This is a genomic window from Duganella sp. CT11-25, from assembly GCF_047302815.1.
Taxonomy (GTDB): domain Bacteria; phylum Pseudomonadota; class Gammaproteobacteria; order Burkholderiales; family Burkholderiaceae_D; genus Rugamonas.
The window spans coordinates 920,522-1,151,207 of the sequence record NZ_JBKBFD010000001.1 but is presented as its reverse complement, the minus strand read 5'-3'; the positions used below and the strand labels follow the sequence as shown (position 1 = coordinate 1,151,207).

Here is a 230,686-nt window from a genome sequence, read left to right as displayed (position 1 = left end):
GCCGAGGCGGGCGATGCCCGGCACGTAGCCGGCCGAATCAGGACGGCCTTCCTTCGGTTGCTCGAATTTCTTCGGCGAGAACTCGGTCGAGAAGTAAGCGAACACGGTCTGGATTTTTTCGTCCAGCGTCATCGCCTTGACCAGCTGGTCGGCGCGCGCGTCGGGCGACTGCGCGGCGTTCAGCCAAGGCTTGCTTTCGTCCGCGGCGTGGGCGACGCCGCTGAGTGAGGAAGACAGCATGAGTGGATAAACCAGTGCCAGTGACAGCCAGAGACGCTTCTTCATACGATACCGTGTCCTTATATTTATTTGAGATTGATGGTCAGCGCGGGATCAACACTTCCAGCGCATATGCTCCGCCCGCAACAATACCGTCCACGCGCGCATCAGTCAAACGTTTACCGTCCTGCCAGACCTGAATCTCACCGACGTCGGCCCGTTGTATAGACACGTTGAAGGTCGCGTGACGGAACTGGCGCACGACCTTGATGCCGTCCCAGTGTTTGGGCAATTGCGGCTGGACCAGCAGGCCGTTGCTGTCGCCCTTCAAGCCGCACAGGCCCTCGATGAAGCAGCGGTAGACCCACGACACGGTGCCGGTGTTGAACAGCTGGCTGGAACGGCCGGCGGTGCGCGGATACTCCTTGTACGCGCCGCGATAATAGTTCGGGATGAACACCGGCAGCTGGCCGCGCTGCAGGTAGTCCTCCTCGCTCGGCCCTGGGAGCATCTGGCGCAGCAGCTGGTAGGCGCGTTCGCTCTCGCCGATGGTGTACAGGCTGTAGATGTAGAAGATGGCGGCGTGGTTGTAGACCGCGCCGTTCTCCGCCGATCCCGGATGCTTCTGCGTCACGCGGCCGACGTCGTCGCGCATGGCGCTGTACGGCGGCGCGAACATCTGCACGCCGTATGGCGTCGACAGCTGGTCTTCGACCTGCGCCAGCATCGATGCGCGCTGCTCTTCGCTGGCCGTGCCGCCCAGGATCGCCCAGGCCTGCGGGTTCAGGTAGATGCGGCCTTCCTTGTCCTTGCTGATGCCGAAGGTGACGTTGTCGTCGGTGATGCCGCGCGCGTACCAGTCGCCGTCCCACAGATGTTCGTTGGCGGCGCGATTGACGGCCTTGGCGCCGGCGCGGAAATGCCTGGCGCTTTCCGCCAGCGAGGAACTGGCGCCGGACTGCTCGCAGATCTCGGCCCACAGGTTCAGCGCATAGGCGGTGGCCACGGTCAGCCAGCCCGATACGCCGCGTCCCTTGTAGCCGACCATATTCATCGGATCGCACCAGTCGCCCTGTGCGATGTAGCTCAGGCCGCGCTTGTCGCGCGCCTGCAGCAGCCAGTCCATCGCGCTGCTCACGCGCTCGGAGACGGTGAGGGCGGCGCCGCTCTCGTGGCCGGTCACGTCCTCGTTGAGGATGTCGTAGTCGCCGGTTTCGTCGAGGTAGACCTTGAGCGCGACCGGCAGCCACACGCAGTGGTCGGTGTGCGGGACCTGGTTGATGTATTTGAGCTCCGCGCCCTCGGCCAGCAGGATCCCGTCCGGCATGGCGCCGCTGGCTTCCTGCTGCGACAGCGCATGCAGGAAGGCCGCGCGCATCACGCTGGGCTTGATGAAGCTCATGCCCATATTGTCCTGCAGGTAGTTGCGGGTCTGCGGATCGGTGCTGAGGCGGTTGACGTCGCCATGGTAGAACACCTGGCGCGGCAGCCAGTTGTTGACGAAATTGTCCAGGTCCTGGTCGGGCGTGGCGATCTGCAGGCATCCGCGCCCGCCGGCGATGTAGTTAGCGTAGTCGGCCTTGGCGGCGGCGAAGGCGGCGGCGCTCAGGTACTTCGCGCGCACGGCCTTGATCTCGGCATCGTCGAACGCCGGGCCGAAGATGAAGCGGTAGTCGTGGCTTTCGTCGGCCGCCAGCGCCAAGCGGTATTGCACCACGGCGGTTGGCGTCTCGTAGCGCGCATCGTTGTTGCCCAGCTGTTCAGCCATGACGGACGACGGCGCGTGCAATCCGCCTTCGCCCTCGAAGGCCATCTGCTGCACTTCCCAGGCCTGCGGCGCTTCCTCGCACAGGAAGTAGGTCTTGTCCTTGAAGTCCTTCTGCTTGAAGTAGTCGGTCACCTTTTGATACGGCGTGACGCAGCTGGCCACCACGCCGCCCAGGTCCGCGCGGTATTCGCCGGACTGGTTCATCCACGACATATAGCCGATCGGGAAGTAGGGATAGACGCTCAGCTTGCGCGGGCGGCCCGACAGGTTGGTCACGCGCAGCGACCACAATTCCACCACGTCGCTGGTCGGCACGCTCAGACTCAGCTCGACGCGCACGCCCAGGTGCTCGACCGTCCAGGCGATATCGCTTTTGCCGACCGAGAAAGTGAAGTTGTCGACCGGCGCGCGCACCGGCTCATACGGCGCGGAGAACAGCTCGCCGGTTTCCTCGTCCTTGATATAGAAGAAGCGGCCCGGATGATGCGCATAGTAGTTCTGCTCCGGCTGCATGAAGGTCTTGGCCTCCAGGTTCGGCGCATAGGCATACTTGGCGGGTTCCGGTTGCATGAACTGCGCGGTGGCGTAGCCGCGGCAGGTCACCTGGATCATCATCTTCTGGTTCCACAGGAAGCCCGCCGCGCGCGGCATCGCCGTGGGGCTGGTCAGTTCGTAGCGGTCGCCATTGTGGGTTGGGCGTAACATGAAACGATCTCCGTGATTAAGTGGTTTTGCGCGCTTCCAGATCCGCCTGGATCTGAATCAGCTTGGTGTTGTCGAGGTTATAGAAGAACATGATGATCACCGCCAGCACCGCGAAGGCGGCCGGGATAAAGGACATCAGCCAGAGGATGCCGGCCTGCGAGCCGGCCGACTGGGTGACATTGGCCACATAGCCCAGCTGCGTGAACAGCCAGCCGATCACCGCGACCGCGATCGCGGTGCCCAGCTTCTGCGAGAAGGTGGCGGCGGCGAAGGTCATCGCGGTGGCGCGACGGCCGGTGCGCCATTCATTGTAGTCGGCGGTGTCGGCGTACATCGAGAAAGCCAGCGGCGACTTCGGTCCGAGCGCCAGGCCCATGCCGACCTGCAGCACGAACATCAGCGTGACCTGGTCCTTGGGAACGAAGAAGAAGGCCGACGACAGCACGGCGGTGATCGACATCAAGATCATCATCAGCTTGCGCTTGTCGATGAAGCGCGTCATGAACGGCGTCAGCGAGGCGCCGACGGCGGCCGAGATCATGTAGGCGGGCACGAAGCCGGCCATCAGTTCCGGCCGGCCGACCACGTACTTGAAGTAGTAGGCCGCGCTGGTGGTGCGCAGCGTGATCGTGATCATGATGATCAGCGCCAGGAAGAACAGCGCCACCCACGGACGGTTCTGCGACAGGTCGCGGATGTCCTGCATGACGTTGGATTTTTGTCCTGCGGCCGGCACGATGCGCTCGCGGGTGTTCAGGAAGGTCAACACGAACAGGATGGACGCGAACACGCTCCACACCAGCATCGTCAGTTGCCAGCCCAGCTTATCGTCGCCGCCGCCCAGCCATGACACCAGCGCCGGCGTGGCGGCGGTGACCAGCGTGCCGCCGGCAAACGCGAAGATGAAGCGCAGGCCGTTGACGGTGGAGCGCTCCTGCGGATCGGCCGACAGCACGCCGGACAGCGCGTTGTACGGGATGTTGATGCAGGTGTAGCAGACCATCATCAGCAGGTAGGTGCCGTAGGCCCAGACGATCTTGCCGTCGGCCGACAGGTCCGGCGTGGTGTAGGTCAGGATGGCGGCGCAGGCCAGCGGCAGCGGCACCCAGATCAGGTAAGGGCGGAACTTGCCGAAGCGGGTCGTGGTGCGGTCGGCGGCGGCGCCGATCAGCGGATCGGTGAAGGCGTTGATGATCTTAATCGTAAACATCATCGACGCGGCGGCGGCGGCCGAGATGCCGAAGACATCGGTGTAGTAAATCAGCAGGAAGGTCGCGATATTGGTCCAATAAAAATTGAAGCCCATATCGGCGATGCCGTAGCTGATTTTTTCGCGCCAGGTCAGTTGTTTGTTCACGTTTGCTTCCATAACGCATGTAAAAACAGGCAGTGCAGCCGAGGGGGGCCACACTGCCCGAAACGGGGCGGAGCGCTGTCTGTATCAGCGCGGCGGTGACACCACCCCGGAGAGAGACCGGTCATTCAAAATCTCGCGCACCAGTTCCGCCGGTGGTTGGCCGATATCGAGCACGAGGCCCGCTTCGTCGGCTTGCAGCGGTTCCAGCGCGGCCAGCTGGCTGTCGAGCAGCGAGGTCGGCATGTAGTGGCCGGCGCGTCCCGCCATGCGGGCGGCGATCACTTCGCGCGGTCCGGCCAGGTGGGCAAAACGCAGTTCCGGATCGGCGCTGCGCAGCAGGTCCCGGTAGCGCCGCTTGAGCGAAGAGCAGGATAGCACCAGGCCGGCGCCGCGTTCGCGCGCGTTGCGGATCTGTTCGTGCAGCGCGTGCAGCCAGTCGGCGCGGTCGACGTCGGTCAGCGGCACGCCGGCCGACATCTTGGCCACGTTGGCGTAGGAGTGGAAGGTGTCGCCTTCGATGAAGGGCACTTCCAGCGCCGTGGCCAGTTGCAGCCCGACCGAACTTTTGCCGGTTCCGCTGACACCCATGACGACCCAGCGGACTTGACGCGATTGATTGCTCATATGTTCTTAAATGATAGCGCTAACAGTTGAATGGAGTGTAACCGCTTGGTGGAATTTGTAAAGAAGAATCTATGCTGCGGCGCAGCAGCGCGCCGCGCCGGATCAGGCGCTCTCGCGCGCCATCAGCGTGAAGCCGAGGTCGATCTGGCGGGTCGGCGGCTCTTCGCCCTTGATGACCGAGCGCAGCAGGGTGGCGGCCTCGAAACCGATGCGGTAGCGGGGCGTGCCGATGGTGGTCAGGGACGGATTCATCCAGGCCGAGGCGGGCAGGTCGTTGAAGCCGCAGATGGCCAGCTGCGCCGGCACCGGGATGCCGCGCCGCTGGCACTGGTAGATGGCGCCGTGGGCCAAGTCGTCGTTGCAGCAGAAGATGGCGTCGCAGTCGGGCGCCTGCGCCAGCATGCGGCCCACCAGCTCCGCGCCCAGCGCGATGGTGGACGGCTCGGCCACCATCACCTCCAGCTTGATGTCGGCCAGCGCGGCTTCCTGCATGGCCTTGCGGTAGCCCTCGGCGCGGCGCAAGGTACGTTCATCCAGCTGCGCGCCGATGAAGCCGATGCGCTTGTGGCCCTTGTCGATCAGGTAGCGTGTCATCGCGTAGCCGGCCTGGAACTGCGAGAAGCCCACCGTCAGCTGGGCCGGATCGGTGGACATATCCATCATCGACACCACCGGCACGCGCGAGGTGGTCAGTATCTGCTGCACGCGCGGGCTGTGCGTCAGGCCGGACAGCAGCATGCCGTCCGGGTTGGACTGCAGATAGGTGCCGATCAGCTTTTCCTCTTCCTTGTCGGAATAGCGGGTGTTGCCGATCAGGATCTGGTAATCGTCGGCGTCCAGCGCATCCTGGATGCCGGCCAGCACCTCGGTGAACACCGCGTTCGACAGCGACGGCACCAGCACCGCGATCACCTTGGATTGCGACGAGGCCAGCGCGCGGGCGGCGCGGTTGGGCACGTAGCCCAGTTCGGCGACGGCTTTATCCACCCGGTCGCGCAGCGCCTGGGACACCATATCCGGCTGGGTGATGGCGCGCGACGCGGTCATCGTCGCCACGCCGGCCATCTCCGCCACCATCGCCAGGGTAATGCGGCCGCTGGCGCGGCTCTTGCCCGCTTGTGTCTTGGTCATCGAGTGCTACTTCACGTTGATATTGATAGCGATATCATACGGCAGCTTGACACTGAAGGGAGAGGGGTTATTTGCATCCAGCCAACACTTTTTGCGTCTTTTTACGCATTTCTTCGCGTTCCTGGTCGCCCATGATGCCGCGTTCGCCGTTTTTGTCGTAGGTGCTCATGCGCGTGCCCTGGTCCAGCGCCATCTGGTTTTTGCGGGCGGCGTCGCAATTGGAGGCGATATCGGCGTTGCGCTGGGCTTCGTCGGCGGCTTTTTGCTCGGCGGCGGCGGCCTCGGTCTTGCGTTTGTTGAAGTCGGCGTTGCGTTCGGCGATCGTCGGCGCGCGCTTGACGGCCGGCGTCTCGGCGGCGGCATCGGCGGGCGGGGTCTCCGGCTCGGCTGGCGCGTTGGGATTGAACAGCGGCTTGCCGGGCGCCTTCAGGATGCGTTTCTCGGGGATGTTGGCCGGCGGCGGCCGGTCGGACAACTGCTTGACGCCTTTGTCGTCGACCCACATATATTGGGCCATCGCCAGCGACGACGCGGCCAGCAGCAGGATGGCAAGCGGTATATTGCGGTGATTCATAAAGCGCTCCATTAAGGCATGTACAGATTTCGCCATGGTTCAGGGCAACTGTCAACTGGCGGTGCGGCCGCTTATAACTCCCAGGTTTTCACCGAGTGTATCTTCAGGAATTGGCTGGTCGCTTGCGAGTCCTGCTGCGGGAAGAACAATGCCGTAGCGTTGCCGCCGCTCAGCGAACCGCAGGCCAGGTTGATGCCGAGTTGCAGGGGATATTTCTCGGGGGTTGTCCAGTTCGATTCGGCCACCGGAATGCCATCCAGATAGTGCAAGACCTTGTCCCGCGTCCAGATCACGCCGACCGTCCGCTTCGTTCCAGAGGTAATCGGCGTTGGCAGCAAGAGGTTGGTGGCATCCGCCGTCAGCATCTCACGGTTCGGCGGGGAGGGCAGCCAGGTGCCGCCATTGCGCGCGCGGTTGGTGCTGCCTGCTTTCAAGGCGCGCTGCCGGGTGTGGGGCTGGGTATGCAGGGCGCCAGTCCAGGTCGATTGGCCTTTTTGGACATGCGTGAATACCTCCAGCACATCCAGCTCCACCCACGGATCGTCGGCACTTCTCGCCACGCCCTTGGGGTTGAAGGTATAGAACCACACGGCCGGCCAGTATCCCCACGCCGTGCCCGGCGCGCCGGCCATGGCGGCCTCGATCGCCTTCTTGGTGTAGGCCGGGCCGGAAAATTGCGGCATGGCCGGCATGGTGAATTCCACCTCAAGCGCCTGCACCTTGCGACCCGGCTGCTGCGGGCCGTAGGCGCGCTTGCTCCAGATCTGCCCGGATGTCAGCCCGGGAACGAACAGCACGCCATCGCTCGTCGTCGGGGTCAGGGCGCCAGGGCTCACCGCCTTGTCGAACGTCACGGTCAGGCGATCCTCCGAAATGGAAAGGACCCTGGCGCGATCGCTTGAGGCCGGGTTGTTCTGATAAGCCGGCGCGCACCTGACGCCCATGGCAAACATGCCCGGCACGACAGGGGAGGCCACCGGCTTCTTGAACTTGATCGCGGTGGTTTTTCCGTTGATGACGTCGGTGGCGACCCGCGAGAAGGCGAATTTGGTGAACGTGACATGCCAGTTCCCCTTGTAGGCTTCCTTGATGCCCGAGCTGACCGCTTCAAACGTGATGGTGCCGGCGGCCGCGTCCTTGGCGACGACCACGGAGATGCCGGTGCTGCTGCCCCCGGTGATGCAGGTGCCGACTTCAATCTTGGCCAGATCCGCTGCGGTCAAGCCGATGTCGGCCAGCCGTGTCGGTGACGAAGCGCCTTCCGCGCCGGCATAGAAACCGCTGCTGGTCGGCGCCGCTACGACGTTGCCGCGAAGGTAAGAGTCGAAATGGCCGCTGCCGAGTACGGCCTGCAGGCGCAATCCGTCGGCGTCCACCACGTGATTCTGATCGTTGAAGGCGGTGGCGTAACGCTGGACTTCGCTATTGATGGTCACCGGGCCAGTGCCGCCGAGATGTGCCCCGGTGGCGCTAAAGTCGCCCTCCAGCGGGTTAAATAACTTCGCGACATCGGCAAGCGTCTTGATCGCGATGCCGACCGGCGAACCGCTCGGTTTGGCGCCGCTGCCGAAATTCATGTCCTCGACCAGATTGAGCCCGGTAATCGCCGTATCGAAATCCGGTTCCAGCCCCGGGTAGGTGAAGCCCTGCGCCGGGGCGGTCGCCGCGGATGCGGTGCCGCCGCCAGCCAGCGGCAGTAGCAGCGTACTCGACAGGAGTTTGACGAGGCTGCGACGGGACGGGTCATGTGGTTCGGACATGTTGACGGGCCTGTGGTGAGTTTGAAAGTACGCCTATAGTAGTATTAAAAACGGCGTTTCGATTGCCTTCCTGCTGCGGTCTTTGGAAGTTGCAGACAATTAAAACCGTTTCCTGTATAATGCCGCTTTGCGCCTATAGGAAATACTATGCGTCTACTTCAAAAAGCACTCACATTCGATGACGTGCTGCTCGTCCCAGCGTACTCGAACGTTCTGCCTGCCGATACGTCCCTCAAAACTCGCCTGACCCGTAATATCAGCCTGAACATCCCGTTGCTGTCCGCAGCGATGGATACGGTCACCGAAGCCCGTCTCGCCATCGCGATGGCGCAAGAGGGCGGCATTGGCATCATCCACAAGAACCTGAATCCGAAGGACCAGGCTCGCGAAGTGGCGCGCGTCAAGCGCTTCGAGGCCGGCGTGCTGCGTGATCCGATCACGATCCCGCCGACCATGAAGATCCGCGACGTCATCAAGTTGACCGAGCAATATGGTATTTCCGGCTTCCCTGTGGTCGAGGGCAAGGAAGTCGTCGGCATCATCACCAACCGCGATTTGCGTTTCGAGCAGGAGCTGGACGCCGAGGCGCGCGCCAAGATGACCCCGCGCGAAAAGCTGGTGTTCGTCAAAGAGGGCGCTGAAGGCGCCGACCGCGACGAAGCCAAGCGCCTGATGAACAAGCACCGCCTGGAGCGCGTGCTGGTCGTCAACGACGCCTTCGAGCTGCGCGGCCTGATCACCGTAAAGGACATCCAGAAATCCACCGAGCACCCGCTGGCGTCGAAAGACTCGCAGGGCAAGCTGCTGGTCGGCGCCGCTGTCGGCGTTGGCGCGAAAGATGAAGAGCGCATCGAGCTGCTGGTCGCTGCCGGCGTCGACGTGCTGGTGGTTGACACCGCGCACGGCCACTCGCAAGGCATCCTGGACCGCGTGAAATGGATCAAGACCAAGTTCCCGCACGTGGACGTCATCGGCGGCAACATCGCCACCGCAGCCGCCGCGAAGGCGCTGGTTGAATACGGCGCGGACGCGGTCAAGGTCGGCATCGGCCCGGGCTCGATCTGCACCACCCGTATCGTCGCCGGCGTCGGCGTGCCGCAGATCACCGCGATCTCCAACGTCGCCGAAGCGCTGGAAGGCACCGGCGTGCCATGTATCGCCGACGGCGGCATCCGCTTCTCGGGCGACATCTCGAAGGCACTGGCGGCGGGCGCATCGACCGTGATGATGGGCTCCATGTTCGCCGGCACCGAGGAAGCGCCGGGCGAAGTGATCCTGTACCAGGGCCGCTCGTACAAATCGTACCGGGGCATGGGCTCGCTGGGCGCGATGTCGGACGGCTCGGCCGACCGCTACTTCCAGGACGCCACCATGAAGGCCGACAAGTTCGTGCCTGAAGGTATCGAAGGCCGCGTCGCCTACAAGGGCAGCGTGCTGGCGATCATCTTCCAGCTGGTCGGCGGCGTGCGTCAATCGATGGGTTACTGCGGCTGCGCCACCATCGACGAGCTGCGCAACAAGGCGGAATTCGTCGAGATCACCTCGGCCGGCATGCGCGAATCGCACGTGCACGATGTGCAAATCACCAAGGAAGCGCCGAACTACCGTTCCGGCGACTGATAAGTCCTTGCAACGCCGGCTCCGACGAGCCGGCGTTTTTCTATTCTCATCCTCTTCAGTACATACTCATGCACTCAAAAATCCTCATTCTCGATTTCGGCTCCCAAGTCACCCAGCTGATCGCGCGCCGCGTGCGCGACTCCGGCGTGTTCTCGGAAGTGTACCCGTACGATGTCAGCGACGAATTCGTGCGCAACTACGGCGCCGCCGGCGTGATCCTGTCGGGCAGCCACAGCTCGACGCTGGAAGGCGACGCCCCGCGCGCGCCGGACGCCGTGTTCGAACTGGGCGTGCCGGTGCTGGGTATCTGCTACGGCATGCAAACCATGGCCGCGCAGCTGGGCGGTAAGGTCGAGAACGGCCTGGTGCGTGAATTCGGCTACGCCGAGGTGCGCGCCCGCAACCACACCAAGCTGCTCGACGGCATCAACGACTTCGTTACCGACGAAGGCCACGGCATGCTGAAGGTCTGGATGAGCCACGGCGACAAGGTGCTGGACATGCCGCCGGGCTTCGTCCTGATGGGCAACACCCCGAGCTGCCCGATCGCCGCCATGGCCAACGAAGAGAAGCGTTTCTACGGCGTGCAATGGCACCCGGAAGTGACCCACACGGTGCAGGGCAAGGCCATGCTGGGTCGCTTCGTGCACGAGATCTGCGGCTGCAAATCGGACTGGAACATGCCGGACTACATCTCGGAAGCGGTCGAGAAGATCCGCGCCCAGGTCGGCACCGACGACGTGATCCTGGGCCTGTCCGGCGGCGTCGATTCGTCGGTGGCCGCCGCGCTGATCCACCGCGCCATCGGCGACCAGCTGACCTGCGTGTTCGTCGACCACGGCCTGCTGCGCCTGAACGAAGGCCAGATGGTCATGGACATGTTCGCCAAGAACCTGGGCGTCAAAGTGATCCGCGTCGATGCCGAAGGCCAGTTCATGGGCCACCTGGCCGGCGTCACCGATCCCGAGCAGAAGCGCAAGATCATCGGCCGCGAATTCGTCGAAGTGTTCCAGGTCGAGTCGGGCAAGCTGGTCAACGCCAAATGGCTGGCGCAAGGCACCATCTATCCGGACGTGATCGAATCGGCCGGCAAGGGCAAGAAAGGCCAGACCATCAAGAGCCACCACAACGTGGGCGGCCTGCCGGAGACCATGAAGCTGAAGCTGCTGGAACCGCTGCGCGAACTGTTCAAGGACGAAGTGCGCAAGCTGGGCGTTGCGCTGGGCCTGCCGCATGACATGGTCTACCGCCACCCGTTCCCGGGCCCGGGCCTGGGCGTGCGCATCCTCGGCGAAGTCAAGAAGGACTACGCCGACCTGCTGCGCCGCGCCGACGCCATTTTCATCGAAGAACTGCGCAACACGCCATACGAGCCGGTGGTGGTTCCTGGCTTCGATCAGGACAGCGTGCCGACCAACTGGTACGAAGCGACCAGCCAGGCGTTCGCCGTGTTCCTGCCGGTGAAATCGGTGGGCGTGATGGGCGACGGCCGCACCTACGAGTACGTGGTGGCCTTGCGCGCGGTGCAGACGCAGGACTTCATGACGGCGCACTGGGCGCACCTGCCGCACGCGCTGCTGGGCAAGGTGTCGAACCGCATCATCAATGAAGTGCGCGGCATCAACCGTGTGGTCTACGATATCTCGGGCAAGCCGCCTGCGACGATCGAGTGGGAGTAGAATCCAAGATGTAAGCTATTGATTTTAAACGATTAATAACTTACACAAAAGTTTCACGTATTTTTTAAGCAGTTGATTTTATTGGGCTTTCAAACTACAGTTACACGAATAGCTACACAAAACTGTGGCTACTCAAAACTGTAGTTTTCAAGCCCATTTTTTATGCTCAAAAAAAAGACATTCAAGCCTGACGAAATCCCAATTTACGACGAAGCCATCATCCATAAGCGGGGGTGTTAAATTGCGCTGAACATTGACCCGGAATTTGCATTGAATTCCGACCCGTCCTTTTTAATGAAATTACTCTGATCTGAGTCTGGACCTCCTTCCTCTGTTCGTTTGCTCGATGAATTGACCCACTCAGTTTGACCCGCCTTCCACTGCCTGGCAAACGCTGCCACGCGATCGTAGGATCCTTCATATCCCAGCTCCTTCAGGTCCGCGTGGATCTGTTTCAAACTACGGCGCTGCTTACGCGGCTTGCCCGTCTCGGCCTTGAGCCATCCTGATAACTGCACGGAATATTTATCCAGCCCGCTCGCTATACGGCGTTCCGCATAGCTAGGCTCGGTGGTCTCCGAACGCAAGTAGCGCCGGACGGTGTTACGTGAGATGCCCAGCCTTCTGGCAATCTCCCGTAGGGGAATCTGGTCACGAATGTGCCAGCGTCGAATTATGCCTAGTAACGCCACGTTGATCACTCCGTTCTCCTGCCGATGAGACAGGTCGAATTGTGCTCTTCACGTGGGTCAGATTCAGTTGCAAATTACTGGGGAAAGTGGGTCAATTTTCGGTGCAAATCAACATACGTGAGAAAGGTGTTGCACAACGTGTAAGTTCATTTGCGTAATTCATTGATTATATTGATAAGCGCACAATTTATTTCCACATGGAAATCTCAATAATAGTCACGCAAAAGTTACGCGGTAATTTTTGACTGCCTGTATTGCGTTGATTTTAAAGGGTTTGTCAGAAATGTAGTTATTGAGTGGGAGTGAAGAGCTCGCTATAACAGGCTGATTTTTAAGGAAAAATAGAAGGCCGTTGATGATGTGGATGACATCATCAACGGCCTTTTTTCATTTTTGTAATTTGCGGCCGCCTTCGCTCAGCCAGCCTGCCAGCCACCACCAAGGGCTTTGTAGAGCGATACCGTGGCCTGCAGGCGTTTGAGTTTCAGTATCCCCAGCTCATTTTGCACGTCCGACAGGCTGCGTTGGGTGTCGAGCACGGTCATCAAGTCTTCCGCCCCCGCCTTGTAGCGGATCTCCGACAAATTGAACGCAAGACGCGACTGTTCCAGTTCCACCTCTTTCAACCGGCGCTGCTCGTCAAGACTGTTGATTTGGCCCAGCACGGTGTCCACTTCCGTCAAGGCCGCCAGGACGGTCGAGCGATAGGTCTGCACCAGTTCCTGCTTTTGTTCGATGGCCAGATCGCGCTCGTTCCGCAGACGCCCGCCATCGAATATCGGCGCCACCAGCGAGGCGCCGATATTCGCGAACACATTCTGGGCGTTGAGCAGCGACATCAAGGCACTGCTTTGCGTGCCCGTCGATCCGGTCAGGCGTATGCTGGGAAACAATGCCGCGCGCGCCACGTCGACGTTGGCGCTGGCGGCCGCCAGGACCGCTTCCGAACGGCGAATATCGGGGCGCCGCGACAGCAGTTCGGACGGCATGCCCGCCGTCACTTCGGGCAAGCGGATGGTGTCGAGTCCGCTATCACTGATCTTGAAGGTTTGCGGCGACCGGCCGAGCAAGATGGCCAGCGCTGATTGCGCCTCGCGCTCCTGCTGCAGTAAAGCAGGGATGGTGGCATGTTGGCTGGCGACAGCGGAGCGTTGACGTGCCAAGTCGACGGACGTGGCGGCGCCGACGCTGCTCTGTGCCTCGACCAGCGACAGTACATGCTCTGCGGTTCTGGCGTTCTCGCGCGCCACGTCGAGACGGTCGTGCAGGGACAGCAGTTGCAGATAAGTCGACACGATGCCGCTGGTCACGGTGAGGGCCACGGTTTGACGATCGTAGAAATTGGCCCTGAGCGATGCCTCGGCTGCGGCAACGCTGGCAGCGTTCTTGCCCCAAAAATCGAGTTCGTAAGACACCTGCAACTGTCCGCTCGATGAAACATTGGCGTTGTGACGGCCTGCGACCGGCAGATCCCGGCTGGCGCCGGCGTAAGCATCGACGGAGGGCAGTAGCGCGACCCCGGCAATCCGCGCCTGCGCCGCCGCCTGGCGCATTCGCGACAGCGCGGCGGCCAGTTCCAGGTTGCTTTCCTGTCCCTCGCGCACCAGTTGGCTCAGCTCGTCGCTGCCGAAGCGTTGCCACCAGTGGGTGTCCGGCCATTCCTGGCTGCCCGGCTTACCCGCCTGCGACCAGCCGGCTGGTAATTCGACTGCCGTCACCGGTTCCGCCACAGGCATCGTGTGCGTGCACCCGGCCAGCGCAACGCCGGCCAGGCACGCCGCCAGCATAGGTGTCCGCAGCGGTCCAGCCAGTGTCGACCCGCCGCCCGCGGCGCGTTGCTTCATGGCCTACCCACCGGCGCAACCGGCTTGGGCTGAGGCGCCAGCGCCGGCACGGGACCGGCCAGCACTTGCTCGCCCGCTTCCAGGCCGGACAGCACTTGTACCTGCTGTACTGTGCGCAAGCCGATTTTCACTTTGCGCGCTACGATGCGCCGTTCGAGGTTCACCACATGGACCTGATACATCCCCGCCGCATCGCGCTTGCCCAGCAAGTTTGCGGGCAGCAGCAACGCATCCTTGGCCTGGGCGACGATGAACTGCACCTGGGTGGTCATGCCGCTCATGAGCTCCTGTTCCGGATTATCGACCTCGAACAACACATTGTAAAAAGTCTGCTTGCCTTGCTCGCCCGTTCCGTCGGCAGGTACGGGAATCACCTGGCGCAGTTTTCCCGACCAGATGCGGCCGGGATAACCGGGCGTCTGGAAGTTGGCCGTCATGCCGCGCTTCAGGCGCGTCACATCCACTTCCGCCACGCGCGCCTGAACCGTCATTTGCGACAGGTCTGCAATGCGCATCAAGGGCAAGCCCGTCTGGCCGATGCTCACCGTTTGCCCAGGGCGCGCATTCACCGCCACCACGGTTCCCGATAGCGGAGCCAGAACCTGCTTGTGGCGGCTGCTTTCCTCATCGAATTTCAGCGTCGCCTCCAGCTGTTGGATCTGCGCGTTGATGGAGTCCACCCGGGCGCGGGCCGAAGACAAATTCATGCGACTCGACTCAACGCTTTCTTCGCGGGTGGCATTTTGTGCCTTGAGCTGTGTCTGGCGCTTGAACTGCAATTCGGCGAAGTCCGTCTGGGCTTGCTGGTCCGCCAGTTCGGCCCGCAGCCGCGCCATTTGAGCACGGTTACTGTCCATCTGGTTAGCGCGGACCGCAGGCGAAATCTCCATCACCAGCTTGCCTTCCTGCACTGCATCCCCGACTGTAAAAAGCACATCCTTGATCTGGCCGGCGACTTGAACATTCACATCCGCAAACCGGTGGAACTGCAGTTTTCCGATGGCGTCGACCGTTTGCTGCAGGTCGCCGCGTTGTACCGTTACCGTGTCGAGCTTGACCTCCATGGCCTCCGTGGGCGACTGCGGCAACTCTGCGGCGGCGGCCAATGGCGTCGCCTGTGCCGAGTCCAGTGTTTGCGCCAAGGAGATATCGGCATTCAGCGCCAGCACGAGCGCTGCCGCCGCCAGGCAGGTAGGGCGGCGAGCGCCGTTTTTTTCGTCGTTCATCAGTTTTACATCGTTAAAAGCAGCGGCCATTTTAGCGCATTCATGCGCAGGCATTGCGCCGCCGGCGAGGCGTGTTGATCTGCATTGGCGAAATTAGACACTTCGGGGCGCGAGTTTTGGGTCAATAATTCCTGTGCGGGAGGGTTTGACCATGAAGCGAGAACAGTTCGCAGCGGATGAATTGTATCCGTCCTTAAGCAGGCAAGAACTCGGTCTGGCGGTCCTGGGCACTGTCCAGCAGAGCTGGTTCAATAGTCCATCGTCTCCGGATTGGCGTCGGTGTCTTGGGGGGCGCCTCTAGCCTTCAGCCAAATGAATCCGGCTATGCCAGATAGCAAGGACGCAGTCAAGATCGCCATCTTCGCCGCATTCACAATGGCCGGCTGTTCCGCGAAAGCCAGGCCGGTGATGAATATCGACATGGTAAAGCCTATCCCGCCAAGCAATCCGGCACCCAGTACATGCCTCCACGCCAGGTCGGCGGGCAGGCGACATAGACCTAGCGTGACGGCGACAAAACAGGCGAGCATAATGCCGACCGGCTTTCCAACGGAAAGCCCAACGATAATTCCCAGGCTGTTCGACGACAATAAATCCTGTACCCAGCCAGCACCAATCACGATGCCGGTGTTGGCAAGGGCAAAAACAGGAAGAATCAGAAATGCCACAGGCTTGTGCAGGAAATGTTCAAGGCGATGAGACGGCGAACTAATGTCGTCCTGCCTCGCGGAATGGGGAATGGCGAAGGCCAGCAACACACCCGCTATGGTTGCGTGCACACCTGATTTGAGCATCAGAAACCACATCAGCGCGCCTCCGATCAGATACGGCGTCAGCGACATTACGCGCAGCGTGCGATTCATGAGCAACAGCGCGATGAAGACCGCCAGTGCGCTCAGCAAATAAGCCAACGACAGCTTTGCGGTATAAAAAAGAGCGATAACGACGATTGCGCCAAGATCGTCCATGACGGCCAATGCCGTGAGAAAGACTTTCAGCGAGGCGGGAACTCTGCTGCCCAGGAGGGTCAGCACGCCCAACGCGAAAGCAATATCCGTCGCCATCGGGATGCCCAGGCCTGCCTGCGTAGCCGTCCCACGGTTCAGACCGAAATGAATCAGGGCAGGGACGGCGATGCCGCCTGCGGCAGCCAGCATCGGCAACAGTGCCTTTTTGAGGTCTGACAGCTCGCCGTTGTACAGCTCACGCTCCAACTCCAGGCCGATAAGCAGGAAAAATATCGCCATCAGCGCATCGTTCACCCACAATTCCACGGTCAGTCCCGCAATCTGCCCGTGCCAGAATGCCAGGTACGAGCTGCCTGCGGCCGAGTTGGCGATCGCCAGTGAACATAGCGTGCATAAAATGAGGACGATGCCGCCGGCTTTCCCTGAATTGGTGAATTCCTTAAATGTTTGTGAGAGGGGAATTTCAATTTGCATGGGGCTGCTCTCGCTGCTTGGAGTTCAAGTCAAGACAGCTTTCCCGTCCAGTGAAGGAGTGGGCAAAACCAGCGAGTAAAACGTCCGGTACCGAACGTTCGGTAGGAGAGGGGGAGGGGCTGGAAAGGCAAGATGATATAAGAGTGTTTTGCATGACGCGCGAAAAAACCGCGTGGCGGCCCGACCATCGCAAATCCTGTCGTACCTGAACGGCACGATCACCCTTATTAAATTTTAGCACATGTTGTGAATTTGTTTAAAGGGGGCGGGCGTTCGCATGGGTCAATTGTTGTTGCGCCAGCACCGTGTAAAGAGGTGCGCTGATCACATGGGAGACGGTGCGCGACACCATGGCACACGCCATCAAGCTCAGTACCATCGAGTGTCCGTCCACCATTTCCATGACGATGATGAAGGACGTCAGCGGCGCCTGCGTCGCGGCGGCGAGAAAACCGACCATGCCCAATGCGATTAACGCCGTCGCATGCGGAGAGTGCAGCAACTGTGCAATATCGTTGCCAAGCGCCGCGCCAATCGCCAGCGAAGGCGCAAAAATCCCTGCCGGAACACCGGACCAGGTGGTCAGCCAGGTCGCAACAAACTTCAGCAGCAGAAACAGGGCAGGCACGCCTTCCCTGCCCGCAACCATGTCTCGTGTGTGGCTGTAGCCGCTACCAAATGTTGCGCCTGCAGAGACCACGCCGATCACCGCCACCAGCAAGCCGCACAGTGCGGCAAATGCCACCGGATGGCTGCGACGCAGGCGCGACAGCATGTCGCCCGCCTGGCCGCCCAGGGAGACTTGCAGTAGGCGGGAGAAAAGCCCGCCTGCCAAGCCGCTGGTCAAGGCCACCAGTATGCCGGGCAAGAGCAGTGACAAATCAATGCCGCTCGCGTGGATGATCCCAAAGTAAGTGGCGTTACCATAGATTGAGACCGCGATCAGGCCGGCCAGCACGATGGCCGACATCAGGAGACCGCTGCTGCGCTGTTCGGGCGTGCGCGACAACTCCTCAATCGCGAACATGACGCCGGCAAGGGGCGTATTGAACGCGGCGGCAATGCCGGCAGCGCCGCCGGCCACCAGCAGGCCATGGGTACTCACCGACGATCGCTCCGGCAGCCAGCGCCGCGCCGTCAACATGATGCCGGCGGCAACCTGTACCGAGGGGCCTTCGCGTCCAAGCGACAGCCCGGCCAGCAAGCCCCATGTGGTTAACCCGACCTTTGCCAGGCTGAGCTTGAGCGATACCAGTGTCCCCGTGGTCTGCGGCGGCGCCAACGGATCGAGCGCAGCCATCACCTGTGGTATCCCGGAACCGGCCGCGGCGCTGAAATGGCGACGGGTAAGCCAGACGATCGCCGCCGTGCACAACGGCGTCCACAACAGCGCGATCCAAGAGTTAAAGTGAAAAGCATCCATGAACAGCGAGAGGGCTTGTTCACCCAGCCACGTAAAGGCGACGACGCTCAGTCCGGCGACACCTGCGGCGGCCACCACGATCCCGCGGGTCGCCCAGGTGCGCCAATTGCGGAATTCCCGGTTGAACGCCGCAGTGGTGTTGTGCTTGTTTTTCATGGTGTGGTGGCCGACCTAAAAAAATCCTCGCAGGGACGAGGACGAAGGCTTTATCAGGCTCTGCTGTGAGAGTAAGCGGGTAAACTACATTTGTACAAATATACTTTGCTGTCATATAATTTGTCAAATGGACCCTTCAACCTCCCTGATCCGTGCCGCGCGGTGGCGGCGTAGTGCCGTGCCGATATTGGCTTGCTTGAGCGCCACGACTGCGTGTGCGGCGCCAGCCCCTGCTTTGGCTTCCGCTGAATTGCCCGCGATAGCGCGATCCTTTGCGACGCTTGCGGGTGGACGACCGGTGTTCTGCGAACAGCCGGCCCCCACGCCGGCCAATTGGCTCGCCATGCCGACGCAATGCGCCTGGCGCGGCGGGCTGGTGATGCAGCGCTGGGTCGCCGACGTCTCCAGGTCGCCGTCGTGTATTAGCCGGCCGGCGAACTGGTGGCACTGGCGCGGCGCCACGCTGGCCGGCGCTGGCGACGCGCCGCCCTGGAACGCCGCATGGCGGCGGCAGGCAATGGCGCAAGACGCGGAGGGGGAAAACGGTGTCCGGCGCATCATCTTGTTGACCCAAGCCCGCGATGGCGGCTGGGTTGCCACCGAGTGGCGCTGGACCCCGCCGCCGCGCGCGGCAACCCGCGCATGGGAACAGCGGCGCTGGCAACAACTGCGGCGCGAGGTGCTCGCAGTGAGCGACGAGGACGCCGGCGCGGCGGCGCCGTCCACATTGCAGGATGTATGGCGGCGCAATCTGCACGGCCGGCCGGGCGAGAGGGACGGCGCCGCCCTGGTGTGGCAGGCAGACCATCAATGCTTGCGCCTGACGGCTGCGTTCAAGCAAGATGATCCTGACATGCCGTTGCCGTATGCACGCGAGGATAGCCGCCTGGAGCAGCGGGCCGCGATCCAAGTGCAACTGGCGCGTTCGGCGCCGGGTGCCACCTGGCCCGCGCCTTTCCACATAATGCCGCCGTCCTTGCCGCAGCAGCGTGGTGCGGCCTATGCCGCCATTGGCCGCCGCGGGAACCTGCTGGTCGGTCGCCTGTGGTTGCCCGGGTTGAAGGAACAGACGCCGCTGCGCGCGCGGCTTGAAGTGCCGGTGTTGGTAGCGCCAGGAACCGAAGCCGAAACGCGCGTCGTATCGCTGGTGGACCGTGAGATGGCGGCGCTGGCCGCGCTGTGGATGGCCGACCATGAACGCTGATTTGATATCGTGGCCGTTGTGGCTGTCGTCGCCCCTCGCTCTGCTGGGCGCCGGTTTGCTGCTGGCCCAAATGCTCGGCTTAGCGCTTGAGTCGCGTGGCTTGCCCAAATTATACGGCGCGGTGATCGCCGGTCTGATGCTGGGCGTCAGTGGCCTGGGCCTGGTCGACGCCGCCGTGGCGACGCAATTCCAGGAATTATTCAACGCTGCGACGGCCTTGGTGTTGTTCGAGGTCGGACGCAAGATGGACTTGGCGTGGCTGTGGCGCAGCCGGCGCCAAGGCGCCAGCCTGCTGCTGGCCTGCGTGCTGCGCGGCGTCGTCGTCGGCGCATTGCTGATGTTGTGTGGCATCAGCTGGAGCGAAGCGGGCTTGATGGCCGCCATGCTGATCGCCTCCAGTCCGATCATCTATGCGTCGATGGTGTCCGATTCCGACGCCAGCGGCGTGACGGTGTTTGCCGGTGCCAATTTCGTCGGCTTGGGCAATGTCATTGCCCTGCTGGTGCTGGTCCCGGCGCTGGCCTGGTTGAAGTCGCGCGATGGCGCCATACTGACGAGCTTCAGCGCCGAATTCGGCAAACAGCTGGCCCGGCTGTTCTGGGGCGTGGCGATCGCGTTGCTGTGCTACGGTATGTACGCGCTGGCGACGCGGCTCAGCAAGGCGCGCGCCCGCATGCGGCCCGGCATGCTGCTCGCCGCGCTGCTGATGGATCTCGGCCTGTGCTCGGTCAGCGCGGCCAGCGCGCTGCTATCGCTGCTGCTGATGGGGGTGTTGCTGCGCAATGCCGAAAAGCGCGACAATGTCTTCCAGGCAGAGTTGCGCACCGGGCAGGACATCGGCTACGCCTTGCTGTTCATGATGTCCTCGTCGTTGGTGCACGTGCAGCAATTGCTGAACTGGCAAGCGCTGAGCGTGGCGCTGCTGTTGTTCGGGGGGCGCATTCTGGTGACGCGTGCCGCTCTCGCACCAGCGCTGGCCTGGAGCCGCACCAAGAAAAACGCCCTGGCGGTATCGATGTGCTCACTGGTGAGCTTCGGCTCGCTGATGGTAGATAATTCGATGATCGGCTATCCCGGCCTCAGTGATGGCGCCAACCAGATCATGGCGGCGCTGCTGGCGCTTAACGTGCTCGCGGCGCCGGGGCTGACTTGGTACGGGCTGCGGCTTGCCGGCGAAAACCACGAGGAAGAGACGCATGGCTGATCGGGAAATAGCGGGCGGGGCCACCGACGCGCAGGCGCTGGCCGTGGCTGGGCAGGGACCGGCATATCTGCCTCCCTTCAGCCAGTCGCGGTTGGGCACAATGGGGATCGAATTGGAGCTGATGGTGCTCGACCGCCTGACGTTTGACCTGCTGCCAGCGGCACCGGACATTCTGCGCTTGCTGGATGTCCAGGACAAGCGCTGGATCGCGACACCTGAAATTACGACCTCGATGCTGGAGGTGGCCACCTCGGTGCTGGAGAACTACCATCAGGCCGCTGCGGAACTTGAGGAAATCCGCAGCAGCGTGGAGCGGGCGGCGTTCGAGGTCGGCGCCGTGATCGCCGGTGGTGGCGCCCATCCATTTCAGCATTGGAGCGACCAGCGGATCTATCCGAAGGACCGGTATCGCGCCTCGGCCAAGAAATTCGGCTATCTGGCCAAGTTGTTCACTGTCTTTGGCATGCACGTCCATGTGGGCGTGCCCAGCGGGGATGAAGCGATACGGTTGTGTGCCTGGCTCACTCAGCGCGCGCCGCTGTTCATCGCGCTGTCGGCCAACTCTCCGTGCTGGCAAGGTGAGAACTCCGGTTTTTGCAGTGCGCGCAGCAACGTGGTCGGGGCATTCCCGATGAGCGGCACGATGCCGGCCGATATCCGCAGCTGGGGCCAGTTCGAGCAACACTTCGTCCGGCTGGCCGGCCTGGGGATTGTCGGTAGTATCAAGGATTTCTATTGGGATGTGCGGCCCAAGCCGGAGTTCGGCACCATCGAACTGCGCGTGCTGGATACGCCGCTTCATCCGGCCTACGCGGCGGCGCTGGCCAGCTATGCGCGCGCGCTCTGCATTGAGGCTTATCGCCAGCCAGGTCGTTGGCCGACAGACGACGGTCCCGAGCTCTACACGTGGAATCGTTTTAACGCCGCCCGCGACGGCATCGACGGCATCTGGATCGATCCCGAGAGCGGCCAGCGCCGTACTATCGCCGACGTGGTGACCGCCGACATGGCCCGGCTGGCGCCCAAATCCGACGATCCCGGTTTCGGCAAGGCGCGCGCGCAAATCGAACAACTGCTGCGTGATGGCGGCCAGGCGCGCTGGCTGACGAAGCAACTGGCCTCCGGCTATGGCATGAACGACCTGGCTCGCCACGCCAGCGAAGTGTTCAGCCAGAAGGCGACCGATCTGCAAGGCTTGCCGGGAGCGAAGCGATGACGCTGTTGCCGGTGCCTGATGATCTGCGGCGCTTCATTCTGACCAGCATTGCGTCAGTGCCGCATCTCGAGGCGATGCTCTTGCTGCGCGGCGCGCCGACGCAGCAGTGGGACATTGCCGCCGTGGCGCATCGGCTCTACGTCACCGAGCGTGCCGCGCGCAAGTTGCTTGAGGAGCTGTGCGCCATTGGTGTGCTGTCCAGCACCAAGGTCGACAAAACCGTCACCTTCCGATACTGGCCGCGTCATCCGGAGTTGGCTGCGGTGATCGATCTCCTGGCCGCGGCATATGCAGCGAATCTGGTCGGCATCACCGGACTGATACACTCCAAACTGGATAGGCAAGCCCAGCAATTTGCGGATGCCTTCACCTGGCGAAAGGAACACTGACATGGCGCAAACCATTTACGGACTGTGCACGCTTACCTCGTTGGCCTGCGCCTGGATGCTGCTCGGCAGCTATCGGCGCAACGGTGTGCGCTTGTTGTTCTGGAGCGGTCTATGCTTCATCGGCATGTCGGTCAACAACGTGCTGCTGGTGTTGGACAAGCTGGTCTTTCCGCAGGTCGATCTGCTGGTCTTGCGTTTGGTCAGCGCCTTGATGGCGCTGCTGCTGCTGCTGTTTGGCTTAATTTACGAGAACAAGTGAGGCGGCCATGATCAACTTCCTGACCGGCGCCATCGCCATGGCATCGTATATGATTGCACTGTTCTTCCTGCGTTTCTGGCGCAGCTCGGGGCAACGGTTCTTCCTGTATTTCGCGCTCTCGTTTCTGGTGGAAGGGATGCACAGGACGTATTCGGCATGGGACGGCGCCGTAAACGAAGATTCTCCCTACCACTACCTGGTGCGATTGCTGTCCTATGGCCTGATCCTGTGGGCCATTCTGGAGAAGAACTGGCCTCAGCGTGGCGCCGATGAGTGAGCCACACGCGCCGCATTTATCGGCTATCATTCCTCCATGCTACCGAATCACAAGTCCAACGGACAACAATCCCTCAGCGCGACGGGCGCCGGGGAATTTCCGCCCACAACGAGAGTCCTGAGACAGTTCAGGATCGTCTTCAACGCAGTCAAAACCCATTTCCGCAACGTCGAAAAGGCAGCCGGCATTGGGGGCGCGCAGCTGTGGGCGCTCAGCGTGGTCCAGCAACAGCCGGGCATCGGAGTCGGCGAACTGGCCCGCGCCCTCGATGTGCATCAGACTACCGCGAGTAACCTAGTCAAGAATTTGGCGGCGCATGGGCTCATCGCGATGGATAGGAGCGGTCCAGATCGCAGGACCGCCAGCATGACATTGCTGCCCGCGGGACAGGTGCGTCTCGCTCATGCGCCTATGCCATTTGCCGGAGTGCTGCCGGACGCCTTGTCGACACTGGATTCGCAAACGCTAGCGCGCCTGGAGCACGATTTAGGCATATTGATTACCGCGCTCCAAGCCGGTACGACTGGCGAAAATACACCGCTCTCTGATTTGTAATGCCGTGCACGTGGGCCTGTTTTCGAGTTGTCCACCGCTTATCATTTCGACGCGCCATCGTGCCTGCTGCCACGCGGAGGGCTTGCGGGCGAGGGCGAAGGGGCATCTCCCTTAAATAGGCCGCAAGTTTCGGATGCGGCGTGCCGTCAGATTGGCAAGAAAGCGCTTGACCTTCCAACGGGGGAAGGCTGTAGAGTGGTGGCCGTCCGCTGTTCATCCATATTAAAAAAGGAATCATCATGCAACGACTGCACGCCTTGGCAATGAGCGCCGTATTGAGTATCGCCACGCTGGCCGCGCCGCTGGCCATGGCGCATGCGACGATCCAGGCGTCCGAGCCGGCCGCCAATGCCGAGCTGGCGAAAGCGCCCGCCGCGATCGCCTTGACTTTCAACGAGGCTCTCGAACCGTCGTTCAGCACCATCGTGCTGCAGGATGCGACCGGCAAGGCGGTGCCCAACGTCGGCAAGGCCGCCGTCGATGCGAGCGACAAGCGTTTGCTGAAGCTGGACCTGCCCGTGCTGAAGTCGGGCGGTTATATCGTGCGCTGGGTGGCGATCGGCCCGGACGGCCACCGCCGCGTCGGCCAGTACAATTTTGCGGTGAAGTGATTGATCTCGGCGGCCTTGCTGCAGGGGGCGAGCGCGCTGCTGCTCAATCTGGCGCTGGCATGGCTGCTGGCGGGCGGGCTGGCGGTGCGTTGGCTGCGCGACACCGGCCAGCCATGGTCGGCGGCGGCGCAGGCGCAGTTGCGTAAATCGATGCCGGCTGCGGCGCTGCTTGGCCTGCTGGCCTACGGCGGCTCCCTGTGGGCCGCCGCCGCCGCGATGGCGGACGTGCCGCTGGACGAGGCCGGCGAGGCGTTATCGATGCTGCTGTCGAGCAGCAGCTATGGCCGGATCGGCACGGCGGGTTGCCTGGCGCTGTTGTTGACCGTCGCCTTGCACGGTGTTGGACGCCGGTTGCCGGGCCGCGACTGGATCGCATTGGCGCTGCTGGCGGCGTGTGCGTTCAGCCGCGCGGCCAACAGCCACGCCGCCGAGCACGGCATGCTCAGTCTCGGCGTGCTGGTCGAATGGCTGCACCTGCTGCTGATTTGCGTGTGGGTGGGGGCGGTGTTCGCGGCGGGCTGGCTGATACTGCCGCTGGCCGCGAGGCAGGCCGGCGCCGCGTCCGCGCGCTACCTTGGATCGCTGTCGGATGCGGCCACGCTGGCGCTGGTCGGGATCGGCGCCAGCGGCCTGTATAACGCCTGGCGCGTGTTCGGCGCCTGGGACAAGGTGGGAGCCGGCACCTATGAGACGACCCTGGCGGTCAAGTTGCTATTGGTCTTGCTGGCCGTGGCGCTGGGCGGCCACAATAAATTCTTCGGATTCCCGGCAGCCATCGCCGCCCGCGCCGGCGCGCTGCCCCGGGTTACCTTTTTGCTGCAGGTCGAATCGTTGCTGCTGGCCGGCGCCATGCTGGCAGCGGTGATGCTGGCTGGGCTACCGCCGCCGGCCAGCATCTAGGATCACTTGTTGGCGTCACGGCTCCTGCATTTCAAATCCCGTTGGCGTTGATATCGGTTTTGGTATCGGTTCCGATAAAAAAGTTATTGGCTAGTTACTAACTTAAAGATTACCTTTTAGAAGTTGGTGAAAAAATGTTATCGCAAACATTTTTAGCCTGTCTAACATTGGGACTAACATGGACAATAATAAGGCCGCTACAGCCGGCCATGCAGGAGACAAAAACAGCGGAGTGATGCGGGCTGCCGCGCGCGCACTCATCCTGATGCTTGCCATGCCGCTTGGCGCCCGGGGCGCGGATGCGCAGGCCGAGGCCACGGCGCGCGCGCGCAGTCTGGTGACGCAGATGACGCTGGACGAGAAGATCGATCAGCTGCTGAATGTGGCGCCAGCCGTGCCGCGTCTGGGCATCCCCGCCTACAACTGGTGGACCGAGTCGCTGCACGGCGCGCTGGGGCCGCTGCCGACCACCAATTTCCCGGAACCGATCGGCCTCGCCGCCAGTTTCGATGCCCCGTTGCTGCAACAGGTCGCCTCGGCGATCAGTGTCGAAGTCCGCGCGCTGCATACGCTGGGGCGCGAAACCGGTCACTTGGGACGCATCGGCACCGGCCTGGATACCTGGTCGCCCAACATCAACATCTTTCGCGATCCACGCTGGGGGCGCGGCCAGGAAACCTATGGCGAAGACCCGCATCTGACGGCGGCCCTGGGTGTCGCTTTCATCCGCGGCATTCAGGGACCGAGCCCCGATTTGCCGGACGTGGTCGCCACGCCCAAGCATTTCGCCGTGCACAGCGGCCCGGAATCGACGCGGCATATGGCGGATGTCTTCGTCTCGGCGCATGACCTGGAAGACACCTATCTGCCGGCGTTCCGTGCCGCCATCGTCGATGCGAAAGCCGGCTCCATCATGTGTGCCTACAACCGCATCAACGGCCAGCCGGCCTGCGGTAGCGATGTGCTGATGAAGCAGCATCTGCGCGGCGCCTGGGGCTTTCAAGGTTATGTGGTGTCCGATTGCGATGCGGTGACCGATATCTCGGAGCAGCACAAATATGCCCCCGACCCGGCCGCCGCCGTGGCGGTGGCGCTGAAGGCCGGCACGGACAACGAGTGCAACACCAAGACGCTGGGCGACACGCCGGGACTGGGCGCACGCTATCGCGAGGCCTGGCAGCGCGGCCTGATCAACATGGGCGATATCGACCAGGCCCTGGTCCGCTTGTTCTCGGCGCGCTACCGTACCGGCGACATGGCCGGCTTGCCGCAGCGCGACACCAAGGCTGTGCCGGTCACTGCCATCGGCACGCCCGCGCATCAGGCGCTGGCGCTGCAAGCCGCGACCCAGAGCATGGTGCTGCTGAAGAACGACGGTGTGCTGCCCCTCAAGCCCGGCCTGAAGCTGGCCGTCATCGGTCCGCTGGCCGATGCCACGCGTGTCCTGCGCGGCAATTATTCGTCGACCTTGTCGGCGCCGCCGGTGTCGGTGGTGGACGGCTTGCGCCGCGTATTGCCGAAGGCGCAGATCAAGCTGGTGCCCGCCGGCGCCTCCATCACGGATGGCGACCCGGTGCCGGCGACCGCGCTGCGCACGCCGGACGGCCAACCCGGCCTGCGTGTCGACTACTACAACCGCAACGGCGACCAGTACGACAGCAAGCCTGTCGTGACGCGCGTCGAGCCGGGGCTGGCCTCGCGCGGACTGGAATTCAAGACCGTCGCTGACCGGCATAAAGTTGTTTGGAGCGGCCACCTGCTGGCGCCAGAGACAGGCTTGTACCGCCTCGGGGTCAGCGGTGTCAAAGGCGCGCTGACCGTCGGCGGTCAGCGCGTGGTGGAGGCGACGACCTATTCGCAATGGGCCGAGCCGCTGCAACTGCGTGAGGTACGGCTGGAGAAGGGGCAGCGCTACCCGCTGCATTTCGAGGCGGAAAGCGGCAACACCGGCGTTCCCGGCCTGTTCTGGAAGCGGATCGCCGTCGATGCCGACGCCGAGCTGAAGCAAGGGACCGCGGATGCCGATGTCATCGTTGCCGTGGTCGGTCTGACGTCGGACCTGGAGGGCGAGGAGATGGCGCTGAAGGTCGATGGCTTCGCTGGCGGCGACAAGACCTCGCTTGATCTGCCGCTCGAGCAGCGCCAGTTGCTGGAACGCGCCAAGGCGCTGGGCAAGCCGCTGGTGGTGGTGCTGATGAACGGTAGCGCGCTGGATCTGTCCTGGGCTAAAGATCACGCGGCAGCCATCTTGGAAGCGTGGTATCCGGGCCAAGCGGGCGGCCAGGCGGTTGCTGATGTGTTGACCGGCCGCGCCGATCCGGGCGGCCGTTTGCCGCTGACTTTCTATCGCAGCCTGGCGGACCTGCCGCCTTTCGATGACTACAGCATGCAGGGCCGCACTTACCGCTATTACGCCGGCACGCCGGTATATCCGTTCGGTGCCGGCTTGAGCTACACCAGCTTCCGCTATACGCCGTTGCAGATCGCGCCGGTGGACGGCGCCGCTGAAAACGGCGTGGTTGTCACCACCGAAATCACCAACACCGGTGCGCGCGACGGCGAAGAGGTCGCCCAGCTCTATCTGACGCCGCCGGCGTTGGAAGGGGCGCCACGGCTGGCACTGCGCGGTTTCCAGCGGGTGGCGCTGAAAACCGGTGAGCGCCGCCGGATCAGTTTCCATCTGTCGCCGCGCGACCTGAGCTTTGTGACCCGCGACGGCGTCCGGCAGCTGACACCTGGACAGTACGGCCTGAGCGTCGGCTCGGGGCAGCCGGGCACCGGTGTGGCGGGGCAGCAGGCGGCACTGGTGTTGAACCGCGCCGTGGTGCTGGAACAATAATTAAAAAAAGGAGACAAGATGAAGAAAGCTGGCCTTGCCGCGCTTGCACTGGCGCTGGTGTGCATGCACGCCGGAACCGCCCTGGCGCAGAATGACAAGATGACGCCGATCGCCACGCCCGCGCAGCCAGGCGCGATCACGCTGAATACCGGCGCTCTTCCCGGCGCGACCGCGCCTGAAGCCTGGCACAGCCAATACAACAGCGTGTTCACCCGCAATGTCACGGTGGCCACGCTGACGCCATTCCTGCCGGCCGCCGGCAAGGCCAGCGGCGCGGCGGTGATCGTTGCGCCGGGCGGCGGCTTCCGCACGCTGTCGATGGAGAACGAAGGATGGCAGGTCGCCAGGGCGCTGGCCGATAAAGGCGTGGCGGCCTTCGTGCTGAAGTATCGCCTGAACCAGACTCCGCCGGACATGGCCGGTTTCGAGCACGCGATGGCGGAAATATTCTCGGCGACCGCCAAGCGGCCGCCGCTGCCGCAAGACCCTGCCACCGCCTATGCGCCGCAGATCGCCGACGCCCGCGCCGCCTTCGCCCTGGTGCGCGCGCGCGCCGGCGAATGGCATGTGGATCCCGGGCGCATCGGCATGCTGGGCTTTTCGGCCGGCGCCATGCTGACCATGTCGACCACGCTGTACGGCCAGGATGCCAAGCCTGCGTTCATCGGCAATATCTACGGCCCGTTGACGGCGGTCGCCGTGCCGGCCGATGCGCCGCCCTTGTTTGTCGCGCTGGCTGCGGATGATCCATTCTTCGCCCACTCTGGCTATGGCCTGATCGACAGCTGGCGCAGCGCCAGGCGGCCGGTGGAGTTCCATCTGTTCGAGCAGGGTGGTCACGGCTTCGGCATGTATCCGAAGACCACCAGCAGCACCGGCTGGTTCGACGGTTATGTGCGCTGGCTGGGCATGCACGGCTATCTGCAGCCGAAACGCTGACAATGGGGGTGATATCGTGACTTCATCCAGCTATGGCAAGCATGCGACGCCGGCCGGCGGCGTACAGCCGGGGCGGCGCCGCTTACTGGTATCGGCCGGCCTGGCGTCGGTATTTCCCGGCCTGGCCGGCGCCGCGCTGAGCGGGAGGGATGGCGCGGTCCGCGACCCGCTGGCGCTGTGGTATGAAGATCCGGCTGCGGCATGGGTCGAAGCGCTGCCGGTCGGGAACGGGCGGGTAGGGGCCATGGTGTTTGGCCGCGTTCGGCAGGAGCGCTTGCAGCTCAACGAAAGTACCTTGTTTGCAGGCGGTCCTTACGATCCGGTCAATCCCGAGGCGGCAGCGGCGTTGCCGCGTGTGCGCGCCTTGATTGCCGAGGGGCGCTACCGTGAAGCCACCGATCTTGTGTCCAGCGCGGTGATCGCCAGGCCGTCGTCGCAGATGCCCTATGGCGCTGCCGGCGACCTGCTGCTGGACTTTCACGGATTGGCCAGGCCGGCTAACTACCAGCGTTCGCTCCACCTCGACAGTGCCATCGCCGCGACCCGCTTCACCAGCAACGGCATACGCCATCGTCGTGAAGTGTTTGCGAGCGTGCCCGATGGGGTCGTGGTAATGCGGATAGTGGCGGAGGGCGGGCCGCTGGACTTCGACCTCAACTACCGGCATCCGCGCGACGTCAGCTATGGCGATCGCCGCGCCGCCGGCGTTGCCTGGGACGAGGTGGAGGCGCTTGACGGCGGGCGGCGTCCGGCCACGCTGACGTCGGGCGCCGATGGTCCCGGCGCGCTGCTGATCGAGGGCCGCAATGTCGCCTCGGCCGGCGTTCCCGCGGCGTTGCGTTACGCGCTGCGCGTGTGCGCCGTCGGCGATGGGCGCATCGATACCGAAGGCGACTGCCTGCGCGTGCGCGGCGCTTCCGCCGTAACCCTCGTCATCGCCGCGGCGACCAGCCATGTGAGCAGCACCGACGTCAGCGGCGACCCGGTGGCCCTGGTGCGTGCGGCCAGCGGCGCGGCGGCCGCGAAGCGCTATCCCGTGTTGCGTGCCGCGCACGTGGCTGCGCATCGCGCATGGTTTGGCCGCATGTCGATCCGTATTGGTAGCGCTAACTACGCCGCCGTGCCAACCGACAGCCGGATAGGCAACGCCGAACAGGCGGGAGCCGACGAGGTGGCCGCCATGGCCGCGCTGTACGTGCAATACGCGCGCTACCTGCTGTTGTCATGCTCGCGCCCGGGCGGACAGCCGGCCAATCTGCAGGGACTCTGGAACGAGGGGAACAATCCGCCCTGGGGCTCGAAGTACACCATCAACATCAACACGGAAATGAACTACTGGCCGGCGCAAGCGGCCAACCTGGCGGTGTGCGTCGAGCCGGTGTTGAACATGGTGGAAGAGCTGGCGCGCAGCGGCGCCGTCACCGCGCGCGCGATGTATGGCGCGCGTGGCTGGGTGGCCCATCACAACACCGATCTATGGCGTGCCAGCGCGCCGATCGACGGCCCCAACTGGGGTATGTGGCCGTGCGGCGGCGCCTGGCTGTGCCAGGTGTTGTGGGATCACTGGGACTATGGGCGCGATCCGGCGTGGCTGCGCCGCATCTACCCGCTGCTCAAGGGTGCGTCGCTGTTCTTCATCGATACGCTGGTCGACGACCCGCAAGGGCGCGGGCTGCTGACGTCGCCGTCGATTTCGCCGGAGAACGAACACCATCCGGGTATCGCGCTGTGCGCCGGCCCGGCCATGGACCGCCAGATCGTGCGCGACCTGCTGGCTTGGACATTGGCCGCCCACCGCGAACTACACGACCCGGACGACGCCTTGGCGCGCACGCTGGCCAGCACACGCGACCGCCTGGCGCCCGATCGCATCGGCGCGCAGGGGCAATTGCAGGAATGGCTGGAGGACTGGGATGCCGGCGCGCCGGAGCCGCAGCACCGCCACGTCTCCCATCTGTATGCGGTCTATCCAAGCGAGCAGATCAATGTACGCGACACGCCGGCGCTGGTCGCCGCCGCCAAGGTGACGCTGCGCGCCCGTGGCGACCGCTCGACCGGCTGGGCCACCGCCTGGCGCCTGGCGCTGTGGGCGCGCATGGGCGAGGGCGAGCGTGCGCTGGCCATCCTGCGCGGCTTGCTGGGGCCGGAACGTACCTATCCCAATATGTTCGACGCCCATCCACCGTTCCAGATCGACGGCAATTTCGGCGGCGCCGCCGGGATACTCGAGATGCTGGCGCAGTCCTGGGGCGGCGAGGTGCACCTGCTGCCGGCGCTGCCGCGCGCCTGGCGGGAGGGCGCCGTCCGCGGCCTGCGCCTGCGCGGCGCGGTCGAACTCGACCTCGACTGGAAAGCGGGGCGGCCGCACCGCGTGGTGTTGCGCGGGCGGCCGCACGCCGCCGTGCGTTTGCGGCACGCCGGACGCCGGGTTGACGTGTTTCTTGATGCGCAAGGCTATCTGTGGCTAAACGGCAACCTTGAAAACGCAATTCGGTGAGATCATTTGTTAACGCTAACATCGTCACGGAGGAATTCGACATAGAAAGAAGCGGTTCACACAGCACAGGCGCGCCAGCTCACAGCCGGATGACGCCGCCCATTAAAATAAAAGGAGATAACCATGCAGACACCATTTCAACGCACCATGATCAACCTTGCCGTGGCCAGTGCCTGCGGCATCCTGTCGATGCCCGGCTATGCCCAGCAAGTGCAGGCTGACGCGCCCGCCGCCGGCGCTGACGCGGTTAAACCGGCCCAGGCCACCCCGGCCGCGCCGGAAGCCGAAGAGGTGAAAACCGTGGTCGTGTCCGGTTCGCGCATCGCCGCGCGCGGCTTCTCGCAGCCGACACCCACCACGACCCTGTCCTCCGCCGACCTCGACAAGGCGGCCAAACCGAATATTTTCGAATCGCTGATCGAACTGCCGGCGCTGCAGGGCAGCACCGGCCGCACCACGAACACCTTCAGCACCTCCAGCGGCATCCAGGGCTTGTCTTCGCTGTCGCTGCGCGGCCTGGGCACGCTGCGCACGCTGACCCTGCTCGACGGCCAGCGCGTGGTCGGCGCCAACGTCACCGGCGTGACCGACGTCAGCCAGTTCCCGCAGTTGCTGGTCAAGCGCGTCGACGTGGTGACCGGCGGCGCCTCGGCGTCCTACGGTTCGGACGCGATCGGCGGCGTGGTCAACTTCATCACCGACAAGAAGTTCACCGGCTTCAAGGCCAACGTCGCGGGCGGCATGACCAAGTACCACGACGACAAGAGCGGCACGCTGCAGGCCGCGTGGGGCCAGGGCTTTGCGGACGACCGCCTGCACGTGACCGTCAGCGGCGAATTCACCAAGCAAAACGGCATCGATTCGCCGGGCTTCGGCCAAGTGGGCGCGGGCGGCCGTACCTGGTATAACAATCCCGCCCTGCAGGAATCGACCAAGGACATGCAGGCCGCAGGCGCGCCGCGCTACAAGAGCATCGTCAACGCCCAGCACATCCAGTACGCGAAATATGGCCTGATCACCAACGGTCCGCTGAAAGGCACGGCGTTCGGCCCCGGCGGCACGCCCTACGCCTTCCAGTACGGCACGGATTGCGTCGGCAACTTCTGCATCGGCGGCGACCGTGACGGCAGCGTGGGCGCCGGCACCAACCTGGCGATGAACTTCAAGCGCCAGGTGGCGTACAGCCGCGTGTCCTGGGACCTCGACGCCGACAATGAAATCTATGTCACCGGCAACTGGGCGCAGGTCACCTCCGTGTTCTCGCCGAACCCGGGCGCGGCCAAGCAGGGCAACCTGTCCATCAAGTGCGACAACGCCTACCTGCCGGCCTCGGTCGCCGCCGGTTGTGTTTCCGGCTACCCGAGCGGCGTGATGTCGGTCGGCACCGCGAACGGCGAGTTCCCTTCCAACATCAATGTGCACCCGACCCGCACCCAGCGCCGCGTGGTGGTCGGCGCCGACGGCAAGTTCACGCTGTTCGGCAAGGAATGGTCGTACGACGCGTATGCCGAGCACGGCGAGAACACCACCGTGATCCAGGTGAAGGACATCACGCTCAATCCGCGCTACAACTTCGCCATCGACGCGGTCAAGGATGCCACCGGCCAGATCGTCTGCCGCAGCGCCGCCGCCCGCGCCGCCGGCTGCCAGCCGATCAACATCTTCGGCCAGGTCCCGATCAACATAGCGGGCTGGAATTACATCGCGCCGGTGAACGGGCCGATGCAACACACCGATTCGACGCAAAATGTTGTTAGCGCTAACATAAATGGTGAGCTGGCGCAAGGTTGGGCCGGCCCGATCTCGGTGGCGTTCGGCGCCGAATGGCGCCGCGAGGATTACTCGGTGTTCGGCGATCCTTATGGCGCCGGCGTGGCGGTCGAGTCGCCTTACAGCCCCAACTATCCGGCCGATCCGACCCTGTCCGTCACCGGCGACAACTGGTTCGCGGGCAATTACCACAACGGCAAGGGCGCGTTCAACGTGAAGGAAGCGTATGTCGAGTTCAACATTCCGTTCCTGAAGTCGGCCACCTTCGGCGAAGCCAACCTGAACATCGCCGACCGCGAGGAAAAATACAGCACGGCCGGCAAGGCCCGCGCGTGGAAGCTCGGCGCCACCTGGCAGACCCCGATCGACGGCCTGCGCCTGCGCGCGGTGAGCTCGGCCGACGTGCGCGCGCCGAACCTGTCCGAGTTGTTCGCGGCGATGACGGTCACCAACCAGGCGGTCAACAACAACCAGGGTTCGTCGATCCAGATCCAGCAGCGCAACGTCGGCAACCCGGCGCTGAAGCCGGAAGAGGCGCGCAACAATTCCTTCGGCCTGGTGCTGAGCCAGCCGAGCTGGGCGCGCAACTTCAACTTCTCGGTCGACTACTACGACATCAAGGTCCAGAACGTGATCAGCTCGCTGAATCCGCAGCAGGAAGTCGACCTGTGCTACGGCGGCAACCAGCAAGTCTGCTCCGCCGTATCGATCAACGGGCCGGCGGGCACGAACTATGTGCTGGCGCAGAGCTTCAACTTCGCCTCGCTGCATACGCGTGGCATCGACTTCGAGATGGCCTACCGCAAGAACATGAGCGACTACGGCTTGCCGGGCACCGTGACCCTGCGCGGCCTGGCGTCGCGGATGATCCACTCGATCTCCGATCCGGGCGTGCCGGGCACGACGCCGATCGAAGGCGCGGGCGCGATGACGGGCGCCACCCCGAAGTGGAAAGCCCTGGTGTCGCAGTCGTGGGACGGGCTGCTGGGCGGCAAGCTCGGTCTTAGCCTGACCGAACGCTGGATCGGCGCCGGCGTGTTCAACAATGAATACATCGAGTGCCAGACCAATTGCCCGCTGCCGACCGCGGCGCATCCGACCATTTTCGACAACCACATGCCGGGCGCCGTGTATTTCGACCTCGGCGGCAATTACAGCGTTTCGAAACAGGTGACGGCTTACTTCAAGGTCGACAACCTGGCCGACCGCGCCCCGGTGCTGGTGCCGCAAACCAACTTGAGCCTCGCCCTCAATCCTGCGGTCTATGACTCGGTCGGCCGTACCTACCGCGTCGGCGTGCGCATGAACTTCTAAGGGAGCGCCAGCCGTGTGGAGTCTATTTTCCGTACTGCTGGCGGTCGGCCTGCTGACCATCATGATCGCCTGGGGCAAGGTTCAACCGCTCCTGGCGTTCGTGGTGGCAGCCATGGTCGCCGCCCTGATGCTGGGCATGCCGCTGGCGAAAATCCCCGGCGCCGTCGAGAAGGGCATCGGTGATCTGCTCGGCTCGCTGGTGGTGGTCATCTGCGTCGGCGCCGTGTTCGGCAAGCTGATCGCCGACAGCGGCGCCGCGCGGCGCATCGCCATCAGCCTGATCGATGCGATGGGCCCGAACCGGATGCCGGTGGCCATGACCGTCACCGGCTTCGTGGTGGGCCTGCCCTTGTACTACAACGTCGGCTTCGTGCTGATGATCCCGCTGATCTTCTCGCTGGTGTACCAGTCGGGCCGGCCGGCGGTGGCGCTCGGCATGCCTTTGCTGGCCGGCCTGTCGATCGCGCACGGCTTCCTGCCGCCGCACCCGTCGCCCACCGCGCTGGTGGCGGCGGTGCATGCGGACATGGGCAAGACGCTGCTGTACGGCATGCTGGTGGCGATCCCGACGCTGATCATCGCCGGCCCGATCTTCGCCATGACGCTGAAGAACATCCGCGCCCAGCCGGCCGCCATCTTCCGCAGCGAACCGAAGCCCGACCACGAGCTGCCGGGGACCTTCGCCAGCTTCTTCACGGCGCTGCTGCCGGTGGCGTTGCTGGGGGCGCTGACCCTGACCACCTTGCTGCGCCCCGAACTGGCGCAGCCGCTGGCGTTCTTCTCCAATCCCATGGTGGTGATGCTGGCGTCGTATGCGGTGGCGATCTACACGCTGGGCATCAACCGTGGCCAGACGCTGCCGCAGGTGATGGCTTCGGCCCAGGAGGCGCTGCGCGAGATCGCCCCGATCCTGCTGATCATCGCCGGCGCGGGCGGCCTGAAGCAAGTGATGACCGAGTCCGGCGTCAGCGCCCAGCTCGGCGCGCAACTGGCCAGCCTGCCGGTGCCGCCGCTGCTGCTGGGCTGGGCGGTGGCGACGCTGATCCGCGTCTGCCTCGGCTCGGCCACGGTTGCCGGCGTGACAGCGGCCGGCGTGGTCGGGCCGCTGGTGGAATCGTCGGGCGTGAATCCGAACCTGATGGTGCTGGCCGTCGGCGCCGGCAGCCTGATGTTCAGCCACGTGAACGATTCCGCCTTCTGGATGTTCAAGGAATATTTCGGCCTGTCGCTGAAGGACACCTTCCGCTCATGGACCATGATGGAAACCCTGGTCGGCAGCTTCGGCATCGTTTTCGTGCTGCTGTTGTCGCTGTTCGTCTAGGCGGCCATTACAAAGAATTATGGAGACTGTATTGAATAAACTATTTACCAGATTACCCTGGCTGGCGCTAGCCATGCTGGGCGCGCACGCGGCTGTGGTCCAGGCCGCCGCGCCGCCATCCATCTCCGCCTACCAGAGCATGCCGGACGACCCGCGCGCCGTGATCGTGCGCGCCAAGGGCGACGGCGTCGCCGACGACAGCGACGCGCTGCAACAGGCGATCGACGCCGCCGCCAACAAAGGCGCGGGCGGCGTGGTGTTCCTGCCGTCGGGCCGCTACCGCATCAGCCGCAGCATGCTGATTCCGATCGCGGTGCGCGTCTACGGCGTCGGCAAGAGCCGGCCCGTGCTGGTGCTGGGCGCGAACACGCCCGGCTTCCAGAAGGGCGTGGCCAACATGGTGATCTTCACCGGCACCGACACCTACAATATCGGCGCGGTGGCGATGCCGGTGCCGAGCGCGGTGCCGTTCAGCACGGAGCCGGGCAAAGCCGTGCGGGACGCCAACTCCTCGACCTTCTATTCGGTGCTGTCGAACGTCGACTTCGAGGTCGGCGAAGGCAATCCCGCGGCCAGCGGCGTGCGCATGCATACGGCCCAGCACTCGAACCTGTCGCACATCGACTTCCACATGGGTTCGGGCCTGGCCGGCGTCTACCAGGTCGGCAATATCGCCTACAACCTGCGCTTCTATGGCGGCCGCTACGGCATCCTGGCCGAGAAGACTTCGCCGGCCTGGCAGTTCACCTTGCTGGACTCGACTTTCGACGGCCAGCGCGACGCCGCCATCCGCGAACACGAAGCCGGCCTCACGCTGGCCAACACCGAGATCCGCAACACGCCGGTCGGTATCGAGATCGACCGTGGCTACGGCGACTGGCTGTGGGGCCATGACGTGCGCTTCGAGAACGTGTCCAAGGCGGCCGTCGTCATCAGCAACGAGAACAATGCCTACACCCAGGTCGGCTTCGAGCGCGTCAGTGCGCGCAACGTGCCGGTGTTCGCGCGCTTCCGCGACAGCGGCAAGCAACTCGAAGGGAAGGGGCGCGACTACCAGGTCGCCGAATTCAACCATGGCCTGAAGCTGCCGGGCCTGGGCGAACCCGGCCACTTCGACACCAACTACCGCGCCGACGCGGTGGCGGCCGCCAGCGCCGCCAAAAGCGGTACCGCCCGGGTGCTGCGCGCGCTGCCGCCGACCGCCGACTGGGCCAGCGTGCGCGGCTTCGGCGCCAAGGGCGACGGCGTCACCGACGACACGGCCGCGATCCAGAAGGCGATCGACAGCCGCCGCGTGGTCTACCTGCCGCTGGGCTTGTATGCGGTCAACGACACCATCCGCCTGAAGCCGGATACGGTGCTGATCGCCCTGCATCCGGGCCTGACCCGGCTGGTGCTGCCGAACGGTTCGCCGCTGTACCAGGGGACGGACACGCCCAAGGCCCTGCTTGAGAGCGCGCGCGGCGGCGACGCCATCGTGACCGGGCTCGGCCTGGCCACCGGCGAAGTCAATCCGCGCGCGGTGGCGCTGCTGTGGCGCGCCGGCGAGCACTCGCTGGTGGACGACATCCGCATCCAGTGGGGCTATGGTTCGGTTACCGATCCGTACAAGAAGAACGAGCGGTTCGACACCTCGGCCTGGTGGGATCGCCAGTACCCGAGCATCTGGGTGACGGACGGCGGCGGCGGCACCTTCACCGGCGTCTGGTCGCCGGCCGGCCACGCGCAGGCGGGCTTCCACGTGACCAACACCACGACGCCGGGCCGCGTGTACGAACTGTCGGCCGAACACCACATCCGCAACGAGATCGTGCTGGACGGCGTCGAGAACTGGGCGTTCTACGCGCCGCAGACCGAGGAAGAGGTGCGCGACGGCGCCGACTCGGTGTCGGTCGACATCCGCAACTCGAAGAACATCTTGCTGGCCAACTATCACGCCTACCGCGTGACGCGTTCGATGAAGCCGGCGCCCACGGCCGTCAAGCTCACCAATTCGAGCGACATCCGTTTCCGCAACGTCGCCGTCAACGGCGAAAGCGGCTTCCCCACCTGCGACGAGCAGGGCTGCATCGCCGATGTGCGCGCGTCCAAGTACCCGTACGAGAACGCCATCACGGATGTGACCAACCGGCTGGAAGTGCGCGAGCGCATGTTCTCGGTGCTCGACTACAGCGGCAAGCAGGGCAGCGTGCCCGCAGCGCCGGCGGCGGCGAAAGTGGACAAGCTGGAAGACGGCTTCTACTCGATCGCCGGCGCCGCCGTGGACTCGAAGGGCAGGCTGTACTTCATCGACCGCCACTTCCAGCGCATCTTCAGCTATGCGCTGGGCGAGGGCTTGAAGACGGTGAGCGACTTCCCGCTGGATCCGGTCAACCTGGCGGTGGACGGCAGCGACAACCTGATGGTGCTGTCCTCCAGCGGCAAGCGGGGCACCGTGTACGCGCTCAAGCCGGGCGTGCCGGGCGCGCCTATCTCGGTCATCCAACCGACGCCGCTGGCGGCGCACGCCAGTGCCCGCATCGCGCTGCCGGTGAACTACTGGTCCAACGGCGAATTCCAGGACCAGCTGAACCTCGATACCTACGAGTTCACCACGCTGGCGGAAATGTTCGCGCGCGACGCGGCGACGCCGAAGACGCACGAATACGTGTCGCCCGATGGCAGCCTGGTGTTGCCGGCGTTCCGGGTCACCCGCCACGGCTCGCCCGACCACCTGGGTTACCGTTGGTCGGACACGCTCGACACCCATGGTTTCGTCTATGCGCGCCTCGGCCAGCGCGTGGTGTTCGCCAACAGTTCCCGCAACCTCACGTTCAGCGGCCTGGTGGGCGATGGCGGCGCGATCACCGACCTGAAGCAAGTGGCCGACCGTGGCGGCGAAAGCGCGGCGGTGGGACCGGACGGCAAGGTGTACGTGGCCAACGGCCAGGTCTTCGTCTATGGCGCCGACGGCCGGCAGAGCGGCCGGATCGATGTGCCCGCCCGTCCGCTGCAGCTGATCTTCGGCGGCCCCGACCGGCGCACGCTGTTCATCCTGACGCATCACGCGCTGTACTCGACCCGGATTTAAGGTGAGCGGGCAAACGAAGCAAGCTGCCTGCTCTTGTTACGTATGCTTACCCCGGCAACATCTTTCGTACATCCCGTTCGGTGAGTCAACCGTTATAGGCTTATCAGCGCGATGTCCGCGCCATACCGGAGAATGAAAATGGAAACTATCGTGAGCTCGAATCGCATCCACCCACTGATGGCCGCTGCCGCGGTTTCCCTGACCTTGGTCAGCCTGGTCGGCGCCGCAGCGATTGCCGGGCTTCTGCCTAAGTCCCAGGGTGCTGCCGTAGCGAATCCGGCCGCAGAAATAGCGAGTAGCGGAAACACCCCATTGGCGCAACAGTCGGCACCGGTGCCCGTAGTGCGGGAGGTTGTTCGATACAAAACGGTCGTTCACCATGAATATCCTCGTCATAGCCAGACCGCTTCCGATGGTGACCGCGCCCGGTTGACCCAAGCTGAGCAAACCCGTGACTACCGACCAGCCCCCTCGTATCAGCAGCCAGCTCCTGTTGCCCAGAACAGTCCGCTCGGCATAGGCATTGGTGCTCTGGTAGGCGGCTTGGTGGGTAGCCGTGTTGGTGGTGGTAACGGCCGTACCTTGGCAGCAATCGCCGGTGCCGTTGGTGGCGGCTACGTAGGCAACGAAATCGCGAAGCATCAGCAGCCGGTTGGCCAGCAACAACGCTAGTCCGACCGTTACGACTTCGTGGCCGGTGCCACGGCGTGCGCCGAAAAAGAGCCGAGGGTGTGTTCGCCGCCAGCGGCTGAAATCGTCATCGTGCCTGGCCTCCTTACCCGGGTTCGCGCACAGCGGCGATGGCTTCGATTTCGATGTGGGCTTCGGGCGTGTACAGGGCCGACACTTCCACGATCGTATCGGCTGGGTAGGGCGGCGAGAACCATTTGCGGCGCAGCTTGACGACGTTGGTGAAATTGTTCATCGAGGTCAGGAAGATGGTGACCTTGATGACATGTTCCAGGTCCGAGCCGCCGGCCTTCAGCGCCCGTTCCAGGTTCAGGAATGCCTGGTCGGCCTGGCTGTCGAAATCGCCATCGCCGACGATGCCGCCGTCGTCGCCCGCGCCGGCCTGGCCGGACACGTAGAGGAGGTCGCCCACCCTGATCGCCTGGGACAGCAGGAAAGGCGCGTAAGGATCGGGGATGGTATGAATTTGTTCAAGTTTCATGGGGGGCTCGCTGTGGGTGAAGACACATGGTAGCGGCCGCCGGCGTGGCCGATACGCATCAAACGCGGGCATTGCGCAGGTTTCGATGGCGGACCGCCACGATGTGGGCGCATCCTTCAAATCCGCGCAATCCCCGCGTTTCCCGCGCGTCGCGCGGGCGGTGGCGGCCTATGATGGGTTCTGTTTAACGCAACATGGGACACACCATATGAAGTTGGAAAAATTTACCGGCCGGTCCGCGGCGATGCGTGTCGGCGACATCGTCTACGTGTCGGGCCAGGCCGCCGTCGATGCTGACGGCAGCCTGGTCGGCGCCGACGATTTCGACGTGCAGGCCGGGCAGGCGTTCGCGAATGTGGAAAGGGTATTGCTGGCGAATGGGACGACGATGAATCGTGTCATCAAGGTGACGCTGTTCCTGACCTCGATGAACGACGCGCCGAAGATGCTGGCGCTGCGCCGCCAATGGTTCGCGCCGCCTTACCCGGCCGAATCGATGGTCGAAGTGAGTGCGCTCCACGTCCCCGGCGCGAAGATCGTCATCGACGTCGTCGCCGCGCGGGCGGGACCTCAGGCAGCCTTCTGAACATCCCTGGGCGTCACGCCCAGGATGCGGTTCATCCAGTGGGCCAAGTGGCTCTGATGGGCGAAGCCGACGTCGAGCGCCACCTGGCTCATGCTGAGCTTGCTATGCAGAAGCAGGGTGCGGGCGCGCTCGACGCGCCGCTGGACCACGTACCGGTGTGCCGGCACGCCCACAGTCTGGCGGAACAGCGCGCTGAAGTGGGGCACGCTCAGGCCGGCCACGCTGGCCAGCTCGGCCAGCGAGAGGCGCTTGTCCAGATTGCTTTCGATATAGTCGAGAACGCGCGCAGCCAGTACCGTTCCCAGCTTTTGTTGCTTGACGTCGGCGGGCGCCTCGCCGCCGACCAGGCGCACAACCATCGCCGTGCACAGGCTTTCCGCATACAGCGGATCAGAAGCGGCTTCCGCCTCGAGTTCGGCACGCAGCGCCCATGCCAGGTGCAGAAAACGCGGGTCGCGCAGCTGCAGCTGTGGGTGCAGCTGGCGCCGCCCTGCGGGACCGGACATCTGTTCCGTGGCGGTGCGCGCGAAGTCTTCGGTCATCCAGACGCCGAAAATAGTGCAGCCCGCATCGTCGTTCCAACGCCCATCGACGCCGGCAGGCACCACGTCGGCGTCGCCGTGCGCCTGGATGCGGACGCTGGGGCGTCCATCGCACGCGCAGTGCGCTTTGACCGCCGCGCCGACATGCACGGCGACGCGGTGATGCGGGCGTGCCGCTATCGCATGCTGCCCGGCGGAGACCTTGAACAACTCCGCGCCGAAGCCGTGCCACACCCGGCCTTCGCTGGAGCGCACCACAACGCGCGATGCAGTGTGAGGCGGCAGGGGAAGCGGCTGATGCATGGGGACCTCGTAAAGGAGCGGGAGCGGGGGCCTAGTATGGCTGAAATCCCGGTGATTGACCTGGCGCCTCGCCGCCGGACGGAAAAACGCCATCGTGGTCTCCCCACGCTGTTTTTTGTTAAGTTTTGTAAGACTTTCCCGAACGGGGGCTGTGACCCGTGCCGCAGCAGTGCTGGACGTCGTCACAGGGGGCCGTATCTCTGGTAAGGAAATGTAATCCCGTTGACGCCTTAAAATCATATTCTTCATGAAAATCAATTGCTTGCGAGCGGTTCGTCATGCCGGGAGGCTGCTGCTAGAATCAATTCGTGGGTATGGCCTGGTGGGTTCATACCCGACGGTTTGCGCGGTGCTGCAGCCCGCGCAACAGCGGAATCACATATTCCTCCCCTTGGTATTGTGGTTCTTTCTTTGCCGGTGCCCCGCCGGGCACCGGCTTTTTCTTTCCGCCGCCTTGTGGTTATACTAGGGCGCGATTTGAACTGAATTCATCGGACAGGAAGCGTATGCGCAAGATATTGATTGCGGAGGATGACCAGAAGGCCGGCGCTCTGCTGAAAACCTATCTGGAAAAACACCAGTACGAGGTCATCCTGGCACCGGACGGCCTTAGCTTCCAATCCGAATTCTCGCGCCTTGGCGACCAGTTGTCGCTGGTGATACTCGATGTGATGCTGCCTGATACGGACGGCTTTGTGCTGTGCAAAGAGGTGCGTCGCCGCTCCAACCTGCCGATCATCATGCTGACCGCCATCTCCGATGGCGCCGACCGCATCGTCGGCCTGGAACTGGGGGCGGACGATTACATCGCCAAACCCTATGACCCGCGCGAACTGCTGGCGCGTATCAAGGCGCTCCTGCGCCGCGCCGGCATCGACAACCAGAATGTGACGCGCTACTACCGTTTTGTCGGCTTCACGCTGGATCTGCTGGAGCGTACCGTCACAGACAGCGCAGGCGCGCTGGTTCCGCTCACCGGTCTTGATTACCAGTTGCTGAAGTACTTCGTTGAACACCCGGGCGATATCCTTGACCGCAGCGTGTTGTGCGAACAAACGCGCGGCCGCGACGCCGGTCCGCTCGACCGCTCGCTGGACGTCCAGATCAGCAAACTGCGTTTGCGCCTGAATGACGATGGCAAGCAGCCGTCGCTGATCAAGACCGTGCGCGGCGCAGGCTATGTGTTTTCGGCCGATGTCGCCGTTTCGCCGGCGTGAGCCGGCCGGCATGCTGCGTAAGGCCGTACTTGCATGCTGTTTGTGGCTGCTGCATTGCGTTGCGGCGGCGGCCGTGCCGCATACCCTCAACTTTGAGCAACTGAGCGTCAAGGACGGCCTGGCGCAGGAAACCGTCACCGCCATTGTGCAGGACCAGCAGGGCTACATGTGGTTCGGCAGCCAGCATGGTTTGAGCCGCTACGATGGTTATCGCGTCACTGTCTACCGTACCATTCCGAACGATCCGCGCAGCCTGGCAGACAACTGGGTGCAGGTGCTCCACGTCGACAAGAAGAACCGCCTATGGGTAGGCACGCGCGGCGGCCTGCAACGCTTTGATCCGGCGACCGGCGACTTCACGCGCTTTCCCGCCCCTGGCGACGGTCCCGAGCGGGTGGGGCGGCAGCAGGTACAGGCCATCATCAGCGATGGCTATGGACAGCTGTGGCTGGGCACCAGCGACGGCGTGCATCACTTCAATCCCGAATCGGGACGCTACAAGGTGCTGCGTCACGATCCGGCCGATCCGGCCAGCCTGGCCAATGACCAGGTCAATGCGCTGGCGCTGGATGCCGAGGGCGGGCTGTGGGTGGGCCTCAAGCAGGGGCTGGACCGTCTGGCCGCCGGCGCCACCCGCTTCCAGCACTTCCGCATCGACACGCCGGCCAAACCCAACGCTCCGCTCAACGAAGTGCAGCAACTGCGCATCGATCAACGCCAGGTCTTGTGGCTGGTGACCATGGATGGCCTGGTCAGCTGGCAGCTGGGCGTCCCCGGCATGCCGCGCCACGTGTTTGGCCCGGCCGATGGGCTTGCGCCGGGACTGGTGACGGCGCTGGTGCAGGACCGCGACAACACGCTGTGGCTGGGCACCAATACCAATGGCCTGCATCGCTGGGATGCGGGCCGGCGGCGTTTCGTCGCAATTCCAGCCGATCCGCACCAGAGTGCCGGCAACGAGGTCTCCAGCCTGTTTCAGGATCATAGCGGTACGTTGTGGGTCGGTACCTGGACCGCCGGCGTGCGCCGGGCCGACCTGGCCGGCGGTGGCTTCAGCCGCTATTTCCACATTCCCGGCGATCCGCACACCTTGCACGACAACCGCATCTATGGCCTCTGCGGCGACGGCAAGGGCGGACTGCTGTTGGCCGGCATCGGCGGCATTGACCGGCTCGACCCGGTCACCGGCAAAGTCACCCGATTGCGCGGCGACGCCCGGCTGGAGCGTCATATGCACAACAAGGAGATCGTGCTGGCCGTGTATCGCGACCTGCGCGGCGTCACATGGATCGGCAGCAGCGCCGAGCTGGGACGCTTCGATCCCGACCGCAGCACCTATGCGGCCCACAGTTTCAGCAACCCGGACCCCAACAGCGACTCGATCACCCACATCACCGGAGACCGCGCCGGCAATCTGTGGGTCGCCAGCCGCGGGGGCTTGCACCGCATCGACAACGCGGGAGGGCCGGACCGCAGCTATCGCCATGACGGGAGCGATCAGGCCAGCCTCAGTGACGACTGGGTGCGCATGACGGCGGAAGACGCCCACGGCGCCATCTGGGTCGCCACCGACAATGGATTGAATCTGCTGGCGGCGGACGGCCGTGGTTTCCGTCATTTCCATCATGACCGAACGGATCTCACGAGCCTCAGCAGCGATCGTGTGCAGTCGTTGTTCCTCGACCGCCAAGGCACGCTCTGGGTGGGAACCAATGGCGGTTTGAATCGCGTGACGCACGATGCCGACGGTACCATACGCTTCCGCCGCTACACCACGCGCGAAGGGCTGGCGGACGATTCGATCGGCGCCATCCTGCAGGCCGACGACGGCGCGCTCTGGGTCAGTACCGCCAACGGCATTTCGCGCATGGAGCCGGAGGCCGGCACCTTCAAAAACTACTCGGCACGCGACGGCATGATCGAGGGTTATTACTTTTCCGGCTCGGCCTACCGTGAGCGCGATGGCACCATGTATTTTGGCGGCGTCAATGGCCTGACCGTGTTTCATCCCGAGGCCATACGCGACAATCCTTATCCGCCGCCGGCCGTCGTCACTTCCATGCAGGCCGGCGGCAAGCCGCTGCCCATCGATGGCGCCGGCATGCGGCTGGGGCACGACGCCGCCGCGCTGACCTTTGAATTCGCGGCGCTGCATTACAGCGATCCGCAACGCAACCGTTTCCGCTACCGGCTGGCGGGGTATGACCATGACTGGACCGAGAGCGATGCCAGCAAGCGCATCGCCACCTACACCAACCTCGATCCCGGCGCCTACGAATTTCAGGTGCAGGCTGCGAACAAGGACGGCGTTTGGGGCCAGCCGTCGCCGCCACTGGCCTTCGAGATCGCACCGCCATACTGGCAGCGCTGGTGGTTCCGGCTGGCGGTGTTGCTGTCGGCGCTGATGCTGGTGTGGGGCGGTCACCGTACCCGCGAACGTATGCACGCGCGGCGGCGGCGCGAACTGGAGGTGCAAGTACGCACCCGCACCCAGGAACTGGAACAGGCGCAGACCCAGTTGCAGCGCTACGTGGCGGACCGTGAACGCTTGTTCCTCTCGATCTCGCATGATCTGCGCACGCCGATCACGCGCCTCAAACTGCGCTCCGAGCTGCTCAACAATGAAGCCGTGCGCCGGGAATTCCACGACGATCTGGATGATCTGGACATGATGGTCAAAGGCGCGCTGCAAACCGTGAAGGACAGCGACATCTATGAAAACACGACTCCTGTGCGGCTGGATGCGCTGATCGGCCGCATGCTGCGCAGCGCCCAGCTGGCCGGTCACCAGATCGGTTTCACGCCGGCCGGGCTGGTGGTGCAGGCCAAGCCGCTGGCGCTCAAGCGCGCGATCGGCAACCTGCTCGATAACGCGCTGTTCTACGGCGGCAGCGCCGATGTCGCCACCGAGGAGTACGAAGGTGTGGTGCATATCCAGATCCGCGATCGTGGACCTGGCGTACCGGTCGAGACGCTGGCGCAGTTGTTCGAACCGCACGTCCGGCTCGATCACGGCCGCGCCCAGAACGCGGCCGGCCTTGGACTGGGGCTGGGCATCGCACGCGGCATCATCGAAGAGAGTGGCGGCGAGCTGGTACTGCAAAACCATCCCGAAGGTGGCCTGGTCGCCACGATCATCCTGCCGGGCGCCACAAATTCGTAATGATTTGTGAGCTTGCGCCGGCCGGGCGCACCGGTTCTTGGGCGATGCAGACCACTTGTGTAAAGAAGCGTAAGCGGCCTAGCGTCGATTTTGTTGATTATTCAATGTAATCAATGGCTTGGCGTGTTAATGCGGCGACGTTGCGAGGCCGGACAGGCACATGCTAGTGTCTGTCCATGCTGATAAAAACTCTTCCTGTCTTACCTCGCCAGCGCATCATCGCCATCGACGCTCTGCGCGGCCTGACGTTCTTCGTCATGCTGTTCGTGAATTGCCTGTCCGGCGCCAACGGCATCCCTGGGGGCATCCAGCACATGGCCGCCAGCGTCGACGGCATGAGTCTGGCCGACGTGGTGTTCCCGGCGTTTCTGTTCGTGGTCGGCACCTCTATTCCATTCAGCCTGAATCACCGGCTGGCGGTGCCGGGTGGCATGCGCCAGACCTTGTGGCAGGTCGTCACGCGTGCATTTGGCCTGATCGTCATTGGCCTGTTCATGGTCAATACGGAGGAGGGCTACAACGAAACCGCGATGGGCATCTCGATCCAGCTGTGGGCCTTGTACTTTTACGCGGCAGCCTTGCTGGTATGGGGAACGCGCAGCAACCGCTTGCTGCGCTGGGCCGGCGCGGCGGCCATCGTGGTGCTGGCGCTGGTCTATCGCAGCGGCCCGGACGGACAGGGCTGGATGCAGACTTCCTGGTGGGGCATCCTGGGCTGCATAGGCTGGGCCTATCTCGCTTCCAGCCTGATTTACCTGGCCGGGCGCGGACGCCTGGTGGTGCTGGCGCCGGCGGTAGCCGCCTGCGTGCTGTGGTTCATGGCCAGCCAAGCGCTGGATGGCAACGAAGTGATCGCCATGCACGCGACGCATACCTCCGTCGTGTTGTGCGGCGCCTTATGCGTGCTGCTGTTCTTCGACGGTGCGCGCGGCGCCGACGGCGCACCACGGCTGGCGGCAGGCACGGTGCTGGCGTTGGTGCTGGCGCTGTCGGCATGGCTGCTGCATCACTTCTATCCAATCTCGAAAATCGGGGCGACGCCGCCGTGGGCACTGTATTGCGCGGCGCTGTGCAGCGGGCTGTTTGTACCGCTGTACTGGCTGATCGAAATGCGCCGGGTCACACGCTGGACCGCGCTGGTACAGCCGGCTGCGGCCAGTCCTCTGGTGACCTATCTGCTGCCGGTGGTGCTGGCCACGCTGATGCGCTATCTGCATCTGCACTGGTGGCCGGTGCTGATGCACGGCGGCGTTGCCATCGCCTTCGCCCTGCTGTTTTCCGCTGTTGTGGTGGCGCTAGTCGCCATCCTGACTACCTATAACGTTAAATTGAAACTCTGAGATGTCGAATTCTGCTTCCCAACGCTACCTGGCCCTGGACGTCTTTCGCGGCCTGACGCTGGCGTTGATGATTATTGTGAATACGCCCGGCGGCGAAATCAGCTATGCGCCACTGGAACACGCGGCCTGGCACGGCTTCACGCTGACCGATCTGGTGTTCCCATCGTTTTTGTTTGTGGTGGGTGCCGCCATGAGCCTGAGCATGGAGAAGTTCGCAGCCCATGATGAGGCATATTTCCTCAAGCGCGTGGTCAAGCGCGGCTTGCTGATTTTCCTGTGCGGCTATCTGCTGTACTGGTTTCCGTTCTTTGCGCCGGACTTCACGCTGGCGCCGTTCGCCAACACCCGGGTCATGGGCGTGCTGCAGCGCATCGGCCTGTGCTATCTGTTTGCCTCGCTGATTGTGCGCTACGGCGGCTTGCGCGGCGCGGCGATATTCAGCGCGATCGCCTTGCTGGGCTATTGGTGGATATTGGCCTCCTTTGGTGACTACACGTTGAGCGGCAACGCCGTCCTCAAGCTGGATCTGGCCGTGCTGGGCGCGCCGCATATGTACCAAGGCGAAGGCATCGCCTTTGATCCGGAGGGCATACTCAGCACGTTGCCATCCATCGTCAACGTACTGGCTGGTTACGGCGCGGCGGTGTGGTTGCGGCACAAAGGACCCAGCCAGCGTACGGTGGCTGCGCTGGCGGTGGCCGGCGCGGCTTGTCTGTTGCTGGCGTATGGCTGGGATGCGCTGCTGCCGATTAACAAGAAGCTGTGGACTGGTTCCTTCGTCGTCTGTACCGCAGGCTGGGACCTGATCATCCTCGCCGTCCTGGTTGGCGCGATCGATCTGGCCGGTCTGCGCACCGGCACCTACTTCTTCGAGGTGTTCGGCAAGAACACGCTGTTCATCTATCTGCTGGCCGACGTGGCGGTCATTGTGCTGGCCCGGGTACGTGTGGGCGGCGAGATGCTGTACCGCTGGCTGTATCAAGTACTGTTTCTGGCGTGGACGTCACCGTACAACGCTTCGCTGCTGTTTGCGGTGACGTACATGCTGGCCTGCTGGCTGGTGGCGTATGTCATGGACCGCCAAAAAATCTATATCAAACTCTGAGGAGACTATGCGTACACGTTTATCTTGTCTGGCCGTTGCTGTTGTTGCGGCCCTGTTGGCGGGCGGCGCGCATGCGGCCGAAGTGGGGTCCTATTACACCGTCTGGAGTGTGGGGAAGGGCTTCCGCCTCAAGCAGCTGGACCAGTCCGGCGCCGCCGCCGGCTTCACTTATCTGGTGTACGCCTTTGAAAATGTCTACAAGATGCCGGATGGCGGCGTCCGCTGCGATAGTGGACGCGACAGCGAAGATACCGCCAACGGCATGAACGCAACGCTGGATTACGCGCGCCGTTTCACTGCCGATGAATCGGTGGACGGCAGCGCCGACCGGGAGAACCAGCCGCTGGCCGGAAATTTCAACCAGTTGGCGCAATTGAAAAAACGCCATCCGAAATTGAGGCTGCTGGTGGCGCTGGGTGGCGGTGAATGGTCGCATCAGTTCCCCGCCGGCGCCGCCACAGCGGCCGGGCGCAGTGCGCTGGTGTCGTCGTGTATCGATCTTTACCTGCGCGGCGATCTGCCCAGGCTGGATGGCCACGGCGGTGCCGGTGCCGCCGCCGGCGTTTTCGATGGCATAGACCTGGACTGGGAACATCCGGGACCCAACGACAAGGCCAACTTCACCCTGCTGCTGGAAGAGTTCCGCCGCCAACTGGATGCGCTGGGCAAGACCAATGGCAAGCACTATCTGCTGACAGCGGCCGTCAACAGTACCGACGACAAGATGCGCCACACCGATCCCGCCGCCTACAGCCGCTCGCTGGACTGGATCAACCTGATGACCTACGATTTCCACGGCGCCTGGAGCAAGCAGGGGCCGACCGGCTTCCAGTCCAATCTGTACACGGATCCGGCCAGCGGCGACGCCAGTCCGCGCAGCGTGGAGGCAGGCGTGAAGCGCTTCATGCACGCCGGCGTCCCGGCAGACAAAATTGTGGTTGGCGTGCCGTTCTATGCGCGCGGCTGGCGTGGCGTCAGCCCTGCCAACAACGGTCTGTATCAGCCGGCGACCGGCGCCGCGCAAGGATTCGAGGAGGGCGCGGAACAGTATTCGACCATTGCGGCGCGCGGCCTGACCACCTTCTACCATCCGCTCACCAGGCAGCTGTGGACCTACGACAAGGGCACGTTCTGGACGTATGATGACCCGCGCGTGATCCGCGAAAAGGCCGGCTATGTGCGCACGCAAAGCTTGCGTGGCCTGATGTCCTGGTCGCTGGATCAGGACGATGCCGCCTTCTCGCTGTCGCGCGCGATGCAGGAAGTGCGTCAGTGAATTTACGGCACCTTGCCGCAGGTACGTGCATTGCCGCTGTTGTCGCCACGGTCGGCGCCACGCTCGGTATGCCGGGTCCGGCGCCCGGCGGCCTGCCCGCGCGCGTGCTGGCCGGCTACTACCCGGGCTGGTACGAAGCGCCGGTGCGCCTGCGCGACATTGATCCCCACTATGGGCTGGTATATCTGTTCGCAGCGCGGCCGGTCGGCGGACCGCCCGGCACCACCGGCGCCGTCTACTGGAAAGCGCCCGGCGACGGCCGCGGCGCCGCCGCGCACTTCAAGGAGGATCTGCAGCTTGCGCGCAGGGTCCAGGGCCGCAAGATCATCTTGTCCGTCGGCGGTGACGGCAACGGCATGAGTTTTCCCGACCGCGCCAAGTCGCGCGTCTTCGTTGCCAGTATCGCTGACCTGTATCGCCAGTTCGGCGGCATCGATGGGCTGGACTGGAACACCTTCCAGGCCAACCAGCGTCCCGACACCGCCGAAATGATCTGGATCAGCCTTGAACTCAAGCGCATGTACCCGGGCTTTATCATCAGCGCGCCACCGGCGCCGTGGAGCGCGATCGACCAGCGCTTTTGTCGCGACATGCTGAGCGCCGGCGCACTCGACTACTGCGCGCCCCAGTATTACGACGGTCCCAACCTGGCCGATCCGGCCTACGTCGTCGCCAATGTCGATCAGTGGGTGAGGCTGCTGGGGGCGTCCCACGTGGTGATCGGCTTCGGCATCAACAACGCGCCCAACTTCATGAGCGACGCGCAGGTTGCCACTACCTGGCGCGAACTGCGGCGCCATCACCCGGACCTGCGCGGCGCCTTCAATTGGGAACTGGCGACCGACGAGCGCCAGGGCTGGCCGTTCGCCCGCAAGATCGGACCGATGGTGCTGCAAGGCGCCGCCGGCCGATGACCGGCACGGATGTGCCCTGATCGGCTTCTTTGTTGCAAGCGCGGTACAGGATCTCTGTAATGAATTGTAAGAGTTTGAGTGAATTTTTGAGCGATCACGGCGGCGTCCGGGCCGGGACGGAATGCTGCGTAAGGAAGTGTAAATGCAGTTTTTGGCGTGCAGGAAAATAGCCAATAAATTCAGAAGCTTATGCGTTTATTGGCGAAGTGGGCGGCGGTTTGTGATGGCTGCGAAGGCGATGTTAGTGTTGAAACACAGCTGCAGATAAACGCAAACACAAGCAGTTGGGAATTCAATCAACAAGACAACAAGAGGAAAGAGCATGTTTGATTTGAACCGCAAGAAGACCCTCATCAGTTCTGCAGTCGCCGGCGCGCTGGCAATGCTGGCGGCAGCACCCGGCTACGGGCAGGACGAGACCACCACGACAAAGTCCGACACCATTCAGGAGGTGATGGTGACGGCCACGCGCTACAGCACATCACTGCTGAAAACGCCGGTAGCAGTGACCGCGGTAACCCAGGAAGACCTGACCCGCCAGGGCGCCGTCAACGTGAGGTCGCTGTCCGGCGAAGTGCCCAACCTGCAACTGGGCGGCGCCGTTGACGGCAGCTCCGGTGTGCAGATCGCGATTCGCGGCGTGTCGAATTCCGACTTCACCGAAATCGGCAATCCGGCGGTCGGCCTGCACGTCGCCGGTATTTACTCGCCGCGTCCACAGGGCGCGCTGGCGTTGCTGTTTGACCTGGACCGGCTGGAGATTCTACGCGGGCCGCAAGGTACTTTGTTCGGCCGTAATTCGACCGGCGGCAGCATCAACGTCATCCCGAACAAACCCGTCATCGGCAGCAAGGAGGGCAGTGCCGAACTGGATCTGGGCAACTACAACCATCGCCAGTTGAACGTGGTGCAGAACATTCCCGTCACCGAAGACTTCGCACTGCGCTTCACCGCCATGGGCGTCAAGCGTGACGGCTGGATCAATCAGACGCAGGACAAATACGACGTCAACATGCCATCCAAAGGCTTCCCGGCCGACGGCATTCCGGACACCGACCAGCGCCGCAACCGCAAACTCGACAAGAGCGATTACTACACCAACCGCAATCAATGGGCCGCCCGCCTGTCCGGACTGTGGAAGGTGAACAAGGATCTGCAGTGGCTGGTCTCATACGAGAACTACCAGAACAACGATGCCGGCGACCTGGCGATCAAGGACTGCGCACAGGCGGCCGGTACGCCATACGCCTGCAAGGGCGGCAAGTACGACGTGGCCATCAACGTGCCGGGCATTACCGACATGTCGATCCGCACGCTGCGTTCCAACATCGTGTGGAACCTGAACCAGCAGACCGATATCGAATACAGCTACGCGCATGCGACGCAGCGCCGCTTCCAGCAGCAGGACAGCGACGCCGGCTACCAGAACATCGAGGCGGACGTCAACGCCACCGCCGCAACCGGCGGCGATCACTGGCCGGTGGTGGACAACGCCACCTACACGCTGGGATCGAAATTCGCTTCCGACGTCCACGAACTGCAGCTGCGCCAGAACTTCGGCACATTGCGCTACGTGGCCGGCCTGTTCTACATGAAGGAGAAGAACAACATCGACTTCGGCCAGGACTTCCTGAACCAGGGACCGAGCGGCTTCCCGTACTCAAACTTCTATCATCAGCCGGATCGCCGCTCCGAATCCAAAGCGGTATTCGCGCAGTCCGACTGGCAGTTTGTCCCGACCTGGAACTTTACCGCCGGTGTCCGCATGAGCAAGGACTCGCGCGCGGACAACAACGGCCAGTTCTGGGAATCGTACGGCAAGGACTACTTCAACGGCATCCTCGATCCGGGTGGTCCGGGCACGCCCGGTTATACCGGCGTCAATTCCAGCCTGCTCAAGCCGGGCATGGGGGCTTACTACGGCAGCGGTGTATTCCCGGCGGCGTCGGCGATCAGCAATCACGCGGAATCGTGGAGCAAGACCACCGGCCGCCTTGGCCTGACCTGGCAGGCGGACTCGCGCAACATGCTGTACACCTCGCTGTCGACCGGCTACAAGGCCGGCGGTTTTAATGACCGCTTCAATCTGTGCGGCAGCGAGCTGGATGCCAACGGCAAGCCTTACGATTGCGCCACCGGTCCCGCCGGCCCGCAGTACTCCTTCCTGCCGTACCGTCCGGAGACCGTCACCAACCTGGAATTCGGCTACAAAGGCAAGCTGCTGGATGACCGCCTGACCTTGTCGGCCACGGTGTTCTACAGCCGCTACAAGGACATGCAGGTGACCGGCCAGCATACCGTCGGCCGCAGCAAACGTAGCTGCGACGCCGACCATCCGGCTTGCGATGCGGTGATCAGCTGGTGGTCGACGCAGAACGTGGGCCGCGCCGACATCAAGGGACTGGAGCTGGAGGGGCAGTACCGTCCATGGCGCGATGCCCACATCAGCTATTCGGCCTCGCTGCTGAGCGCGAAGATTGCGGACTATCCGACCTACAGCGACGATATCGGCTGTACCGCCCGCGCCGCACAAGGCGTGACGCCGTGCCCGGACTACTACACCGGCACCGATCCATCGCTGGCGCAGCTGCGCCCATACAACGTGGTCGGCAACCATTTGCCGTATTCGCCGCCGAAGACCATGAACCTGAGCTTCTCGCAGGACTTCTATTTCAACGACGGCTGGTCGCTGTCGCCATGGATCCAGTGGCGCTGGCAGGACAAGATGTACTTCTCGCTGCGTAATCTCGATACGCCGCACCTGTCCGATGCGCAAAAAGCCTACAGCCAGGTGGACGCCTCGCTGCGCCTGAGCGCGCCGGGCGGCTCCAAGTACCCATGGCACGCCGAACTGTACGTCCGCAATCTGGGCGACGTACGTGCCAAGAGCTGGGCCGGTATCGGTGGCCCGCAGCAAACCTTCACCGTGGCGTCGTACAACGATCCGCGCATGTTCGGCATTCGCCTGGGCACCGAGTGGTAGGCGCCCCGGCAGTCTGATTCACCCTGTGGTAATGCAGCAAGCGGCGGTCCGTGCGCGGACCGCCGGGGGCGAACTCGCCCAGTCGTTCCTGTTCCCAACTTCACCTGGAGACTTTCGTGATTGCTACCAAACTTGTTCCGACCCGGCTGCGCGCCCTGGCCGCATCCGTGGCCTTGACCGCCGCCGCCTTGAGCGCGGATGCTTCCGCCGCAGCCTTCGTACTGGCCTACACCGACGGCCAGCTGACCCAGTCCTACACCAACCTGCAGGCTTACTACACCAGCCTGTCGGCCGTGGGCCTGGGTTCGTCCTACGCCATGCTGGCCAATGGCGCCATCGACAGCAGCGGCGTCACGGCCACCACCAACAGCATCATCACTTTCGCCAAGAGCAAAAGCCTGCCCTTGTATCCAACCGTCTCGGACTACAGCAATTCCTACGGCGGCTTTGATCCTTCCGTGAGCAATGGCTTCCTGGCGAGCGCCACCAGCCGCGCGACCGCCGTTACCAACCTGGTCAACCTGGCCGTGAACAACGGCTTTGCCGGCATCGACATCGACCTCGAAGCGGTGCAGCCGGCGATGAAGACGCAGATGTCGTCCTTTATCGGCGCGCTGGCAACGGCACTCCACAACCAGAACAAAAAACTCATCATCAGTATTCCGCCTATGAGCGGCGATGGCCAGCCGGCCTATCTGGCCGGCTACGACTATGCGGCGATAGGCGCGGCGGTGGACTACTTCCAGCTGATGACTTATGACGAGGTTGGTCCGGGCTGGTCTTCGTCCGGTTCGGCCACCTGGCCGGGGCCGGAAGTGGGCCTGGACTGGATGCAGTCCAAGCTGAGCTACGCGGTATCGCGCGTGCCGGCCGCGAAGGTGCTGCAAGGCTTGCCGACCTACGGCTATGACTACAGCACCGGCGGCATCGCTTACTGGAAGAGCGCCAACGGCGTGTCCGGCTACAACGACATCATCGCCGCCCATGGCGCGACCAAGAAGCGCGACACCGCATCGGCCACGCCGTATGCCACCTGGGGCGCCGTGGTGCAACAGCCCGATGGCACGGCATGGAGCACCAGCAACAAGCAACCGGTACTCTGGTATGACGATGCACAAAGCATCACCGCCAAGGCGGCACTGGTGAACACCTATGCGCTTGGCGGCACCAGCGTCTGGGCCATGGGCTATGAGGACGGCACTTTCTGGAGCGCGGTGAGCGCCGGCCTGGGAAATGGTGGCGGCGGTACAACAGACAGCAACATCGCCACCACGGGTACCGGCTATGTGTGGACCGCTAATACCACTTCGACTGCAAACACCAATAAAGCAGCTGCGACGGCTGTCAATGACGGCAACACCAGTACCAGCCTGACCCTCAACGGCGCGGGGGAAGGCGGAACCCAGAAATGGCAGGCCGCCGGCGTCACCCTCGCGGCGGCTAAGACCATTTCGTCGGCCAAGTTCATCAACGGTGCGATTGACACCTACGGCAACGGTTATTTCGAATCCGGTTTGAGCTTGCAGTACACAAGCAACGGTACGACTTGGGTAGACTCTGGATGGACGGTCAGCCCGGCCTATCCGAACAGCGCAGCGGCCGGCGGCGTGACCTACACCTTCAGCGGCACCGGCATCAATGGCGTGACTGGCGTGCGGGTGGCGGGACGTACCGGCGCCGCGTCATGGAGCGGCTCGATCAAGGAACTGCAGGTGCTGGGCCACTGATTTTTTGTCAAGGAGTATTGCATGCGTTTGATGATTGCGTTTCTGCTGTCGGCGGGATTGGGCTGGACTACACCTTCCATGGCGGAGGATTTGTTTGTGGTCACGCCGCTGACAGCGGAACGCAGTTTCACCGCCGGCATAGAAGGGCCGGCGGTGGACGCGGCAGGAAATATCTATGCGGTCAATTTCAGTCGCCAGCAGACCATCGGCATCGTCAGCCCGCGAGGCGTGGCGCGCGAGTTCGCCGTGCTGCCAGGCGCCTCGGTGCCCAACGGCCTGCGCTTTGATCGGCATGGCGCGCTGTTTGTGGCCGACTATGTCGGTCACAATATTTTCCGCATCGCGCCAGGCGGCGACACGCCACAGTTGTACGCGCACGAGGCCGGCATGCGCCAGCCGAACGATCTGGCCATCACGGCGGATGGGGTGCTGTATGCCAGCGATCCTGACTGGGAACACAATACCGGCCGCGTGTGGCGTATCGACCGTGACGGCAAGGTTAGTCTGGCGGCAGATGGACTGGGCACGGCCAATGGCATCGAGGTGAGCCCGGACGGCCGCATCTTGTATGTGAATGAAAGCGTGCAGCGGAATATCTGGGCCTTCGCCATCGGCGCCGACGGCACACTGTCAGACCGGCGGCTGTTGCATCGCTTTGAAGATTTCGGCATGGACGGCATGCGCGTGGATGTCGACGGCAATCTGTACGTGAGCCGTTTTGGCAAGGGCACGGTGGTCAAGCTGGCGCCTGACGGCAAGCTGCTGCGGGAAATCCCCTTGTCGGGCGCGCGCCCCAGCAATCTGTGCTTTGGCGGGCCGGATGGCCGCACCGTGTATGTGACTGAAGTCGAGCATCAGCAACTGCTGCAATTCCGCGTCGACCGCCCGGGTCTGGAGTGGCAGCGCATACAGGGGCGCCGGTGACCAGGCCGGTCCACCATGCCCGGCGCCCGCGCGGCATGTCGCTGGTCGAGCTATTGGTGACGATGCTGCTGTTGTCGCTGATGACGGTGATGGGATGGCGCGCACTGGATGGCATACTGGCCGCGCGCGTGGCGCTGACGGCACAACTGGAATCCATGCGCGGACATCAGCTGGCCTTCGCGCAGCTGGAAGCCGATTGCGCCCAGTTGATGCGCAGCGCGGCGCTTGACGGCCAGTCTACTTTATCGGCCGCCCAGGGACGGCTGGTGCTGCTGCGCGGCGTCACCGGCGAAGGCGGCGCCGACCAGATGCAGGTGGTGGTGTACCAGGTCGACGGCGCTCAGCTGACACGCAGCACCTCTGCAGTTACGCGCGATCTCGCGCAACTGCGGGCGGCCTGGAGGACGGCGGTATCGGGCGTGGCGCCGCTGGCGGGTGTCGCGCTGGATCGGCAGGTATCGGCCTTTGAGCTGCAAACCTGGAGCGGCGGCGCGTGGCAGCCGGTCGCCGCGGCGGCCGGGCCCCGGCTGCATACCCGACGCGTCGTGCGGCCGGTCGCGACGGATGCTTTGGGACTGCAAGTGATATTGCGTCCCGCCGGCGGCGTTGCGCCATTGGTGCGCATGTTCATGCTGGGAGGCGGCTGATGCGGCGCGACGGCGGATGCCCTCGGCAGCGCGGGATCGCACTGGTTACCGCGCTGTTGATCACGACCTTGGCGGTCAGCGCTGTCGCCGGCGTGTTCTGGCACCAGCAGGTACAGGTGCGCGCGATGGAAAATCAGCGCCTGCATCTGCAGACGCAATGGGCGCAGCGCGCCGGTCTGGATTGGAGCCGGCAGATACTGCGCGATGACAGCGAGCGTTCTCCCGAACTGACCACGTTGGACGGCGCATGGAATATGCAGCCAGCCGAGATCCAGCTGGACCGCTACTTTGACCGTGATCCAACGGCGGAAGCAGGATCCCGCGCCAGTCTCGCCAGCCGCCTCATTGATGCGCAGTCGCGCTACAACCTCGCCAACCTGGCCAGCGGACGCAGCTTGAATCTGGCCGAAATCCGTCTCTACGAACGTTTGCTCGCCAGCCTGCGGCTTGATCCGGCACTGGCCTTGCGCACCGCGCAGGCAATCGCCGCCGGCCAGCAGGGCGAAGGCGGCGTCCAGCGTCAGGCGGCGCTGAGGCGGGTCGATGAGCTGTCCAGCGTGCGGGGCTACACGCAGCCGGTGCTGGCGGCACTGGCTGCCTTTATCGTCTTGTTGCCGACGCCGGCCGATCTCAATCTGGATACCGCCGCTCCCGAGCTATTGGCGGCAGTGACGCGATTGTCTCTGCCGCAGGCGCGCCAGCTGGCGGACCGCCGTCGTCAGGCTTACTTCCGCGGCATGGCGGAACTGCGGGCAGCGCTGCCCGACAGCACGGTGCTGGATGGCGTGCGCGTCGGCTTGCGCAGCGACTATTTTCTAGTCGAGAGCAAGATAAGGCTGGACCGCGCCGAACTGGATACCGTTTCACTGCTTTACCGGCCGCGCGGGAGCGCGGCCGCCATTGAACTGGTCTGGACCCGCGAGGAATAACCGGCTCTGTTTTCATTTTACGTTTGAGGTGAGAGTATGCGTTTACAAGTTCTTGTGTCATGTTTGTTAGGTTTGATGGGGGCCGCAGGAGCCCAGGAGATCGTGCCGCTGCCCGCGCATCTGCAGCGCAATGCGGGCGAGTTTTCGCTGACGTCCGGCACCCGCATCGTTGCCGATGGCGCGGCGCTGGCTGAAGCACAGATGCTGCGCGATTATCTGCGCCCGGCCACCGGTTTTGAACTGCCGGTGGCCGCACGCGACGGCGTCAATGCCATCCGCCTCAAACTGGACAAGAAACTGGGTTCGCTGGGCAAGGAAGGCTATCGCCTGGTCAGCGATGCGCGCGGCGTGACCATCACCGCTGCCGAATCGGCGGGCCTGTTCTACGGCGTGCAGACGCTGCGCCAGATGCTGCCCGCCGATATCTACCGCAAGGCCGAAGTACGCCGCCGCTGGCAACTGCCTGCCGCCACCATCGAAGACCAGCCCCGCTTCGGCTGGCGCGGCAGCCATCTGGATACGGCGCGCCACTTCATGCCGAAGAGCTTTGTGCTCAAGCACATCGAGCTGCTGGCGCAGAACAAGATGAACGTGTTCCACTGGCACCTGACCGACGACCAGGGCTGGCGCATCGAGATCAAGCGCTTCCCCTTGCTGACACAGGTGGGCGCATGGCGCAGCGAGACCCAACTGACGCCGCGTCCCGGCGATCCGCCGGGCCTGCGTTACGACGGCCAGCCGCACGGTGGCTACTACACGCAGGACGACATCCGCGAAGTGGTGGCTTATGCCGCCGCGCGCCACGTCACGGTGGTGCCGGAGATCGAGATGCCGGGCCATGCGCTGGCAGCGATTGCCGCCTATCCCGAACTGGGCAATCAGCCCGGCGTGAAGCTGCCGGTCGGCCGTGAATGGGGCGTGATCACGCAGGTGTTCAGCCCCGAGGAAAGCACCGTGCGCTTCCTGCGGCAGGTGATGGATGAAGTGCTGACGCTGTTCCCTAGCCAGTACATCCACGTTGGCGGCGACGAGTGCCCGAAGATCGAATGGGCGCATTCGCCGGCGGCGCTGGCGCGCATGAAGACGCTGCGGTTGGTGCCGGCGTCCACGACGCTGGAGGACATCCAGAACTACAAGGACGCACAAGGCAAGCCGGCCGAGCATCCTGCCCTGCATCAGCTGCAAAGCTGGTTCATTGGCCAGATGGACGTCTATCTGGCGCAGCACGGCCGTCGCCTGATCGGCTGGGATGAAATTCTGGAGGGTGGCCTGGCGCCGGGAGCCACCGTGATGAGCTGGCGCGGCGAGGAGGGCGGCCTGAAGGCCGCCAGCGCTGGCCACGATGTGGTGATGACGCCGGAGCGCGACACCTATCTCGACTACGCTCAAATCCCGGCCAACACGCCAGGCTACCGCGAGCCGCCGGGCGCGCGCGCGGTCAATCCGCTGGACCATGTGTATGCCTACGAGCCGCTGCCCGCCGCGATGCCGCCGGAGTTGGCGCAACATGTGCTGGGCAGCCAGGCGCAGTTGTGGACCGAATACATGCAGGGGCCGCGCGAGGTGGAATACATGGCCTGGCCGCGCCTGCTGGCGATGGCGGAAGTGCTGTGGACGCCGAAGCCGCTGAAGGACTACGGCAAGTTCCAACAGCGCCTGCCGTCGTCGTTGCAGCGCCTCGATGTGCAAGACGTCAATTACCGCACTGCCGACGGCCCACGCTGGCCACGTTGAAGGAGACGCCATGTTTTCACAAAAAACCTATCCGATGTTTTTGGCGGTGGTCAGCGGCCTTGCGGGGCTGCTGTACGGGATTGATATCGGCATCATCGACCCGGCCCTGCCTTACCTGAACCGCTCCACCAGCCTGTCGGAAGGCCAGCTGTCGCTGGTGGTGGCGGCGGTGCTGGCCGGCTCCATCCTGGGATCGGTGTTGGCGGGCGCGCTGGCCGACTGGCTGGGCCGCAAGCCGATGATGGTGGTGAGTGCGCTGATGTTTGTCGGCAGCGTGGCGGTGATCTATCTGTCGCAGTCCTTCGTGCCCCTGATGCTGGGCCGTCTGCTGCAGGGCATGAGCGGCGGCGTCATCGCGGTGGTGGTGCCCCTGTACCTGGCCGAGTGTCTGCCCGCCGCCCAGCGGGGACGCGGGGTGGCGGTGTTCCAGTTCATGCTGACGGCCGGTATTGTGCTGGCGGCCTTTGTTGGCAACCACTATCTGGGCAACGCGGAGCTGGAGATACAGGCTGCCGGTTCGGATCAGCAACGTATCGTGGCCGCGGCCGACCATGCCTGGCGCAGCATGTTCCTGACCGTGATGTATCCGGGCGCGCTGTTTTTGCTGGGTTGCTGCCTGGTGTCGGAGTCGCCGCGCTGGCTGATACGCCATGAGCGGCCGGGGAAAGCCCGCACCGCATTGGCGCGCCTGCTGCCGCCGGCGCTCGCTGAGGCGGAGTTTAACGAGATCGGCAGCGCGCTGGCGGCGGAACGGGCGCGGCCGAAGTCGTCGCCCGTGGCGGCAGCGGTGGAGATGCTGACCGAGCGCCGTTATGTGCTGCCGTTCATCCTGGCCTGCATTATCCTGGGCTGCAATCAGGCGACCGGCATCAACTCGGTGTTGCAGTTCATGTCCACCATTTTGCAGAAGGCCGGCCTGGACCCGGTGGCGGCAGCCGGTTACGGCACGGTCATCAAGATACTCAATTCGGTGATGACGGTGGTGGCGATCGTGCTGGTCGAACGCAAGGGCAGGGTGTTCCTGCTGAATCTGGGCACCGGCGGCATCATCGTGTCACTGTGCCTGCTGGCTTTGCTGTTCCACCGCTTCGAGTCGCAGCGCGTGGATGTGCGCGCGGAAGTGGCGGCGCTGGTCAGGGACAACCGTCTCGACTTCAATCTGGCCGATGCCCGCTGGGCCGGGCAAGGGGCGGTACAGCTCAGCATCCTGTATCAGTATGGCGATCACCAGCAGGTGGCCGAGGCCTACACGCCGACCGCAGCATCGCAAGCCGTGTTAAAACGCGCGGCCGACGTTACGCGGGCCCTGCCGGCCGGCCAACGTGCGCTGCTGGAGCAGGCGCAACTGGCATGGAGCGGACGCGGCACGGGCGCTGCGGCGGAACCGGCGCAGCAGCTGATCGCAACGCTGCCGCCGGCCTCGCGTGAGGCGCTGTATGCGGCGCGGCAAGTGTATGCGGCCCAGCACGTGCAAGTGCAGGCGGCCAGTGCGGCTGCCGGGCAAGCGCCGCTGCGGATTCTACGCGCCGCTGTCGGACCGACCCCAAGCCGTACGACCGGCCTGTTGGCGGCCCTGTGCATTGCCGGCTTTATTGCCTTTTTCTCGATCGGGCCTGGGGTGTGTGTCTGGCTGGCGCTGTCGGAGCTCATGCCGACGCGGATACGCTCGGTGGGCATGGGCGTGGCACTGCTGATCAACCAGGGTACCGGCACGCTGATCGCCGGCGCTTTCCTGCCGATCGTCGGGAATTATGGCTTCCATGTGATGTTCCTGTTCTGGACCGCCTGCACGGTGCTGTACTTTGTGACCTCCGCGTTCTTTCTTCCTGAAACCAAGGGTAAGTCGCTGGAAGAAATCGAGCGGCTGTTTTCGCGGCCCCAACAGGCTCCAACATGAAGCAGGCAACCGAAGTTCGGGGCGCATGCCGTTGCGAGGTTGGAGGCCAGGGCATACAATTGCGGCCGTTGGGATGTCAATCTCGTACTTGAACAAGGAAAACAATGAGTCTGCCGCAATACATTACGATCAATGGAACGTCTTATACCGCCGCCAACCTGAGCGAAGCCGCAAAAATGCAAGCGACGAACGTTCAGCTGGTGGATGCCGAATTGGCGCGTCTCCAGCAGCAAATCGCGATCGCCCAGACCGCGCGCAACGCCTACGTCGCCGCGCTGGTGGAATCGGTGAAGGGCAAGGGCCAGGCCGCCGCAGCGGAAAAGCCAAAGAAGCCGCGCGCGCCGCGCAAGCCTAAGGCTGCAGCTGAAGCCAAGTAAGATCCGCCGCCTCAAATAGCCTGCGCTTTGACCGGCAGGCTCACTGCGGTTTCTTGCTGTAATTTTGAGATGCGCGCGGCCTGTTCGAACACGCTGCGCGCGGTCAAATCGAAACCGGAAATCGGCATGTCCGCGGCCCGCAGCGCGCCCGCCAGCCACGAATTACAGTTGCTGAATAGGCTGTAATTGCCGGTCGCCTGATAAAACCGGTCGGGATTCGCTGCCTGCTTGCCCAGATAGATAGGCTTGCCGTCAGGATCGGCGGCAATGCTGCGGTCGATATACTCGACCAGTTTTTGATAACCGCGCTCCGTGATCGCCAGCGGAACGCTCTCGCTCGCTTCCAGGCCAACAGGAGGATTGGTTTCCCTGCCGGCCACCTGCAAGGCCGGGTAATCGGAGGCGACCAAAGCCTTGACCGCCTTGGACCAGGGCGGGTGCTCCGCCACAAAATACTCGCCGTCTCCCCAGCCAATCAGTAAATATTTATTGTCGTGAAAATCGGTCCCCAGTTTTGTGCTGCGGGAGAGGGTGGATGGGCCGTCCAACAGCAGCGCCGTGTGCCAGCCATATTGAACCAGATGGATCGTGTAGGGTGTATTTTCCGCTGGTAGATCCGCGCGGCTCGGGACGCCCGCGCAGCCGGTTTGAAGTACCAGGAAGGCCAGGATGGCAAGCTGCTGGACGATCGATCTCATTTCACTCGGAGGCTGAGGTATACGTGTTGGGACGGCAATTTTACAGTACCTCAACGCAAAAATTGTCGCCGTCATGTCGAATTCTGCGCAGGCTGAACGTCGTAGCAGGTATTCATTGCAATACACGCCGGATCAAACCGTTAATTCGAAAGGACGCACCATGAACAAGCAAATGATTGTGAATATGTCGGTCAAGGACCTTGACAAGTCGAAGGCATTTTTCAGTGCGCTGGGATATGCCTTCAATCCCATGTTCTCGAATGAAAGCGCGGCCTTGATGGTCATTGCCGAAGACAGCATCTACGCCATGCTGATGACGGAAGCGTTCTTCAATACCTTCACCAGCAAGAAAATCACCAATCCGCGTGAAACGATTGAAATGTGGGTTTGCCTGACCTGCGAGAGCCGTGAGGAAGTTGACAGCCTGGTGGCCAAGGCCCTGGCCGCCGGCGGCAAGGCGACCGGCGCCGCCGAAGATCACGGTTTCATGTACGGGCACGGGTTCGAGGACCTGGACGGCCATACCTGGCAATTGAATTACATGCGCGGCGCGCCCGGCTGATTGACATTCATCGCTTGCCGATTTTGTTATAAATTTTTCCGATTTTTTAATACTTCGCCGATGTTGTCGATGCTACCATTCTCGCCAGACTAGCGAATGGCGGATTGCGATGAGCACGAGGATGATCAGGATGGGAATGGTGGTGGCGACCGCCGATCCCGCAACGGAAAACCACCAAAAATCCCGGGTCCGTACCGGCGCGGCATCGGCCGCGCCCGCTTCCGAGTGCGCCGATTTTTTCACCCGCCACGGCATCTCCACGCCCAGCGTCCTGTTCGATGATTTGCAGGACACCTACTACTTCGCCAAGAACCGGGCCGGCCAATTTGTCTGGGGCAACCGGTTGTTGCAAGAACAACATTCTCTTTCCGGTGTGAAAGACATCATCGGCAAGTCCGACCATGATTTCTTCCGTCACGATATCGCCGACCGCATCCGCGTCGACGACTTGCAGGTGATGGAAAACGGCGTCGCCGTCAAAAACAAGCTGGAAGTCATCGATGGCAATAACGGATCGTTGACCTGGCTGTTCACCACCAAGGCGCCGCTGCGCGACCGCCACGGCGAGATTGTCGGCGTGGAGGGCTTCAGCCGCGACGCGCAGCGTTCGCAGGAAGTCATCGCGCCCTTCCACGTTTTCAAAAGCTGCATCGAATACCTGCAAGCGCACCTGACCGAAGATATCGGCATCGACCATCTTGCCAGCCTGTCCTGCATGTCGCTGTCCACTTTCGAGCGCAAATTCAAGCAGCATTTTTCGCTGACGCCCAAGCAATACATCCTGCGCATGAAAATACACGAAGCCTGCCGCTTGCTGCCGGGCTCGCACAGCATCGCGCGCGTGGCGGTGGAGACCGGCTTTTGCGGGCAGAGCTATTTCACCAAGATTTTCCGCAGCGTGGTCGGCATCACGCCCAAACAGTATCAGCTGTCCTTGCTTGCCTCCGGGCGGGCGGGGACGGTCCGAAGGAGTAGTTGAAACGAGGATTCCTGGAGGAGACATGTTGCAAACTGAACGAGAGATCGACGGACGCAGATCCGCTCTCATCAAATTAGCCGGCCTGTGTGGCCTGGCATTGTCCGGCGACGCCTTGGCGGCGCTGGCGGCCGCCGGCAAGGCGCCGGCCGTCCCCGGCTTGCTGTCCGCCGAGGCGCTGGCGCTGACCGGCGTGCTGGCCGAGCACATCATTCCCGCGACCGACACACCGGGCGCGTTGGCCGTCGGCGCGCACCGCACCATCGACCGCATGTTGCTGGCCTGCGCCACCGAGCCCGAGCAGCAGGGCTTTGTCGCCGGACTGGCGCGCGTCGACGCGCTTGTGCTGGCCGAAGCGGGAAAACCATTCAGGGCGCTGCCCGCCAGGCAGCGGGTCGCGCTGCTGCATGCCATGGATGGCGGCAAGGCGCCGTTCACCGCGCAGGACCAACGGTTTTTCCGCCAGTTGAAGTCCTACACCCTGTTTGCCTACTACACCTCGGAGGCCGGCGCGACGCGCGAACTGGCCTACCTGCCGGTGCCCGGAGGCTTCAAGGGCAACTTCCCTGTTCGCAAAAACACCCGCACCTGGGCGATCTGACATGAACCAACCTTCATCTTTCTACATCAAGCAAAGCGCCGAAACATTCGACGCCATCGTGGTCGGCTCGGGCATCACCGGCGGCTGGGCCGCCAAGGAACTGTGCGAGCGCGGCCTGCGCACGCTCATGGTCGAGCGCGGCCGTCCGGTCGAGCACCGCAGCGACTACATCGGCGAAGGCGTCGACGAGTGGAAGCTGCCCAACCGCGGCCTGGTCGAGGAAAAGCTGGCGCAGGACCAGTTCGCCGAGCAGCGCAAATGCTATGCGTTCGACGACCACACCAAGCACTTCTTCAACAACGACCGCGACATGCCTTACAGCACGCCGGAGGGCCGTCCGTTCAGCTGGATACGCGGCAATCAGCTGGGCGGCAAGTCCTTGATGTGGGCGCGCCAGTCCTACCGCTGGAGCGACCTCGACTTCGGCGCCAACGCCAGGGACGGTCACGGCACCGACTGGCCGATCCGCTATGCGGACCTGGAGCCGTGGTACAGCCATGTCGAGCGTCACGTCGGCATCAGCGGCGCGCGTGAAGACATGGCGGTCTTGCCGGACAGCGAATTCCTGCCTGCCTTTGAATTCAACACCGTCGAGGCCGCGCTGAAGAAGAAGTTCGACGCCAGCTTCGCGCCGGCGCGCATGATCATGGGCCGTTGCGCCCATCTGACCGCACCCACCGAGAAACACCTGGAAATGGGGCGCGGCAGCTGCCAGGCGCGCAGCATGTGCGCGCGCGGCTGTTCCTTCGGCGCCTACTTCTCGACCCAGAGTTCGACCCTGCCGGCCGCCGCCGCGACCGGCCGCCTGAGCATCGCCACCAACGCCATCGTGCACAGCGTGCTCTACGACGCCAAGACCAACCGCGCCACCGGCGTGCGGGTGATCGACGCCGAGACGATGGAAACCCGCGAGTTCCACGCCAAGGTGGTGTTGCTGTGCGCGTCCACGCTGGGCAGCACGCAGGTCTTGCTGAACTCGACCTCCGAGGCATTCCCCACCGGCTTGGGCAACTCGTCCGGCGTGCTGGGCCACTACCTGATGGACCACCTGTTCGGCGCCGGCGCCTCCGGCCGCGTCGAAGGCTACGAGAACGATTATTACTCGGGCCGGCGCCCGACCGCGCCGTATATTCCGCGCTTCCGCAACGTGCAGGACCAGCATCCCGGCTTCCTGCGCGGCTATGCGCTGTCGGGCGGCGCCTCGCGCGAAGGCTGGCATCAGCAGGGTTCCAAGCCAGGCTTCGGCAAGGACTACAAGGCCATGATACGCAAGCCGGGCGATTGGCACTTCGGCCTGTTCGGCCAGGGGGAGATGCTGCCGCGCTTTGACAACATGGTCAGCCTGCATCCCACCAAGAAGGACAAATGGGGCATGCCGCAGCTGCACATCGACTGCACCTATTCGGCCAACGAGGTCAAGATGCGCGAAGACATGGCCGATACCGCCGCCAACATCCTGGAATCGCTGGGCGTCAAGGACGTCCAGAAATCCAACAAGACCGTGGAGCAGTGGGCTCCCGGCCTGTCCATCCACGAGATGGGCACGGCGCGCATGGGGCGCGACGCAAAGACCTCGATGCTGAACGGCTACAACCAGTCGCACGATGTACCGAACCTGTTCGTGACCGACGGCGCCAGCATGTGTTCCGGCGCATGGCAGAACCCGTCCCTGACTTTCATGGCGATCACCGCGCGTGCCTGCGCCTACGCGGCTGAACAACTCAAACTTGGCAAACTCTAAGGAATGAAGATGAATGCATACAAACGCAATGCCCTGACGCTGTGCCTGACTCTGTGCTTCGGCTTGGCCGCGGCGACTGCCCACGCCGCCACCAGTCCGCGACTGGGCGTGCAGCTGTGGTCGGTCAAGGACGAGATCAAGCAGGACTTCGAGGGCACGCTGGACAAGCTGGCAAAGCTGGGCTTCCAGGGCGTCGAGTTTGCCGGCGAGTTCGGCAAGTACCAGGCCGATCCGGCAGGGTTGAGCGCCTTCATGAAGAAGGCCGGCCTGCAATGCGCCGGCGCCCACATGCACGTGGACAAGCTGGACGCCGCCAACTTCAAGGCCACCACCGCGTTTTACAAGACCCTCGGTTGCAACCGCCTGATCATTTCCATGGACGGGCGCGGTGCGAGCAGGGAAGGTTCGGCCGAGCTGGCCAAGGAACTGAGCGCCTTGTCGGTCAAGCTGGGCGGGCAGGGCATGAAGCTGGGCTATCACAATCACGAGCAGGAAATGTTGGGTGACAAGGGCCAGACCAACTGGGATGTGCTGGCCAAAAACACGCCCAAGGACTTTATCCTGCAACAGGACGTGGGCTGGACCACGTATGCGGGCAAGGATCCGGTCGACCTGGTGAACAAGTATCCGGGCCGCACCGTGACCACGCATTACAAGGCCAAGTTCGCCAAGGGCGCCAGCGGCACCCCCATCATCGGCCAGGACCGCACCGACTGGACCGGCCTGACCAAGGCGGTACGCAGCGTCGGCGGCACCGAGTGGATCATCATCGAGCAGGAAGAATATCCGAACGGCATGGGGCAGCTGGAAGCTGTCGCGGCCTCGATGCGCGGCCTGCAGGGCGTGCTGGCCAAGATGCCGGCGCAGTAAGGACGTCCATGAGTTTGTCTGTACGTTTTCAACACATCGTCAAGGAGTTCGGCCCGGTGCGCGTGCTGCACGGGGTCGACTTCGCGCTGGAGCCCGGCCGCGTCTACGGCCTGCTGGGCGAGAACGGCGCCGGCAAGTCGACCTTGATGAAGATCCTGGCCGGCTACGAGCTGGCGACCAGCGGCCAGTTGCTGATCGATGGGACCGAGCGCCGCTTTGCCGACGCGCGCCAGGCGGAAGCGCTGGGCATCGCGCTGATCCATCAGGAATTCAACCTGGCCGAGCATTTGACGGTCGCGCAGAATATTTTCCTGGGCCACGAGCAAAGCGCCGGCTGGCTGCTGAACCTGAAAGCCATGCGCGCCGGCGCCGCCGCCTGCCTGGAACAGGTGGGGCTGGACGTCAGCCCCGACACCAAGGTGGCCGACCTGATCGTCGCCGAGAAGCAGCTGGTGGAAATCGCCAAGGCGCTCAGCCGCAAGGCCCGCCTGCTGATCATGGATGAGCCGACGGCCAGCTTGTCGTCCGGCGAGACGCGCAAGCTGTTCGAGCTGATGGCCCGGCTGAAGTCGGAAGGCGTGACCATCGTTTACATCTCGCACAAGCTGGACGAGATGGAAGCCAATACCGATGAAGTGGTGGTGATGCGCGACGGCCGTTTCGTCAGCCGCGCGCTGACCGCCGATATCGACCGCCACCAGATGGCGAACCTGATGGTGGGGCGCGACGTGTCGGATATGTTCCTCGCCAAGCAATTGCCGGCGCCGGACGCGCAAGTGCTGCTCAAGGTCGAGGGCTTGAGCGTGCCCGGCTGGGTGCGCGACCTGGGCTTCGAGGTGCGCGCCGGTGAAATCCTCGGCTTCGGCGGCCTGGTCGGCGCGGGCCGTACCGAAGCCTTCGAGGCCGTGCTCGGCCTGCGCGCGCGTTCGTCCGGGCGGATTGAAATCGGCGGCCAGCCGGTCGATATCCGCAGCCCGCGCCAGGCCATGCTGCACGGCCTGACCTACCTGAGCGAGGACCGTAAGGGCAAGGGCCTGCACGTCAACCTGGGCCTGCGCGAAAACCTCACCATGATGACGCTGGAGCGCGACGCCAGGCCATGGCTGGACCTGAAACGCGGCAGGGCCGCGCTGGACCAGGCCATCGCCGATTTCGGCATCCGCCTGCGCGACATCAACTGCAAGGCGGGCGCGCTATCCGGCGGCAACCAGCAGAAGCTGGCGCTGGCGAAGTACCTGCAGAGCGATCCGCGCGTGGTGGTGCTGGACGAGCCGACGCGCGGCGTCGACGTCGGCGCCAAGCGCGATATCTACCAGCTGATCCATCGCCTGGCGGCCGAGGGCAAGGCCGTCATCGTCATCTCGTCCGAACTGATCGAACTGATCGGCCTGTGCCACCGCGTCGCGATCCTGCACGGCGGCAAGCTGCAAGCCATGCTGGACCACGACCATCTCACCGAAGAAGAATTGATCTCCCATGCAACCGATACCCACCACTAAATTCCCCTTCGCCTTGCCGGTGCTGGAGCGCTTCAGGGGCTACGGCCCCGTTGCGGCGCTGATCCTGCTGTGCATCGCGGGCGGCCTGCTGAACCCGGACTTCGCCACCATCGACAACCTGATGAACGTGCTGACCCGGACAGCCTTCATCGGCATCATCGCGGTCGGCATGACCTTTGTGATCGTTTCCGGCGGCATCGACCTGTCGGTCGGCTCGATGGCGGCGCTGATCGCCGGTGCGATGATCGTGCTGATGAACGCGGCGGCCGGCGCCGCACAGCCCATCGGCCCGCTGGCCACGGTGCTGCTGGGGATCGCGTTGGCGCTGCTGCTGGGCGGCGTGCTGGGCGGCGTCCACGGCTTGCTGATCACGCGCGGCCGCATCGAACCCTTCATCGCCACGCTGGGCACGCTGGGCATCTTCCGTGCCACGCTGACCTACCTGTCCGACGGCGGCGCGCTGACGCTGGAAAGCACCGTGGCCGATGTCTACAGCCCGGTCTACTACCAGAGCCTGCTGGGCGTGCCGGTGCCGGTGTGGATCTTCCTGCTGGTGGCGGCCGGCGGCGCCGTGATACTCAACCGTACCGCGTTCGGCCAGCATGTGCAGGCCATCGGCTCCAGCGAACAGGTGGCGCGCTACGCCGCGATCCGCGTCGACAAGGTCAAGGTGCTGACCTATCTGCTGCTGGGCGTCTGCGTGGCCATCGCCACCATCCTGTATGTGCCGCGCCTGGGTTCGGCCACGCCGACCACCGGCATCCTGTGGGAGCTGGAAGCGATTGCCGCCGTGGTGGTCGGCGGCACCTCGCTCAAGGGCGGATCGGGACGCATCATGGGCACCGTCATCGGCGCCATCCTGTTGTCGGTCATCGGCAACATCGTCAACCTGACCAGCATCATCAGCGTGCACCTGAACGCAGCCGTGCAGGGCGTGGTGATTATCGCCGTCGCCTACATGCAGCGCGGCCGCCGCTAATTCTTTCAATCAAAGGAAAAACAAATGATCTCAATGAAACGCATCGTTGGCGCCTGCCTGCTGGCCGTGGCTGCCGGCTCCGCCGTCTCGGCGGAAAAAATCACGCTGGGCGTGGCGATCCCGACCGCGACCCACGGCTTCACCGGCGGCATCGTCTGGTGGGCCAACCAGGCCAAGAAGGAACTGGAGGCGGCCAATCCGACGCTGAAGATCATCATCAAGACGGCGGGCAGCACGCCGGAGCAGGCCAACCAGCTACAGGACATGCTGGTGGTGAACAAGATCAATGCGCTGGTGATCTTCCCGCTGGAATCGGCCTCGCTGACGCAGCCGGTGACGCAGCTGAAAAACAAGGGCGTGTACATCACCGTGGTGGACCGCGGCCTGACCAATCCGGCGGCGCAGAACGCCTATGTGGCGGGCGACAACACGGCTTTCGGCAAGCTGCCGGCTGAATACCTGGGCAAGAAAATGGGCGGCAAGGGCAATATCGTGGTGCTGCGCGGCATGCCCAGCACGCTGGACAATGAGCGGGTGGACGCCTTCCATGCCGAACTGCGGGCGCATCCCGGCATCAAGGTGCTGGACACCAAGTATGGCAACTGGAACCGCGACGACGCCTTCAAGGTCATGCAGGATTACCTGACCCGTTTCAAGCAGATCGATGCGGTCTGGGCGGCCGACGACGACATGGCTATCGGCGTCATCAAAGCCATCGAGCAGGCCAAGCGCACCGACATCAAGGAAGTGTTCGGTGGCGCCGGCGCCAAGAGCGCGGTGAAGAAGATCATCGATGGCGACAAGCTGATCCAGGCCGACGTCTCATATTCGCCGAAGTTCATCTACGACGCCATCAAGATGACCGCCACCGCCCGCCTGAAAGGCGAAGCCTTGCCGGCCAAGACCATCATCCCGTCGGTACTGATCACGCGTGACAACGCCAAGCAGTTTTACTTCGCCGATTCGCCGTACTAAGCAGGAGCCAGTATGAAAACCATCAAGGGACCGGCCATTTTCCTGGCGCAGTTCATGGGCGATGACGTCCCATTCGATAGTCTTGAGAACCTGGCCGGCTGGGCATCCGGCCTGGGCTATAAAGCCATCCAGCTGCCATGCGATCCGCGCCTGTTCGACCTGGAGCAGGCCGCCGACAGCCAGGCCTATTGCGACGACGTGAGCGGCATGCTGGCCTCGCATGGCCTGCAGATTTCCGAGCTGTCGACGCACTTGCAGGGCCAGTTGGTGGCCGTGCACCCAGCCTACGATGCGCTGTTCGACGGCTTTGCGGCGCAGCATGTGCGTGGCGATCCGGCGGCGCGCCAGGCCTGGGCCGCCGACCAGCTGCTGCGCGCCGCGCGCGCTTCCAAGCGGCTGGGCCTGACGGCCCATGTCAGTTTTTCCGGCGCGCTGGCCTGGCCTTACATCTATCCGTGGCCGCAGCGCCCGGCCGGACTGGTCGAGGAAGCGTTTGCCGAACTGGGACGCCGCTGGCTGCCGATCCTGAACGCGTTCGAGGATGCCGGCGTGGATCTCTGCTACGAGCTGCATCCGGGCGAGGACCTGCACGACGGCGTGACCTTCGAGCGCTTTCTCGATGCGGTGGGCGGCCACAAGCGCGCCAACATCTTGTACGATCCCAGCCATTTCGTGCTGCAGCAGCTGGACTACCTGGCCTTCATCGACATCTATCACGAGCGCATCAAGGCCTTCCACGTCAAGGACGCCGAGTTCCGGCCCGACGGGCGGCAGGGCGTGTATGGCGGCTACCAGGGCTGGCAGCAACGGGCCGGCCGCTTCCGCTCGCTGGGCGACGGGCAGATCGACTTCAAGGCGATCTTCTCCAAGATGGCGCAGTACGACTACCCGGGCTGGGCGGTGCTGGAATGGGAATGCGCGCTGAAGCATCCCGAGGACGGTGCGCGCGAAGGCGCGGACTTCATCCGCAGCCACATCATCCGTGTGGCCGAGCGGGCGTTTGACGATTTTGCCGGCAGCGGCGCAGACCTGCACCAGGTCCGCGCGCTGATGGGCCTGGAGAACTGATATGAGCGTGGCGCGACGACTTCGGCTGGGCATGGTGGGCGGCGGCGACGGCGCCTTTATCGGGTCGGTGCACCGCATCGCAGGGCGGCTCGACGACTGTTATGAACTGGTGGCGGCCAACCTGTCCAGCAATCCGGAAAGGGCGGCGGCCAGCGCCGCCGGCCTGCGGCTGGATCCGGCGCGCAGCTACGCCGGCTACCAGGAGATGGCGCGCGCGGAAGCGGCCAGGGCGGACGGCATCGACGCGGTCGCCATCGTCACGCCCAACTACCTGCACGCGCCGATGGCGACGGCCTTCCTGGAAGCCGGCATCCACGTCATCTGCGACAAGCCGCTGGCGATCTCGCTGGCCGAAGGCGAGGCGCTGGCGGCGCTGGCGCGCAAGCAGAATAAAGTCTTCGCGCTGACCCATGTGTACGCCGGCTATCCGATGGTGCGGCACGCCCGCGCCATGGTCGCGGCGGGCGAGATCGGCGAGGTACGGCTGGTGCAGGTGGAATATCCGCAGGACTGGCTGGCCGAGGCGGCCAACCAAAGCGAGGATTTCCAGCGCAATAACTGGCATAACGATCCGCTGCGCGCCGGCCCGAACGGCTGCCTGGGCGATATCGGCAGCCATGCCTATCATCTGGCGGGCTATGTCAGCGGGATGCTGCCGAACGAGATCCTGGCCGAGCTGCATGCGTTCACCCCCGGGCGCCGGCTGGACGACCATGTGCAGGTCATGCTGCGCTACGCCAATGGCGCGCGCGGCATGTTGTGGAGCAGCCAGATGGCGACCGGCTGCGAGAACGGCTTGCGGCTGCGCGTGTACGGCACCAAGGCCAGTCTCAGCTTCGAACAGGAACATCCAAACGAACTGTGGCTGACGCCGCAGGGTGGCTGTGCCCAGCGACTGACGCGCGGCCGGGTACGCGGCGCGGCGGCGGAGGCGGCGACCCGTGTGCCGTCCGGCCATCCGGAAGGGTATCTGGAGGCGTTCGCGCAGTTGTACCGCGATGCCGCCGCGCAGATCCATGCCATCGATGCGGGGCAGGCGATGCCCGCGCTGACGCGCGGCATGCCGGATGTGGACGACGGCGTCGCCGGCCTGAAGTTCATGGACGCCGCCATGGAAAGCAGCAGGCAGGGCTCGTGCTGGATCAGGCTTGCACAGTAAGCCGGCAGTGGCCAGGCGCTGCTCCGCGCACCGGCGCCAACAAGGCACGAGGTTCAGCGCGCCTGATAGGTGAGACATCGCACCGAGGCGCTGGCGTGACCGACGGTGATCTGTTCGGTGACGCACTCATAGTCTTCGTTGTGTCTGCAGGAAGATACTTTGCATGCGCCGACGCCGGCGTTGCGCCGGGTCTCCCCGGAGTGCGGCGCGGCCGCCAGGTAGGTGTCGCAGCCGGGATGGACGCCGTTGCCCACGGTGATGGCCCGGGCATGGCAGCACTGGTTGCTGTTGTAGGCGCATTCGACAACCGAACATTGGGCGACGAGCGGCATTTCAATGGATATTTGTTGCATGACGGCCTCCGGCGGTAGTGATGTGGCTAGACCCAGTCAAAAGTATAGGATCGGCGCATGAAAAGGTCGCTGCCGCCGGCGCGCTGTTTGCGCTATGTCAAAGGCGAACTTGATATAGCGCCGGGCGCTGACAGCGTTTTTGAATACGGGAACCGTCGGCATCCGGCGGGGCCGGTTTTCCAGGTATTTTGATCGAGATCAAAGGCAGCCTTTTGGTGTCGGCGCTAGCATGGTCCGTCATTCACAGGAGGCTTCCATGTTTAAGCATATCTTGTTTCCCACGGACGGCGAGGCGCCGTCCATCGCCGCCATGGCGCCGTGCCTGGCGTTCGCCAAGGACAGCGGCGCCCGCCTGACGGTGCTGCATGTGACCGCGCCGTTCCATGTGCTGAGCACGCGGCCGGAGATGCTGGCCGACACGCCCGAAGAGTATGCGGTCCACAGCAGCGCGCACGCCCGCGCCTGCCTGGAACGGGTGGCCGCGGCGTCGCGCGCGCAGGGCGTCGCGTGCGAGACGCTGGCAATGGAGCACGAGCATCCATATGAAGCCATCATCGACGCCGCGCGCCGGCACCAATGCGATCTGGTGGCGATGGCCTCGCATGGACGCAGCGGCATGCAGGCTCTGCTGCTGGGCAGCGAGACACAGAAAGTGCTGACGCACAGTCACTTGCCGGTCCTGGTGTTCCGGTCCGTGGCGCCTCCGGACCGGGAGGCGCCATGAAACCATGCCTGATCGTGTACTACTCCCGTACCGGGGTCACCGCCAAGGTCGCGGAGGCGCTGGCGCATGCTTGCGGCGCGGACCTCGAACGGATACAGGAAGACCGTCCGCGCACCGGCGCCGGCGGCTATCTGCGCTCGGCGTGGCAGGCGCTGCGCCGCTTGCCGGCCGAGATCGCGCCGCCGCAGCATCATCCCGCCGACTACCCGTTCATCGTGCTCGGCACGCCGGTATGGGCCGGACACATGAGTGCGCCGATGCGTAGCTATCTGCTGCTGCAGCGCGAGCACTTCCGCCGCATCGGGCTGTTTTGTACGATGGGCGGTAGTGGCGGCCAGAATGTGCTGAACGACATGGCGGACATGTGCAACAAGCTGCCGGTGGCGAGCATGTGCCTGCGCCAGCGGGACGTGCTGAGCGGCCGGCACGCCGCCGCGGTGGCCGCCTTCGCCGGCGAACTGGCGGTGCTTCAGAGCAGCGTGCAACCGGCCCCGCAGATGCACCCGGACTGACGCCGGAGCTGCGCTGACTGCCGGTAAGGGGAGCGCGCCGCCCGCCGGCCTTGGCCGCAGTCCGGCACGCCGCGAGGCGGGTGTCGCGATGGCATGGTATCGTGCCGATATCCAAATCGCGGCACAGCGTCCGAAGGAAGGTCCCATGCACCCACATCATTTCGGAGTACACGTATGACGCCACGCAGGTGGGCCGGCGTGGCAATGCTGGCGCTGATGGCGTCAGTCAGGGCTCAGCAGCCGGTGCCCACGCCGGCGCCGGATTTGCCGTTGTGGGAGGTCGGTCTCTTCGGCGGCGCGGCTTCCACGCCGGCCTATCCGGGCGCCGAAGACCATTCCACGCGCGCGTTGGTGTTGCCGCTCCTGATCTATCGCGGCAAGGTGCTGCGCGCCGACCGTTCAGGTATCGGCGCGCGCCTGATCAATACCGAGCGGGTCGAGCTCGACCTGGGGTTTGCGCTGTCGCTGCCGGCCCGTTCGGACGACGTGGCGGCCCGCGCCGGCATGCCGGACTTGAACTCGCTGCTGGAGTTTGGCCCGCGCCTGAAAGTGCTGCTGGCCGAGCCGACAGCTACCAGCCGCTTGCGGCTGGAGTTGCCGCTGCGGGTGCCGGTCGAGCTTGCAAGCGGTTTTCCACGCCAGGGCCTGGTGTTTGAACCGCGCGTGGTGTTCGAGGCCGGCGACAAGACCGGCACGTGGCAGGGCGAGGCCAACCTGGGCGCGGTGTTCGGCAATGCACGCCTGAACCAGTATTTTTATGAAGTCGCGCCGCAATACGCGAACGCCGCGCGCCCGGCATACCAGGCGACAGGCGGTCTGATGATGACGCGGCTGGGCCTCAGCCTGTCGCGCCGGCTGTCGCCGGATTGGCGCGTGTTCGGTTTCACCCGCTACGACAATTACACGCACGCGGCCAACCGCGACAGTCCGCTGTTCCGTCGGAACAGCGGACTGTCGGTAGGCGCCGGCTTTACGTGGACGGCGTACCGCTCGCTGGCGCGGGCGTGGGAGTAAGCGCGGCGCTTCAGTGATCCGTATGCAGATACGACGGTGTCTTGGGCAGGCGCAAGCTGACCAGGAAGGCGATCACCATCATGATGGTGACATAGATGAAGAACCAGTTCTCGTGCCCCAGGTTCTTGAGCGAGAGACCGACGAATTCCGCCGAACCGCCGAAGATGGCGTTGGCGATGGCGTAGGACAGTCCGACACCCAGCGCGCGCACTTCCGGCGGGAACATTTCGGCCTTCACCAGGCCGCTGATCGAGGTGTACAAGCTGACGATGGCCAACGCCACGGTGATCAGCGCGAAGGCGAGGTAGCTGCTGTTGTTCCCGCGAAGGATTTCGAGGATGGGATACGTCGCCAATGCCCCCAGTGCGCCGAACAGCATCATCGAATGGCGGCGGCCGATACGGTCGGCCAGCATGCCGAACAGCGGTTGCATGCACATATACAGGAAGAGCGCGCCGGTCATGACCACGCTGGCGGTCTTGGCCGGCATGCCGGCGGTGTTGACCAGATACTTTTGCATATAGGTGGTGAAGGTATAGAAGATCAACGAGCCGCCGGCGGTATAGCCGAGCACGGTGAGGAAGGCGGCACGGTGATGCTTGAAGATGCCGGCCAACGTGCCCGCTTCCTTTTTATTCAAGTCTTCGGCCTTGCTGGTTTCGTGCAAGGTCCGGCGCAGCACCAGCGACACCAGCGCCGCAATGGCGCCGACCACGAACGGGATGCGCCAGCCCCAGGCCTTGAGCTCGGCCTCGGTCAGGAACTGTTCCAGTATCACCACCGTCAACACGGCGAGCAACTGGCCGCCGATCAGCGTCACGTACTGGAAGGAGGAGAAAAAGCCGCGCTGGCCGCGCAGGGCGACTTCACTCATATAGGTCGCGGTGGTGCCGTATTCGCCGCCTACCGACAGGCCCTGGAACATACGGATGATCAGCAGCAGTATCGGTGCGGCGACGCCGATGCTGGCGTAGGTCGGCAGCACCGCGATCGCCAGCGAGCCTGCGCACATCATCAGCACCGACACCACCATCGACTTCTTGCGGCCGACACGGTCCGCGATGCGGCCGAACATCCAGCCGCCGATGGGACGCATCAGGAAGCCCACCGCGAACACTGCGGCCGACTTCAGGAATTCCGCGGTGGAGTTACCGCTCGGGAAGAACTGGCTGGCAAAGTAAATCGATGCGAAGGAGTAGACGTAGAAGTCGAACCACTCCACCAGGTTGCCGGAGGACGCGCTGATGATGGCAAAGATACGCTTGCGTTTCTCTTCGGCGGAATAGTGCGGCTGGTCGGTGACGGTCATACATGTACCTCAGGAAATGAAACGATTGTAATGCATCCGAGGTGAAGCTGCAGGAGAGCAAGCAAGGCTGTGCGCCTGCCCGAACGGATCGCTTACCAGTCCCTGCGGACCCGCAGCATGGCGAATGGCTGGGTACGGGTGATGTTGTGCTCGACGAAGTCGACGCCGCCGGCCAGCCGGTCGCCGGCATAGTGGGTCCGGTCATAGGTGATGACGCGCCCGGCAAGGTTGTTGAGTTCCAGCGTCACCATCATGTTCGACGCTGGACGGTAGTTGACGAAGGCGCGGGCCCAGCCCGTGCCGCTGCTGCTGTCACGTTCGGCGACCTGCCAGTTGTCGTTGCTCCAGCCGTTGTCGACGGAAAAGCCCCAGGCCGTTCTCTGGCGCGGCAAGTCCTGCGAAAACTCGATCCGCCATGCCAGCGGAGATTCGCCGGAAAGCCGGCGCGTCTCCAGCGTAGTGGGGTCGGTGACGGACGAGGAGCGCCACGTGGTCGACAGCTTGAGCAGTCCCTGCGGCAGGGACCAGCTGTCGGTGGGCAGGTTCAGCAAGCCGGTGACGCTGTCGGCGTTGGCGTCGCCGATATTGCCGGCGGTGTCGTAGGTTGCCGACGGTGTGCGGATCGGCATGCGGTCGATGACGTCGCTGATGTGCGATTGCGTGTAGGTCAGCATGGCGGCACCCCGTTCCCAGAAACGGTATTCGACCGTGCCTTCGCACAGCCAGGTCTTGGCCGGCACGACGTCGGGGTAGCCGGCCCGGAGCGTTTTGTCGGCGATGCCGAAATACGCGGCGGCATCGCCAAAGTTCAGCTGGCTGATCTCGCGCTCCATGCGCAAGCGCAGCTGCAAGGACGGCGAAGGCGACAGCGACAGGCGCAGGCGCGGCTTGGGATAGACGTAGGCCTTGGGCTCCGCCTGATCGGCGCTCATGCTCAAGCTGGCGTGCGAGATCTTCAAGCCGGCTTCGGCGCTGAGCGAACTGTCGACTTGCCATGCCGAAGACAGCTGGCCCTCGACGCGCGATTCCTGCACCCAGGCGCCGCCGGCGGGCGAGGCCGGGGCATAGGCGTTGGCCTGATAGGTGTTGCCGCTGTCGTTGGTGTTGACGGCGCGTTCAAAACCGCCGCGTATCGTGACGCCGTCCAGCGCCTGCCAGCTCAGTTGACCCGCGAGGATGTGCTCGCTGGCCGTGGTATTCGCGATCCAATACGAGGTGTTGCCGCCCGAGGCAGTCGTCGATTCGGCGGCTGCCTCGGCGGTCCGATAGAGCGCCTTGAGGTCCATGCTCGCGCCATGCGCCAAATCCCGGGTATAGGCCAGGCCCTGTTCCAGCGTGCGTCCGGCATTGTCGTTGCTGTTCAGTGTAGCCGTGACGGCATCGTTGCGGGCCTGCGACTGGTAAGTCCAGGGATTGACCGCGCCATTCCAGGTCAGTTGGCCGTCCAGCAAGTCTTGTCCATAGTTCAGCTTCACCGTCTTGTTTTCGGTAATGCCGGCGCCCTCGATCGCCACCTCGGCGGCGGGGGACGGGTTGGCATACAGCGTGGTCCGGTGCCCATGTCCTTGCGATGTATCCGGCGACCGGGTCCAGCCCAGCGTGACGTTGATGTTCTTGTCGCCGCGTTTCAGGCTGTAGCTGCCATCCAGCGAGGGCTGCAGGCTGCCGTCGGGCATGACAGAGCTGGATGCGCTGGTGGTGGCGGAAACCAGGTCCATCTGTTTGAGCAGGATGTTGGCCACGGTGGCGTAGCCCTGCATATCGATGCCGCCCGCGCCGCCATTGATCACGTCGATGCGCAGGACGCCCGCCGCCGGGATGCGGCCCAGCACGTCGCCGAGCGGATCGGTTTTGGAGGTGGGGCGCTTGCCGTTGATGAGTACGTTGCCGGCCGCGCCACGCGCCGCATTCCCGCCGTCGAAGACGAAGCCGGGCAGGCGGGTCACCATGTCCATCGCGGTCCCGGCCTGAAACTGCGTGAAGTAGTCCGGGTTGTAAGACTGGGGCGGAGCCCCCTCGGCGGCGCCGGCAGGGCCTGCGGCGGCAAGCGCGCAGGCCAGCAAGACTGCATGGCGGAGGGGTGTCGAGTGTCTCATATCAACATTGTGCAATGAACACCGTGAGTGCGCAATTGCGAAATTCACCAATTGAGCGCTTTCATTGACTTCGTTGAGGAGCGGCGGGCAGAGGCCATATGGCCCGTGCCAAGCGCTCCAGGGACTTATCTTGTTCGTTCCAGATTAATACTGTTTCTCAGGGAGTGACAAAACGTGACCAGCATCTCATGTCTTTTCTTTGCCTCGGATCTTTTTTTCGATGGAACCTTGTGAATATTGAGCGGGTCCAGGTCAGCGCAGGTCAATTGGAAGTCGCCGTTCGGTAATCTGGCTGCGCCCATCTCCACCCAGAGGGTGTCGTAGTCCGCGTAAACCTGCGCTTTCCTTATTGCGTAGTCGGCGGCGCGGTTGGTGTTCCCAACTAGAAATATATCCTTGCAGCCGAATTCATATGCCAATTGCGTGACCAGGTAAATCATTATGTTTTTTGGCCGCAATCCATAAAAATCCCTGGTTGTCATGCGTACACATTCAAGGCGGTTTTCTCCGTTGGGCCCTTGGATGCACCCAATTCCCACCGCCATTCCATAGCCTTTTTTGAAAAAACTGAAGGCGACAGAATAGATGGTCCTATCGCCATGTGTTAGTTGCAGCAATAAATCGCCTTCGCGTTCCATCGGCGCCACCGCACTGAGTTGGAGCTGGTAGGCGCTGCCATGTTTGCCTTCGATCTCACATAGCGGCACGCGGCCCCGCGCCGCGCGAACCAACAGCGAGCCGAAGCCGAGCTGCAACATGAATTGGTAATGCGCGGAAAGCACAGAAACAATTTCCTGGCAGTTCATTTTATCGTTTAGATACGGATGGTAAATCTTGCTGACCAATTTAGGACATGCCCAAGTCAATTGTCTCAATGCGGAATTGGAATTAAGAAATTTCAACCAGCGGTGAGTTTGCTGTGGATAGCGGGCTGCACGCAAGATCAGTTTGGCAAGCTCCCTGAGGTAGAAGGTGCTTAATGGTATTCCGGAAAGATTCGTCCAAAGCGTTATGTGTTGCATTGTCGGGATTCCCTTTTTGTTCGGCAAGTATATTAAATAATGTGCTCGGAAATGTGTTTTTCTTCGCGTACATACTTTTTAGCGTTTGATCTATTTTATCTTTGAATTTCAGACTCGGCTAAACAAGATTTTTATTTATCTTGATAGTTGTCAATGCAATTCTGTTGTGCGATGTGAAGATATACGTGGATTCATCTTGGCTCGGAAAACACGGATTTTTAATCATCGGCGAATGTGTGCAACGCTATGCGGAGTCGGCTTTATGAAGATACTCGTTACCGGCGGTATGGGTTATATCGGTTCCCATACGGTCGTTGAATTATTGAATGCAGATCATGATGTCGTCGTCATCGATAATCTCTCCAATGCTCAAGCGTCGGTATATGACCGCATTCATCGCATCACCGGCAGATCGTTTCCGTTTTTGAAGACCGATTTGCGCGACCGCGCCGGAGTCGAGGCGGCATTTGCCGGCCATCAGATCGACGCCGTGATCCATTTCGCTGGACTGAAGGCGGTCGGCGAATCGGTCGCGCAGCCGTTGCGGTATTACGACAACAACGTCGCCGGCAGCCTGGTGCTGGTTGAAACAATGGCGAAGTTTGGAGTCAAGTCACTGGTGTTCAGTTCGTCGGCCACGGTATATGGCGATCCCGCCGCGGTGCCGATACTCGAGCATTTCCCGTTGTCGCCCGCCAATCCCTACGGCCGCAGCAAGCTGATGATCGAGGAGATACTGCGCGATCTTCAGCGCGCCGATCCTGGCTGGCGCATTGCACTGTTACGCTACTTCAATCCCATCGGTGCCCACGCCAGCGGCCTCATAGGCGAGGAGCCCGAGGGCATCCCCAACAATCTGCTGCCCTACATTGCCCAGGTTGCCGTGGGCCGGCGCGACCTCCTGTCCATCTATGGCGGCGATTACCCGACACCGGATGGTACCGGGATTCGCGACTATATCCATGTGGTAGACCTGGCGCATGGCCATTTGCGGACGGTGGCAAAGTTGGCGGAGTCAACGGGTTTGCTGACATACAACCTGGGCACGGGCAAGGGCAGCAGCGTGCTGGAAATGGTGCGGGCCTTTGAGAACGCCAGCGGCCGGCACATTCCTTTTCAGATCGTGCCGCGTCGCAGCGGTGATATCGCCGCCTGCTATGCCGATGTGAGCCTGGCCGAAGGGGAGTTGGGCTGGAAGGCGGAGCGCGATGTCAACCAGATGTGCGCGGACGTCTGGCGCTGGCAGTCGGTTTCCGGCAACCAGCTGTAGGGACCCGACGGGGCGCTCGCTTCCGTGCTCCCGGTGGCCGTCCTGAGCGCCAGCCCAGCACGGCCACCGGGAGCACGCTCTTATGCGTATGAGCTCACGACATAATTCTGCCTCCACTGCCTCGATGGCAAGTCCAGCGCCCGCGCCTGGATCTGGCTCCGGTCGCTCGCGTTGATGCGGCAAAAGCTGTGGTAAGCCTCCTGCAGCCCGGCCTCCAGTTCGACTTGGGGGCTCCAGCCCAACTGTTCCATCAGGGATATATCCAGCAACTTGCGAGGGGTGCCGTCAGGCTTGCTGACATCGAAGGTGATTTTCCCAGTGTAGCCGGTGACGCGGGCGATGAGATTCGACAGCGTCCGTATCGTCATGTCTTTCCCGCTGCCGATGTTGATATGGGACGACATGGGGCTGATCTTGGTTTTCAGGATGCCGTCGTCGATCGACATGACGTGGCAGCAGGCATCGGCCAGGTCGTCCACGTAGAGAAAGTCGCGCCGGGCGGAGCCGCTGCCCCACACCACCACCTCCTCATCCTGCCGCATTTTGGCCTCGTGGAAGCGCCGCATCAAGGCCGGGATGACATGGCCGTTTTCCATGTCGTAGTTGTCGCCGGGGCCGTACAAATTGGTGGGCATCACCGTGTGGTAGGAGGTGCCGTGCTGGCGGTTGTAGCTCTCGCACAGCTTGATGCCGGCGATCTTGGCCACCGCGTATGGTTCGTTGGTCGGCTCAAGCGTGCCGGTCATGAGGTATTCCTCCCGGATTGGTTGCTGCGCCATGCGGGGATAGATGCAGGAGGAACCCAGGAAGAGCAGTTTTTGGATGCCGTTGTTCCAGGCTTCATGGATGACGTTGGCCTCGATCATCATGTTGTTATAAATGAAGTCGGCCGGATAGGTATTGTTGGCGTGTATGCCGCCCACAATGGCTGCCGCCATGTAGATTTCGTCCACGTGTTCCGATTTGAAGAAGGCGCGTACTTCTGCCTGACTGGTCAGGTCGAGCTGCGCGCGGGTGCGTGTCAGAATATTGCGGCAGCCGTGCCTTTTCAGTGCCCGGACAATCGCTGATCCGACCAGGCCTTGATGGCCGGCCACAAAAATGCGGCGCTGTGAACTTTGTTGCATGATAGTGGACTCCTGAAAATAGCTGCTCCGTCGGGAGCGCGCTGACCACCAAATTGAAAACTCTGGCCATGCCGGTCAGCAAGGTATTGCCAGAGGGGCTGCTTATCGCAGTTATTGGGTGTGCAAAATAGGCCGATGGCCCTGTTCACTGAGCAGTATGTATTTGCGCAGCGACGTCAGCTCCGCTTGCACCATCTCGCTCACCAGTTCGGTGAAGGTGCAGAGCGGGCGCCAGCCCAGCTGGCGGTGCGCCTTGCTGGCGTCGCCCAGCAGTGTCTCAACCTCGGTGGGACGGAAGAACGCTGGATCAACCCGCACGATCACCTGGCCGGGTTGGAATCCCCCGGCGGACGCTCCCCGCGCCTGCCGTACGGTGGCGGTTTCCCCGGCCCCGCTGCCTTGCCACTCCAGCACCAGCCCAAGTTCGGCGGCGGCGGCGTCGACAAAATCGCGCACGCTATATTGCAGGCCGGTCGCGATCACGAAGTCCTCCGGCACGGCTTGCTGGAGCATCAGCCATTGCATGTGGACGTAGTCGCGGGCGTGCCCCCAGTCGCGCTTTGCGCTGAGGTTGCCCAGGTACAGGCAATCCTGCAGCCCGAAAGCCATGCGGGCGAATGCGCGCGTGATCTTTCTGGTCACGAAGGTTTCGCCGCGCCGCGGTGATTCATGGTTGAACAGGATGCCGTTGCAGGCATAAATGCCGTAAGCCTCGCGGTAGTTGACGGTGATCCAATAGGCGTACAGCTTGGCCACCGCATAGGGACTCTGCGGATAAAACGGCGTGGTTTCGCGTTGCGGAACTTCCTGCACGCGGCCGTACAGTTCGGAGGTCGAGGCCTGGTAGAAGCGCGTGCTGTCTTGCAGGCCGAGCGTGCGGATGGCCTCCAGCACGCGCAAGGTGCCCAGCGCGTCGGCGTTGGCGGTGTACTCGGGCTCCTCGAAGGAGGCGGCAACATGGCTTTGCGCCGCCAGGTTGTAGATTTCATCCGGCTGCACCTTCGCCATGATACGAAGCAAGGAGTTACCGTCCGTCATATCCCCATGGTGCAGGAAGAAGCGGCTGTCGGCCGACGCGTCTGGACAGAGATGGTCGATGCGCGTTGTATTGACGGACGAACTGCGCCGTTTCAAGCCATGTACGTGATATCCCTTGTCCAGCAGGAGCTCGGTCAGATAGGCCCCGTCCTGGCCTGTCACGCCAGTAATGAACGCGGTTTTGGGACGATTGCTATCGCTGGTTTGCTTGAAAGGTACGCCTGTCGTGTCTTTGATCATATTGCTTCCTCAGGATGTGGTGGTTGCGATGCTTGTTTAGTAGACGTTTTTGCCTTTCCAGCCCCGCCATGCGGTGAGCGCTATGATGCGAATGTCCAGCCAGATGGACCAGTTCTGGATGTAGTACAGGTCCAGCTGTATGCGCTTTTGCATCTTCTCCACGGTGTCGGCCTCGCCGCGATGCCCGTTGATCTGGGCCCAGCCCGTGATGCCCGGCTTGACGCGGTGCCGCACCATGTAGACATCCAGTAAGTCCTTGAATATCTCGTTGTGGGGCAGGGCGTGCGGCCGCGGTCCCACCACGGACATGTGGCCAAGCAGGACATTGATAAATTGGGGAAGTTCATCGAGACTGTTGCGTCGCAGAAAACTGCCGACCGCATACAGGCGCGGATCATTCTTCGTAGTCTGTTGAAACGCGCCGTTGTCCGCGCCGACATGCATGGTGCGGAACTTATAAATGGAAAATATTTTCCCGTCGAGTCCCAGCCGTTTTTGTTTAAAGATGACCGGACCGGGCGAGGAGTATTTAATCATCGCCGCGATAACCAGGAATACCGGTAGTAATGCTGTGATCGCTAATATGGCGACAGTTTTATCGAGCATCAGTTTCTTGATCGGGCCCAGGCCCTGGCGATCCGGGGAGTTAATATCAAGCGCCGGCATATTGAGCACGGTCGTGGCCTTCTTATTCAGCACCGGCACGCTTAAAATATCTTGTATCCAGCGAATGTCCACCAGCGTGTTTCGCAAAAGGTATTGAAAACTATGCAGCTCGCCCGACTGATTCATGGGCACCGTGATCCATATTTCCGCGATGCCGTGCGTGGTGACATAGTCGGCGATCTCATGCTCGCTATGGATTTGATGGACGCGGCTCCAGTCGAAGGTGGTGTTGCGCCGGCTGCCGATGAAAACCGCGCTCACGGCATAGTTTTTCTGACCGAGTGTGCGCTGGTACATTTCCCAGGCCAGCTCGCCGCTGCCCAGTATCAGCACTTTTTTCGGGGCCAGGATGGACGGCGGCGGCATCAGCCTGGCGAGCGTGGCCCGGAAAATCAGGAGCAGCAGCGATAGCGCGAAGATGCTCCCGGCAAGCATGGCATAGATGATCCTGGCCACTTCCGGGATGATGATGGCGACCGCCCCGAACATCGGCAGGAATACGCCCCAAGTCATGTGCATTGCCGGCCCGTTTTTTCTCCGGCGCAGGCGCCAGGCGTAGTAATAAATGGCTGAAACGATGATGGGCAGCAGTATCAGGACGGAATAGTCCGCGAATATCCTGATCAGCGGCGGACTGTCCGGCGATAGCGGGCGCGCCAATTGATGTCCCATGACATTCCAGTCTCCGGGACGGTTCCAGAGGTCTTGCAGCCGCGATATCACGTGCGGCAGGGAACGCGGATCGATGAGGGAAAAGGGGCGCATGCTGGTTCTCGATAGGTACGGGTGTCATCTCTGCTGCGCTGTCATATGACGATCGCGTCGGGCCCGGATGTCGCGTGCAGCGTGGCCGGGGCCTGCCGCAGCACCGCGTCGGGACGGCTGAGCGTGTCCGCCAGGTGATCGGCCAGCCGCAAGGCCAAGGCCGTCAGCGTTATCGTGGGGAAGTTCGCCCCCGCGGTGGGGAACAGCGAGCTGCCCGCGACGTACAGGTTGCTGATGCCGTGCACCCTGGCGTTGCGGTCGACCACGCCTTGCTCGGGCGCATCGTGCATGCGCGTCGTGCCCATGTGGTGCCATGTGCCCTCGTACTCGAAACTGGGGGGCCAGTCGCCGCCCTCCAGCGGCGGGTCGAGTTCGACGTCGGCCACCTTGCCGATCCGCAAATCCTCGGCAATGATGGCGAGCGTGCGGTCGATCGTGCGCTTGACCTGTGGCGCCAGGCGCCATTCGACCCGGACCCGCGGCATGCCCAGGCTGTCCCGCTCGGTCGTCGAGAGCGTCACGCGGCTGTCCGGGTCCGGCAGGGGTTCGACGATGATCTGGAACTTGACGTCGCGGATCAGCATGCGCGGCTGGAACACGCGCGTGAAGCCATATCCCAGGGTATCGAGCGGGTGGCGCAGCATGACTCCCATGTCGTGCCGCAGGCTCCACCCGGCCTGTTCTTTTTGCAGCGCCGCTTGCTTGCATCGCAGCAATGCTTGTGCGGCCTCGCTGCCTTCGCCGGGGAAGGTCGACATAAACCAGACGCGGGCGTTGAGCAGGCGCTCCTGCTGGAGTGTGGCCGGCGTCAGTGCCAGTTGCGCGGCGATATGGGTGTCGTGGGCGGCCACCGCGCTATTCATGTAGTGGAATTTAATGTCGTAGAGTTTGTTCCGTTGCCAGCCGCTGAGGAAATGCAGCTGGCCCGACTGCAACCGGGGATGGTCCATGAAATACCGGCCTACCAGGTCGTGGCCGTTGCCTAGCCCGGCGGCCTGGACTTTGTTTGAGGCCAGCAGCAGGCGCGCATTTTCAATGCCGCCGGTGGCGAGGACAAACAACCTGGCGCTGACCGTCATGTTTTTCCCGCACAGCGTGGCGACCTGCACCTTGCTGACCGTGGAGGCTGTTTTATCCGTATCGATGTGCGTGACGTTGGCATTCAGAAAAACCTTGATATGGCGCGAATTGGCCAGGTCCTTGCGGTACACCTTGCCGAAACGTAGCGGTGGGCTGAACTGCGAGATGGTGTCGCGCACGCGGCCGCTGGGCAGCGGCATGCGGCGCACATCGGTGCGGCCGATGGCCTGTTCCCAGAACGCGGGTTCAAAGTTATCCGGCCCAAGTTGCAGGAGCTTCTGGGCGCGGCGGTAAAACGGCAGCAGCTCGGCCAGGTCGAGGGGCCAGCCGCTGTGGGCGATCCAATCGCGTTGCTCGAAATCCCATGGGTCGAGCGGCCTGCACCATCCCCCCCAGCAATTGCTGCTGCCGCCGAGGTAGCGGCTGCGGCAACCGTCGGCGAAGCGGTATGGCAAGCCCACGGCGGTGCCGCGGTACAGGTCGCGGCTGCCGTCGTCCGGGCTGAAACCGCCGCTTTCAAGGATGCAACAGTCAATACCCTGCTGCTCCAGTTCCAAGGCCAATGTGATGCCTGCGGCACCCGCGCCAACGATGCAGACCGTGGTGGCGACATTGGTGCCCGATACAATATTCCTGGTATCGAAAAACATCTTTATTTTCCTTATTTTTAAGCGGACAGCGCAGTGTGTTCAAGAAAAGTTATTTCCTATTTGATAATTTATGGTAGCCCAGCATATTCCATAGCATTTTGTAAAATATCAAGGGATAGGCACCGTTGTTTTTTTGTTTTAAATGCCAGATGGAATTAATTTAAAGATTATGTTTATTAACATTAATTTTTGAGCGCGCAGCTTCTCGCATATTATTTTTTTTGAATGCCGGATGCGCTTGTTTCGATACGCGCCGAAGTTTTCTGGAACCAATTTACTGTCGTCAAGTCCAAGAAGACTGGAGTCACGGATGACAGAGGAATGAATTGAAACGGAAGCGAGAACCAAACGGCGCCGCCACGACCGGAGCCGGCGCTTATCAGGAGCGGCAGCCGGGCACTGCCGATCTGCTCGATGCGCTGATCAAACGCCTGGAATTGAAGAATGACGCGGAACTATCGCGCTTGCTGGAGGTGGAGGCGCCCACCATCAGCAAGCTACGCAACGGCAAATTGTCCATCGGTGCATCGATGCTGTTGCGCATGCATAGGGTCAGCAATGTCAGCGTCAAGGAGTTGCGCGCCCTGATGGGCGACCGGCGCGACGTATTTCGCGGAGCGGTAGACGCAAAATTGCGCTAGCCAGGCTTACAGTTTCAGGCGTGGCGGCTGCAGGACGGCGAGCGTCAGCGCGCGCGCGCGCAGGTCGAGCAGGGTGAGCGAGCGCCGTATCACCACGAACGCCATCGTCAACTCTCCCGCGAGCAGGGCCAGGGCCACCCCGTGCAATCCCAGCGGCTTGGCCAGTTGCGAGGCCAGCGCCAGGACCGCTGCGCTGCTCAGGATATAACTGCCGGCTATGTACGCATGCCGGTTGGTGGCCGCCTGCAAAATAAAACTGCCGAACCACAGGGCGTTGGCGACCATGACCAGCAACAACAGGCCCAGCAGAATGAGGTCCGGCTTCACCGCGCCCCGGGTCCAATATTGCACGATCCAGCCGCCGGTCCACGCCAGGCTCACCGCGCCGCAAAGCGCGATCCACAGCGAATACTGGACGGAACGCTGGTGGAGTGAACTGACCAGGGCGTCGTTCTGTTCGCCGTATGCGATGGAAATCTCCGGCCAGATGCTGTGGTTGACGATCGCCAGGCTTTGCGTCACCAGCCGGGTGAGGGTGCGCAAGGCGGTGAAAACGACTACGGCGGCGGGATTGAGCACGATACCGATCAGTAAGGTGATGCCTTGCAAACCGAGCGCGTTACCGAGCGGGAAACCCATAAAGGCGATGGACGGCCCCAGCAACAGCCGGATTTCCGCCTTGCTCGCGTGCGCGTATCCGATGCTGAGGCCGGGGACGATCTTGCGCATCAACAGCACCATGCAGACGGTCGACAGCACGCGCATGGCCAGCATGATCATGATCGCCTGCAGCGGCGTGGCGCCGGCCACGACACCGCTTAACGTGGCCAGGAATTCCGCCAGGCGTCCCAGGTTGTTGCCGAAAATTCCCAGCGCATAACTGCCGCGCGCGCGCAGGCCGGCCATCGCCAGGCCCGCGAAAAAATCCAGTGCCACCATCAGTCCGAGCGTAAACAGGATCAACGAGGTGTCGGTCGCGTCAATATGGTGTAGCGGCAGTATAGGCCAGTGGCTTTGCACCGCGGCGAGCGCGGATACCGCAAGCAAAATCAGGCCGGACGCCAGGCAGACCACCGCCAGCGCGCTTTGAAAAACCGCGGTGGCCTTGTCGGTGTCGCCCTTTGCCATATGCATGGTCATGTCATTGGCCGCCACGCTGACGAATCCCAGGTCGCCCAAGGTGAAGTAGGCGGCGAGGGCGCTGAGCATCAGCCATTCGCCGTAGAGCTCGATACCCCATATGCGGAGAAATACCGGCAGGCCTAGCAGTTGGATGGCGGCATTGACCACTTGGCTGAAACCATTGGCCATCATGCCTTTCAATATTCTGGAATTCACCATATGGGTTTTTTTAGGGGACATCGGAAGGCGGCGTCAATCGGCTTGGCGCGATGGCAAGCCACCGGCGTTTTATTGTCGGCGACTCCCGCCGGGGCGCTCTTGCGCTGGCTCAACACGGGGCATCGCCATCACTTTGTTATAGCGCAAAGGTGCGCACCGTTCGGATGTTTACGATTGAGCGGGCGGCATGGTCTTGCTGCCAGTTTGCCCGGGGTTGCTCGCCGCGCGTATGGGCAACTTCCTGTTCCCTGGTCAATTCTCCATGCAAAGTCACGATACCTATACACATATGAATTCTATTGACTTCCCGGTCTCCAGCGCTACCGCAGCTGGCAGTGATGCGGTACGGCCCCTCGCCAGCGCGGGTGCCGGCGAAATCGAATTGCGGGCTTATCTGCAGTTGCTGAGGCGTAATCTCTGGCTGATCCTCGCGACCATGCTGGCCGCAGGCTCCATCGGCGCCGCCTATGCCTACCTGGTGACGCCGCAATATGAGGCCAATATGCTGTTTCAAGTCGCGGAAAGCAGTACCAAGGAGGCGAAAAATATTATCGGCGAAATGAATTCGCTGTTTGATGTCAAAACGGTGGTCGCGTCGGAGATGGAGTTGCTGCGGTCGCGCGGCGTCGTGGCCAAGGCGGTGGACCAGCTGGCGCTGTGTATCGAGGTCTCGCCGCGGTATCTGCCGGTGGTCGGCCGCGGGCTGGCGCGCTACAATCACCAGTTGTCCGCGCCGGTGATGATCGGCCAGCGCGGCTATGCGTGGGGGGCGGAGCGGATCGAACTGGCGGAATTCAATGTGCCGGAGGCCTTGCTGGACGTGCCCTTCCTGTTGACCGCCGAGGCTGGAGATCGATATCGGTTGCGGCGCCAGGACGGCGGCCTGGTCCTGCAAGGCCGGATCGGCGAGCGCTTGCATGGAACGGCGCAGCTGGCGGGACTGGAATTGCTGGTGACGCAGTTGCAGGCGCGGCCGGGGATCGAGTTCATGCTGCAGCGGCGGCCCCGGCTGGCGGTGATCGAAAGCGTGCAGGCCGTATTGCAGGTGACCGAACTGGGCAAGCAGTCCGGGGTGATCAAAGTCAGCTGGCAGGGCGACGATGCCAGGCAAGGCAGTGCGATCCTAGCGCAGATCGCGCAAGAATACCTGCATCAGAATCACACGCGCAAGACCGAGGATGCCGAAAAATCCCTGGCCTTGCTCAAGGAGCAATTGCCTGATCTGAAGCGCGAACTGGAGCGCACCGAGGCCCGCTACAACGAATTCCGCAATGTGCATGGCACGGTCGATGTGGGTGAGGCCGGCAAGATCGGCTTGCAACAATTGGCGGCGGCCAATGTGCGGCGCGCGGAAATCGAGCAGAAGCGGGTCGCCATGGGGGCCCAGCTGTCGTCCGCGCATCCGGCGATGATCGGCGTTGATGCGCAGCTGAAAGACGTCAACCGCGAAATCAGCCAGATCGAACTGCAGATCAAGGCGCTGCCGGCGCAGGAACAGCAGATGGTGCGGCTGGCGCGGGATGCGAAGGTGCAGGCTGACTTATACACGGCCCTGCTCAATACCGCGCAGCAGCTGCGCTTGATCACCGTCGGCCAGATGAGCAATGTGCATCTGGTGGACGAGCCGATGACGCGGCTGCGGCCGGTCTCGCCCAACCGTGCCAGCGTGATCACGATCGCGATCGCCTTCGGCCTGATGCTGGGCTTGACCATCGCCGTGATGCGCGGCGCGCTCCACGATACGATCGAGGATCCGCTGACCATCGAGGCCTGGTTCGGCCTGCCGGTTTGCGCCGCCGTCGCGTATAGCCGCTGGCAGCAGAAGCTGATGCAGCGGCACCGCGGCTCCGGTACGCTGCCGCTGCTGGCGCGCAGCGCGCCGGGCGACGCCGCCATCGAACATCTGCGGCATTTGCGCGCCATGCTGCTGCATACCCGGCGCCAGGGCAACAATGTGGTGTTGATCGCCGGCGCCGGCAGCGGTGCCGGCAGTTCCTTCATCGCCGCGAATCTGGCCGTGGTGCTTGCCGCGGCGGATATCCGCGTGCTGTTGATCGACGCCGATCTGCGGCATGGCCAGCTGCACCGCTATTTCGACCAGGAACGGGGTAGCGGCCTGGCCGATCTGATCGCCGGGACGCAGCCGCTGGAGCAGGTCGTCCGGCGCGACGTATTCGACCACCTGGACGTCATTTCCGCCGGCAGCCCGACCTCGACCCCGGCCGAGTTGCTGCTGCACCGGCGCCTGGGCACGGTGCTGAAGACCCTGTCCTCGCGCTACGACCTGATCCTGATCGATGCCTGCGCGCTGCAACCGTGGTCCGATACCGCCGTGCTCGCCACCCACGCCGGCATGACGTATGTGGTGGTGCGCGCGGGCGTCACGACCCGGCGCAACATGGTGGCCGCGCTGCATCAACTGCGCCTGACCGGGCGCCGCCCCGCCGGCGTGATCGCCAACGCCAGCAAGACCGTGCCGGTGCGCGCCTCCTTCCGCGCCGCCGCCGGCGCCAGCCAGGAGGGGGCCGACCTGTCGCCGGTGATCGCGCTGCGCCAGGAACCACATTGACTCGCCATGGATCCGGGGCGGGCCCGTGCCTGACCGGGACCCGTCGCGCCCATGCCGTCCCCGGTATTGATATGGAGCCAATGCATGAGAATTCTGATATACGGCATTAATTTTGCTCCCGAACTGACGGGTATCGGAAAATACACCGGCGAGATGGCGGCGTGGTTCGCCGTCAGGGGCCATGAGGTCAGGGTGGTCACGGCGCCGCCGTACTACCCGGCGTGGAAGATCGATCCATCGTACCGGGGGTGGCGCCAGCTGCGGCGTGTCTGGCACGGCGTGCAGGTCTGGCGCTCGCCGCTCTGGGTGCCGTCGCGGCCATCGGGGGGCAAGCGGCTGCTGCACCTGGCGAGCTTTGCGCTGTGCAGCTTCCCGCTGATGCTCTGGCAATTGCTGTGGCGGCCGCAGATCGTCTGGCTGGTCGAGCCGCCGCTGTTTTGCGCCCCGGCCGCGCTGCTGGTTGCCGGGCTTTGCCGAAGCAAGGCCTGGCTGCATGTGCAGGATTTCGAGGTGGACGCGGCATTTGCGCTGGGTTTGCTGGCCGGCACGCGCCGGCGCCACGTCGTCTCGTATTGCGAAGCGTGGCTGATGCGCCGTTTTACCCGGGTCTCGACGATCTCCGCGCAAATGGTGCGCAGGGTGGCGGGCAAGGGCGTCGATCCGCAGCGCGTGGTGTTTTTCCCCAACTGGGCCGACCTCGACGCCATCCAGCCGCTGCTGCGCAGCAGCAGCTACCGCGAGTCGCTGTCGATCCCGGAGTCCGCCGTGGTCGCCCTGTATGCCGGCAATATGGGCGGGAAGCAGGGACTGGAGATATTGGCGTACGCCGCGCGGCTGCTGATGAACGAGCCCGGCCTGCATTTTGTCTTCTGCGGCGACGGCGGCGGCAAACTGGAATTGCAGCAGCAGGCGGCCGACCTGGCGAACGTCCGCTTCATCGATCTGCAACCGATGGACCGGCTCAACGATTTGCTGGGGCTGGCGGACATCCATCTGCTGCCGCAGCGGGCCGACGCCGCCGACCTGGTGATGCCGTCCAAGCTGACCGGCATGATGGCCAGCGGCCGGGCCATTGTCGCGCTGGCCGACGCCGACACCGAGCTGGGCCGGGTGGTGGCCTGTTGCGGCGTGGTCGTGCCGCCGGGATCGCCGCAGGCGTTCGCGGCCGCCATACAGGCGCTGGCGCGCGACCAGGCCCGCCGCGTCGAGTTGGGGCGCTTGTCGCGGCTGTATGCCGAATCTTCGCTGGGAAAAGAAGCCATCCTGGCCAGCTATGAAAAAGCGCTGGCCTTGTCGCTGACGGCATGACGCATGCGCGGGCGGCGGCGATGCCCGCTACCTGCGCAGCAGGTCGCGATACGAGGTCAGCTGGGACGAGGACGGCAGCGCGCGTACCGCCGCCGCCAGATCCTGCTTGTAGATGCCATCGATCAGGCCGCCGGTGTTGGACCAGACGGGCCTGACCGTCATTTCAACCATGCCGCGCGGCGCCAGGCAGGCCTGGTCCAGATGCCGGACCGTCGACAGGTCGCAGCTATAGGGCGCGCCGCGCAGTCCGGACACGCCGAACAGCACATTCATGCTGCGCTTGTAGAGCTTCTTGTGCCACGCGCTGCGATGGACCGTGTCCGCGCTTCTGACGTGCGGCACCTGGTGGCTGCGCAGCGCCCACAGCGCCACCATGCCTATCGTCAACTCGGTGTGAATTTGATCGCGCGATCCGGCATGCGTCAGGTGCAGCCCGTGTTGGCGGCAACGTTGTATCTGCGCGCTGAATTCCTCGTACAGCAGCCGCACATCGGTGCGCGTCAGCAGGATGCGCTGATGCCGCCGGTAGCGGAAGCGGCCGAGCAGGTCGCAGAAGACCGGATGGCGCCGGATGTCGGTGGTGAGCGGCATGCCGCTGCTCAGGTTGAGCTGGATGCCGATCCGGTCCGCAAAACCGTCCCGTGTCGCCAGGGCGCAGGCGGCGTCGAAAGCGGGGGCGTTGGCAGCCAGGGTCGCGCTTGAAATCAGGCCCAGCTGAAATGCGGCCGCCACCGCCTGGTTGGTTTCGGCGTTCTCGCCGTAGTTGTCGCTATTGATAATCAGCATGCTTGGTCCTTTTCTGTGGATGGCACGACGGTCGCCGGCAGGCGCGGCTTGACCGGCACCGCCGGCGTCCCCATGCAGACCATCCCGCCCGGCATATTCTTGAAGACGGCGCTGCGGGCCCCGATCACCGCCCCGACACCGATGTGCACGCCCGGTCCGACGAACACGTCGGCGGCGACCCAAGCCTGGTCGCCGATGCTGATACGGCGCGCGCGGATGCTGAAATCGGTTTGCTGATAGTCATGATCGCCGGCGCACAAATAGCTGCGTTGGGACACCACGGCGTGGGCGCCGATCGCGATTTCTCCGAGCGAGTAGAGCACCACGTCATCGCCGACCCAGCTGTAATCGCCCAGGCTGAGCTTCCAGGGGTAGGTGACGGTGACGCTGGGCCTGATGATGACGCCCTTGCCGACCTGCGCGCCGAAACGGCGCAGCAACCAGCGGCGAAAAGCATAGGCGACTTGCGGCGAAGGGTGAAACAGCGTGGCCTGGACCAGCCACCAGAGCTGGGTACGGAGTGCCGAACGGCCGCGAAAGCCGGCCGGCACCCTGAATAGCGTGAGGTTTTGAAACATGGTTGCTCTCCGTGGTCGAATGTGCGTAAGGGCGTCTTCAGACCTGCGCCGCGTCGGGCTGCAGGATATGGGTCAGGTCGCGCGCCGCGATGTCGATCGAGAAGCGCCGGGCGAAACATCGGTGCGCGGCATCGGACATGGCAAGACGCGCCGCGGGCGTCAGCGCCAGCCATTGTTGCAGGCCGTCGGTGGTGGCCTGGACGGTATCGGTGCCGACAATGCCGGCGTGGTCGGCCTCGATCTCGCGCCAGATATTGACCTTGTCTGAAATCAGCACCGGCGTGCTGCAGGCCAATGCCTCGATCACCGCGATGCCGAAGTTTTCCTGGTGCGACGGCAGCACGAACAGTTCGGCGGCCATGAACGCGCCCCACTTCATATCGCCTTCCAGCATGCCGGTCCATTCGACGCGGTCCGCGATGCCGAGTTCGGCGCAGCGTTGCCTCAGCCGGTCCGACAGGCCGTCGTGGTCCGGGCCGCCCATCACCAGGCATAGTTGCGGATCGTGCGCGGCGACGCGGGCATATGCCTCGATCAGCAAGTCGCAGCCTTTTTTCTCGTGGATGCGGCCGAGGAACAGCAACACGCGCTTTCCTTGCAGCCTGGGGTAGGCGTGCAGGAAGCGCGCGCCGGCGGATGCCTGCTGCGGCGATACGGGCGCGGTCCCCAGCGCGGCCACGGCTTCGGTGCAGCGGTACAGCCAAAAGGATTGGCGCGCCAGCAAGCGCTCTTCGCTGCACGTGAAAATCACCGCGCGCGCGTCGCGCAACACGCGATATTCGGCCCAGGGCCAATACAGCCATTTCTTCAGGTGCTTCAGTGGATAACGGCGCTTGAACCAGGGGTCCAGCATGCCGTGGGTGTACACGTAATAAGGCGTGCCGCTCCCGGCCAGTGCGCGCCAGGCGGCCAGTCCGCAATGCTGCCACAAGCCGTTGACGATCACGGCATCGTAGTTGCCGGCATGGGCGCGCAGCCAGGGCACCAGGCGCTTGCAATAGCGGTAGCCAAAGCTGGCCGGTCCCAAGGCGTGGACCGGCAAGGGATAGCCGCGCAGGAAGCCGGCGTCGGCGACATCCAGGCTGGCAACCTCGACGACATGCCCCTGGCGGTGCAGCTGCAGCGATAATTGACGCAGAGCCTCCATCGGGCCGCCGCCGCGCGGATCGAGCGAGGGCACCAGCTGCAGCAGCCTCATGACTGCTGCACCGTGGCGGCATCGCCGACGCCCGGCAGTTGCACCAGCAGATTGGGGAACCACGCGGCCGGGTGGAATTGCGCGGCCAGCTTCTTGCCGTTTTCCGCCATCGCTTGCAGTTGCCCGGCGTCGAGACTGCTCATCTTGGCCATGGCCGCGGCGAGTCCGTCGACGTCGTCCGGCTTGATGGTGTAGCCGTTGAAATTATTCTTCAGCAGGTGCACCGCCGCGCCGCAGCAGGCACTGCAAATCATGGGCAATCCCGCGCTGGCCGCCTCGTGGATGGCGACTCCCCAGGGTTCCCAATGGCTGGGCATGATGAATGCCTGGTGGGACTGGAGCAGACTGGGCAGCTGTTCCGGCTGGATGAAGCCGTGCAGGCGGGCGCCCGGCGGCAGTTGTTCGGGCGAAATCTCCTGGCCGGCGCCGTACAAGTGCAGTTCCCAAGGACGTGGCGTGTGGTCGCGATATTTGGCGTAGGCGTTGATCAGCGTGTGTATGCCTTTCTCCCGCGACAGCCGGCCGACATAGATGAACCCGCGCGGCAGCGGATCCGGCGGCGGCGGCTGATAGAAGCCCGGATCGCAGGTGAACAGGCCGTCGACAATCCGGTTCTCGGCAAACCCCAGGCGCCTGGCAAATTGATACTGGCGCTCGCCGGGGACGAAGGCGTAGTCGAAATACGGTTGTATCAGCCGGCGCGACATCAGGGAGCCGAGCATCTGGCGCGGCGTGGCTTCCCACTGATTGTCCATGGCCAGCAAGCGCACCGCGCGGCCGGCATACTGGCGGGCGATGCGCATGTAGTTGGGGTGGTTCCAGCCGGAGATGATCAGGATATCGGGTTGCATCTCCTCCAGCGCGTTCGCCAAGGCAACGGGGTCGATGGAGTTCGCGTTGTCCCACACCATGCGCGAGTTCCCGTTGCGAAAGGTATTATTGTCCAGCTTGTACGGTGCCTTGGCGCCCGACTTAAAGCAGGAGAGCAAGACCTGCGCCCCCGACTCTGTTGCGGAATTGATCGCGGCATACAAATAGCTGGCGGGGTGGGACCACAGAATGGCAAGTCTGATCGTCATATGGGACTCCAGGCGGAAGCGGCGGGGCCGTTGTATCGGTTCTTTGCCGCATCGGCGTTCAGGATGGTTTTTAAGCCGAGCATGCAGTAGATCACCAGCAGCGACCCCGGATTGCCAAGCGATAGCAGGTAGCGGGCGACCACTGATTCCATCAGGATGAAGATGAAGATGCCGAGCGCCACCGATTTGCTCAAGTCCGGTTGATGCCGGATGCTGGCTGTCAGCTTGAACAGGCCAGTGATGAGGAAGCCGACGAACATCGTGGTTGCGAAGAGGCCCAATTCATATAACATCGTCAGGTAGCCGCTGTCGATGTTATAGCCCAATAAATCCTCGCTGCCGGTGCGTAAGCCATTGCCGATCAAGATGCTTTGCGGCGATGCCAACCATGCTTCGAACAGCCGTTCCCAACCGTCGGTGCGGCCGGAAAGCCCGGAGTTGACGCCGCGGTAGTCGTTGTCGAAGGCGAGCATCGTGGTCAGGTAGCTTTGCAGCGCCTTCAGGCCGCCGCTGGCGAGCATGACGATGACCACCAGGCTCAGGCAAAGGAACACATTTCTGCGCATGCGCCGGTTGTCCCAGATCGCCAGGATTTGCAAAACCACGATGGCGGTCAGGGAGGACAGCGTGCCTCCGCGCGAAGAGGTGCCGACGCAGACCACGAGTGCGACTCCCATCAGCAGCAGCGCGGCGTAGCGCAGCAGCTTGTTGGTCCTCAAGTGCAGAAAGTAGCAAAAGAAAACAATCGCAAAGGTGCCGCACATATGGCCCAGCAAGTTCGGATGCAAGCCCAGCGGCGTGTAGCGCAGCAGTCCGGCGGCCAGGTCGATCTGGATCGAAAGGGCCAGCCGCAAATCGCCGGCGGAGGTGGCCAGCAAGGTGACCAGGATGGCGGCGGCGGCGCAGGCAAAGCTGTTGAGCACCGTACGGAATGCGAGATCATAGGTGATCGACAGGATGGCCAGGGTGACCAGGAAAAACATCAGCGAAAATTGGGCGAAAAAAATGTCCGGACCTTTGATATTGGCCAGCAGCGATTGCAGCGGAATAATATAGATCATCAGCAGCGAGAACGGCGACAGCTTGCTGCCGAGGGGCGCGGGGGGCAGCGCGCCGCCGCGGGCCTGCAGTTTTTCCAGCAGCAAAAACACGCTTTGCAGCATCAGCAAAAATAGCGACGCCATCTGGCAATACTGTCCGTAACCTGGCACCGCCAGAAACATCAGTATATAAAACGACAGCACCAGCGGTATCCTGATGTGCGCATCGGTCCCTTGCTTCGGTCCGCGGAGGTCGGATCCCGGCCGCAGTATCTTCATGCGGGGAGCCCTTTGCCGGCATTACGATGCGAAGCGCAGACGTCCCGCAGCATGGCGTCCATCAGCTCGCCATATTGATGCCAGCCGCCCAGCGAGCCGACCCGCGCCAGCGCGGCATCGCGCATCCGCTCCTGCAGTCCGGGATCGTCCGCCAGCCGCTGCAGCCGGTCTGCGATCGCGTCGGCGTCGCGGATGGGAACGATATAGCCCTCCTTCCCATCCTCGATCAGGTCGAGCGCGCCGCTGTGGCGCGACGAAATAAGCGGGCAACCGCAAGCCATCGCTTGCGCCTGGACCAGCGCGAGTCCCTCCTCGATGCTCGGCAGGACCATCACGTGGCTGCGGCTCATGATGTGCTTCAGCTTGGGTTGCGACACGTGGCCGAGCGTGACGATATCGTCCTCCGCCGGGGCATGGCGCTTGAGCAGGCTGGCGCCATCCGGACTGATGCCGCCGACCAAAGTGAGGCGCTTGTTCGGATGTTGCAGGCGATGGAATGCCTGCAGCAGGTAACCGATCCCCTTGCGCACAGAAACGTTGCCAACAAACAGGACATCGAAACGGTCCCGCTCGGGACGCGCCACGCTCTGGAAGCGTTGAAGATCGACACCGTAGGGGACGACGCGCAATTTGGACGGCGTCACGCCTTGCTGGATAAACGAATCGTAGACGAAGCCGGATGGGATGGTGATGCGGTCTGCCAGTTCATACTCTGCCTCCTCGCGCTCGATGACGCGCGGATCGATGCCGTGATAGGGCAGCGACCATCGCTCGTGCTCTTCGGCCATGATCTGTTCCAGGAAGCGGATGTGCGAGGAGCCACGGTCGCATACGTAGCGGATGCCGCGCGCCTTGGCGGCCCGGCCGGTGCGCAGCGCCGAGCCGGAAAGGCCGACGAAGACATCGCATTCCCCCAGCGCGCGGGCGGTGTAGCGGTCAAAGCTGATGGCGGCCCAGTGTTCCCACAAACGCCGCGAGCGGACATCCAGCGCCTGCCGTATGCGCGGCAACGCCATATACGGTCCTTGCAACCAGGGGAAGGTATGTATCTTCTCCGCCGGCAAACCTTCCTGCTTGAGCTTGAAGGCGGGATAGCCGGTGTAGATCGCCGCCAGGGCTTGGCGATGCTGCAGCTGGCGACCCAGGTCGAAGGTATGGAACTTGCCAATAGTCGAAAGACTTACCTTCATGCCTGCGTCTCCTAGCCGAGCAAAAAATGCCGATGTGCCGTATCGGTGCACGCACTATGCTGACCGACAACATGGAGATTCTCTCCGATGACACTTTGATAGCACTTGCGATTGCACAAATGCCGCCGCAGTTTTTGCTAGTGACGCGCGCGCATGCCGCCGTCATGCGCTATTTGGTGCCACGCCTCCTTCTACGGGAGGGGGCCGTTGGCGGCAGCATGGCGTCGACCCAGGCTTTCGTAAACTGCCTGGTGTTTTTTGCCGCTTCGCGTTTCACCGCAGCCGTGGCCTGCGCCCTGGCCGATCCCGCCACCCGGTTGGCGGCGCTGAGAAACATGCTCATAAAGGGATTTTTCATGGTGTCATCCGTCGTCGTGTATGGATGACGCCCATTGTATGAATTTGGCGTTGCCCCAGTCGTTCGTTACCGCCCGTAATGCTGGGCAGCGCCATGTCAAGCGGGCAGCTGTTCTCCGCAACGCTTGCAGTAGCGGGCTTCCGCCTCATGCCCCTGCGCCATGCAGCGGGTGCAGACGCGCGACGCCAGTGTCTGCCTGCCGCGCTGGTGCGCGATTTCCGAACTGATGATGCCGGTGGGGACCGCCAGGATGCCCCAGCCCAGCAGCATCATGAACGAGGCGATGGCGCGGCCGATGTCGGTCTTCGGCACCAGGTCGCCAAAGCCCACGGTCGTCATCGTCGAGATGGCCCAGTACACGGCGGTGGGGATGCTGGTGTAGCCGTTGCCGGGGCCTTCGACCACGTACATCACCGACCCTAGCAGGAACACGATCAGGATGACCACGGACAGGAACACGAAGATCTTGCGGCGGCTGGCCATCAGCGCCTCGCCCAGCATGCCGTACTCCTGGATGTACAGCGTCAGTTTCAGGATGCGGAAGATGCGCAGCAGGCGCAGGATGCGCACGCCGAGTACGACGTGGGCGCCGGGAATGAACAGCGACAGGTAGCTGGGCAGGATCGACATCAGGTCGATGACGCCGAAAAAGCTGCGCGCGTAGACGTCGGGCCGCCGCACGCACAGGCAGCGCGCCACATACTCGATGGTAAACAGCAGCGTGAAACACCATTCCGCCGCCAGCAGCCATGGTCCGAACGCGTCCGCGATGGGCTTGACGGTGGCCAGCACCACCACCAGCACGCTGAGCAGGATGGCGGCGATCAGCACGAGGTCGAAGGCGCGCCCTTTCGGCGTATCGGATTCGAAGATGATCGCGTAGAGCCGCGCGCGCCAGCCGTCGTGTGGCTTGCCAAAACGCTGGTGCGGATCGGCTGAGCGCGCGGCGGGCGCCGGCGATTCGGGAGGGCGGGTATTGTCGTTGTTCATGGTTGCTTTGTGGTGAGGTTGTGTCATCTTAACCCGCCCGGACGCAGGCCGGCGCGAGAGTAAGGGCTGCAAATGGGCATCAAGTTGATTGGAATTTCGGAAAATTTCCGGCCCAGTTGGGCTAGCATGGGTTGGGATGCCAAAACAAAGTTCACCTCCAGCTAAAGACCTATGACAATCAAAAATCGCATGAAAAACGGCCCCGTTTGGGCTCTGGCATTGCCATCGATACTGGCATCGCTGCTGTTGCTGCAGGGCGCGCTGGCGCAGGAGGTGGTGGAGACCGGATCGCGCAAGCCGATGCCGCCGGAATGGATCGACAAGGACACCGGCCACCGCGTCGTCAGACTCAGCGGCCCCGCCGGGCCGATCTCGAACTGGTACTTCCATAACAATCCCTTCATCGGGCAGAAGGGCGGGGAGGGCGACAAAATGGTGTTCTCCGCCGAGGCCAACGGCGTGCGCCAGATTTACACGCTCAACCTCAAGGACCGCAGCACCGAGCAGATCACCACCGACGCGGCGCCCAAGCGCATGCTGCCGATGATCGCCCGCGCCACCCGCGAGGTGCTGTACCAGAGCGGCGACACCATCTACGCCACCAGCGTCGACACCAGGAAGACGCGCAAGCTCTATACTTTCCCCGCCGATAAACGCGGCGGCATCGCCACCATCAATGCCGACGGCACGCTGTTCGCAGGCAGCTTCGCCGCGCCGGAACAGGCCGAGATCTCGCGCCAGTACCCGAAGAAGAGCGACTTCTTCGACCGCATCTACGACGCCCATCTGCAGAACAACATCTTCACGATCAACATCGCGACCGGCGAATTCAAGATCGTCCACACGGAAAACAACTGGCTTGGGCACATCCAGTTCTCGCCCACCGATCCCGACATCCTGATGTTCTGCCACGAAGGCCCATGGCACAAGGTGGACCGCATCTGGCGCTACAACATCAAGGACCAGACCACGACGCTGATGCACAAGCGCAGCATGCCGATGGAGATCGCCGGCCACGAAGGTTTCGCGCCGGACGGTCAGTCGATCTGGTTCGACCTGCAAAAGCCGCGCGGCGAGACGTTCTATTTTGCCGGCGCCGACGTGCGGGACGGCCATGAACTGGCCACCTATCAGCTGACGGCCGACGAATGGTCGATCCATTACGCGATTTCGCCGGACCAGAAGATGTTCGCCGGCGACGGCGGCGACCCCACCCAGGTCGCGCACGCCAGGGATGGCATGTGGATCTACGCCTACTACCCCGACGGCAAGCGCTTCCGTTCCGAAAAACTGGTGAATATGAAGGCGCATGACTATCGCGGACTGGAGCCGAACGTGCACTTCACGCCGGACGGCAAGTGGATCGTCTTCGGCGGCGATTTCGAGGGACGGCACGAAACCTACGCGGTGGAGATCGCCAAGACCGGCAAACATTCATAGCCAAGCCGGTGGATGTTGCGGCATGATAACGCCAGCGACCTCCACCATTGTTAGAAATGCATGCTTGATATCCTTGCCATCACCAGTCCGATTTACATCATCGTTTTAATAGGCTACCTGTGCACCCGCTTTGACTTGTTTGAAAAGCCCGACATGCGGGTCTTCGGCAAGTTCGTGCTGAATCTGGCGCTGCCCGCGCTGATCTTCAACGCGCTGGCAGGGCGCCATATCAGCGAAGTGCTGCATCCGGCCTACCTGCTGGCCTATCTCGGCGGCTCGCTGCTGGTGTTGACGACGGCATACCTGGCGGGCCGCCACCTGGGCGGCCTGAACCGCACCCGCAGCACCTTCCTCGCCATGGGCATGTCGTGCTCGAACAGCAGTTTCATCGGCTTTCCGATCCTGATGCTGATGGTGGCGCCGGTCGCCGGCGTGGCCCTGGCGCTCAACGTCATCGTCGAAAACCTGGTGATGGTCCCGCTGCTGCTGGCGATGGCGGAAAACGCCCGGGGCGGCGGCGGCACTTGGCATCAGGTCGTCAGGCAGACGCTGAAGCGCTTGATGCGCAACCCCCTGGTGCTGTCGGTCACGGCGGGCCTGGTGGTCAGCCTGGCGCAAATCGATCTGCCGCAGCCGATGCTGCGCACCGTCACCCTGTTCGCGCAGGCCAGCGGCGGCCTGTCGCTGTTCGTGATCGGCGGCACGCTGGTCGGCTTGCCATTGAGCAACGGCTGGCAGCGCGTGATTCCTGTCGTCATCGGCAAGCTGGTGGGCCATCCGCTGGCGGTATTGCTTGTCATTTCGATATTGCCGCTGCTGGGTGTCGCGCCGATGGGCACGGAGCTGCGCGCAGCCGCGCTGCTGATGGCCGCCATGCCGATGTTGAGCATTTACCCCATCCTGGCGCAGGCCTACGGCGAGGCCGATCGCAGCGCCACCGCCTTGCTGCTCTGCATGGTGGCCTCCTTCTTTACCCTGAGCACCTGGATGTGGCTGGTGCGCTAGGCCGGCGGTATTTGGGAGAAATGCTTAGCTTTAACATTTCTTCCTCTTTTTCCTGTAGGATACCGGCTTCCTCCGCGCGTGGGGATGTACTTAATTCTTGGACAAAGGGATCATGGCGAGCTCCTTCATGTCCCGATGTCTTGGAGACGGAATGGGAGCTTCTCGCCCACTATTACAGCGGCCAGGTAGTCTGGTCGTGCTTGCATGCATCCTTGCCGTGGCGGCCGCCATGGCGACGGAAGCCTGGCGGTGGTCGCGCGCAGCGCAGCCTGCCGGCAAGCCTGTGTCCGTCGATGTCGCCGCACCGCCGGCCATCACCCTGACCGAACTGTCCCACGCCCTGATCCCGATGCCGAAAGGCGTGCCGTCCGCGCATGCCAGCGCGCTGGCCAGCCTGCCGCATGGCGACCTCATTTCATTCTGGTGGGCCGGCAGCCGCGAGAGCGGACCGGACGTCAAGGTCTACGCCTCGCGCTGGTCCAACGGCGCATGGAGCGACAACTGGGTCGTGGCCAGCCGCGAGTCGTTGGGCAAGGTGCTGGGCCACGGCGTGCGCCGCATCGGCAACCCGGTGGCGTGGACCGCCGCCGACGGCACGGTCCACCTGTACGTGGTGGCGACGGGGCTGGGCGGCTGGGCGGCGTCACGCGTGGTGCAGATGGAATCCCACAACCAGGGCGCCTCGTTCGAGGTGCGCCGCGTGCTGCCGATGTCTCCCGTATTCAATACCAGCGTGCTGGTGCGCGCGGCGCCCGTCGGGCTGGCCGATGGCGGCTGGTGGCTGCCGGTGTATTTCGAGATCGGCCACAAGTACCCGATGCTGATGTCGTTCGACGCCCAGGGCACGCCGCAGAGCCTGACGCGCATCGGCACCCGCACGCGTTCATTGCAGCCGACCCTGGTGTCGGTGTCGCCGACGGAAATGCGGGCGTGGATGCGCGACGCCGGCAAGGAGCAGCGCGTGCAGCAGGCCGTCAGCCGCGACGGCGGCCAAACCTGGGAAGACCTGGATGCCACCACCATGACGAATCTCGGCACCTCGCTGGCGGTGCTGCGCCTGAAGGGCGGCAACCTGCTGATGCTGCGCAACCACGGGGCCACGCGCGGCACGGCCCGCAGCACGTTGTCGCTGTCGCTGTCCACCGACGCCCACACCTGGCAGCCGTTGACCGACATCGTCAGCGGCCAGCCGGGCGACGAATTTTCGTATCCCGCGATGTTCCAGGTGGGCGACGAACTGCACATCACCTATACCTACCAGCGGCGGGCCATCGCGCACCACCGCTTGAAAATCAACCTGGGAAAAGACCTGATATGAGTTTGCCCGATCTCGCCCTGCAGATCATTTATGGACGCCTGGCCTGGGGGCTGGTCGCCGCCGCGATGTTGCTGGCGGTCTTGCCGACGCTCTTGCCAAGGTTGCTGCCTGCCGTTTCCCCGGACCTGACGCGGCGCTCGCAAGCGACCCTGGTGGCGGCGACGCTGGTGCTGATGCTGCTGCCCGGCGCGGCGTCGCCGGCGTACTGGCTGATCCTGGTGTTCCAATACCCGAGCGGGCTGCTGCTGGGCTGCAGCCTGGTATCCCTGTATGCGCGCTGGCAAGACCGGGCCGTCAGCTTCTCGCTGCCTGCAGGCATCGCGCTGCCGCTGGCCGTCGGCGGGCTGCTGCTGTACCTGGACGCGTTCGGCGTGCTGGCCCTGGGTTGGTACTACACCGGCTTCGGCGCCGTCGCCGCGCCGCTGCTCGCATGCTCAGCCGCTGCCGTCTGCGTGGCCGCCATCGTCCTCGGCCGGGCCACCGGCACCGCCGCCGCGCTGCTGGTCGGCACGCTGCTGTTTTCGCTGCTGCGTCTGCCTACAGGCAACCTGTGGGATGCCTTGCTCGACCCGCTGGTCTGGGCATGGGCGCTCGGATCGGTGGCCGTCGCCGTCGCGCGCATGGCCGCCGCGCGCAAGGCCGGCCCGTTGCAGCCGCAAGCCGAACCCGTGTCCGATCTGGATCTCGACCTGGATCCCGAACTGGTGCCGGCGCACGCGGCCAATATCGAACAACAACTTTAATAATATTCAGCAAGGGAGTAGTGCATGGTAACGAACAAGTGGTACGTTCATCCGGTGATCGCGGTCGGCGTCATCATCAATGTCTTCATACTGGGCCTGGCGATCTTCTGGTCCCACAACCACGACGCGCTGTGGCGCCTGCTGGTGGAGGACGGCATTGTCGAATGGATGCAGTTCCTGTGCTTCGCCGTGACCTCCGGTTTGCTGGCCTTCCTCGCGGTCGAGCAATGGCAGCGCGAGCCGAAGATCAACCTGCAGCTGCTGGCGTTTATCGGCCTGTCCGCGCTGGTGGCGCTGGCGGCGTTGGAAGAGATCAGCTGGTTCCAGCGCATACTGCACATCGCCTCGCCCGAATTCTTCCTGCAGAATAACCGCCAGGCGGAAACCAACCTGCACAACCTCGCGCTCGGCAAGGGCAGCCTGCACAAGGCGATCCTGCTGAAGGTCATCGCGATTGTCGGCATCACCCACAACATCATCCTGCCGCTGCTGGCGCGCAAGCGTCCGGCGATCCAGCGCTTCGTCGAAAACCTGGGCCTGTACCTGCCGCCGCTGTCGGCGTCGGTGATCTACGTCGTGCTGGTGGCCTTGTCGCACCTGCTGATCGATCACCCGCGCAAGGGCGAGCTGGGCGAGGTGTTCGGCGCCGTGCATTACATGGTGACGGTGTTTGCCGCCTACTTCCTCGGTGTCGGTTACGGCAAGCCTGCGGTGTTCCAGCAGCCAGCCGACAGCCGCCGCGTGTCGACGCTGTTCTGCATGTTGCTGGTGTTCCTGCTGCTGACCGGCTGGATCCTCAGCGCCGGCGCCGGTTCCGGCCAGTACATCGCGACGCATCCGGGCTTTGGTGCTGAGTGATGCTGCTGCGTTCTAACAAATTCCTGATGAATAGCGCGGCCAGGCTGGAACGGCTGACGCTCTGGGCGGGGCCGTTTGCAAGCATCGTGCAAATGCTGCTGCTGGGCCTGGTGATATTCTCGCTGTCCCGCGCCGGCCTGGTGGCATGGCAGTGGAGCAGGGTGGCCGCCACCGGCATTCCCGGGCAAGTGTTTGTCCAGGGTGTCCGCGCCGACTTGATATTGCTCGGTTACTTTGTCGCGATCCCGCTGGTGCTGGCGCCGCTGCTGGCCTACCAGCGCACGCAGCGCCTGTGGCGGGCGGTCTCGGTCGGCTGGGCAACGTTCGCGCTGATCTTCATCGTCTTCATGGAATTGTCGACGCCGCAGTTCGTCATGCAGTTCGACGTGCGCCCGAACCGGCTCTTCATCGAATACCTGTCCTATCCAAGCGAGGTCATCGCGACGCTGTGGAACGGCTTCCGCATCGCGCTGGTGCTGGGCATCGGCTTCACGATACTTTTAGGTTTGAGCATCTACAGGCTGCTCCAGGCGGCCTCGGTGAACCTGACCACCTGGCGCCCGTTGAAGCTGTTGGCGGTATGGCCGTTGCTGGTGGTGCTGGTGGCTTTCCAGATCCGCTCGACGACCGCGCACCGCCCGGCCAATCCGGCGCTGTTCGCGCTGACCGGCGACTCGATGGTGAATTCGCTGATCATCAATTCGCCGTGGTCGGTGCTGGACGCGCTCAACTCCATGAGCAATGAAGCGAACTCGTCCGAGATCTACGGCAAATATCCGCGCGAAAAAGTCTACCCGACGGTGAAAAGCGCGCCATGGCTGAGCGATGCGCAGTTCACCTCCGCCGATCTGCCGACGCTGCACAAGCAAGTGGCGGCGATGCAGCGCGAGCGGCCGCTCAACCTGGTCATCGTCCTCGAAGAAAGCCTGGGCGCGACCTTCGTCGAATCGCTCGGCGGCCTGCCCGTCACGCCGGAGCTGGAGAAGCTGAAGACGGAAGGCTGGTGGTTCGAGCAGCTCTACGCCACCGGTACGCGTTCGGTGCGCGGCATCGAGGCCGTGGTGGCGGGTTATCCGCCGACGCCGGCGCGCAGCGTGGTCAAGCTGTCGCTGGCCCAGCAGAATTTCTACACGCTCGCGCTGGGCCTCGGCCAGCAGGGCTACCACACGGAATTCGTCTACGGCGGCGAAGCGCACTTCGACAATATGCGCGGCTTCTTCACCGGCAACGGCTTCCAGAAGGTGGTCGACCGCCGCGACATGAACCCGGTCTTCGAAGGCAGCTGGGGCGCGTCGGACGAGGACTTGTTCGACAAATCGCTGGAGCGGCTCAAGCTTCTGCACGACGCCAAGAAACCATTCTTCAGCCTGATTTTCTCGTCGTCCAACCATGAACCGTTCCAGTTCCCGGACGGCCGCATCAAGTTGCACGATACCGAGAAGCAGACCGTCAACAACGCGGTCAAATATGCCGACTACGCGCTGGGCCGGTTCATCGCGCAAGCGAAGAAAGAGGCGTATTGGAAAGACACCGTGTTCCTGATCGTGGCCGACCACGACAACCGCGTGTACGGCGACAGCCTGGTGCCGATCAAGAAATTCCATATCCCGGGACTGATCCTGGGCGCCGATATCCAGCCGAAACGCATCAAGGCCATCGCCAGCCAGATCGATCTGGGCCCGACGCTGCTGTCGATGATCGGCGTGTCGAGCGAGCACCCGATGATCGGCCGCGATTTTGCGAAGGATAGCGAAACGCCGGGCCGGGCGTTGATGCAGTTCGATAATTACTTCGCCTGGCTGGAGGGATCGTCGGCCACCATCCTGCGCCCCAACCAGGCGCCGCTGCTGGGCGACTACAACGAGGCCACCGGCGTCATGACGCCGAGCGCCGCCGCCGCGGACCCGCGGCAGGTGGACAAGGCGATGTCCCACGTCCTGCTGCCGTCGATCCTGTATCGGGAGCAGCGCTACAAGCTGGCGAAATAAGCATCCGCGTCCCACATGGAAGGCCCCTGGATTTTTCAGGGGCCTTTTCATTTTCAGGAGGGCGATCTGCCGGAATCGGGTACCGCAAACGCCTCGACGATGGCGTCGAATACGCGGCGGATGCGGGGCGGTACGGGGCCGCGTTGCGGACGGTAGACGAACAGGTCCCACGCCGGCGGCGCGAATGCATCCAGCACCGTGACCAGGCGGCCGCTGGCCAAATGGGGGGCGGCGAGATAGTGCGCCACCTGCGCGTAGCCGATCCCGGCCAGCGCCGCATCGCGTTCGGCTTCCGGGTCGTCGGTCATGAAGGCCGGGCTGGCCTGCATGAACTGCCGGTCGTCGGCCAGGTACCACGGCCAGACCCTGCCGGTGCCGCCGTCGACGAAGCCGATGGTCGGCAGCGCCGCCAGCGCATCCGGCGAAGCGGGCGCGCCGGTGCGTTTCAGCAGCGCGGGCGCGCCGACGATCACGAACGCCATCTTGGCGACCGCGCGCGCCACGAAGCGGTTGTCGCGCATGAAGCCCATGCGCACGCCGATATCGATCTGTTCATCCACCACGTCGGTGATCTCGTCGCTGAGGCGCAAGTCCACCACGATGGACGGATGCGCCAGCGCCAGCCTGGCCAGCGCCGGCAGCAAGTGCATGCGGCCCAGGCTGCGCGGCGCCGTGATGCGCACGCGGGTCGGCAAGGCCGGCTCGGCGGCGGCGCTGGCGGGAGCGAACAGGGTGTCCAGTTGCAGCAGCGAGTCGCGCGCGCGGGCGGCCAGTTGCGCGCCGAACTCGGTCACGCGGATCTGCCGGGTGCTGCGGTGAAACAGCACCTCGTCGAAATGCGCCTCCAGCTGCTGGATCGCGCGCGTCACGCTCTGCGGCGAGATGGCGAGCCGCGCCGCCGCCTCGCGGAAGCTCGGCGATTCGGCGGCGATGCAAAAAATACGGAGCAGGTCGGTTTGGTTCAGCATCATGCAATTATTCCATAAATGGGAATTCTTAAATCGCTTTTATTCCATTTACGAGCAATCGCCGGGCTTTCATACTAGAGCACCCCGGTGTCAGTGCCGACATTCGGACACGAACTCAACCGTTAGCAGTTGAGTTCGTGTCCGAATGTCGGCACTGACACCGACGTTTGAACCGACGTTTCCACTGAGTCCATCATCCCATCATGAAAACCAAAGCCGCAATTGCATGGCGCGCCGGCGCCCCTCTGACAATCGAAGAAGTCGACCTGGCTGGCCCGAAGGCCGGCGAAGTTCTGGTCGAGGTCAAGGCTACCGGCATCTGCCACACCGACCTGTACACGCTCTCGGGCGCCGACCCGGAAGGCATCTTTCCCGCCATCCTCGGCCATGAAGGCGCCGGCGTGGTGCTCGAGACCGGCCCCGGAGTGACCTCGGTCCAGGTCGACGACCACGTGATCCCGCTGTACACGCCCGAATGCCGCCAGTGCAAGTTCTGCCTGTCGCGCAAGACCAACCTGTGCCAGGCGATCCGCTCGACCCAGGGCAAGGGCCTGATGCCGGACGCCACCTCGCGCTTCTCGATCGACGGCAAGCCGTTGTTCCACTACATGGGCACGTCGACCTTCTCGAACTACATCGTGGTGCCGGAGATCGCGCTGGCCAAGATCCGCAGGGATGCGCCGTTCGCCACCGCCGCCTACATCGGTTGCGGCGTCACCACCGGCGTTGGCGCGGTGGTGTTCTCGGCCAAGGTGGAGGCCGGCGCCAACGTGGTGGTGTTCGGGCTGGGCGGCATCGGCCTGAACGTGATCCAGGCGGCCAAGATGGTGGGCGCCGACAAGATTATCGGTGTCGACATCAATCCGGCGCGGGTCGAGATGGCGCGCCGTTTCGGCATGACCGACTTCATCAACCCGAAGGAGGTGGCGAACGTGGTGGACCACATCGTGCAGCTGACCGACGGCGGCGCCGACTATTCGTTCGAGTGCATCGGCAACACCACGACCATGCGCCAGGCGCTGGAGTGCACCCACAAGGGCTGGGGCCAGTCCTTCATCATCGGCGTGGCGGCGGCCGGCGAGGAAATCAGCACGCGCCCATTCCAGCTGGTCACCGGCCGCGAATGGAAAGGCTCGGCCTTCGGCGGCGCGCGCGGCCGCACCGACGTGCCGAAGATCGTCGACTGGTACATGGACGGCAAGCTGCGCATCGACGAGCTGATTACCCATACCTTGCCGCTGGAGCGCATCAACGAGGGATTCGACCTCATGAAGCGTGGCGAGTCGATCCGTTCGGTGGTACTGTACTAGCTTTTTTAAGGCCCAGCCTTCGAAAGCGCTATGCAAACGTTGAAGCTCAAACTGCTCATACTGAGCATCATCCTGTGTGCCGGCCAAGCCTTGGCCGGTGCGACCATCCAGCCTGACGATACGCAGCTCCAGTACACCGGCCGCGTGGATTTCGCCAATCCCGTCGCCCCGGTCCTGTCCTGGCCCGGCTCCAGCATCGAGGGCAACTTCACCGGCACCAGCCTGGCCGTCAAGCTGGACGACCAGTTGGGCAAGAACTTCTTCAATGTGTTTATCGATGGAGACCTGGCGCACCCGGTGATTGTCGAAGCCGGCGCCGGCAGCAAGACCTATCCGGTGGCCGCTGGCCTGGCGCCCGGCGCGCATCGCTTCCTGATCACCAAGCGCACCGAAGGCGAGGAGGGCGCCACCGTCTTCCAGGGGCTGGAACTGGCGGACGGCGGCAAGCTGCTGGCGCCACCGCCGCGCAAGCAGCGCCACATTGAATTCTTCGGCGATTCCATCACCAGCGGCATGGGCAACGAGGCGGCGGACGGCCAGCCCGACCACCTGCTGAAGGAAAAGAACAACTTCATGTCGTACGCGTCCATCACCGCGCGCAACCTCGACGCCGAAGCCCACATCATTTCGCAAAGCGGCATCGGCGTGATGATCAGCTGGTTCCCCTTCATCATGCCCGACTTCTACGGCCAGCTGAACGCGGTGGGCAAGAACGACAGCAAATGGGATTTCAGCAGCTGGACGCCGGACGTGGTGGTCATCAACCTGACGCAGAACGACCACTGGCTGATCGACGACCACAAGCGCCTGGTGCCGATGCCGGACGATGCGCAGCGCGTGCAGGCCTACAAGCAGTTCGTGCAGAAGATACGCGCGCTGTATCCGAAGGCGTATATCGTCTGCGCGCTGGGCAGCATGGACGCCATCGCGCCGGGTTCCAAGTGGCCGGGCTATGTGCGTAGCGCCGTCGCGCAGATCCAAGAAGAGCAGAAGGATCAGCGCATCGATACGCTGATGTTTGAGTTCACCGGCTACACCGCCCATCCGCGCGTGCGCCATCACCAGGCCAACGCCGCCCGGCTGACGGCCTTCATCAAACAGAAGCTGGGCTGGTAACTACGGCGCTGCGATCGCCGCACTGCCGAAGCGGGTGCGGCAAGTGGGATTTTCCGCACCATCGCTTTGCAGCATGGCCAGGCTCTTGCCGTCTGCGGACGGCAGCAGCGGCGTCGAATAGTTCTGGCAGCCGTTGCTGAGCACTACCGGCTTTTGCAGCGCAATCGGCGACGGCACCGCGCGCCACGGCCCGCTGACATCCGGGCTGTCGTTGACGAACATGGTTTTACCGTTGCCCCTTGGTTCTGGCCTGCCGTTCCTGTCGACCAGGATCTGGCCGATCGCCACCACCATGCCGTCCGGCTTGCCCGCCACCGGCATCCAGGTGAACGTCGGCGCGTGCCGGAAGAATTGGCCGCTGGCGGTCTCCGGCCGCATGCCCGGATCGTTAGGTGCGCCCCAATCCAGGCCATCCGGCGAGCGCTTGATGCGCAGCGCGCAGTCCAGCGGGCCGAGATAGCAGTTCTCATAGCTCATCAGGTAGCTGCCGTTCGGCAGTTGGCGCACGATCGGCATGCCGGGGCGGGCCTTGGGGTCGTCGCCGGCGACGATGACTTTCGGCGCGCTCCATTTGACGCCGTCGCGGCTGGTCACCCGCACCAGCACCTGCGAATGCCCGGCCAACGTCTCGTCCGAGTAATAGCACACCAGTTCGCCGCTCTTGGCGATGGCGAACTCCGGCTCCCAGATGCCCGAGGTTTGCTGGTTCTTTGGAATGCGGCCGGTGCCGCACAGGGACAGGTAGCTCCAGTTCCTGCCGCCGTCGTCGCTGCGGTAGATGCGGTTCTCCATCGGCACGCCCAGACGCGACTCTCCCACCGACAAGGAATACAGCAGCGTGCCGGCCGGCAGCGCGCCGATGCGTACCGGCAGCTCGTACAGCCCGCCGCAGCAGCGCCCCTTGGGGCCCTTGGCGAACTCTGGATCGACGATGGCGCCGATGCGCTTGAAGCTCTTGCCCTGGTCCTCGCTGGCGTAGATCGCGGCCGCCGGCTGGCCGTCTTCGGTCGCCGTCATGCTGGCCACCAGCCGGCCGTTGAGCGCGGCGTCGCTGTGATGCGTCTGCCGTATCAGGCGCGGATAGCTGGTGTAGACATCGTCCAGCAACGCGCCGTGCGGCACGGGCGGGGCGGCTGCCACCGCCGCGCCGCCCTGGAACTGGGCGTCGCGCTTCAGCATGCGGTTGATGCTGGTCTCGGCCTGCGACAGCGTCTTGTCCACCTCCGCGCCGAACACGATGGCGGCGGTCAGCGCATCGCCCAGCATCTTGCCGACGATGGCCTGGCGCGCCACTTCGATCGGCAGCGCCACGCCGTCGCGCGAGATGGTGGCGATCTCGCTGCGAAGCGGCAGTTGGCGGAACGACGGCGATTCGATCACCGAGCGGCGCGTCGGCAACTGGCCGGTGCGCGCCCACACGCCGCCCTCGTCATAGAGGAACTTGAGGAAGGAGACGGCTGCGTGGCGGCTGCGTGCATCGGCGGTACCGCCCTTGAGCAGGACCATCACGTGATTGTCGGCCCACATCGCGCTGGAACCATAGAGCTGCGGGAACGGCACGGCGGTGTAGCCCTTGGCGGTGGCGCTGTCGGCACGCCTGGCCTGGCGCAGCAGGTCGCCGATGATCCAGGTACCGTTGACCATCACGCCGCCTTCGCCGGCCGCGAAGCCCTGCAGTGCGGCGCCATAGTCGTTGCCGCGCGTGGTCAGGCCTTCCTCGTACAAGGTCTTGAGCAGCTTGACCGTCTCTCGCACGGCAGGGCTGTGCAAGTCGATGTGGAAGTCGTCCTGCGGGAACAGCGAGGCGCCTTGCTGGCCCAGCATGGACAGCAGCGTGCGCGTGAAGAAGGCCGGGTCGTTGTTGGTCAGCCAGATGAAGTATGGCTTGCCGGTGGCGGCCTTGAAGCGACGCGCCTGCTCCAGCAGCTGTTGCGGCGATTGCGGCAGCAGCGGCTTGCCGTCGGCCTTCACCAGCCCGGCGCGGCGCATCAGGTTCAGGTTCACGTGCCACAGCCAGGAATGCGTATCAAAAGGCAGGGCGTAATGGTGCCCGTCCACGGTGACCGCGGTTTCCGCCTGGGGCGTGAAATCCTTCGTGTCGACGCCAGCCGTGCGGAACTCGTCGTCGAGCGGCGCGATCAGGCCGCGCTTGACGAAGTCGTTCAGCGCGGAGCTGTGCAGGATCGCGACCGCCGGCACGTCGCGCCCGACGATGCGGGCGCCGAGCTGGCTGTAGTAGGAGCCGTGCTCCACCACCTGCGTGCGCACCACGATCTGTTCGCGGTTGGTGGCGTTGAACTTGTTGACCAGCGCCGTGATGATGCCGCATTCGCCGGTGGCGTTGGACGGATCGGTGACGGTGCCGTAATCGGCTTCGCACGAGCCGAAGAAGCGCGCGAAGGATATTTCGGTCGGCGCGGCCGGCACTGCGGCCGGCGCGGCGGCCAGCAGCAGCGCCAGCGCGGCGCCCAGGGTGATGTGTCTCATGCTTAGCGTACCTTGGTGCCGGCAACCGCGGCAACGATATATTGTTGGAAGAAGACATACAGCACCAACACCGGCACCGCCGCGAACACCGCCTGCGCCATCAGGAAGCCCAGGCCTTCAGACTGCGCGAAGTTGGTCTGGGTCGAGGCCAGGCCCAGCGTCAGTGTGTAGTTCGCCTGCTGGGTCGCCGAGATCAGCGGCCACAGATAGTCGTTCCAGGCGCTGAGGAAGGTGACGATACCCAGCGTCGCCTGCACCGGCAGCGTCAGCGGCAGGATCACGCGCGTGAACACGGTCCAGCGTGAGGCGTTGTCGAGCAGCGCCGCCTCCTCCAGGTCGCGCGGGATGGCCTTGAAGTACTGCGTCATCAGGTAGACGCCGAACGGCGCGGCCAGTCCCGGCAGGATCAGGCCCGGATAGCTGTTGTGCAGGCCCCAGTCGGCGAACATGCGGTGCAGCGGTATCACCACGGCGGTCTGCGGCACGGCCAGTCCGGCCAGCACCAGCCGGTAGAGCCAGGTCTTGCCGGGGAACTCGGTGCGCGCGAAGCCGTAGCCGGCCAGCGACGACAGCAGCAGCACCAGCACCGTCTGGCCGAACGCCACTACGCAGGAATTGACGATCCAGCGGAACACCAGCGAGGTGCCGAGGATGTCGCTGTAGTTCTTCAGCGTGTAGGGCGGTGCGAACAGGATATCGGTGCGCTGCGCCAGCAGTTCGTTGGGCTTGAACGACAGCGCCAGCACCCATAGCAGCGGCGCCACCCAGGCGATGGCCGCCAGCACGGTGGCGCCGAGGATCACGCGGTTGCCCCATCGATTAGTCAGGTTGGGATTCATGATTGCGCCTTTCCCGCGCGTCGTTCCAGCCAGCCTTGCAGCGAGATCCCGCCGAGCATCAGCAGGAACAAGGCCTGCGCGCCGGCGGCTGCGTAGCCGAGCTGCCATTGTTCGAACATGGTTTCGTAGACAAACATCACCAGCGAGCGGGTGCCGTTGTTGGGGCCGCCCTGAGTCAGCAGCTGTACCTGGCCGAACACCTGCAGCTGCGCGATCATCTGCGTCACCGCCACCAGGATCACGCTGTGGCGGATGGCCGGCAGCGTGATGTGGCGGAAGCTGCGCCAGCGGCTGGTGTTGTCCAGCGCGGCCGCCTCGTAGACGTCGTGCGGAATCTGCTGCAGCGATGCCAGGAACAGCATCATCGGCATGCCGATGCCCCACCAGACGGTGGCCAGCGCGACCGCCGGCAACGCCAGCCACTCGTTGTTCAGCGGCGCCACCGAGGCTATGCCGGCGCCGTGCATCAGATTGGCCAGCATGCCGCGGTCCGGCATCAGCACCAGCCGCCAGATCAGCGTGACGATGGTGACCGACAGCACGCCGGCGCCGAAGAAGATGCCGCGCAGGATGGCGGTGGCGCGTCCCGGACGGTTCAAGGCCAGGGCCAGCGCCAGGCCGACGATCACCATCGCAGGCGTGCACAACGCGGCGAACAGCACGGTGTTGAAGGCCGAACGCACGAACATCTCGTCCTGCAGCAGGTCGACGAAGTTGACCGCGCCGACCCAGCGTCCGATATTCGACAGCAGATCGATCGCGTGGAAGCTGAGCCAGACGCCGTTCAGCAGCGGCCAGACCAGCAACGTCAGGTAGCACAGCAGGAAGGGCGCGATGAACAGCAGTCCGCTCCAGCCGGTGGAGGCCCCGCGCGGAGTCCGCAGCAGGGATTTGGGCAGGTCGCGCATCATGCTGGATGATGCGCGGCGCCGGCCGCGTCGAACAGGTGGGCGCGCTGCAGGTCCATGCGCAGCGCGATGGTAGCGCCGATGGCCGGTTCGCCGTGGCGCGGCGCGTCGGCCACCACCAGCAGGCCGTCGGCCAACTGCACGTGCAGCAAGGTGCGGTCGCCGAGGCGCTCGATGACCTCGACCGTGCCTTGCAGCTGGCCGTCGGCCGAAGGCGTCAACGCATCCGGACGCAGGCCCAGTTCCAGCTGGCCGTCGGCCAGGCCTCGCGGCGGCGCGATGGCGGTGCGCACGGTCAAGCCGTTGGCCAGCGTCACGGCGCAGCAGCCGTTATCGTCGGCCGCGCGCCGCACCGGCAGGAAGTTCATCGCCGGACTGCCGACAAAGCCCGCCACGAAGCGCGTGGCCGGCCGTTCGTACAATTCCATCGGTGCCGCAAACTGCTCGATGCGGCCCTGGTTCATCACCGCGATGCGGTTGGCCAGCGTCATCGCCTCGACCTGGTCGTGGGTCACGAACAGCATGGTGGCGCCGAGCCGCTTGTGCAGCCGCGCCAGTTCCAGCCGGGTGCGGGTGCGCAGCGCCGCGTCCAGGTTGGACAGCGGTTCGTCGAACAGGAAGGCCTGCGGTTCCTTGACCACGGCGCGGCCGATCGCCACGCGCTGGCGCTGGCCGCCGGACAGCTGCACCGGCTTGCGGTCCAGCAGCGCCTGCAGTTCCAGCATCTGCGCGGCCCCCGCCACGCGGCGTTCGATCTCCGCTTCATCCATGCGGATGTTGCGCAGGCCGAAAGCCATGTTGTCGCGCACCGTCATGTGCGGATACAGCGCGTACTGCTGGAACACCATGGCGATGCCGCGCTGGCCGGGCGCCAGTTCGGTGACGTCGCGCCCGCCGATGGCGATGCGGCCGCTGGATACCGGCTCCAGCCCCGCCAGCATGCGCAGCAGCGTCGACTTGCCGCAGCCGGAAGGCCCCAGCAGCGCGATGAATTCGCCGGCCGCGATCGACAGGTTGAAGTTGGGGATCACCGTATTCTGGCCATAGCGCTTGCTGACGTCGCGCCATTCGATACCGCCCAGTTCGTGCGCCATCTTCATGACGCGTTGACGTGCTGGCGTAGCAGCTCGGCCTCGTGCGCGCGGTACGGCGTGCCGTCGGTATGCAGCACGTCGTGGAACCAGACCGACGGCGGCGCGAAGGTGTAGGGATTCTTCCACGAGTCCCACGGCATATTGGTCTGGCTCTTGCCAAGCACGAAGCCCCAGTTGATCATGCCGATGTTCTCGGCGCGGGCGATGGCCAGGTCGGCATCGAAGGTCGAGCCCATGCCGCGGGCCATGTACTCGGTGCAGACCAGCGGACGGCCGTAGGGCTGCAGCTGGCGCACGCGGGCCAGGAATTTCTCGGGCCAGCTATAGTCGTGGAAGGTGACGATGTCCGACAGCGCGAGCTGGACCTGCTGCACGGCGTTCAGCAGTGCGGAACCGGGTGTCCAGTCTTCGCCGAACCACACGCCGCTGGTCAGCGGCTGGCTCGGTGCGCAAGCCTGGGCCCAGCCGAACACCTGCGGCAGCAGTTGCGCGACCAATGCGATCTTGTCCTTTGCCTCGAACTGCTGGTAATAGCCCATGCCGCCGCCCTGGTTGTCCGGTTCATTCCACAAGTCCCAGCACCACACGCGCTCGTCGTTGCCGAAGCTGGTGACGATATCCTCGACGTAGGCACGCAGCGCCGGGTAGCTGGCCGGATCGGCCAGTTGCGCCGCGCCCGGGCTTTGCACCCAGCCCGAATTGTGGATGCCGGGCATGGGCGCGCGCTGGGTGCCGAGCGCAGGACGCGGGTCCCAGCACGAATCGAATAATACCAGCATGGTGCGGATGCCATGACGGCCCGCGATCTCCAGGTAGGTGTCGATGCGCTGCTTGAAGCCTTTGGCGTCCTGGGTCCACAGCAGGTCGTGCAGGAACACGCGCATGGTGTTCATGCCCAGCGCCGCTGCCCAGCCCAGCTCAAGGTCGATGCGCTCGACGTCGAAGGTCTCGGCCTGCCACATCTCCAGCTGGTTGATGGCGCTGGCCGGAATGAAGTTGGCGCCGAGGATGCGCGGCTGCGCCGCATACCAGGCATGCGCGCGCTGGGCGCTCCACGTTGGTGCTTGTGGAACGGCGGGCGTGGCGATTGCTGTAGTCATCGTAAATCTTTCGTAGTCAGGGTGAGGGAGTTCTATCAAGGCGCCAGCGCGGCGCTGCCGAAACGGGTGCGGCAGCTCTGGTCCTCGCCACCGTCGCTTTGCAGCATGAACAGCGTCTTGCCGTCGGTCGAGGGCAGCAGCGGGCTGGAATAGTGCTGGCACCAGTTGGTCTTGAGCGGCGGCGACGTCAGCGCCAGCGGCGTGGGCGCGATTTTCCACGGGCCGCTGCCGTCGGCGGTGGTGTTGGTGAACATGACCTTGCCGTTGCCGCTGGCGTCGGGCACGCCGTTCTTGTCGACCAGGATCTGGCCGACGGCGATCAGCATGCCGTTGGGCTGGCCGGCCACCGGCGCCCAGGCAAAGGTCGGCGCATGGCGGAAGAACTGGCCGCTGGCGGTCTCCAGGCGGAAGCCGGGATCGTTGGCCGCACCCCAATTGAGGCCATCGGCCGAGCGCTTGGCGCGCAGCGCGCAATCGAGCGGGCCGCCGTAGCAGTTCTCGAAGGTCATCAGGTAGGCGCCCGACGGCAGCTTGCGTACCACCGGCATGCCCGGGCGGGCGTTGGGATCGTCGCCGGCGACGATGGTCTTGGGCGCGCTCCACGTCACGCCGTCGCGGCTGGTGACCAGCACCAGGACCTGCGAGTGGCCGTCCAGGGTCTCGTCGGAGTAGTAGCACACCAGCTCTCCGCTGGCGGCGATGGCGAACTCGGGTTCCCAGATGCCGGAAGGCCGCTGCATGGTCTTGGGGATGCGGCCCTGGCCGCACAGCGACAGGTAGCTCCAGCTGGCGCCGCCGTCCGCGCTCTGGTAGATGCGGTTCTCCATGGCCGTGCCGCTGCGCTCAGCGCCCACCGAGGTCGAATACAGCAGTGTGCCGGCCGGCAGCGCGCCGATCTTCGCCGGCAGTTCGTATATCGTGCCGCAGCACTGGCCTTTCTTGAACTCGGGATCGGCGATGGCGCCGATGCGGCTGAAGCTCTTGCCGTCGTCGCTGCTGGCGTAGATGCCGCCCACCGGTTGGCCGTTCTCGGTGGACGAGATGCTGGCCACCAGCCGGCCGTTGAGCGCTGGATTCTGGTGGTGGCTCTGGCGCACCACGCGCGGATAGGTACCGAAAATATCGGCCAGCAGCGTGCCGCGCGGCGCACCGCTTGCCGCAGGCGGCGGGGTAGTAGCGACGGGGGCGGCGGCGATGGCGCTGCTGCCGCCGCAGGCGCTGAGGACCAGGCCTGCGCATAGCAGGGCGGTGGCGGCGAGGGCGCCGGTGTGGGTGGTCATGCTTGTCTCCTTGTTGTTTGACCGGTCTTTTCTCAGGCGTGGGCCTGGAAAGCCAGTTCTATAAAGTGGTGCATGGGATTCCCTGGCCGCAGTATGCACGAGGGCTGCGGCCAGTCGGGCCGGTTGGGACTGTCCGGCAAAAACTCCGGTTCCAGCGCGAAACCGGCAAAAGCGGGGTAGGGCATGCCATCGCGGTCATGCAGCGTGTGCAGATGGCGGCCGTCGTAAAACTGCAACGCGGGCAGGCTGGTGCTGATGACCATGCTCAGCTTGCGGTCCGAGGACTGCAGCACGGCGGCGGGCGTGGCGCCGCCGGCGCAGGCGGGCGAGAGCAGCCATGCATGGTCGAAGCCGGGCGGATAGCCGCCGGCCACCACCGCCGCCAGCGCGGCCCGCACCGTGCGGTCGATCTGGAAGTCGTAGCCGCCGTGCCGCACCGGCGCCAGCGCCGCCTGCGGGATCAGCGCGCTGTCCACCGGCAGGTAGGATTGCGACTGGATCCGCAGGCTGTGGCCGCGGGCATCGCCATGGCGGGCGTCCAGATTAAAATAGGCGTGATTGCTCAGGCTGACCGGGCAGGGCGCGTTGCAACTGGCGCGCAGGTCCATCCGCAGTACGCCCTGCGCGCTCAGGCTGTAGGTCACGCTGGCCAGCACTTCGCCGGGGAAGCCCTGGTCGCCGTCCGGCGACAGCAGGCTCAGTCGCGCGGTGGCGGGGCCGGCATGCTCGATGGCCCAGCGGCGGCGGTGAAAGCCGTCCGCCCCTCCATGCAGCTGATTGCCGTTCTCGTTGGCCAGCAGTTGGTGGCGCCGGCCCTCCAGTTCGAACGCAGCGCCGGCGATGCGGTTGGCGTAACGGCCGACGATGGCGCCCGCATAGCCGCGCGCCGGATCGGCGTCCAGCGCGGCCGGATGGCCCAGCAGCGTCTCGCGGCGGCTGCCGTCCGGCATCGGGACTTTGCACGACAGCAGCGTGGCGCCGATATCCATCACGGTGACGCGATGGCCGGCGCCGCTGTCGAGCGTCAGGTAGCGCGGCGATGTCTGTACGGAATCGGTCATTTGATAGTCACGAAAATTCTTGTTGGATTAATTATCGCAATATTTCTCATTAGTGACAAGAAAGTTTGTTAGATATTTTGCCTCACTGGCATTTTCGCGACGAGGTATCATGCGGGAACGGTCGCGTGCCACAGCGAACCAACAAATTAATTCATAGGAATGGGTGCTACATGGATGCTGGAAATCGGGCCTTGCTGGTCGAGGGGGATGCGGTCTTGCCGCTGGTGAAAGCGCTGTCGTCGGAAACGCGGCAAGCGATGCTGGCCTTGCTGACCCATAAAGTGCTGAACCTGTCGGAGCTGGCCGCGACCATGAACCTGCCGCATTCGACGGTCAGCTTCAACGTCAACCAGCTGGAGGCGGTCGGCCTGGTGGTGGTCGAGACCGAACCCGGCACACGCGGCATCCAGAAGCTGTGCTCCAAGCGCTACGACGAAGTGCGCATCCGCCTGCCCGGCGCGGCGGTCGAGGCGGAACAGAATACCGTCACCATCAGCATGCCGATCGGCAGCTACCGCAGCGTCGAGGCCAGCCCCACCTGCGGCCTGGTCAGCGAGACCAAGATCATCGGCATGCTGGACGATCCGCGCTCCTTCTTCGAACCGGAGCATGTCAACGCCCAGTTGCTGTGGTTCGGCGCGGGCCATGTGGAATATGCCTTCCCTAATAATGTGCCGTACGGCGCGGTGACCACCGACCTGTCGCTGTCGATGGAGCTGTGCTCGGAAGCGCCCAACTACAACCCGGACTGGCCGTCCGACATCACGCTGTGGATCAACGATGTGGAGATCGGCACCTGGACCTCGCCCGGCGATTTCGGCGGCAAGCCGGCGCTGCTGACGCCGTCGTGGTGGCAGATCGAAGGCACCACCTACGGTGTGCTCAAACAGTGGAGCGTCAGCGAGCGCGGCGCGATGATCGACGGCGTCTCGCTGGGCGCCACCTCGATCGCCGACCTCAACCTGGCGCAGGCCAACCACATCCGCGTGCGCATCGGCATCAAGGAAGATGCGCGCAACAAGGGCGGCCTGAACCTGTTCGGGCGCAAGTTCGGCAACTACCCGCAGGACATCGTGATGCGGCTCGGATTCGAGTTTCCGGCCGGCGCGCCCATCCCTCCAGCCGGGACTTTGGGCTGAACCGTGACGTTTATCCAACAACTTTAGTTGTTGCTTAAGGGCGAAGTGGGGCGAATTCCATGATATTTCGCTATTTGTCGCAAATATTGTTGATATAAAACTGAAATCCATTCACTATTGCATCGTTACTTGGGGCAAATTACCACTTAGTCGCAAAGATTTTTGGGGTAGTGCCCGCCCATAACGAATATAAAGCGATGACGCGCCATGCCAGTCAGTACGGCATCCGGTATCGGTAGCTCACCAGGGCATACCGGATCAGCAGGGACGCAGTCATCCGATCCGATAGTGGAGACATAGACATGCAAGAGTTCAAAAGGACACCGATAGCGGCGGCGTTGTTGAGCGTATTGGCCGGCGCGCCGGCGCTGGCGCAGGAGTTGCCCGCGGAGGGCGTCACGGTAGTGGTATCCGGCATCCGCCAAAGCGTGCGCAAGGCCGAGGACATCAAGCGCAGCGCCGACCAGGTGGTCGATTCGATCAACGCCGAAGACATCGGCAAATTCCCGGATCGTTCGGTGGGCGAAGCGCTGCAACGCATTCCCGGCGTGCAGGTCGGCCGCACGGCCAGTGAAGTCAACAGCGTGCTGATCCGCGGCCTGCCCGACCTGGCCACCACCATCAACGGCAACGAGATCTTCACCGGCGACGGTCGCCGCCTGTCCTACCAGGACTTGCGCATCGAAGGCGTGGCCGGGCTGGACGTGTTCAAATCGTCGACGCCGAACCAGCAGGAGGGCGGCATCGCCGGCCTGATGGACGTCCGCCTGCGCAAGCCGTTCGACTTCAAGGGCCTGAGCGCATCGGGCTTCATCGACGGCGTCAACATCCACCCGCGCGGCACCAGCGCCAAGTCGTACACCGATCCGTCGCTGGGCGGCTTGATCTCCAACCGCTGGAAGACCGAGCACGGCGACGTCGGCGTGCTGCTGGACGGTACTTATGTGAAAGACCGTTTTGTCAATCCGGTGCAGTGGTTCGCCGAACCGGGCGGTCCCGGCCTGTGGGCGGTGCGCGCCGACGGCACGGCCTACCGCAACGATCCGGGCAACCCGAACCTGGCGGCCGAACAGGCCAAGGGCGGCGCCACCACGGCGGCCATCATGCCGTTCCCCGGCGGCGTGTATAACTCCGGCGAGCGCGAACGCCAGCAACTGCACGGCGCGTTGCAATGGAAGCCGAACGACAAGCTGGAACTCGACAGCCAGTTTATCTACATGGGCTACCGCAGCCGCAGCGCGGAAGACTACCTGTTCGGCGTGGCGCGCGACGGCAACACGGCCGTCAATGTCAAGGTCGCGCCGGACGGCGCCTACTGCAACACCAGCCGCGGCCGCGCCTGCCCGATCATCTCGGCCGACGTGCTGCCGGACGCCGACGGCGTGGCGCCATACACGGCCACCAGCACCCAGGCGCATCAGCAGAAGACCGACACCGGCTACGGCAGCTTCGGCGCCAAATACAAGGACGGCGCCTGGCAGGCCAGCACCGACCTGGCGTTCACGTATTCGAAGTTCACCGACGACCGCATCATCGTCGACCAGAGCGTGCCGTTCGCCACGCTGCACGTGGTCGGCCTCGACGGCGACGGTCACGGCGGCTTCAGCGGTTCGACGCCTGGCAACGCCAAGGCGCTCAGCGATCCAAACGCCTATGCGCTGCGCGGCTTCTTCCAGTCGTGGGGAGAGAGCAGCGGCCGCCAGGTGCAATGGCGCAATGACCTGAGCTACAAGCTGGGGCAGGGCTTCATCAGCAAGCTGTCCGGCGGTCTGCGCCTGTCGTCGCGCGACGCCGAATTCCACGGCGCGGAAGGTGGAGCCGATACGCCGGGCGGCGCGCGGCCGGTGCCGGTCAGCGTGTTCGGCCCGTCGTTCAACGATGTGGTGCCCGGTGTCGAACGCCTGGGTGGCAGCTTCGCCACGCCGTCGACCGACTTCCTGCTGGATAACCGCAGCCAGGTCCGCAAGTACTACGGCCTGCCGGAAGGCCGCCTGCCGGACGATCCCAACCGCCTGTTCAAGCAGACCGAGAAGAACATCAGCGCCTACGGCATGGCCAACTACGGCTTCGATGTCGGCAGCGTCGGCGTGTCCGGCCTGGCGGGCGTGCGCGTGAGCCGTCTGCAGCGCGACTTGAGCGGCAACAACCGCATCGGCGACACCATCAGCAACATCGATATCAGCACCTCGCATACCGATGTGCTGCCTAGCGTCAGCGCCAAGGTGGATTGGGCCGAGAACTGGATGTCGCACGTCGGCTGGGGCAAGACCGTCACGCGTCCCGACTTCGCTTCGCTGAATCCTGCGCTGTCGCTGACGCCGCCGTCGATCAACCGTCCGGGCTATGGCACTGCCGGCAATCCGGAGCTGAAGCCGGTCGAATCGAAATCCTTCGACATCACGCTGGAGCGCTACTTCGAGAAAGACGGTTATGTTTCGGTGGCCTTCTTCGACCGCCGCATCGACGGCTATCTGCAACCGTTCTCGCAGGTGGAAAACATCAACGGCCTGCCGTACACGGTGACCCGTCCGCAGAACGCCGGCAAGGGCAAGCTGCACGGCTACGAGCTGTCGGCGCAGAAGTTCCTGGACTTCCTGCCGGGCGCGCTGTCCGGACTGGGCGTGCAGGCCAACTACACCTGGATCACCGGCACCACCGAGAGCGCCAACACGCTCAACGGCAGCGACTTCACGGTGACACCGCTGGTCAACGTCGCCAAGAAGAACGCCAACCTGGCGCTGATCTACGAGAAGTACGGCTTCAACGGCCGCCTGGCCTATACCCGCCGCGACAGCTATGTCGAATCGTTGAACAACGGCGGCATCCAGCTGCCGCCGACCAACGTGGTGCGTCCGCGCGAGCAGCTCGACCTGTCGATCGGCTACGAGATCAACAAGCATGTCTCGGTGCAGTTCAATGCCTGGAACCTGCTGCACTCGGCCTATGAAAGCTATAGCGGCTACGAGCAGTTCCCGCGCGACATCCGCTACGACCCGGCGGTGTATTCGCTGGGCCTGCGCTTTAAGTTGTAACCCGGTTGTAAACCCCTCGTTTCACCCTTTCCAGTGTTGTACCTTCGCAGGGAGCTTGCTCCCTGCTTTTTTTGCATTCAAAAAAATGGAGACACGCATATGAAGACCCGCATTTTCGCTATGCTGCTGGCGATGTTCTGCTGGCTGGACGCCAACGCCGCCGTCACGCTGGGCAACCAGGCCTCGTACTATCCGCGCATGATACGGCTGGCCTCCAACGGTGCGGCCAACAACCGCCTGATCGCCAGCTTCGATTACGGCAATACCCAGAGCACGATCTGGGAGAGCAACAACAACGGCGCCAGCTGGAGCCAGATCGCCACCATGAACCTGCCGGAGCCCGGCCATTGCTGCAGCGGCCTGTATGAAGTGCCGCAAGCCTTGGGCGGCACGCCGAAGGGCGCGCTGCTGTGGACCACGTCCACCACCAACGGCAGCGCCCACGCCATCAAGATCTACCGCAGCACCGACCAGGGCCACACCTGGAGCCTGCTGTCGACCCCCGTCACCGGGGGCACCGGCGTGTGGGAGGGCGAGTTCGCCATCGACAGCAGCGGGCGGCTGGTGCTGTACTACTCCAGCGAGGAGTACAAGGGCAGCGGCTATAACCAGCTGATCGCGCATCGCATCTCCACCGACGGCGGCGTAACCTGGAGCGGCGATACCATCGACGTCGGCGTCAGCGACGGCAACGTGCAGCGTCCCGGCATGCCGCTGGTGGCGCGCCTGCCCAACGGCAGCTACGTGATGACGTACGAGGTGTGCGGCGCGTCCAACTGCGAAGCCTTCATCCGCACCTCGGCCAACGGCGTGGGCTGGGGCACGGCATCCAACATGGGCACGCGCATCGAGTCCACCTCCGGCAACCACTTCCGCCATACGCCGACGATACGCTGGTACAACGATGGCAGCGCCAACGGCCGCCTGCTGGTGACCGGTGAAGTATTGCGCCGCAATAGCGACGACGCCATCGCCGCCGGCAACGGCCAGACCTTCATGTACAACACCAACAACGGCAGCGGCTTGTGGACCGAGGGCGCGACGCCGCTGGCGGCCGTCACCACCGGCGGCAGCGATGTCTGCAACGGCTACAGCACGCAGCTGCTGCCGTCCGCCGACGGCACGCAATTGTATGAGCTGGTCAATGTCGGCTGCTCGATCAAGTTCGCCACGGGACCGATGGACAATCCCGTCGCCAGCGGCGTCTATACGCTGATCTCGAAAAACAGCGGCCTGGCGCTCGACGTCAGCGCCTGCTCCAACACGGCCGGCGCCAACGTGCAGCAGTGGACCCCGAACGGCGCCAACTGCCAGCGCTGGAATATGCAGAACAAGGGCAACGGCGACTATGTGCTGACGGCGATGAGCAGCGGCCTGGCGCTCGATGTCGACGCCTGCTCGACCGCCAACGGCGGCAACGTGCAGCAATGGACGCCGAACGGCGCCGCCTGCCAGGCCTGGCGCGCGGAGCCTGTGGGCGAGGGCTACTTCCGGCTGGTGTCGAAAAACAGCGGCCTGGTGCTGGACGTCGACGCCTGTTCGACCACCGCCGGCGCCAACGTGCAGCAGTGGCAGTGGCTGGGCGGCGATTGCCAGCGCTGGCGCCTGCAGCCGTCGCCATAGGCCTTGACCCTTAACGCTTCGCCGTCGCCGAATATCCGGGATAATGCATCGAACATTCGCAGATGGTTGATTTCGAGAGGGAACCGTGAAAATAATCGAAGCAGGGCAGGTTGAACTGGCGCTGGATTTCCCCGGCCTGATCGACGCGCTGGAGCAGGGCTTTCGCGGCGACTACGGCATGCCGCCGCGCCAGGTGTTTCAACTGGCCGGCGCTGGATCGGCGTCGCATGACGGTTTCGCGCTGTTGCCGGCGTGGAACGACACGCTGATCGGCGTGAAGGCCTTCACCTATTTTCCGGATAATGAGGCGGCCGGCTTTGCGTCGCTGTACTCCAAGATCCTGCTGTTCGACCGCCGCCACGGCGTGCCGCTGGCGCTGGTCGATGGCACGGCCGTCACCTATTGGCGCACGGCGGCCGTCTCGGCGCTGGCCGCGCGCCACCTGTCCCGCCCGGACTCGTCGGATCTCTTGTTGCTGGGCAGCGGACGGCTGGCGCCGTTCCTGGTCGCCGCCCACCTCGCGGTGCGCGACCTGAAACGCATCCGCCTGTGGGGGCGCGACGGCGCCAAGGTGGCCGCCTTGCAGGCACGCTTGCAGGTCGCCCATCCCGGCGTCGAGTTTGTTTTTGTCCAGGACGTCGCATCCGGCGCCGCCACGGCCGACATCATCGTCAGCGCGACCGGCGCCGCCACGCCGCTGCTCCAGGGCGCCTGGATTTCGCCTGGCTGCCATGTCGACCTGCTGGGCAATCACAGCCCCGACCGGCGCGAATGCGACAGCGCCCTCATCGTTAACAGCAAGGTCTATGTCGATAGCATGGACAATGTACTGCGCGAAGCGGGCGAGCTGCTGATCCCGATAGCGGAAGGCGTCTTCAGCGCCAGTGCCATCGCCGGCGAGCTGAAGGATATTTGCCGGGCCGGCGCGGCCGGTCGCGCTCCCGGTCAAACCACCGTGTTCAAATCGGTTGGAACGGCCTTGAGCGATTTGATCGCGGCGCAATTAGTGCTGGAACGTCTGGCTATTTTGTCACCTTAAATTGCATAAAGGTAATTTTTCGCGGCCGCTGTCCGGCTGGAATTTGTTACATCCAATATGTAAGCTAGTTTAATTGCGAAATTCTTTTTTGTTAAAAAACAACAACTTGTGTAAAAAGAAGGTTTCCAGCAGGAAGAATTTTAGTGCCTCGTATAGAGTGTTTCCCAATAAGTCATGTTTTGCGAATGACAATCTACTAGGGGAACATCATCAAACATCCGACACTGTCTTTGATTGCCTCGACACCCAAACCGCCGCGCGAGCCGGCGCCGCAGCCGGACTTGGAGGTCCGCGCCGCGTTGCGAAAAATCCTGTCGAGCAGACAATTCTCCAAGGCCCACCGCTGCACCGCGCTGCTCAGCTATTTGGTCGACCGGGTATTGTGCCGGGAACCATCGGCGCCGCCGCCCGAGCATGAAATCGGTGTCGCCGTGTTCGGCCGCGACCGCATGTCCTACTACACCGGCGACGATCCCATCGTCCGCGTCCAGGCCGGGCGCCTGCGCCAGCGGCTGGCCACGTATTACGCCAACGAAGGCAGCGCCGATCCGCTGCGCATCACCATCCCGCTGGGAAGCTATCAACCGCGCGTCGAGCGTCTGGCGGCCGCGCCGCTGCGGCCGGCGGCGGCCAGTCCGGTCCTGTTGTTCCGGCCGCTGACCTGCCTGAGTCCGGACATGCCGGCCCAGTCCTTCACGCTGGGGCTGAACGACGAGCTGGGGTTCCGGCTGTACCGCGAACTGTCGGCCTACCGCCTGGCCGCCGCCGAGGTCGCGGCGCCGGGCGCCATCGGCGCCGCCGGCACCCATGTCCTCGAAGGGACGGTGCGCCAGGATACCGCCCGCGTCAGGGTGTCGCTGCACTTGCGCCACGCGACCGAGGAAACCGTGCTCTGGTACGAACAGTTCGACAGCGCCGGCGACGGTTCGATCGCGGCCCAGGAGCAGATGGCGGAGCGCTGCGTGCAAGCGCTGCAGCGGAATATGCCGACGTAACGGCCATGTAACACGCTTGCGTGTAACGGTAATGACACTTCCAGGCCGCCTGTCCAGCACGCTATGGTTAGAGACGTGGTAGGTAGAGCAACTGAAATAGCAACTCAATCGGAGAGAGACACATGATCAACGCAGCACTCAGTCATCTGGCCTCTTCGTTGAATCAGCAATTCAAGAGCAATTTCCAACTGATCGAGGATGTGGTGATGGTGTCCAGCCTGATGGAGCTGGATGGCAGCGTGACTCCCAACGCCAACAACAAAGTGGTCCTGACGCTCGTGAACGTTGAAAAAGATACGATGCCGCGCCAGCCGTCCGGCGGCGGCCGCAGCATGAGCGACCGCCTGCTGCAGTACAACGCCCCCTTGTACCTGAACCTGTACGTGATGATGTCGGCCAATTTCGGCGCCGGCAACTACAGCGAAGCGCTCAAGTACATTTCACAGGCCATCGCCTTTTTCCAGCAGCGTCCGGTGTTTGACCAGCACAACAGCCCCGGCCTGGACCGCCGCATCGAGCGTCTGGTGCTGGACATCGAAAACCTGCCGATTCCCGACCTGAACAATCTGTGGAGCCTGCTGGGCGGCCGCTACCTGCCGTCGCTGTTCTACAAGGTGCGCATGATCACCGTCGACGCCAACGCGATTGCCGGCCAGCTGCCGGTGATCACCGACGTCGAGCCGGCGGCGGCCAGGAGCTAGCCGATGGCGCGCTACCAGCACATGTTTTCGGTCACCGTCACGCACGAGTACCACGCGGACCAGCCGGTGCCGGACCTGCGCTTCGTGCCGTCGGCGCCGACCGCCGCGCTGATGGAGCGCGAGGAGATGCTGCTGCGGACCACTGCCGCCGGCATGGAGCTGTGGCAGGCGGCGCCGCGGCCGGAGCGGCCCGGACCGCCGGCCGGTCTGCTGCACCTGCTGCGCTTCGAAGTGATGTCGGCCGACCCGATGCTGCGCTTCTACACCGAATGGCCGCTGACGGCGCCGCTGCGCTTCAGCAACCGCTATCCGGGCGCGGACGGCACCGAGCCGCGCCTGCGGCCGGCGCGCTGGGCGCGCCGCGTGCCCAACGCCGGCATGGTCAACCAGTTGAAGCAGCCGCTGTTCCGCGTCGACATCGCGTTCCGGCCGGCGCCGCAGGCGGCGCCGCCGCAGTGGCAGGTGGCGCTGGCGTCGCGCAAGCTGCACTGGAAATACTATTTTTCGGGCGCGCTGGCGTCCCGGCAATTGAACATCGTCGATCTCGACGCCGCCGATAGCGCGCCGGGCATCAGTTTCGCGCCGGCGCTGCCGGCTGCGATCGAGGGCGGTAGTGCGTATCTGTCGGCGCTGGCGCTGCCGATACAAAAAATCCCGCAGCAACGCCTGCAGTTGCGGGAGGTGGGAGCGGCGGGGAAAGTGCTCATCAGGCGGTTGCCCAATGCCAGCGTTGAAAAAATGGGCAAGCAGCGAGGTCCCAACGGCCAGTCTTTGATCGTTGCGGAAATTTACATTCATCAATAATTTTCAAAGGAAGACGTATGGCTAGCGCGTATAAAACCCCTGGTGTCTATATCGTTGAAAAAAATGCGTTTCCGAACTCGGTGGTGGAAGTCGCTACCGCGGTTCCCGCGTTCATCGGTCACACCAAGATCTCCGACAACAAGGGCAGTCCGCTGAAAAACAAACCTTGGCGCATCACCTCCTTGTCGGAATTCGTCAACTATTTCGGCGGTCCGCCGGAAGACAAGTTCGAGTTCGACAAGAACGCCGACGTGAATGTCGAGAACGACTTCAAGAGCGCCGGCGAAGGCTATGTGCTCAAGCGTAAGAACGCCAAGCCGGACACCTTCCGCTACTACCTGTACTACAGCATGGAGCTGTTCTTCCAGAACGGCGGCGGCCCGTGCTACATCGTCTCGATCGGCGGCTACGGCGACACCGGCCCGGACAAGCCGGCGCTGGAGCACGGCATCGACCTGCTGCTCAAGGAGCAGGAACCGACCATCGTGGTGATCCCGGACGCCATGGCGCTGCCGCAGGACGACGCCATCGCGCTGCAGCAGGCCGCGCTCAAGCATTGCGGTTTCCAGACCAAGAACCGCTTCGCCATCCTCGACATCACCGACGGCTACCGCGAGCAGACCGACAAGGCCGGCAATTGCGTGGCGAACTTCCGCGGCGACCTGGGGATCAACTTCCTCAACTATTCGGCCGCCTACTATCCGTGGCTGAACACCTCGATCGTGCAGACCACCGACCTCGGCTTCGCCAGCTTCGTCGACCTGACCAAGGTCAAGGACCTGCTGCTGGGCGAAGCCGGCGGCGAGGCTGCGCCGCAGGACCTGAAGGACATCCTGGGCCAGGTCGGCGACGACAAGCGCGATCCGAAAGCCAAGACCTATCTGTCGGACGACGAGCTGCACAAGATCCTGTTCGCGATCAGCCCGACCTACGCCAACATCCTGCTGGCCATCAAGCGCAAGCTGAACCTGCTGCCGCCGGGCGCCGCCATGGCCGGCGTCTACACGCTGGTCGACAACGCGCGCGGCGTGTGGAAGGCGCCCGCCAACGTCAGCCTGGCCTCGGTGGTGTCGCCGGCGGTCAACATCACCCACGACGAGCAGGAAAACCTGAACGTCACCACCGCCGGCAAGTCGATCAACGCGATCCGCTCCTTCATCGGCGAGGGCACGCTGGTGTGGGGCGCCCGCACCCTGGACGGCAACAGCCTGGACTGGCGCTACATCAATGTGCGCCGCACCATGATCATGATCGAGGAATCGCTGCGCCTGGCGACCAAGGCCTATGTGTTCGAGCCCAACGTCAGCGGCACCTGGGTCACCATCAAGGGCATGGCCAGCAACTTCCTGACCAGCGTGTGGAAGCGCGGCGGCCTGGCCGGCGCCAGCCCGGAAGATGCGTTCAGCGTCAGCGTCGGCCTCGGCGAGACCATGACGCCCGAAGACATCCTCGAAGGCATACTGCGCGTGACCATCCTGGTCGCGATCAGCCGTCCGGCAGAGTTCATCGAGATCACCTTCCAGCAGCAGATGCAAAAATCCTGAGCCGTTGCGTTAACGATCTAAATCACTATCCAAACTAAATAAAGAGGTGTGTTATGGCAGACGATGGAGCAAGTCAATCAACCAGTGTATGGCCTATGCCGAAATTCTATTTCCGCGTGAAATGGGATTCGAACGAGTTGGCCTTCCAGGAAGTGTCGGGTCTGGACATCCAGTCCGAAGAGATCAAGTACCGCCACGGCAACAGCCCGGTATTTTCCGTGATCAAGATGCCGGGCATGAAAAAGTACGGCAACATCACCATGAAGAAGGGCGTGTTCAAGGGCGATAACAAGTTCTGGGACTGGCTCAACCAGATCAAGCTGAACACCATCAAGCGCGTGCCGGTGATCATCAGCCTGCTGGACGAGGCCGGCAACGACACGATGATCTGGACCCTGACCAATGCCTGGCCGACCAAGATCTCCAGCACCGACCTGAAGTCCGAAGGCAACGAGGTGGCGATCGAATCCATCGAGATCGTCCACGAGGGCTTGACGATCGAGGCGAAGTAGTCCTAGCCGATGAGCGCCGCCGATTATTTCGACGACGGCTATCCGCCGCCGGCGTTCTACTTCACCGTTACTTTCGGCAACGGCAGGAAGGTGGCCGACACCGCGTTTACCGAGGTGTCGGGCATCGCCACCGAGTTCGAGGTGGAGTCGCTGACGGAGGGCGGCGAGAACCGCTTCGTCCACCAGCTTCCCGTCAAGATCAAGCATGGGAACCTGGAGATGAAGCGGGGCATCGCCAAGAAGGCCTCGCCGCTGGTGGCGTGGTGCAAGGAGACGCTGGAAGGCGAGCTGGCCACGCGCATCGAGACCCAGACCATCATCGTCAAGCTGACCGGCGACAAGGGGCAGGTGCTGCGCGGCTGGAAGTTCAACAACGCGTATCCGGTCAAGTGGAGCGTCGACGGGTTCAACTCCACCAAGAACGAGGTGGCGGTCGAATCGATATCGTTTGCCTACACCTATTCCGAACGCATCGTCTAAGGGAGGGCGTCGCCATGGCGATAGAAATCAAGGAGCTGGTCATCAAGACCACCATCGTCGACCGTCCGGCCGCCGCCGAGCGGGCGCCGGAGCTGACGCGCGCCGCCCGCGCGCAAATCCTGGCCGAGTGCCGCCGGATGGTCGACGAGCTGCTGCGCGAGCGGGGAGAGCGCTAGCGATGTCGGGACAAAAAACACTGCTGAAGATCTCCGGTTGTTCGGTGTCGACCACCGGCGTGGTGACGGTCGACAGTTCGGCGCCGAAGTTCGAGGTGCTGATCAATCCGCCGAGCTATTCGATCAATTCCGCCATCCTGTATGTCGAAGAACAGGCCATGGGCCAGGCCGGCCATGAATCCAAGTTCTACACCATGGAGGCGGAAAAACTGAAGCTGCCGTCGCTGACCTTCGACGGCACCGGCGCCGTGCCCGGTTCGAAGATGCCGGTCAAGGAGCAGGTCAGCCTGCTGCGCAAATGCGTCTACGCCTATGTCGGCACCAAGCACGAGGCGCCCATCGTGCAGGTGGTGTGGGGCAGCATGATTTTCTATGGCCGCGTGAAGGAACTGGATTTCAACTATACGCTGTTCAAGCCGACCGGCGAGCCGCTGCGCGCCAAGGTCGACATCAGCTTCGTCGAGTATGCCAGCGCCGGCCAGCTGGCGCTGGAGGCCAACCGCAGCTCGCCCGACATGACGCACCTGGTGCAGGTGCGCGCCGGCGACACCCTGCCGCTGCTGTGCGAAAGGATATACCGCGACCCCGGCTATTACCTGGAGGTGGCGCGCATCAACGGCCTGACGGCGTTCCGCAAGCTGGAGCCGGGCACCAGCCTGCGCTTCCCGCCGCTGGGCTAGATGCACGACATTATTTGAGAGAGTTCCAATGGCAGTGTCTCCGCTAAAGAGCAGCAATGGTTTGATGAGCTTCACCATCACGAGCGATGGCGCGGCCATCCCCGACCTGTTCCAGATCGTGTCGATCGAAGTCAACCATAGCGCCAACCGCATCCCGTCGGCCATCATCACCGTGCTGGACGGCGACATGCCCGACGCCAAGTTCCCGATCTCGGACGCCCAGAATTTCAAGCCGGGCGCGGTGATCGTCATCAGCGCCGGCTACGAGAGCATCGTCAAGCCCATCTTCACCGGCATCGTCATCAAGCACAGCATCAAGATCAGCGGCGACAACTACGCGCGCCTGGTGATCGAATGCCGCGACAAGGCGCTGGCCATGACGGTCGGCCGCAAGAACGCCAATTATGTGGAAAAGAAGGACAGCGACATCATCTCGTCGCTGATCGTCAAGGCCGGCCTGACGGCCGACGTCACCGCCACCACGGTGACCTACAAGGAGCTGGTGCAGTACTACGCCACCGACTGGGACTATATGATGGCGCGCGCCGAAGCCAACGCCATGCTGGTCACGGTCGATGCCGGCAAGGTCACGGTGCAGGCGCCGCAGGCGACGGCGGCGGTGCTGCTGCTGACCTACGGCGTCGACATGCAGGAATTCTCGGCCGAGCTCGACGCACGCTCGCAACTGAAGTCGGTGACCGCCACCAGCTGGGACCTGGCCACGCTGAAGGTGGTGGCGCAGACCGCCGCACCGCTGACGCTGCAGGCCCAGGGCGACATCCAGTCGGCCGCGCTGGCCAAGGTGCTGGGCCTGGAAAGCTACGCCCTGCAAACGGCGGCGCCGCTGGACAGCGCGGCGCTGGCCGCCTGGACCAAGGCCCAGCAAACCAAGGCCGCGCTGGCGCGCATCCGCGGCCGCGTGGTGTTCCAGGGCAGCGCGCTGGCCAAGGTCGGCGCGGTGCTGACGCTGGCCGCGGTCGGCGACCATTTCAACGGCGACGTCATTGCCTGCGGCGTGACGCACCGCCTCAAGGACGGCGACTGGACCACCGAGGTGGAATTCGGCATGCCGACCTACTGGTTCACCGACCAGCACCAGCTGCACGCGCCGGAAGCGGCCGGGCTGACCGCCGGCATCGCCGGCCTGCACATCGGCATCATCAAGAAGCTCGACGCCGACCCGGAAGGCCAGTACAAGCTGCAGGTGTCGGTGCCGCTGATGCAGGCCGAGACCGACGGCGTCTGGGCGCGCTTCGCCAGCTTCTACGGTTCGAGCGGCTTCGGCGCCTTCGTGCTGCCCGAGATCGGCGACGAGGTGGTGCTGGGCTTCTTCAACAACGATCCGTCGTGCCCGGTGATCCTGGGCAGCCTATACAGCAGCAAGCACGTGCCGCCCTATACGCCGACGGCCGACAATTTCTTCAAGGCGCTGGTCACGCGCAGCAAGCTGAAGATGGAGTTCGACGACGACAAGAAAGTCATCACCTTCATCACGCCCGGCAACAACAAGATCGTCATCAGCGACGATGCCAAGTCCATCCTGCTGCAGGACCAGAACAGCAACAAGGTCGAGCTCAGCCCCACCGGCATCCTGCTCGACAGCCCCAAGGACATCACCATCAGCGCCAAGGGCAAGGTGTCGATCTCGGCGGTGCAGAACGTCGACATCGCCGCCAAGATGGACGTCACGGTCGCCGGCCTGAACATCAGCCAGAGCGCCAACGTCGGCTTCACCGCCAAGGGCGCCGCCACCGCCGAGCTGTCGGCCGCCGGCCAGACCACCGTCAAGGGTGCGCTGGTGATGATCAACTAATGATGGACCAAGGATACCCGCCATGCCGCCAGCCTCCCGCATCACCGACATGCACGTCTGCCCGATGGTGACGCCGGGGCTGCCGCCGATACCGCACGTCGGCGGGCCGATCACCGGCCCCTGCGTGCCGAACGTGCTGATCGGCAGCCTGCCGGCCGCCGTGGTGGGCGACCTGTGCGTCTGCGTCGGCCCGCCGGACAGCATCGTCAAGGGCAGCGCCACGGTGCTGATCGGCGGCCGGCCGGCCGCCCGCATGGGCGACACCACCGCCCACGGCGGCAATATCGTGTTCGGCCTGCCGACCGTGATGGTCGGTGGCTGACGTGGCGCGCATCGTGGACAGCGACAACGCCTTCCTGGGCACGGGCTGGAGCTTCCCGCCGGAGTTTTCCCGGCGCGGCGGCGTGCGCATGGTCAGCGCCGAAGAGGATATCCGCCAAAGCCTGCGCCTCTTGCTGGCGACCACGCCGGGCGAGCGGGTGATGCAGCCGAGCTTTGGCTGCGGCATCAAGAGCCATATCTACGACAGCATCAACGAAAGCACCATCACCATCCTGAAGGACCTGATCAGCCAGTCCATCCTGTTCTTCGAGCCGCGCGTGACCCTGGAGTCCATTGTCGAGGACAGCACGGGCGCGCTGGAGGGGCGGCTGGACTTCATGATCGTCTACACCATCATCAGCACCAACACCCGCCACAACATCGTCTATCCGTTCTACATCCGGGAAGGCAGCGATGTGCAGATCTAGCATCCATGGATGGCGGCGATGACGGCGCACCTGTTCGTCAGCGACGGCCGCGACCAGTTCCACCGCCGTCCGCAGGCCTTGTGCGGCGACTATTTCCAGCTCAACGAAATGTCGTTCGAGCAGCTGCTCGCGCTGGCGACGGAGTATGCGCGCCTGGTGCGCTTCTTCCAGCTGGACCTGAGCGCGGACGGCGACTGGAACCAGTATTTCAGCGCCGATGAAACGGTGCTGATGGCGGCCGTCCTGGCGGTCGACACCGAGCGCATGCTGGCCTTGTTCGAGCAGCGCCTGCAGCGCCAGCCGCGCTATGCGGACTGGTTCGAACGCGACATGGTCCAGCCGCTCGACGGCGGCTACCGCGACGTCATCGATTCGCCGCTGCTGGCGGCGCGCGTGCTGGACGGCTGGATGTCGGCCATCCTGCGGCTGCAGGGCGTGATCGGCCAGGAAGTCAAGCGCCTGCTGGAAGGCATCCTGCGCGGCCTGGAGGTGGAGATGGAGGCGCTGGCGGCGTCGGTGCCGCCCAGCCTGCCCGAGGACGCCGGCCCGCTGTTCTCGCGCCACTTCATCGGCCTGACCCGCTGGCGCGAGATCCCGCCGCGGCCGATCGAGATCACCGAGGCCCGCCACAGCTTCCATACGCTGACGCAGGCGGTGCGCATGCTGCAGAACGGCATCCGCCAGCGCCTGCCGAAATCGCTGGACAGCGGCGACCACGATCCGGGCATCAGCCTGCTGATCGGCTTCATCCAGCTGTTCCAGCAACTGCTGCAACGGCTGAACCGCTTTGGCGACAAGCGCATCGACTTCTATTACCAGCGCGTGCTGGACATGCAGCCGCAGCCGCAAAAGCCGGACAGCGCCTTCCTGGTGATACGGCCGACTGCGGCCGCGCGCCAGATCCAGATCGAGGCGGGCGCCGAGTTCATCGGCGGCGTCGACGACAACCTGGAAGACATCATCTACGCCACCGAGCGCGCCGCGACGCTGAGCGACGCCCGCGTGGCGGCCGTGCATTCGCTGTACTTCGAGCGCAACGCCAGCGACGATACGGTGGGCAGCTACCATCGGGCGTTCGAGATGCTGCAACTCGACAGCGATGAACGCGACCATGAGAAGCTGCCGCCGATGCCGCTGATGGGGGCGCCCAAGCCGGGCGAGCCGCTGCATGGCCGCGTCAGCGCCGGTTTCGGCTTTGCCGTCGCCAGCAAGGTGCTGCTGCTGCGCGAAGGCGAGCGCAAGGTGCGCGTGCTGTTCCAGTACCGCGACCCGGTCGATCCGCAGCGCAATCCGGTCGACGCCACGCTGAAGGAAATCATGGAGCAAGTGCGGCGCAATCCCAAGCGCCGCCAGAACGTGGTCCGCAAGCTCAGTGTCAGCGATGTGTTCGTGCGGCTGTTCCGCGCCATGTTCCGCATTTCGGTGACGACGGCGGACGGCTGGTATCACCTGCCCGAATACCGGCCCGAGTACCGCGATATGGACGACAGCCTGCCGCCGGGCTGCCTGGTGCTGGAATTCGTGCTGCCGGCCAGCGCCCCGGCCACCGAGTGCTACAACCCCGCGCTGCACGGCGCCGGCTACGACACCACGCTGCCGGTGGCGCGCTTCGAGATGACGCAGAACGAGTACCGCTATCCGTACGACATCCTGTCCAACTGGATCCTGCAGGACATCCGCATCGATGTCGACGTGCGCGGCGTGCGCAAGCTGCTGCTGCACAACCAGGTCGGCCAGTTGAGCGCGCTCGCGCCGTTCATGCCGTTCGGTCCGCTGCCGGCGGTCGGCGCCTATATGATCGTCGGCTGCGAGGAAATCCTGTACAAGCAGTTGCGCGACCTCTCGATCGATGTCGAATGGACCGGCTTGCCCGCCGGCCTGGGCGGCTTTGCCGAGTACTACCGTGCCTATCCGGTGCCGCTGAAGAGCGGCGAGGTGCAGGCCAGCGTGTCGGTGCTGGCCGATGGCCGCTGGATCAAGACCGGCGACACGGCGCCGGTGTTCCGCTACGTGGTCAATGCCGACGGCAGTCCCACCAACCTGACCAGCCCGGAGAGCACCATCAGCTTCCAGCCGACGGTGCAGTACTACAAGCCGCTGCGCATGCCGCCGGTGGACGGCGTGCCGTTCAACTATACCTCGTCGAGCATGAACGGCTTGTTCATGCTGACGCTGGAGGGCCCGGACGGCGCGCTGGGCCACCAGCAGTATCCGGGCCTGCTGTCGCAGGTGCTGACGCACAACGCGCAGATGAAGAAGCCGCTGCTGATGAAGCCCTTGCCGAATCCGCCCTACACGCCGCAGATCAGCCGCATCGCGCTGAATTACCGGGCCAGCGCGCGCATCGCCTTTGAAAAGCCGGCCGCCACGGCCAGCCTGGCCGAGACCGAGAGCTTCTTCCATCTGCATCCGCTGGGCTGGCAGGCGATGTTTTCGGCCGACACCCGCTTGATCTCGCAGATCCCGGTGTACGAGCATCCGGGCAATCTGCTGATCGGGGTGGAGGGCAAGGACCTGCGCGGCACGCTGTCGCTGTATTTCTACCTGCGCGAAGACTCGCTGCCGATGACGCACATCAAGGATGCCGGCCTGCGGTGGTGGTACCTGTCCGACAACCGCTGGCGCGAACTGGCGGCCAACAGCATCCTGGAGGATTCGACCAAGGGTTTCATGACCAGCGGCATCGTCCTGCTGCAACTGCCGGACGATATCGACACCACCAACACGGTGATGCCGCCGGGCGTGTTCTGGCTGCGCGCGACGGCGAAGGACGGCGTCGAGCGCTTCTGCAGCCTGTACGCGATCTATGCGCAGGCGATCAAGGTCACCTGGCGGGCCGACCGCGGCAAAAAGCCGCAGGCGGTGATGCCGGCCATGCGCATCACCAAAAGCGCCAAGAATATTCCGGGCGTGGACAGCATCTACCAGGTCCGCCGCTCGTTCGACGGCAAGGCGGCCGAGAGCGCGTCGCAGTTCCGCGTCCGCGCCAGCGAACGGCTGCGCCACAAGAGCCGCGCGCTGACGGCGGCCGACTACGAATTGCTGATACTGGAGCGCTTCCCCCAGGTCTACAAGGTCAAGTGCTTCGCCAACCTGTGTTCGGAGCAGGACGAGGCGCGCCGCGTACGGCCGGGCCATATCCTGATCGTCGCCATCCCGCACCTGAACCGCGACGGCCACGTCAACCAGCGGCCGACCTTGAGCGGCCACCTGATCCACGAAATCCAGCAGTTCATCCGCCAGTACGCGATGAGCGACGCCACCATCAGCGTCGAGAATCCGGTGTACGAGGAGATCCAGGTGCGCTGCACGGTGAAGCTGACGTCCCAGCTGAACAGCGGCCGCCTGATCGAACGCATCAACCAGGAGCTGTGCGATTACCTGTCGCCGTGGAACGCCAAGGGCATACACCAGCACTTCGGCTGGACGCTGCGGCAGCACGATGTGGTGGCGTTCCTGCTGGACCTCGATTGCGTGGAAGAGGTCACCGGCGTTTCGCTGCTGCAGATCGCGCCGCTCGGCCTCAGCACGGATCGCCGCTACAGCTTGCAGGACAACGCGCGCAGCAAGGACGCCGGCAGCAAGACCATCCATCCGAGCTATCCATGGAGCATCGCCGTGCCGATGAACCAGCACTGGATCTTGTCGGCGGATCGACTGGAAACCAGGGATGGCGTGCCGATCGGCATCAAGGAACTCAAGGTGGGCTCCACCTTCATCATCTCTTCGAGGAACAAACCATGAAAAAAATCCCGCGCGCCGAGCTGAAGGAACACTTCCAGCAGGGAAAAATGCCGACCCAGGAGGATTTCGCCGACTTGATCGATTCCATGTTGAACATGCTCGACGAAGGCTTCGACAAGTCGCCCGAGGACGGGCTCAAGGTGGAGCAGCTGCAAGGCGGCAAGCTGCTGAGCTTTTACAAGGATATCAACATCGGCGAGGCGCTGTGGTCGCTGGAGCTGGACAAGGCCAGCAACAGCCTGAGTTTCCAGAATGGCCAGGCGCAGCCGCTGCTGACGCTGTCGAGCACCACCGACAGCGACAAGATCCAGCGCACGCTGGTGGGCATCCGCCAGAACAATCCCAAGTACGAGCTGGACGTGGTCGGCACGGTGGCCTCGAACGCGCGCGTGGGCCGCAGCGGCGAGCTGGCGGTGCCGGCCGACAGCAACTGGTACGACATCACCGACTTCATGACCGGCTGCCAGGCGTGGGAAGTGATGGCGGGCGCCGGCGCCAAGGACAGCGAAGGACGCTACGCGGTGATGCATGCCTTCGCCATGAACGCCTTCGGCTCGGGCAGCGGCGAGATCACCTATCACCAGGCTCACTTCGGCAACAAATGCAGCCGCATCGAACTGCGCTGGCTGCGCGACGAGCAGGACCGTTTCTCGTTCAAGCTGCAGATGCGGGTCGGCTGTTCGTACGGCGACAAGGTCTGGATCAAGTACCACATGACGCAGCTGTGGCAGGACACGCTGATGCTGGACAGCGACAAGCAGCCGCAGCGCCAGCCCAGCCCGCAATATGACGTCAAAGGCAAGGTGAGGAGCTGACACCATGTGCGAACCGAACAGCAATGGCATCCAGCTGGACCTGACGGCGGAGCAGGCCAACCTGATCCTGGAAGGGTTGGCTGAACTGCCGTTCAAGCAGGTGTTCGAGTTGATCGGCCATCTGAACCAGCAGGCGCAGGCCGCGTTTGCCGCCGCCGGCGGCGAGCCGGAGCGCGTGCATTTCGTGGTCGGGCCGATGCAGATGCGGCTGATCCTGTCGTCGCTGGGGCAGATGCCGTTCAACCGGGTCAACCAACTGCTGCGCAGCATGCACCAGCAGATGCGGATGCGCGATGGCTGACGACCACATCAAGCGTGTGCAGACCGACCCCGATGGCCTGGATTTCAGCGGCCTGCGGGGCAAAGGCATTGCTTTATTGCAGGGCCTGTCGCGCGACGCCTGGACCGACTACAACCTGCACGATCCCGGCGTCACGCTGCTGGAGATGCTGTGCTATGGCTTGACCGACCTGGTCTACCGCACCGATTTCGACGTCGCCGATTTCCTCACCGACGAGTCGGGCTCTATCGACTATCACCGGCAGGCGCTGTTTGCGCCGCAGGATATCTTCCCCAACGCGCCGGTTACCGAGATCGATTTCTGCAAGTTGATCTACGACGATTTGCCGCAGGTCGACGATGTGTGGATCAGGACCGCCCGCGACGACGGCGAGGCCAGCGGCTTGTTCCGCGTGTATATCAAGCCACATGAATCGATGACCAGGGAAGGCGAGTCCGACTGGGAGCAATTGCGGCGGGACGTGGTCGAGCTGCTGTCCATGCACCGCAACCTGTGCCGCGACGTCGAGCGGGTCCACATGGTGCAGTCCGAGCCCTACACGCTGGGTGGCGAGATTGAAATCGACGACAGCCGTCCTGCCGCTGAAATCTATGCCGACATCTATTTCCGTTGCGGCAAGGCGATCTCGTCCGGCGGCCAGATCATGCGCTTTGAAGAGGCGCTGAACCAGGGTATGAGCTGGGAAGAGTTGCTGACCGGTCCGTTGACCAGGCACGGCTATATCCAGGATAGCCACTTCGAGCGCTCGAACTACGATGTCGATGTCGTCAAGCTGATTTCGCTGGTGCGCAATATTTCCGGCGTCAAGCATGTCAAGAGCCTGTGCCTGCTGGACCGCGAGGACCAGCGGCACGCGCAGATCAATATGAAACACACAGATGAGATCTGCCCGGTGCTGGCGTTTCCGAAGACCGATGCATCGCTGGAAGCGTTGCGGCTGGTGCGCGGCAAAGGCGCCGGCCAGCTGGCCGCGCCGCGCCAGAGCGCGGTGCAGTTCCGCGAACAGGTCAAGCTGTACCTGCGCAAGCTGGAATTCGAGCACGACGCCTTCCGCAACAACGTCGGCAATCTGCACCGGCTGGTCAGCATGCCGCGCGGACAATACCGCGAGCTGGCCGAATACAGCTCGGTCGGCGAGCACACGCCGGCCATCTACGGCATCAATCACTACGGCGTGCCGAGCTCCGAGCCGCCGGATGTGCATGCGCGCGCGCGGCAGTTGAAAGCCTATCTGTATCCGTTCGAGCAGCTGATGGCCAACTACCTGGCTTCGCTGCAAGGCATCAAGCACCTCTATTCGATCGACGCCTCGCTGCAACAGACGTATTTCGCGCAATTCCTGACCGATACCCAGGTACCCAACCTGAAGGTGCTGTACGGCGAGCAGGGCACTCCGCAGCAAGTGCAGGCGGTGTTGCGCGAGCAGGACGCCTACACCGACCGCCGCAACCGCGTGCTGGACAGCCTGCTGGCGGTCTACGGCGAAGTGTTCCCCGCCGACGCCATGCGCCGCTACGACGTCTACCATGCCGAAGACATCGAGCTGCACCTGATCGATTGCAAAATCCGCCTGCTGAACCATCTGTGCCGGCTGAGCGGCAATCGCGGCAACGCCATGCACATGCAGGCGGATTACTGGCATGGCCTGAACTATGCGTCGATTCAGCACCGGATACAGCTGCTGTGCGGTGGCAGTGAGGACGCCGTCGGCCGTTCGCTGATAGGCGGCATCGACAACGACAAGGTGCGGTTCGTCGGCGACCAGCGCTATCTGGAAGCGCTGGCGCAGCCGGAAGTCAAGCTCGGCGATACCACGCCATTGGCCAGGTACGAAGGCGCCGCCGATATCGAAACGATCGACTTGCCGCACGCCGCAGTCAGCCCGGCGCTGATGAAGGCGGGCGTACATCGCGGCAACTACAGCGTGCTGGAAGCCGGCGACCAGCAAGGCTGGCTGTGCCTGAACGTGGACGGCGAGCGCTGCTGGCCGATCGCGCTGAAGCCGCTGGACGAGTTGCCACGGTACGGCCAGCAATTCATGGACCGCTTGATCGCGCTGAGCAAGGGGTGCGAGGGGTTCCACCTGCTGGAGCACCTGTTGTTGCGGCCGCGCGGCGAGCAGGCTGGCTTCAAGCTGGATCCGGCCTTCCACGCGCACCGGGTCAGCATCGTCCTGCCGGGCTTCACCGCGCGCTTTGCCGATCTCGGTTGCCGGGCGTGGGTCGAGGAAATGATCGCGCAGAATTTGCCGGCGCATATCCTGCCGACGTTCTATTGGCTGGACTTCGTGTTCATGACGCAGTTCGAGTTGCGCTATCACTATTGGCTGGAGATGCTGGCCTCGGTCTCCAACGGCAGCGTCGAGCTGACCGACCGGCTCGACACGGCGTCGGCGCAATTGACGGCCTTCCTCGCCAGCGCATCCAGGCACCAGACCAACAGGGTATGGCTATGAACCTGCGCGCGCCCAATCTCATCCACGGACTGACGTTCGACATCTCGCTGGCCGGTGCGGCCGACGATGGCGAGGCGTTGGCCGACATGATCAAGGCGTCGCTGCTGCCGGTCATGGACGAGGTGCTGGCGCAGTGCGACCAGCCAGACCGGCTGCGCCGCATCGAACAGCTGGAAATCGATCTGGGCACGGTATCGCAGGACGACTTGGCCAGCGAGCTGGCGCGACGGCTGTTCGACAGGCTGTCGGAAGCATTGCAGTGGCCGGTGGACGGCGAGATGATGGCTGGCGCGGCCGGCCAGGTCGGCATGTCCATTGGATCGGGGGTTATCGACGTCACCGACGAGCGCGCAGCGCCGCCGGGCGAGCTGCTGCTCCGCTTCCTGCGTACCGGCCGCCTCGCCCCGTGGCTGGTGAACGCGACAGGCGACGCGCACCGTCAATTGCTACTTCAGGTACTGGACCTGCCGCAAGCGCTGGACGTGCTGCGATCCGCCGTCAACGATGCCCGGATGCTGACGCGCCTGGTGCGACAGTTCGACGACGGCGCCTTGCGCAGCGTAGCGGCGCTGCTGACGGACGCCTGGCCGGAGCAGGCGAGGGCCCGTGCGCAGCAGATGCCGCTGAAGCATGACGCAGGCATCGAAATCGACTGGCGCCATCAGCTGCAGGCCAGCCTGGCGCCACCGGCATTGCCGAACGACAGCGAGGACCTGCAGCACTTGCAAGGCATACTATCGGGGGCCACGACGCCGCAACGCATTGCGCTGCAAGTTGCCTGGGCCACGCTGAGCGCCGAGGTCCGCCAGCGGTTGGGCACCCGCCAGATCGACGAGCTCAATCCGCAAGGCAAAGCCGACCTCACGCTGATCTTGCGCCAGCATGCGAATGAATTGCTCGCCGGCCTCGATGCCGCGCAAATCAGCACAGTCCTCCGGCTACTGCTCGCCGGCGACGGCGCAGCCAGCACAGTCGAATCGATGCTCATGCCGATACCTGATGCTGTTGCCACCGCTGCCACCGCCACAGCTGCAACCGCCGTCGCGACCGCGACCGCCGCGACTGCCACTGCCACCGCGACTACCGCCACCGCGACTTCGCCTGCTGTCGCCTTCACCGTTGCGATCGCGCCGACCGTTGACGTCACCGCCGCAACAGCAGCAGCCCCCGCAACTGTGGTCGCCACCGCCGCGACTGTAGTTGCGACCGCCACCGTCCTGGCGAAGACCGCCGCTGGCCCAGCGCTGCTCGCCGGCGCCTGGCAAAGTTTCGATGCAGGCGAGCGTGCCGCCTTCCGCGTCAACCGCGAACAACTGCTAGCCGGGATCGTCGTCCACACCGGTGGCCGAGCCCTGACCACGCTCAGCACGCAGCAGAAGGCCAACCTGCTGCTCACCCTGCAGCCGCTCGCAACCAAATTGTTCGCCAAATTCGGCGAAAAATGGCAGCCATCGCACACCGAAGCCCTGCTAAACCTGCTGTTGCAAGGCAGCCCGGCATTAACCTCAAACCAGTCCACACCGGCCAGTGCAAGCGAGCAGCCACCAGCCAGCGCAAGCGGCCAACCACCAGCCACCAGCCCTACAGCGGAACCGGACCGCGCGCCATCGCCGCACATGGCGGCTCTGCAAGCCGCCTTGCGCGCGGAAGAAGCCGCTGCCACCAGCGACACCGCACCACAGCCGCCAGGCCAGACCTTGCTGGAAAACGCCCTCAAGACGCTCACGCCAACGCAAAAAAAAGCGTTCGCCACAATCTGGCAGCGCCTGTCCGGCGAGATTGCCCGCCGCACCGGCGGCCGACTGCTATCAACGCTAAGCACCCAGCAAAAAGCCGACCTCGCGCAGCTCCTGCGTCCACTCGCAATCGAGCTGCTCGCACCATGGGCCGACAAATGGACACCTGTACAGACCGAAGCAACGGTCAACCTCCTGTTGACAAGCGCCGAAGCCCACGCCGAAGTGGAGTCCATGCTGGCCAGCGTGCCGATCCATCCCATCAGCGGCAAAGATCTTACTTCGCCGGATTCGACGACAACGCGGCAGGATCGTCCACCGTCACCGCACATCGCCGGGCTGCAAGCCGCATTGCGCGCGGAGGAAAATGCCGCCGCAGGCAGTGACACTGTACAAGAACAGGCAAGCCACCATCAGAACCTGGCCATGCTGGAACGCGCTTTGGCTGGCTTCACGCCGCCACAGCACAAAGCATTCGCCACCATCTGGCGGCAGCTGTCCGACGAAATCGACCGCCGCACCGTCGACCGCGAACTGTCGGCGCCAGGCGTTCAGCAAAAGGCCGATCTCGTGCAGCTCCTGCGCTCGCTTGCAGTCGAGCTGCTGGCACCATTGGCCGACAAATGGACAGCTGCGCATACCGATGCAACGCTCAAGCTCCTGCTGTCGAGCGACAACGTCAGCGCCAAAGTATCGGCTATGCTGGCCGGCAGGGAGGCTATGCCCGCCGGCGGCGATGATCGTGCGCCTTCGAATTCGGCGGCAACGCGGCAGGATCGGCCACCGGCACCGCACATCGCCGCACTGCAAGCCGCGTTGCGCGCGGAGGAGGCCGCCGCCGGCGACCGTGCGCAAGATCTGGTAATCCAGCAAGAGAGCCGGACATTGCTTGAACGCGCTTTGACCGGCCTTACATCAGCACAATACAAAGCGTTCGCCAGCAGCTGGCAGCGCCTGTCCGACGAGGTCGCCCGTCGCAGCGGTGGCCGCGCAGTGTCGACGCTAGGCGCTCAGCAAAGGTCCGACCTCGCACAGCTCCTACGCCCGCTCGCAATCGAGTTGCTGGCGCCGTTTTCCGATAGCTGGGCGCCTTCACATATCGATGCGTTGCTCAAGCTCCTGCTGGCAAGCGACGACGCCCGCGCCGAAGTGGCGGCCATGCTCGCCAGCTTGGGGGGGGCGGTTGACATGGCCGATGATCGTGCGCCTGCGCTTCCGGTGGACGCGAGGCCGGATCTCGCGCCGTCACCGCACATCGCCGCGCTACAAGCAGCATTGCACGCCGAAGCGGACGCCGAAGCCGCCGCCGGCGCAGTGGACGCAGAAGCGGAAGCCGTCGCAGCTGGAACTGAAGTGGACACAGAAGCAGACGCAGAAGCCATTGCAGCTGGAGCCGAAGTCGATGCTGGGGCCGTTGCAGCGGGAATCGGAGCTGCTGTCGATGCTGATGCTGTCGAGACTAAAACCGAAGCCGCTGCCGCAGCGGCCGCAGCGGAAGTTGGCGCGCAAACGAGCTTGATCGTGCTGAAACGCGTCTTGCAAACCCTCGCTCCGTCGCAGCGCGATGCATTCGCGGCGATCTGGCAGCGCCTCTCCGGCGAGATCGCCAGCCGCTCCGGTGGCCGCGTTCCGGCGGCACTCGGCGCCCAGCAAGCCGCCGACATCAGACAGCTGGTCCACCCAATCGCCGTTGCGCTGCTGTCCGCTCTCGGTGAGGGCTGGGGGACGTCGCAAACCGAGGTAGTGCTCAATCTTCTGCTGGCAAGCGACAATGCCAGCGCCGCCGTGAAGGCCATGCTCGCCACCCCGTCGCCAGCGCATCGAAGCAGCACCGAAAAGAGCACATTGCCAAACGATGCAGTCCAGGACGAAGCACCAATCCCTGCGCCCGATGCACCGGCCCGCGATGCCGCCAGCAACCAGCAAACCCCTCTGCTGGCAGGCGTCTGGTCGGCGCTCGATCCAGTGCAGCGGCTGGCATTCCGGCGTGTCTGGCAGCGCCTGTCCAGCGAGATCGCTCGCCATGCCGATGCACGCGCGCTTGCCACGCTCACCGCGCAGCAGAAAGCCGACCTTGCAGCCCGCCTCCTGCCGTTCGCCGGCACACAAGTCAATGAACTCGCGCATCAATGGCCGGAGGCGGGCCCGCTGCGCGACGCAACGGCCATCGCGCAAGCGGCAGTCCGATTGTTGCTCGCAGGTGATGCCGGCACCGCAGCATTCAACGCGATGCTGGCCGGGCCCGCTGGTCATACGCCTGCACCACGCCCTACAAAATCGGCGAAATCGCATGCTGTTGGCGAGAGCGGCATCAAACCGGCGTCGCAAGACCACCCCATCTCGAATCCATTGCCGGCAGACCAGCAACCGCAAGTCGAAGTGGACCGTTTCACCGCGCATCACGAAGCGTCGCATAACCAGCAGGCCGGCCTGATGTTGCTGACACGCGTATGGCGAAGCTTGGGTGCCGTGCAGCGCACCGCATTCCGAACACTCTGGCAGCGCTTGTTTGAAGAGGTCGCCATCCGCGCCGCCGGCCGCGCACTGACGACGCTCAGCGCTCGGCAGAGAACCGATCTGGCGGCGCTATTGCAACCGGTCACGGCCGAGCTGCTGCAGGAATTCACACAGCAATGGCCGCAGGCGATATCCGCCGAAGACCAGATCGCACTCGCGCAATCGGCAGCCCAACTGGCGCTTGCCAACGATGATGTCGCGCTCGTCATTGTCTCCATGCTGAAAGAGGAGGCCCCTGCGACCATCAAGACTGGCGATGTCGAGCCGGCGCTGGCCGCCTTCCACGACTGGCAGCAGGGCAAGCTGAACATCCAGACGCAATCGCTGTCACTGGCCGATCTGCGGCAATGGCTGAACTGGTGGTTGTTGCACGACCCGCAGCTTGTCAACCAGGATTGCAGCCTGATGCTGTCGGCTATCGACGCCCAGGTGCAGCGTATCGAGGACCCCGTGCGATTCATGAAACGTGTGCTGGCCAGCTTGCAGGCCGGAGAGGCGCTTGACCTGGAGGCGCTGTCCCAACAGTCGGATGCGCCGATCGAAATGACATTGGCCGAAGCGCTGCAGTCCCGCGCCGCGATCCAGCAGTTCATCGCCGGGCAGGGCGCGCAACCGGGCGGCCTGGATTCTGCACAGATGCATCAACTGGTTCGCGCCTGGTTGCGTCACCAGGGCGGGGATACGGCGTTGTTCATGACGGCGATTGAGGCGCATGCGGTGCGGGCGGCGTCTCCACAGGCTTTCCTGCTTGAGGTGCTCAAGCAGTTGACCGTCGATCAGCCGGTCGATCTTGAACAGATACTGGCTGACGGGCTGGCGTCGATGCCGGCTCCGGTCGACAGCGTGCAACCGGTCGAGGACGAGCCTGCGCCGCAAGTGCCGTCGGCATTGCCTGCCCAGCTGAGGCAGGCGTTGCCGAAGCGCTTGGCGACGGCGATGCTGCAAGCCGATTTCGCTTCATTGGACATCATCTGGCCGGATCTCGTTCAGTCCCACGCGACCGAACTGGCGGAGGCGGCGCGGCACTATCTGGCGCGCAGCGATGTCCGGGAGCGGCTGGTGGCGCATACCGATGCCGCCATGCTGAAGGACTTGCTGGGCGCGCTGTCCAGGCCGGCGATGCGGCTGGTGGGGCCGATATTGCAGTATGGCTTGCAGTGCGGCGCGATGCTGCCGTCGCCGTTGTCGGCGGATGCGTTTGAGCAGCATGTGTTGCGCTTTGCTTTCGAGCAGGCGCTGAAGCCGGAGGTCGATGCACTTGCCTGGCTGCGCGGCTTGAGCAGCAGTTTGCCGGCGACGAGTGATGACCAGCGCTTGCAGCTCCACCATGCGTGGTATGAGGTGCTGCGGACCGGGAAGCAGTCTTCGCCATTGTTGGGTGCTCTGGAGCAGGAGTTGTTCTTGTCGTCTGCGCAGGTGATTGGCGGGGCGGAGGCGACGGTCAGCATGCTGTTGGTGCGCGATGCGGAGTTGGATGCGGATGAGCAGGCCGGCTTGGCTTCGCTGATGCAGCGGGCCTTTGCCGAGAATGGCGTTGCGCAGCAAGGGGAGTTGGACGTTGCGCTGGCGAACCGCCGCGCGTTGGAGCGGCTGGCGGATGCCTTACCTGGCGCGAGCATGGCGCGGTTGTTCGCGGCACTGCGGCCGGCGGTGGCGGGGCGCTTGCCGGTGCTGCTGCGTCAACTGCACAAGGGTTTGCCGATATCGTTCGCCGCCGTGCCGGCGATGCTGGACCGGCGTATCTGGAAGGCGATCTACTTGGCGGCGTTTGCCGATGACGCTGTTGACGCCGCCCCCGAAGCCTGGATGCGCGCCGTGGTGATCCACCTGGCAGGCCAGTACCAGCAAGCGGATGCGGAGGTGTGGCTGGGCAAGGTGGCCAAGGCGACTGCGAGCGGAGCCGCCGAACAAACGGCACCGATGGCATCAACCACGCAAGCCGAGCCAACCGCGCCCGTTGGGCCAGCTGAGCAAACAGCGCCGGCCGGGTCAACTGCGCCGGGTGTGGCGGCGCTGGCTGGGCAAGCGGTTGCGGCGATGGACACGGCGGCGGTTACGCCGGAGCAGGCCTTGGTGGGATTGCTGCAGCCTTGGGCGGAGGCGAAGCCCGTGCCGTTGGCGAAGAAACCAGCGCCGGCCAAGCGCGCGAGCGAAGAGGAACTGCCGTTCACCGGCGAGGCGAATATCCACAACGCCGGCCTGGTGATCGTCATCCCCTACGTGCAGCGCCTGTTCGGCATCCTGGAACTGACCGTCGACGGCAAGTTCGTCAGCGACGAAGCCGCCGAACGCGCCGTGCACCTGCTGCAATACGTGGTCACCGGTGAGGAATCCACGCCGGAATACCAGCTCGTGCTCAACAAACTGCTATGCGGCATCCACGGCGGCACGCCTATCGTGCCGGGCATCAGCATCACCGACAAAGAGAAAACCATCATCGAACAAATGTTGAACGGCGTGATTACCCACTGGAGCGCGCTCGGAAAAACCTCCATCGCCGGACTGCGCGAGACCTTCCTGCAGCGCCAGGGACATCTGTATCACGAGGACGAGGCCTGGCACCTGAAGATTCCGCAGAAGTCGTTCGACATGCTGCTGGACCGGCTGCCGTGGAGCTTCGCCATGACCCGGATGCCGTGGATGGCGGAACCCCTGAACGTGACGTGGCGAGGATAAGCGATGAGAGACCACTTGAGCGACATCACAAGCACCCTGGAGCGCGAAGTAGCCTGGTTCAGCCGGGTATGTAACGCCCGCTTCGAGGCCTATTTCAAGACCGACGAGCCGGGCGCCGATATCTCGACGATATGTCCGCCGCCCGACCTGTCGTCCTCGGTCAGCCCGTACGCCGAGCTGGTACGCGAGTACAACATGGGCTTTGCCGAGCGCGTGGTGCTGATGCTGGCCTTCATGCCGCACTTGCGGCCGCAGGTGCTGGATCTGTTCCTGCTGCAAAACGCCGCCCTGGCGCGCGGTTACAGCGAGATCGGCGGCTGGCGCGGCAAGGTGCATTCAGGCTTCCTGCCGACCTGCGAAACCGCCGCCTTCCTGCTGGCCGGCGCCGACCTGGGGCTGCGTTTCAAGGCGGCCGAACTGTTCAAGGACGAGCACTACCTGCGCCGCAGCGGCATCCTCAAACTGGAACACCAGGCCGGCGGCGAGCCGATGTTCGGCTCGGCCCTGATGCTCAGCAACGAGTACCTGCAACGCCTGTCCGACGGCGAAGTGCACAAGCCCGACTTCAGCGCCCACTTCCCGGCCAAGCTGATGCAGACCAAACTGAGCTGGTCGGACCTGGTGCTCAACCCGGAGGTCATGGACGAGGTCGACCACATCGTCACCTGGCTCAAGCAGCCGGAGCATATCCTCAAGACCTGGGGGCTGGAGAAATCGGTCAAGTCGGGCTACCGCACGCTGTTCTACGGTCCGCCGGGCACCGGCAAGACCTTGACCGCGTCGCTGATCGGCCAGGCGGCCGACAAGGACGTGTACCGGATCGACCTGTCGATGGTGGTCTCCAAGTACATCGGCGAGACCGAGAAAAACCTGGCCACCGTGTTCGACCAGGCCGAGAACAAGAACTGGATCCTGTTCTTCGACGAGGCCGATTCGCTGTTCGGCAAGCGTACCCAGACCAGCAACTCCAACGACCGCCACGCCAACCAGGAAGTGTCTTACCTGCTGCAACGGGTCGAGGACTTCCCGGGCGTGGTGATCCTGGCGACCAACCTCAAGGCGAATATCGACCAGGCGTTTTCGCGCCGCTTCCAGAGCGAGGTGTATTTCGCCATGCCGGACGCCGACCAGCGCCTGCGCCTGTGGCAGGGACTGTTTTCCAATCCCGAGCGGCTGGGTGGCGACGTCAATTTGCAGAAGATCGCCGAGACCTACGAACTGGCCGGCGGCGCCTTGCTCAACGTGGCGCGCTACGCGGCGATCAAGGCGGTCAGGAGTGACAGGAAATATATCGTGCAGGACGACTTGATTGCAGGCATAGGCAGAGAACTCATGAAGGATGGGAAATCATTGTGAACCACTTTTTCAATCCAAAAAACCGCCGCTGGCTGGCGGTGCTGCTGGCCGTGGCCGGCATGGTGATGGCGCAGCCGGCCACCGCCGCAGAGACCTCGCCGCCACCGCCGGCGGCGACGGCGAGCGCGCAGACGCATACCGTGGTGGCCTACGACACCTCGATCAAGCAGGAGCACTTCGCCGGCCTGAGCAAGGACGTCGTGCGCCGCATGCAGCAGCAACTGCAAGCGATCTACCAGGAATTGCCGGACTGGCAGCGCGACTACGCGCGCAAGGAGCAGCCGCTCAACGACGGCATCGTCGGCCCGATCACGCTGCGCTGGCTGCAGCGCTACGCGTTCAACTTCAAGATCGAGACCGAGGGCGAGTATGCCGAGGGGCTGGCGAAGAACGTCGACCGTATCGCCGGCTTCGGCGCCAAGCATCCCGCCGAGCTGGCTATCCTGCTGAGCAATGAGTTCGACACCTGGTTCAAGGACCTGGGCGCCGAGCAGAAGGTCCAGGACACCGTGGTGCTGCGTCAGGGGAACGACGTGGCGCTGCTGGACCTGGTCAACCGCTTCCGCGCCAGCCGCCGCGGCGCACCCAACACGCCGGCGACGGCGCTGGACATGGACCATTATTTCACGTACGTGCTGGAACAGGCCGATCTCGATCTGCTGGCCGGCAAGGATCAAGTGATGGTCATGCTGGGCAAGATCAAGGACAAGCATTTCAACTCGAAGGAAGAGATGAAGATTGCCCTGTTGCAGGTGATGCACGACAGGAAGGGATTGCTGGATCAGGTCTGGCCGGCGGTCGAAAGCAACACGCATGAGTTCTACGGCTACGCAATCGGCAAGGCCGCCCTGGAGCGGCTGAAGAAAGCCGGCACGGTGCGGGCCGACATGCTGACCGACCTGGAGGAATTGGGCAACGTCTACCTGACATCGCGCGACGAGTACGACAAATTCATCAAGGCCAAAGTGGCGGCCGGCGTGCTGGCCATCAACGCGCAGGAAACGGAGATCCTGGCGGCGGAAACCGAAGTGTTCGACAACTATCATATCGACGGTCTGTCGCTGGACACCATCAAGAGCCAGCTCAAGGGCCTGGTGCAAAACGATGGCGTGCCGGAGGTGGTCAAGGACTTGCTGGAGGAAATCAAGGAGGTCGACTACGTTGAACTCGGCCTGTTCCGCAACGCGGCGATCTCCAAGATCGCCATAGGCCTGGCCACGTGTCCGCTGAACTCTCCGCGCAACAATGCCTACGTCGCCGGCCTGCGCATCGGCGACGACAAGGTGACGGCCTTGAAGAAGGCGCTGGAGTCCCTGGCCAAGGAGCCGGGCGTCGATCCCGCTCTGCTGGGCGCCGGTCTGGATGAAGCGTTTTCAGGCATCCAGGAGCTGCGCAATAAAAAAGTGCTGTGCGAAGCGAAGGACAAGCTGCGCGGCGAGAATTATTCCAAGGGCATTTACCTGACCTATCTGGCGCCGTTGATCGAAAGCGTGGCCCAGAAAAAAATCACCGACGTCGGCCAGATCAATATCACCGGCAGCAAGTGCGGCTGCGCGCTGGATGACTTGTCCGGCGTGGTCTATGGCTTCTACCCGTATTGGAAGCCGCAGGACAAGCCGCAGGCGATCAACTTCCGCTTGCTGAACCGTATCGTGTATTACGGGCTGACCATCGACGGCAGCGGCGACTTCAAGCGCGGCACCCAGCCTTTCGATATCGAGAACGGCGGCAAGCTGGAAAATGATTTCGTGCGCGTGGCCCATCAGCACAATTCGCGGGTCGACTGGATGATCCAGAAGAACGAGTGGTCGGACTGGCTGAGCTCGCCGACCTCCAGCAAGGTGGCGTTCTTCAAGCGGATCGAAGCCAATGTGTTGACGCTGCTGACCACGCAGCGCAACGACACCGCCTCCAGGTTGCGCCCGTACACCAGCTTTGGCCTGGCCGGCCCGCCCCGGCGCGGCGACGGCATCACGCTGTACTTCCCCGAGTACCCCGACGACCCTGAATCGAAGGCGCTGTTCAACACCTTCTACCTGGCGCTGCGTACGGAGATGGACAAGCACGGCTTGTGGCTGAACGTGCTGGTTTCGCAGGACACGCTGACCGAGGACAAGCAGAACGGCGGCGCCTTCAGCCTGGTGAACATGGCCGGCCTGCGCAAGAAGCGCAGCGCGACCGAGCCGACGAAGGCCCACGGCGCGTCGGAGAACGATGAATACGTGCTGGTGCTGATGAACGAACCGAGCTCGGACGCCAAGAAAAAACTGCGCTCCGACATCGAAAACGACTCGGGCCTGTACGGCGCCGACCGCGCCGACTTCCTGCGCAGCGTGCTGCCGATCTGGCATTTCGACGACCGCAACTTCCAGCAGCTGGAAGACGACATCGTCTACTCGCGCGACAATTTCGGCGGCGTCGGCTTCTGGGCGCCGGATTTCGAGAACATGGCCAAGGAGGTCAAGGACACCGGCGAGACCTGTCTGCAATCGAAGTCGATGACGATCTGCCTGCTGAAGAACTACCGCGACGAAACCGTCAGCGCCAGCCTGCCGGGGCCGGTGGAGGCCTTCGTCTGCGTGCACCGCTGGTGGTTCCAGCTGCTGCTGACCGTGCTGCTGCTGGTGATGATCGCCATGGGCATCCTGTACTTCCGCGTCTGCAGGGTCCAGAACTTCATCAACAAGTACTTCCTCCTGGTGCTGGGCCTGGTGGGGCTGCCGGCGCTGGTGACGTTTACGTTGCTGATGGGCTATGACCCTTACTTCGCCAAGCTGTCGCACGGGCAGTTGCCGTTCATCGCCGCATCGACCCTGCTGGTGCTGGTGCTGGCCGGCGGCGCCTGGTACTTGCGCTCGCGCCGCGAGGTGCCGCTGCGCGAACGCGGCTTGCCGCAACGCGCCGGCATGGGCTTCCCCATCGTGCGCTGGGAACTCAAGCGCGGCATCGACGGCTTCCAGTGGATCATCACCAACGGCGGCACCGGCTACGCCATCATCAACAAGGTCGAGATCCTGATCGACCAGCACCGGGTGGCGGATCTGAAGACGGCGCTGAGCGAGATATGGGAATCGGAAAGCGGCTTGCCGGCGCAGAGTGTGCCGCTGATCGGCCAGAAATTGAAGCGTGACGAATCGCTGGTGGCGCTGACCATCCCCAATTCGCCGGCGGTCGAGGAGTTCGAGCAGAAACTGAAGCGACACAAGCTACAAGTGCTGATCAGCTATACGGGGGCAAGCAACGAGCATTGGGTAAGTAACGGCAAGGAAATCATGTTGGCTTCGGAAACGTAGGACTTTTATAGGGAGTGCAGAAATGAAATCACGGATCAGCAGTCACGAATCGGCAGAGGAAAGCCGCGCCGCCGCCGCACCGGCGCAATTGCGCAACGCCCAGGCGGCCGCCATGCCTGATACGCGCGGCCAGGCCGCCCAGCTCAAAGAGCAAGCGGCCATGATGGCCGGCCGCACGGCCGACACCGCGCAACTGGCGGAAGAGGAGGAACTGTTGCAAGGCAAGTTCGAAACCGCCCAGCTGGCGCCAGAGGAGGAACTGCTGCAGGGAAAGTTTGAAGCGGCAGGGGCTGCCGCGCAACTGGAAGAAAAGCCCAACAACACCGGCCTGCCCAACCAGCTCAAGGCGGGCATCGAGTCGCTGTCCGGCATGAGCCTGGACCATGTCAGGGTGCATCACAACTCTGACCGGCCGGCCCAGCTGAATGCGCACGCCTTCGCCCAGGGCAGCGACATCCACGTGGCCGCAGGCCAGGAGCAGCATCTGCCGCACGAGGCCTGGCATGTGGTGCAGCAGGCGCAGGGACGGGTACAGCCGACGCAGGACGTCGGCGGCGTGGCGGTGAATGACGATGTCGGACTGGAAAGCGAGGCCGACCGCATGGGCGCGCAGGCGCTTACCGTGCAGCCGAAGGAAATGGAGTGATGCGGGAGCCGCAGGCCGCCGGCGCAGGCCGACGACTTGCGGCGATTTGCAATGAGGCTGTTTAGCGGGCCGGAGGAGCCGGTTCCGTCGTTGGAGCGGGGGCTGGCGCCGGTGTGTCCGGTGCCGGAGCGGGTGCCGCGGCCGGCGGCGGGTTGGCGGCCGGGGTTTCCACCACAGGGCTAGGCGGCTGGATCGGATCCTTGTCCTTGCATCCTGCGACGGCGGCTGCCGTCAGTAGCAATGCGCATGCAATCTTGCCGGCGAGATGTAGTTGTTTCATAGTGTGCTCCTGGGAAGGGAAGGTCGAGCTGTATCGTAGTCAATCCTGAGCCCGCGTGGTATCAGCGTGCTTGCGGCCTCTTTGTAGGACTAGGCTGTCACACATTGTCCGGTAGAATGTTTGCATTTCGCCAAAACCGAGGAGACTTTATGCATCGCCGAGCCCTGACTGCCGTCGCAGCCGCACTGCTGGCCTTCACCATCTTTGAATGCAGCGCCAGCGAATCCGCGCGCGGCACCTTCACCGCCACCAAGAGCTGCGAAGCGTTTTCCTCGTTTGCCAAGCGCAGCAATCCGGGCGGCGCGCAGGTGGCCGCCGGCACCGCCTACACGGTGCGAGAGATCAACAAGGTCGACTATGACTGGGTGCGGGTGGAAGTGCCCGGCGCCCAGCCGTCGCTGCGCTGGGTACAGCGCGAATGCGGCACGCCGGCGCTGGAAGAGAAACGGCTCGGCCGCCCGCCAGAGGGCGCGGCCGGCGAGGTATGCAGCGTCGCCAACAAGCAGGATAGCTACGTGCTGGCGATCACCTGGCAACCGGGCTTCTGCGAACATGTCAAATACAACGGCAAGAAGCCGGAATGTGACGCCATGAACAGCGGCGCGCTGGAGGCCAAGACCCTGAGCCTGCACGGACTGTGGCCAAACAAGAAGGAATGCGGCACCAACTACGGCAGCTGCAGCGGCGAGACTTTCGCGCTGAGCAAGGACACCATCGAGAAGGTCGCCCCATGGATGCCCAACTTCTTCTATGAACGTACTTTCGGCGCGTATGAGTGGAACAAGCATGGCAAGTGCCAGTCGCTGTCGCCGGACGCCTACTTCATCAAGGCCGTATCGGCGGTGCGCGTGGTGAACGATTCGGAAGTCGGCAAGATCGTGCTGGGCAACGTCGGCAAAACGTTCCGCGTCAGCGAATTCTTCGACCGCGTCAAGGCGCGCCACGGCGACAAGGTAGCCAACAGCATCACGCTGGTGTGCGTCGGGCGCAAGTACCTGCAGGAGATCCGCGTATCGCTGCCGCTGGAGTTCAGCACCGACCGCGATCTGCCGCAGATGGTGGGCAATGCCTCCCCGGCCGCCGCGCGCGAGGTCGGCTGCGCCGACGAAGTGTATGTGGAAGGGGCGGGCAAGGATTAACCGGCGAGCGGCATTGTTGGTTGATGTCGTGAGGCAGCAACTATTGCATATCGAAAGCCCATCATTTCCATATGCAATAAATTGCAATTATGATACCGTCATGGCAAAAGACTAATGACGGGAGCCTCCAGATGGACTACCTGAAGCATGGCCGATGGACGATTTGCCGGTGGCTTGGCATGTGCATTGCGTTGTTGCTTGCCGGGTGCATGACGCTGGATGCGGCGCGTCCAACAAACCAATGGCGGTTGACGGATGTGCTGCTGTCGCCCGCTGCCATCCTGTCGGAACCGATGCCTATGCTGCCGGTGTTAAGGCCGGTGGAGCCTGGCCCCGAGCCGGTCGTGCCGGCGGTTGTACCGCCGCCGCCATCGAATTTTCTAAGCTGGAATTTTTGGGCTTCGGATTCACCCAAGGCAAAGTCGCTTCCTGATATCGCCAAAACGATCAAGCTGAATAAACCGCAATTCATGTGGTTCAGGGTATCCAGCATCGACCATTCGCTGGCCCATAAGGGCATGGGCAAGATTGGACTATCGGGCACGCTGGGCAGTTATATCGATCAGCAAAAAAGCGATGAAAGGCAGGGCAAGCTCGATTTCTTCGCGCTCGTTGTCGCCGCCGATCCCACCGCCATCGCGATACCCAAGAGCCAGCAGGCGCGCGAATTCAGCATCGACATGGACAAGCTCGCGACCTCGCCGCCAACCAGCCTGGGGACGATGCCACCCGAGCAAAGCCTGGATGCGTCGACGATCGGCGAATTCAGTGTCGAATTTACCGCACTGAAACCGGGCAAGCATCGGCTTGGGATCGTGCTGGTGGAGAAGCGCTCGGGAATACCGATGCAGACACTGTCCATCGAGGTGAGCCCGGAGTCCCCGGGCGATAACCAGATCGCCAGTCTCGGCAAGAATGTCGGGCTGACCGTGGCCGATACGGCGACGGCCGACTTCTCGCTAGTCTTGTATGATTTGCCGTCAGAGAGCGGGACATCAATGGTCGCTTTGCTGATCGCGCATGACCACGCCACCGGAGCCAACCGATTCTTCTCATGGAATACCGGCAAGGGCATGGCGGAGCTGCAGGGCAACATCAGCGCTTTCCGGTCCAGCCTGGAGACCCCGCTGTCACCCGAGGAGCAAAGAGAGCTGTCATGGCAGTTCGGCCGCTCGCTGTTCGAACCCGTCATCAGTTCGCCGCCCGGGGCGCTGTCGCCGGATAACCAGGAGATGGCGGGCCAGGCCCGCGCCGCGCTGCTCAAGGCGGCCCGCGATTCGGATACGGAAGCCCGCGTCCCCACGCTGCTGGTCCGCTTGGTGCCATCCGATCCCCGTCTGCAGGATGACTTCTTTTCTCCCACATTGCCGGTCGGTTCAATCGCCTTGGGCGACAGCGCCGAGAGCGCGATCTATCTGGGTGAACGGATGATTGTGGCGCTGCTACTACCGGGACACGTCATCGATGACAAAGCCGCCTGTCCCGATAGCTGGTACGTGGCGAAGCCGCCGCAAGATATCGACGTGGGCGACGCGGTGTCGGTCGCTGCCCGCGACAGCGGCAAGTTCTGGGAGGTCATGAAACCGGACATCAAACAGCAATCGTTGTCGCTCGCGGAGCTCAAAGGTTTTCTGGTTCCCGCCGGAAATGACAGCGCGAAAAAATCCGTCGTCATCAGTTATCTCGGTCACAACCGCGGCAAGGGTGAGCTCTACATTAAGCGCGAGGAGGGCAGCGTCGCATCCTGGACCTTCCGGCAGAAGTTCACTCCCTCGTCGGTGGCCATCATCAACGCCTGCGAAGTGGCGACAGACGTGATCGAGCCAGGTTCCGTGATAGGAGCGCTGTCGAAGCTGCGCGTAGGCACGATGATCGCGACGATCTCACCCGTGTCGGGCCAGCTGGCCGGCGCGTATATGCGCTGCATGGCGTCGGTGCTTTCCATAAAAAAAGAGCTGACCGTGGGAGAACTGCAGCTGCGCACAACGCAATGCCTGTTCTCCAAGGCCAGCGGCGAGAAGTGGGGCGGCGACAAGGCCTACTTTAGCGGCAGGGCGATGAACTATTTCCTGGTCGGAAATCCATATCAAAAAATTTGCTCACCGAAGGAGGCGCCATGAAGCTGGGTTCTTTGCTTGGAACTGTCGTACTGGCGTGCCTCTTGTCCGGCGTGGCATTGCCTGCGGATGCCGCGTCCGGGCGTTCCGTGATCGCGGTCAGCGACCTGCACGTGGGAGCCGGCATGGACGCGAGCGGCAAATGGAAGCCGTTCGAGGACTTTCGCTGGGATGCGGATTTCTCCGGCTTCCTCAACCATCTGTCCGCCACGCATGGCGACAAGGTCGATCTGGTGCTTGCCGGCGATGTGTTTGAATTGTGGCAGTCGCCGACGATGATCTGCTCCAGCGATCTTTCTCATCCGGGATGCGAGGTCAAGGACTGCGTTTCGCCCGGGCGCGACCTGAGCTGCTCGGAGGCCGATGCGGTCGCACGGCTAAAATATGTGCTGGATCACCACCCGCAGTTTGTCGCGCTGCTGAAGAGCTTTGCGGCGAAAGGGCAGAACCGGATTTATATCGTGCCGGGTAACCACGACGCCGCGCTGTTGTTCCCCAAGGTGGCTGAACTGTTACGCAGCTATTTTCCGGCGCTTTCGATCAGATTGGAAACGGCTGGATACTGGTTGTCGGAGGATGGCCTGATCTATGCTGACCACGGTCATCAGTTCGATCCGTTCAACAAATTTTCCAACTGGCCGGCGCCCTTTGAGGTGAAGAACGGCATCCGCTATATCAGCAAGCCCTGGGGCGAGAATATGGTCAAGGAGTTCTATGAACAGTATGAGTACATATTCCCGACTATCGATAACCTGGGCAGCGACCTGGAGGGTATCAAATACGGACTGGCGCGCGCGACGAAACTGGAGTCCTCCGTTGCCGTCGCCAATCTGCTCAGGTTCCTGATCGTGCTGCAATCGTTCCGCCAGCGGCTGGACCTGCTTGGTGACGACAAACCGTCCGTCGGCAGCGCCAAATGGGACTATGAGGCGATACGGCAAAAGCCCGCCACGTTCTATATCGATACACTGGGCGATGAGCCGGCGATGAAGGCGGCTGCGGAGTCGTTGTTGCCCTTGGCATCGCAATTCGATGGGGCCGCGTGGACGCGGGAAGAAATCGATCAGATTTGTCGTAAGAAAAAGCTGTTGAATGAATCTGGGCCGACCAAGGGGGAAATAGCCACCTGTCCGTGGAAGGACCCCACCATGGGTGCGATCGCGGGGATGGCCGATACGGACTATTCCGCCATGCGCGCATATCTGGTTAACGTGCTACCGCTGGTGGCGGGCGCGCGGCCGGCGCTGGCGGACCTGTATATCTACGGACATACACATCAGGCCGTTCCTGAGAAAAAGCTGAAGCTGGGCGACACCAGCTTCGGCTACCACCAGATAAAATTCATAAACACCGGCGCCTTCCAGCGGGTGGCGACACTGGACAAGGTGAATCAGATCGCCGCAACCAAGGGAGCGTCGGCCGTCCTGAATCCGGAAGACTTGCCCGCGTGTTACACCTATGTGCTGGTCTCCCCTTACGCGGACAAGCCGGCGTCGCAGTTGCGGACCTGGTCGCAGGGCGGCGATCAACTGTGGTCCAGCGCTGCCGGGCGCTGCCTGGACTGAGCGCCCGGGCTGCGCGCTTACTCGCAGCTGAAGTTGGCGGCATCCTCGATGCTGCCGCTACCCTTGTACTTCGCTGCTTTCGGATAAGGGCACAGCGGACGGCTGCGGGTGGCGGACCAGCTGGCCGGCAGGTCGGTGTTGGCGCCGCCCGCGTTGCCGCCGGCGCGCACGCCGGCCTGCACGCTGTCCGGCGCCTTGCCGCGTTCCACCCAGTCGACCAACGGCGTCAGCATGTCGAATTGATCGGCGGTCGGGCCGCCGGAACAATGGTTCATGCCCGGCACGCTGAAATAGCGCGAGAAGTTCGACGCATCGCCGCCATTGGCGGTGCGCAGCGCGTTGTACCACGCGGTGGTGTCGTCGCTGGAGAAGATCGGATCGCTGGTGCCGTGGTAGACCATCATCTTGGCGCCGCGATTCTTCAGCGTGGAGAGGTTGGATGGATTCGGCGGCAGCATGAACGAGATTGCGCTTTCGGTGTAGGTCGCGTTGGTGGCGTTGACCTTGGCCAGCATGCTGGCCAGGTCGCCGGTCAGCGCGAAAATCGGACCGTTGAACGTGGCGGCGTTTTCCGGAGGCGTCTGCCAGACCAGGCCAACCGCGCCGGAGTCCAGGGCGAGTGGGAAGGCAAATTTCCACATGGCCCAGCCGCCGGTCGCCAGCCCGGCATCATACGGGAAGCTGGAATAGATCCTGGTGCCCGCCGCCGTCGTCGCGCCGGCGAACAGGCCGCCGATCGCGGTCTTCTGCGCCGCGCTCAGGCAGGTGCCATCGCGTGATCCACTGCAGGTCGGTACGTCGCGATTCAGGTCGAACGCGGCCTGGCAGGCTTGCGTGTTCTGCACCAGTCCATCGGCGGCGCCGTCGAGCGCGTCGCATTTGGCCAGTACCGCGTTGGAGACCAGCGCGCGCTCCGCCTGCGTGAAGCCGGTCGACAGGTCGCCGGGCGTGGCGGCCAGCGTATTGTAGGTCTGGGCACCGGCGATATTGGCGATCGCCGCCAGCGGCAAGCGGAAGCCGGGGTTCCCGACCAGGAAACCGTCGTATTGGTCGGCGTAGCGTGCCGCGGCGACCATCGTGTGGCGCCCGCCGTTGGAGCAGCCGCCGATGTAGGAGCGGTCCGGCTTTTTGCCGTAGGCGGTTTCGATGATGCTCTTGGCCATGGGCGTCAGCTTGCCGACCGCCTGGTAGCCGTAGTCTAGCCGCGCTTGCGGATCGATGCCGAACAGCGTGTCGGGCGAACCGTGACCGGCATCCGAACTGATGACGGCGAAGCCCATGTTGAGCGCATTGTCCAGCGGTCCGCCGCCGCCCACCGTTCCGGTGGCGGTCACCACGTTGCCGTCGGCGCCGCCGTTGGCCTGGTAGAAGAAGCGGCCGTTCCAGTTGTTCGGCAGGCGCATTTCGAAGCCGATGGCGTAGCTCTTGCCGTCGACAGGGCTGGTGCGCTTGTACATCTGGCCCGTGACCTGGCAATGCGCGGGTACCGGCTTGCCGGCGATGGTCAGCGCGCCGGCATCGATGGCCTTGGCGCCGGTGATGGTGGTGTTGGCGATGTTGATTTTGGTGGCAAGGTCGGTGCAGGAAGCCAGCGCGGCGCCGGTGGCTACGGACAGCTGGGGCAGGCCGGAAGCCTGCGTGGTGTTGGATCCGCCGCAGGCGGTGAGCAGCAGGGCGGCCGATGCCGCCGCCGTCAGATGGATGCTTTTCATACGAGTTGTCTCCTCTATTCGTAAAGCGATGGACGTGCCGATCCGCGCAGCCTTCTATGGGCTGCGTCCGGACCGGCTGCGGGTGCTGCGGGGACTAGTTAGGCATCACGTCCTTGAGGACGCCGATCGGCTGGTTAACCAGCTTGCCATTGACCTTCTTGACTTCGCGGATGTACATGTTCTGGATGATGTCGCGCGAAGCCGGGTCGATGCTGATCGGGCCGCGCGGGCTGTCCCACTTCATGTTGGACAGCACTTGCAGGGCCTTGTCGCCGGTGACGGCGCCATTCAGCTTGCGGATGGTTTCGTAGATCATGCCCATGGTGTCGTAGGCGGCGACGGTGACGAAGGTCGGCGGCAGCGATTTCGGCAGTGCGACGGCATACGCGGCCAGGAAGGACTTGTTGGCCGGGTTGTCCAGCGCCGTCGAGTAGTTCAGCACCGTGACGGCGCCCAGCGCGCGGTCGCCCAATGCGTCCAGCGTCGGCGAGTCGCTGGTCATGTCGCCCACGCCCAGGAACTTGACGCCCGCCTTGTCCAGGCCCTTGTCGCTGAAGGCCTTTAGTACACCGGTGCCATCTTCGGCGCCGGGCGCGAAGAAGAACAGCGCGTCCGGCTTCTCATCCTTAATGCGCTGGATGAAGGGTGAGTAGTCCGGGTTCGCCAGCGGCACGCGCGAGGAGCCGATGATCTTGCCCCCGCCCGCAGTGAAGCCCTTGGTGAAGCGCGCTTCCGCATCGATACCGGTGCTGTAGTCGCTGACCAGCGTGTAGACCTTGCCGACCTTGTTGGCGGCGGTCCAGGTGCCGAACGGCTCGGTCATCTGTTGCATCGTCATTCCGGTGCGCAGCATGTACGGCGACTTGGACGTGATGCCCGTGGTGACCGCGTTCATGACGATCATCGGGATCTTGGCCTGCGTGGCGATCGGCGCCACCGCCAGCGCGCTAGGCGTCAGCGAGAAGCCGACCAGGAAGCTGACCTTGTCGCGCGCGATCAGCTCCTGCGCCGCGCGCTTGGACATATCGGCATTGGTGCCGCCGTCGTCGCGGTAGATGACTTCGATCTTCTTGCCCGCCACCTTGTCGCCATACTGCTGCATATAGGTCTTGATGCCGTCCTCGAACGGCTTGCCGGTATTGGCGAACGGCCCGGTCAGCGCGGCGATGACGCCGATGCGGATGGTGTCCTGCGCTTGCGCCACGCCGCCCACCAGCGCCATGCTGACCGCAACACCGATACATGCCAGTTTTTTTAATTTCATATCGTCTCCTGTCGTTTTAATTTATGCAGCGATGATTACTTGTGGATCTGTGCCTTCATACAGCAATACAACGGTGGCCGCGCGGCGCGTGAGCACCGCCGACTGATTGATGGAACCCTTGTCGGTCAGCTCGCGATGGTCGATCGATGGCGGTTCCGCCTGCAGCAGCAGCCGGTCTATGCGCATCGAAGAGCCGCTGGCATCGGTGTTCAGACGGTTCAGCAGGGTGTGGAAATATGCGCGTACCGGCTCGCTGGCGAGAATCTGCTCGACGCTGGCGCCCGCGCCCAGTCCGGACAGCGGCAGGCAATGCTCCATGCGAGGGAACACCAGCAGGCCGATGGCGTTGCGGTCGATGCCGGTCACCACCGCGTCCATCACATACGGCGCCGCAGCGCTGATGACGCGCGCGCGCAGCGGGCCGACGCTGACGAAGGTGCCGGTATTGAGCTTGAAGTCTTCGGCGATGCGGCCGTCGAACATGAAGCCCAGTTCCCGGTGGCCCGGATCGACGAAGCGCAGCGCGTCGCCGGTGCAGTAATAGCCATCGGCGTCGAAGGCCGCCGCGGTCAGGTCCGGCGCCCGCCAGTAGCCCGGCGTGACATGCGGGCCCTGGAAGCGGGCTTCCAGCTTGTCGCCGGACGGCACCAGCTTGACCTTGCAGCCCGGCGCCGGCACGCCGACGTAGCCGGCCTTGATGATGTCGCCGGTGCCGAAGGTGCAGGAGGGCGAGGTCTCGGTCATGCCCAGGCCTGTCATGATGCGGATCGACTCTCCGCACTCGGCGATGGCGGCCGCATCGAGCCGGTCCCACGCAGCCTGCGACAGGCCGGCGCCGGCGCACAGGAACAGCTTCACGCGCGAAAAGAATGTCGCGCTCAGTTTCGCATCGGCCGCCATGGCGTCGGTCAGCATTTCAAATCCCTTGGGGATGTTGAAGTACATGGTCGGCGCGATCTCGGCCAGGTTGCGCAGCGTGACGGCAAAGTCGCGCGGCGTCGGCTTGCCGTCGTCGAGATACAGTGTGCCGCCGTTGTACAGCACGATGCCGACGTTATGGCTGCCACCGAAGGTATGGTTCCATGGCAGCCAGTCCACCAGCACCGGCGGCTCCTCGCCCATGAAGGGGAAGGTTTGCAGCAGCATCTGCTGGTTACTGCACAACATGCCGTGCGTGGTGATGACCGCTTTGGGTTTCTTGGTCGAGCCGGACGTGAACAGGAACTTGGCGATGGTCTGCGCGGTGACGCCGGCATGCGCCGCTTCAACGCTGGACGGCGAGACGTCGAGCAGGGCGCCGAAGCGGGTGGACTTGTGGCCGGCGACGTCGCCCACAGCGAGTATCAGTTCCGCGCCGGCGGGCATCACCGCCGCGATGGCGCGGCTGAACGCGGTGCCGTCCGAGGCATAGATGGCGCCCGGCGTCAGCTGGGCGATCAGCTCACCGAGCTTGCCGTAGTCGGTGGCCACCAACGAGTAAGACGGCGACACCGGCGCATACGGTATGCCCGCATACATGGCGCCCAGCGCGAGCTGGAAGTGTTCCAGGTCGTTGCCGGACAAGATCACCAGCGGACGCTCCGCCGACAGGCCACGGTCCAGCAGCGCCTGGCCGATGCTGCGCGCGCGATCCAGCACCTGGGCGTACGACAGCCGTATCCACTCGCCGTCCACGCCGCGCCGCGCGACCAGCGTACGGTCCGGGTGGGCGAGGGCGCCCGATTCCAGGCGGTCGGTAAAGCGCGGCGGGAAATCGTCGAGCGGCGTGACGGCATCCACGTGCCACCGGCCGTCGGCCTGGTAGGCGGCGATCTGCGGGTTGCCCAGCTTGACCGGGCGGCGCCTGACTTCCGGCGCCGCAGTCAACGGTTGGTTCATGCGGCCTCCTTAAATCGGATAGTGGCGCGGCGTGGTCTGGATCGTGATCCAGCGCAGCTCCGTGAATTCAGCAATCGCCGCCTTGCCGCCGAAGCGCCCCTGGCCGCTGCTCTTGACGCCGCCGAACGGCATCTGCGCTTCATCGTGCACGGTCGGGCCGTTGATGTGGCAGATACCCGATTCGATGCGCTTGGCGACCGCCATCGCGCGCCCGACGTCGCGGCTGAACACCGCCGACGACAAGCCATACTCGCTGTCGTTGGCGAGACGGATCGCTTCTTCGTCGGTGTCGAAGCGCAGCACCGAGACGATGGGGCCGAAGGATTCCTCCTGGTAGACCTTCATCTCCGGCGTGACGCCGTCGACGATGGCCGGCTGCATGATGTTGCCCTGTACCTCGTCCGAGCTTTGCAGCACGCGCGCGCCGCGTTGTTGGGCGTCGCGCAGCATGCCGGCCACGCGGTTGGCGGCGGAGGCATCGATCATGCCGGTCAGCGGCGCGTCGGTGTGGGCCGCTTTCAGCGTCGCGGTCTTGGCTGCCAGCTTGTCGAGGAATTGATCCGCGATCTTCCGGTCGACCAGGATGCGGTCGGCCGACATGCAGATCTGGCCCTGGTTGAAGAAGGCGCTGAAGGCCGCGCCTTCCACGGCGGCATCGACGTCGGCGTCGTCCAGTACGATGATCGGGTTCTTGCCGCCCAGTTCCAGCAGCACCGGCTTCAGATGCGTGGCGCAATGCTGGGCGATGATGCGGCCTACGTGCGTGGAGCCGGTGAAGTTGACACGGCGGACGGCCGGCGCGGCGATCAGCCGTTCGACGATCTTCGGCGCGTCCTGCGGCGCGTTGGTGATGACGTTGACCACGCCTGGCGGGAAGCCCGCTTCATCGAACACGCTGCCGATCAGGCGGTGCAGGGCCGGGCACAGTTCCGACGCTTTCAGGATCACGGTATTGCCGCAGGCGAGCGGCATGGCGACGGCGCGGGTGCCGAGGATCACCGGCGCGTTCCAAGGCGCGATGCCGACCACCACGCCGCAAGCCTGGCGCATGCCCATCGCCAGCGATCCCGGCACGTCGGACGGGATCACTTCGCCGCTGATCTGGGTGGTCATGGCCGCCGCTTCGCGCAGCATGTTGGCCGCCAGCGTGACATTGAACTGATACCAGACCGGCGCGCCGCCGGCTTCGGCGATGCCGCGCTCGACGAATTCGGCGCGGCGCGACTCCATCACGTCGGCGGCTTTGAGCAGCAGGGCCCGTCGCGCGCCCGGCAGCATGGCCGACCAGGCGGGGAAGGCGTCCTGCGCGGCCTTGATGGCGCGGTCGACGTCGGCCAACTGGGCGGCGGCGGCGCGGGTGGCGACTTCGCCGTTGGCCGGGTTACGCCGCTCGAAGACAGCAGCGTCCTGTGCGGCCACTGCCTGGCCGCCGATAAGCAGATCGGTATTGAACATGGTGGTCTCCTGATTTTTTTATTGTAGAGGTTTAACCGCGTTTGTAGGTCTGCAGGCCGGGCTTGATGGTCTTCTCATCGAGGAACTGCTTCAGGCCCTGGGCGCGGCCTTTTTCCGGATCGCGGTAGTTGGACTGGTCGACTTTGGCGTACAGGTAGTCTTCGCCTTGTTCCCAGGTCAGTTCGCGGCAGCGCTTGAAACCGTGTTTGGCGATGCGCAGCACCGTCGGCGACTTGGCCAGCAGCTTTTCCGCCAGTTCGACCACATGGGCGCGCAATTCGGCGCGCGGCACGCTCTTGTTGACCAGGCCCATCGCGGCCGCTTCCTGGCCGGTGAAGGTGTCGCCGGTCATGATGTAGTGCAACGCCTGGCGATGGCCCATGGTGTCGGCCACGGCCTTGCTGACCAGGTTGCCCGGCGGGATGCCCCAGTTGATCTCCGACAGGCCGAACACCGCTTCGTCGGCGGCGATGGCGAGGTCGCAGGCCACCAGCGGCGAGAAGGCGCCGCCGAAGCACCAACCGTTGACCATGGCGATGGTCGGCTTGGAGTACATGCGCAGCAGCTTCCACTGCCATTGCGAGCAGTCGCGGCGCAGCTTCTCCTGGAAGATCTCCGGCTTGCCGTCGTTCTCGCGGAAGTATTCCTTCAGGTCCATGCCGGCGGTCCAGCTGTCGCCGGCGCCGGTCAGCACGATGACCTGGGCATCCTCGTCCAGTTCCAGCGTCTCCAGCACGTCGCCCATCTCGCGGTTGAGGGTAGGGCTCATGGCGTTGCGTTTCTCCGGCCGGTTCAGGGTGATCCAGCCGATGCCGTTTTCAACATCGACCTTGACGGTTTCCCAGCGCGCTTCGTATTTGGACATACAATATCTCCTGTGTGTAAGTTTGTTATCAGGCTGCCTGATATGTGCCTTATACTATACCCACCTCTAACGTTTTACAAGTTGATTTTTATGGCGAAAGCAAATTCGGCAAATTCCGATTCCAGGCCGATGGGACTGGCTTATCTGGTGGGGCGGCTGGATCATGTGTTGAACAAGCGGCTGCGCGACTGCTGCGCGCCGGCCGGCTTGACGGTGCCGCAGTACACGGCGCTGTCGGTGTTCCGCGCGCACGGCGCGCTGTCGAACGCTCAGCTGGCGGTGCGCACGATGATGGCGCCGCAGTCGGCCAACGAAATGGTGAAGGCAATGGAAGCGAAGGGCTGGATCGAGCGTACCCCCGATCCGGCGCACGGCCGCATCATCCAGATCCAGCTGACCGGAGAAGGACATGCGATCCTGGGGCAGTGCGACGCCAAGGTGCGCGAGGTGGAGATGCAGATGTTCCCCGACATGAGCGACCAGGAGCGCGCGCAGCTTCACGCGCAGCTGAAGGCGGCGGTGCGCGCCCTCAGCCTTGAGGGGCTTTAGGGCCTCCTGGCATCGCCGTACAGACCTGACTAATCTACGTTAGCCGCGCGAAGTATTTGTCGATAAGCGATATTCCATCGGAACACCCAACTTGGAGGAGACTCGCATGGGACTTCTAACCTTCAGCCTCAACGTCACCCTCGACGGTTGCGTCGACCATCAGGAGGGAGTCGCCGACGACGAGACGCACGCCTTCTTCACCCGCCTCATGGACGAGGGTGGGGCGATGCTCTGGGGACGCACCACCTACGAGATGATGGAGAGCTACTGGCCGGCGGTCGCCCGCGGCGATGTGGCGGTGCCGCCGGCGGTGCACGAATGGGCGCTCAAGTTGGAGACCAAGCCGAAGTACGTCGTGTCGTCGACGCGAACGGACTTCCCGTGGACCAACACCCACCACATCGCCGGCGACTTGCGCTCGGGTGTGCAAAAGCTCAAGGACGCGACCCCGGCCGGCGTGCTCCTCGGTAGCGGTAAGCTCGCGACCGAGCTGGATCGGCTGGAACTGATCGACGAGTACAAGTTCCTCGTTCACCCCAGGATCGCCGGCCACGGCCCGACCCTGTACCAGAGCGGGCTGCCCAACACGCGACGGCTTGAGCTCGTATCGGCGAAGCCGTTCAGCAACGGCGCGGTCGCCATGCACTACAGGCGGTTGCGCGGCTAACAATCGGCTGCAGCGGAATGGGGCGAGGACGAAACCATCGCGTCGGGAAGATATCCCATCTTGTCCAGTAGACATAAGCGTACTTAGTGAGTAGACTGCAATGATGCATTAATGTAACTACTTTCCTGATTGCGCAGTCTTGGCGATTGTGGCATAGCATCGTACGCGAGTGACCAATGGAGAATGTGTTGACACCGATCACACTGTACGGTGCTGAAGCATCCGGTTCCGTCGCTGTTGAGGCGGCACTTACGCTGCTGGATATTCCCTACTCACTTGTCGAAGGCGCCACGTGGGCCGCGGAGTCGGCGCGCGAGCGAGTAGCCCCCCAGAATCCGATGCGCCAGGTGCCCACGCTCGTGCTTGCCGACGGCGAAGTCATGACCGAGAGCGCTGCAATCCTGCTATACCTCGCCGATGCTTATCCGACAGGGCATCTGGCGCCAACAGCCACGGAAGAGTCGCGGCGTCAGTTCTTGCGTTGGATGGTCTATGTTTCGTCGGCCATCTACTCCCTGCACTGGATCAAGCCGGATGTGCAACGCATCGGAGCGCCGGTCGAGCTTCGAGAAGCCGTGGTCGACGCTGTACATGACCGAATCGCGTTCTGCTGGAGCAACATGGATGCGCAACTGGCGCCTGGCCGCTACCTCCTGGGAGATCGGATGACAGTCCTCGACTTGTATGTGACGGTCGTTTCGCGCTTTGGGCCATGGCGTACACGGTTCTATGAAGTCGCACCCAGGATGGCACCCGTCGTCCGCCGGGTTGACGCAGACGCTAGACTCCGCGATCTCTGGGCCAAGCGATTTCCCTTTGACGAGGGTTGGGAGTGAACATCAGCTGGTGCCCTCGCAAGCGTTCTGGAGTCTACTATCCGTTCAAGCCTTAGTAGCGCTTGCGCCAGACCGTGTCCATCAGCGGCTTGACGCTGAAGCCGTGGACCAGGATCGACAGCATGATGACGAACAGCGAAATGCGCGTCAGCTGCGCCGCGAGGTCGGCGGGCAGTCCGGCCTCGATGGCGAATACCAGGTAGAAGATCGAGCCGATGCCGCGTACGCCGAACCATGCCGTCATGGCGCGCAGCCGCATGCTGGTGTCGCTGCCGATCAGCCCCGCGTAGACGCTCAACGGCCGAGCGATCAGGAACAGGAAGGCGGCCAATCCCAGCGCATCCCATTGCAGGCTTTGCAGCGAGATCATGCCGCCCAACAGCAGCACCAGCGTCAGCTCCGACAGGCGTTCCAGGTGCTCCTTGAACACCAGCGATTCGGCACTGACCGTGAGCGGAGCTTCGTGCGTTTCGCTGGCCTTGGCCACTTCCGATTTCGCGGTGTCCGGCTCCATCAAGCCCTGGCGGTCTTTCGGCGCACCCGCCAGTACAAGCTCCGTCTGGCGCAGCGCGACGGCGGCGAAGAACACGGCCAGGAAGCCGGAGGCCTTGAGCAGGCTCGCCGTGCCGTAGACCACGGCGATCATGCCCAGTCCAACCAGGTCGTCCATGATCTCGTGGCGGGGCTCGACGATGCGCAATTTCCAGCCCAGCCGCGCAAGACCTGCGCCGGCCAGCACTCCAATCGCCACCGCGCCCAGCGTGGACCATACGACATCGACCAGCAGCCAGTGCGGATAGTTACCGCCGTTGTCGCCGATGCCCAGCATGCCGAGGCCGAGCAGCACAAAGGGGAAGGCACTGCCGTCGTTCATGCCGGCTTCGCAGGTGAGCGTGAAGCGCAATTGGTCCTTGTCGCCCGCGTGGCGCACCTGCACGTCGGTGGCCAGCACCGGATCGGTGGGCGCGAGTATGCCGCCCAACAGGACGGCCGCGCCGGCCGGCAGCTGCAGCAGGTAGTAGCCGAATAGCGCCACCAGCCCCACCGTCAGCGACATCGACAGCCATGCCAAGCGCAGCGGCGCATCCCAGCGCCGGAACTTGAACGGCACCGGCATCTTGATCCCGGCAGAGAACAGCGATATCAACAGCGCGATCTCGGTCAGCACCTGGAAAAGCGCGGACTGCGTAGTGGGATCGAAGTTGAAGATATCCAGGACGCTGGGACCGAACAGCAGGCCGACGCCAAGATAGACGATGGCGGAGGTAAAGGGCGACCGCGAAATCGTGGTCGCCGCCAGGCCGCGCGCCAGCATCAGGCAGCCGACCAGCAGGAACCATTGATTTGTACTCACGATGCCTCCTTCAAGCGCAGGGTAAGGCGGATTTTGTTACTTGTCTGTGGGATAGGGCACTGTGGACGGGTTATACTGCGGGGCATGAAAAAACGTTTACTCTCCCTATGCCTTGCCATTCCCCTGACCTCGCTGGCTGCGCCATGCCTGCCGTCCGCCGCGCTGATCGAGCGCGACGCCCAGTACGAAGAAGCCTTGCGTGTTGGCGATGTGCCGTTCCTTAAAGAGTGGCTGGCCGATGAATACGTGTGGGTGCATTCACTGGGCTCGCAGATCGAGACCAGGGCCGATATTCTTGCGCGCTCCGTCAAGCCGGCAGTGATCTACAAGGCGCGCACGCCGAGTGATGTGCGCGCCCATGTGCAGGGCGATACCGTGGTACTGCGTGGCCTGAGCACGGTCGAGCAGTGGAATGCGGACGGCAAGACCTTCCGCAGCAACCGCTATCAGTTCATGCGTACCTATGTGAACGTCGGCGGCGCGTGCAAGCTGCTGTCGGTGCAGACCATGAAGGTCTGGTCCAGCGAGGCCAAGTGATTTACGCAGGGCCGGCGGGGGACAGCTGCGATTGAAGGTCCGGTAGCTTCAGTTTCGTGGCTATCTTGTGCCCCAGTTTACTTAACTCCGCGATAGTCGCCTTTAGTTCGCTTTCGGTCGGTTTCAGCGGAAGCAGGGCTTTTACCAAAACCGGAATCACCTGGCGCTTCATGAAGCGGCTTTTGGCCATCACAATTTGCCAGCCTATCAGGGCAATCGCCAGCACAATGAACACCATGACAGTCTCGGGACCAGCGTCTGGAAGCAGCGCGTGCGACACGGCCGGCCCGACGATCATCAACGCGAGCGCGGCAACAATTGTCAGTCCAGCTTCCTTGTCGAGGTGGGTCGAAGCGTAGCGTTTTTCCACCTTTGAGGCCAATAGCAGGAATGGGTCGCGAATCAAGGCCGTTCTCTCTTCGGAAGAAAGCAACAAGGGCGTGTTGATGACGCGAGCCTCCAATTGCAAACGGTCGTGCAGGACGACGTCGATGTCGGGGAAGGTCTGTGCCTGTAGTTCGGCGAGGGATCCGGATTTTTTCACGATCTCTTTATACTTTCCCGGATCGGTTACAAACGTCGTCGCACATGATAGACAGGTGCGCTCGAAGCCAGCCAAAGTGCCTTCACCGGCCGAAATGTAATATATATGCCCGGCCAAGCCAACCCGCTTTACGACAAACGCTTGAACCGTTCGGCAGATGGGGCAGAGGTCCGCCACAAAGCCGATCTTTCGATACACGAGTTTTTTGCCCCAAACAATAAACATCAGTACGCTCCAGATTGACCTCGTTGTAGTTGAGTGTCATTTTACTCATATCCGTATGGAAATTGTTAGCTAATTGCAATGTGGGGCAACACATCGCATGCGTGTTTTGAAAGTCTGGTCCAGCGTAAGCAAGTAGGTTAGAATTCGAAGCTGTCGAAAATGAGCTAACCGGTTGGTACACTGGTAAATGCCGCTCTGGCATGCTTCCGCCTTGCGGACCCGCGACGCTGATCTTAACTGTTAACCGGTTGGGGGATGCGTTTGGGTTCGCCATTCCTCCTCCAGCCTTTATCCAAGGATTTTTTGGCTGATGGACCATCACAATACGACCGTCGTCTCCGGCATCGCGCTGACTCGCGCCGAGCTTGAGGATCACCTTTCCCAGGCCGTTCGCACATTCGAATCGTGCAGCTTCGATGACGAGAACCTGTCGCGCCTGGACCTGCAGGGCTGTACCTTCGAGCGCTGCACCTTCCTCGGCACGAACCTGTTTGCCTGCAAGATGGCGGGCGCGATCTGGCTGCGTTGCCGCGCCGGCGGCGCGGATATGGAGTCGGTCGATGCGGTCGATGCGCGCTTCGATGGCTGCGATCTGAATAACACCAAGTGGCGCCGGGGTAAGCTGGCGGCCGCCACGTTCAAGGGCTGCAAGCTGACCGGCGCTTCGTTTGAAGAGGTGGCGCATCTGGCGATCGGTTTTGAGGAGTGCCTGCTGGTCGGCGCCGACTTGCGCGGCTTCTCGTTCAAGAAGGCGACGCTGAAGGAGCTCGATTTTTCCGATGCCTACCTGGCCGGCTGCGATTTCCGCGAGGCGGTGTTCGAGGGCGGCAGCCTGCGCAACGCGACGCTGAAACTGGCCAAGTTCCAGGGGGCGGACCTGCGCGGGACCGATATCGAGGGCCTCAAGCTGACCGAGGCCGGGGTATTCAAAGGCGCGATCATTTCGCATGCCCAGGCCGCAAGCTTCCTGCGGGAGTTGGACTTGATCGTTACCTGATTTAATCAACGGAATGATTATTTCAAAATTGTATTCCTGATATCTTTGAGAATGTTGTAACGCTGGCGCCGCCTGGCGCCCATTCTAATAACGATAGGGAGACAATCTTGGCAATCAAGCATACCGTTATCTTTACAGCCGTCGCCGCGCTGTTTTCCACCGGGGCGCAAGCGGTGGACTGGCCCAGCGGCTTTTCCAAGTGCGCCGACGAGGGAGGCACCTGCAAGGCGGGGACCAGCAGCCGGCAGGTGTCGTTCGGCATCAAGGACAAGTGGGTGATCAGCGTGCTGTCGGGCGATGTGGCTTGCACGGTGGCGAGCTTCGGTTCCGATCCGAATCCCGGCGTGAACAAGAAGTGCGCTGTCGGCCCGCTGTCGGCTACGCCGACACCTACTCCGACACCGACGCCAACTCCAACGCCAACTCCAACGCCGACACCAACGCCGACACCGACACCGGGTGACGCGACCTACGAGGCGGCGCCCGCAGCCGGCTGGGCAGGCCAGAACGGTGGCACCACCGGCGGCGCGGCAGCCGCGGCGACGGCCATCTACAAGGTCAACTCCGCATCGCAACTGGTCGCCGCCATCAAGGCGCAGGGCGACAATCCCAAGATCATCAAACTGTACGGCACCATCGATCCCACGTCATCCGACAACGGCGGCCCGTACACCAGCACCACCGACCAGGCCGCGCGCCTGCAGCTTAAGCTGGGCAGCAATACCACGCTGATCGGCATGGGCGGCGACACCAAGCTGGTCAACGCCAACATCGTCATCAACGGCAAGAACAACGTCATCGTACGCAACCTGAACATCGTCATGCCGTGCGATATCGCGCCGGTCTGGGATCCGGACGACGGCAGCACCGGCAACTGGAATTCGGAATACGACGGCGTCACCATCCTGGCCTCGACCAATGTCTGGGTCGACCACAACGTCTTCACCGACGCGCCGCTGACCGACGATAAGCTGCCGGTGGAAAACGGCAAGACCAAGCAATGCCACGACGGCGCGCTGGACGTCAAGAACGGTTCCGACTACGTCACCGTCTCCAACAACCGCTTCGAGCTGCACCAGAAGAACAACCTAATCGGCTCGTCGGACTCGAAAACCACGGACGACGGCCACCTGACGGTCACCTTCAACGGCAACCACTTCCTGAACGTGGGCGAGCGCGCGCCGCGTGTGCGCTTCGGCAAGGTCCATCTGTTCAACAATTACTTCGAGGGCAACCGCTCGCACGCGGTGTATCCGCATCACTACAGCATCGGGGTCGGCTACCTGGCCAAGATCATTTCGCAGAACAACGCGTTTGACATCACCGGCGCCAGCACCTGCACCAACATCGTGACCAATCCGGGATCGTCCAGCAAGACCGGGGCGATCACCGATGCGGGCTCGTTGTTGAATGGGGCCGCGTTGAACGTGGCGGGCGCCTGCAGCTTCAGTAGCAGCGTCGGCTGGACGGTGCCATACAGCGTCAACTTGCTGGGCACGACGGCGGTCAAGCAGTCGGTGCTGAACAACGCGGGGACGGGGAAACTGACGGTGAATTAGGAACAGGCGGGAAGCCGGCGGGCCGCAATCGGGGCCCGCCGGTTGGTACGGCGGATTAGTTCAGCAGCGAGCGCTTGCGGGCGTAGCCGAAGTAGACGGCCAGGCCGATCACCAGCCAGATGCCGAAGGCCACCCAGGTGATCCAGCTCAGGTAGCACATCAGCGTGACGCAGAAGATCACGGCCAGCGCAGGCACCACCGGCACGCCTGGGCAGCGGAAGGCGCGCTTCAGGTCCGGACGGGTCTTGCGCAGGATAATGACGGCGATCGACACCAGGCTGAATGCGGCCAGCGTGCCGATGTTGACCAGCTCGCTCAACACGTTCAGCGGCACCACGGCGGCCAGCAGGCCAAACACGATGCCGACAATCCAGGTGGCGAGGAATGGCGTCTGGAAGCGCGGATGTACCTTCGACAGGCGTTTCGGTAGCAGGCCGTCGCGCGACATGGCGTAGATGATGCGGGTCTGGCCGTAGGCCATCACCAGGATCACGGTGGTCATGCCGAGGATCGCGCCCAGGTCGACGAAGCCGGCGAACCAGTTTTCACCTGCGCGTTGCAGTGCCAGCGTGACCGGGTGGTCGATGCCGAGGAATTCCTTGAACGGCACGATGCCGGTCATGATGGCCGAAACGATCACGTACAGCACGGTGCAGCCGGCCAGCGAACCGATGATGCCGATCGGCAAATCACGTTCCGGGCGCTTGACTTCTTCCGCCGCCGAGGTCACGGCGTCGAAACCGATGAAAGCGAAGAACACCAGCGCCGACGCGCTCAGCATGCCGTTGATCCCGTATGGCATGAAGGGCTGCCAGTTCGACGGCGTAACGTGACGCGCGCCGACCACGATAAACAGCAGCACCACGGTGATCTTGATGACCACCATGATGTTGTTCACGCGCGCCGATTCGCGCACGCCGATGCTCAGCATCGCCGTCAGCAGCAGCATGATGCACAGCGCCGGCAGGTTGATCAGCGTGTGCACGCCGGGGATGGCGCCGGGCGCGGCCGTCAGCACCGTCGGCAGATGGATGTCGAAGCCGGAGAGCAGCGACTGGAAGTAGCCGGACCAGCCGACCGACACGGCCGAGGTGGCCAGGCCGTATTCCAGCAGCAGGTCCCAGCCGATCATCCAGGCGGCCAGCTCGCCGAGGGTGGCGTAGCTGTAGGTATAAATGGAGCCGGCCACCGGAACGGTGGAGGCAAATTCAGCGTAGCAAAGTGCGGCAAAACCGCAGGCGACCGCAGCGACTATGAAGGACAGCGTCAGCGCCGGGCCGGCGGTGACCGCGCCGGTGCCGGTCAGCACGAAAATACCGGTGCCGACGATGGCGCCGATGCCCATCAAGATCAGGTCGAAAGGACCGAGTACCTTCGCCAGCCCGCCGGGCTTACGGGCGCCGGCTATCATGTCATCCAGATTCTTCGTTCTAAAAATGCTCAAAATGGCTCCAATTTTATTGTGTTTGTCTCTTTACCCGAGGCGGCCTTGTGAGCCATTATTTCGGGCAAGCGCAGATAATACAGCATGTTCAGGGCGTTGCCGAGGCTGTTGTTTTATCGTTATCGACCAGTTTCACGCGCTGGACAACAAGGTCGAAATATAGAGCAGAAAACGATCTTCCAATCGGGCAAGATCGAGCCCGGTGATGTCGCCGACGCGGCGCAAACGGTAGTCCAGGGTGTTGCGGTGGATGTGCAGCGCCTCGGCGGTCGCGGCCGGGTGGCCGTCATGGGCGAACCAGGCTTCCAGTGTGCGCTGCAGCAATTCCTTGTTCTTGTCCTGGGCCTGCAGTTTGGCGATGGGCAGGCGCAGCTGGGCGGCCTGCCAGCCCGTCCCCAGGCCCGACAGCAGCACCGGCAGCGCCTGGTCGTAATAGCTGTAGCGGCTGCGGCGCGGATGGCGCGCGCGGCCGATGCGGGCCGCCGTCCTGGCGCTCTGGTAGGAAATCGCCACGCCCTCGATGCCGGACAGGGCGATGCCCATCGTCAGGGTGTGCGGCTGCTGGCATTCCTCGCGCAGGATGGCGGCCAGCGCCTGCAACTGACGTTCGTGGCCGGCGCCGGGGGCGTCGTAGAAGTCCAGGATCACCAGCTCGTGGGAGCCGGCCGCCGCCGTCAGCGTGGCGGGCAGGCGCGCGCGCAGGCGCATCTGCAGGCGCTGGATCTCGGTCTCGGTGTCGGCCGCGCCGTGATCGAGCTCCAGCAGGAACACGCTGTGCATGCGCTCGAACTGCACGCCCAGCCGGCGCGCCCACGCCGCCAGGTCGGCCTGGTTGGCGTGTTCGGCATTGATCAGGTTGAGCACGAACGCTTCGCGGTAGCGGGAATCGCGCTGCAATTCGCCGGTGAGCTGGGCTTGTTCCAGGATCATCTCGGCGGTCAGGCGCACCAGCTCGCCGAACTGGCGGACCTCGTCCGGCGCGCCGCTCAGGCCGACCGCGCCGCACAGCTGGCCGTTGACCGTCAGCGGCAGGTTGATGCCGGGCTGGGCGCCGTGCATGTTTTTGGCGCTGGCGTCGTCGATTTCCACCGTCAGCTTCTTGGCCAAGGCCAGCATGGCGCCCGCGTGCAGCTCGCCGATACGGGCAGGATTGCCGCTGGCGAGGATGCTGCCGTGGGCGTCCATCACATTCACGTTGTAGGGAATGATCTTCATGGTGCGGGCGACGATGTCCTGCGCCAGCTCTGTGCTGAGTATGTTCATGGGATCATTTTAGTGCAAATGCCCAATAATTGGCGATGGCATGCCCTGATATTCTGGCGTTAGTCCAATGCTTTTTTGTGATCGATTCCAGATAATCGCGGTACTACTACAAGAACCTGGAGACTAGCATGAGCACTTCCACCACCGCCACCGCGTGGCCGCCGGCGTCCGTCCTGGACGGCGCCTACAAAAAGGCCAGCTGGCACCTGATCCCCTTTATCTTCGTTTGCTACTTCTTTAACTACCTGGACCGCGTCAACGTCGGCTTCGCCAAGCTGGAGATGCTGGACGCGCTCAAACTGAGCAACACGGTCTACGGCCTGGGCGCCGGCATCTTCTTCATCGGCTATGTGCTGAGCGGGGTACCTAGCAACCTGATCCTGCACAAGATCGGCGCGCGGCGCTGGATCGCGGTGATGATGGTGGCCTGGGGCGCGCTGTCGGCCTGCATGCTGTTCGTCTCGACGCCGACCTCGTTCTACGTGCTGCGCTTCTTCACCGGCGTGGCCGAAGCGGGCTTCTTCCCCGGCATGGTGCTGTATTTCACCCACTGGTTCCCGCAGCAAAAGCGCGGCCAGGTGATGGCGCTGTTCATGTCGGCGATCCCGATCTCCGGCCTGATCGGCGGTCCGCTGTCGGGCTGGATGCTGGCGCACTTTTCGGCCGGCCAGGGCGGCATGGCCGGCTGGCAGTGGCTGTTCCTGCTGCAAGGCCTGCCGACCGTGCTGCTGGGCATCGGCGTGTATTTCTACCTGAACGACGGCATCGCCCAGGCCAAGTGGCTGAGTGCCGAAGAAAAAGCCGCCATGCAGGCCGCGCTGGCGGGCGACGAGCAGCAGCGCCAGGCGGTCAGCAACGTCGGCCAGTCCTTCTCCGCCGTGCTGCGCAACGGCAGCGTATGGATGCTGGGCGTGATCTATTTCTGCATCCAGATGGGCGTGTATGCGATTAACTTCTGGCTGCCGTCGATCATCAAGTCGCTGGGCTTCCAGAGCGCGCAGACGGTGGGCTGGCTGAGCGCCATTCCTTACCTGGCCGCCGCCGTGTTCATGGTGTGCATGGGCCGCTCGGCGGACAAGCGCCGCGAACGCCGCTGGCACGTGAGCGTGCCGATGCTGATGGGCCTCGTCGGCCTGATGATGGCGGCTAACTTCTCCAGCAATCCTGTGATCGTGATCATCGGCCTGAGCCTGGCCACCATGGGCGCGCTGGCGGGCCTGGCCCTGTTCTGGTCCCTGCCGTCGGCCTTCCTCGGCAGCGCTGCGGCGGCCGGCGGCCTGGCGCTGATTAATTCGCTGGGCCAGATCGCCGGTTTCGTCAGCCCCTTCCTGGTCGGCTGGATCAAGGATGCGACCCAGAGCACGGACATGGCGCTGTATATTTTGTCCAGCGTGATGCTGCTTGGTGCGATACTGGTACTGCGCGTACCCGCCAAACTGGTCAACCGTTGATTGAGATCGTCGATGAAAATAGTCATTGCGCCCGATTCGTTTAAAGAGAGCCTGACGGCGCTGGCCGTGGCCAACGAGATCGAGGCGGGCTTCCGCGAGTTCTTCCCGGATGCGCAGTACGTCAAGCTGCCCGTCGCCGACGGCGGCGAGGGCACGGTGCAAGCCATGATCGACGCCAGCGGCGGCCGCCGGATCGAGCTGCAGGTCACCGGTCCGCTGGGCGAGCCGGTGCCGGCCTTCTATGGCTTGATGGGCGACGGCGCCACGGCGGTGATCGAGATGGCCGCCGCCAGCGGGCTGGAACTGGTGCCTGCGGCGCGGCGCAATCCCTTGCATACCACCAGCTACGGCACCGGCCAGCTGATACTGGATGCGCTGGACGCGGGCGCGCGCCGCTTTGTGCTGGGCGTGGGCGGCAGCGCCACCAACGACGGCGGCGCCGGCATGCTGCAGGCGCTGGGTGGCCGTTTGCTCGACGCCGCCGGCGCCGATCTGAATGCGGGCGGCGGCGCGCTGGCCGCGCTGGCCCGCATCGACTTGTCCGGTCTGGATGTGCGCATCAAGGACTGCGTGTTCGATATCGCCTGCGACGTCAGCAATCCGCTGGTCGGGCCGCAAGGCGCCTCGGCGATCTTCGGGCCGCAGAAGGGCGCGACGCCGGCGATGGTCGAGCAGCTCGACGCCAACCTGCGCCGCTACGCGGAGGTGATCGCCAGCGATCTTGGCCGGCAGGTGGCCGAGGTGCCTGGCGCCGGCGCGGGCGGCGGCATCGGCGCGGGCATGATGGTGTTCCTCGGCGGCCGGCTGCGTCCCGGCAGCGAGATCGTCATGGCGGCCGTCGGCCTCGATGCCGCCGTGGCCGGCGCCGACCTGGTGATCACCGGCGAGGGCCGCATCGACAGCCAGACCATCCACGGCAAGACGCCGATCGGCGTGGCGCGCGTGGCGCAGCGCCACGGCAAGCCGGTGATCGCCATCGCCGGCGGCCTGGCCTCGGGGGCGGCGGTGGTGCATGCGCACGGCATCGACGCCGTGTTCGGCGCCGTCAGCCGGCCATGCACGGTCGAGGAGGCGCTGGCCGACGCGGCGCTGAACGTCCGCACGGCAGCCCGCAATATCGCCGCCGTGCTCCGGCTGGGAAGCCGGATCTGAACCTGTTCCGAGCCGGCGCCAGCGCCGGTTCAGTCGTCGGCGAGATAGCTGTCGAGACCCGCCGCGGGGATGAGCAGTTTGTAGCTGCCGCGCGTCTCGCGCAGTACTTCGACTTTGGCGAAGGATGGCAGCTCCACGCCCAACTCGGCCGCGATGGTTTTTCCCGGCTCCTTGAGCAGCGCCTTGGCGAATGCGGGATCCGCGTAGAATTTACGGATCAGCCGCTTTTCCAATTCCTGGCGCGTGACGCCGTCAAACAGCTTTGCCCATGCCACGGCTTGGATACTGTCCCGCGTCTCTTGCGTCGGTTCCTGGACTGCCCAGACCGAACCGGGCCAATTCTGTATCAAGGCGGTGCCAGGTATGCCCCATTCCGTAAAAACCGTCACCCGGCTCGCCACGCCATCCGGATTGGTGACCTTGCCGAACTGATCATCCCGGAACAGCCAGTCGCACAGCTTGTCGCTGGCCCATGCGGACGATGTCGTCAGGCCGAACTGCGTGTACTGTATACCCCAGAATTTTTTATTGCCGTCGCAGCAATCGGTTTCGAAGCTCTCTCGTGACGCGAAATAGCTGAATTTTTGCCTGGCGATGGTATCGCTGGCGAATTTGGCGAAGTCGGCCTCCGTCCATCCGAGCATGAAGGGATCCACCGGTGAGTGCGTGACCGCCTGGATGTAAAATTTCTTGCCGATATAGGCGGCGGTAATTGTAATCCGGGCCTGGGCGATGATGGCGTCGGTGATGTTTTGGAAAAGGGCGGAGTGCCTGTCGGGCATGTTGGCTTCGGGGTCGCCCAGGCTGGAGACCGGCATGCTTTTATTCGTCAGCGGATCGGTGTAGCTTTTGTCCCAGTAAGCGGCCGGATTATCGCTAATGGCCGCCAGGTCCTTGTCCGCCTGCAGATAGGTTTCGTCCATGCGCTGCCACAGCGAGCCGAATGCGCCCCGAAGGCTGGGCGGCGGCGTATCGCCTCCGTAGGCGCCGAAGAACGTGCCGAGGAAGGTGCCAAACAGGCCGGCGCCGGGAAACTCGATCAAGGCAATGCTGGTGAATACCGCCGTGAAGAATGTGGTCAGGAACTTTTGGCCTGGATCGGGTTCGCCATCCTGCGACAACTCCAGATAAACTTCCTGGAGCACATCCTGCATAAAGTCATGCGTGTGGTTGGACAAATCCATCAGCTTGTCGACATTCCTCTTTACCTGCGCTAACTGTTCCGGTGTTGGCATGACCACTTCCTTTCCTGGTTTTATGAGAATAAAAACCAATTGTATATAAAAATATTGCTTAAAATATACGTGAATAGTCACAGCAAGCTTGATGTGCTACAGTTGTCGTCGAGGCAAGTCGAGCGAAAGGGCTGTTATGGCGTGGGGCCGTTCGGAACAGAAGGGGGATCGCAGGCTGCCGTCGATCAAAGTGCAGATGTACACCCTCGTATGGGTCTGCGCACTGCCGGCGGTGGTCGGCTTCACGCTATTAACCAGCAACTTCATCGAGCGTGAACGCACGCAAATCAAGCAGGACACGCTGATCACGGCGCGCGCGCTGATCCAGGCGGTGGACCGGGATTTGAATACCGGCATCACCGTGGCGCTGGCGCTGGCCAACTCGCCCAGCCTCGACCGCCGCGATTTCGGCGCCTTCTATGTCGAGGCGAGCAAGGTCCTGCGGCCCGAATTCCCCGGTTTTAACTTCGTCCTGAGCGACCGCGATTCGGTCCAGATGCTGAACACCGCTCTGCCTTACGGGCCGCTGCTGCCCGATCCCGGCAGCGCGGTGCGCATCCGCAAGGTCTTCGACACCGGCCAGCCGGTGATCTCCGATGTGTTTATCGGCGGCGCGCTGAAACGGCCGCTGGTGGCCATCCATGCGCCGGTGCTGCGCAACGGCGAGGTTATCTACGTCATCTCGGTGGCGTTCGTGCCCGAGCGCCTGGGCCAGGTGCTCAAGGAGCAGCGCCTGCCGCCGGACCGCGTGATCGGCATCTTCGACTCGCAAGGCATATTGGTGGCGCGCAGCCGCGACGCGGACAAGTACGTCGGCAAGAAGGGATCGCCGTCGCTGCTGGCGCAGATGCCCAACAAGCTGGAAGACGCGATCGAAACCATCACACTCGAAGGCATCCCCGTGTATTCGATGTACAGCCGGTCGCTGGCCAGCGGCTGGGCCGTGGTGATCGGCGTGCCGCGCAGCGTGGTGTTCTCGGAGATGCTGACCTCGATCACGTGGATCGTCGGCGTGGTGGGGCTGCTGCTGGCGGTCGGTTTCGGCGCGGCCTGGCTGTTCGCGCGCAACATCAGCCGTTCGGTCGGCGCGCTGTCGTCCGCCGCCGTGGCGCTGGGCGCCAGTGGCGCCTTGCCGGCGGCGCGCCCGCGCGCGCTGTTCAGCGAAGCGGCGGATGCGATCAAGACGCTGCGGACGGTGGACGCGGAACTGCAAAGCCATCGCCACCATCTGGAGCACCTGATCGAGGAACGCACGGAGCAGCTGCAATCGGCCATGGAGCAGGCGCAGGCCGCCAACGCCGCCAAGGATGCCTTCGTGGCCAACATGAGCCATGAGCTGCGCACGCCGATGAACGCCGTGCTGGGCATGGCGCACCTGCTGGGCACCACCAGCCTGTCGCCGGAACAGGCCCGCTACCTGGAGATGATACGCGCGTCCGGCCAATCGCTGCTGGGCGTGTTGAACGACATCCTCGACTTCTCCAAGATGCAGGCCGGGAAGGTGGAGCCGCATCCGGTGCGCTTCCAGCTGGACGACGTGCTGCATTCGCTGGCGGCCATCATGAGCGTGAGCGCCGGGGAGAAGGACCTGGAGCTGTGCATCGGCGTCGAGCCGGATGTGCCGCGGGCCCTGGTCGGCGATGCGCTGCGCCTGCAGCAGATCCTGATCAACCTGGCCGGCAACGCAATCAAGTTCACCGGCCAGGGCGAAGTGTCGGTACTGGTCGAGCGGGTGGCGCGGACGCCGTTGATGTTGCGCTTCTGCGTGCGCGACACTGGCATCGGCATGAACGAGGAGCAGTTGGCGCGGCTGTTTTCGCCCTTCACGCAGGGTGACTTGTCGACCACGCGGCGCTTCGGCGGGACCGGGCTGGGACTGACCATCTCCAAGGGGCTGATCGAGCTGCTGGGCGGTACCATCCATGTGAAGAGCGCCCCGGGCGAAGGCAGCGAGTTCCAGTTTACGCTGCCCTTGAAGGCGGACGACGCTGCCGAACCGGCCCGCCCGCCGGCCCGCATGCATGTGCTGGTGGTGGACGACAGCCTCACCAGCCGCACCTTCCTCGGCAAGATCATCCAGGCGTGGAACTGGACCGGCGACAGCGCGGCCAGCAGCGAGGAGGCGGTGAAGCTGATGCGTTCCGGTAAAGCCTATGACGTGGTGCTGGTCGATGGCCACATGCCCGGCATGGACGGACCGGAGGCGATGCGCGCCTTGGCGCCGATGCCGGTGATTTGCATGGTCAACGCCTATGCGCGCGGGAAGCTGACGCAGCAGATGGCGTCGCCCAGCGCGGCGGCTTTCCTGACCAAGCCGGTGACGGCGTCCAGCCTGTTCGACGCGGTGCAGACCGCGATGGCACAGCTGCAGGCCGGCGTGGCGGGAGCGCCGGCGTCGCCGCAGGTGGCCGCTTTCCGCGGCATCCGCATCCTGCTGGTGGAAGACAATGCGATCAACCAGAATGTCGCCAAGGGGATCCTGGAGCAGGACGGCGCCACGGTCACGGTGGCGGACAACGGCCAGGTCGCGATCGACCTGCTGCTCGCCGGCGGCGGCTACGACCTGGTGCTGATGGATGTGCAGATGCCGGTGATGGACGGCTTCGGCGCGACGCGCATTATCCGCGAGGAGCTGGGACTGACGCTGCCGGTGATCGCCATGACCGCCGGCGTCATGGAATCCGAGCGCGAACAGTGCATCGCCGCCGGCATGGACGACTTCATCGCCAAGCCGATCGACGTCGAGCAGATGTTCGCCGCCATGCGGCGGCATCTCCGCACAGCGGACCGATAAGCAAAATCGCGGCTGCGATCAGTTTTTGTTATCGCAGTTTTTTCGACAAAGCATATTTGGAATCGTTCGTTTTAATACGCAGGCCGGCGGCTTATATTGGCGGCCATGAGTACCTCCGTCTCCTTTTCCTCCGCCGCGCGCGACCAGTTCCTGGGTGGTGAATTTCGCCGCAGCTACGGCTGGCTGACCGGTTGTGTGCACCGCCTGGTCGGATCGCGCAACGATGCGGAGGACCTGGCCGCATCGGCGTTCACCGAACTGGCGGGACTGGAGGATGTCAGCCATATCAGGCAGTCACGCGCGCTGCTGACCACCATCGCGCGCCGCCTGACGTACGAATTCTGGCGCCGCCGCGACCTGGAGCGCGACTACCTTGCGGAGCTGGCGCTGGTGCCCGAACAGTTCGACGCCTCGCCGGAAGCCGTGTGCGAGGCGGTCGAGGAATTGCTGCGCATTGATGCGGCGCTGGCACGCATCAGCGGCAAGGCGCGCGAAGCTTTCATTCTCAGCCAGTTCGAGGAACTGGCTTATGCGGACATCGCGCAACGCCTCGGCGTTTCGGTCAGCATGGTTCGCAAATACATCGCACAGGCGCTGACCGCCTGCTACACCCAAGCATGACGGCTGCACGGCAGGCGGTCATGTGGGAGGTGCGGCTGCGCGAGGGGGAGCCGGCAGCCGCGGTGCTGCGCGAGTTCGATCGATGGCTGAACGCTTCGCCGGCGCACGAGCAAGCCTGGAATGGGCTGCAGGAGCGCCTGTCGCGCATGGGCGGCGCCCGCTCGCCCGATGCGGCGGCGCTTGCGCATGCCTTGCGCGCGCCCGTCGTCGACCGCCGCCGGGCGCTGCGCTCGGCCTTTGGCCTGCTGGTGCTGGGCGCGGGCGGCTGGGGCGCGCTGCAGGGCGCGCAGGAGCTGGGTCTGGATGCGGACTGGCGCAGCGGTATCGGCGAGCGCGGCGAGGGCGTGCTGGCGGACGGCACGCCGTTGGCTTACGACGCCGGCAGCCGCATCTACCTGTCCGGCGGTGTGGCGTCGCCGGTGCTGGATCTGCGGCAGGGGCAGTTGCTGCTCAAGGCATGGCCCGCGGAAGGACGCCAACTTGGCGTGACGACGGTGCATGGCGCCGTCGCGACCAACGGCGCGATCTTCAATGTGAGCCGTTTGCGCGAACGCAGCGTGGTCTCGGTCAGCGCCGGCAGCGCCTTGTTGCGCCAGCCCGGGCGTGCCGCCATGCATGTCGCCGCCGGCCAGACCGTCTATTTCAATCGCGATGACGCGCAGCCGGCCGAACTGTCCTTTGAAGCGGTCAGCGCGTGGCGGCGAGGCGTGTTCGTGGCCGATCGCCTGCCGCTGGCGGACCTGCTGGATGTCTTCGGCCGCTACCGCAGCGGCCTGCTGCGCGCGAGCGGAAGCGCGGCGACGCAGCAGATCAGCGGCGTGTTCCGTCTCGACGACATCGAGCGCGCCTTGCTGCAAGTGGCCGACACGCTGCCGGTCCGGTTGACGCGCTACGGCCGATATCTGGCGGTTTTCAGCTGAGCTGAAAATATTTTTCAAAAAGTACTGACGCTTTTGGATTCTCGCTGCACATGGTTTGTGAAGCGCCTCACTAGAGGCGCGTAACCACTCTAGCGAGGCACGTTTTGCAGAAACCACATCATATGCTGGCCATCCTGGCCGCCACCCAACTACTCGCGCTGCCGGCGGCACTGGCGCAGGATGCGACGCGCCATCCGTATCAACTGGCCGGCGCTCCGCTGGACAAGACGCTGCTGCGCATCGCCGCCGAAAGCGGCGTGGCGCTGGCCTACGATCCCAAGCTGGTGGAGTCGGCGCGTTCGGCGCCGGTCAACGGGAACTACAGCGCCACCGAGGCCATCTCACGCGCGCTGGAGGGGACCGGCTTTGAGCTGGCCAGCACCGGCGGCGGCCGCACGCTGACCATCCGCCGCGCAGCCGTCGCACCAGCGGCGGCGCGTCCGGCGCAGCCGGTGATGGCGCCGGCGGTGCTGGGCCAGCCGGCGGCCGCCGCAGCGGTCGTACCAGCCACCGACGTGCTGGCGCGGGTGACGGTGAGCGGCGCCCGCCGTGCCGGCGCCGGCGAGCGAATCGACGACGTGCAGCGCGCGCCGACATCCTCCTACCGTGTCACCGGCGAGGACATCGAGGACCAGAATGTCAGCACGCTGGAAGACCTGCAGCAGCTGGTGCCGGGGCTGGTGATCCAGAGCACCGATCCATCGGACACGCAGATCAGCATACGCGGCGTGGGCGACGGCGGCGGCCAGGCCAGCGGCGATTCCAATATCGGCATGCCGAGCAGCGTGGCGATCTACGTGGACAACGTCTACCTGGCGCGCGCCGGCATGTTGAGCAACGGCCTGGGTGATATCGCCTACGCCGAAGTGCTGAGCGGCGCACAAGGCACCATGTTCGGCGCCAACGCCACCGGCGGCGTGGTCAACATCCAGACCCGCGCGCCGAGTTTCACGCCGGAGGCCTCAGCCAGCGTATCGTATGGAGAGAACGGCTACACGCGCGGCCGCGCCATGTTGTCCGGGCCTTTGTCGGAGAAGTGGGCGGGGCGCTTGAATCTGGTCTACAGCAACAACGACGGCAGCGTGACCAGTATCCGCAACGGCAACCGCCTCAATGGCGGCACCAGCACCGGCGCGCGCGGGCAACTGCTGTACCAGGGCGGCGATGCGTTCAGCCTGCGCCTGAGCGCGGACTACAACAACACCAACAGCACGCCGACGCCGGTACTGTTGACCACCAATGCGTTCAGCGGGGCCGACAGTTTTCTGACGCACTCCAAGACCGTCGGCAATCACGTGGTGTTCGGGCCGCAGGTTGACCTGGACGACGAGAACCGCATCCACGTGCTGCAGGGCGGCGTGGCGGCGGAGGCGAACTGGAAGCTCGACAGCGGCCACAATCTGCGGTCGGTCACCTCGTACCGCTACTTCCGCTCCGATCCGACGATGGCCGACGGCTTGAGCGTAGCGGTCTATAACAATACCGGCACGCGCGTGATGGACCGCACCTGGTCGCAGGAGTTGCGGCTGGATTCCGCACCGGGTGAGCACTACGACTACGCATTGGGCCTGACCTTCCTGGGGCAGAGCCTGGGCACGGTCGCGCACACACGCTACACCAACAACAAGCTGGCGGGCCTGTACTACGACGCCGCCAGCAATAACGGCCTGGATATCATCCGCTACGGCACGCTGCACGACCGCATGCTATCGCCGTATGTGCAAGGTACGCTGCACATCTCGCCGGGCCTGGACCTGGTGGGCGGCGCGCGTGTCAACTACGAAGAGAAAGCCGGCCAGTTCATCCGACTTAACAAGGCGGCCTTCAATTCCGGCTATATCAAGGAATACCATCAACTGCCATCGGGCACGCTGGTGTTGAAATACCAGCTGGCGCGGGACTGGAGTACCTACCTGGCCGGATCGTATGGCGAGAAGTCAGGCGGCATCAACGTCTCGGCCGGCGCGGCCAAGGCGGCCGGCTACGACACGCTCTACATCAAGCCGGAGAAGACCAAGAGCGCGGAACTGGGCATCAAGGGCGCGCTGTGGGACGGCAAGGTGACGCTGAAGGCCGACGTGTTCGTGACCGGGATTACCGATTTCCAGACCCAGGGCTACAACCCGGAAGACCAGCAGACCTACCTGATGAACGCGGGCAGCTTCCGTTCGCGCGGCGCCGAGACGACGATACACGCGGCGATCACGCGCAATTTCAATGTCAATTTTGCAGCGGTCTACAACGACGCCTACTACACCGACTACGCGAACGCGCGCTGCGCGCCGGAGGTGACGCTGTCGCCGAAGCCGCCGCCATCCTGCGACCTGACCGGCCAGCGCCTGTTCAACGCCCCCAAGGTCACCTGGAACGCCAGCGCGCGCTACGATTGGCGCAGCGACAACGGCTTGAAAAACTACGTCAGCGCGCGCTATTCGTATCGCGGCTGGATGTACGGCACGGTCGACAATTCTTCGCTCACGCGCGTGAGTAGTTATGGCTTGGCCGCATTCTCGGCGGGCACCGGTGGTAAGCTCGAACGCGGCGAATGGAACGCTTCGCTGTGGATCAATAACGCCTTCGACAAGCAGTACTACCGCCGCCAGGTGAGCGGCGACTACGGCACGGTCTGGGGCTGGCTGGGCGAGTCGCGCACCATCGGTGCGACTCTGGCTTACAAATACTAAGCGCGTGGGAGCAGGCGGCATGAGTGCATCACTGGAACGGCGTCAATTCTTTAAACTTGCATCGCTGCTGGCGGGAGGGCTGCCCGCGCTGGCGGCGGCGTCGGCGCCGGGCGAGGGCGACGCTGCCGCAAACGCCGGCGCCGGAGCGTCTGGCGCAGGCCCTGCGCCGGTCACCGGCGACATGCCGCTGCACTGGCTGGACGGCGTTCCCGCCAGCTTCCGTGGCGCGACCTGGGGTGTGGCGTGGCCGCAGGGGCGCGTGCCGCGCGACAGCGCGTTTGAGCTGCGCGCCGGCGAACGTGCCGGACCGGCCGTGCAATCATGGCCGCTGGCCTATTGGCCGGACGGCACGCTGAAATGGACTGCCCATGCGCTGCCGCCCGACGCCGGCGCCGCCGCGCCGGCTCCCGGCTACACGCTGCAACCGCTGATCGGCGCCGCCGCACCGCGCGCAACCGGACCGTTGCTGGCCAGCGAGAGCGCGGAAGCCATCGCTATCGACAACGGTGTTCTGCAATGCTCGTTGCCGCGCTCCGGCAGCCTGTTGATCAACACATTGAAACGCGCCGGCAAGCCGCTGTTGCGCGATGGCCGCCTGATCCTACTGGTGGACAGCGCGGTGGACGACGAATCCATAGGCGCCGCGCGCCGCGCCTACGATAGCGCCATCGGCAAAGTGACGCTGGAACAGAACGGTCCGCAGCGTGCCGTAATCCGCGTCGACGGCACGCACCGCCATGCGGACGGCGCCACGCTGCTGCCCTACGTGGTGCGCCTGTACTTCTACAAAAATTCGGATGCGGTGCGCGTGGTGCACACGCTGGTCTACGACGCCGACCCGGCCAAGGCTTACATACGCGGCGTCGGCCTGCGTTTCGGCGTGCCGCTGGACGGCCCGCTGCACGACCGTCATATCCGCTTCGCCGGCGACAACGGTGGCGTCTTCGCCGAAGCGGTGCGCGGCCTGACCGGGCTGCGGCGCGACGCGGGCAAGGCGGTTTACGAGGCGCAGCTCAACGGGCGCGCCGTGCCGCTCGACCAACTGCCGGCACCGGTCGCCAAAGGCTTGCGCTACATCCCGGCCTTCGGCCATTACTCGCTGCTGCAATCGCATCCGGACGGCTTCTCCATCGCCAAGCGCACCAGCGCTGGCCACAGCTGGGTGCATGCGGCCAGCGGTGCGCGCGCCTCGGGCACCGGCTATGTCGGCACGCCCAGCGGCGGCGTCGCCTTCGGCGTGCGTAATTTCTGGCAGAGCTATCCGGGCCAGCTCGATATCGGCGGCGCCGAGACCGATCTCGCCACGGTCACGTTGTGGCTGTGGGCGCCCAAGGCGCAGGCGATGGACCTGCGCTTCTATCATGACGGCATGGGTGAAGACGATTTCTCCAAGCAGCGCGATGCGCTCGACATCACCTACGAAGATTACGAGCCGGGCTTCGGCACGCCATATGGCGTGGCCCGCACCAGCGAAATCGAGCTGCAGCTCCTGGCTGCCACGCCGGGCGCCGATGAGCTGGTCGCCATCAGCCGCCGCATCCAGTCGCCGCCGCAGCTGATGGCATCCGGCGCGGCGCTGCACGGCGCCGGCGTGTTCAGCGAGTACTGGAGCCCCGCCGCGGAGCGCCCGTCGGCCGCGCAATCGAAGCTGGAAAAGCAGCTGGCATGGAGCTTCGACTTCTACCGCAACCAGGTCGAGCAGCGCAAGTGGTACGGCTACTGGGACTACGGCGATGTGATGCACACCTATGACGAGCAGCGGCATGTGTGGCGCTACGACGTCGGCGGCTATGCCTGGGATAATTCGGAGCTGAGCACCGAGATCTGGCTGTGGCACTACTTCCTGCACAGCGGCCGCGCCGACGCCTTCCGCATGGCGGAGGCGATGACGCGCCACACCGGTGAAGTAGACGTCCATCATATCGGCCCATTCAGTCCGCTCGGCTCGCGCCACAGCGTGCAGCACTGGGGCGACAGTGCCAAGCAGCTGCGCGTCTCCACCGCCATCAACCGCCGCTTCATGTACTACCTGACCGCCGACGAGCGCGTGGGCGACCTGTTGAGCGAGCAGACCGACGCGGTCGAGCGGCTGCGCACCGTCGTCCCCGGCCGCAAGGTGGGCCAGGCGGCGGCCGATAAGGAAGGCTACGCCAGCGTCGCCTTCGGTACCGACTGGGGCGCGGTCGCGGCTGCGTGGTTCACCGAATGGGAACGCAGCGGCAAGCCGCAGTATCGCGACAAGCTGCTGGCCAGCATGGCGAGCATCGCGGCCCAGCCGCTGGGTTTCCTGGCCGGCGGCGGCGTGATGGACCTGCGCACCGGCGCCTATGTGCTGGACCGCGACAAGAAGATCAGCGTCTCGCACCTGAGCGCTGTGTTCGGGTTGCCGGAGATTTGCAGCGAATTGATACGCACGGTGCCGCAGCCGGCCTTCCGCGACGCCTGGCTGCGTTACTGTCGGCTGTACAACGCCAGCGAGGCCCAGCAGAAGGCGGAGCTGGGGCAGGACCTCGGCAAGTTGAATCTGGGGCAGGGCCATGCGCGGCTGCTGGCCTATGCGGCCGTGCAGTGGCGGGACCAGGCCATGCTGTCGCGTGCGTGGACACAGTTCTACGAGGGACGCGCGGGATTGAAGGAGCGTGACCTGGTGTCGCGGCGCGTCAAGCCGCCGCTGGTGCTGAGCGATATTGAAGAAGCGCCTTCGCTGTCGACCAACGCCGTTGCGCAATGGGGGCTGGGTGCGCTGGGCATGCTGGCGTTGGATGCGTCCAGCCCGGCGGTGTACAGCGACGACTTCCAGCGCTTCGATCCGCAGGCATGGGCGGTGGAATCCGAGGCCGGCGACGCCGCGCGCGCGGTGCGGGCTTCGTCGCGCGCGCTGGTGCTGGATGCCAGCCGCGGCTTGACGGTATGGCTGCGCAGGCAACTGATCGGCCATTACGAAATCAGCTTCACGCGCACGATACTGGCGGATGGCCGCCTGTCGGACATGAACTTCTTCTGGGAGGCGCAACTGCCGGCAGGCTTTGCGCAATCCGGCAAGCTGGAGGAATACGACAAGCTGCGGCTGTTCTACGCCGGCATCGGCGGCAACACCAACAGCACCTCGCGCTTCCGCTACTACGACGGCAGCGGCGAGCGCAAGCTGCTGCAGGAATATACGGCGCCCGAGTACCTGCTCAAGGCGAATCATCCGTACCGCATCCGCATCGTGGTCGATGCGCAGGGCACGCGGCTGTTCGTGGACGACAAGCAGTACTTCTCGGCGCCGGGGCCGCAGGCGGGCGGGGGCTACTTCGGCCTGCGCACCACGCAGTCGCGCCAGAAGATCGAGAATTTCTCGGTGCGCCGAATCTAGAAGAAGGTATTGACGGCGTGGCGCACGCCATAGTCGTCATCCACCGCCAGCAGCAGCGGCCATTTGTCGAAGGTCGTGCATGGGTGCGAGATGCCGCAGCCGATCAAATCGCCGACGGCAAGCTCGGTGCCGATGGCGGCGCCGGCCGGCAGACGCAGGTAGGCATGCTGGTCGTTCATCTTCTCGATGCGGCAGCCGTCCGGCATGGCGCCTGACGTGGTTGCTCCGGGGCGGTGCCACGCCAGCGCACGCGGCAGGTCGATGTCGTAGGAGGCGTCGCGCTTGCCCATGCCCAGGATGGCCAGCGTCGGTTCCGGCCGGGACAAGACCATGCTCCATATCTCCAATGCGGGCCGCAGGCCCTGTTCCTGCGGGATCCGTTCGCGCGCGTTCAGCTGCGCGATCAGGTCGTGATAGTGGCCGTGGTCGTTGGTCAGGTAGCAGCCGCTGCGCAGCACAGGCAGCACGGGACGGGATAAACCTTGCACCAGCGAGAAGCCGCTGGCGACAAAATCGAAATAGGCCGAACCGCCCGCCGACAGCAGGATGCGCTCGCGCGTGAACAACTGCTCGGCATCGGCCCGGCGCAGCAGATCCGACAGGTCGGCGACGAACTGGCGCACGCCTTGATGATCGCGCTCGCGGTCATGGCTGACCAACAGTCCCTCGTAGCCCTCGATGCCCGCCAGTTCCAGCCCCGGCGCGGCGGCCACGTCGCGCGCCACCGCCAGCGCTTCGTCCATGGTGCGGCAGCCGGCGCGATGACCGGCCAGGCCGAGCTCCACCAGCAACGGCAGCGGGCGATCCAGGCCCAGGCGCCGGGCGGCTTGCGACAGGCGCGCGACGCCGGCGCTGGAATCGACCAGCGCGTAGAACTCAAACCCGGGATCCTGCCGCATCAGCGCGATCACCGCCTTGATGTCGGCCGGCGCCACCAGCTGGTTCGCCAGCAGCACGCGCCGCACGCCGAAGCGGAAGGCGGTCTGCACCTGCGCCACCGACGCCAGCGTGATGCCCCAGGCGCCGTTGGCCAGTTGGGCGCTGAACAACTGCGGGCTCATGGTGGTCTTGCCGTGCGGCGCCAACTGCGCGCCGTGGCGTTCGCAGAAACGGCGCATCCATTGCAGATTGTGGTGCAGCGCGGAGATCTTCAGGACGGCGACCGGAAAGCTGGTGTCGGCGCGCAGCACGTTCCACTGCTGGGCGCCGATGGCTCCCTGCGGCAGCGGCGTGGTGATCGGCAGGCCTTTGACGCCCGGATGCAGCAGCTGTTTCTCCAGCGAGAGCAGCGGGGCGGAGGTGGCGCCGGCGGCGGCGGTCAAAGCGATGCGTTTCAAATGAGGCTCCTGGCATGGTCGCGCCGGCATGGCGGCGCGGATCAGCTATTGTAAGGGAGCGGCCCGCCATTCGACACGATTGCGGCCGGCTTTTTTCGCCTGGTAGAGCAGGGCGTCGGCGGCGGCGAACAGCTCGGCGCAGCTCTCGTTGGATGATGCCGCGCCGCTGCCGTTGAGCGTGGCGCCGCCGGCGCTGACTGTCAGCACCGGGCATACGCCGGAGGCTTCATGCGGGATCTCCAGGTCGGTGATCGTGGCGCAGATGGTGCGGACGACTTGTTGCGCCTGTGCGGCATCGGTGTCCGGCAGCAGCAGCACCAGCTCCTCGCCGCCATAGCGGGCCGCCAGGTCGCCGGGGCGGCGCAGGCCGGACGCGGTGGCGCGGGCCACGGCGCGCAGCGCGCGGTCGCCGGCCGGGTGGCCGTAGTGATCGTTGTACTGCTTGAAGGCGTCGATGTCCAGCAGGGCCAGCGACAACGGCCGGCCGCTGCGGCGGCTGCGCTGCCATTCGGCCTCATAGACTTCGTCGAAGCGGCGGCGGTTGGCCAGTTCCGTCAGGCCGTCGACATGGGCCAGGTGTTCCAGCATGCGGCGCTGGCGCACCATCTGCAAGTGCATGGCCACGCGCGCCAGCACCACGGTGATGTTGAAAGGTTTGGCGATGTAGTCGGCCGCGCCCATCTTCAGGCCGGTGGCCTCATCCTCCGGCCGTCCCAGGCCGGAAATGAAGATGACGGTAATGTGCGCGGTTTGCGCATCGCCGCGCAGGCGGCGCAGCACTTCGTAGCCGTCCATGTCCGGCATGATGACATCGAGCAGCATCAGGTCCGGCAGGTGGCGTGCCGCCAGCTCCAGCGCCTGCGCGCCGTTCTTGGCCAGCAGTACCGTGTGTTCGGGCTTGAGCAGCTCCGCCAGCACCTGGCGGTTCACGTTGTCGTCGTCGGCCACCAGCACTTTTTGCGTTCCGGCGAAATTCATGCGTCTTCTTCCTGTGTGGTTTGCTGCGTCAGCGCCTGCGCCAAGGCTTGCAGCGGTGCCAGCGCGGCCTGGTACTCGATATCCTCGACGGCGCGCTGGAGCGCTGCCAGCAGATCCGCATGCCTGGCGACCGCTGGCAGCAGGCGCAATTCCTGCAACACGTCCTCGGCGCGCGCATCATCGGCGCGCAGCCAGGCCTCCAGCCTGCCGACCAGCAGCACGGCGTCCTCGTCGCGGTAGCGGGCCGGCGCAGGCTGCCGGTTCAGTTGCGCCAGGCCGCCGACCACTAGGTCCAGCCCCTTGGCCAAGTCCTCGGCCAGCGCGGCGAGGCGATCGTCGCCGGCGCCGTGCAGCGCCTGTTCGACCGCCTGGGCCTGTGCCGCCAGCGTGAACGCGCCGATGTAGGCGGCGCTGGATTTCAGGTTGTGCGTCATGCCGTTCAGGGCAGCGTAATGGTTGCTGGCGACGGCCTCGCGCACGGCTTGCGCGGCTGGCCGGTACTCCTGCAGGAAGCCGTTGATGCGCTTGTCCAGCCGGTCGCGCTGGCGGTCGACGGCATCGAGCGCCTGCTGCCAGTCGATGCCCGGGACGGACGGCAACGGCTCGGCGGAAGGCGCGTTGACCACGGCGGCGGGCGGCAGCGGCGACAGTGCCGAGGCCTGCGCGCGCCGCGCCGCCAGCCGGGACGGCGATATCCATTTGATCAATGCGCGGAACAGCTGCTCCGGCACGACAGGCTTGGTGACGTGGTCGTTCATGCCGGCCGCAAGACTCTTGTCGCGATCGCCCGCCATGGCGTAGGCGGTCATGGCGACGATCGGCAGCTGCTTGCAGCGCTCGATGGCGCGGATGCGGCGCGTAGCGGTCAGGCCGTCCACTTCGTGCATCTGGACATCCATCAGCACCAGGTCGTAGTCGACTTCCTGCACCATGCGCACCGCTTCGCCGCCGTGGTGGGCGACGTCGATCTGCATGCGCGCGGCCGACAGGAAGTCCAGCGCCACCTCGCGGTTGTTGGCGTTGTCCTCGACCAGCAGGATGCGGGCGCCGTCCAGCGCGGACAGGTCGCGCAGCGCCAGTCCGGCGCTGTCGGAGCGGCGCGTTTCGCGCGGGGCCTGCTGCTTGTGCTGCGGCCCGTCGGCCGGTGCGGTGGCGTTGTCGGCGATTCCGAGCCGCACGGTGAAGCTGAAGCGGCTGCCGATGCCGGGCGTGCTGCTGACCTGGATGTCGCCGCCCATCAGTTCCACCAGCTGGCGCGAGATGCTCAGTCCCAGGCCTGTGCCGCCGTACTTGCGGGTGATCGAGCCGTCGGCCTGGCTGAAGGACTGGAACAGCCGCGCCACCTGCGACGGCCGCATGCCGATGCCGGTGTCGCTGACGGAGAAGCGCAGGGCGACGCTGTTGGCCGTCTGGTCCATCACCTCGACGGCGACGGCGATCTCGCCGCGCTCGGTGAACTTGACGGCGTTGCTGGTCAGGTTGATCAGCACCTGGCTGAGGCGCAGCGGATCGCCGAGCAGCCGCGCCGGCACGCCGTCGTCCACGCGCAGCTTCAGCGCGACCCGCGCGGCGTCGGCCTTGATCAGCGTCAGCGTCGGCAGTTGTTCCAGCAGCTCGCGCGGATCGAAGGGCGCCGATTCCAGCCCCATCTTGCCGGCCTCGATCTTGGAGAAGTCCAGGATGTCGTTGAGGATGGCCAGCAGGTGCTCGCCGGCGCCGAGGATCTTGCCGAGATAATTCTGCAGCTTGGGCTCGGGTTGCGTCATCAGCGCCAGCCGGCTCATGCCGATGATGGCGTTCATCGGCGTGCGGATCTCGTGGCTCATGTGGGCCAGGAATTCGGACTTGGTGCGCGTGGCTTCCTCGGCGCGCAGCATGGCCGTCTGCATGGCCTTGGTGCGCAGGCCGAGGATGCGCATGAAGACCAGCATGTCGAACATATTCCCGAACTGCAGCGCGTGCATGGTCCAGAAGTTGGCGGCGACCTTGCCGCCGATGACCTGGCTCAGCACCACCGACGAGGCGAAGCTGACCGCCCAGCCGACCAGGAAGTAGATGCCGACGGCATCGCCGCGCCGCGCGCGCAGGTAGGCGCCGGGGAGGCCGAGCAGCATCGGCATCAGCCCCAGCGTGCTGACGATGGCAACCAGCGTCTCGACGCCGATGATATCGGTGGCGTAGGCCAGCGCGCTGAGCACCGACAGCGCGGCGCCGGCCCGCATCAGGAGGCTGAAGGTGCGATCCTTGCCGGGCCGGGCCAGCGCCTGCTCGACGAACAGGTAGGCGCCGCAGGAGGCGGTCAGCGCGAACAGGCCGCCCGCGTGGATGCTCATCCAGGCGTTGTTGCGCCATAGGTACTGGCCCCCCAGTCCGAAGAACTCGATCGAGAACAGCGTGGTGCCGGTGACCAGCAGCGCGAACTTGCCGAACAGCGGCTCGCGCAGGTTCAGCCACTGCGCCAGGCTATACAGCAGCAGGCACAGACTGAGGCCGGTCAGCATCCCCTGCAGCATTTGCTCGTTCAGCGCTTCGGTGTGGAAGGCGGCAGGGCGCGAGAAGCGGATCGGCAGGATCATCGAGCCGATGTTCTCGACCCGCAGCAACAGGACGTGCTCCATGCCCGGCGTCAGGCGCAGCAGGGCGGCCGGCACGCGGCCGCGCGGCGCGCCGTCCGACGCCGGCTGCAGGTTGCCCGTCACGTGGTGCTGCGTGATGCGGCCATCGGTGGCGACGTAGACATCGATGCGGTTCAACACCGCGTAGTCGACGTTGAGTATCCATTCGCCGTCGCTGTTCGCGGGCAGGGCCACCGGGATGCGCAGCCAGACCACGTCCTTGTGCACGCCCAGCGTGGCGTAGGCGGAATCGGGCACGGTGTAGCGCTCGACGGCCGCCAGCGCCTCGTCCGGCCGCAGCTTGCCATCGGTTTCCGCCATGACCTTGACGGCGGGCCAGGCCTCGACGTGGTTGCCGCGCGTCTCCAGCAACAGCGGCGCGGAACCGGCCAGCGCCGCGCCGGAAAGTACCAGCGCGAAGACGAACAGCAGGTAGCGGAAGGGGCGCGTCAACATGGGGTTCTAGTAAAGGTAGTCCAGGCGCACATCGACGGTGCGTGGATCGCTGGGCACCACCATGCCGAAGCTGTCGATGCTGACCGGGTGGACTTTGTTTTCGATGTTCTTCACGCGCGCTGTCATGCTCCATGCCGAGCGGATAGGACGATAGCGCAGCGTGGCGTCGCTTTCGGTACGTGATGGCACGCGGTACTGCAGCAGCTGGGTCGGCACGGCGATGATGTAGGCGCCGCTCTTGCGCGCGCCCAGGCTGGCGGCCAGCTCGCCGCGCGTCAGCCGGAACGCGTGTTCATAGCCCAGCGTGAGCGTGTGGCCGGGCGAGCGGTCCAGCTTTTTGCCGGCCCACGAGTGCACGCCGTCCGGGCTGTAGCTGACATAGTGCGCATCCAGCAGTGCCAGTGCATAGTTGATGCTGTCCCGCGATGTCGGCTTGATCCGGCCTTCGGCTTCCAGTCCCTTGACGCTGGCGACACCGGCGTTGCCGGTGACGAAACGCGGCGCGCCCTGCACGATGGCGACGCCGGACAGCTGCAGGTTCTTGTAGTCGTAACGGAAGGCGGACAGGTTCAGGCTGGCCTTGTTGTCCCAGAAGCGCGTCTTCATGCCCGCTTCATAGGAGCGCAGCGTTTCCGGCTGATAGAACAGCGTGCCGGCCGGTACCGCCAGCGCGGCGGGACAGTCAAGGCCCAATTGCGCCGTGCCGGCCAGGCAGCCGTCGTTGAAGCCGCCCGCCTTGTAGCCGGTGGCGACGGCGCCGTACAGCAACGTGGCCGGCGCCAGGTCGTAGTCCGCGCCGAGGCGCCAGGTGGTCTGGTGCGTGTCCATGGCGGCGGCGTTGAGCAGCTTGAAGTCGGTCGCCGGATTGAACACGCTGCCCTGCTGGAAGTTGGTCGAGCCGACGCGCGATTTTTGATCGTCGGTGTAGCGCGCGCCGGCGGTGGCGCGCAGCTTGTCCGTCAAGCGGTACGTGGCTTGGCCGAAGACCGCCTTGCTGGTGGCGATGGTCGGGCCATGCGGGAATACGTAGTACGGCGGCAGGCCGAGCAGGTCCAGGTCGCGGAAGCTGTACAGCTGCGACGAGCGCTCGCGGAAGTAGTACAGGCCGGCCTGCGCGCTCAGGGCGCCGCTGCCGTTGGTGGCGATGCGCAGCTCGTGCGAGTTCTGCGCATACTCGCCGTTGAAGCGCTGGTGCACGCCGAGTGCGAACGCCGGCGCCACGCGGTAGTAGAAGTTGGACAGCGCGTCGTGGTCGTAGCCGCGGTGCGAGCCCAGATAGTACAGCGTTGCCGCGCCCAGGTTCCAGGCCAGGTCGGCGCCGATGCCGGAGACGGTCTTGCGGCTGTAGCCCTGTTCCGGCGCGGAGTTGGGCGGCATGAAGCCATGGGTCAGCTGCGTGCGCGTGGCGCCGTCTCGCCAGACCGGATTGCCGCTGGCGACGCCGCTGTAGAAATTCGTATCGGGCACGAAGCTGTCGTTGTTGTCGTCCACCTTGCTGCGGTCGTAGCGCAGCAGCAGCGTGGCGGCCGCGCCGAGCTTGAGCCTGGCGGACAGGCGGGCCGACAGGTCGTCGCGGTCCAGGCCCAGGTGATACGGCGTGCCCTGGCCGTTGCGCAGATAGCTGTCATGGCGGTTGTAGGCCAGAGCGGCGCGTAGCGCGAGGGCGTCGTTGAGCGGGACGTTGAGCATGGCGTCGGCCTTGCGGCTGCCGTAGTTGCCGAATGCCGTGGTGGCGGCGGCCTCGAAATGATCCGCCGGCGCGCGCGAGATCACGTTGATCGCGCCGGCCGTGGTGTTGCGGCCGTACAGCGTGCCTTGCGGCCCTCGCAGCACTTCCACCCGTTCGAGGTCGTAGAAGCTCAGGTTCTGGATTTGCGGACGGGCGATGTAGATCCCGTCCAGCATGAAGGCGGCCGACGGGTCGCCTTTTTCGGTGGTGTCCGCGCTGGAGACTCCGCGGATGGTGATGCGCAGGCCGTCGGCGGCGTTGTCCAGCTCGACGTTGGGCAGGCGGGTGGACAGCCCGGCCGGATTGTCGATGCCGGCGCCGGCCAGCTGCGCCGCGTCCAGCACCGACATCGCCACCGGGGTTTTCGATTCCAGCGTCGGCGCGCGCTGGGCCGTGACAGTAACTTCCGGTATCTGCGCGTGCGCCACGCCCATCAGCATCGTCGATAGCGCCAGCAGTTTTGGGGCGCCCGGCGCCTGGAAAATCGTCATACAAGCTGCCATTAAATTGCAAAACCGCAGAGTCTAACAGGTTGGCCCATATATTTGTAGTTACAAAAGCAACTATATGTATAAAAAGCTCATATTCCAGAGCCGTCAGGCTGGCCGGCGCCGCTGCCACCAGTGTTTGCCGCCGCCCGCGTAGGCCGCGCGGGCCGGCACGGTGAGCACGATGCGGACGCCGGAGCCGCCGCTACCCGCTGCACCGCCCGCGTCGACGACCTCCAGCAGGCCGCCGGCGCGGGCCGCGCGTTCGCGCATGCCGACCAGGCCATAGTGCTTTTGCTTGCCGTGCGCGTCGGCGGCCATGCCCTGGCCGTTGTCGCTCACCGTCAGCGCGAACAGGTCGCGCCGATAGTCCAGCCGCACCTCGACCTTGGCGGCGCCGGCGTGGCGGAAGGCGTTGCGCATGGCTTCGCGGACGATCTCGCAGGCTTCCTCGGCGACGGCGCTTTGCAGCTTGATGCGGGCGCCGTTGACGGCGATGCTGTGCGTCGTGCCCGGGTGTTCTTGTTCCAGCTGGCGGCCGGCTTCGCGCGCGGCGCTTTCGACGTCGTCGACGCGGCCGGTGCGCAGCTCGTGCACCTGGTCGCGGCCTTCGACCAGGGTGTCGTTGGCCTGGTCGAGGATGAGCCCCAGTTTTTGGCGGGCTTCGCTGTCGTCCGGCAGCGCGGCGGCCACCAGGTCCAGCCGCAGCAGCATCGCCTGCACGCTTTGCAGGAAGGTGTCGTGCAGCGTGCGGGCGATGCGTTCGCGTTCGGCCATGCGCGCGTGCATGCGCTCGGCCAGGCGTCCGGTCTCGACCCGCAGGCGATACAGGTACAGCAGGTACAGCAGCCCGGCCGACGCCAGCGCACACAGCGCCTTGAACCAGATGGTCTGCGTGAAGGTCGGCGCGATCTCGAACGCCAGTACGGCGTCCTCGGTGCTTTGCAGCCCGTCCTCGTTGTAGGCGCGAACGCGGAAGGTGTAGCTGCCGGCGCCGATGTTGGTGTAGTCGACGCTGCGGCGGGCGCCGGCTTCCTGCCAGCCGTCGTTGACGCCGGAGAGCTGGTACTGGAAGCGGATCGCTTCCGGCTTGCCCAGCATCGGCGCGGTGAAATGGATGCTCAGGTTGCTGGAGCCGGGCGGCAGGCGCATCGCCTGGGCATGCGCGGTGGCGCCGTAGCTGGCGTCGCCGGCCTGCACCCGCAGGATCTGCGCGGCCGGCGCGATCGCATTGCGGCGGATCTGGCTGGGCGACAGCCGCACGATGCCGCCGCTGGTCATGAACCACAGCTGGCCGGCGCGGTCGGCGTAGACGCTGGGCAGGCGGTTTTGCAGCATGGCCTGGCCCGGATAGCCGTCCAGCAGGTCGAGCAGTTCATAGCGCAGCAGGGCGTCCGGGTTGGCGACGGCGGCGCGCCAGTCGGCGCCGCGCACGTGCACCACGCCCTTGCCGCCGTTGAACCAGCGGTCGCCGTCGGCCGTCACCGCCATGCCGGAGATATTCTGCAGTACTTCGGGCGACGAGGCCTTGATGGCGCGGAAGCGCTGCCCCTGGAAGATCGCCAGGCCGGCGTCGCCGCCGGCCACGATGTCCTCGCCGACCGCGATGCTGGTGGCCAGCCCGATGACGCGGGCATCGTAGGTGGCGAGCTTGCCGTTGTCGTTGAAGACGATGGTGGCATCGCCGGTCGCCTGCCAGCGTTCGCCGGGCTTGCGGCCCGCGGCGGCCAGGAAGATGCGCGGCGGCAGGCTGAAGGCGCTGCGCGGCTGCCAGCCGCCGTCCAGGTAGCCACGCAGGCCGGTCTGCAGGGACGCCATCCACAGCACCTTGCCGTCGTCCTGCAAACCCAGCACGTCCAGGTCGGCGGGCTTGCCGTCGGCGCCGGGCGGCAGCGGCATCGTGCTGGCCTGACCGTGGTGGCGGCGCTCGATGGCGCGCGCGCCGGCCAGCAGCAGGGCGCCGTCGCGGTCGTTCGCCACCACCGAGACCGGTCCGCCGTCATACGGCACCGGCGGCGCGTCGGCGCTGACGCGCCAGGCCGTCCGCGTGATCATATTGGTCGCCCAGACGCCGCCTTCGGTGTCGCCGGCCATGCTGAACAAGCCGTTCGATTGGGGCAGGCGCACCGGGATCAGGCGGTTTTCACGGAAGCGCTCCAGCGCGCCCTGGCTGGTGACCCAGACGTTACCCTCGCGGTCCTCCATCAGCGTGTTGTAGGGCAGGCGGGCAGCGCGCGCCTGCGGGTCCTGGCGGTCGGTGGCGTCGCGGTCGTGGATCAGCAGCGTGTTCTCTGCCGCGCCGGCGCGCGCGACCAGGCACAGCGCCTGCGGGCAGTGCGGCGTCCACAGGTTGCCGTCACGGTCGAATTGGCCGGCCCAGCGCGACTCGGCCGGATTGAAGCCGGCGGCGCGCGGCAGCGGCCGGGCGCCCGCCGGTACCGACAGCGCCGGCGGCACGGCCCTGGCCTGCAGGCGGTCGATCATCCACAGGCGGCCGTCCGGCGACTGTATCAGGCCGGCGTCGCTGCGGTGGGCGACGATCTGGCCGAACTTGCCGCTGGCGCGGTCGAGCCGGTACAGGCCGTGCGGATTAATAGTCCACAATTGGCCGTACTGGTCCAGCAGCACGCCGTTTGCCGCCTCCGTTGGCAGTCCCTGCCCGGGGCCGAGCTTGCGCAGCTGGCCGCGCGCGTAGTGGTACAAGCCTGTGCTGCCGGCGATCCAGGTGCCGCCGTCGCTGTCGTTGGCCAGCGTCATCACGTTGCCGACCGCGCTGTCGAGCGGGAAGATGTCATCCAGCCTGCCGTCCTTGCGCAGCACCGACAGGCCGCCGACCGAGTAGCTGATCCACAGGTCGCCGTTGGCGTCGGCGCGCAGTTCGGTGATGCGGCGTTTGGCGACCTCACCGCCGGTGGCGAGTTCGTAGCGCTCGAAACGCACGCCGTCGAAGCGGAACAGGCCGGTGGGCGCGCCCAGCCACAACCAGCCGTCCGGCGTCTGCGCCAGCGCCCTGACTTCGGCCGGGGCGCCATCCTTGGCGGTCCAGGCAGCGTGGTGATAGTCCTCCAGCCGGATGGCGGGATTGAGGGCGGCGGCGGTGCCGGACAAGCCTAGCGCCAAGGCCAGCGCGCCTGCCGCGCGCCGGAGTGCTGCATACAACTTCATTCTGGCCTTCCAAATAAGCGGGCCGTGATTGTAACCCAGCCGTTACACGGCGCGAGCGGGCTGTCCAGCAGGAGCAGTCCGACACGGGGGCGGCGCGCGGGCCGATAGGCGCGCCGGGTGAGGCTTCGGATAATCGGCACAGCGGTCAGCAGGCCGCCTTAAACCAAGGAGGGATGAGATGAATCTGATACTGTGGATCGTAATAGGCGGCATCCTGGGCTGGCTGGCCAGCCTGGTGATGAAGACCGACGCCCAGCAGGGACTGGTGCTGAACGTGGTGGTGGGCATCGTCGGCGCCTTGCTGGCCGGATGGCTGCTGGGCCCGATCATGGGCACCGGCACCATCAACAACAACGACTTCAGCCTGGTGTCGCTGGGGGCGTCCTTTATCGGCGCGCTGGTCCTGCTGGCGATCGTCAACCTGATCCGGCGCGGCCGGATCCGTTGAACTCAGGCCGCCGCCTTGCGCTGGCGGAGCCGGTAGCCCAAGCCGAGCACCGCCAGCCAGACCGGGATCAGGTACACCGACAGCTGCAGGTCCGGCGTCATGTACATCACCGCCAGGATCCCGGCCAGGAACAGCAGGCAGATGTAGTTGGTCAGCGGATAGCCCAGGCTGCGGAATTGCGTGGCGTGGCCGTCAGCCTTTTTCTGCGCGCGGAAGCGCAGGTGGATCCAGCTGATCATGCCCCAGTTGATGATCAGCGCCGACACCACGAGCCCCATCAGGAAACCGAAGGCCTTGCCCGGCATGAAGTAGTTGACCGCCACGCAGATGCCGGTCGCCAGCGCCGACACGCCCAGCGCCGCCAGCGGCGCGCCGCGCTTGTTCAACTTCAGCAGCGCCTGCGGCGCGTTGCCTTGCTTGGCCAGGCCGTACAGCATGCGGGTATTGGAATACACGCAGCTGTTGTAGACCGACAGCGCGGCCGTCAGCACCACGGCGTTCAGCGCGTGCGCCACCCATTCGCTGTTCAGCGCATGGAAGATCAGCACGAACGGACTGCCGCCGGTGACCACCTTCTGCCACGGGTACAGCGACAGCAGGATGCCGAGCGCGCCGATGTAGAAGATCAGGATGCGGTAGATGGCCTGGTTGGTGGCCTTCGGAATGGTGTGCGAGGGATCGTCCGCCTCGGCGGCGGTGATGCCGATCAGTTCCAGCCCGCCGAAGGAGAACATGATGACGGCCATCGCCATCACCAGGCCGCCGACGCCGTTGGGGAAGAAGCCGCCGTGTCGCCACAGGTTGGCGACGCTGGCCTCAGGGCCGGCCGCGCCCGAGAACAACAGGTAGGCGCCGAACACGATCATGCCGACGATGGCGACCACCTTGATGATGGCGAACCAGAATTCCATCTCGCCGTAGGCCTTGACGTTGGCCAGGCTGATGGTGTTGATGATGACGAAGAACGCCAGTGCCGACATCCAGGTCGGTATCGCCGGCCACCAGTACTGGACGTAGATGCCGACCGCCGACAGCTCGGCCATGCTGACCAGCACATACAGCACCCAGTAGTTCCAGCCCGACATGAAGCCTGCCCACTGACCGCAGTACTTGTCGGCGAAGTGGCTGAACGAGCCGGCGACCGGCTCGTCGACCACCATCTCGCCCAGCTGGCGCATGATGAAGAACGCGATCAGCCCGGCCACGCCATAACCCAGCAGCACGGAGGGCCCGGCCATCTGGATCGTCTGCGCGATGCCGAGAAACAGGCCGGTGCCGATGGCGCCGCCCAGCGCGATCAACTGGATATGCCGGCTCTTGAGGCCGCGCTTCAGTTCACTCATCTCATCCTCGGTAGCTCATGAAAGAGGCTGATTCTCGCACAACTCAGTCTTCATGGGCAGGGAGGGGCGTGAACTTATAGTCGGCGCGCGGGAATTCGCGCCCGCGCTTGACCGTCAATACAACAGAACGCACGTTGGCGATGTCCTGCAGCGGGTCGCGCCGCAGGAACACCATGTTGGCCGCCTTGCCCGCCACCAGCGTGCCGAACTCGCGCTGCCGGCCCAGCGCCTCGGCGGCATTGGCGGTGGCGGCGGTGATGGCCTGCTGCGGCGTCAGTCCCGCGTACTTGACCAGTTTTTCCAGTTCGCCGTCCAGCACGGGGAACGGGTCTTCGCCGGTGTTGTCGGTGTCGGTGCCGGCGATGATCTTCACGCCCGCCGCGTGCATGGCCCGCGTGATATCGCCGGCCAGGTCGATGTGGCAATGCTTGCCGTCGGTCTTGTAGACGCTCAGCGTGGCGTCCATGATGGTGCCGGACTTGGCCAGCGCGGCGATGTACTTCCTGATGCCGGGGTCTTCGGCGGTCAGGCCTTCATATGACGGTTCGCCGCTATGACCATAGGCGGCCTTGCCGGTCTCGCGCACATGGCGCGCGATCATGCAGACGTGCGAGACGGCGGTGGCGCCGAGCGAGTCGTAGGGCGAGGCGGGGTAGACCTGCATGTGGGTCCAGACCGGGAAGTGCTGGCTGTTCGCTTCGGTGATCAGCTTGCGCACCAGCGTACCGGGCAGGTTGGCGTAGATCTTCATGCCGGTGGCGCCGGTGCCGCGCGCCTGGGCCACGGCCAGCGGCAGCCTGGTCTTGTCGTCCACCGCGTACAGCCAGGGCACGGTGCCGGGCTTGGTGCCGAGCGCCGCGACCACGGTGCGCGGATCCTTGAAGAAGCTGGGGCCTGCCACCAGCGAGGCATAGAAGATGTCCGGCGACGGGATGCGGTTGAGCAGCGCTTCGCGCGACAGGCCGGCCAGCTCGCGGGCGTCGCCGGCCATGTCGCGCACGCCGGTCACGCCGCCGTAGATATTGCGCTTCAGTTCCGCCTCGGCGTAGGGGCGGTCCGGATTGGTGGCGTAGTGCACGTGCGAGTCGATCAAGCCTGGCAGCACGTACTGGCCGGCGACATCGACGATGCGGGCGTCGGCTTTTTGCGCGTCGCTCAGCTGCGCGCTGGGCACGATGGCTTCGATGCGGTCGTCGCTGACCACGATGCTCATGTCGGCGCGTGGCGCGGCGGCGGTGCCGTCGATCAGCGTGGCGCCGCGATAGATCACGCGGCCCAGCGCCTTGCCGGACAGTTTGTCGAGGCGCTCCTGTTCGACGTTGGCCTTCGGTTTTTCTTCGGCGGCGTAGGCCGAAGCGCACAATGCCGCGATGGCGATGGCGATTGTCGTGTACTTCAAAGTCATCTTAGCTCCATACTCCGCCGGCCACGCGCAGGAAGTTCGTGCCGAGGATTTTTTCGATACGGCCCGTGGTGTGGCCGCGCTTGGCCAGCAGATCGGCCAGTTTGTGGAACTTGTCGCTGCCCATCAGGTCAGGCAGGAAGGGCACGATGTCGGGACGTTCGCCGGGCGCGCTGATGCCGGCGGCGCGGCGCTGGCGCACTTCCTCCTCCAGGCCTTTCATATAGGCGGGCATGTCGTCGATCTGCGACACCGTGCCGTCGGTGCCGATGCCGACATGGTCCTCGCCGCAAACCTGGATGGCGTGCTCGATGTGCGCGATCAGGTCGGCCGCCGTCGGTTGCCGGCCCACGGCCAGGAAGGGCATGAAGTAGATGCCGACGAAGCCGCCCTTGTCGGCCACCAGCTTGAGCTCCTTGTCGGTCTTGTTGCGCGGCAGGTCGGCGATGGCGCGGCAGCCGGTGTGGGTGATGGCGATCGGCTGGGTCGACGCGGCGGCGGCGTCCAGGCAGATCTGTTCGCCGCTGTGGCTCAGGTCCACCAGCACGCGGTTGCGGTTCAGTTCCGCCACCACTTCGCGACCGAACGGCGACAGGCCCTTGTTGGTCGGGACCATGGAGCCGTCGCCCAGTTGGTTCGGGCCGTTGTAGGTCAGCTGGATCACGCGCACGCCGGCCTTGGCGAAGGTCTCGACGCGGCGCGCGTCGCTCCCCATCATCGCCGCATTCTGGAAACCGAGGATTACGCCGATGCGGCGTTCAGCCTGGGCGCGCTTGATGTCGGCCGCGCTGCGCACCAGCAGCAGGGAGTCGGCGCTCTTCCGGATGAAGGCATTCCAGGCGCGCGTGTCGGCCAGGCTTTTTTCGTAGGGATCGTCCTTGCCGAAGACGTAGCCGATGGTCATGTTGAAGGCGGTCAGGCCGGAGGCCTTGGCGTCCGCCAGCGAACGGGCGTCGATGCCGAAGTTGACCGGGTCTTCGCGGCGGTCGTTCGGCAGGTTGATATTGTCGATGCCGCCCAGGGCGTCGATGATCAGCGGATGCCGGTCGCGCAGGCTGGCGGCGAGGGCGGGTACGCCCAGTGCGGCCAGACTCATGCCGGCGGCGCTGTGCAGGAAAGTGCGGCGGTCTGTCATGGCGTCCTTTTATTTTTTGACTGGCGCGTAGGCCATGCATTCGACTTCGATTTCGCCGCCCAGCGCCAGGCCGTTGGCGCCCAGCGCGCTGCGGGCCGGCAGGCGGCCCGGCTTGAAGTAATTGACGTAGACCTTGTTGAAGTCGCCCCACTTGGACATGTCCGCGATCATGATGGTGCACTTGACCACGTTGTCCATGCTGAGGTTCATGCCTTTGAGGACGTCGGCGATGTTGTCCATCGCCTGGCGCGATTGCGCTTCAAAGCCTTTGACCAAACCATTCGGGCCGGTGCCCAGTTGTCCGGACAGGAAGATGAAATCGCCGGTACGCACCGCTAGCGAGAATGGCCGTTCCGGTGGATTGCCCTGGTTGTAGAACTCCTGCGCGGTGGCGGCCCCCGCGCAGGCCAGCAGGGCCGATGCGGCGGCCAGTTTTTTCAAGTGTGTGCGTGTCATGACGATCTCCCATGTGGCCGGTAGCGGCGATAAATTATAGGCGGCGCATCAATTTTGTGTAAACAATTTGTTTAAAAAATGCGAGAATGGCGAAATTAATCAACAGATTGTTGGAATTGTTTATGCAGGGAGTCAAACGCAAGCGCGTCGCTGGGGCGCCGCCGCAGGAGGCCGTGACGGCGGAACGGGCGGCGGTGATCAACGCGCTGCGGCCCATCGTGCCGATGCTGGCGGCGATGGCCGGGCCGCATCTGGAGGTGGTGCTGCATGATGTGAGCAAGCCGGAGAACTCGGTGGTCGCCATCGCCAACGGCCATATTTCGGGACGCAGCGTCGGCAGCTCGGTGCTGGAGGGGCCGCAGAACGACAAGGGTTTCGAGGCTGCCACCAAACTGAAGTCGAGCGAGGGCGCGGTGCATAGCCTGGTGGAAGATTACGTCACGGTGACCGCAAGCGGCAGGCAATTGAAATCCGCATCGGCGATCTTTCGCGATTCCTCGGGCGAGCCGTTTGCGACGCTGTGCCTGAATGCCGATATGTCGGGCTTCCAGGCTGCCCATGGATGGCTGGAGCGGATGCTCAAGCCGCTGGCGCAGCAGGCAATGGCGCCCGCCGCCGCCGCCGCCACCGTCACGCCGGCCGCCGAGCCGCAGATGGATACGCTGATGCAGGAGATCATTGATGCCGCCGTTCCAGTCCTTGGCGGCACGGCCGCCTCGATGAAACGTACGGACAAGATACAGGCGGTGGGAGAGATGCAGCGGCGCGGGCTGTTCATCGTCAAGGGTGGCGTGGAGCGCGCGGCGGCCGCGCTGAACGTGTCGCGCTTCACGATCTACAACTACATGGAACAGTTGCGCCGCCGCGAGGATACAGGGCAGGGGAGCTAGTTCGCAGGCCTTCGCCGAACCGTCCTGGATTGGTCTTCTCTTTTCATCTTCTTTTTTCTTTTTCGTTCTATTTTTTTTAGCAGACCTCTAATAGACAAAAAGAGAAAAAAGAAGATGAATCCAGAAGGGCGAAAGAGTATGAATCCGCGAAGGTCTCAAAAACGTCCCGCACCATCAAGGCTATCAAGGCTATTCAGTACTTTTCCACCACCAGGGCGCCGGACCCGCAAAAAGATGCGTTCATCTGCGCGAATTGGTCGGCATAGATTGGATTGGTGAAGGCCAGCGTGACGACCTGGATCTCGCCTAAAAACGTCTGCTTGAGCTTGCGCAGAAAGACGGGCTGATAATAGCTGGTCGCCGGCGGATGGGCCCGGCGCGAGACGTAAAACAGCGTCGTCAAAACGGCGGAGGCCAATGCGGCCGTCGACAGCAGATTGTCTTGCGCGATTCGCGGCAGATGCTCAGAGAACACCATCATCATTCCAAGCAGTATCCAAAACACGATGACTGTGACCAGGGCGCGCGAAAAATATCCCTGGCGAAAGCGCTTGGCGCTCGCTTTGCAAGCGGTACAAAACGGCAAGGCCATCGTCAAGGTCGTCTCGCTGCCGCCCAGCAGCATGAACCGCGTATGTTTAAGCTTGGTATCCAGCAGTTGAAGATCTTGTGGCGAACCGCAATTGCAGCAAGCGCGGCTTGGCGCGTTGAATGACAGGCGGCTGGCCTCGCCATGTACAGGTATCATCATCGTTCTTGCTTCGCCAGTTCTTCCGCCGCATGCTGCAGCTTGGCGTGCTCGCGCATTTGCTCCTTGCGCTGCTCGGCGGCCTCGATCATCGCGATCTGCTGCTGCAGCATGTCGATGGTTTGCTGCAGATCCCTGATCTGCTTGAGCAGGATTTTCTTCAGTTCGGGATCGTTCACATCCTGCAGTTGTTTCTGCAGCGCTGCGATCGACTTCCGCAAGCCCTTGATCTGCGCGAGTATCCGCGTGATCAGGTTTTGTGAGCCGACATTGTCGGTCATGCCGCGCGCGCTGCCGGTGATGCTGGATACCATGACTGCCTCCGTATTGGTCGCCCCCAATGGTAATCGAATATTAGTGATTAGCGGTAATTAAGTGCTTTTTTTGTAAGGTGTTGCTACGTAGACGCAATACGTAGTACCCGCAACGGATTTGCATTCCATTTATACGAAAAATGTATATGCTTGCATTCTTTTAAAAAAAGAACGCATGATGACTCCAAGGAAACCAGCGCTGGCCGTAGTTTCAAACGCGTCTTCCGCCAACGTCGCTTTCGTTGAGTCGCCGCTGGGGCGGGTGCTGGCCGGGGTGGTCGCGCAGGGCTCGGCTTCGCATCGCCGCATCGCCGAATACCTGATGCGCAATCCGATGCGCGTGACCGCATTGAAGATCGATGGAATGGCCGAGGGCTGCAGCGTGTCCACCGCGACCATCAGCCGCTTCGCCCGCGATATCGGCTTCTCCACTTACGCCTCGATGCGCAGCGCGGTCGCCGAGACGCTGCACTCGGCCCTGCAACCGGTCGACAAGCTGCGCCACACCATCGAACATCGCAGCGACCTGACCAGCCCCGGCGACGAGAGCATGGAATACGCCGCCGTCAATATCAGCGCGACCCGCAATTCGCTGCCGCAGTCGGAGCTGGACCAGGTGGTGCGGAAGCTGAGCCGCGCGCGCACCGTGTATGTGCTGGGCTTCGGCACGTCGACCTACCTGGCCGGCCTGCTGATGCTGCACCTGCAGCCGTTCTGCGCCCACGTGGTGGAGGTGGCGGGGCCGGGCGGTACCGAGGTCGCGGCGGGGCACCTGGTGAATATCGGTCCGGAGGACGTGCTGGTCGTGATGTCCTTCCCGCGCTATGCGCTGGACGTGATCCGGCTGGCGCAGTTCGCGCGCAGCCATGACGCCTGCGTGGTGGCGATCACCGATGCGCCGACGGCGCCGATGGTCGAACTATCCGACCACGTGCTGTACGCCAGCAGCGGCCACGCCGTGCTGCCGAGCAGCGCCACCGCGGCCGTGGCCGTGATCGAGGCGCTGGTGATGTCGCTCATGGTGTCCAACAAGGACAACGTCGAAAAAGCCGCGCGCCTGAGCAAGGCCGTCGCCTCCTACCTGATGAGTCCCAGCGGCTCCAAACCGGCCAGGAAGCTTTCAAGGTAAAACGTTTTTCCCTGATTTATAGCAAGGTGTGGCGTAAACGAGCCACATTTAGAAAAACGTTTACCTTGATTTGCATGTTGAGTATGATGACTTTGCGATATCCCACGGTATCCGCAATCCACCCGCAATAACAAATCAAAAGGGGACACTCAACATGCTGAAAATTTCTGCTCAAGCGGCGGTATCCGCACGCCTGTACAAAATGGCCGCAGTCGCCATCCTGGCCGGCGTCACATTGGCGCCGGCGTCCGCGCTGGCGCAAACCAAGCTCGCCATCCCGAACGCCAACATCACGGCCAGCGGCAGCGACACCAACCTGCCGGTCAACGCCAACGACGGTTCGCTGGCCACGCGCTGGTCGGCCGATGCCACCGGCGGCGCTCAATGGCTGCAATATAACCTCGGTGGCTGCTACACGATCTCGTACGCCAACCTGGCCTGGTACAACGGCGACTCGCGCAAGTACAACCTGGCGCTGAAGATCTCCAACGACGGCAGCAACTGGACCGATGTCTTCAACGGCACCAACAGCGGCACCACCGCGCAGCTCAAGCCCTACACCTTCGCCGACAAATCGGCGCGCTACGTGCGCGTGCAGAGTACCGGCAGCAATGTCAACAACTGGGTCAGCCTGTCCGAGATGGAGATCTGGACCAACGGCGCGGGCAATTGCTCGTCCACCGGCCTGAATCCGAACGTGCCGCCTGGTTCCAACTTCAACCTGGGCATCTGGCAGTTGCAACTGCCTGTCGGCTCGCCCGGCTCGCCGGAAACCAAGAGCGCGTCGCAGCTGGAAGGCGGCTACACCAGCTCCTACTTCTACACCGACACCGATGGCGCGATGACCTTCTGGTGCCCCGAGACCGGCGTGACCACGCCAAACTCCACGCATCCCCGCTCGGAACTGCGCGAGATGAACGCCAGCGGCAGCGCCGCCAACTGGGATATCGCCGGCACCCACATCATGAACGCCACGGTCAAGGTGGTGAAGGTCCCGAGCAGCACCGCGATCGGCCAGATCCACATCGGCAGCCCGCTGCAATCGGGCTTGCCGACATCGACCAAGCCGCTGCTGGAACTGTACTACCGCAGCAGCGGCGACATCGTGCTCGGCATCGAGAACAGCCCAGCCGGCGGACAGACGCCGCACACGCTGACCAACATCCCGCTGAACACCACCTTCACCTACCAGATCAAGGCCACCAGCAGCACGATCACGGTGTCGATCAACGGTACGCCGTATGCGTTCCCGCTGCCGTCGAGCTTCATCGGCTACGGCGAGTACTTCAAGGCCGGCAACTACATCCAGTCCAACGGCACCGATCCGAATGTCGGCGCGGTGGTCAAGTTCTATGCGTTGAGCGTCTCGCATAACTGATCGGAGCGGCCATGCATACTCACATCATGATGCGGGCCGCGCTCGCCGGCCTGCTGGCGGCGGTACTGGCGCCGGCGCCGGCGTCGGCGCAGAGCAAGCTGACGATCCCTAACGCCAGGGTCAGCGCCAGCGGCAGCGACACCAATCTGCCGGTGAACGCCAACGACGGCTCGCTGTCCACGCGCTGGTCCGCCGATGCGACCGGCGGCGCGCAGTGGCTGCAATACGACCTTGGCGGCTGCTACAAGGTGGCCTACGCCAATCTGGCCTGGTACAGCGGCGATTCGCGCAAATACAACCTGGCGCTGAAGGTGTCCAACGACGGCAGCGGCTGGAGCGATGTCTTCAGCGGCACCAACAGCGGCACCACGGCGCAGCTGAAGCCATACACCTTCGGCGACCGGCCGGCGCGCTACGTGCGGGTGCAGAGCACCGGCAGCAACGTCAACAACTGGGTCAGCCTGTCGGAGATGGAGATCTGGACCAATGGCGCCGGTACTTGCACCGGGCTTGACCCCGCCAACGCGCCGGGCCAGAACTTCAACCTGTCCGGCTACACCTTGCAGACGTTGAGCAGCTCGCTGACGCTCAAGCAGGTCAACCCGATCGGCAGCTACAGCGATCCGTACTTCTACACGGATGGGACGACCGGCGCGATGACGTTCTACGTGCCGTCCGGCGCGGGCTCCACGCCCAACTCGGAATACCCGCGTTCGGAGCTGCGGGCCAACGCCACGTGGAACATGGGCGGCACGCATACGCTGTCGGCGTCGATGAAAGTGCTGCAGCAACCGGCGACCGGCAAGATCATCATCGGCCAGATCCACGGCGAACAGACCGGCGGCTCCGAGCTGCTGAAGCTGCGCTGGACTAACGGCTCTGTGCTGATGGGCGTGAAGCAGCATTTCGCCGATCCGGAGCAGCAGATCCTCATCAAGAGCGGGCTGGCGCTGGGCGACAATATCGACTACGTCATCAAGCTGGTGGGATCGACGGTGACGGTCACGGTGAACGGCAGCTCGCAGTCCTTCACCTACGACGCCGCATCGTGGAGCGCGATCGACCTGTATTTCAAGGCCGGCGCGTATTCGCAGGACTCGTCGGCCGACGGCACGTTCGCCAAGGTCGCGGTGACGGCGCTGCAGTAATGCCTGCGCCTGGGTGGGGCCGTCAGCGCGGCGTGGCCGTGGTGACGGCGCTGCTGCTGACGGCGCTGTCCGTCACGCTGGTCACGGGGATCTTCTGGCAGCAGCAGATCCTGGTGCGCGGCATGGAAGGACAGCGCCTGCACCTGCAGGGCAAGCTGATCGCGCGCGCGGCGGTCGACGCCGCGCGCCTGACGCTGCTCGAGGCGGCCTCGCAAGACAACGTCACCACGCTGGACGGCGGCTGGACCGCGCCGCTGCTGGAGGACAGGTTGGACCGCTTCCTCGGGCAGGGCCCGGAACAGGGCCTCGAGCAGGGCTGGGAGCAGGGCGGCCGTCTTGCACAGCACATCGTCGATGCGCAGGGCTGTTTCAACCTGCGCAACCTGGCGGGCGCCAACGGCATCGACCTGTTCCAGGTGACGGCGTTTTCGCGCCTGCTGGCGGCGCTCAAGCTCGATGCCGGGCTGGCGTTCCGCATTGGCGAAGCCATCGTCAAGTCGCAGCGGGAGATGGAAATCCGCCAGCTGGACGACCTGCTCGCCGTGCCGGGCATGTCCGCCGATGCGATCGAACGCTTGCGCGACTTCGTCGTCGTGCTGCCGGTGCCCACGCCGGTCAACGTCAACACCGCCTCGGCGGAGGTGCTGACTTCCGTGGTCAATTTCTCGTTGCAGGACGCGCGCGCGCTGATCGCGCGCCGCAGCCAGGCGCACTTCAAGGGACCGAGCGACTTCGCCTTCCGCCTCAACGACAAGGAGACGCTGGAAGGCGTCAACTACCAGGTATCGAGCGACTACTTCCTGGTGCACAGCACGCTGACCCTGGCACGCGCCACCCTGCGCACGCAGGCGCTGATACGCCGCAGTGGCGACGCCGCGCTGGTGTGGATGCGGGAAGATTAATGCTAACTGTTTAGCGTATTTACTAAACAAACCGTGTTATGCGGAGAATAGATTGACCGCCCCGGAGCTTGGCGCTATAAAGTCGGATCGTCCTTGCTCCAGGTGCTGAATGAACACGACTAAACTTTTCCCTGCCGGCGCGCTGGCGCTGGTTCTAGCCATTCCTGCGACGCTTGCCTTCGCGCAGACCACACCCGCCGCAGCGGTCGATGTCTTCATCGGCACCGGCGGCGATGGCCACACCTTCCCCGGCGCGGCGCGCCCGTTCGGCATGGTGCAGCTCAGCCCCGACACGCAAGTGCGGCCGTTCCGCCAGAGCTATCCGTGGGCGGCGGGCTACCGCTATGAGGACGACAGCATCCTCGGCTTCTCGCACACGCACTTCTCCGGCACCGGCCACTCCGACCTGGGCGACGTGCTGCTGATGCCCTACAGCGGCGAGACCAAGCTGGAACCGGGTTATCCCGAGCGCCCATTCAGCGGCTACCGCTCGCGCTTCAAGCACCAGGACGAACGCGCGGAGCCAGGCTACTACGCCGTCAAGCTGATGGACAATGACGTCGATGTCGAGCTGACCGCCAGCGAGCGTGTCGGCCTGCATCGCTACCGTTACGCGGCAGGCGCGCCGGCCAAGGTGATCCTCGACCTGCGCAGCAGCATCTACGACTACAAGGCCAAGAACCTGTGGTCCCGCCTGCGCGTGCGCGACAACACGCTGATCACGGGCATGCGCGAGACGCGCGGCTGGGCGGCGGGCCGCCAGCTGTATTTCGCGATCGCTTTCTCCAAGCCGCTGACCGCGCGCGCCCTGCGCAACATGGAACAGGATGTCGAGTACAAAGGCTTCGCCGGCCCGGGCAGCGGCCCTGGCGACAAGGCCATGGTGGAGGGCAAGGCGCTGGTGGGCGCGCTGGAATTCGGCGTGCCGTCCGATGGTCAGCTCGAAGTCAAGGTCGCGATCTCCGCCGTCAGCGAGGAGGGCGCGATCGCCAACCTGGGCGAGATGCCGGGCTGGGACTTCGACGCCGAACGCGCCAAGGCATCGGCCGCATGGAACGAAGCGCTCGGCGCCGTCGCCATCGAAGCCGCGCCCGACATGCGCAAGATGGTTTACACCGCGCTGTATCACAGCATGCTGGCGCCTAGCCTGTTCATGGACCGCGACGGCCGCTATCGCGGCCCGGACAACGAAGTGCATCAGGCCCAGGGCTTCCGCTACCATTCGACCTTCTCGCTGTGGGACACCTACCGCGCGCTGCATCCCTTGCTGACGCTGATCCAGCCGGAGCAGCGCAACGTCGACTTCGTGCGCTCACTGATCGAATCGCAGAAGGCCAGCCCGTACGGCATCCTGCCGGTATGGCAGTTCCATGGCCTGGAGACCTGGTGCATGATCGGCTACCACGCGGTGCCGGTGATCGCCGACGCCTACATGAAGGGACTGAAAGGCTTCGACGCGGAGGAAGCGCTGAAGGCCATGACCAGCAGCGCGGAGTACGGCCCTTACGGCGGCCTGCAGCACTACATGAAGCTGGGCTACGTGCCGATCGACCTGGAGCCGGAAGCGGCATCGAAGACGGTGGAATATGCCTTCGACGACTGGACCATCGCCCGCATGGCCGAGAAGATGGGCAAGAAGGACATCGCCGCGCGCTACTACAAGCGGGCGCAGAACTACCGCAACTCGTTCGACGTCAAGACCGGCTTCCTGCGGGCCAAGAAATCCGACGGCACGTTCCGCGAACCGTTCGATCCTGTGCTGTCCAATTTCGGCAGCGACTACACCGAGGGCAGCGCTTGGCAGTATTCCTGGTATATACCGCACGATAACGCTGGCCTGATCAAGATGCTGGGCGGCGACGCCGGCCTGCAGAACAAGATCGACATGATGTTCGATGCCAAGGTCGATGAGAAGGTATATGCGCACATGGAGGACATCTCCGGCCTGATCGGCCACTATGCGCACGGCAACGAGCCATCGCATCACGTCGCGTATCTGTACAACTACGCCGGCGCGCCGTGGAAGACGCAGAAGCGTCTGACGCAGGTGGTGGCGTCGCAGTACAACACCACGCCGGCCGGCTTGTCGGGCAACGACGACCTTGGGCAGATGTCGGCATGGCTGGCCTTCACGGCGCTGGGCTTCTATCCGGTCGCGCCGGGCAGCAACGAATACGTGATCGGCCGTCCGTTCCTCGACAAGGCGGTGATGAATCTGCCGAACGGCAAGCGCTTCACGATCCGCGCCGTCGGCCTGAGCGCAGAGAATGCGTATGTCTCCGGCGTGACGCTGAACGGCAAGCCGCTGATGCAAACCTTCCTGCGCCATGACCAGATCACGGCCGGCGGCGAACTGGTATTCACCATGTCCAGCCAGCCGAACACCGATTGGGGCAAGGGCGCCGCCGCGCGTCCCTACACGCAGACGGCATATTGAGCCCGGCTACCGGCTCGCTATTCCTTCGCCATGTCCGTCCGCAAAAAACTGGCCGCGCTGGTGGCCGGCCTGCTGGGCTGGCAAACCGCACATGCGGCCGCGATCAGCGATCATGAACTGGCTCGTCCGGAGGGCATGCGCCATTTCCTGGTCATGCAGCCGGTGGGCCTGCCTGCCGCGCTGCGGCCGGTGATCATTTTGCTGCATGGCCACGGCGCCAGTGCCGCGTGGATGCTGGGGCAGGATACGATAGGTGGCTATCGCTCGCTGGACTGGGTCAATCTGGCCAACAGCAAAAAGGTCATGCTGATCGCACCGGACGGCGCCAAGGCAAGCAACGGCAAGCAGGCCTGGAACGATTGCCGCGCCGACGCCACGACCAACGCGCCGACTGACGACGTAGGTTTCCTGGCTGCCCTCATCGATCGCGCGATTGCCGAATTTGGCGCCGACTCACAGCGCATCTATATATTCGGCCAATCCAATGGCGGCGGGATGGCGTACCGGGCTGGCATTGAACTGGGGCCGCGCCTGGCGGCGATCGGCGTCCAAAGCAGCTTGATGGCGGCGCGCAGCAATTGCAAGCTGGCGAGTCTGATCCGCCGGCCACCTATCGCTACCCGCATCTGCAAGTCAGCGACCGGACTAGCGTTACCCGGATGACGTGGGGCGCCGACCCGGCGCACATGCAGGTTGAACTGCTGCGCATTGACGGCGGCGGCCACACCGGTTCATCACGCACCGAGAACCTGGGCTGGCTGCTGCGCAGGCTGATCGGGGAAATGAACCATGACGTCGATACGCCCGACGCGGCATGGCAGTTCTTCGAGTACAAGCGCGCGGCAGCCTTAAGAAAGCCCTAACTACGCTTCATGATGGACTGGCGGCGTCACGAACGTTCCAGCACGATAAACGCGTCGCCGTCGATGCCTTCAATGTCTTCATCGTGCCGGAATCCTGTCGTGGCCTTGGAAAACTCAGCAGGCAGGTCAAATAGATAGTCGGCTCCCTGGCCCCTCTTTGAGAGCTTGTCCAGCAGCCTATCTCTCACTTCGATAAACGGTGGCGGTGGAACCCCTGTGACCTCCAGGTGCTCCATACCCTCGTCCGCGTCATGTACCACTTCCCATGCACGCTTGCCATCGGCATAACCGCGAGCGAGGGCAACCATGGAGGCTTCTTCTACGACGAACACCGTCACGGCAGCCCCTTGAGACAGCTTGGACAAAGTGGTCTCGTTGAGTTCAGCAGGCAGCGGCTCATTGAAGAACAGCATGTACCAGCCGGACGGGAGAAGGACACCAGTAACGTCCGACTCCGGGACGTACTCGCGTTCGGTCGTCTCGGTCAACCCGAGCTCCTTGCGAACCACGTCGGGCGTTTTGCCAAGCACTGTAAGCCAAGATACGTGAAATCCCATGAAACGAATCCTTTTGTTCTGGTGAATTGGTCGCCTATCGTGAGCTATCCGCTAGGCCTGCTTTTCCACATGCAACTCCGAGTTTTCAAGTACAAGCAATTGAACCGAAAGCCCAGATTCCGTGCGCTCCTGTGCGAAGTTCTCACCTATGCCGTCGCTCCACTGTCCGCTCGTATACTCCGCTAGCAATGCTTGCTCTTCCAATGTCAGCTCGCGCTCCAATTGGTATTCCGTGACGCCGATGAGCAACTTGGCTCCATCATCGAAAAAGAACCGTAATCGGCCTCCAGAGACTCCGGCATTGGACAGGGTGCGGTCGCCACCATCCGACATATAGTCCGAGAAGACTTCGTCGGATTCGATACCATCAAGCGAACGAAGCACTTCCGGGTCTTCGACAACCTCGTCGTGTTCATCAAAAACCACCGCAGGCGCAGAAAATCTAAGTGTTGGCATTTTTTTCTTTCGGTCGTTCTAAATACGTCATCCGGATGATTTTTCAGACTCTGCACCCGAGCGTGGTTGTAGCTGACGGTGCAACTGTCCCATCAGACTTTGATAGGTGAGCATTGAGAATACTTGCAAATTACCGGCCTTCAATTCGCCGCCCAGATAGGGGTGCCGCCGCCAGCCTAAACATTCCATATCATTCGGAAGCAAGTTATTCCCAGCTGCGATAGGCTGCCAGTCTGCACAGAACGCTTTGTTTAGCCATTGCGGCGTCCCTTTGAGGGCGTTGTACTCCGCAGCATTGGCTGCAATTCGAACGTAATCACCTTCCAGCGCAGACAGCCGCCAGATTGAACCATCCGGCGCACCGAATACCCAGTCGGCCATCACAGTCAGGAACAGGGGCGTATCGCTCTCGGGCACCAGCCAAGCCCATTCCGCCAAGAGTCCAGAAAGCTCATACCTGTCGGCTGGAATCATAAAAGCACGTTCATTCATTCTGTCTAATCTCACTTGGTTGCGACAACCGCCGCAGTCATTGGCGAAACAAGCGTCCACCCAATAGCCTGGTAGAGGGCCCGGCCTTGCTCCGTGGCGACCAATACGCCGACTCTTGCCTCCCGGGCGATAGCCAGGTTGCCAAGAGCCGCCATGATGACCCGTCCCAGCCCCTTTCGTTGATGTGCGGGTTCAGTCACGATCTGGTCAAAAGTGGCAACGCCCTCGCTATGGGCTACTCGCCCCTTTGCCGCCAACTGCCCATCCATATCCCTGAGTTCGGCGTCGCTGACTGCGCCAGACGTGGACAGGGAAAGCAGGTAGCCTTCATGAGCTGCTGGCGGGGTGTCACTCAACGCCACCGCCATCAAGTATTCCGGCGCCTGGACTTGCCAATCTTCATGCAAAAGCGGAATGACCTTTTCCAGGGGCGCACACACTTTGAGCCACGTTCCGGGAGTGTGTAGGCCGCTGGCTAGCTCACGCAGGATGCCGGCATCATAATCGACTACGACGTGGCGTTCCAAGTGCTCAGGAAGTCCTAGGTCAATCCTGCAGCCGTAGGCTTGACTGACGGGGGATGCTTTATTCCTCGTAAGTGTCCATCCCATCGCCCACGCTGTCGCAGTGGGAACCACTTTGAATTCCCCGGTCGTCATGGTTTCGAGCGCTCCAGCAGTGCCGCGCGGTAGGCCGCTGCGTACTGCTTCCAGTCCGCCACCACCTGGCCGTGATAAGCCTGCGCATAGTCCAGCAGCGTGGAGCGCCATTGCGCTGCGCTGCGGCCATAGTCTATCCATTCGTCGGCGCACGCCGAGCCCTGCCTGCCGCCGGAGCGCAGATGGGCCCACGCCACGATGCCGCCCATGGTACGCATCAGGCTTTCCAGGCGACGCAGCTTGCCTCCCCACAGGTTGAGCGACAAGCGGTCCTGCTGCGGCAACAGCTCCTTCAACACATAAGACTGGCCGCCGATGCTCACCGCCGACAGGAACGCGGGCGAAACCGCCTGCATCCGATTCTGCGCAGCAACCACGCGCTCGGCCTCGCTCCGCCACTTGGGCTGCTTCGTCGGCACGTAGGGCGCCAGCGCGGAAGAGGGCGCGAATTTCAGATCGAGCAGGAAATTGCCATCCAGCCCGCCCCGTCCACGCACCAGGATCGCATAGCGTTCCAGTCCCAGGCTGCCGGTGCCGGCGATGCGGCGCGCCACATCCAGCACGCGGAAAAACGCCGGCGTAGGCTGGGTTTCCGCATAGGCGGTCATGAATTGCGTTACCTTGTCGCGCTCCGCCTCGTCGACCGGCAGCGCCTTGACGCCGTCCAGGCGCAGCTTGCGCTTGCCCTTCCTGATGTCGGTGCGGCGGTCGAGGAAGGCGGGACGCTCGCGCAAACGCAGGTCGCGCAGCAAATCGCGCACCATGCCGTCGGCGGTGGCACGCTCCACCCAGCGCGGCTTGCCCTCGGCCAGATTGTCCACATACGCATCGAGGAAGCAGTGGCACAGGGCGATGCCCTCGGCCGGCGTCACCTTCAAGGTATCGGCCGCCACCAGCACGCTCACCAGGAAGCGGCTCAGTTCCCAGCTGGCCGGCGCCAGCACGGCTTCGTCAAAGTCGTTGATGTCAAAGTAGGACAGGCGATTATCGCCCTTGTAGGTGCCGAAGTTTTCCAGGTGCAGATCGCCGCAGATCCAGGCGCTTGGCGCCTGATTGAGACGCGCATCGGCCGGAAAATCCTGATAGAACAGGTGACAGGTGCCTCGCAGGAATGCAAAGGGATTGTCGGCGATCAGACGGTATTTTTGCGTCACCCGTTCTGGATCGCGGCCCGCATTGAATACCGCCACCAGACCCGCTACATCGCGCTCGCGCAAGTGCGCCGCTTTCTTCGCCATCGTCACTCCTGAAAAATGCCAGCAGCTTTCCATTTTGCCACGAACCGGCAGCGGTCATGGCGCTTCTTTTGGGCCGCGGCTTCAATCGAACGCCGAACTCGCAGGTAAGCTGCCAGAATAAAAGCCGAGGTAACATGCAAGGCTTCAGCCCCCGATCTGTTTCCTCGACATCTATCTTACCCATGCGAGGAAAAATTGCGACTTCCACTTATCTCTCCGAACGAACTCACCGCCGAACAAAAGGACTTGTACGACAGCATGCGCAAGGGCATCGCCAGTAACTTCAACGCGTTTCAGGTTGAGCGCGAAGACGGCGCCTTGATGGGCCCATGGAATCCCTGGCTGCATGAGCCGGCCATCGGCAAGGCGATCTGGGATCTGACCCTGGCCATGACCGCGAACGCCGTCCTGCCGGACAATGTGCGCCAGATCGCGATTCTCGTTGTCGGCGCCCGCTACGACGCGGCCTATGAACTGTATGCCCACGTCGCCGTGGCCGAAAAGGAGGGCATGTCGCCCGAGCGCCTGGCCGCGCTGGTGGCGGACCTGAAGCCGGCCGATCTTTCGAAGGAAGAGAACGTCGCCTTCGATTTCTCGTACGCGCTCAGTCGCGGCGGCACGCTGCCGGAACCGTTGTACCGGCTGGCGGTCAGCACTTTTGGCCAGCATGGTACGAACGAGCTGATTTATCTTGTGGGCCTGTATGCGCTGGTATCGACCACGCTGAACGGCTTCAACGTGCCGGTGCCCGAACGCGAATAACCCTTATCGATATCGTATCCATTTGAAGGAACCATCATGAACATACAAGACAAAGTTGCCGTCGTCACCGGCGCGGCCAGCGGCATCGGCAAGCAGATCGCCACGGTATTTTTCCAGAATGGCGCCAAGGTCGTCATTGCGGACCTGAACCTGGAGTCGGCGCAGGCCGTCGCCACCGAGCTCGATCCGTCGGGCCAGCGCGCGATCGCGGTGGCGATGGACGTCACCAATGAAGAGCAGGTCGATGCCGGCATCGCTGCCGCCGCGGACAAGCTGGGCGGCATCGACATACTGGTCTCGAACGCCGGCATCCAGATCGTCGCGCCGGTGGACTCCTTCGATTTCGCCAACTGGAAGAAGATGCTGGCGATCCACCTCGATGGCGCCTTCCTGACCACGCGCGCCTGCCTGAAACTCATGTATGCGCAAAAACGCGGCGGCAGTGTGATCTACATGGGATCGGTGCACTCGAAGGAGGCGTCGGTATTGAAAGCGCCGTACGTCACGGCAAAGCACGGGCTGATCGGTCTCTGCAAAACTGTGGCCAAGGAGGGTGCCGCCCACGGCGTACGCGCCAACGTCATCTGTCCTGGCTTCGTGCGCACGCCACTGGTTGAGAAACAGATTCCCGAGCAAGCCAGGGAGTTGGGCATCACTGAGGATCAGGTCATCAAGAACGTGATGCTGAAGGAGACTGTCGACGGTGAATTTACGACGGTCGACGATGTCGCCCAGACCGCGTTGTTCCTGGCGGCCTTCCCGTCGAATGCCTTGACCGGACAATCGATCGTGGTAAGCCATGGGTGGTTCATGCAGTAAGGGGGTATCGTGCTTAATCCGGCGTGGCGAAGGTCAGCCGGTTTCCCGAGGGATCCTTGATCGACATTTCGCGTCCGCCCCACGGCGGCGTTTCGACGCCGGGCTTGGCGTATTTGTAGTCCTTGGCGGCCAGCTCCGCATGGTAGGCGTCGACGTCGCCGCAGGCGATGCGGATCGCCGCGCCAGGGCTGCAGTCGCCGTGGTGCTCGGACAGGTGCAGCACGCAGCCGGCTTTCGATACCTGCATGTAGAGCGGGAAGTTCGGCTCGAAGCGGTGCTCCCAGTCGATTTCGAAACCGAGATAATCGACATAGAATTCGCGCGCCTTCGCTTCGTCGAAGCTGCGCAGGATGGGGGTGATGGGTCCGAGCTGCATGTCAACCTCTTAAAATAGGTAATTAGGCAACTCTAGCACACACTTCGCGATTGCCGTCACTTGGCCAGCATCGCATACAAAGTGCCGAATATGCCAAGCATCATCAAGTAGCAAATCGCGGGCAGTATCAGGAACCAGATGCGCGCCTTGCTTTTCTGGACCGGGAAGACTGCCGTCACGCCGCAGTACGCGGTCCAGCAGGACCAGAGCAGCATCGCGACGATCAGCATGCCGGTGACGCGATCGGACTCCCACGCCTGGCTGTAGTTCTGATAAGCCACCGTCTGCACCGCACCCAAAACCAGCGATGGCCCGGTGAACACCAGCTGCTGCAGGATGTTGACACGGCGCGCGTCGTGCGGCGTGGCGTCGGCCGCGCCGGACCACTGCACGCGCTTCTTGAACCACCAGCCGCCGAGGTGCCAGATGAAGGCGCCGCTGACCAGGCCCACGCCAAGCGCCAGTGTCCAATAGTGCAGCCAGGATTCGGCTACCCAGTTGATGAAGGTGTCGGCGTTCCCTGTCTGGCCGCGCAGGTCGAGGCGCACCATTTTCTGGTCGATGCGGTCCATGGCGCCGGAGACGCCGGCCACATAGGCCGCAATCATCACGGCGCGCTGGTCCTGCAGGAAGGCGCGGTTGGCGAAGTAGGTGCGCGGGGTGAGCAGCAGCTCCAGCAAGCGCGCCGGTGCCAGCGAGGAACCGGGACGCGGCGGCGCCGCTTCAAGGGGAATGCTGTCTTCGAGGCTCATAAGCTTGTGTGTTCAGGATTTTGCAAGCTTATGACTTTAGCATGCCTAGTACACCTCTGGAACGATAATTTCGGACGGCACCGGGCGGCGCACGTAGTCGTCGTGGTACTCGCGCTCCGGCAACTGGATCACCGGATGCTCGACTTCCTCGTACGGCATCTGCTCCAGCAAATGGTGGATGCAGTTCAGGCGCGCCTTTTTCTTGTCCACGCCTTGCACCACCCACCAAGGCGCCTCGGGAATATGGGTACGCTCCAGCATGACCTCCTTGGCGCGGGTGTATTCCTCCCAGCGGCGGCGCGATTCCAGGTCCATCGGGCTCAGTTTCCACTGCTTGAGCGGATCGTGGATGCGGCCCAGGAAGCGCGCATTCTGCTCCTCGTCCGAAATCGAGAACCAGTATTTGATCAGCTGGATGCCGGAGCGCGCCAGCATGCGCTCGAATTCCGGCACGGTCTGGAAGAATTCCTCGTACTGCTCGTCGGTGCAGAAGCCCATCACGCGCTCGACGCCTGCGCGGTTGTACCAGCTGCGGTCGAACAGCACGATCTCGCCGGCGGCCGGCAGGTGCGAAACGTAGCGCTGGAAGTACCATTGGGTGCGTTCGCGGTTGTTCGGCGCCGGCAGCGCGGCCACGCGGCACACGCGCGGATTCAGCCGCTGGACGATGCGCTTGATCACGCCGCCCTTGCCGGCGGCATCGCGGCCTTCAAACAGGATCACCACCTTGTGGCCGGTATGGACCACCCAGTCCTGCAGCTTGACCAGCTCCGCCTGCAGGCGGAACAGCTCGCGGAAGTACTGGCGGCGCGCCTCCTTGGCCTCGGCGCTGCGTTCGGTGACGACCACTTCGCGGGTGACCGGATCGATCTCGCGGTCTTCCAGCTCCATTTCCAGTTCTTCGTCGTAGCTGTCGGTCAGCTCGCGCTGGACGCGGTCCAGCAGATCCTGTTCGTTCAAGTTCACGCAGTACTCCTCATTTTCGATTGAGGAGTACTGTACGCGCTCAATGTGACGTGTCGATGACCAGCGCGGCGGGCGGGGCGGCGAGGGCTTCGCCGCCCGTGGCCAGCTCCAGTTCCTCGAAGGCGTCGTAGGTCAGCGCCATCAGGCGGTCCGGGTTGGGCACCAGGTCGGTGTCGACGAACAGCGCCAACTGGATTTGCCCGGCATACGAGATGAACGCCAGCCCCACGCCTAGCTTGCCGGCCTGCGGCACCCAGCAGATCAGGTCCGTCAGGCGCGAGCCGGCCAGGTAGCGGCGGCTGCCCGGACCTTCGATATTGGTCAGTACCACCGATCCCTTGGAGGTGAACAGGTTCAGCGCGAAGTGCTGCAGGGCCGTCGGCAGGCAGCCGGCGATCGACAGGAAGGCCATCGTCGCGCGCGGCTGGTGCGAGCGCTTGATGGCGGTCATGCGCTCGCTTGACTGGCGCAGCCGCAGGCGCGCGTCGTCGACATTGGTCGGCAGCTCCACCGCCACCAGGCCGAACTCGTTCCCGAGCTGGAAGGCGTTGCCTTTTTCACGCAGGTTGAAGGTGACGGCGGCGCGCAGCGCGCGGCCGTCGGGCCGTTGTCCCCGTTCGTCCAGGTACTGCCGCAGCGCGCCCGAGACGGCCGCCACCCAGACATCGTTGAGCGTGACGCCCATGCGCTTGGACATGGCGCGCACGCGGTCCATCTCCAGCGGCGGCAGCCACACCAGCTGCTTGGTGCCGGTCATGGTCGCCTTGAACTGGCTGTGCGCGTCCGGCCACAGCACGGACAGGCGGGCGACGTGGAAACCGATCTTCGCCAGCGACACGCCGCGCGCCACCGCCGAGCACACGGCGTTGTGCGCCACCGTCGCGCGGTGCGGATGGCCGACAGCGGACGGCGTCTTGCCGTGCAGGCCGTTGTCGTCGGTGAGGTGGTTCAGCACATGCACCAGTCCCAGGCCGTCGGTGATGCAGTGGTGGACGCGGAACACGATGGCGTGGCCGCCGTTGACCCGGTCCAGCACCGTCATATGCCACATGGGCTGGTCGCGCTCCAGCGGCAGGTGGGCGATGCGGGTCAGGTGCTCCTGCAGCTCCGCGCGGCTGACGTCGTGGTCCATCTGTTCCAGCTTGATGTGCCGGCTGATGTCGAACTGCTCGTCCTCGACCCAGTGCGCGCGGCCGCGCTTGTGCACCACCTTCTGCGTGAAGCGCGGATAGTTGGGCAGGCGGTAGGCGATGGTGGCGGTCAGGCGCTCCATGTCGACGGCGCCTTCGAACAGCAGGATACTGTTGATGACCATCAGGTTGGTGCCGGTGTCCATGCGGTACCACGCATAGTCGCGGCGGGTCATCGCGGCGGCATCGGTCGGCTTGGGCGAGCGTGGCCGCAGCGCGTAGCGGTTCAGCCCCGCCATGTGGACGCGGCACAGGTAATCCTGCCAATCGATCACGGTCGGGTCGACGTTGAAGCAGGCGCGATCTTCGCTGCCGAAGCGCGCGGCCAATGCCATCAGGGAGTCGTTGTGGAAGACGTAGCGCGGCGCCGTGTAGAAGGAGAAGGTCAACGCCAGCAGTTGCGTGGTGCGCAGCGCTTCCAGCTTGGGCGATTCGCCGGCGCCCAGCAGGCGCCGGGCACCGCTCCACACACTGGCGCCGATGCGCATCGCGCGCAGCATCAGCAGGAAGGCGGGGCGGCTGACAACCCGGAAGCCGTGCTTGGGTTCGTTGTAGAACAGGCGCTCGTACTGGCGCCAGTTGCGCTGCGATTCGGTCTGGAACAGATCGATCACGCGGCCCAGCGAGATCGGATTGGCCGAGCCGGTGCAGGCCTGGTAGATGCGCGCGGCGGGCGGCGCGGACAGCGCTTCCGCGGTGGCCAGCACGATGCTGTTGGCGACCAGGTCGGCCGGGATGATGTCCACCGTTTCGTTCGGCCGCGCCGGGAAGAAGCTGGTCTTGCCGCGCGCGTAGGCGAGGATGATCGCGTCCGCCACCTTGACGCCTTCGATCCATCCCGGCGCCGGTTCCTGCAGGGTGCTCTCGATGATGGACGGCCGCACGATGGTCAGCGCGCGGCCGCGCATGGCGGCCATCGCCAGCTGCTCGCCCATCCACTTGGTGAAGGTATAGGTGTCGTTCCAGCCGTGGTAGTTGGCTTCGGCGATGCCCAGTTCCGTCAGGCGGCGCGCCAGTTCGCCGGCGTCGCCGCACTCGGCCTTGACCAGCGCGATGCGGTGCTGCAGGTGCTGGAGCAAGCCTTGTAAAACATAGTGTCCGTTGGCGTGGCGCGGGATGGTGGCGCGTGCCGGCGTGACGTTTTGCTCGTGCATGGCGCCGCGGTTGTAGCCGTTGACGTAGCAGGTCGAGACCTGGATCAACGGCGCATTGGCCGCACGCGCCAGCTCGGTGATGTTGCGCACGCTGAGCGTGTTGATCGCCAGCGCCTCGTCCAGCGCCTCGCGGAAGTTGACGCTGGCGGCGGCGTTGATCACCGCATCGACGCGCCGCGCCAGCGCGTTGAAGGCGGCGATCGGCAGGCCGAAGCCGGCCGTCGTCACTTCGCCGGTCACGCATTCTATCCTGTCGGCGAAGAAGGCGGCCAGGTAGTCGGGCCGCTCGGCGCGCAGGCGGTCGAACACGGAGGAGGTGGCGATGTCGCACTCGAAGCGCTCGCGCGCATCGGCGCCGTTGGCGCCGCCGCGTATCAGCAGCACGATGCCGCCGATGTCCGGCACGCTGCGTATCAGCTTTTCCAGCACCACCTTGGCGAGGAAGCCGGTACTGCCGGTAATCAGGACGCGCTTGCCCGACAGCGCCGCTTGCACATTCAATGCTGGTTTCATAGGACTCTCGAAACGGTGTCATAACAACAATGATCCGATCTTAGAGCGAAACCGCCGGGTGACTAGCGACTTTGCACTGGCTTGGGAGGCCAAACGCATGGCGCATGGAGTCAGCGCCGATGGAGCGCGGCGCAGCCCGCCGTCTTGCCCGAGTGACGCATTTGCGCAACGTCTTGAGGAAAACGCATCGTTTCTGATGTATAAACGGATGCATGAGAATATTTCCCAATGGAATCTTTCTATTCCTGGCGATCGCCAGCTTTGCCTGCGGTGTGCGCGAGGTCGGCCATCTGCGCACCATGCTGGTGGCGGAATCCGAGTACGAGCGCGGCGAGGGCAGCGTGCTGCGGGTGGAGCGCAGCGTGGTGTCGGGCGGCGGCGACGGGCCGAATTATTTTGTCTATCAGGTCTTCTACCGCTATCGCGTCGGCGAACACGGCTATGCGGGGGACGTATTGTCGCCAGCCTGCGACCTCTGCGTGGCCAGCAATGTGAAGGCAATGACCGGCAAGCTGCCCAAGGATCTGGCTGCCGGCGATCCGGTGACGGTGTACACGCTGCGCGGCAATCCGCAGCGCGCCTACCTGGCGTTGACCACGCCGGCGGAGCTGCGCTCGCAATATTGGGTGCTCTTCATGCTGCTGCTCGTGGCGCCGGCCTGGTTCTACGCGTTCAGCCGCATCGACTGGCAGAAGGACGATCAGGATTCCGGATAGAGTCCGCGCACGCGGCCGAACAGCCGCGTCAGGCCGAGCAGGGCGTCGATATGCGGCGTCGCCAGTTGCAGGCGCTGGCCGATTTCGCGCACGGCGGCGACCAGTGCGTCGAGCTCCAGCATGCGGCCGGCTTCGGCGTCCTGCAGCATCGAGCTCTTGAACGCGCCCAGTTTGCGCGTCACCAGGTGGCGCTGCTCGGGCGTTTCGGCGATGCGGCAATCGATGCGCTCGCCGATGACGGCGGCCTCGCGCATCGCGGCGCGGCAGAATTCGGCCACCAGCTGGTCGTCCAGGATGCGGTCGGCGGTGGCGCCGGTGATCGCCGACACCGGGTTCAGTGTCATATTGCCCCACAATTTGTACCAGATGTCGTAGCGCACATTGGCGGAAACGGTCACGTCGAAGCCGCCGGCGCGCAGCAGGGCGCCCAGCTGTTGCGCGCGCGCCGAGTCGCCGCCGGCCGGTTCGCCGATGATCAGGCCGTTGCCCATTTTGTGGGCAACCAGGCCCGGCTCCGGCGTCGAGGTGCTGGCGTGGACCACGCAACCCAGCACCTGCCGATATGGCAGCGCCGCCGCGATGAGCCCGCCCGGATCGACGCTGGCCAGCGGTGCGTCGCCGATCGCCGCCACGCCCTGGCCGAACCACCACGGCACGCCGTTCATGGCCGGCAGGATGAGGGTGTCCGGTCCGATCAGCGGCGCGATCTGTTGCGCCACGGCGGCCAGCGCCTGGCCCTTGACCGCGATGATGAGCACGTCCTGCGGGCCCAGTTCGGCCGCGTTGTCGCTGGCGCGGGCCGGCGCCGTGCTCAGCACGCCGCCTTGCTCCAGCCGCCAGCCGTGGCCGCGCAACGCGGCCAGCGTGGCGCCGCGCGCCAATACGCTCAGTTCGCAAGCCTTGGCGGCGGCAAGCCGCGTGCCGATAAAGCCGCCGATGGCGCCGGCGCCGACGATGCATACTTTCATGGGATGTACTCGCAAGAGGAGGAGCGCCCGGCCGGCGGTGCGGCCGGGCGTTTTGAGGCAACAGCTATAGGATGTTAGTCGCGGATTTCCAAGCGACGGTTCAGGCTCAGCGCCGCCAGCGAGCACAGCGCGCCGGACAGCAGGTACAGGCCGGCATACGCCAGGCCGAAGCGGGCCGATACGCCGAGCGCGACCAGCGGCGCGAAGCCCGCGCCGACCAGCCATGCCAGATCCGAGGTCAGCGCGGCGCCGGTGTAGCGGAAGCGCTGCTCGAATTGCGCCGTCACGGCGCCGGCGGCCTGGCCGTACGACAGCCCCAGCAGCGAGAAGCCCAGCAGGATGAAGGCATCCTGGCCGTTTTCACCGCCGTTGATCAGCATCGGCACGAAGGCGCTGAAGGCGGCGATCAGGATCGCCAGGCTGCCCAGCGTGCGGCGGCGGCCGATCCTGTCGGCGATCAGGCCGGAGATGATGACGCAGATCGCCATCAGCGTCACGCCCACCATCTGCACCTGCAGGAAGCCGGCGATGGAGCGCGGCGAATACAGGCTGATCCACGACAGCGGGAACACCGTCACCAGGTGGAACAGCGCGTAGCTGGCCAGCGCGGCCAGCGCGCCGATCAGCACGTTGCGGCCCTGGGAGCGCATCAGTTCGACCACGCTGACCGGATCGAGCTGGTGTTCATCCAGCAGGTGCGAGTATTCGTGCGTGGTCACCAGGCGCAAGCGGGCGAACAGCGCCACCACGTTGATCGCGAAGGCCACGTAGAACGGATAGCGCCAGCCCCAGTCGAGGAAGTCCAGCGAGCTGAGGTTGGTCAGCATGTAGGCGAACAGGCCGGCGGCGATCATGAAGCCGATCGGCGCGCCCAACTGCCCCAGCATCGCGTACCAGCCGCGCTTGTGCTCGGGCGCGTTGAGCGCCAGCAGCGACGGCAGGCCGTCCCACGAGCCGCCCTGGGCGATGCCTTGCCCGATGCGCAACAGCGCCAGGATGACGATCGCGGTGGGCCCCAGCGTGGCGTAGTCGGGCAGGAAGGCGATGCCGGCGGTGGACACGCCCATGATGAGCAAAGCCAGTGTCAGCTTGGCTTCCCGCGTGAAATGGTGCTGGACTGCCATAAAAGCGACAGTGCCTATCGGTCGTGCAATAAATGCAAGCGCGAAAATCGCAAAAGCGTATAGTGTTCCGTCGAGGCGGCTCTCGTACGGGAAGAACACGGAGGGGAATACCAGCGCCGAGGCGATGGCGTAGACGAAGAAGTCGAAATACTCGGAGGCGCGCCCGATGACCACGCCGATTGCTATTTCCCCGGGAGAGATATGCCCGTCCCTGGCGTTGATGTTGCGCGCGCCTGGGCTCGTTTGATGATGTTCGTGGACGCCAGCCTGGACGCCGCTCATAGAAGTCGTGTTAGCCATAGTCTCTTGTCTCGTGTTAATTAATTGTTATCACGATACCGTCCCAGCCGGGTAGGACAAAGTGTCCAATGGCAGGAGCAGTTCGTAATAGGTACAGTAGCATGTTATCCATATTCTGTAACGTACATTACCGCATGATTCCTCCTATCGCTCGTCGTGGACTGCTCCTCGCACCGTTGTTGTGGCTTACCGGCTGCAACACGGTCGTGCTGAACCCGTCCGGAGATATCGCTGCCCAGCAGGCGCACCTTGTTGTTGTGTCAACTCTGCTGATGCTGTTGATTATCGTACCCGTCATGATTTTGATCTGTCTGTTCGCCTGGCGTTATCGGAAGTCCAATACTTCCGCCGAATACAAGCCGAACTGGGATCACTCCACCAAGCTCGAACTGCTGATCTGGGGCGCACCGCTGCTGATCGTCATCGTGCTCGGCCTGATCACCTGGATCTACACCCACTTGCTCGATCCTTACCGTCCGCTGAGCCGCCTGGACGAGAACCGCCCGATCGCCGCCGGCGTCAAGCCGCTGGAAATCCAGGTGGTGGCGATGGATTGGAAATGGATGTTCATCTATCCGGAGCAGGGCATCGCCACCGTCAACGAGCTGGTGACCCCGATCGACGTGCCGGTGCGCTTCCACATGACGTCGTCGAGCGTGATGAACGCCTTCTACATCCCCGCGCTGGCCGGCATGGTCTACACCATGCCAGGCATGGAAACGCAGCTGAACGCGGTAATGAACAAGGTAGGCGTGTACGACGGCTTCTCGTCGAACTACAGCGGCGCCGGCTTCTCGGACATGCGCTTCAAGTACCACGGCGTGAACCAGGGCGACTTCGACGCCTGGGTGGCCAAGACCCGCGCCGGCGGCGCCTTGACCCGCACCGGCTTCAGCGAGCTGAACAAGCCGAGCATCAAGCACCCGATCATGCACTTCGGCAGCGTCGATAAAGGCCTGTACGACTTGATCCTGAACCGTTGCGTGGCCGAAGGCTCGGTCTGCATCAACACCATGATGCACCAGGACACCAAGCGCATCGAGGCAGCGGCAGCCATCAAGAACCTGCCGAAAGACGTTTGCGAAACCGACGTCGCCGCTACCGCTCAACCTATCCGTAAAGAATGACCATGTCTGATCTCAACCTGACCAAACTGATCTTTGGGCGGCTGTCGCTGGAAGCAATTCCATACCACGAGCCCATCCTGATCGGCACCTTCGCCATGGTGGTGATCGGCGGCCTCGCGCTGCTGGCCATCATGTTCAAATTCCGCCTGTGGGGCCCGCTGTGGCGCGACTGGATCACCTCCATCGACCACAAGAAGATCGGCATCATGTACATGGTGCTGGCGATCGTCATGCTGCTGCGCGGCTTCGCCGACGCCCTGATGATGCGCGCCCAGCAGGCGCTGGCCTTCGGCGATTCGGCCGGCTTCCTGCCGCCGCACCACTACGACCAGGTCTTCACGGCCCACGGCACGATCATGATCTTCTTCGTGGCGATGCCGCTGGTGACCGGCCTGATGAACTACGTGGTGCCGCTGCAGATCGGCGCGCGCGACGTCTCGTTCCCGTTCCTGAACAACTTCTCGTTCTGGATGACCACCTTCGGCGCCATGCTGACCATGGTGTCGCTGTTCGTCGGCGAATTCGGCCGCACCGGCTGGCTGGCGTTCCCGCCGCTGTCGGGCATCGAGGCCAGCCCGG

183 protein-coding genes and 1 pseudogene (2 of these 184 cut by a window edge) are annotated in these 230,686 nt (G+C 64.0%); 112 read left to right on the top strand and 72 right to left on the bottom strand.

Annotation, left to right across the window (positions count from 1 at the left end):
- From ACEN9F_RS04520 to ACEN9F_RS04490, 7 genes are all read right to left on the bottom strand, one after another.
- Window positions 1-285, bottom strand: the 5' portion of a protein-coding gene (locus ACEN9F_RS04520; protein WP_413418252.1) for a beta-glucosidase. It extends 1,974 nt beyond the left edge of the window; 285 of the gene's 2,259 nt are visible here — the first part of the coding sequence; its start codon is at window positions 283-285; the stop codon falls past the left edge of the window.
- A gap of 37 nt (window positions 286-322) precedes the next feature.
- Complete coding sequence (locus ACEN9F_RS04515) at window positions 323-2,692, bottom strand: GH36-type glycosyl hydrolase domain-containing protein (protein WP_413418250.1); 2,370 nt, start codon at window positions 2,690-2,692, stop codon at window positions 323-325.
- Between the two features lie 16 nt (window positions 2,693-2,708).
- Window positions 2,709-4,049, bottom strand: coding sequence for an MFS transporter (locus tag ACEN9F_RS04510; RefSeq protein ID WP_413418248.1), 1,341 nt, complete (start codon window positions 4,047-4,049; stop codon window positions 2,709-2,711).
- An 84-nt stretch (window positions 4,050-4,133) separates the two neighbouring features.
- Entirely contained in the window at window positions 4,134-4,673 is a 540-nt protein-coding gene (locus ACEN9F_RS04505) for a gluconokinase (RefSeq protein ID WP_413418246.1), read from the bottom strand.
- Window positions 4,674-4,775: 102 nt separating this feature from the next.
- Window positions 4,776-5,804 (bottom strand): LacI family DNA-binding transcriptional regulator, encoded by a 1,029-nt coding sequence (locus ACEN9F_RS04500; protein ID WP_413418244.1) that lies wholly within the window; start codon window positions 5,802-5,804, stop codon window positions 4,776-4,778.
- Between the two features lie 67 nt (window positions 5,805-5,871).
- Window positions 5,872-6,378 (bottom strand): DUF4124 domain-containing protein, encoded by a 507-nt coding sequence (locus tag ACEN9F_RS04495; RefSeq protein ID WP_413418242.1) that lies wholly within the window; start codon window positions 6,376-6,378, stop codon window positions 5,872-5,874.
- A 71-nt stretch (window positions 6,379-6,449) separates the two neighbouring features.
- Complete coding sequence (locus tag ACEN9F_RS04490) at window positions 6,450-8,138, bottom strand: hypothetical protein (protein ID WP_413418240.1); 1,689 nt, start codon at window positions 8,136-8,138, stop codon at window positions 6,450-6,452.
- Window positions 8,139-8,285: 147 nt separating this feature from the next.
- Here ACEN9F_RS04490 and guaB point away from each other — a divergent pair, with 147 nt between their 5' ends.
- Window positions 8,286-9,758: an IMP dehydrogenase gene (guaB, locus tag ACEN9F_RS04485; protein WP_070271573.1), complete on the top strand. Its 1,473-nt coding sequence runs from the start codon at window positions 8,286-8,288 to the stop codon at window positions 9,756-9,758.
- Between the two features lie 68 nt (window positions 9,759-9,826).
- Window positions 9,827-11,437 carry a glutamine-hydrolyzing GMP synthase gene (gene guaA, locus ACEN9F_RS04480; RefSeq protein WP_413418237.1) on the top strand — a complete coding sequence of 537 codons (1,611 nt, stop codon included), beginning with the start codon at window positions 9,827-9,829 and terminating at the stop codon, window positions 11,435-11,437.
- A gap of 374 nt (window positions 11,438-11,811) precedes the next feature.
- Here guaA and ACEN9F_RS04475 read toward each other — a convergent pair.
- From ACEN9F_RS04475 to ACEN9F_RS04455, 5 genes and pseudogenes are all read right to left on the bottom strand, one after another.
- A pseudogene (locus ACEN9F_RS04475) lies at window positions 11,812-12,138 on the bottom strand (helix-turn-helix domain-containing protein); the annotation flags it as partial.
- Window positions 12,139-12,545: 407 nt separating this feature from the next.
- Window positions 12,546-13,973: an efflux transporter outer membrane subunit gene (locus ACEN9F_RS04470; RefSeq protein WP_413418235.1), complete on the bottom strand. Its 1,428-nt coding sequence runs from the start codon at window positions 13,971-13,973 to the stop codon at window positions 12,546-12,548.
- Complete coding sequence (locus tag ACEN9F_RS04465) at window positions 13,970-15,253, bottom strand: efflux RND transporter periplasmic adaptor subunit (RefSeq protein WP_413418233.1); 1,284 nt, start codon at window positions 15,251-15,253, stop codon at window positions 13,970-13,972. Before ACEN9F_RS04465 ends, ACEN9F_RS04470 begins: the two co-directional genes overlap by 4 nt.
- Before the next feature lie 194 nt (window positions 15,254-15,447).
- On the bottom strand, window positions 15,448-16,641 hold the full coding sequence (gene nhaA / locus ACEN9F_RS04460) for a Na+/H+ antiporter NhaA (RefSeq protein WP_413418231.1): 1,194 nt from the start codon (window positions 16,639-16,641) through the stop codon (window positions 15,448-15,450).
- 256 nt (window positions 16,642-16,897) lie between these two features.
- The gene (locus tag ACEN9F_RS04455; protein ID WP_413418229.1) at window positions 16,898-18,220 is read right to left on the bottom strand and encodes a chloride channel protein; all 1,323 of its coding nucleotides are present in this window, start codon (window positions 18,218-18,220) and stop codon (window positions 16,898-16,900) included.
- Between the two features lie 343 nt (window positions 18,221-18,563).
- On the opposite strand from ACEN9F_RS04455, the gene ACEN9F_RS04450 reads away from it, so the two are divergent.
- The 16 genes from ACEN9F_RS04450 (at window position 18,564) to ACEN9F_RS04375 (ending at window position 39,257) form a co-directional block, all read left to right on the top strand.
- The gene (locus ACEN9F_RS04450; RefSeq protein WP_413418227.1) at window positions 18,564-19,424 is read left to right on the top strand and encodes a hypothetical protein; all 861 of its coding nucleotides are present in this window, start codon (window positions 18,564-18,566) and stop codon (window positions 19,422-19,424) included.
- Entirely contained in the window at window positions 19,414-20,628 is a 1,215-nt protein-coding gene (locus tag ACEN9F_RS04445) for a cation:proton antiporter (RefSeq protein WP_413418225.1), read from the top strand. Before ACEN9F_RS04450 ends, ACEN9F_RS04445 begins: the two co-directional genes overlap by 11 nt.
- The gene (locus ACEN9F_RS04440) at window positions 20,621-21,844 is read left to right on the top strand and encodes a YbdK family carboxylate-amine ligase (RefSeq protein WP_413418223.1); all 1,224 of its coding nucleotides are present in this window, start codon (window positions 20,621-20,623) and stop codon (window positions 21,842-21,844) included. Before ACEN9F_RS04445 ends, ACEN9F_RS04440 begins: the two co-directional genes overlap by 8 nt.
- Window positions 21,841-22,233: a hypothetical protein gene (locus ACEN9F_RS04435; protein WP_413418221.1), complete on the top strand. Its 393-nt coding sequence runs from the start codon at window positions 21,841-21,843 to the stop codon at window positions 22,231-22,233. The genes ACEN9F_RS04440 and ACEN9F_RS04435 overlap by 4 nt, the downstream gene beginning before the upstream one ends.
- 1 nt (window position 22,234) lies before the next feature.
- Window positions 22,235-22,492, top strand: a complete 258-nt coding sequence (locus ACEN9F_RS04430; protein ID WP_413418219.1) for a DUF5985 family protein — start codon at window positions 22,235-22,237, stop codon at window positions 22,490-22,492.
- 7 nt (window positions 22,493-22,499) lie between these two features.
- Window positions 22,500-22,769, top strand: a complete 270-nt coding sequence (locus ACEN9F_RS04425; RefSeq protein WP_413418217.1) for a DUF5985 family protein — start codon at window positions 22,500-22,502, stop codon at window positions 22,767-22,769.
- Between the two features lie 36 nt (window positions 22,770-22,805).
- Window positions 22,806-23,324 (top strand): MarR family winged helix-turn-helix transcriptional regulator, encoded by a 519-nt coding sequence (locus ACEN9F_RS04420; protein ID WP_413418215.1) that lies wholly within the window; start codon window positions 22,806-22,808, stop codon window positions 23,322-23,324.
- A 239-nt stretch (window positions 23,325-23,563) separates the two neighbouring features.
- Window positions 23,564-23,935, top strand: a complete 372-nt coding sequence (locus ACEN9F_RS04415; protein WP_413418213.1) for a copper resistance protein CopC — start codon at window positions 23,564-23,566, stop codon at window positions 23,933-23,935.
- Window positions 23,936-24,835 (top strand): CopD family protein, encoded by a 900-nt coding sequence (locus ACEN9F_RS04410; RefSeq protein WP_413418211.1) that lies wholly within the window; start codon window positions 23,936-23,938, stop codon window positions 24,833-24,835. It begins immediately after the preceding gene.
- A gap of 235 nt (window positions 24,836-25,070) precedes the next feature.
- Window positions 25,071-27,674, top strand: coding sequence for a glycoside hydrolase family 3 C-terminal domain-containing protein (locus ACEN9F_RS04405; protein WP_413426965.1), 2,604 nt, complete (start codon window positions 25,071-25,073; stop codon window positions 27,672-27,674).
- Between the two features lie 18 nt (window positions 27,675-27,692).
- On the top strand, window positions 27,693-28,613 hold the full coding sequence (locus ACEN9F_RS04400) for an alpha/beta hydrolase (RefSeq protein ID WP_413418209.1): 921 nt from the start codon (window positions 27,693-27,695) through the stop codon (window positions 28,611-28,613).
- 16 nt (window positions 28,614-28,629) lie between these two features.
- A complete protein-coding gene (locus ACEN9F_RS04395) occupies window positions 28,630-31,110 on the top strand; it encodes a glycosyl hydrolase family 95 catalytic domain-containing protein (RefSeq protein ID WP_413418207.1) in 2,481 nt (826 codons plus the stop codon).
- A gap of 123 nt (window positions 31,111-31,233) precedes the next feature.
- Entirely contained in the window at window positions 31,234-34,194 is a 2,961-nt protein-coding gene (locus tag ACEN9F_RS04390) for a TonB-dependent receptor plug domain-containing protein (RefSeq protein ID WP_413418205.1), read from the top strand.
- Between the two features lie 13 nt (window positions 34,195-34,207).
- A complete protein-coding gene (locus tag ACEN9F_RS04385) occupies window positions 34,208-35,515 on the top strand; it encodes a gluconate:H+ symporter (RefSeq protein WP_413418203.1) in 1,308 nt (435 codons plus the stop codon).
- 31 nt (window positions 35,516-35,546) lie between these two features.
- Window positions 35,547-38,585, top strand: a complete 3,039-nt coding sequence (locus ACEN9F_RS04380; RefSeq protein ID WP_413418201.1) for a glycosyl hydrolase family 28-related protein — start codon at window positions 35,547-35,549, stop codon at window positions 38,583-38,585.
- Between the two features lie 138 nt (window positions 38,586-38,723).
- Complete coding sequence (locus ACEN9F_RS04375; protein WP_413418199.1) at window positions 38,724-39,257, top strand: glycine zipper 2TM domain-containing protein; 534 nt, start codon at window positions 38,724-38,726, stop codon at window positions 39,255-39,257.
- 103 nt (window positions 39,258-39,360) lie between these two features.
- On the opposite strand, the gene ACEN9F_RS04370 is transcribed toward ACEN9F_RS04375, so the two are convergent.
- Complete coding sequence (locus tag ACEN9F_RS04370; RefSeq protein WP_413418197.1) at window positions 39,361-39,756, bottom strand: RidA family protein; 396 nt, start codon at window positions 39,754-39,756, stop codon at window positions 39,361-39,363.
- An 85-nt stretch (window positions 39,757-39,841) separates the two neighbouring features.
- Here ACEN9F_RS04370 and ACEN9F_RS04365 point away from each other — a divergent pair, with 85 nt between their 5' ends.
- Complete coding sequence (locus tag ACEN9F_RS04365; protein ID WP_413418195.1) at window positions 39,842-40,342, top strand: RidA family protein; 501 nt, start codon at window positions 39,842-39,844, stop codon at window positions 40,340-40,342.
- On the opposite strand, the gene ACEN9F_RS04360 is transcribed toward ACEN9F_RS04365, so the two are convergent.
- Window positions 40,327-41,187 (bottom strand): helix-turn-helix domain-containing protein, encoded by an 861-nt coding sequence (locus tag ACEN9F_RS04360; RefSeq protein WP_413418194.1) that lies wholly within the window; start codon window positions 41,185-41,187, stop codon window positions 40,327-40,329. The two genes, ACEN9F_RS04365 and ACEN9F_RS04360, sit on opposite strands and share 16 nt — an antisense overlap.
- 506 nt (window positions 41,188-41,693) lie before the next feature.
- Between ACEN9F_RS04360 and ACEN9F_RS04355 the strand changes: the two genes are divergently transcribed.
- The 14 genes from ACEN9F_RS04355 to ACEN9F_RS04290 all read left to right on the top strand — a co-directional run bounded on the left by ACEN9F_RS04355 (window position 41,694) and on the right by ACEN9F_RS04290 (window position 61,420).
- The gene (locus tag ACEN9F_RS04355; protein WP_413418192.1) at window positions 41,694-42,404 is read left to right on the top strand and encodes a response regulator; all 711 of its coding nucleotides are present in this window, start codon (window positions 41,694-41,696) and stop codon (window positions 42,402-42,404) included.
- A gap of 73 nt (window positions 42,405-42,477) precedes the next feature.
- A complete protein-coding gene (locus ACEN9F_RS04350; protein ID WP_413418190.1) occupies window positions 42,478-45,567 on the top strand; it encodes a two-component regulator propeller domain-containing protein in 3,090 nt (1,029 codons plus the stop codon).
- Between the two features lie 176 nt (window positions 45,568-45,743).
- Window positions 45,744-46,907 (top strand): DUF5009 domain-containing protein, encoded by a 1,164-nt coding sequence (locus ACEN9F_RS04345; protein ID WP_413418188.1) that lies wholly within the window; start codon window positions 45,744-45,746, stop codon window positions 46,905-46,907.
- A gap of 1 nt (window position 46,908) precedes the next feature.
- Entirely contained in the window at window positions 46,909-48,012 is a 1,104-nt protein-coding gene (locus ACEN9F_RS04340) for an acyltransferase family protein (RefSeq protein ID WP_413418186.1), read from the top strand.
- A gap of 7 nt (window positions 48,013-48,019) precedes the next feature.
- Entirely contained in the window at window positions 48,020-49,288 is a 1,269-nt protein-coding gene (locus tag ACEN9F_RS04335) for a glycoside hydrolase family 18 protein (protein WP_413418184.1), read from the top strand.
- Window positions 49,285-50,202, top strand: coding sequence for a hypothetical protein (locus ACEN9F_RS04330; RefSeq protein ID WP_413418182.1), 918 nt, complete (start codon window positions 49,285-49,287; stop codon window positions 50,200-50,202). Before ACEN9F_RS04335 ends, ACEN9F_RS04330 begins: the two co-directional genes overlap by 4 nt.
- 322 nt (window positions 50,203-50,524) lie before the next feature.
- Window positions 50,525-53,185, top strand: a complete 2,661-nt coding sequence (locus ACEN9F_RS04325; protein ID WP_413418180.1) for a TonB-dependent receptor — start codon at window positions 50,525-50,527, stop codon at window positions 53,183-53,185.
- 116 nt (window positions 53,186-53,301) lie between these two features.
- Window positions 53,302-54,912, top strand: a complete 1,611-nt coding sequence (locus ACEN9F_RS04320; RefSeq protein WP_413418178.1) for a glycosyl hydrolase family 18 protein — start codon at window positions 53,302-53,304, stop codon at window positions 54,910-54,912.
- A 21-nt stretch (window positions 54,913-54,933) separates the two neighbouring features.
- Window positions 54,934-55,836, top strand: coding sequence for an SMP-30/gluconolactonase/LRE family protein (locus ACEN9F_RS04315; RefSeq protein ID WP_413418176.1), 903 nt, complete (start codon window positions 54,934-54,936; stop codon window positions 55,834-55,836).
- Entirely contained in the window at window positions 55,833-56,483 is a 651-nt protein-coding gene (locus ACEN9F_RS04310; protein ID WP_413418174.1) for a type II secretion system protein J, read from the top strand. Before ACEN9F_RS04315 ends, ACEN9F_RS04310 begins: the two co-directional genes overlap by 4 nt.
- Complete coding sequence (gene gspK / locus ACEN9F_RS04305; RefSeq protein WP_413418172.1) at window positions 56,483-57,412, top strand: type II secretion system minor pseudopilin GspK; 930 nt, start codon at window positions 56,483-56,485, stop codon at window positions 57,410-57,412. The genes ACEN9F_RS04310 and gspK (ACEN9F_RS04305) overlap by 1 nt, the downstream gene beginning before the upstream one ends.
- A 75-nt stretch (window positions 57,413-57,487) precedes the next feature.
- Window positions 57,488-59,146 carry a beta-N-acetylhexosaminidase gene (locus ACEN9F_RS04300; protein WP_413418170.1) on the top strand — a complete coding sequence of 553 codons (1,659 nt, stop codon included), beginning with the start codon at window positions 57,488-57,490 and terminating at the stop codon, window positions 59,144-59,146.
- Window positions 59,147-59,156: 10 nt separating this feature from the next.
- A complete protein-coding gene (locus ACEN9F_RS04295; protein ID WP_413418168.1) occupies window positions 59,157-61,043 on the top strand; it encodes an MFS transporter in 1,887 nt (628 codons plus the stop codon).
- A 104-nt stretch (window positions 61,044-61,147) separates the two neighbouring features.
- A complete protein-coding gene (locus ACEN9F_RS04290) occupies window positions 61,148-61,420 on the top strand; it encodes a hypothetical protein (RefSeq protein ID WP_413418166.1) in 273 nt (90 codons plus the stop codon).
- Between the two features lie 11 nt (window positions 61,421-61,431).
- On the opposite strand, the gene ACEN9F_RS04285 is transcribed toward ACEN9F_RS04290, so the two are convergent.
- The gene (locus ACEN9F_RS04285; RefSeq protein ID WP_413418164.1) at window positions 61,432-62,118 is read right to left on the bottom strand and encodes a DUF2459 domain-containing protein; all 687 of its coding nucleotides are present in this window, start codon (window positions 62,116-62,118) and stop codon (window positions 61,432-61,434) included.
- A 160-nt stretch (window positions 62,119-62,278) separates the two neighbouring features.
- On the opposite strand from ACEN9F_RS04285, the gene ACEN9F_RS04280 reads away from it, so the two are divergent.
- From ACEN9F_RS04280 to ACEN9F_RS04235, 10 genes are all read left to right on the top strand, one after another.
- Window positions 62,279-62,680, top strand: a complete 402-nt coding sequence (locus ACEN9F_RS04280; protein WP_413426964.1) for a VOC family protein — start codon at window positions 62,279-62,281, stop codon at window positions 62,678-62,680.
- A 121-nt stretch (window positions 62,681-62,801) separates the two neighbouring features.
- The gene (locus tag ACEN9F_RS04275) at window positions 62,802-63,659 is read left to right on the top strand and encodes a helix-turn-helix domain-containing protein (protein ID WP_413418162.1); all 858 of its coding nucleotides are present in this window, start codon (window positions 62,802-62,804) and stop codon (window positions 63,657-63,659) included.
- Between the two features lie 22 nt (window positions 63,660-63,681).
- On the top strand, window positions 63,682-64,257 hold the full coding sequence (locus tag ACEN9F_RS04270) for a gluconate 2-dehydrogenase subunit 3 family protein (RefSeq protein WP_413418160.1): 576 nt from the start codon (window positions 63,682-63,684) through the stop codon (window positions 64,255-64,257).
- Between the two features lies 1 nt (window position 64,258).
- The gene (locus ACEN9F_RS04265) at window positions 64,259-65,998 is read left to right on the top strand and encodes a GMC oxidoreductase (RefSeq protein ID WP_413418158.1); all 1,740 of its coding nucleotides are present in this window, start codon (window positions 64,259-64,261) and stop codon (window positions 65,996-65,998) included.
- Window positions 65,999-66,007: 9 nt separating this feature from the next.
- Window positions 66,008-66,868 (top strand): sugar phosphate isomerase/epimerase family protein, encoded by an 861-nt coding sequence (locus ACEN9F_RS04260; protein WP_413418156.1) that lies wholly within the window; start codon window positions 66,008-66,010, stop codon window positions 66,866-66,868.
- 8 nt (window positions 66,869-66,876) lie between these two features.
- The gene (locus ACEN9F_RS04255) at window positions 66,877-68,367 is read left to right on the top strand and encodes a sugar ABC transporter ATP-binding protein (RefSeq protein ID WP_413418154.1); all 1,491 of its coding nucleotides are present in this window, start codon (window positions 66,877-66,879) and stop codon (window positions 68,365-68,367) included.
- Window positions 68,345-69,346, top strand: coding sequence for an ABC transporter permease (locus ACEN9F_RS04250; RefSeq protein ID WP_413418152.1), 1,002 nt, complete (start codon window positions 68,345-68,347; stop codon window positions 69,344-69,346). Before ACEN9F_RS04255 ends, ACEN9F_RS04250 begins: the two co-directional genes overlap by 23 nt.
- A gap of 24 nt (window positions 69,347-69,370) precedes the next feature.
- Window positions 69,371-70,321, top strand: a complete 951-nt coding sequence (locus ACEN9F_RS04245; protein ID WP_413418150.1) for a substrate-binding domain-containing protein — start codon at window positions 69,371-69,373, stop codon at window positions 70,319-70,321.
- Window positions 70,322-70,333: 12 nt separating this feature from the next.
- Window positions 70,334-71,389 carry a sugar phosphate isomerase/epimerase family protein gene (locus ACEN9F_RS04240; RefSeq protein WP_413418148.1) on the top strand — a complete coding sequence of 352 codons (1,056 nt, stop codon included), beginning with the start codon at window positions 70,334-70,336 and terminating at the stop codon, window positions 71,387-71,389.
- Between the two features lies 1 nt (window position 71,390).
- The gene (locus tag ACEN9F_RS04235) at window positions 71,391-72,548 is read left to right on the top strand and encodes a Gfo/Idh/MocA family protein (RefSeq protein ID WP_413418146.1); all 1,158 of its coding nucleotides are present in this window, start codon (window positions 71,391-71,393) and stop codon (window positions 72,546-72,548) included.
- A gap of 53 nt (window positions 72,549-72,601) precedes the next feature.
- Here the strand turns inward: ACEN9F_RS04235 and ACEN9F_RS04230 are convergent, their stop codons facing one another.
- Entirely contained in the window at window positions 72,602-72,901 is a 300-nt protein-coding gene (locus tag ACEN9F_RS04230; RefSeq protein WP_413418144.1) for a DUF1540 domain-containing protein, read from the bottom strand.
- Between the two features lie 256 nt (window positions 72,902-73,157).
- On the opposite strand from ACEN9F_RS04230, the gene ACEN9F_RS04225 reads away from it, so the two are divergent.
- From ACEN9F_RS04225 to ACEN9F_RS04215, 3 genes are all read left to right on the top strand, one after another.
- Window positions 73,158-73,625, top strand: a complete 468-nt coding sequence (locus tag ACEN9F_RS04225) for a universal stress protein (protein ID WP_413418142.1) — start codon at window positions 73,158-73,160, stop codon at window positions 73,623-73,625.
- The gene (locus tag ACEN9F_RS04220) at window positions 73,622-74,137 is read left to right on the top strand and encodes a flavodoxin family protein (protein WP_413418140.1); all 516 of its coding nucleotides are present in this window, start codon (window positions 73,622-73,624) and stop codon (window positions 74,135-74,137) included. Before ACEN9F_RS04225 ends, ACEN9F_RS04220 begins: the two co-directional genes overlap by 4 nt.
- A gap of 174 nt (window positions 74,138-74,311) precedes the next feature.
- Window positions 74,312-75,151, top strand: a complete 840-nt coding sequence (locus ACEN9F_RS04215) for a MipA/OmpV family protein (RefSeq protein WP_413418138.1) — start codon at window positions 74,312-74,314, stop codon at window positions 75,149-75,151.
- A 10-nt stretch (window positions 75,152-75,161) separates the two neighbouring features.
- Here ACEN9F_RS04215 and ACEN9F_RS04210 read toward each other — a convergent pair whose 3' ends face one another.
- The 3 genes from ACEN9F_RS04210 to ACEN9F_RS04200 form a co-directional block, all read right to left on the bottom strand.
- The gene (locus ACEN9F_RS04210) at window positions 75,162-76,460 is read right to left on the bottom strand and encodes an MFS family transporter (protein ID WP_413418136.1); all 1,299 of its coding nucleotides are present in this window, start codon (window positions 76,458-76,460) and stop codon (window positions 75,162-75,164) included.
- Between the two features lie 92 nt (window positions 76,461-76,552).
- Window positions 76,553-78,556 carry a hypothetical protein gene (locus ACEN9F_RS04205; RefSeq protein ID WP_413418134.1) on the bottom strand — a complete coding sequence of 668 codons (2,004 nt, stop codon included), beginning with the start codon at window positions 78,554-78,556 and terminating at the stop codon, window positions 76,553-76,555.
- A gap of 125 nt (window positions 78,557-78,681) precedes the next feature.
- Entirely contained in the window at window positions 78,682-79,578 is an 897-nt protein-coding gene (locus ACEN9F_RS04200) for a DUF535 family protein (protein ID WP_413418132.1), read from the bottom strand.
- Window positions 79,579-79,840: 262 nt separating this feature from the next.
- Here ACEN9F_RS04200 and galE point away from each other — a divergent pair, with 262 nt between their 5' ends.
- Window positions 79,841-80,848 (top strand): UDP-glucose 4-epimerase GalE, encoded by a 1,008-nt coding sequence (gene galE / locus ACEN9F_RS04195; protein WP_413418130.1) that lies wholly within the window; start codon window positions 79,841-79,843, stop codon window positions 80,846-80,848.
- A gap of 80 nt (window positions 80,849-80,928) precedes the next feature.
- On the opposite strand, the gene fcl is transcribed toward galE, so the two are convergent.
- From fcl to ACEN9F_RS04175, 4 genes are all read right to left on the bottom strand, one after another.
- The gene (gene fcl, locus ACEN9F_RS04190) at window positions 80,929-81,975 is read right to left on the bottom strand and encodes a GDP-L-fucose synthase (protein WP_413418128.1); all 1,047 of its coding nucleotides are present in this window, start codon (window positions 81,973-81,975) and stop codon (window positions 80,929-80,931) included.
- 111 nt (window positions 81,976-82,086) lie between these two features.
- On the bottom strand, window positions 82,087-83,253 hold the full coding sequence (gene gmd, locus ACEN9F_RS04185; protein ID WP_413418126.1) for a GDP-mannose 4,6-dehydratase: 1,167 nt from the start codon (window positions 83,251-83,253) through the stop codon (window positions 82,087-82,089).
- A gap of 36 nt (window positions 83,254-83,289) precedes the next feature.
- Complete coding sequence (locus ACEN9F_RS04180; RefSeq protein WP_413418124.1) at window positions 83,290-84,684, bottom strand: exopolysaccharide biosynthesis polyprenyl glycosylphosphotransferase; 1,395 nt, start codon at window positions 84,682-84,684, stop codon at window positions 83,290-83,292.
- Window positions 84,685-84,725: 41 nt separating this feature from the next.
- Window positions 84,726-86,414, bottom strand: a complete 1,689-nt coding sequence (locus tag ACEN9F_RS04175; protein ID WP_413418122.1) for an FAD-dependent oxidoreductase — start codon at window positions 86,412-86,414, stop codon at window positions 84,726-84,728.
- 407 nt (window positions 86,415-86,821) lie between these two features.
- Here ACEN9F_RS04175 and ACEN9F_RS04170 point away from each other — a divergent pair, with 407 nt between their 5' ends.
- Window positions 86,822-87,055, top strand: coding sequence for a hypothetical protein (locus ACEN9F_RS04170; protein WP_413426962.1), 234 nt, complete (start codon window positions 86,822-86,824; stop codon window positions 87,053-87,055).
- A 6-nt stretch (window positions 87,056-87,061) separates the two neighbouring features.
- Here ACEN9F_RS04170 and ACEN9F_RS04165 read toward each other — a convergent pair whose 3' ends face one another.
- On the bottom strand, window positions 87,062-88,417 hold the full coding sequence (locus ACEN9F_RS04165; RefSeq protein ID WP_413418120.1) for a lipopolysaccharide biosynthesis protein: 1,356 nt from the start codon (window positions 88,415-88,417) through the stop codon (window positions 87,062-87,064).
- Between the two features lie 268 nt (window positions 88,418-88,685).
- On the opposite strand from ACEN9F_RS04165, the gene ACEN9F_RS04160 reads away from it, so the two are divergent.
- On the top strand, window positions 88,686-90,965 hold the full coding sequence (locus ACEN9F_RS04160) for a GNVR domain-containing protein (RefSeq protein WP_413418118.1): 2,280 nt from the start codon (window positions 88,686-88,688) through the stop codon (window positions 90,963-90,965).
- 84 nt (window positions 90,966-91,049) lie between these two features.
- Entirely contained in the window at window positions 91,050-92,273 is a 1,224-nt protein-coding gene (locus ACEN9F_RS04155) for a glycosyltransferase WbuB (protein ID WP_413418117.1), read from the top strand.
- Window positions 92,274-92,300: 27 nt separating this feature from the next.
- Here ACEN9F_RS04155 and ACEN9F_RS04150 read toward each other — a convergent pair whose 3' ends face one another.
- Genes ACEN9F_RS04150 through ACEN9F_RS04125 form a run of 6 tightly spaced genes read right to left on the bottom strand, consistent with a single transcriptional unit; the run spans window position 92,301 to window position 98,423 of the window.
- Window positions 92,301-93,059 carry a ChbG/HpnK family deacetylase gene (locus tag ACEN9F_RS04150; protein ID WP_413418115.1) on the bottom strand — a complete coding sequence of 253 codons (759 nt, stop codon included), beginning with the start codon at window positions 93,057-93,059 and terminating at the stop codon, window positions 92,301-92,303.
- A complete protein-coding gene (locus ACEN9F_RS04145; protein WP_413418113.1) occupies window positions 93,053-93,637 on the bottom strand; it encodes a putative colanic acid biosynthesis acetyltransferase in 585 nt (194 codons plus the stop codon). Before ACEN9F_RS04145 ends, ACEN9F_RS04150 begins: the two co-directional genes overlap by 7 nt.
- Window positions 93,638-93,674: 37 nt before the next feature.
- Window positions 93,675-94,835 carry a glycosyltransferase gene (locus ACEN9F_RS04140; RefSeq protein ID WP_413418111.1) on the bottom strand — a complete coding sequence of 387 codons (1,161 nt, stop codon included), beginning with the start codon at window positions 94,833-94,835 and terminating at the stop codon, window positions 93,675-93,677.
- A complete protein-coding gene (locus ACEN9F_RS04135; protein WP_413418109.1) occupies window positions 94,832-95,914 on the bottom strand; it encodes a glycosyltransferase family 4 protein in 1,083 nt (360 codons plus the stop codon). Before ACEN9F_RS04135 ends, ACEN9F_RS04140 begins: the two co-directional genes overlap by 4 nt.
- The gene (locus ACEN9F_RS04130; protein ID WP_413418107.1) at window positions 95,911-97,233 is read right to left on the bottom strand and encodes an O-antigen ligase family protein; all 1,323 of its coding nucleotides are present in this window, start codon (window positions 97,231-97,233) and stop codon (window positions 95,911-95,913) included. The genes ACEN9F_RS04135 and ACEN9F_RS04130 overlap by 4 nt, the downstream gene beginning before the upstream one ends.
- Window positions 97,230-98,423, bottom strand: coding sequence for a glycosyltransferase family 4 protein (locus ACEN9F_RS04125; RefSeq protein ID WP_413418105.1), 1,194 nt, complete (start codon window positions 98,421-98,423; stop codon window positions 97,230-97,232). The genes ACEN9F_RS04130 and ACEN9F_RS04125 overlap by 4 nt, the downstream gene beginning before the upstream one ends.
- Window positions 98,424-98,479: 56 nt before the next feature.
- Between ACEN9F_RS04125 and ACEN9F_RS04120 the strand changes: the two genes are divergently transcribed.
- The gene (locus ACEN9F_RS04120) at window positions 98,480-98,809 is read left to right on the top strand and encodes a hypothetical protein (RefSeq protein WP_413418103.1); all 330 of its coding nucleotides are present in this window, start codon (window positions 98,480-98,482) and stop codon (window positions 98,807-98,809) included.
- Between the two features lie 68 nt (window positions 98,810-98,877).
- On the opposite strand, the gene ACEN9F_RS04115 is transcribed toward ACEN9F_RS04120, so the two are convergent.
- On the bottom strand, window positions 98,878-99,771 hold the full coding sequence (locus ACEN9F_RS04115) for an ion transporter (RefSeq protein ID WP_413418101.1): 894 nt from the start codon (window positions 99,769-99,771) through the stop codon (window positions 98,878-98,880).
- A gap of 189 nt (window positions 99,772-99,960) precedes the next feature.
- On the opposite strand from ACEN9F_RS04115, the gene ACEN9F_RS04110 reads away from it, so the two are divergent.
- The 6 genes from ACEN9F_RS04110 to ACEN9F_RS04085 all read left to right on the top strand — a co-directional run bounded on the left by ACEN9F_RS04110 (window position 99,961) and on the right by ACEN9F_RS04085 (window position 107,123).
- Window positions 99,961-101,211, top strand: coding sequence for an oligogalacturonate lyase family protein (locus ACEN9F_RS04110; protein ID WP_413418099.1), 1,251 nt, complete (start codon window positions 99,961-99,963; stop codon window positions 101,209-101,211).
- A gap of 60 nt (window positions 101,212-101,271) precedes the next feature.
- Window positions 101,272-102,216 (top strand): AEC family transporter, encoded by a 945-nt coding sequence (locus tag ACEN9F_RS04105; RefSeq protein WP_413418097.1) that lies wholly within the window; start codon window positions 101,272-101,274, stop codon window positions 102,214-102,216.
- A gap of 229 nt (window positions 102,217-102,445) precedes the next feature.
- Window positions 102,446-103,534 (top strand): sialidase family protein, encoded by a 1,089-nt coding sequence (locus ACEN9F_RS04100; RefSeq protein ID WP_413418095.1) that lies wholly within the window; start codon window positions 102,446-102,448, stop codon window positions 103,532-103,534.
- Window positions 103,531-104,277 carry a hypothetical protein gene (locus tag ACEN9F_RS04095; RefSeq protein ID WP_413418093.1) on the top strand — a complete coding sequence of 249 codons (747 nt, stop codon included), beginning with the start codon at window positions 103,531-103,533 and terminating at the stop codon, window positions 104,275-104,277. Before ACEN9F_RS04100 ends, ACEN9F_RS04095 begins: the two co-directional genes overlap by 4 nt.
- Before the next feature lie 24 nt (window positions 104,278-104,301).
- Window positions 104,302-105,135 (top strand): hypothetical protein, encoded by an 834-nt coding sequence (locus tag ACEN9F_RS04090; protein ID WP_413418092.1) that lies wholly within the window; start codon window positions 104,302-104,304, stop codon window positions 105,133-105,135.
- The gene (locus tag ACEN9F_RS04085) at window positions 105,135-107,123 is read left to right on the top strand and encodes an LTA synthase family protein (protein ID WP_413418090.1); all 1,989 of its coding nucleotides are present in this window, start codon (window positions 105,135-105,137) and stop codon (window positions 107,121-107,123) included. Before ACEN9F_RS04090 ends, ACEN9F_RS04085 begins: the two co-directional genes overlap by 1 nt.
- Window positions 107,124-107,176: 53 nt before the next feature.
- Here the strand turns inward: ACEN9F_RS04085 and ACEN9F_RS04080 are convergent, their stop codons facing one another.
- Complete coding sequence (locus tag ACEN9F_RS04080) at window positions 107,177-108,094, bottom strand: LysR family transcriptional regulator (protein WP_413418088.1); 918 nt, start codon at window positions 108,092-108,094, stop codon at window positions 107,177-107,179.
- Window positions 108,095-108,294: 200 nt separating this feature from the next.
- Between ACEN9F_RS04080 and ACEN9F_RS04075 the strand changes: the two genes are divergently transcribed.
- Together ACEN9F_RS04075 and ACEN9F_RS04070 are read left to right on the top strand one after the other, a co-directional pair.
- Window positions 108,295-109,401: an S-(hydroxymethyl)glutathione dehydrogenase/class III alcohol dehydrogenase gene (locus ACEN9F_RS04075; RefSeq protein ID WP_413418086.1), complete on the top strand. Its 1,107-nt coding sequence runs from the start codon at window positions 108,295-108,297 to the stop codon at window positions 109,399-109,401.
- Window positions 109,402-109,431: 30 nt separating this feature from the next.
- Window positions 109,432-110,517, top strand: coding sequence for an SGNH/GDSL hydrolase family protein (locus ACEN9F_RS04070; RefSeq protein WP_413418084.1), 1,086 nt, complete (start codon window positions 109,432-109,434; stop codon window positions 110,515-110,517).
- Here ACEN9F_RS04070 and ACEN9F_RS04065 read toward each other — a convergent pair whose 3' ends face one another.
- From ACEN9F_RS04065 to ACEN9F_RS04035, 7 genes are read right to left on the bottom strand one after another with little or no spacing between them, the layout of a single operon-like run.
- The gene (locus ACEN9F_RS04065; RefSeq protein WP_413418082.1) at window positions 110,518-113,004 is read right to left on the bottom strand and encodes an extracellular solute-binding protein; all 2,487 of its coding nucleotides are present in this window, start codon (window positions 113,002-113,004) and stop codon (window positions 110,518-110,520) included. It abuts the gene before it with no gap.
- A 2-nt stretch (window positions 113,005-113,006) separates the two neighbouring features.
- Entirely contained in the window at window positions 113,007-113,843 is an 837-nt protein-coding gene (locus tag ACEN9F_RS04060; protein ID WP_413418080.1) for a carbohydrate ABC transporter permease, read from the bottom strand.
- The gene (locus tag ACEN9F_RS04055; protein ID WP_413418078.1) at window positions 113,840-114,754 is read right to left on the bottom strand and encodes a carbohydrate ABC transporter permease; all 915 of its coding nucleotides are present in this window, start codon (window positions 114,752-114,754) and stop codon (window positions 113,840-113,842) included. The genes ACEN9F_RS04060 and ACEN9F_RS04055 overlap by 4 nt, the downstream gene beginning before the upstream one ends.
- Window positions 114,751-115,851, bottom strand: coding sequence for an ABC transporter ATP-binding protein (locus tag ACEN9F_RS04050; protein ID WP_413418076.1), 1,101 nt, complete (start codon window positions 115,849-115,851; stop codon window positions 114,751-114,753). The genes ACEN9F_RS04055 and ACEN9F_RS04050 overlap by 4 nt, the downstream gene beginning before the upstream one ends.
- A complete protein-coding gene (locus tag ACEN9F_RS04045) occupies window positions 115,848-116,945 on the bottom strand; it encodes a hypothetical protein (protein WP_413418074.1) in 1,098 nt (365 codons plus the stop codon). Before ACEN9F_RS04045 ends, ACEN9F_RS04050 begins: the two co-directional genes overlap by 4 nt.
- Window positions 116,946-116,980: 35 nt before the next feature.
- Window positions 116,981-118,225 carry a sialidase family protein gene (locus ACEN9F_RS04040; RefSeq protein WP_413418072.1) on the bottom strand — a complete coding sequence of 415 codons (1,245 nt, stop codon included), beginning with the start codon at window positions 118,223-118,225 and terminating at the stop codon, window positions 116,981-116,983.
- Window positions 118,226-118,257: 32 nt separating this feature from the next.
- Window positions 118,258-119,286 (bottom strand): galactose-1-epimerase, encoded by a 1,029-nt coding sequence (locus tag ACEN9F_RS04035; protein WP_413418070.1) that lies wholly within the window; start codon window positions 119,284-119,286, stop codon window positions 118,258-118,260.
- 170 nt (window positions 119,287-119,456) lie between these two features.
- Between ACEN9F_RS04035 and ACEN9F_RS04030 the strand changes: the two genes are divergently transcribed.
- From ACEN9F_RS04030 to ACEN9F_RS03920, 23 genes are all read left to right on the top strand, one after another.
- On the top strand, window positions 119,457-120,425 hold the full coding sequence (locus ACEN9F_RS04030) for an ArsR/SmtB family transcription factor (RefSeq protein ID WP_413418068.1): 969 nt from the start codon (window positions 119,457-119,459) through the stop codon (window positions 120,423-120,425).
- A gap of 302 nt (window positions 120,426-120,727) precedes the next feature.
- Window positions 120,728-123,457, top strand: a complete 2,730-nt coding sequence (locus tag ACEN9F_RS04025; protein WP_413418066.1) for a TonB-dependent receptor — start codon at window positions 120,728-120,730, stop codon at window positions 123,455-123,457.
- A 99-nt stretch (window positions 123,458-123,556) separates the two neighbouring features.
- Window positions 123,557-125,080: an RICIN domain-containing protein gene (locus ACEN9F_RS04020; protein ID WP_413418064.1), complete on the top strand. Its 1,524-nt coding sequence runs from the start codon at window positions 123,557-123,559 to the stop codon at window positions 125,078-125,080.
- 85 nt (window positions 125,081-125,165) lie between these two features.
- Window positions 125,166-126,119 (top strand): ornithine cyclodeaminase family protein, encoded by a 954-nt coding sequence (locus ACEN9F_RS04015; RefSeq protein ID WP_413418062.1) that lies wholly within the window; start codon window positions 125,166-125,168, stop codon window positions 126,117-126,119.
- Between the two features lie 230 nt (window positions 126,120-126,349).
- Entirely contained in the window at window positions 126,350-127,114 is a 765-nt protein-coding gene (locus ACEN9F_RS04010) for a hypothetical protein (protein WP_413418060.1), read from the top strand.
- 122 nt (window positions 127,115-127,236) lie between these two features.
- Window positions 127,237-127,815 carry a DUF4255 domain-containing protein gene (locus ACEN9F_RS04005; protein ID WP_413418058.1) on the top strand — a complete coding sequence of 193 codons (579 nt, stop codon included), beginning with the start codon at window positions 127,237-127,239 and terminating at the stop codon, window positions 127,813-127,815.
- A 3-nt stretch (window positions 127,816-127,818) separates the two neighbouring features.
- Window positions 127,819-128,619, top strand: coding sequence for a hypothetical protein (locus ACEN9F_RS04000; protein ID WP_413418056.1), 801 nt, complete (start codon window positions 127,819-127,821; stop codon window positions 128,617-128,619).
- Window positions 128,620-128,636: 17 nt separating this feature from the next.
- Window positions 128,637-130,163, top strand: coding sequence for a phage tail sheath family protein (locus tag ACEN9F_RS03995; RefSeq protein ID WP_413418054.1), 1,527 nt, complete (start codon window positions 128,637-128,639; stop codon window positions 130,161-130,163).
- A gap of 95 nt (window positions 130,164-130,258) precedes the next feature.
- On the top strand, window positions 130,259-130,675 hold the full coding sequence (locus tag ACEN9F_RS03990; RefSeq protein ID WP_413418052.1) for a phage tail protein: 417 nt from the start codon (window positions 130,259-130,261) through the stop codon (window positions 130,673-130,675).
- A 9-nt stretch (window positions 130,676-130,684) separates the two neighbouring features.
- Window positions 130,685-131,155: a phage tail protein gene (locus tag ACEN9F_RS03985; RefSeq protein WP_413418050.1), complete on the top strand. Its 471-nt coding sequence runs from the start codon at window positions 130,685-130,687 to the stop codon at window positions 131,153-131,155.
- A 14-nt stretch (window positions 131,156-131,169) separates the two neighbouring features.
- Entirely contained in the window at window positions 131,170-131,331 is a 162-nt protein-coding gene (locus ACEN9F_RS03980; protein ID WP_413418049.1) for a DUF5908 family protein, read from the top strand.
- Between the two features lie 2 nt (window positions 131,332-131,333).
- Window positions 131,334-132,011, top strand: a complete 678-nt coding sequence (locus ACEN9F_RS03975; RefSeq protein ID WP_413418047.1) for a CIS tube protein — start codon at window positions 131,334-131,336, stop codon at window positions 132,009-132,011.
- Between the two features lie 64 nt (window positions 132,012-132,075).
- Complete coding sequence (vgrG, locus tag ACEN9F_RS03970; RefSeq protein ID WP_413418045.1) at window positions 132,076-133,824, top strand: type VI secretion system tip protein VgrG; 1,749 nt, start codon at window positions 132,076-132,078, stop codon at window positions 133,822-133,824.
- A gap of 22 nt (window positions 133,825-133,846) precedes the next feature.
- Window positions 133,847-134,146 carry a PAAR domain-containing protein gene (locus tag ACEN9F_RS03965; protein ID WP_413418043.1) on the top strand — a complete coding sequence of 100 codons (300 nt, stop codon included), beginning with the start codon at window positions 133,847-133,849 and terminating at the stop codon, window positions 134,144-134,146.
- Between the two features lies 1 nt (window position 134,147).
- Window positions 134,148-134,573: a GPW/gp25 family protein gene (locus tag ACEN9F_RS03960; RefSeq protein ID WP_413418041.1), complete on the top strand. Its 426-nt coding sequence runs from the start codon at window positions 134,148-134,150 to the stop codon at window positions 134,571-134,573.
- A 330-nt stretch (window positions 134,574-134,903) separates the two neighbouring features.
- Window positions 134,904-138,317 carry a baseplate J/gp47 family protein gene (locus ACEN9F_RS03955; protein ID WP_413426960.1) on the top strand — a complete coding sequence of 1,138 codons (3,414 nt, stop codon included), beginning with the start codon at window positions 134,904-134,906 and terminating at the stop codon, window positions 138,315-138,317.
- Complete coding sequence (locus ACEN9F_RS03950; protein WP_413418039.1) at window positions 138,314-139,132, top strand: hypothetical protein; 819 nt, start codon at window positions 138,314-138,316, stop codon at window positions 139,130-139,132. The genes ACEN9F_RS03955 and ACEN9F_RS03950 overlap by 4 nt, the downstream gene beginning before the upstream one ends.
- A 4-nt stretch (window positions 139,133-139,136) precedes the next feature.
- Window positions 139,137-139,433, top strand: a complete 297-nt coding sequence (locus ACEN9F_RS03945; RefSeq protein ID WP_413418037.1) for a hypothetical protein — start codon at window positions 139,137-139,139, stop codon at window positions 139,431-139,433.
- Window positions 139,426-141,888 (top strand): hypothetical protein, encoded by a 2,463-nt coding sequence (locus tag ACEN9F_RS03940; RefSeq protein WP_413418035.1) that lies wholly within the window; start codon window positions 139,426-139,428, stop codon window positions 141,886-141,888. Before ACEN9F_RS03945 ends, ACEN9F_RS03940 begins: the two co-directional genes overlap by 8 nt.
- Window positions 141,885-148,817, top strand: coding sequence for a contractile injection system tape measure protein (locus ACEN9F_RS03935; protein ID WP_413418033.1), 6,933 nt, complete (start codon window positions 141,885-141,887; stop codon window positions 148,815-148,817). Before ACEN9F_RS03940 ends, ACEN9F_RS03935 begins: the two co-directional genes overlap by 4 nt.
- A gap of 15 nt (window positions 148,818-148,832) precedes the next feature.
- Window positions 148,833-150,173, top strand: a complete 1,341-nt coding sequence (locus ACEN9F_RS03930) for an ATP-binding protein (RefSeq protein WP_413418031.1) — start codon at window positions 148,833-148,835, stop codon at window positions 150,171-150,173.
- Window positions 150,170-153,466 carry a hypothetical protein gene (locus tag ACEN9F_RS03925; RefSeq protein WP_413418029.1) on the top strand — a complete coding sequence of 1,099 codons (3,297 nt, stop codon included), beginning with the start codon at window positions 150,170-150,172 and terminating at the stop codon, window positions 153,464-153,466. The genes ACEN9F_RS03930 and ACEN9F_RS03925 overlap by 4 nt, the downstream gene beginning before the upstream one ends.
- A 22-nt stretch (window positions 153,467-153,488) precedes the next feature.
- Window positions 153,489-154,112 carry a DUF4157 domain-containing protein gene (locus ACEN9F_RS03920; protein WP_413418028.1) on the top strand — a complete coding sequence of 208 codons (624 nt, stop codon included), beginning with the start codon at window positions 153,489-153,491 and terminating at the stop codon, window positions 154,110-154,112.
- A gap of 61 nt (window positions 154,113-154,173) precedes the next feature.
- Here ACEN9F_RS03920 and ACEN9F_RS03915 read toward each other — a convergent pair whose 3' ends face one another.
- On the bottom strand, window positions 154,174-154,392 hold the full coding sequence (locus ACEN9F_RS03915; RefSeq protein ID WP_413418026.1) for a hypothetical protein: 219 nt from the start codon (window positions 154,390-154,392) through the stop codon (window positions 154,174-154,176).
- A 149-nt stretch (window positions 154,393-154,541) separates the two neighbouring features.
- Between ACEN9F_RS03915 and ACEN9F_RS03910 the strand changes: the two genes are divergently transcribed.
- The 3 genes from ACEN9F_RS03910 (at window position 154,542) to ACEN9F_RS03900 (ending at window position 159,213) form a co-directional block, all read left to right on the top strand.
- On the top strand, window positions 154,542-155,531 hold the full coding sequence (locus ACEN9F_RS03910) for a ribonuclease T2 family protein (RefSeq protein WP_413418024.1): 990 nt from the start codon (window positions 154,542-154,544) through the stop codon (window positions 155,529-155,531).
- A gap of 131 nt (window positions 155,532-155,662) precedes the next feature.
- Window positions 155,663-157,651 carry a hypothetical protein gene (locus ACEN9F_RS03905; protein ID WP_413418022.1) on the top strand — a complete coding sequence of 663 codons (1,989 nt, stop codon included), beginning with the start codon at window positions 155,663-155,665 and terminating at the stop codon, window positions 157,649-157,651.
- Window positions 157,648-159,213 (top strand): metallophosphoesterase, encoded by a 1,566-nt coding sequence (locus ACEN9F_RS03900; protein ID WP_413418020.1) that lies wholly within the window; start codon window positions 157,648-157,650, stop codon window positions 159,211-159,213. Before ACEN9F_RS03905 ends, ACEN9F_RS03900 begins: the two co-directional genes overlap by 4 nt.
- A 17-nt stretch (window positions 159,214-159,230) precedes the next feature.
- On the opposite strand, the gene ACEN9F_RS03895 is transcribed toward ACEN9F_RS03900, so the two are convergent.
- From ACEN9F_RS03895 to ACEN9F_RS03875, 5 genes are all read right to left on the bottom strand, one after another.
- Window positions 159,231-160,925, bottom strand: a complete 1,695-nt coding sequence (locus ACEN9F_RS03895; RefSeq protein WP_413418018.1) for a tannase/feruloyl esterase family alpha/beta hydrolase — start codon at window positions 160,923-160,925, stop codon at window positions 159,231-159,233.
- A gap of 94 nt (window positions 160,926-161,019) precedes the next feature.
- A complete protein-coding gene (locus ACEN9F_RS03890) occupies window positions 161,020-162,189 on the bottom strand; it encodes an ABC transporter substrate-binding protein (RefSeq protein WP_413418016.1) in 1,170 nt (389 codons plus the stop codon).
- Between the two features lie 21 nt (window positions 162,190-162,210).
- On the bottom strand, window positions 162,211-164,067 hold the full coding sequence (locus ACEN9F_RS03885) for a feruloyl-CoA synthase (protein WP_413418014.1): 1,857 nt from the start codon (window positions 164,065-164,067) through the stop codon (window positions 162,211-162,213).
- A 9-nt stretch (window positions 164,068-164,076) separates the two neighbouring features.
- Window positions 164,077-165,522: an aldehyde dehydrogenase gene (locus ACEN9F_RS03880; RefSeq protein ID WP_413418012.1), complete on the bottom strand. Its 1,446-nt coding sequence runs from the start codon at window positions 165,520-165,522 to the stop codon at window positions 164,077-164,079.
- A gap of 31 nt (window positions 165,523-165,553) precedes the next feature.
- Window positions 165,554-166,387 (bottom strand): p-hydroxycinnamoyl CoA hydratase/lyase, encoded by an 834-nt coding sequence (locus tag ACEN9F_RS03875; RefSeq protein ID WP_413418010.1) that lies wholly within the window; start codon window positions 166,385-166,387, stop codon window positions 165,554-165,556.
- Window positions 166,388-166,477: 90 nt separating this feature from the next.
- On the opposite strand from ACEN9F_RS03875, the gene ACEN9F_RS03870 reads away from it, so the two are divergent.
- The 3 genes from ACEN9F_RS03870 to ACEN9F_RS03860 all read left to right on the top strand — a co-directional run bounded on the left by ACEN9F_RS03870 (window position 166,478) and on the right by ACEN9F_RS03860 (window position 168,439).
- Window positions 166,478-166,936 (top strand): MarR family winged helix-turn-helix transcriptional regulator, encoded by a 459-nt coding sequence (locus ACEN9F_RS03870; RefSeq protein ID WP_413418008.1) that lies wholly within the window; start codon window positions 166,478-166,480, stop codon window positions 166,934-166,936.
- A 106-nt stretch (window positions 166,937-167,042) separates the two neighbouring features.
- A complete protein-coding gene (locus ACEN9F_RS03865; RefSeq protein WP_413418006.1) occupies window positions 167,043-167,603 on the top strand; it encodes a dihydrofolate reductase family protein in 561 nt (186 codons plus the stop codon).
- Window positions 167,604-167,788: 185 nt separating this feature from the next.
- Window positions 167,789-168,439 (top strand): glutathione S-transferase family protein, encoded by a 651-nt coding sequence (locus tag ACEN9F_RS03860; protein WP_413426958.1) that lies wholly within the window; start codon window positions 167,789-167,791, stop codon window positions 168,437-168,439.
- Window positions 168,440-168,491: 52 nt separating this feature from the next.
- Here the strand turns inward: ACEN9F_RS03860 and ACEN9F_RS03855 are convergent, their stop codons facing one another.
- Window positions 168,492-169,793: a cation:proton antiporter gene (locus ACEN9F_RS03855; RefSeq protein ID WP_413418004.1), complete on the bottom strand. Its 1,302-nt coding sequence runs from the start codon at window positions 169,791-169,793 to the stop codon at window positions 168,492-168,494.
- 84 nt (window positions 169,794-169,877) lie between these two features.
- Between ACEN9F_RS03855 and ACEN9F_RS03850 the strand changes: the two genes are divergently transcribed.
- A complete protein-coding gene (locus ACEN9F_RS03850) occupies window positions 169,878-170,330 on the top strand; it encodes a nuclear transport factor 2 family protein (RefSeq protein ID WP_413418003.1) in 453 nt (150 codons plus the stop codon).
- A 1-nt stretch (window position 170,331) separates the two neighbouring features.
- Here ACEN9F_RS03850 and ACEN9F_RS03845 read toward each other — a convergent pair whose 3' ends face one another.
- The gene (locus ACEN9F_RS03845) at window positions 170,332-171,099 is read right to left on the bottom strand and encodes a hypothetical protein (RefSeq protein WP_413418001.1); all 768 of its coding nucleotides are present in this window, start codon (window positions 171,097-171,099) and stop codon (window positions 170,332-170,334) included.
- Between the two features lie 310 nt (window positions 171,100-171,409).
- On the opposite strand from ACEN9F_RS03845, the gene ACEN9F_RS03840 reads away from it, so the two are divergent.
- Both ACEN9F_RS03840 and ACEN9F_RS03835 read left to right on the top strand, forming a co-directional pair.
- On the top strand, window positions 171,410-172,096 hold the full coding sequence (locus ACEN9F_RS03840; RefSeq protein WP_413417999.1) for a pentapeptide repeat-containing protein: 687 nt from the start codon (window positions 171,410-171,412) through the stop codon (window positions 172,094-172,096).
- Window positions 172,097-172,203: 107 nt separating this feature from the next.
- On the top strand, window positions 172,204-173,655 hold the full coding sequence (locus ACEN9F_RS03835) for a pectate lyase family protein (RefSeq protein ID WP_413417997.1): 1,452 nt from the start codon (window positions 172,204-172,206) through the stop codon (window positions 173,653-173,655).
- 55 nt (window positions 173,656-173,710) lie between these two features.
- On the opposite strand, the gene ACEN9F_RS03830 is transcribed toward ACEN9F_RS03835, so the two are convergent.
- Complete coding sequence (locus ACEN9F_RS03830) at window positions 173,711-175,099, bottom strand: amino acid permease (protein WP_413417995.1); 1,389 nt, start codon at window positions 175,097-175,099, stop codon at window positions 173,711-173,713.
- 132 nt (window positions 175,100-175,231) lie between these two features.
- Entirely contained in the window at window positions 175,232-176,362 is a 1,131-nt protein-coding gene (locus tag ACEN9F_RS03825) for a sugar diacid recognition domain-containing protein (RefSeq protein WP_413417993.1), read from the bottom strand.
- Window positions 176,363-176,490: 128 nt separating this feature from the next.
- Here ACEN9F_RS03825 and ACEN9F_RS03820 point away from each other — a divergent pair, with 128 nt between their 5' ends.
- Window positions 176,491-177,813 carry an MFS transporter gene (locus ACEN9F_RS03820; protein ID WP_413417991.1) on the top strand — a complete coding sequence of 441 codons (1,323 nt, stop codon included), beginning with the start codon at window positions 176,491-176,493 and terminating at the stop codon, window positions 177,811-177,813.
- Window positions 177,814-177,825: 12 nt separating this feature from the next.
- Window positions 177,826-178,965, top strand: coding sequence for a glycerate kinase (locus ACEN9F_RS03815; protein WP_413417989.1), 1,140 nt, complete (start codon window positions 177,826-177,828; stop codon window positions 178,963-178,965).
- 29 nt (window positions 178,966-178,994) lie between these two features.
- Here ACEN9F_RS03815 and ACEN9F_RS03810 read toward each other — a convergent pair whose 3' ends face one another.
- Window positions 178,995-180,200, bottom strand: coding sequence for a hypothetical protein (locus ACEN9F_RS03810; RefSeq protein WP_413417987.1), 1,206 nt, complete (start codon window positions 180,198-180,200; stop codon window positions 178,995-178,997).
- A gap of 196 nt (window positions 180,201-180,396) precedes the next feature.
- Between ACEN9F_RS03810 and ACEN9F_RS03805 the strand changes: the two genes are divergently transcribed.
- The 5 genes from ACEN9F_RS03805 to ACEN9F_RS03785 all read left to right on the top strand — a co-directional run bounded on the left by ACEN9F_RS03805 (window position 180,397) and on the right by ACEN9F_RS03785 (window position 190,577).
- On the top strand, window positions 180,397-182,994 hold the full coding sequence (locus tag ACEN9F_RS03805; protein ID WP_413417985.1) for a response regulator: 2,598 nt from the start codon (window positions 180,397-180,399) through the stop codon (window positions 182,992-182,994).
- A gap of 105 nt (window positions 182,995-183,099) precedes the next feature.
- A complete protein-coding gene (locus ACEN9F_RS03800) occupies window positions 183,100-183,615 on the top strand; it encodes a sigma-70 family RNA polymerase sigma factor (RefSeq protein ID WP_413417983.1) in 516 nt (171 codons plus the stop codon).
- On the top strand, window positions 183,612-184,535 hold the full coding sequence (locus tag ACEN9F_RS03795; RefSeq protein WP_413417981.1) for a DUF4880 domain-containing protein: 924 nt from the start codon (window positions 183,612-183,614) through the stop codon (window positions 184,533-184,535). The genes ACEN9F_RS03800 and ACEN9F_RS03795 overlap by 4 nt, the downstream gene beginning before the upstream one ends.
- Before the next feature lie 122 nt (window positions 184,536-184,657).
- Window positions 184,658-187,219 carry a TonB-dependent receptor plug domain-containing protein gene (locus ACEN9F_RS03790; RefSeq protein WP_413417979.1) on the top strand — a complete coding sequence of 854 codons (2,562 nt, stop codon included), beginning with the start codon at window positions 184,658-184,660 and terminating at the stop codon, window positions 187,217-187,219.
- 19 nt (window positions 187,220-187,238) lie between these two features.
- Window positions 187,239-190,577: a DUF6250 domain-containing protein gene (locus ACEN9F_RS03785; RefSeq protein WP_413417977.1), complete on the top strand. Its 3,339-nt coding sequence runs from the start codon at window positions 187,239-187,241 to the stop codon at window positions 190,575-190,577.
- Here ACEN9F_RS03785 and ACEN9F_RS03780 read toward each other — a convergent pair.
- From ACEN9F_RS03780 to ACEN9F_RS03760, 5 genes are all read right to left on the bottom strand, one after another.
- Window positions 190,574-191,914: an amino acid deaminase gene (locus ACEN9F_RS03780; RefSeq protein WP_413417975.1), complete on the bottom strand. Its 1,341-nt coding sequence runs from the start codon at window positions 191,912-191,914 to the stop codon at window positions 190,574-190,576. The genes ACEN9F_RS03785 and ACEN9F_RS03780 overlap by 4 nt on opposite strands.
- Before the next feature lie 45 nt (window positions 191,915-191,959).
- On the bottom strand, window positions 191,960-192,892 hold the full coding sequence (locus tag ACEN9F_RS03775; RefSeq protein WP_413417973.1) for a diguanylate cyclase domain-containing protein: 933 nt from the start codon (window positions 192,890-192,892) through the stop codon (window positions 191,960-191,962).
- Complete coding sequence (locus ACEN9F_RS03770) at window positions 192,889-195,963, bottom strand: ATP-binding protein (RefSeq protein WP_413417971.1); 3,075 nt, start codon at window positions 195,961-195,963, stop codon at window positions 192,889-192,891. The genes ACEN9F_RS03775 and ACEN9F_RS03770 overlap by 4 nt, the downstream gene beginning before the upstream one ends.
- A 6-nt stretch (window positions 195,964-195,969) precedes the next feature.
- Complete coding sequence (locus ACEN9F_RS03765) at window positions 195,970-198,183, bottom strand: TonB-dependent receptor (protein WP_413417969.1); 2,214 nt, start codon at window positions 198,181-198,183, stop codon at window positions 195,970-195,972.
- A 105-nt stretch (window positions 198,184-198,288) separates the two neighbouring features.
- Window positions 198,289-201,345: a triple tyrosine motif-containing protein gene (locus tag ACEN9F_RS03760; protein ID WP_413417967.1), complete on the bottom strand. Its 3,057-nt coding sequence runs from the start codon at window positions 201,343-201,345 to the stop codon at window positions 198,289-198,291.
- Between the two features lie 178 nt (window positions 201,346-201,523).
- Between ACEN9F_RS03760 and ACEN9F_RS03755 the strand changes: the two genes are divergently transcribed.
- Window positions 201,524-201,793 (top strand): GlsB/YeaQ/YmgE family stress response membrane protein, encoded by a 270-nt coding sequence (locus ACEN9F_RS03755; protein ID WP_413417965.1) that lies wholly within the window; start codon window positions 201,524-201,526, stop codon window positions 201,791-201,793.
- Window positions 201,794-201,795: 2 nt separating this feature from the next.
- On the opposite strand, the gene ACEN9F_RS03750 is transcribed toward ACEN9F_RS03755, so the two are convergent.
- Genes ACEN9F_RS03750 through ACEN9F_RS03735 form a run of 4 tightly spaced genes read right to left on the bottom strand, consistent with a single transcriptional unit; the run spans window position 201,796 to window position 206,129 of the window.
- A complete protein-coding gene (locus ACEN9F_RS03750; protein ID WP_413417963.1) occupies window positions 201,796-203,136 on the bottom strand; it encodes an amino acid permease in 1,341 nt (446 codons plus the stop codon).
- A 43-nt stretch (window positions 203,137-203,179) separates the two neighbouring features.
- On the bottom strand, window positions 203,180-204,541 hold the full coding sequence (locus ACEN9F_RS03745) for an amidohydrolase family protein (RefSeq protein ID WP_413417961.1): 1,362 nt from the start codon (window positions 204,539-204,541) through the stop codon (window positions 203,180-203,182).
- A 1-nt stretch (window position 204,542) separates the two neighbouring features.
- The gene (locus ACEN9F_RS03740; RefSeq protein WP_413417959.1) at window positions 204,543-205,673 is read right to left on the bottom strand and encodes a dipeptidase; all 1,131 of its coding nucleotides are present in this window, start codon (window positions 205,671-205,673) and stop codon (window positions 204,543-204,545) included.
- A gap of 9 nt (window positions 205,674-205,682) precedes the next feature.
- The gene (locus ACEN9F_RS03735; RefSeq protein ID WP_413417957.1) at window positions 205,683-206,129 is read right to left on the bottom strand and encodes a RidA family protein; all 447 of its coding nucleotides are present in this window, start codon (window positions 206,127-206,129) and stop codon (window positions 205,683-205,685) included.
- A gap of 122 nt (window positions 206,130-206,251) precedes the next feature.
- Between ACEN9F_RS03735 and ACEN9F_RS03730 the strand changes: the two genes are divergently transcribed.
- Window positions 206,252-207,019 carry a transcriptional regulator gene (locus ACEN9F_RS03730; RefSeq protein ID WP_413417955.1) on the top strand — a complete coding sequence of 256 codons (768 nt, stop codon included), beginning with the start codon at window positions 206,252-206,254 and terminating at the stop codon, window positions 207,017-207,019.
- Between the two features lie 193 nt (window positions 207,020-207,212).
- Here the strand turns inward: ACEN9F_RS03730 and ACEN9F_RS03725 are convergent, their stop codons facing one another.
- Together ACEN9F_RS03725 and ACEN9F_RS03720 are read right to left on the bottom strand one after the other, a co-directional pair.
- Window positions 207,213-207,770 carry a hypothetical protein gene (locus ACEN9F_RS03725; protein ID WP_413417953.1) on the bottom strand — a complete coding sequence of 186 codons (558 nt, stop codon included), beginning with the start codon at window positions 207,768-207,770 and terminating at the stop codon, window positions 207,213-207,215.
- Entirely contained in the window at window positions 207,767-208,081 is a 315-nt protein-coding gene (locus ACEN9F_RS03720; RefSeq protein ID WP_413417951.1) for a hypothetical protein, read from the bottom strand. Before ACEN9F_RS03720 ends, ACEN9F_RS03725 begins: the two co-directional genes overlap by 4 nt.
- Before the next feature lie 175 nt (window positions 208,082-208,256).
- Between ACEN9F_RS03720 and ACEN9F_RS03715 the strand changes: the two genes are divergently transcribed.
- The 7 genes from ACEN9F_RS03715 to ACEN9F_RS03685 all read left to right on the top strand — a co-directional run bounded on the left by ACEN9F_RS03715 (window position 208,257) and on the right by ACEN9F_RS03685 (window position 215,938).
- Window positions 208,257-209,210 carry a MurR/RpiR family transcriptional regulator gene (locus tag ACEN9F_RS03715; protein WP_413417950.1) on the top strand — a complete coding sequence of 318 codons (954 nt, stop codon included), beginning with the start codon at window positions 208,257-208,259 and terminating at the stop codon, window positions 209,208-209,210.
- 154 nt (window positions 209,211-209,364) lie between these two features.
- Complete coding sequence (locus ACEN9F_RS03710) at window positions 209,365-210,588, top strand: polysaccharide lyase family 7 protein (RefSeq protein WP_413417948.1); 1,224 nt, start codon at window positions 209,365-209,367, stop codon at window positions 210,586-210,588.
- Window positions 210,589-210,599: 11 nt separating this feature from the next.
- Window positions 210,600-211,736 (top strand): polysaccharide lyase family 7 protein, encoded by a 1,137-nt coding sequence (locus ACEN9F_RS03705; RefSeq protein ID WP_413417946.1) that lies wholly within the window; start codon window positions 210,600-210,602, stop codon window positions 211,734-211,736.
- Complete coding sequence (gene gspK / locus ACEN9F_RS03700; RefSeq protein WP_413417944.1) at window positions 211,736-212,638, top strand: type II secretion system minor pseudopilin GspK; 903 nt, start codon at window positions 211,736-211,738, stop codon at window positions 212,636-212,638. The genes ACEN9F_RS03705 and gspK (ACEN9F_RS03700) overlap by 1 nt, the downstream gene beginning before the upstream one ends.
- Before the next feature lie 109 nt (window positions 212,639-212,747).
- Entirely contained in the window at window positions 212,748-215,075 is a 2,328-nt protein-coding gene (locus ACEN9F_RS03695; protein WP_413417942.1) for a GH92 family glycosyl hydrolase, read from the top strand.
- Between the two features lie 30 nt (window positions 215,076-215,105).
- Window positions 215,106-215,738 carry an alpha/beta hydrolase family esterase gene (locus ACEN9F_RS03690; protein ID WP_413417940.1) on the top strand — a complete coding sequence of 211 codons (633 nt, stop codon included), beginning with the start codon at window positions 215,106-215,108 and terminating at the stop codon, window positions 215,736-215,738.
- Between the two features lie 23 nt (window positions 215,739-215,761).
- Entirely contained in the window at window positions 215,762-215,938 is a 177-nt protein-coding gene (locus tag ACEN9F_RS03685) for a hypothetical protein (protein ID WP_413417938.1), read from the top strand.
- A 26-nt stretch (window positions 215,939-215,964) separates the two neighbouring features.
- On the opposite strand, the gene ACEN9F_RS03680 is transcribed toward ACEN9F_RS03685, so the two are convergent.
- The 5 genes from ACEN9F_RS03680 to ACEN9F_RS03660 all read right to left on the bottom strand — a co-directional run bounded on the left by ACEN9F_RS03680 (window position 215,965) and on the right by ACEN9F_RS03660 (window position 219,340).
- Window positions 215,965-216,495 carry a hypothetical protein gene (locus ACEN9F_RS03680; protein WP_413417936.1) on the bottom strand — a complete coding sequence of 177 codons (531 nt, stop codon included), beginning with the start codon at window positions 216,493-216,495 and terminating at the stop codon, window positions 215,965-215,967.
- A 51-nt stretch (window positions 216,496-216,546) separates the two neighbouring features.
- On the bottom strand, window positions 216,547-216,951 hold the full coding sequence (locus ACEN9F_RS03675) for a hypothetical protein (protein WP_413417934.1): 405 nt from the start codon (window positions 216,949-216,951) through the stop codon (window positions 216,547-216,549).
- Window positions 216,952-216,978: 27 nt separating this feature from the next.
- Window positions 216,979-217,443 carry a hypothetical protein gene (locus ACEN9F_RS03670; protein WP_413417932.1) on the bottom strand — a complete coding sequence of 155 codons (465 nt, stop codon included), beginning with the start codon at window positions 217,441-217,443 and terminating at the stop codon, window positions 216,979-216,981.
- A gap of 11 nt (window positions 217,444-217,454) precedes the next feature.
- Window positions 217,455-217,970, bottom strand: a complete 516-nt coding sequence (locus tag ACEN9F_RS03665) for a GNAT family N-acetyltransferase (protein ID WP_413417930.1) — start codon at window positions 217,968-217,970, stop codon at window positions 217,455-217,457.
- Window positions 217,971-218,098: 128 nt separating this feature from the next.
- Window positions 218,099-219,340 carry a DUF2252 domain-containing protein gene (locus tag ACEN9F_RS03660; RefSeq protein ID WP_413417928.1) on the bottom strand — a complete coding sequence of 414 codons (1,242 nt, stop codon included), beginning with the start codon at window positions 219,338-219,340 and terminating at the stop codon, window positions 218,099-218,101.
- Between the two features lie 195 nt (window positions 219,341-219,535).
- On the opposite strand from ACEN9F_RS03660, the gene ACEN9F_RS03655 reads away from it, so the two are divergent.
- Together ACEN9F_RS03655 and ACEN9F_RS03650 are read left to right on the top strand one after the other, a co-directional pair.
- Complete coding sequence (locus tag ACEN9F_RS03655) at window positions 219,536-220,102, top strand: carboxymuconolactone decarboxylase family protein (protein ID WP_413417927.1); 567 nt, start codon at window positions 219,536-219,538, stop codon at window positions 220,100-220,102.
- Between the two features lie 36 nt (window positions 220,103-220,138).
- Window positions 220,139-220,921: a 3-hydroxybutyrate dehydrogenase gene (locus ACEN9F_RS03650; RefSeq protein ID WP_413417925.1), complete on the top strand. Its 783-nt coding sequence runs from the start codon at window positions 220,139-220,141 to the stop codon at window positions 220,919-220,921.
- Between the two features lie 13 nt (window positions 220,922-220,934).
- Here the strand turns inward: ACEN9F_RS03650 and ACEN9F_RS03645 are convergent, their stop codons facing one another.
- The 4 genes from ACEN9F_RS03645 to ACEN9F_RS03630 form a co-directional block, all read right to left on the bottom strand.
- Complete coding sequence (locus ACEN9F_RS03645) at window positions 220,935-221,297, bottom strand: glyoxalase superfamily protein (RefSeq protein ID WP_413417923.1); 363 nt, start codon at window positions 221,295-221,297, stop codon at window positions 220,935-220,937.
- A 56-nt stretch (window positions 221,298-221,353) separates the two neighbouring features.
- Window positions 221,354-222,049: a hypothetical protein gene (locus ACEN9F_RS03640; RefSeq protein WP_413417922.1), complete on the bottom strand. Its 696-nt coding sequence runs from the start codon at window positions 222,047-222,049 to the stop codon at window positions 221,354-221,356.
- A gap of 45 nt (window positions 222,050-222,094) precedes the next feature.
- Entirely contained in the window at window positions 222,095-222,940 is an 846-nt protein-coding gene (ppk2, locus tag ACEN9F_RS03635; RefSeq protein WP_413426956.1) for a polyphosphate kinase 2, read from the bottom strand.
- A gap of 115 nt (window positions 222,941-223,055) precedes the next feature.
- Complete coding sequence (locus ACEN9F_RS03630) at window positions 223,056-225,872, bottom strand: SDR family oxidoreductase (RefSeq protein ID WP_413417920.1); 2,817 nt, start codon at window positions 225,870-225,872, stop codon at window positions 223,056-223,058.
- 212 nt (window positions 225,873-226,084) lie between these two features.
- On the opposite strand from ACEN9F_RS03630, the gene ACEN9F_RS03625 reads away from it, so the two are divergent.
- Window positions 226,085-226,588 (top strand): DUF3592 domain-containing protein, encoded by a 504-nt coding sequence (locus ACEN9F_RS03625; RefSeq protein ID WP_413417918.1) that lies wholly within the window; start codon window positions 226,085-226,087, stop codon window positions 226,586-226,588.
- On the opposite strand, the gene ACEN9F_RS03620 is transcribed toward ACEN9F_RS03625, so the two are convergent.
- Window positions 226,573-227,556, bottom strand: coding sequence for a 2-dehydropantoate 2-reductase (locus ACEN9F_RS03620; protein ID WP_413417916.1), 984 nt, complete (start codon window positions 227,554-227,556; stop codon window positions 226,573-226,575). The two genes, ACEN9F_RS03625 and ACEN9F_RS03620, sit on opposite strands and share 16 nt — an antisense overlap.
- A 74-nt stretch (window positions 227,557-227,630) precedes the next feature.
- Window positions 227,631-228,980 carry an MFS transporter gene (locus tag ACEN9F_RS03615; protein ID WP_413417914.1) on the bottom strand — a complete coding sequence of 450 codons (1,350 nt, stop codon included), beginning with the start codon at window positions 228,978-228,980 and terminating at the stop codon, window positions 227,631-227,633.
- 134 nt (window positions 228,981-229,114) lie between these two features.
- Between ACEN9F_RS03615 and cyoA the strand changes: the two genes are divergently transcribed.
- Together cyoA and cyoB are read left to right on the top strand one after the other, a co-directional pair.
- Entirely contained in the window at window positions 229,115-230,107 is a 993-nt protein-coding gene (cyoA, locus tag ACEN9F_RS03610) for a ubiquinol oxidase subunit II (protein ID WP_413417912.1), read from the top strand.
- Between the two features lie 2 nt (window positions 230,108-230,109).
- A protein-coding gene (gene cyoB, locus ACEN9F_RS03605) for a cytochrome o ubiquinol oxidase subunit I (RefSeq protein ID WP_413417910.1) crosses the window boundary here: on the top strand, window positions 230,110-230,686 show its 5' end (the start). It continues 1,424 nt past the right edge of the window; only the first 577 of its 2,001 coding nucleotides appear in the window; its start codon is at window positions 230,110-230,112; its stop codon lies beyond the right edge, outside the window.

Excerpts from the sequence above, each read along its gene's own strand:
- ACEN9F_RS04515 (WP_413418250.1), bottom strand. The coding sequence starts at position 2,692 with ATGTTACGCCCAACCCACAATGGCGACCGCTACGAACTGACCAGCCCC.
- ACEN9F_RS04505 (WP_413418246.1), bottom strand. The coding sequence starts at position 4,673 with ATGAGCAATCAATCGCGTCAAGTCCGCTGGGTCGTCATGGGTGTCAGC.
- ACEN9F_RS04500 (WP_413418244.1), bottom strand. The coding sequence starts at position 5,804 with ATGACCAAGACACAAGCGGGCAAGAGCCGCGCCAGCGGCCGCATTACC.
- ACEN9F_RS04495 (WP_413418242.1), bottom strand. The coding sequence starts at position 6,378 with ATGAATCACCGCAATATACCGCTTGCCATCCTGCTGCTGGCCGCGTCG.
- ACEN9F_RS04490 (WP_413418240.1), bottom strand. The coding sequence starts at position 8,138 with ATGTCCGAACCACATGACCCGTCCCGTCGCAGCCTCGTCAAACTCCTG.
- guaB (WP_070271573.1), top strand. The coding sequence starts at position 8,286 with ATGCGTCTACTTCAAAAAGCACTCACATTCGATGACGTGCTGCTCGTC.
- guaA (WP_413418237.1), top strand. The coding sequence starts at position 9,827 with ATGCACTCAAAAATCCTCATTCTCGATTTCGGCTCCCAAGTCACCCAG.
- ACEN9F_RS04470 (WP_413418235.1), bottom strand. The coding sequence starts at position 13,973 with ATGAAGCAACGCGCCGCGGGCGGCGGGTCGACACTGGCTGGACCGCTG.
- ACEN9F_RS04465 (WP_413418233.1), bottom strand. The coding sequence starts at position 15,253 with ATGCCTGCGCATGAATGCGCTAAAATGGCCGCTGCTTTTAACGATGTA.
- nhaA (WP_413418231.1), bottom strand. The coding sequence starts at position 16,641 with ATGCAAATTGAAATTCCCCTCTCACAAACATTTAAGGAATTCACCAAT.
- ACEN9F_RS04455 (WP_413418229.1), bottom strand. The coding sequence starts at position 18,220 with ATGAAAAACAAGCACAACACCACTGCGGCGTTCAACCGGGAATTCCGC.
- ACEN9F_RS04450 (WP_413418227.1), top strand. The coding sequence starts at position 18,564 with ATGCCGACGCAATGCGCCTGGCGCGGCGGGCTGGTGATGCAGCGCTGG.
- ACEN9F_RS04445 (WP_413418225.1), top strand. The coding sequence starts at position 19,414 with ATGAACGCTGATTTGATATCGTGGCCGTTGTGGCTGTCGTCGCCCCTC.
- ACEN9F_RS04440 (WP_413418223.1), top strand. The coding sequence starts at position 20,621 with ATGGCTGATCGGGAAATAGCGGGCGGGGCCACCGACGCGCAGGCGCTG.
- ACEN9F_RS04435 (WP_413418221.1), top strand. The coding sequence starts at position 21,841 with ATGACGCTGTTGCCGGTGCCTGATGATCTGCGGCGCTTCATTCTGACC.
- ACEN9F_RS04430 (WP_413418219.1), top strand. The coding sequence starts at position 22,235 with ATGGCGCAAACCATTTACGGACTGTGCACGCTTACCTCGTTGGCCTGC.
- ACEN9F_RS04425 (WP_413418217.1), top strand. The coding sequence starts at position 22,500 with ATGATCAACTTCCTGACCGGCGCCATCGCCATGGCATCGTATATGATT.
- ACEN9F_RS04420 (WP_413418215.1), top strand. The coding sequence starts at position 22,806 with ATGCTACCGAATCACAAGTCCAACGGACAACAATCCCTCAGCGCGACG.
- ACEN9F_RS04415 (WP_413418213.1), top strand. The coding sequence starts at position 23,564 with ATGCAACGACTGCACGCCTTGGCAATGAGCGCCGTATTGAGTATCGCC.
- ACEN9F_RS04405 (WP_413426965.1), top strand. The coding sequence starts at position 25,071 with ATGCGGGCTGCCGCGCGCGCACTCATCCTGATGCTTGCCATGCCGCTT.
- ACEN9F_RS04400 (WP_413418209.1), top strand. The coding sequence starts at position 27,693 with ATGAAGAAAGCTGGCCTTGCCGCGCTTGCACTGGCGCTGGTGTGCATG.
- ACEN9F_RS04390 (WP_413418205.1), top strand. The coding sequence starts at position 31,234 with ATGCAGACACCATTTCAACGCACCATGATCAACCTTGCCGTGGCCAGT.
- ACEN9F_RS04375 (WP_413418199.1), top strand. The coding sequence starts at position 38,724 with ATGGAAACTATCGTGAGCTCGAATCGCATCCACCCACTGATGGCCGCT.
- ACEN9F_RS04370 (WP_413418197.1), bottom strand. The coding sequence starts at position 39,756 with ATGAAACTTGAACAAATTCATACCATCCCCGATCCTTACGCGCCTTTC.
- ACEN9F_RS04365 (WP_413418195.1), top strand. The coding sequence starts at position 39,842 with ATGGCGGACCGCCACGATGTGGGCGCATCCTTCAAATCCGCGCAATCC.
- ACEN9F_RS04360 (WP_413418194.1), bottom strand. The coding sequence starts at position 41,187 with ATGCATCAGCCGCTTCCCCTGCCGCCTCACACTGCATCGCGCGTTGTG.
- ACEN9F_RS04355 (WP_413418192.1), top strand. The coding sequence starts at position 41,694 with ATGCGCAAGATATTGATTGCGGAGGATGACCAGAAGGCCGGCGCTCTG.
- ACEN9F_RS04345 (WP_413418188.1), top strand. The coding sequence starts at position 45,744 with ATGCTGATAAAAACTCTTCCTGTCTTACCTCGCCAGCGCATCATCGCC.
- ACEN9F_RS04340 (WP_413418186.1), top strand. The coding sequence starts at position 46,909 with ATGTCGAATTCTGCTTCCCAACGCTACCTGGCCCTGGACGTCTTTCGC.
- ACEN9F_RS04335 (WP_413418184.1), top strand. The coding sequence starts at position 48,020 with ATGCGTACACGTTTATCTTGTCTGGCCGTTGCTGTTGTTGCGGCCCTG.
- ACEN9F_RS04325 (WP_413418180.1), top strand. The coding sequence starts at position 50,525 with ATGTTTGATTTGAACCGCAAGAAGACCCTCATCAGTTCTGCAGTCGCC.
- ACEN9F_RS04315 (WP_413418176.1), top strand. The coding sequence starts at position 54,934 with ATGCGTTTGATGATTGCGTTTCTGCTGTCGGCGGGATTGGGCTGGACT.
- gspK (WP_413418172.1), top strand. The coding sequence starts at position 56,483 with ATGCGGCGCGACGGCGGATGCCCTCGGCAGCGCGGGATCGCACTGGTT.
- ACEN9F_RS04300 (WP_413418170.1), top strand. The coding sequence starts at position 57,488 with ATGGGGGCCGCAGGAGCCCAGGAGATCGTGCCGCTGCCCGCGCATCTG.
- ACEN9F_RS04295 (WP_413418168.1), top strand. The coding sequence starts at position 59,157 with ATGTTTTCACAAAAAACCTATCCGATGTTTTTGGCGGTGGTCAGCGGC.
- ACEN9F_RS04290 (WP_413418166.1), top strand. The coding sequence starts at position 61,148 with ATGAGTCTGCCGCAATACATTACGATCAATGGAACGTCTTATACCGCC.
- ACEN9F_RS04285 (WP_413418164.1), bottom strand. The coding sequence starts at position 62,118 with ATGAGATCGATCGTCCAGCAGCTTGCCATCCTGGCCTTCCTGGTACTT.
- ACEN9F_RS04280 (WP_413426964.1), top strand. The coding sequence starts at position 62,279 with ATGAACAAGCAAATGATTGTGAATATGTCGGTCAAGGACCTTGACAAG.
- ACEN9F_RS04275 (WP_413418162.1), top strand. The coding sequence starts at position 62,802 with ATGATCAGGATGGGAATGGTGGTGGCGACCGCCGATCCCGCAACGGAA.
- ACEN9F_RS04270 (WP_413418160.1), top strand. The coding sequence starts at position 63,682 with ATGTTGCAAACTGAACGAGAGATCGACGGACGCAGATCCGCTCTCATC.
- ACEN9F_RS04265 (WP_413418158.1), top strand. The coding sequence starts at position 64,259 with ATGAACCAACCTTCATCTTTCTACATCAAGCAAAGCGCCGAAACATTC.
- ACEN9F_RS04260 (WP_413418156.1), top strand. The coding sequence starts at position 66,008 with ATGAATGCATACAAACGCAATGCCCTGACGCTGTGCCTGACTCTGTGC.
- ACEN9F_RS04255 (WP_413418154.1), top strand. The coding sequence starts at position 66,877 with ATGAGTTTGTCTGTACGTTTTCAACACATCGTCAAGGAGTTCGGCCCG.
- ACEN9F_RS04250 (WP_413418152.1), top strand. The coding sequence starts at position 68,345 with ATGCAACCGATACCCACCACTAAATTCCCCTTCGCCTTGCCGGTGCTG.
- ACEN9F_RS04245 (WP_413418150.1), top strand. The coding sequence starts at position 69,371 with ATGATCTCAATGAAACGCATCGTTGGCGCCTGCCTGCTGGCCGTGGCT.
- ACEN9F_RS04240 (WP_413418148.1), top strand. The coding sequence starts at position 70,334 with ATGAAAACCATCAAGGGACCGGCCATTTTCCTGGCGCAGTTCATGGGC.
- ACEN9F_RS04235 (WP_413418146.1), top strand. The coding sequence starts at position 71,391 with ATGAGCGTGGCGCGACGACTTCGGCTGGGCATGGTGGGCGGCGGCGAC.
- ACEN9F_RS04230 (WP_413418144.1), bottom strand. The coding sequence starts at position 72,901 with ATGCAACAAATATCCATTGAAATGCCGCTCGTCGCCCAATGTTCGGTT.
- ACEN9F_RS04225 (WP_413418142.1), top strand. The coding sequence starts at position 73,158 with ATGTTTAAGCATATCTTGTTTCCCACGGACGGCGAGGCGCCGTCCATC.
- ACEN9F_RS04220 (WP_413418140.1), top strand. The coding sequence starts at position 73,622 with ATGAAACCATGCCTGATCGTGTACTACTCCCGTACCGGGGTCACCGCC.
- ACEN9F_RS04215 (WP_413418138.1), top strand. The coding sequence starts at position 74,312 with ATGACGCCACGCAGGTGGGCCGGCGTGGCAATGCTGGCGCTGATGGCG.
- ACEN9F_RS04210 (WP_413418136.1), bottom strand. The coding sequence starts at position 76,460 with ATGACCGTCACCGACCAGCCGCACTATTCCGCCGAAGAGAAACGCAAG.
- ACEN9F_RS04205 (WP_413418134.1), bottom strand. The coding sequence starts at position 78,556 with ATGAGACACTCGACACCCCTCCGCCATGCAGTCTTGCTGGCCTGCGCG.
- ACEN9F_RS04200 (WP_413418132.1), bottom strand. The coding sequence starts at position 79,578 with ATGCAACACATAACGCTTTGGACGAATCTTTCCGGAATACCATTAAGC.
- galE (WP_413418130.1), top strand. The coding sequence starts at position 79,841 with ATGAAGATACTCGTTACCGGCGGTATGGGTTATATCGGTTCCCATACG.
- fcl (WP_413418128.1), bottom strand. The coding sequence starts at position 81,975 with ATGCAACAAAGTTCACAGCGCCGCATTTTTGTGGCCGGCCATCAAGGC.
- gmd (WP_413418126.1), bottom strand. The coding sequence starts at position 83,253 with ATGATCAAAGACACGACAGGCGTACCTTTCAAGCAAACCAGCGATAGC.
- ACEN9F_RS04180 (WP_413418124.1), bottom strand. The coding sequence starts at position 84,684 with ATGCGCCCCTTTTCCCTCATCGATCCGCGTTCCCTGCCGCACGTGATA.
- ACEN9F_RS04175 (WP_413418122.1), bottom strand. The coding sequence starts at position 86,414 with ATGTTTTTCGATACCAGGAATATTGTATCGGGCACCAATGTCGCCACC.
- ACEN9F_RS04165 (WP_413418120.1), bottom strand. The coding sequence starts at position 88,417 with ATGTCCCCTAAAAAAACCCATATGGTGAATTCCAGAATATTGAAAGGC.
- ACEN9F_RS04160 (WP_413418118.1), top strand. The coding sequence starts at position 88,686 with ATGAATTCTATTGACTTCCCGGTCTCCAGCGCTACCGCAGCTGGCAGT.
- ACEN9F_RS04155 (WP_413418117.1), top strand. The coding sequence starts at position 91,050 with ATGAGAATTCTGATATACGGCATTAATTTTGCTCCCGAACTGACGGGT.
- ACEN9F_RS04150 (WP_413418115.1), bottom strand. The coding sequence starts at position 93,059 with ATGCTGATTATCAATAGCGACAACTACGGCGAGAACGCCGAAACCAAC.
- ACEN9F_RS04145 (WP_413418113.1), bottom strand. The coding sequence starts at position 93,637 with ATGTTTCAAAACCTCACGCTATTCAGGGTGCCGGCCGGCTTTCGCGGC.
- ACEN9F_RS04140 (WP_413418111.1), bottom strand. The coding sequence starts at position 94,835 with ATGAGGCTGCTGCAGCTGGTGCCCTCGCTCGATCCGCGCGGCGGCGGC.
- ACEN9F_RS04135 (WP_413418109.1), bottom strand. The coding sequence starts at position 95,914 with ATGACGATCAGACTTGCCATTCTGTGGTCCCACCCCGCCAGCTATTTG.
- ACEN9F_RS04130 (WP_413418107.1), bottom strand. The coding sequence starts at position 97,233 with ATGAAGATACTGCGGCCGGGATCCGACCTCCGCGGACCGAAGCAAGGG.
- ACEN9F_RS04125 (WP_413418105.1), bottom strand. The coding sequence starts at position 98,423 with ATGAAGGTAAGTCTTTCGACTATTGGCAAGTTCCATACCTTCGACCTG.
- ACEN9F_RS04120 (WP_413418103.1), top strand. The coding sequence starts at position 98,480 with ATGCTGACCGACAACATGGAGATTCTCTCCGATGACACTTTGATAGCA.
- ACEN9F_RS04115 (WP_413418101.1), bottom strand. The coding sequence starts at position 99,771 with ATGAACAACGACAATACCCGCCCTCCCGAATCGCCGGCGCCCGCCGCG.
- ACEN9F_RS04110 (WP_413418099.1), top strand. The coding sequence starts at position 99,961 with ATGAAAAACGGCCCCGTTTGGGCTCTGGCATTGCCATCGATACTGGCA.
- ACEN9F_RS04105 (WP_413418097.1), top strand. The coding sequence starts at position 101,272 with ATGCTTGATATCCTTGCCATCACCAGTCCGATTTACATCATCGTTTTA.
- ACEN9F_RS04100 (WP_413418095.1), top strand. The coding sequence starts at position 102,446 with ATGGCGACGGAAGCCTGGCGGTGGTCGCGCGCAGCGCAGCCTGCCGGC.
- ACEN9F_RS04095 (WP_413418093.1), top strand. The coding sequence starts at position 103,531 with ATGAGTTTGCCCGATCTCGCCCTGCAGATCATTTATGGACGCCTGGCC.
- ACEN9F_RS04090 (WP_413418092.1), top strand. The coding sequence starts at position 104,302 with ATGGTAACGAACAAGTGGTACGTTCATCCGGTGATCGCGGTCGGCGTC.
- ACEN9F_RS04085 (WP_413418090.1), top strand. The coding sequence starts at position 105,135 with ATGCTGCTGCGTTCTAACAAATTCCTGATGAATAGCGCGGCCAGGCTG.
- ACEN9F_RS04080 (WP_413418088.1), bottom strand. The coding sequence starts at position 108,094 with ATGATGCTGAACCAAACCGACCTGCTCCGTATTTTTTGCATCGCCGCC.
- ACEN9F_RS04075 (WP_413418086.1), top strand. The coding sequence starts at position 108,295 with ATGAAAACCAAAGCCGCAATTGCATGGCGCGCCGGCGCCCCTCTGACA.
- ACEN9F_RS04070 (WP_413418084.1), top strand. The coding sequence starts at position 109,432 with ATGCAAACGTTGAAGCTCAAACTGCTCATACTGAGCATCATCCTGTGT.
- ACEN9F_RS04065 (WP_413418082.1), bottom strand. The coding sequence starts at position 113,004 with ATGAGACACATCACCCTGGGCGCCGCGCTGGCGCTGCTGCTGGCCGCC.
- ACEN9F_RS04060 (WP_413418080.1), bottom strand. The coding sequence starts at position 113,843 with ATGAATCCCAACCTGACTAATCGATGGGGCAACCGCGTGATCCTCGGC.
- ACEN9F_RS04055 (WP_413418078.1), bottom strand. The coding sequence starts at position 114,754 with ATGATGCGCGACCTGCCCAAATCCCTGCTGCGGACTCCGCGCGGGGCC.
- ACEN9F_RS04050 (WP_413418076.1), bottom strand. The coding sequence starts at position 115,851 with ATGAAGATGGCGCACGAACTGGGCGGTATCGAATGGCGCGACGTCAGC.
- ACEN9F_RS04045 (WP_413418074.1), bottom strand. The coding sequence starts at position 116,945 with ATGACTACAGCAATCGCCACGCCCGCCGTTCCACAAGCACCAACGTGG.
- ACEN9F_RS04040 (WP_413418072.1), bottom strand. The coding sequence starts at position 118,225 with ATGACCACCCACACCGGCGCCCTCGCCGCCACCGCCCTGCTATGCGCA.
- ACEN9F_RS04035 (WP_413418070.1), bottom strand. The coding sequence starts at position 119,286 with ATGACCGATTCCGTACAGACATCGCCGCGCTACCTGACGCTCGACAGC.
- ACEN9F_RS04030 (WP_413418068.1), top strand. The coding sequence starts at position 119,457 with ATGGATGCTGGAAATCGGGCCTTGCTGGTCGAGGGGGATGCGGTCTTG.
- ACEN9F_RS04025 (WP_413418066.1), top strand. The coding sequence starts at position 120,728 with ATGCAAGAGTTCAAAAGGACACCGATAGCGGCGGCGTTGTTGAGCGTA.
- ACEN9F_RS04020 (WP_413418064.1), top strand. The coding sequence starts at position 123,557 with ATGAAGACCCGCATTTTCGCTATGCTGCTGGCGATGTTCTGCTGGCTG.
- ACEN9F_RS04005 (WP_413418058.1), top strand. The coding sequence starts at position 127,237 with ATGATCAACGCAGCACTCAGTCATCTGGCCTCTTCGTTGAATCAGCAA.
- ACEN9F_RS04000 (WP_413418056.1), top strand. The coding sequence starts at position 127,819 with ATGGCGCGCTACCAGCACATGTTTTCGGTCACCGTCACGCACGAGTAC.
- ACEN9F_RS03995 (WP_413418054.1), top strand. The coding sequence starts at position 128,637 with ATGGCTAGCGCGTATAAAACCCCTGGTGTCTATATCGTTGAAAAAAAT.
- ACEN9F_RS03990 (WP_413418052.1), top strand. The coding sequence starts at position 130,259 with ATGCCGAAATTCTATTTCCGCGTGAAATGGGATTCGAACGAGTTGGCC.
- ACEN9F_RS03985 (WP_413418050.1), top strand. The coding sequence starts at position 130,685 with ATGAGCGCCGCCGATTATTTCGACGACGGCTATCCGCCGCCGGCGTTC.
- ACEN9F_RS03980 (WP_413418049.1), top strand. The coding sequence starts at position 131,170 with ATGGCGATAGAAATCAAGGAGCTGGTCATCAAGACCACCATCGTCGAC.
- ACEN9F_RS03975 (WP_413418047.1), top strand. The coding sequence starts at position 131,334 with ATGTCGGGACAAAAAACACTGCTGAAGATCTCCGGTTGTTCGGTGTCG.
- vgrG (WP_413418045.1), top strand. The coding sequence starts at position 132,076 with ATGAGCTTCACCATCACGAGCGATGGCGCGGCCATCCCCGACCTGTTC.
- ACEN9F_RS03965 (WP_413418043.1), top strand. The coding sequence starts at position 133,847 with ATGCCGCCAGCCTCCCGCATCACCGACATGCACGTCTGCCCGATGGTG.
- ACEN9F_RS03955 (WP_413426960.1), top strand. The coding sequence starts at position 134,904 with ATGGTCCAGCCGCTCGACGGCGGCTACCGCGACGTCATCGATTCGCCG.
- ACEN9F_RS03950 (WP_413418039.1), top strand. The coding sequence starts at position 138,314 with ATGAAAAAAATCCCGCGCGCCGAGCTGAAGGAACACTTCCAGCAGGGA.
- ACEN9F_RS03945 (WP_413418037.1), top strand. The coding sequence starts at position 139,137 with ATGTGCGAACCGAACAGCAATGGCATCCAGCTGGACCTGACGGCGGAG.
- ACEN9F_RS03940 (WP_413418035.1), top strand. The coding sequence starts at position 139,426 with ATGGCTGACGACCACATCAAGCGTGTGCAGACCGACCCCGATGGCCTG.
- ACEN9F_RS03935 (WP_413418033.1), top strand. The coding sequence starts at position 141,885 with ATGAACCTGCGCGCGCCCAATCTCATCCACGGACTGACGTTCGACATC.
- ACEN9F_RS03920 (WP_413418028.1), top strand. The coding sequence starts at position 153,489 with ATGAAATCACGGATCAGCAGTCACGAATCGGCAGAGGAAAGCCGCGCC.
- ACEN9F_RS03915 (WP_413418026.1), bottom strand. The coding sequence starts at position 154,392 with ATGAAACAACTACATCTCGCCGGCAAGATTGCATGCGCATTGCTACTG.
- ACEN9F_RS03910 (WP_413418024.1), top strand. The coding sequence starts at position 154,542 with ATGCATCGCCGAGCCCTGACTGCCGTCGCAGCCGCACTGCTGGCCTTC.
- ACEN9F_RS03905 (WP_413418022.1), top strand. The coding sequence starts at position 155,663 with ATGGACTACCTGAAGCATGGCCGATGGACGATTTGCCGGTGGCTTGGC.
- ACEN9F_RS03900 (WP_413418020.1), top strand. The coding sequence starts at position 157,648 with ATGAAGCTGGGTTCTTTGCTTGGAACTGTCGTACTGGCGTGCCTCTTG.
- ACEN9F_RS03895 (WP_413418018.1), bottom strand. The coding sequence starts at position 160,925 with ATGAAAAGCATCCATCTGACGGCGGCGGCATCGGCCGCCCTGCTGCTC.
- ACEN9F_RS03890 (WP_413418016.1), bottom strand. The coding sequence starts at position 162,189 with ATGAAATTAAAAAAACTGGCATGTATCGGTGTTGCGGTCAGCATGGCG.
- ACEN9F_RS03885 (WP_413418014.1), bottom strand. The coding sequence starts at position 164,067 with ATGAACCAACCGTTGACTGCGGCGCCGGAAGTCAGGCGCCGCCCGGTC.
- ACEN9F_RS03880 (WP_413418012.1), bottom strand. The coding sequence starts at position 165,522 with ATGTTCAATACCGATCTGCTTATCGGCGGCCAGGCAGTGGCCGCACAG.
- ACEN9F_RS03875 (WP_413418010.1), bottom strand. The coding sequence starts at position 166,387 with ATGTCCAAATACGAAGCGCGCTGGGAAACCGTCAAGGTCGATGTTGAA.
- ACEN9F_RS03870 (WP_413418008.1), top strand. The coding sequence starts at position 166,478 with ATGGCGAAAGCAAATTCGGCAAATTCCGATTCCAGGCCGATGGGACTG.
- ACEN9F_RS03865 (WP_413418006.1), top strand. The coding sequence starts at position 167,043 with ATGGGACTTCTAACCTTCAGCCTCAACGTCACCCTCGACGGTTGCGTC.
- ACEN9F_RS03850 (WP_413418003.1), top strand. The coding sequence starts at position 169,878 with ATGAAAAAACGTTTACTCTCCCTATGCCTTGCCATTCCCCTGACCTCG.
- ACEN9F_RS03845 (WP_413418001.1), bottom strand. The coding sequence starts at position 171,099 with ATGTTTATTGTTTGGGGCAAAAAACTCGTGTATCGAAAGATCGGCTTT.
- ACEN9F_RS03840 (WP_413417999.1), top strand. The coding sequence starts at position 171,410 with ATGGACCATCACAATACGACCGTCGTCTCCGGCATCGCGCTGACTCGC.
- ACEN9F_RS03825 (WP_413417993.1), bottom strand. The coding sequence starts at position 176,362 with ATGAACATACTCAGCACAGAGCTGGCGCAGGACATCGTCGCCCGCACC.
- ACEN9F_RS03820 (WP_413417991.1), top strand. The coding sequence starts at position 176,491 with ATGAGCACTTCCACCACCGCCACCGCGTGGCCGCCGGCGTCCGTCCTG.
- ACEN9F_RS03815 (WP_413417989.1), top strand. The coding sequence starts at position 177,826 with ATGAAAATAGTCATTGCGCCCGATTCGTTTAAAGAGAGCCTGACGGCG.
- ACEN9F_RS03810 (WP_413417987.1), bottom strand. The coding sequence starts at position 180,200 with ATGCCAACACCGGAACAGTTAGCGCAGGTAAAGAGGAATGTCGACAAG.
- ACEN9F_RS03805 (WP_413417985.1), top strand. The coding sequence starts at position 180,397 with ATGTACACCCTCGTATGGGTCTGCGCACTGCCGGCGGTGGTCGGCTTC.
- ACEN9F_RS03800 (WP_413417983.1), top strand. The coding sequence starts at position 183,100 with ATGAGTACCTCCGTCTCCTTTTCCTCCGCCGCGCGCGACCAGTTCCTG.
- ACEN9F_RS03795 (WP_413417981.1), top strand. The coding sequence starts at position 183,612 with ATGACGGCTGCACGGCAGGCGGTCATGTGGGAGGTGCGGCTGCGCGAG.
- ACEN9F_RS03790 (WP_413417979.1), top strand. The coding sequence starts at position 184,658 with ATGCTGGCCATCCTGGCCGCCACCCAACTACTCGCGCTGCCGGCGGCA.
- ACEN9F_RS03785 (WP_413417977.1), top strand. The coding sequence starts at position 187,239 with ATGAGTGCATCACTGGAACGGCGTCAATTCTTTAAACTTGCATCGCTG.
- ACEN9F_RS03775 (WP_413417973.1), bottom strand. The coding sequence starts at position 192,892 with ATGAATTTCGCCGGAACGCAAAAAGTGCTGGTGGCCGACGACGACAAC.
- ACEN9F_RS03770 (WP_413417971.1), bottom strand. The coding sequence starts at position 195,963 with ATGTTGACGCGCCCCTTCCGCTACCTGCTGTTCGTCTTCGCGCTGGTA.
- ACEN9F_RS03765 (WP_413417969.1), bottom strand. The coding sequence starts at position 198,183 with ATGACGATTTTCCAGGCGCCGGGCGCCCCAAAACTGCTGGCGCTATCG.
- ACEN9F_RS03760 (WP_413417967.1), bottom strand. The coding sequence starts at position 201,345 with ATGAAGTTGTATGCAGCACTCCGGCGCGCGGCAGGCGCGCTGGCCTTG.
- ACEN9F_RS03755 (WP_413417965.1), top strand. The coding sequence starts at position 201,524 with ATGAATCTGATACTGTGGATCGTAATAGGCGGCATCCTGGGCTGGCTG.
- ACEN9F_RS03750 (WP_413417963.1), bottom strand. The coding sequence starts at position 203,136 with ATGAGTGAACTGAAGCGCGGCCTCAAGAGCCGGCATATCCAGTTGATC.
- ACEN9F_RS03745 (WP_413417961.1), bottom strand. The coding sequence starts at position 204,541 with ATGACTTTGAAGTACACGACAATCGCCATCGCCATCGCGGCATTGTGC.
- ACEN9F_RS03740 (WP_413417959.1), bottom strand. The coding sequence starts at position 205,673 with ATGACAGACCGCCGCACTTTCCTGCACAGCGCCGCCGGCATGAGTCTG.
- ACEN9F_RS03735 (WP_413417957.1), bottom strand. The coding sequence starts at position 206,129 with ATGACACGCACACACTTGAAAAAACTGGCCGCCGCATCGGCCCTGCTG.
- ACEN9F_RS03730 (WP_413417955.1), top strand. The coding sequence starts at position 206,252 with ATGCAGGGAGTCAAACGCAAGCGCGTCGCTGGGGCGCCGCCGCAGGAG.
- ACEN9F_RS03725 (WP_413417953.1), bottom strand. The coding sequence starts at position 207,770 with ATGATGATACCTGTACATGGCGAGGCCAGCCGCCTGTCATTCAACGCG.
- ACEN9F_RS03720 (WP_413417951.1), bottom strand. The coding sequence starts at position 208,081 with ATGGTATCCAGCATCACCGGCAGCGCGCGCGGCATGACCGACAATGTC.
- ACEN9F_RS03715 (WP_413417950.1), top strand. The coding sequence starts at position 208,257 with ATGATGACTCCAAGGAAACCAGCGCTGGCCGTAGTTTCAAACGCGTCT.
- ACEN9F_RS03710 (WP_413417948.1), top strand. The coding sequence starts at position 209,365 with ATGCTGAAAATTTCTGCTCAAGCGGCGGTATCCGCACGCCTGTACAAA.
- ACEN9F_RS03705 (WP_413417946.1), top strand. The coding sequence starts at position 210,600 with ATGCATACTCACATCATGATGCGGGCCGCGCTCGCCGGCCTGCTGGCG.
- gspK (WP_413417944.1), top strand. The coding sequence starts at position 211,736 with ATGCCTGCGCCTGGGTGGGGCCGTCAGCGCGGCGTGGCCGTGGTGACG.
- ACEN9F_RS03695 (WP_413417942.1), top strand. The coding sequence starts at position 212,748 with ATGAACACGACTAAACTTTTCCCTGCCGGCGCGCTGGCGCTGGTTCTA.
- ACEN9F_RS03690 (WP_413417940.1), top strand. The coding sequence starts at position 215,106 with ATGTCCGTCCGCAAAAAACTGGCCGCGCTGGTGGCCGGCCTGCTGGGC.
- ACEN9F_RS03685 (WP_413417938.1), top strand. The coding sequence starts at position 215,762 with ATGCAGGTTGAACTGCTGCGCATTGACGGCGGCGGCCACACCGGTTCA.
- ACEN9F_RS03680 (WP_413417936.1), bottom strand. The coding sequence starts at position 216,495 with ATGGGATTTCACGTATCTTGGCTTACAGTGCTTGGCAAAACGCCCGAC.
- ACEN9F_RS03675 (WP_413417934.1), bottom strand. The coding sequence starts at position 216,951 with ATGCCAACACTTAGATTTTCTGCGCCTGCGGTGGTTTTTGATGAACAC.
- ACEN9F_RS03670 (WP_413417932.1), bottom strand. The coding sequence starts at position 217,443 with ATGAATGAACGTGCTTTTATGATTCCAGCCGACAGGTATGAGCTTTCT.
- ACEN9F_RS03660 (WP_413417928.1), bottom strand. The coding sequence starts at position 219,340 with ATGGCGAAGAAAGCGGCGCACTTGCGCGAGCGCGATGTAGCGGGTCTG.
- ACEN9F_RS03650 (WP_413417925.1), top strand. The coding sequence starts at position 220,139 with ATGAACATACAAGACAAAGTTGCCGTCGTCACCGGCGCGGCCAGCGGC.
- ACEN9F_RS03645 (WP_413417923.1), bottom strand. The coding sequence starts at position 221,297 with ATGCAGCTCGGACCCATCACCCCCATCCTGCGCAGCTTCGACGAAGCG.
- ACEN9F_RS03640 (WP_413417922.1), bottom strand. The coding sequence starts at position 222,049 with ATGAGCCTCGAAGACAGCATTCCCCTTGAAGCGGCGCCGCCGCGTCCC.
- ppk2 (WP_413426956.1), bottom strand. The coding sequence starts at position 222,940 with ATGGAGCTGGAAGACCGCGAGATCGATCCGGTCACCCGCGAAGTGGTC.
- ACEN9F_RS03630 (WP_413417920.1), bottom strand. The coding sequence starts at position 225,872 with ATGAAACCAGCATTGAATGTGCAAGCGGCGCTGTCGGGCAAGCGCGTC.
- ACEN9F_RS03625 (WP_413417918.1), top strand. The coding sequence starts at position 226,085 with ATGAGAATATTTCCCAATGGAATCTTTCTATTCCTGGCGATCGCCAGC.
- ACEN9F_RS03620 (WP_413417916.1), bottom strand. The coding sequence starts at position 227,556 with ATGAAAGTATGCATCGTCGGCGCCGGCGCCATCGGCGGCTTTATCGGC.
- ACEN9F_RS03615 (WP_413417914.1), bottom strand. The coding sequence starts at position 228,980 with ATGGCTAACACGACTTCTATGAGCGGCGTCCAGGCTGGCGTCCACGAA.
- cyoA (WP_413417912.1), top strand. The coding sequence starts at position 229,115 with ATGATTCCTCCTATCGCTCGTCGTGGACTGCTCCTCGCACCGTTGTTG.